This is a genomic window from Mangrovibrevibacter kandeliae, assembly GCF_024519155.1.
Taxonomy (GTDB): domain Bacteria; phylum Pseudomonadota; class Alphaproteobacteria; order Rhizobiales; family Rhizobiaceae; genus Mangrovibrevibacter; species Mangrovibrevibacter kandeliae.
In genome coordinates, this window is the sequence record NZ_JANIFJ010000002.1 from 1 (window position 1) to 224,491 (window position 224,491).

A 224,491-nucleotide genomic window follows, 5' to 3' on the forward strand; every position below is an offset into this window, starting at 1 on the left:
GATCGAGCGAAGCCGCCCGCAGCTCTGCGCTGCCGGCCGAGAGTGTCGTGCCGGTCAGGGCACCGCCCGCCGTCAGCGTCGCCTCGCCCGTCGCGGTCAGCCTGTCGAAGCCGAGCGCACCGCCGGCATCGGCCGTCAGCGAAGCCGCCTGCACCGTGCCGAAGCCGAGGTCGCCCCCGGCATCGGCCTCGAGCGTGCCCGCCGTCACCGTCCTGGTCGTCAGGTTCGAGCCGGCCGACAGCCGCGCGTCGGCGGCCGCCGTCAGGTCGTCCACCGACAGCGCCGTCTTCGCCGAGACCGTCGCGCCCGTCGCACTCGTCAGCGTCCCGCCGGTCACCCGGCCGCCGCTGGATGCCACCACGATGCCGCCCGCGCCGGTGGTCTCAAGCTTTCCAAACCCGAGGTCGCCGGCCGACGTCCAGTCCTGGTCGCCCGACGTCGTCACCGAGCCGAGCGTCAGGCCCGCGCCCGAGGTGGCCGTCACCGACCCCGCCGCCAGCGTGTCGAAACCAAGCGCACCGCCCGCCGACAGCCGCAGATCGCCGCTCGCCGCAAGATTGGCCACCCACAGCGCCGTCTTCGCCGAGACCGTCGCGCCCGTCGCACTCGTCAGCGTCCCGCCGCTCACCTGGCCGCCGCTGGACGCCACCGCGATGCCGCCCGTCCCCGTCGTCGCCAGCTGCGTGAAGCCGAGATCGCCGACCGCCTGCCAGTCCTGGTCGCCTGTCGTCGTCACCCTCCCCAGCGTCAGGCCAGCGCCCGACGCCGCCGTCACCGACGCCGCCGTCAGCGCGTCGAAGCCGAGAGCACCGCCCGAACGTAGCGTCAGCGTCGTCCCGGCGAGCGTGACGAAGCGCGCATCCCTCGCAGCGTCCACCTCCACCGGGCCGCCGCTGCTGGTCAGCGTACCGATGATCACCGCACCGCCGCCTTCGACGTCGATCTTCTGCGCCGCGGTCAGGGTCGCGAGCTGCAGCCCCTGCTCGGCGGTGAGCGTGACACCACCCTCGCGACTGACGATGCTGCCGCCCAGCACTGCGCCTCGCGCGGTCAACCGCACGGTCCCGCCGGCCTCGACGGCCAGACGCGAGGACGCCACCGCCAGTCCATCGATGGCGCCGCCGGCGCTGAGCAGAATGCCGTCGGCAAGGCGTGCCGTGAGGAGGCCGCCAGCGATCGAGCCACCCGCAAACAGCCGGATCTGCGCCGCGTCGATCGTGCCGAGCGCCATCGAGCCCGCCGTGGTGATCGACGTCGTGCCGGACGAGACGATGCTGGAGCCGGTCCCGCCGCCGAGGCTGCCGGCCGCGAGGGTCGCATCGCCGGCCGAGGCGGTCAGCGCAGCGCCGGCTTGCAGCTCGAGCGAGCCCCGGATGTCGATGCCGACGCTCTCGCCGGTCACGGGTCCTGCGACCACGAGGCGGACGGGCGTTCCCGCCGCGATCGCCACCGTCTTCGCCGTGACGCTGCCGATCACCAGCGACTGACCGCTGCCGACGCCGAGCCGGACCGCACCACCGGCCGTCGCCTGCAGCGTGCCCTCCAGCGCGGTTCCGACGGCGAGGCGCATCGATGCCGTGCCGATCGAGCCGCCGGCGGTCAGCCGCACCGCGCGGCCGAGCACCGCGACGGCGTCCGGATCGAGATTGTCGGAGAAGATCGAGCCGCTCGCCGTCAACGCCGCCGTGCCGCTGCGCGAGTAGACGGTCTGGACCAGAAGGTCCACCGGCTGAGCGGAATTGGCGATCGCCGCGACGTTGATCGAGCCGGAGGCGCGGGCGGTGAGGCTGACCGCCCCGCCCGGCGAGGACAGCCGTATCGCGGCCGCCTCGGTGCCGATCGCGCCGTTGGCGGCTTCGAGCACGTAGCTCGCCGCGCTCGCGGGCGCCGCACCGGCGCCCTGCGTGATCGAGTCGCGCGCCTTCAGCCGCAACTCGCCGGCGACGTCGATGCTGCCGAGATCAAGGCTGCCGCTCGAATTGACATAGGCAAACCCGCTGCCGCCGCCGGTGCCGGAGACGCCGAGATTCAGCGTGCCGCTGCCGGTGTTCACCGGCCGCACCGACTGGATGCGGATCGTCCCGTCGGCAAAGGACAGGAAGTCCGAGCGCTCGGCGGTCAGAAGCGCGATCTTCTGCGCGTCGCTGTAGCTCGAAGGCGCCGCGCCGACGTCGATCGTCACGATGCCGGTCTTCTCGCCGAGGCTGACGCCGGCCTCGAGCGACACGGTCCGGCCGCTGACGTTCGCCGCCTTCAGGACGACGTTGGTCCCGGTCACGGCCCTCAGTGCGCCGGCCGAAAGCGACAGCGCGAGTTCGCGCTCCGTCCAGGCGCCGCCGGCCGAGAGCTTCGCGACCTCGGCACTGCTCGCGACATAGGTGCCGCCGGAGAATTGCCCGCTGTAGGCGGAGAGTTCGGCATGGAGCGCGAAATAACGGCTGGTGAGGTCGGCCTCGCCGCTCGCCAGCTGCGCCGCGATCTGCGCATCGGACGCACCCGGATGAGCCGCGCGGTAGGAGACGGCAAAGGCGGCCTTGTAGGCGTCCGAATAGTGATAGGCGAAGTTGGCGTCGAAGACGGCGTTCGCCGCGCCGGCGATCGCGTCGAAGCTCTGCTTCTTCTGGGCAGCGCCCGCCTGGAAGCTGTCGATGTTGGCGGACAGGCGCGCGTCGTTCGCGGCCGTGCCGGAGACGAGGCCGAGCGCGTTCCAGAAGTCGAGAAGCTCGCCGTAGGTGCGGGTGTCGATCGTCTCGACCGGGTTGTTGTCGTAGATCGCGCCGGCGGTGACGAGCTTGACGTCGCCGCCCGCCGACACCGCGTGGTCGAGCAGGATCGTGCCGTCGGCATTGCCGCTCCAGCCCTGGGAGCGGATCCCGATGTCGCCGGCCGCGTCGACGGCGAGGCCCGCCTTGCTGCTGGCGGTGATGCCGGTGTTGGCATCCTTCGCGCCGGTGCCCAGCCGCACGTTGAGAAGCGCGCTGGTGCTGCCGACCGAGCCCGACTGCGACACCAGCTCGACGCGCGGACCCTGGATGTAGGACGAGCCGTTCGCCGCGGTGATGCTGCCGGAGGCGGTGATCGAGACCTTGGCCTCGTCGCCGCCAAGTCCGGCCGCGACCGTGCCGATCGCCAGCGCGCCCTTGGACTCGAGCGTCACGCCGCCCTGCGCACTCGCGCTCAGCGTGCCCGTCGCCTTGACCGTCACGGCGTTCACCGCCGAGCCGATCGATCCCGTGGTTGCCGTCAGCCCGACGTCGCGCGCCGCGATGCTGCCGGTGGAGGTTCCGACGATGTCGGTCCCCCGCACGGTGACGCTGCCGCTGGCGTTGCTCAATGCCCCGGTGAGCGACACCTGGCTCTTCGATGCCACGTCGATCGTGCCGGTGTCGCTGCCGATGAACTTGATGCCGATCGCATAGTCCGCCTTCTGCGAGACGGTGGTGATCGTCTTGTTCGTGATGACGTTGTCGGCGGTGTAGCCGTACTGCCAGAGAATGCAGGCCGTGTACCAGATGCAGTAGCTCCACTGGTCGTGGACGGTCTGGTAGTTCTTGTTGTTGTTGGCGTCGGTCTTGATCGTGCTCGACGTCGTGTACGACGCGGTACCGGTTCGGCCGGCATCGACGACGAGCCGCGTCGCGTCCGTCATCCGATAGCTGTTCAGGATCTCGGTCACCTGCCGCGTCAGCGTCACGTTCTGGCCGATCGACAGCACCGGGGCGTCGAAGAAGCGGGTGCCCTCGTAGGAGGTCGAGGTCTTGGTCGATGAGTCGAGGCCGCTGAGCGTCTCGTATCGCAGGCCCGTCTGCGGGTTGTAGGTCGAGCCGCGCGACGAGCCGTAGGACGTGCTGCCGGTGTTCCAGGCGGTGAAGCTGTTGCCCGAGAAGGTGCCGGCGACGAACGCGCCGTTCTTGTCGATGGCGCCGGTCGCGGCCGACTTGATCACCTGGTACTGGCCGTTGACGACGTCGCGGGTGTAGGTCGTCTTGACCGCCGCCACCGGATAGGCGGCATTGGCGTCGACGATGCGCTGCACGTCGGTGATGTCGATGACGCCGCGCACGCCGCGGCCCGTGCCGGACGCGTCCGTGCCGGTGCTGATATTGCCGAGATCGAGCGCCTTCGAGGAGTTGTTGGTGATCTGGACCTGGCCGTAGCCGTCCAGCACGCGCAGCTCGCCTGCATTGGCCGAGGTGTTGAACACCTGGCCGTAGATCTGGATGTAGCCGCCCTGAATGACCGTCGGCTGGACCTTCAGGGTCTGGGTGGCGACGTCGTAGTCGACGCCGATCGCCTGCCGGATGTCCCTGCCGCCCTGGCTTTCGATGGCGACCTGATAGGTGCCGGTCAGGTTGGTGAAGCTGGTGCCGAGCGCCGCGCTGACGACCTCGAAGCGGCCGGCCGTGCCGAGCGCCGCGTTGGCCGAGCGATACCGCACCGACGGGTTGATCTGGACGATGCTGCCGTCGGTGCGGCCGACCGCTGCCCCCGGCACGCCGTAGCCGATGTCGCCGCCGTTCACGACGACCCAGAAATTGTCGTCGATCTGCGCCCAGCGCGCGTCCATGCCGCTCTGCACGACGCCGTTGATGTTGAGATAGCGCGCGGCCAGCGTCACCGAGCCGTTGGCGATGATGCCGAGGCCGGCACCGACGCCGGAGGCCGGGTCGCCGGCGACGTGGTCGAAGCCGTAGACGTAGCTCTGCACGAAGTCGCCGCGCTGCGCGGTGATCGCCACCGAGCCCGCCTCGATGGTGCCGTTCGAATAGACGTTGCCCACCCTGGAGGTGATGCCGACCGAGCCGGCGACATTGCTGATCTTGGCGCCGGACGCGACGGTGAGATCGGGCGCGAAATAGTCCTGCGTCTTGAAGAAGTACGGGTTGGCCGCCGCCTTGCCCGCATCGAAGGTCACACCCGCCGGCAGGGGGATCGGGTTGCCGTAGCTGTCCTTCGGGTTGTTGAACTGCGGGTTGATGCTCGGGTCGTAGTAGGCGAGGCTGTCCGGATCGTATTCGGAGGAGATGACGATCGCGGGCTTGGCACTCTGCGTCGCCGCGACCTCGACCTTCTGGAAGGCCGCGCCCGTGCCGCTGCTGTTCAGCCGGTTGATGTCGGCATTGCTCTGCACCAGCACGCCGTTCAGCCGGATGTGACCGCCCATGTTCGGGTCGATCGTCAGATTGCCGACAGTCAGATTGTTGGCGGTCCGGTTGGTGATGGTGATCGAGGCGTCGCCCGGCGCATCCAGCGTGCCGGTGCCGGTGAGCCGGTCGGCCACGACCCGGATGCCGCCGGTGCGCGCCAGAACGTTGCCGACGGCGATCGCGTTGTTCTGGGGCGAGTTGAGATTGGTCTGCGGCAGCGTGTCCAGGATCGAGCCGATCTTCTGGAACGCGTCGGCCGCGGATTTCACCTTGTCGATGTCGGCACGCGCGCCCTGCAGGCTGATCGACAGCGACGCCGTGCTGATCTGGTTGAGGATGCCGTTCTGGATATTGCTCCAAGGGCCCTGGATCGGCAGGCTGGAGCTGGTGGTGCCATCGGGGTTGCGAGTCGGTGGGTTGAAGCTCGCGAGGAAATTCGTGAGGTCGCTGAGAGCGCCCTGGTTGCCCGCGGTCGGACCGAAGTTGCTGACGATCGTCTGGATCCGGCCGCGCAGAACGTCCAGCGGCTCCAACGCCGCCGTGAAGTAATCCGTGACCCCCTTGGCGTTGACCTTCTGCTTATCGAGCAGGCCCTGCAGCGTGGTGTAGGTGCCTTCGGCCTGGGCGAGCAGACCGGCGATGTCCGACGGGCTTGAGCCGGACTCAAGGGCCGCAGCGAGCTGCTTGATCTGCTGGTTCAGGAGTTGGCTCGGCGCGACGCTCTGCGCCTTGATGTCGAGCACCTTCTGGATCAGCGCCGTGATCGCGATCGAGTCCGTACGTGCGAAGAGGACCTGCGGGCTGTAGGTCAGGTCATCGTAGGAGAGGAGATAGGCGTCGCGGTCGAAGCCTTCGCCCGAGGGCACGACGGCCAAAACGGCGTCCTTCAGGTTCTCGAACAGCGTCGCGTATTCGTCCTGCAACCAGGACGCGTTGGTCGACGCAAAGCTCTGCGGCGTCCAGTCGTTGCCGTAACCGCTCGGCTTCGGCCAGGGATCGAGGACCGCGGCTTGGCCGGCCTCGTCCGCCAGCGCCTTGATCTGGTCGAGCAGCGCCGCGCGGTTCTGCAGCGCCAGCTCGTAGTCGCTGAGCGTGCCGACAGGGCCGCCGGTGCCGTCGGCGGAATAGCCGAGCGCGATCAGCTTCTGCTCGAGGAAGTCGATTTCCGCCTGGAAGGCCCCGCGCGCCACCGGGTCGGTGCCGTAGTCCGCCATCATGCGCCGCAACTCGACGATGCGGTCGAGGATGTTGCTGCCGATGCGCCCGCCCGCCTTCAGCGTCGCGCCGATGTCGCCGTCGAAGGCGATGCAGGCGGTGGTCGAGACATTGCAGTCGGCCGTGCTCTGCATGGCATAGGAGATCACCAGCGAGCGGGCCCGCTGCGTGCCGGTCAGTACCGTGCCGTCGACCCGCACCTCGCCATCGCCGGTGACGGAGGCGCTGCCGCCGCGATGGTCGAAGGTGACCTTGCCGCCGCCGAACAGCTCCGACACGCCGCTGGCAAGCTCGCCCAGCGCCTCGAGGTAGATGTCCTTGCCGACGCCGACGGCGCTCGTGGTGATCGTGCCGCGCGTCGCGCGCAGGTCGATGTCGCCCGCCGTCCCCAGCCAGGAGCCGGCGGCGAGGTTGACGAGAGCGGCGTTCGAAACGGTGAGCTGCGGGTTCGGCGTGACGGTGATCGGCAGGGCGACGTTGTTGAAGAGATCGACCCGCGCGTCGGCGTTGATGACGCCGGACTGGCCAGCAAGACCCGCGCCGGCATTCAGCGCGACGTTGCCGGTGGCGAGGTCGTCGCGGCTGTTGGCGGCAAGCCGCGCACCGCCGCCGAGAAGGACGGTGTTGGCGGCCCTGTAGGTGCCGTCGGCATTGCCCGAGGCGGCGCCCGCCAGGCCGTAGGTCACCGCCGCGGCCCGCAGCATGATGTCGGCCTGATCCCATGCGGCGATCGCGACGTTGCCGTTCGACACCATCAGCGTGCTGTTCGTGCCGAACTCGACAGCCGCCTTCACGCTGCTCGCGTCGAACTTCGTCGTCGCGTTGGCCACCGCGATGAGGCCGCCCGAATCGAGCCGGGTCTTCTCGTGCGCGATGATCTCGTTGTAGGCCTCGATCCGCGCGCCGTCGCGGTCGCTGCCGGCGGACGTCAGCAGCACGCTTGCGCCGTCGCCGAGGCGCGCCGCGGTGTCGTGCGTGACGGTGAGGCTGGCGACACCGGCCGGAGCGTCGATCGCGCCGCCGGAGCCGGAGGTGACGTCCGCGGTGACGAGGTCCGGGTTGGCCGTGCGCGTGCCGCCGTTGCGCAGCGAGAAGCTCGCCTCGCCGGCGAAGAGCTTCTGCGTCGTGTTCAGCGCGGCCATGTCGAGATCGTGCGCCGCGACCTTGGCGCCGGCACCGATCAGCGCCTGCACGGTGGAGTTGACGCTGTGGCTGGCCGACGCGCCGCTGCCGCCGACCACCGAGGCGTTGACGCTGGTGACCGTGCCGGCGACCGACTGCAGATGCTCGGCATGGAGCGAGAGCGCGCCGGTGAGCGCGATGTCGCTGCCACTGCCGAGCTTGGCGGTGGTGCGCGAGGTGCCGCTCGTCTGGACCGAGGAGGCGAGGCCGGAAATCAGGCCGCCCGATCCGGCGGCGGAGGTGACGGCATTGCCGTCGTCGCCCTTGGCGAGAACCGTCAGGTTCTTGCTGCCCACGGCTGCGCCGTCGCCGAGGATCGCCTCGTAGACCGTGTCGGAGTTGGCGGTCGCAACGTTGACGCCGACCGCCAGCAGCCCGCCGACCGATACGCCGACCGCGTCGGCCACCTGCCGGGTCGTGCCGCTCGCCTGGAGCCGGACCGTGTTGCCGCTGGCCGCGATCACCGCGCCATTGCCGACGGTGGCGTGCACCGCCGAGGTGGTCAGCGCCGTCGCGGCGGTGGCCTGGATGCCGACATAGAAGCCGCCCGAGCCGGTGATCGCCTGGGCGTAGTTGCTGCGCGCGCCGCTGAGGAGGGTCGATGCCAGGACGTCGACGGCGCCCGCCGAGGTGATGCGGGCATTGTCGCCGATGGAGGCCGTGACGTCCGTCTTGCTGCGGGCATCGGCGACGGAGGCGCCGACGCTGCCGCCGCCGCTGACGGCGACACCGACGGCGATGGCGCTGGTCTTCGGCGTCGCGCTGGCGTCGAGCTTGACCCCGTCGCTGCCGACGTCGGTCAGCACCGAGGCGTTGCCGATGCGCGCCGCGACGACCGACTGGTCGTAGGCATTGGCACCGGTCGCGGTGCCGGCGAAGGCGAACCAGCCGCCGGCGAGGCCGCCGGACACCGCCGACATCGCGCCGGAGCTGGCCGCCGTCAGCGCCACGGCGGTGAGCGAAGAAGGGGTTGCGCCGGATGCCGGCGTCTTGGCGCGGATCACTGTGCCCGTGGCGGTCTGCGCGGTGACGCTCGAGGTCTTGTTGGCGCTCGCCATCGCGGCGCCGATGGCGACGGTTCCGGCGACCGAGGCGCCGCCGGCGCTCACGGTGCTGTCGAGCGTGTCGCGGGCGGTCACCTGGACGCCGCCGTTCTTCAGGGTCAGGGTGCCGCCGACGGTCGCGGTGGTCTTGGTGTCGATCAGGCCGAACGCCAAAGCGCCGCCGAACGCGCCGCCGACCGAGCCCGCGCCGCCGACGGCCGTCATGAACACGGCCGCCTTGTCGGCCGAACGGGCCTCGGTCGTGGCCGTGACGGCGAGGCTGTCGACGGTGAGGCTGCCCGACGCCTCGGCCGTGACGGCCTGGGCGATGGTGGTGAAGCCGAGCGCGCCGCCGACCGCGACGCCCGCCGCCGCGCTGGCGCCGACCGCGTAGTTCTCGGTGCCGATCTTGCTGTCGGCGGTCACCGTGACGGCGCCGGCGTCGAGCGTCGCGCCGGCGATCCTGGCGACGATGCTGTCCTGGCGCTGGGTCGCGAAGGCCGTCGCGACCGCATCCTTCGGCTGGTAGGCGGCCGTATCGGCCATGCCGGGCATCTCGGCCACGCCGTCACCCAGCGGGCCCTTGTGATGCGCGTCGCCCTTCGCCTCGGTCGGCGACAGCGACCGGTTGGCCTCGCCATTGGCCGCGTTCAGCGTGTCCTGCACGCTGCCGGCGATCTCCGACGGCAGATCGGCGCCGAGGACGAGGACGTTCAGCGAGGCTGCGATGCTGGTCGACGAGCCGATGCCCGCCGTCGCGGCGGTGGCCGTGACGTGGCGATCGGCGGTGGCTGCGACCCTCGCCGCGCCGTTCACCTTGAGGCTGCCGTTGAGGACCTCGGCCGCCACCAGCGACTTGACGAGGACGATGTTGGCCGCGGCGCCGATGCCGGTCTCGGCCGCGTTGAAGGCGCCGGTCGCCACGTTCAGCTCGAGCGTGTTGTCCGCCGTGACGGTGAGGCTGCCGGTCGTCGAATTGGTCAGGTTGGCGACGCGCGCGGTGGTGTCGCTCATCACCACGCTGAAGTTCAGCATGCCAGTGAGGGCGAGCCCGGCGGCCGACCCGCCCATCGCGGCGTCCAGCTCGAAGTCGTGCGAATCCGCCGCGACCCTCGTCTCGCCGGCGACCGTGATGGCGGTTGAATGGGCGGCATCGCCGAGGAGCGCCTCGATGGTCGAGCGGTTGACCGTGAGGTTCAGCGCGCCAGCCGCCGCCGCGCCACCGATTGCAAGGTTGCCCGATGCCGTGGCCGTGCTGGTGGTGCCGTCGGCGGTGACCGACAGGGCGCTCGCCCGCGTGCTGCCGCCCAGAAGCTTCGCCGAGGTGACGAGGTCGTAGACCGTCAGCCCCAGCGAGCCGGCCGCACCGCCGACGCCACCGCCGACGCCGGCCATCACCGTCAGCACGTCGGCCCGCGACTTCGCCACCACGGCGACCGATGCGGTACCGTTGCCGATCTGCGAGTCGGTGATCGAGGCGAGCGTCTGCCGCTCGGCGACGGTGGTGACGAGACCGGCGGCGGCGCCGAGGCCGGTCGCGGCGGCGCCGTTGAGGTCGATGCTCTGGCTCAGCGTGTCGGAACTCGCCATCACCCGGACATTGGCCGTCGAGCCACCCGTCGTATTGACGTTCGCGCGCGTCACGGAGGCCTCGACGAGGCCGCCCAGCACGTTGACGATCGGGCTCGCGGCACCCGAGAACGAGACGATCGCCTCGAAATCGGCCGAGACCGCTCCGGTCATGGCGCTGGCGCCGATGCTCTGGCGCGAGACGGCCGAGACGTCGACGCCGGTGACGGAGGCCATGCGCTGGCTGAGGTCCGGCGTCAAAAGCACGAGCGAGCCGACGAGGCGGGTGATGTCGTAGCTCGGCGTGTTGACGAGGTCGCCGCTCGACACCTGGCTGGCGGCGCGATTGCCGCGGCCGACCACCGTGGTGACCGGCCCGCCCGCCGCGCTCTCGATGCGCGCCGTCGTCTCGCCCCGCACGACGTTGACGAGCGTCGAAAGGCCGATACCAGCGGTCTGGCCGACCGCGAGCGCCCCGGCTGTCGCCTTGATCGAGTCTTCGTTCAGCGCTCCGACGAGGACGTTGCCGTCGGCGCTGACCGTCGCGCCGCCCTTCACCGTCGCATGCACCTCGTTGAGGGCCAGCGACGAGGCAATCGAGCCCGCGACGCCCGCCTCGAAGCCGGCGCCGAGGCTCGCCGCCACCGTGACGAGGTCCGCCTTCGAATTCGCATTGACGACGACGTTGCCGCTGGCGTTCAGCCGGGCCTGATCGACCGTGCCGGACGTGGTGTTGGCGATGGTGTTGTTGACGATCGAGACGCCGGCGCCGGCCATCTCCGTCGCGATGCCGATCGAGCCTGCGCCGCCGCCGGTGAGCCCCTCGCTGGTGGCGTTGACGATGATGTTGCGGGCGGTGACGACGGTCGAGGCGCCCTCGATCGAGGCCGAAGTCGAGTTGTTGATGAGGTTGATGGCGAGGGAGCCGAGGGCGCCGATGGTGCCGCCGTTGCTCACCGCGATGCCGGCCGCCGAGCCGAACACCGCCGCGCCGTCCCGTGCGTCGATGTCGACGTCGCCGCCGGCGGTCAACGTGATGCCGGAGAGGATCGACTGATGCGTGTGGCGGATGCCGCCATAGAGCGCGCTGACGCCGGCCGCGTCCTTGCCGCCGGCGACGACGCCGGCAAAGCCGACCGTCAGCGATCCACCCGGCGCGCCGGCGAACTCGAACACCGCACCGGTGAAGTCGAAGCCGGCGTCCACCGCCGCGTAGTGAACGATCTTGGCGAGCTCGGCCTCGAGATCGCTGCGGCGATCGCTGCCGGACGCGACGCGCACGTCGCCCGAGACGCTGATCGTGTCGGTGCTGCGGCCGCGGATCTCGGCGAGCGTCGTCGGGCTGACGTCGGAGAAGACGATGGCGCCGGCAAGGCCGAGCGAGTTGGTGGAAATCGCGACAGTGCCCGCGCCGGACAGGATGCGGCTGACGGCGAACGCGTCGACGGCGAGATTGCGATAGCCGCTGAGCGAGCTGTTCTCGATTCGCGCCGAAGCGGCGTAGCTGTTCACCTGGTTGGCGACGACCGTCGCGGTCAGCGCCAGCCCGACGCCGGCGCCCTTGCCGCCGGCCGCGGCGACGCCGCCGATGCCGATGTCGGCGTTCTGGTAGGAGGTGACCGCGACGTCGGACTGCGATCCCGTGCCGGTGAGGCGCGAGGTCTGGATGGAGGCGCCTACGGCATCGAAGATGCCGCCGAAGGACACCGAGCCGGCGAGCGCGATACCGTTGTCGTTGGTGTTCGCGGCGACGCCGAGGCCGAGCACGATCTGCTGGCCCGAGCCGAGGGCCTCGACCTTCACCGACCCGGAATTGGTGATGGTGCTGTTGAGGATGTCGGCCGAGGTCGTGTTGACCGAGACCGCCACCGCGATGGCCGCGCCGATCGCGGCGCTCGCCTTGGCGGAATCCTGGCCCGCGAGCGTCAGCGAGCCGGCGCCGCTGGTGGTCGAGATCAGAAGGTCGTTGCTGGCGACCACCGCGACACCGACGCCGCCGGTCGCGGCGAGCCGCGTCACGGTGGCGCCGTCGAGATAGGCGCGCGTGTCGAACTGCGTGCTCGCGCCGGACAGCGATCCGGTCGCCGAGATCGAGAATTCGCGGCTCTGGCCTTCCGCCGGACCGGTGTTGCCGGACGAGATGCCGTCGCCCACCTTGGTGAACAGCGTTCCGATCTTGTCCTGGAAGAAGCCCTTCACCTTCCCCGAGCTCTCGGCGGAGGCGGTGAGCTTCTTGCCGTAGGTCGTCGACCGCTGCCCGACGCCGGTGTCGAGCTTGGAGGACAGCTTGTCGCCGATGCTCGGCTTGCCGTCCTTCGGCGCGGCGACGGCCGCCGCGACGGAGGCGGTGAACAGGCCACCCCCGGTGTGGGCGGTGACGGCGAGGTCGTTGGTCCGGATCGAACCGGTGATGGGCGCGACGCCAGACTTGTAGCTCGCGAGCCCGAGGCCGGAGACGTCGCCGACATAGGCGGCGGTGTCGGCTCCCATGTTGGCCCAGGCGGCCGACAGCCCGACCGAGCTGCCGGTGGAGATCATCAGCGAGCCGGTGACGTCGATCGCCAGCGCCTCCTGCTGCGCGTCGATCCGCACCCGGTCGGCCTCGATCACCGCCGTGTCGGCGATCGCGGCCTTGGTTTCGTTGTCGATGACGAGGATCGAGACGAGCCCGGTCAGCCCGAGCGCCGAGCCCTTGCCCGAGCTCGGCGCCACCGCGACGATCATGTCCCGCTTGTTGGCGGCGACCGACACGTCCGTGCCGGACTTCACCACGGCGTTGTTGGCGATCGCGGCGACGGTGCGAGACGACGCGATGTCGATGAGCACCGAGCCGCCGGCCGACGTGCCCTCGCCGCCCTTGCCCTTTTCGGACTCGCCGCTGTTGGCGAAGACGCCGAGCCAGCCCGGGCTGCCGGCGATGCTGGCGGATTCGCTGGTGCTGCTGGCGAGGACGTCGACGCCGGCCGCAAAGCTCTGCTGAAGCGCCGTGCCGCGATGCGCGGCATCGGCACCGCCGAGGGCGACCGTCCAGCCGTCGCGGTCGGCGCCGGTCGATGTGACCGTCGCGCCCGTGCCGATCGAGGCTTCGGCGTCGTGGGCGATGTAGAGGACGTCGAGCGAGCCCGCGATGCCGAGCTCCTTGGCGGCGCTGGTCGACGACGCGTAGCTCGTCAGCACCTTGTCGACGACGCCGCCATTGGCGTTGATGGCACCGCTGAGATTGCTCAGCGTCGCTTTCATGTCGCTGGTGAAGCCGCCGAAGCTCGTGAAGTCCGGAAGCAGCTCGTCAGGCGTGGGATACTCGATCGTCAGCGGAGTCGCGGAGACGGCATGGACGCCGACATTGGCGCCCTCGACGGTGGTCCCGGCTCCGATCGTGGCGTGCGAGGTGTGCTGATAGACGCCAATGGTGAGCGCCACGGCGACGCCGGCAGTGTTGGCGTCCTCCTCGCCGGAGCCGCTGCCGCTGTTCGTATCGCCGTCCGACTTCACCTTCTCCGAGCCGATGACGATGTCGGTCTTGTTGCGGATCGGCGAGTCGTAGACCGACGAAAACACGGCGACGTTGCCGCTCGAGCGAACCGTCGGCGCAGCTTCCGTCGACGTGCCGCCGATCGTCGCGTCGGCGACGTGATTCTGATGGGCGATCGACAGGCCGAAGCCGAGGCGGAAGACCTCGGTGGGCAAGAACTCGGAAATGTCTTCCGCGCCCACCGCACCGGCCAGCATGCCGGACGGGTTCAGCACCTTGAACCGGGCCGGCGTCGCCGCCCGCTTCGCCGTGTCCGTGATGCCGGGACCGTTCTTCGCGGTCGCGCTCGTCGCGTTCTTGAGAATGTCGGTGACGGCCGAAACGGTGACGGAGGATGGTTTGGTGGCGCCGGTCCCGACAGTGCTGCCGAGGCGCGCGATCGACCGCAGCGAGGCGTCGTTGTAGGCGATGGCGAGGCCGATGGCCCCGTCCTCGCCGCCGTTGGCGCTGGCCGAGACGCTGACCGAACCGGTGCTGGTCGCGGCGATCGACAGTGCCCCGCCGGTGGTGAGCACGGCGCCCTGGTGCACCTCGGCCCGAGCCTCGGAATCGACCACGCCGACCGCGATCGCCGCGGCGGCCGGCTTGTTCGTATCGGCCTTGACCGCGAAGGTCAGCGCATTGCTGGCGGCGAGCGTGATGCCGCTTCCAGCCGTGATCTTCGCGCCCGAGGCGACGTCGACCGCCGTGCGCACCTTCGCCTGGCCGACCGCCACCTCGAAGACGCTGGCGCTGACGTCGTCCCCCTTCACGACGGTGTCGCCATGCGCCTGCAGCGTCACGACCTCGGAAGCGGTGAGCGAGGCGGTGCCGAGGATCTGCACCATCGCCTGGGTGTCCGCACCGACGAAACCGCCGAACATGCTGCCGAAGATGTCGGTGGCGCTGCCGAGCGTCAGCTGGCCGAAGCCGAAGTCTTCGGCCGCGTCCTTCAGGTCGCCGGCGTGCGAGTCTGCGGTGCTGTAGGCGCCGACCGTCACGTTGCGGCCGGTGAGCGTGCCGCCGACATTGACGCTCGCCACGACCGTCGTGAGGTTGAACAGCGAGCTGCCGCTCGCGGCCGCCGCGACGACCACGTCGCCGCCGCGATACCCGCCGGACGAGTCGGCGCGCAGCGTCGCGCCTGCCGCGATGTCGATCGCATGCCCGAGCAGGCGGATCGACCCGGAGTCGCCGATGGCGGTGCCCGAGCCGTCCGTCATCCGGGTGTCGATCGTGGCCCCGGCGCCGATCGTGATGGTCCCGCCCGCCAGCGTCACGTCGTAGGCGTGCGCCGCGTCGTGCGCGGTGCGGATCACCGCTCCGGCAGCGACGGTGAGCGCGTTCTTGGCGAGCAGGAGGAGATCGCCGTGCACGCCCGACAGATCGTACGTGCCGGAGATGGTGAGGTCGTTCGGAGCGAGCGTCAGCGTTCCCGCCGCACCGCCGGTGCCGCCCGTCAGGTCGGCGGCGAGGCCGGCGATCTGGATGCCGTCGAGGCCGGACAGCAGCACGCTGCCGCCGTTGGCCGCGATACCGCCCTTGACGGACATGTCGGCGCCTGGAACGGCAAGCAGGTTGTGGCCGGCGACGACCGAGATCTGGCCGCCGGAGCCAGTGGCGCTGCCGATCGCATCGACATGCGACAACAGGCCGAGCGTGACGTCGTGGCCCGCGGTCACCGCGATCTGACCACCCGTGGCGCCGGCCCGCGTCACGGCCAGACGACCGGAGACCTCGGCGTCCTGCACCGCGTCGAGCGTGATGTCCGCCGCGCCCGAAGCCGATGTCGCGCTGGCGACGACGCTGCCCGACGACTTCAGCGTGACCGCATTGCCCTTCAGCGACACCGCCGCATCGGCGCCGGCGTCTGCCGTCGCCCTGGTCTCTCCGTCGAGCGTCAGTCCGACGCCTGCGGCGAGACTGACGAGCGCGGTGGTGCGCGGCGTCGGCACCGGCGCGCCGGTGCCGTCCGCCTTCGCCGACAGATGCGCCGTGCCCGCGACCGTCACGCGGGCGCCGGTGGCCGAGAGGGTCGCGCCGGCCGCGCCGCTGCCCGAGGCTGCGACCTCGCCGGCAACCGAGAGGTCGCCGTCGGCGGCAAGATCGACGGCCGCGGCCGGCCGTGCCGTCGGCAGCGGCACGTCGGTCACGCTCGCCGCGGCGGAGAGCTTGGCCGCGGTCCCCACCGTCACGCGCGAGCCCTTGACCGTCAGCCGCCCCGAGCCGGCCGCGGCGTCGGCCGCTCCGCTCGCCTTGGTGGAGATCGAGCCGTTCAGGCCGACGTCGCCATTCGCCACGAGCCGGATGCCGCCGCCGGAGACGACGAGCTCGCTGCCCCAGTCGAGGCCGCCGGTGTTGACCGTGCTGTCGAACGCCTCCCGGTGCTGGGTAAGCCGGCTCTCGTCGTCGAGCGCGATGGACTGCGCCCGCACCGCAATGCCGCCGAGGGCGTTGATCTTGCCCTTGATCGACACCGAGCCGCTCGGCGAGATCGGCACGTCGCCGGTGATCAGCCGGTCGGTGAGCGCCTCGTCGATGACACCGTTCGAGCCGATCGCCCGGTCGAGGAAGTCCGAGGTCGGCGTGTTGACCATCAGGCTGCCGGTGTTGACGACGCCGTCCTTGCCGACGACGAAGCCATAGGGGTCGGAGAAGACGAGCTTGCCGCCGACCTTGGCGTTCTTCACCGCATTGAGGGTGCCGTCGACGCGCACCGCCGAGCCGCGCACGACGTTGACCAGCGTGTCGGTCTGGTCCGGCAGGTGCAGGTTGACCGTGTTGCCGCCGCCGACCTGGAAGTGATCGAACGAGTTGAAGCCGACCTTGCCGCGCACCGTGGTGGTGCGCACGTCGGCCTTGTTGCCGTTGACGGAGGCGGTGGTCGCGGTGCGCCCGTCGGGGATGATGGTGTTGCCGGTCCCGCCGATGTTGACGGCCTGGGCGAGCGACGGCGCGGCGAAGGCGAAGGAGCCCGCGATCGCCGTGCAGGAGAGAAGGACGTCCCTCATCCGCGGTTGGTAAGCCATGCCCTTGCCCTCGGAAGCGCGCGCTACACCCTGCCCGGCGGAGACGCTTCAGCCTCCGACCGGTGGGACGTCGATGATCAGAACTGGCCCGGCTCGACCTTGAAGATGTCCGGGTCCTGCGGGTCGGCGAGGTAGGACAGCAGCAGGCCGACCGGCGCGAGCACGGTCTGCTCGGCGTCGGGCTGCGGCACCGCCGCCTCGTTGGTCGCCGCACTCGCCGCCGCCTTGTCGGCGACCGCCGGCTTGGTCGCGGAGGCGAGCATCAGGAGCAGCGCCATGCGGCCCTCCTCGTCGGTGCCGCGGAACATCACCACGCCCTCCGGCACCGCGGCGTTGACGAGAACGCTGCCGCTCGCAAACCCCTGCCCGAGGAAGTAGTTCTGCAGGATCTTGGCATCGGCGATCAGCTTCTCGGGGCCGATCCCCGCATCCGTCTCCGGCGCCCACAGCACCGAGACCTGGCTCAGCGCCTTCGACTGGTAACCGAGGACGTAGGAGACGAGAGCGGTGCCGCCGTCCTTGAGCACGTCGTTCACCTTCACCGACAGCACCTCGGTGCGCTCGGTCGGATTGGCGGTCTTGGTGATGGCCTTGTCATCGACGCCGAAGTCGGACCGGATCGCCGCACGGACCGCCTTCTCGTCCATGCCGAAACGGGCGGAACGGAAGCCCGTGACGCCGGGCTTGGCCTGGGTCGCTCCGGCGTCCGCGGCGACTTTGCCGGCGGCCGGCGCGGCACCGGCCGGCACGGCGGCGCCGAGGGTGGAGGCGAGAACGGCGAGGCCCGCGAGCGCTGCGCGTTGCCGCGACGCGTAAGCCTTCAAAGACGACATATGCCCAATCCCCCTCAAATGTTGGAGGATTTTTAACAGGTTCACTGATGAGCGCGTTAGGCGCACAGTCTCAATTTCAAGCCCCGGCCGCCGGGATTCGTCTCAAGCGGCGCAACGCAGGGCCCGCGGGGCCGGCAGGGGCTCAGGCGCCGTCGGACGCCAGGCCGGCTTCGAGCGCCTGACGCGTGGTCAGGACCCAGTCGCGGAGCCGGTGATCGCCGGAGCGCGGTTCGGGCGGCGCCAGGACCGGACGGCCCCGCGCCTCGCTCGGGGACAGGGCGAACTGCTGGCGGAACGCCGTGCGGAACGTGGCGCTGCTGGCAAAGCCGCAGTCGGCGGCGATCGTGTCGATCGACGCGCCGGCGCCGGCCGTCGCGAGCATCTCGCGGGCCCGATCGAGTCTGCGGCGCTGCACCAGCCGCAGCACGCCGCCCTCGTCGGTGAAGCGCCGGTAGAGGCTGGCGCGCGACGTTCCGAGAGCCCGCGCCAGGGCCTCGATGCCGAACGGGCGCGACAGGTTCGTGTCGACATAGGCGAGGAGCGCGACCCGCAGGGCATCGTCGCCTCCGTCCTCGACCTCGCCGCCGCCGCGCATCCCCTGCGCGACAATGATGCAGAGCGCCCGGAGCGCCGCGGCGACTTCGGCCGGGGTCATCTCGTCGCCCCGTCCCATCAGGTGCGTCAGGTAGGCCGTCGCCAGGTGGCAGAAGGGATGCTCGCGCGGCAGGACCTGGCCATGACACCACGTCGCCGCGATCGGAGCGGCGACCTCCCGGCGCATGATCAGGGTCAGGTTGGCGAAGTCGCCCGCCACCGTCTCGAGCCGGCGCGCCAGGTCGAAGACGACGACGTCACCCGTCCGTACGGTCACCGGCCGACCGGCCGCGCTGCCGGTGAAACCGCCCTCGTAGTAGAGCTGGATGACGATATGGTCCCAGCCGCCGGGCAAGGCCTCGATGTCGTCGCGCAGAAAGCGCTGCGCCTTGCTGGTCGCCCGGGCGACGAGGTCATCGCCGAGGAAGCGGATCGACACGCTGGCGTCGAAGCCGTCCATGGCGGCGGCGCTCGGCAGCGAAACCTCGAACAGCGGCCGCACCAGGAGGCTCCAGACGGCGAAGCGGTCCGCCGGCGGCAGCGGCGTCAGCGCGAATTCCAGCGCCTGCACCTCCTGCACGTTCGGCATTGCGGTGTCTTCGTTGTCGCTCATCGGGCGGCCTCGCTCAAAAGTCGGCCAATCTCCAGCCAGCTGCGACGACCGATCACCGCCGACCCGTCGCCTCCCATTCCTTCGGCGACGAGATGCCGCCGCGCCTCGGACGGCGAGAAGCCGAAATGCTGCCGGAAATGGCGGGAGAACTGCGACGGATCGGGAAAGCCACAGGCGTCGGCGATGCTCTGCACGGGCACGGCGGGCTCGGTGCGCAGGCGCCGCAGCGCCACCAGCAGCCGCTCGCGCGTAATGAAGGCCTGGATACCGCCGTCTGCCTCGAAGGCGCGAAACAGCGAGGCGCGGGACAGGCCGCAGCGGAGCGCGATCAACGTCGCGTTCAGTGCCGGGTCCAACAGATGCCGGTCGATGAAGCCTGCCGCGACCGCGCGGGCGCTCGCCCGGGCAAACCCCTTGGCGCGGGCGTTCGGCTCCTCCCCCGCCGCGCCGCCGACCATGGTGAGGAAGGCGTCCAGGGCGGCGCCGGACTCGGCATCGTCCAGTTGCGGCGCGTTCAGCACCGTCTCGCTGAGATGGCTGTAGGCGAGCGCCCGCAGCGCGTCGGATCCGTTGAGGAGCACGCCGTGGGGCGTCGCCGAGAGATACTTCTCGACCCGCGCACGTGGCACGAGAAGGTTGACGTCGGCGGCCTCGGTCGTGACCTGCACGATGGAGCGTGAGAGGTCGATGACGTGCACGTCGCCGGCCCTGCCGCTGACCGATCGACCATCGAAGTCGCCGGTGAAGGAGCCGCCGGCATAGCCCTGGAAGGCGACGTAGTCGGACAGCTCGCGGGGCGCATGCACGGGGTTGCGGCTGTAGCGCTGCGCCGAGGCCGCCTTGTCGACGGCAAGGTAATGCCCGGTGCACGACACCCGGATGCGGGCGGCGAAGCTGTCCCGCTCGCCGCTGTACCAGGGATCGTAAAGCGGCTCGACGGCGGCACGCCAGACATCGAGGCGCTGTGCAGGCGGATACGCACTGACGTCCACGTCTGCGACGATACGCGTCGAAGTCACCCGGACCTGCCTCCCCAAGCACGATCTTCGGCCCGCGATCCGCCCGCGACGAGGCGGCCGTAAGGGCACTCGGGCAGTTAAGACACATCGCCCGGTCAAAGGTCCAGAAGAAGATAATATGGCCGTTGAACTGGATTAATGCGAGCCCATACCACGGGTTTCAGTCGCCAGGGCGTCGCGATCCGTCGGTGCCCGGCGTCGACGCGGGGTCAGGCGGCCGATCCCTCCCGCCCCGGCACGTAGTTGAGGATCGGCGCCAGCCAGCGCTCGACCTCGGCCAGGGGCATCGCCTTGCGCTCGGCATAATCCACGACCTGATCGCGCTCGACCTTGGCAACGCCGAAATAGTGGCTGTCCGGATGAGAGAAGTAGAGACCCGACACCGAAGAGCCCGGCCACATCGCATAGCTTTCCGTCAGCTCGACGCCGGTCGCGGCCGTCGCGTCGAGCAGCTCGAACAGCGTCGCCTTCTCCGTGTGGTCGGGCTGTGCCGGATAGCCCGGCGCCGGGCGGATGCCCTGGTAGGACTCCTCGACCAGTTCCTGCGGGGTCGCCCGCTCCTCTGCCGCGTAGCCCCAGAACTCCCGCCGCACCTGCTCGTGCATCCGCTCGGCGAAGGCTTCGGCGAAGCGGTCGGCGAGCGCCTTGACGAGAATCGCCGAGTAGTCGTCGTTCGCCCGCTCGAAGCGCTCGGCGATCGCCACCTCCTCGATGCCGGCGGTGACGACGAAGCCGCCGAGATAGTCGGGCTTGCCGCTCGAGAGCGGCGCGACGAAGTCCGACAGCGCCACGTTCGGGCGCCCGTCGCGCTTCGACAGCTGCTGGCGCAGCGTGAAGAAGCTCGCCCGCTCGACCGTGCGACTTTCGTCGGTGTAGAGGCGCACGTCGTCGCCGACGGCGTTCGCCGGCCAGAAGCCGATCACCGCGCGCGGAGCGAACCACCGCTCCTCGATGATCTTCGACAGCATGCCTTGCGCGTCGTCGAAGAGCTGGCGCGCCGCCGGCCCCTGCTTCTCGTCTTCGAGGATCTTCGGGTAGCGCCCCTTCAGCTCCCAGGTCTGGAAGAAGGGCGTCCAGTCGATGTAGCGGGCGAGTTCGGCGAGGTCCCAGGTCCGGAACGTGCGCGTGCCGAGGAAGCTTGGCCGCGGCGGGGTGTAGCTGCTCCAGTCGATCGCATGGGCGTTGGCGCGCGCCCTGGCGAGCGGCAGGCGCTGCTTGTCCGCCTCGGCGCGGGCATGGGCGTCGGCGACCTTGCGGTACTCCGTACGCACGCCCTCGACATAGGCGGCGCGGCCCTCCGGCGAGAGGAGGTTCGATACCACGCCGACGGCACGGCTCGCATCCGTCACATAGACGGTCTGGCCCTTCGCGTAGCGCGGATCGATCTTCACCGCGGTGTGGACCCGGCTCGTCGTCGCGCCGCCGATCAGGAGCGGGATGTCGAAGCCCTCGCGCTCCATCTCCGAGGCCACGTGCACCATCTCGTCGAGCGACGGCGTGATCAGGCCGGACAGGCCGATGACGTCGACCTTCTCGGCCCTTGCGGTTTCCAGGATCCTGGCCGCCGGCACCATGACGCCGAGATCGATGATCTCGTAGTTGTTGCAGGCGAGGACCACGCCGACGATGTTCTTGCCGATGTCGTGGACGTCACCCTTGACGGTCGCCATCAGGATCTTGCCGGCGCTTTCGCGCCCGGTCCCGCCCTGCGCGGCCTTCTCCTCCTCCATGTAGGGCAGGAGCACGGCGACGGCCTGCTTCATGACGCGGGCCGACTTCACCACCTGCGGCAGGAACATCTTGCCGGCGCCGAAGAGGTCGCCGACGACGTTCATGCCGGCCATAAGCGGTCCTTCGATCACATGCAGCGGCCGGGCCGCGGCCTGCCGCGCCTCCTCGACGTCCGGCTCGATGAAGTCGGTGATGCCGTTGACGAGCGCGTGCTCGAGCCGCTTCTCGACCGGCCAGTCGCGCCAGGCGACGTCCTTCTCCTTCGCCTCCCGGCCGGCCTGGCCGCGATACCGCTCGGCGATCGCGAGCAGCCGTTCGGTCGCGGTGCCCTCGCCCTTCGGCATCCGGTTGAGGACGACGTCCTCGCAGGCCTCGCGCAGCTCGGGGTCGATCTGGTCGTAGACCGCGAGCTGGCCGGCATTGACGATGCCCATGTCCATGCCCGCCGCGATGGCGTGATAGAGGAACACCGCGTGCATCGCCTCGCGCACCGGCTCGTTGCCGCGGAAGGAGAAGGAGAGGTTCGAGACGCCGCCGGAGATGTGGACGTGCGGCAGCGTCGCGGTGATCCGCCGCGTCGCCTCGATGAAGTCGACGCCGTAGTTGTCGTGCTCCTCGATGCCCGTCGCCACCGCGAAGATGTTCGGGTCGAAGACGATGTCCTCGGGCGCGAAGCCGGCCGTCTCGGTCAAGAGCTTGTAGGCGCGCGTGCAGATTTCGACCTTGCGCGCCTCGCTGTCGGCCTGACCCGTTTCATCGAAGGCCATCACCACGACCGCCGCGCCGTAGTTCCGGCAGAGCCGCGCCTGCTCGAGGAAGGCGGCCTCGCCCTCCTTCATCGAGATCGAGTTGACGATGGCCTTGCCCTGCACGCATTTCAGGCCCGCCTCGATCACCTCCCACTTGGAGCTGTCGATCATGATCGGCACGCGGGCGATGTCCGGCTCGGCGGCGACCAGATGCAGGAACTCGGTCATCGCCTTCTTGGAGTCGATGAGGCCCTCGTCCATGTTGACGTCGATGACCTGCGCGCCGTTCGCCACCTGGTCGCGCGCGACGTCGAGCGCCGCAGCGTAGTCGCCGGCGGTGATCAGCTTCCTGAACTTAGCAGAGCCGGTGACGTTGGTGCGTTCGCCGACGTTCACGAAGGGGATTTCGTCGGTCAGCGTGAAGGGCTCGAGGCCGGCGAGGCGCAGCATCGGCTTGACCTCGGGCCGCTGGCGCGGCGCATGGTTCGACACCGCGTCGGCGATCGCCCGGATGTGCTCGGGGGTCGAGCCGCAGCAGCCGCCGACGATGTTGACGAGGCCTTCGCGCGCAAAGCCGTCGATCTGCGCGGCCATCGCCTCCGGCCCCTCGTCGTATTGGCCGAACTCGTTCGGCAGGCCGGCATTCGGATAGGCGCAGATCAGCGTGTCGGCGACGCTGGACAGCTCGGCGAGATGCGGGCGCATGGCGTTGGCGCCGAGAGCACAGTTCAATCCGATGGTGAACGGCTGGGTGTGGCGGATCGAGTGCCAGAACGCGGTCGGCGTCTGGCCGGAGAGGGTCCGGCCGGACAGATCGGTGATGGTGCCGGAGATCATGATCGGCAGCTCGACGCGCTTCTCGGCGAAGATCTCGCGGCAGGCGAAGATCGCGGCCTTGGCGTTGAGCGTGTCGAAGATCGTCTCGATCAGGATCAGGTCGGCACCGCCGTCGACGAGGCCGCGCAACTGCTCGCCATAGGCGAGGCGCAGATCGTCGAAGGAGATCGCCCGGAAGCCCGGATTGTTGACGTCGGGCGAGATCGAGGCGGTGCGATTGGTCGGCCCGAGCGCGCCGGCGACGAAGCGGCGCTTGCCGTCCTCTTGCTCGGCTCGGTTCAGCGCGCGGCGCACCAGCCGCGCGCCGTCGCGGTTCAGCTCGTAGACCTGGTCCTCCATGCCGTAGTCGGCCTGGGCGATCGCCGTCGAGGAGAAGGTGTTGGTCTCGACGATGTCGGCGCCGGCGATCGCATAGCGGTAGTGGATCTCCTCCACCGCCTTCGGCTGCGACAGGATCAGGAGGTCGTTGTTGCCGCTCTGGTGGCAGGCGCAGCCGGCGAAGCGGTCGCCGCGGAAATCGTCCTCGCCGAGATGCAGGCCCTGGATCTGCGTGCCCATTGCCCCGTCGAGGATCAGGATTCGCTCGCGTGCCGCCTTCAGCAGAGCCGTCCGCGCGTCCTCGCGCTCGCGGGTGCCAGCCGCACCGTCGAAGAGGGCGTCAACCGTCGAAGCCATGCGTCATCACCTTGCCGGACCGGGCGCCGAGATCACATAAAGATATCCTTATGTCAATAAGCGATGACGTGACTGGCCTTGCCTCCTGGTCTTCGACAGCCGCAGCCGGGGTCGAGTTCTTGGGGTCAGGAGGCCGCACCACGTGCAGAGAGCGGCAACCCGGCGGGTCCGCAGGCTCGAGACCGCGGCCCCCGCCTTGGGCCTGGTCAGGCGGCGCGGCTGAGATTTTGCCGGACCCGCTCGAGCGCCTGCTCCACCGCCTTGCGGGCATAGGGATCGATGCCGTCCATCGCGCGCTCGTAGGCCGTTCCGATGAGCGGCCCGACCGCGGCCGCCACTTCCGAAAGCCGTTCGGTGACGTGGACGAGCTTGGCGCGCCGGTCGCCCGGATCGGTGCGGCGCTCGACCAGCCCCATCGCCTCCAGCCGGTCGATGTAGCTCGACACGGTCATCGGCTCGACATCCATCTTCTCGGCCAGCACGCGCTGACGCACCCCGTCATGCCGCGAGATGACGATCAGGGTGCGAATCAGGCCGGGCGTCAGACCGAGGCCACACTCCATGACGCATCGGTCGATCTCCCCGCGCAGCAGACGCGCGGCGTCGGTCAGAAGGAACACGGCGAAACTCTGGTTGTCCTCTGCAAGCATCGATCTCTCGCCCTTCGATAGACGCCCTTCTACCGGGCGCTTTCTTTGAATTTCAACGAGCATACTTAGACGTATGGCACCTTGTCCGAAGTTGTTTCGATGCATTTCATACTATACAAGATGATCTCTATCAGGACGGGTTATGGTCCATCGCGATGCTGTGGCGGACAGGGTGATCGTCGCCGTCCGGGACGGCTGGCCTGCCGCGCAGCAGGGATCTGCAGAAAGGATCGAGGGCCGTTCCAAGGACCGGCGAAAGGCTCTAGACATCGAGGGCCCGCCGTGGACGGCGATGCACAGGGAGAGAGCCATGAAGCGGTCGGAGATCAACGCCATCCTGATGGAAGGCGACGCCTTCATCCGCTCCTTCGGCTACGTCATGCCGCCCTTCGCCTACCTGACCCCGGAGGAGATGCAGGCGCGCCGCGGCGAGATCGGCGGCATCGTCGACGCAAGGCTCGGCTGGGACATCACCGACTACGGCCTCGGCCGCTTCGCCGAGACCGGCCTCTTCCTCTTCACCGTGCGCAACGGCCGTGCGGAGGACCTCACGCGCGGGCGTGGCATGCTCTATGCCGAGAAGATCATGATCAGCCGCAAGGATCAGCTCTCGCCGATGCACCGCCACGTGGTGAAGGCCGAGGACATCATCAACCGCGGCGGCGGCACCCTGGTGCTCGAGCTGTTCATGTCGGACGCGGGCGGCAATCCCGACTCGAGCGCGGGGGTCGAGGTGCCGACCGACGGCGTGGTGCGGCGCCTGCCGGCGGGCGGGCGCCTCGCACTCGAACCCGGCGAGAGCGTGACGCTGCTGCCGGGCGTCTGGCACGCCTTCTGGGGCGAAGGTGCGGACGTCCTGATCGGCGAGGTCTCGACGGTCAACGACGACATGACCGACAACGTCTTCCGCGAGCCGATCGGCCGCTTCTCGACGGTCGAGGAGGACGAGCCGCCGCTTCACCTCCTCGTATCGGACTACGACCGCCTGCTCGGCTGAGCCGGGCAGCCGAGCGGTCGGGTCCGAGGGCGGTCAGGCCGCCAGTCGGGTCTCGACGATGCGGGCGAGCAGGCTTGCGCCGATCGGCAGGATCGCGTCGTCGAGCACGAAGCCCGGATTGTGCACCGGCACCGAGCCGCCGTGGCCGACCCAGACATAGGCACCGGGAACGGCGTGCAGCATGTCGGCGAAATCCTCGCTGCCCATCATCGGGTGCGGATCGGTGAGGACGCCGGCCTCGCCGACGATCTCCACCGCCACCGCGCGCATCGCCTCGGTCTCGGCCGGATGGTTCTCGAGCACGCGGAAGGTGTCGCGCATGTCGACCTCGATCTCGCAGCCATGCATGGTGGCGGTGGCGGCGCAGATCGCCGCCAGGCGGCCGCGCAGCATCGCGCCGACTGCGTCGTCGAAGAAGCGCAGCGTGCCGCCGAGATGGGCGCTGTCCGGCACGACGTTGTAGGCTGAGCCGGCGTGGAACATCGTGATCGACAGCACCGCCGGCTGCATCGGATCGACGTTGCGGCTGACGATGCTCTGCAGGCTCTGCACGAGCTGCGTGCCGATGACGACGGGGTCCCTGGCGTCCTGCGGCCGCGCCCCGTGGCTGCCGACGCCCTTGATGCGGATGTCGAAGAAGCTGGCGCCGGCCATCGCCTTGCCGGGGAACACGGCGATCTGGCCGAGCTCGTGAAGCGGGCTGTTGTGGAGCCCGTAGACCTCGTCGCAGGGGAAGCGCTCGAACAGGCCGTCGTCGAGCATGGCGCGGGCGCCGCCGAGCCCCTCCTCCGCCGGCTGGAAGATGAAGACCGCGGTGCCGGCGAAGTCGCGGGTCTCGGCGAGGTAGCGGGCGGCGCCGAGCAGCATCGTGGTGTGCCCGTCATGGCCGCAGCCGTGGAAGGCACCCGGCACCGTCGAGCGGTAAGGCAGGTTGGTGAGCTCGTCCATCGGCAGCGCGTCCATGTCGGCCCGCAGCCCGATCCGCCGGCCCTCCCCCCTGGCGCCGTGCAGGATGCCGACGACGCCGGTCTTGCCGAGGCCGCGATGCACCTCGATGCCGAAGGAGGCGAGCGCCTCGGCGACGATGCCGGAGGTGCGGACCTCCTCGAAGCCGATCTCGGGATGGGCGTGGAGATCGCGGCGGATGGCGGTCAGTTCGTCGGCAAAGCTCTCGATCTTCGGAAGGACGGTCATCGGCGGTTCCTGATGTGCACGGGACGGACCAGGCCGTCTTAACCGCAGGACGGCTTCAAAGGGAGGGTGTCGGTCGCGCCTGGCCCCGCAAATGCCGGTAAATCGACGCCTGCTTAAAATGCGACGCGTTTCCTTCAGCCGATCCGCACGGTGGCCAGTGAACAATCGCCGATACGAGTTCATGCGGGAGCGTGTGTCATGGCCAAGACGGAAAAGGCGGTTGCGCCCCTCGGCGAAGAGGCCGCACCGGCGCCGAAGAAGCGCAAGTTGATCCTTCTCGTCGCAGGGGGCGTGGTGGCGCTCTGCGTCGCCGGCGGCGGTGGCTACGCCTTCTCGGGCTTTCTCGGCGCCGGCGAGGCGCATGCCGAGGCCGACGGCCACGGCGCGCCGCCGATCCCGGTGCCGATGCCGGTCGCGACCGTCGCCGACGCCGCGGCGGAGGCCGGCGACTATCAGATCGTCTCGCTGTTCGACGATGAGGCGATCCTCGCCACCCGGGACACTTTGGTGCGCCTCAAGGTCGGCTCGCAGGCCCCCGGGCTCGGCACGGTGACCGCGATCCATCCGAACGCTGCGGGCGGCGGCACGCTCACCACGACGCAGGCGGTGCTGAAGGCCCTCTGAGCCGCGCAGCGTCGAACCCGGCAAGGTCCGGCGGCCATCGCGCGGCGGTGGCCGGGACGGCGCCTGGACACGAACGCGCCCCCGCTTAACGCAAGGGACGTTCCGTGCGATGGAGCGGCGGATCACCCGCTGTTCCTCGGAAAGCCGCCGATGTCTCCTGCCCTGAATGTCCGCCGTGCCCAGTCCCGCGACGTTGCCGCGATCGTCGCAATGCTCGCCGACGACCATCTCGGGGCCGGCCGCGAGGACACCGCGACACCGCTGAACCCGGCCTATACCGCCGCGTTCGAGGCGATCGACGCGGATGCCAATCAGTTCCTGGCCGTCGTCGAGGAGGCCGGCGCGGTGATCGGCACGCTGCATCTCACCTTCCTGCCGGGCCTGTCCCGCAAGGGCGCCTGGCGCGGCCAGATCGAGGCGGTCCGCATCGCCGGAGGCCGGCGCGGCGACGGCCTCGGCGGCCGAATGATCGAATGGGCGATCGAGGAGTGCCGTCGGCGCGGCTGCGTGCTCGTCCAGCTGACCACCGATCGTTCGCGCAAGGACGCCCACCGCTTCTACGAGCGGCTCGGCTTCGAGCAGACCCATCTCGGATACAAGCTGACGGTGTGAGACGGGACGGCGATGCGTATCGCGTATCGCTCGCCGTCCGGCCCTGCGCTGGCAACCCCGTTCAGATGTCGAGATTGGCGACCGACAGCGCGTTGTCCTGGATGAACTCGCGCCGCGGCTCGACCTCGTCGCCCATCAGCCGGGCGAAGAGCTGGTCGGCATCGATCGCGTCGGGCACCTTGACCTGCAGCAGCGAGCGCACCTCCGGATCGAGCGTCGTCTCCCAGAGCTGCTCCGGGTCCATCTCGCCGAGGCCCTTGTAGCGCTGCAGCGAGACGCCCCTGCGGCCGACGTCGAAGACAGCGTTGAGGAGGTCGACGGGCCCTGACAGCGGGTGCTCGTTCTCCTTGCGCTTGAGCACCGGCAGGCCGGCATAGACATCGCCGAGGCGGGCCGCATGGCGGTTGAGGCTCAGCGCGTCGCCCGACTGGATCAGCGCCGCGTCGAGCACCTGAACCTCCTGCACGCCGCGCACCGTCCGGGTGAAGCGGTAGCCGCCCATCTCGGTCGTCTCGCCGGTCCAGCCGCGCTCGGTCTCCTCGGCCACCATGTCGAGCCGCTCGGCGATCGCTTTCGCCATGTCCGGCGCGCGCGAGCCGTCCTCGGCGACGGCCGGCGACAGCGCGCCGGCGACCGCCGCCTGCTCCACCACCATGCGGCTGTAGCGCGAGTGAAGCCCGTTCAGCACCGCGCGCACCGCGAGCGCATCGTCGACGACGGCGCGCAGATCCTGGCCGGTGCGCACCTCGCCGTTCGCCAGCTGCAGCGAGGCGTCGTCGAGGCCGCCGTCGATCAGGTAGTTCTCGAGCGACCGCTCGTTCTTCAGGTACTGGCTCTGCTTGCCGCGCGTCACCTTATAGAGCGGCGGCTGGGCGATGTAGACGTAGCCGCGCTCGATCAGCTCCGGCATCTGCCGGAAGAAGAAGGTGAGGAGCAGCGTGCGGATGTGGGCGCCGTCGACGTCGGCGTCCGTCATGATGATGATCTTGTGGTAGCGCAGCTTGTCCGGGTTGAACTCGTCCTTGCCGATCGAGGTGCCGAGCGCGGTGATCAGGGTGCCGATCTGGTCGGAGCCGAGCATCCGGTCGAAGCGGGCCCGCTCGACGTTGAGGATCTTGCCCCGCAGCGGCAGCACGGCCTGGTTCTGGCGCGAGCGGGCGCCCTTGGCCGAGCCGCCGGCCGAATCGCCCTCGACGATGAAGATCTCGGACTTCGCCGGATCGCGCTCCTGGCAGTCGGCGAGCTTGCCGGGCAGCGAGGTGATGTCGAGCGCGCCCTTGCGCCGCGTCAGTTCGCGCGCCTTGCGGGCCGCCTCGCGCGCGGCCGCGGCCTCGACCACCTTGCCGATGACGATGCGCGCCTCCTGCGGGTGCTCCTCCAGCCAGGTGCCGAGCGCCTCGTTGACGAGGTTCTCGACCACCGGCCGGACCTCCGAAGAGACCAGCTTGTCCTTGGTCTGCGAGGAGAATTTCGGATCGGGCACCTTCACGGAGAGGACACAGGAGAGACCTTCGCGGCAGTCGTCGCCGGTCGGCTGCACCTTCTCCTTCTTCAGGAGGCCCGAGCTCTCGGCATAGCCGGTGACCTGGCGCGTGAGCGCGCCGCGGAAGCCTGCCAGATGCGTGCCGCCGTCCCGCTGCGGGATGTTGTTGGTGAAGCAGAGGACGGTCTCGTTGTAGGCGTCGTTCCACCACAGCGCCGCCTCGACGGTGATGCCGTCCTTCTCGCCCGACAGCACGATCGGCTCGGCGATCAGCGGCTTGCGAGCCCGGTCGAGATAGCGCACGAAGGCCTCGAGGCCGCCCTCGTAGAGGAGCTCGACCTTCTTCTCGTCGGCATGGCGCTTGTCGGTCAGGACGATCCGCACGCCCGAATTCAGGAAGGCGAGCTCGCGCAGGCGATGCTCCAGCGTTGCGAAGTCGAATTCGGTGCGGGTGAAGGTCTGGTCGGACGGCATGAAGGTGATCTCGGTGCCGGTTTCCGAGCCGGCCTCGCCGGTCACCGCGAGCGGCGCGTCGGGTACGCCGTGGGTGAAGGCCATCTCGTGGATCTGGCCCTTGCGGCGGATCTTCATCCGCAGCCACACCGACAGCGCGTTCACCACCGACACGCCGACGCCGTGCAGGCCGCCCGAGACCTTGTAGGAGTTCTGGTCGAACTTTCCGCCGGCGTGCAGCTGGGTCATGATGACCTCGGCCGCCGAGACGCCCTCGCTGGAATGGATGTCGGTCGGAATGCCGCGGCCGTTGTCGGTCACGGTGCAGGAGCCGTCCGGATTCAGCGTCACGGTGACGCGCGTCGCATGGCCGGCGAGCGCCTCGTCGATGGCGTTGTCCACCACCTCGTAGACCATGTGGTGCAGACCGGAGCCGTCGTCGGTGTCGCCGATATACATGCCGGGGCGCTTGCGGACGGCATCCAGACCCTTGAGGACCTTGATGGAGTCGGCGCCGTATTCGGCGCTGGCACCCGCGGGCGTCTCGTTCATGGCGGACATCGGTTTCCTTGAGAGCTTCGGCGAGGGGCTGCGGCGTGCCGCGTGAATCGCCTGGTCTGATGCGTCCAATATAAGGATTCTGCCCGTCGCATCCAAGCGTTAACGCCGGATGGCCTCGACACCCCACAGTCACGGCGCCGCTCGTACCACCGCAGCGCGATCGCCTACACGCGAGCGTGACGGAACAGGCTTGCGCATGGATGGCTTAACGTCGTGAAACCACCATAAAAACAGAGACTTGATCATGAACTTCTCGAAAGCTTCACTCCTCGCGCTGGCGCTGACCGGCGGCCTCGCGGCACCGGCCTTCGCGCAGCCCGTCACGCCCTACCCGAACCAGTCGCCGATCACCGGCGCCCGCATCGGGGCGAACGATGCGCCCCGCGGCTCGGTCGAGTTCTGCCGGACCTATGCCCGCCAGACCGCGGCCAACGCCTACGAGGATCGCATCTCGCGCGACGAGGACGGCTTCGGCGTGCGCGCCTTCAACGAGCAGCAGGCGAGCCGGGACGGCAACGACGCGTTCGAGCGCTGCCTGGCGCGTCACCGCTGATCCTCGCCGCTTCAAGCCCGGGCGTGGCGGCCGTCGCCGCGCTCGTCATGCGTGACCACCTCCCCCATATGCGTGGGAAACGAGGATTCGCGCATGGATACGACACCCGCTCCCTTCCGCGCCCCGGCGCCCGTGCCGCACACCAGACCGCTGAGCTTCGCGGGCTTCGTGCTGACGGCCTCGCGCAATCCGATCGAAATCTGGGGATCGCGGGCCTATAGCGAACCCTATGTGCGGGCGAACTGGCTGAACGTGCCGACGATCGTGGTCAACGATCCCGCCGCCATCCGGTACTGCCTCGTCGAGAATTCGAAGAACTACGTGATGCAGCCGCTGCGTCAGCGGATTCTGCGTCCGTTGCTGCGCGACGGCCTCCTGACAGCGGAGGGCGAGCTCTGGCGCCGCACCCGGAAGGCGATGGCGCCGGTGTTCACGCCGAAGAACATCTTCGGCTTCGCCGAGATCATGGAGCGGCGGTCGAGCGCGTTTGCGGAACAGCTGGAAGAGCTGCCGGGCGGGCTCACCGACGTCGCCTTCCAGATGACGCTCCTCACCTACGACATCCTCCAGGCGACCCTCTTCTCGGACGACATCACCGGCGAGCCGCAGGAGTTCGCGAAGTCGATGGAGACGTTCCTGGCCCGCATGGGCCGGGTCGATCCGCTCGACCTTCTCGACGCACCGGCCTTCATCCCGCGCGTCTGGCGCCTGCTCGGGAGGCGCTCCTCCGGCTATTTCCGCCGGCTGATCGCGGAAACGATGGCAAGGCGCAAGGCGCTCATGGAGAACGATCCCGAGGCTGCGCCGAACGACTTCCTGACGCTGCTCCTGAGGGCAGACGGCCTCAGCCCTTCCGAAATCGAGGACAACATCATCACCTTCATCGGCGCCGGTCACGAGACCACCGCCCGCGCCCTCGGCTGGACGCTGTATCTCCTGAGCCAGGCGCCGCAGGAGCGGATCAGGGTCGAGGAGGAACTCGACGCGCTGCTGCCGGAGCTGCCCGATCCGACCACCTGGCTCGACCGGCTGGTCCACACGCGTGCGGCGCTCGAGGAGGCGCTGCGGCTCTATCCGCCGGCGCCCTCGCTGAACCGGACCGCCCTCGCCGACGACCGCTTCGGCGATCTGGAGATCCCGGCCGGGGCGTCGGTGCTGGTGATGCCCTGGCTGGTGCAGCGGCACAGGCTTCTTTGGAGAGATCCGGAATGCTTCATGCCGTCGCGCTTCCTGCCGGAGAACCGCGACCGGATCGACCGCTACCAGTATCTGCCCTTCGGCGTCGGTCCGCGCGTGTGCATCGGCGCGAGCTTCGCGCTGCAGGAGGGCGTCATCGCCCTCGCCTGCCTGATGCGCAACCTGCGTTTCGACTATGTCGGCAGCCGCCCGCCCTTCCCGGTGCAGAAGATCACGGTGCAGCCGCGGGGCGGCCTGCCCATGCGCGTGACGCGGCGCCGCTGAGCCGCCGTATGCCGCCGTCCGGCCGCTCCACCGGATCAGGCGGCGGCAGAGCCCCACGGTGCCGGGCCGGTGAAGACGACGCCGTAGCGAGCGGCCATCGCGCCGAGTTGCGCAAGGTCGCGCGGGATCGCGAGACCCGCCTCGCCAGCCTCCAGGAAGAAGCCCTCGAAGCCACCCGGCGTGCAGACGGCGACCGTGCGTCCCGCTTCACGACCGACGACGCGGAAGCTGTGCGGCACACCGCGGGGCAGAAAGACCGACGCGCCGGCCCCGGCCTCGAAGGTTTGCCCGTCCAGCCAGAACTCGTATTCGCCTTCGATGACGTGGATCACCTCGTCCTCGTTGCGATGCACGTGCACCGGCGGGCCGTCGCCGCTCGGCACGCGCGCCTCGAACATGCCGATTGCACCACCGGTCTCGGCGTTCGGCAGGGTGATCGTGTAGTCGGTGCCGTTCCAGCGCACCTTGCGCGTCGTGGCGATCGGGCGTTCCATAAGGATCATCAGGTGCTCCATCCGTCCTGCCCTTTCCCGAGAGGAAGGCAGCGGGGACGCGTTACGCGGCGCGGCCGCGGTGCGGAAATCGAATGATCGTATCGAGGTTATCGGTCTCGTGAATTTCGCCGCCCTAGACCTCAACCTCCTGCGCGTCTTCGATGCGATGATGCTCGACCTGTCGACGGTTCGGGCCGGCGAACGGATCGGGCTCAGCCAGCCGGCGGTCAGCGCCGCGCTCGGCCGGCTTCGGCATGTCACTGGCGACGAACTGTTCGTGCGCGAGGGCAACCGCATGGTCGCGACGCCGCGGGCGCTGGAGCTGCAGACGCCGATCCGCGCGGCGCTGGGCCAGGTCGAGACCGCGCTGGCGCAGGTGACCGGCTTCGAGCCCGCGACCTCCGAACGACGGTTCACGATCCTCGGCTCGGACTACTTTTCAGCCATCCTTATGCCGCAGCTCGCAAGGCAGGTGGCGCCGCACGCGCCGCAGGTGCTCCTGCAGATGCTGGACTTTCCGAACGCGCAGATCGCCCCGCTGCTGGCGGCAGGCCGCATCGACCTCGCGCTCGGGCGCGACCTCGACATGCCGGACTGGGTCGCCAGCCGGACCGTCTTCCGCTCGCACCTCCTGTGCGTCGCCCGCAAAGGCCATCCGCAGCTTGCGGCGCAGGGCATCGGACCGGGAGAAACGATCCCGCCCGAGCTCTTCTGCGCCCTGCGTCAGGTGCTGATGTCGATGGATGGCGGCACGTCCGGTACCGCCGACGCCGCAAGGCCTGCGGCGCCGCGTCGCCATGACCATGCCGCACTTCCAGGCCGTCGCCCTGACGTCCGCCGCGAGCGATCTCGTCGGCAACCTGCCGCTCCACTTCGCGCTGCGCGTGGCAACGATCCTGCCGCTCGACCTCTATCTCCCGCCAATCAACGCGACCGCAGGTGTGGGCTTCTTCTGGCATCGCAGGATGGAGAAGGATCCGGCGAACCGCTGGCTGCGCGAGGAGGTGGAGGCGGCGCTGACGGCGATCGACGCGGCCGTCCCCCGCCACTACCGCGTGACGGGACCCTGAGCCGTCAATGCGCCGCCGGTTCGGCGGCGGGCCGCGTCTCGGCGCCGGCCAGCACCTGCGGATGGGCATTGGGAGCGGCGACGTCGCCCACATAGCGCGCCGGATCGGAATCGCCCGGCACCAGCCGCTGGATCGCCCGTGGCTCGCCGTCGGCGCCGAAGCGGTCAAGGAAGGCTTGCCGGATCCGCTGCGGCGTCTCGCGCTGGATCGTCGTGATCGAGCCCTCCATCACCACGCCGCGGAACACGATCACCTGATTGTCGCCGTTGAGCTGGTCGAGATAGGCGACGGGCGCGGTGAGCCCCGTCTCCGCCGCCGACGGCCAGATGCCGTGCAGCGCCCCGGCGACCTCGTCGAACGCGAGGGTGCGGGGCAGCGTCACCGACCAGGCGACGAGCCGCGCCCCGGCGCGCGAGTGGTTGCGCATCCAGACGTTCCAGAGCGTCGAGTTCGGCGCGAACACGAAGACGCCGTCGAAGGTCTCGATGTGGCAGACGAAGAGGCCGATCTCGCGGACATACCCGGAGACGGAGGACGTCTCGATATAGTCGCCGATGCGGAACGGCCGCAGCCACAGCAGCATGATCCCGGCCGCGATGTTGCTCAGCGTCCCCTGCAGCGCGAGACCGACGGCGAGGCCCGCGGCGCCGAGGACCGCCAGGAGCGAGGTCATCTGCACCCCGACCTGACCGAGCGCGATGATCAGCGCGAAGACGATGACGAGGTAGCGCACCGCCGCGATAAGCGGGGCGCGCACCGTCGCATCGACCTGCGTCGTCGCTCCGAGCCCGCGGCCGATCAGCCGCGCGATCCAGCCGGCGACGGCAAAGCCGGCCACCAGGATCAGGATGGCGACGACGAGGTTCGGCAGGAAGTCCGTGACCTGCTGCAGGAAGTGGGTCAGGACGGCGTTGGATGGGAGCGGACGGTCGAGCATGCCGTGCGACATATGGCGCGTAGCCGGCTTCGCAACTGCTCAGGCGTCGTTTTCCAGCTCCGGGACGCCGGCGGTCATTGCAGCGGACCAAGCTGCAGGTCGATCGGCGCGAGGCCGTCGATCTCCCCGCGCAGCGAGTCGCCGGGTGCCAGCTTGCCGACGCCGGCCGGCGTGCCGGTGTAGATCAGGTCGCCGGGAACGAGGTGGTAGTAGCGCGACAGGAAGCTGATCAGCTCCGGCACGCTCCAGATCATCTGCGAGAGGGTCGCGTCCTGCCGGGTCTCGCCATTCACCGCGAGGCTGATGCGCTGCTCCCCGATCGCGCCGAATTCAGCCGCCGTCGTGATCGCCCCAATGGGCGCGGAATCTTCGAACGCCTTGCCGAAATCCCAGGGCCGACCCTTCTCGCGCGAGGCGACCTGCAGGTCGCGCCGCGTCAGGTCGAGCCCGGTCGCATAGCCGTAGACGGTCTCGGTGGCGTCCAGCTTGGAGATGCGGAAGGCCGGCGCGCCGATCGCGACCACGAGCTCCATCTCGTAATGGAGGTTCTCGGTGCCGAGCGGAAACGGGATCGTCGCGCCGCTGTGGACGATCGCGCTGGCGGGCTTGGTGAAGTAGAACGGCGCCTCGCGATCGGGCGCAAAGCCCATCTCCTGCGCGTGCTCGGCGTAGTTGCGACCGACGCAGAAGATCCGGTGCACGGGATAGTGCGCCGCCTCGCCGGTGACCGGGACGCTCGCAGGCTCCGGCAGTTGGAACAGGTGGGCTTGCGGCATCGGCGTCCTCCTCGCGTACGAATGGCCTGGGGCGTGAGGGCTAGGCTCCGGCTGGGCGGCTGTCAAATCAACGGGCGCCGCCCGTGTGCCTGTGCGAGTGCAACGCGCTTCGGGTGAAACTGCCGCGGGAACCCGTGCTGCGCCGTGAAGTTGCACATCCAAGGCGCGCCACGCCAGGGGTTCCAGATCAAGGTATCCCGCTGCCGGCGCCGAGATCCCGAGGAGACCGACATGTCCGACCTGCGAAAGCCGCTTGCCGTCGTCACCGGTGCATCCACCGGAATTGGATACGAACTCGCCCGCTGCTGTGCCGAGAATGGCTTCGACCTCGTGGTCGCGGCAGACGAACCCCGCATCGAGGCCGCCGCGACCGAGTTCCGCAGCCTCGGCGCCAGCGTCGATGCGGTGGAGGCCGATCTCGCCACGCTCGACGGCGTCGAGACGCTCTACGCCGCACTCAACGGCCGGCCGATCGCCGCGCTTCTTGCGAATGCGGGCCGCGGCCTCGGCAAGAGCTTCCTCGATCAGGATCTCAACGAAGCGCTCGACGTCGTGAACACCAACGTCACCGGCACGCTGGCCCTGGTCCACAAGGTCGGCCGGGACATGCTCGCCCGCAACGAGGGCAGGATCCTGATTACCGGCTCCATCGCCGGCTTCATCCCGGGCACCTTCCAGGCGGTCTACAACGGCAGCAAGGCCTTCCTCGACTCGTTCTCCGACGCCTTGCGCAACGAGCTGAAGGACTCTGAGATCACCGTGACGTGCCTGATGCCCGGACCGACCGACACCGACTTCTTCGAACGTGCCGACCTCATGGATACCTCGGTCGGCCAAGCGAAGAAGGATGATCCCTCCAAGGTCGCCAAGGTCGGCTTCGACGCCATGATGAAGGGCGAAGGCGACGTCGTGGCCGGCTGGAAGAACAAGCTGGAGACGGCGGTCTCGAAGGTGCTGCCGCATGGCCTTCTCGCCGAGCAGCACCGCAAGATGGCAGAGCCGGGTTCCGGCCGGGGTTGAACCGGCCAGGCGGTCTCCGCATGGATCCGTCCGCCCCGCTTGCGGCGTGACGACACCGGAGCGGAGGATCGATCGATGTTCCCGTTCCCCACCCGGTTCGCACACTACCGCAGCGAGGTGCCGCCGGATCGCCGGCCGACCGATTGAGCCGGTTCGCAAGGAAGCCACTGCCGATGGCCGGCGCTGTCAGGGCAGGCGCCGGCGCGCTAGAGACGGATGCCGGCTCAGACCAGCACGGCGCGCGGCGCGAACTCGCTTTCGCCGAAGATCCGCCGGTAGCGGGCGACCGCGCCCGGCTCGCCGGTCGCCTTCGTCGGGTTGTCGGACAGCTTCACCGCGGGGCGGCCGTTGGCGTCCGACACCTTGCAGACCAGCGAGATCGCCTCGAGTTCGCTGTTGCGCTCGGGCGCCACGTCGCGGAAGTCGTTGGTGAGGTTGGTCCCCCAGCCGAAGCTCATGCGCACCCGCCCGTCGAAGTGACGGTAGACGCTCTCGATGGTGTCGACGTCCATTGCGTCCGAGAAGACGAGCAGCTTGTCGCGCGGGTCCTGCCCGTTCGCCCGCCACCAGCGCATGATCGCTTCGCCCGCCTCGATCGGCGGCGCGGAGTCCGGGCGAAAGCCCGTCCAGTCGGCCACCCAGCGCGGTGCCTTTTCGAGAAAGGCCGAGGTGCCGAAGGTGTCGGGCAGCACGACGAGGAGGTTGCCGCCGTAGTAGCTCTGCCACTCCTCGAGCACATGGTAGGGCGACTGGCGCAGCGCCCCATCGTCCTCGGCCAGCGCCGCCAACACCATCGGCAGCTCGTGGGCGTTGGTGCCGATGGCCTCGAGATCGGCGTCCATCGCCAGCTTCACGTTGCTGGTGCCGATGAAGTTGGTGCCGAGCCCCTCCTTCAGCGCTTCGACGCACCAGCGCTGCCAGAGGAAGGAGTGCCGGCGCCGGGTGCCGAAATCGGACAGGCGCAGGTCCGGCAGCTTCTGCAGGCGCTCGACCTTGTTCCACATCTTCGCCTTGGCGCGGGCATAGAGGACGTCGAGCTCGAAGCGCTTCAGGTCGCGCATGGCGGCACGCGAGCGCAGCTCGTTGAGGATGGCGAGCGCCGGCACCTCCCACATCATCGTGTCGGTCCAGGCCCCGTGGAAGTGCAGCTCGAACTGGCCATCGACCCGCCGCAGCTCGTAGTCGGGCAGCCGGAAGTCCTCCAGCCAGTCCAGGAACTGCGGGCGAAAGATCTGCTTGGTGCCGTAGAAGGTGTTGCCGGCAAGCCAGATCATCTCGCCCTTGGTGAAGCGCAGCGAGCGGGCGTAATCGAGCTGGTCGCGCAGTTCGCGCTCGTCGATCTCCTCGGCCAGACGCACCGAGCGAGTGCGGTTGATCAGCGAGAAGGTTGCCCGCACATCGGGGTGCAGGCCCCAGATCATCTGCAGCATCAACAGCTTGTAGAAGTCCGTGTCGAGCAGGCTGCGCACGATCGGATCGAGCTTGAAGGTGTGGTTCCACACCCTCGTCGGAATATCGATCGCGATCATGTCGAGCCTTTCACCCCGTGCCCGCGCCTCGCTACTCGGCTGCACGCAGGAGCGCAAGTTCGGGGTGCGGATCGGCCGGCGGAATCGCAGGCTCGGTCATGCCGGACAGGCACTCCTCGTAGTCGGTCATCGCCGTCCGCAGCGCATCGCTTGCGAAATCGATGAAGGCCCGCACCGCCGGCAGCATGCCGCGCCGGGAGGTGAAGACGAGATGCAGGATACCCTCGTCGGCGCTCCAGTCCGGCAGCACGCGGCGCAGCCGACCCGAACGCAGGGCAGGAGCGCTGAGGAGTTCGGGCAGCAGCGCGACGCCGAGACCGTCGCAAGCCTGCTGCAGGACCACGGATAGCGAATTGGAGGCCACCAGCGGCACGTGACGCACGGTCTCCTGCCGCCCGGTCGGACCGTTCAGCACCCAGGTCTCCTCGGCGTGGAAGTCGTCGCCGCCGAGGGTGGGCAGACGGACGAGGTCGTGCGGAAACTGCGGCTCGCCATGCTCGGCGATGAAGTCGGGGCTGGCGACGAGGCTCGTACGGATGACGCCGAGCTGCTTGGCAACGAGTTCGTTGTCGGTGTCGAGACGCGAGCGTACCCGGATCGCGACGTCGATGCGCTCCTCGATGATGTCGACGCGGCGCATCGCAACGGTCAGCTGTACCCGCACATGCGGATGGTCGCGCAGGAAGTTCGGCAGCGCCGCGGCGAGCGTGTTCATCGGCAGGCCAGGCGGGCAGCTCGCCCGCACCAGCCCGCGAGCCTCGCCGGTGAGGAACATCGCGGCCTCTTCGGCCGCCTCGATCTCGGCCAGCGCCACCTGACAATGGCGGTAGAAGATGTTGCCGATCTCGGTCACCGCGAAATGGTGGGTCGAGCGCTCGATCAGCCGCACCCCGAGCCGCGTCTCCAGATCCTTGATGCGGCGGCTGAGATTGGACTTGGCGATGTTCAGCGCACGGCTGGCCGCGCCGAAGCCGCCGTGCCGCACGACGGCCTCGAAATACAGAAAGTCGTCGAGATTGCGCATGTTCCTGACCCCAACCGCGTGTTCCATTCGTGGCACAGCGTGTTGCCATAAGTGTGACTGCCGCCGACCGGCTTCAACCACCATCTGCGCGATGGTGCACTGCGCGCGCGCGTTCTTCCAACGTGGCGATCAGGCGGTGCCGAAATCCGGGACAAGCTTCATGAAAATCGCCATCGACATCGCGCTGCTGGCGGGGCTGGCCGCAGCGGCCCTGCCCGCCGCAGCCGGCGCCACGCCTTTGAACCCCGCTTCGGATCGATACGCGCAGGCGTTCCGCGACGCCACCCACGCACTCATCGAGGATGTGAAGGACGAGGAGATCTCCGAAGACATCACCGTTCGCCCCTCGAAAGCGCCTGGCGCCGGTCACAGGGAGAAGGCGACGACGCCGGAGCGTGGAGGCTCCCGCCCGTCCCTCTCCGACGACGACATGCTGTAGCACCGTCTCGCACCGCACACGTCGCGCTGACCAGGCCGCCTCCGGGCGGCCTTTTTCATGTACGGCGCTCGTTCTCCAAATGGAACACCAAGTTCGGCATTCCAGCCTACAGCCGGGAGGGTGTGCCGCTTACGTCATGCCCATCGCACGACGCTGATCGGCCGCCCCCACAGTGCGAGGCGGCCCGCCGTGCCATAGGAAAGGATACTTCGATGAAGACGCTCGCAATTGTTTCCGCCGCTCTGATCGGTCTTACCGCCGCCGGTGCGGCTTCGGCCCAGACCGTCAACCCCTCGTCCAACTATGCCACCCGCATGGCGGACGACAACAGCCGGCTGGCGGTCGCCCGCGGCACCGACACCGCCCGCTTCGGCTCCACGCAGACCTTCGGCTATGCCGGCCACGGCTTCAGCGACCCGGTCGAGAGCGCCAGCGTCGTCCCGGGCTCCAGCTACGCGATCCGCACCAACGAGCAGGCCGAGCGCGATGCGATCTCCGCCTCCGCGCCGAAGGCCGGCATCGTCGACAACTACTCGCGCACCATCCCGGTCCCGGGCTCTGACGGCTTCTAAGCCTCACTCGTGATCGATGGGAAGAGCCCGAAATTCGAGCTCTTCCCCAATGAAAAATCGAAGAACAAGAAAGATACCGACAATGAACAAGCTCGCCATCATCTCCGCCGCCCTCATCAGCCTCGGCGCGGCCGGCGCCGCCAACGCGCAGCCGCTGCTCGGTGCATCCGAGCACGCCGTGCACCAGTCCGAGGACAGCACGCGCCTCGCCATCGCACGGACCCACGGCAGCGCTCACTTCGGCGCGGCGCAGACCTTCGGCTATCCCGGCGCCGCCGCCGATCCGGTCGAGAGCGCCAGCGTCGTCCCGGGCTCCAGCTACGCCATCCGCACCAATGAAGAGGCCGAGCGCGCGGCCATCGCCGGCTCGCCTCACCGTACGGACCTGGTGCGGGATTACACCCGCTCGATCCCGGTCCCGGGCTCCGACGGCTTCTGAGCCGACCAACATCGAACAGAAGCGCCGCGGCACCCTCCCGCAGCGCTTCAAGAAGGGGTCGCTCCGCAAGGAGCGGCCCTTTTTTCTGCACTCAGCTGCGCCCGTCAGCCGTGGTCGAGAAACAGCTCGTCCGGGCCGAGCGGCGCAAGCATCGCCTCGACGCGCTCGTGCGGCAGGTCCTCCAGCCGCTCCGGCGACCACCTCGGCATCCGGTCCTTGTCGATCAAGGCCGCGCGAACGCCCTCCATGAAGTCGCCGTCGCGCACGGCGCGCGAGGTGAAGCGGTATTCGGTCCGCAGGGCGGTCTCGATCGCGGGATCCGCGCGCAGCGCACGAACCGTCTCGAGCGCCGCGGCGACGGACAGGGGAGAAGCCCTGCGGATCGCCGTCAGCGCATCCGCGGCCCACTCCGAGCGGTCGTCCTCCAGCCGCGCGACGATGTCGAGCGCGGTCTCCCCGGCGAAGCAGTGGTCGATCTGCGCCTGACATGCAGCGAGCGCAGACCATCCTGGCGCCACCGCGAAATCCCTGATGACGCCCGGCTCTCCGGCCTCGACAAGGGCGGCGGCCAGCTCCGGCAGCCGTTCGGACGGCACCTGGAGGTCGGCGAAACCGGCATGGATGGCATCCGCCGCATCCATGCGTGCGCCGGTCATTGCCAGATACTCTCCTGCATGACCCGGCGCCTGTGCCAGGATCATCGTGGAGCCGACATCGGGAATGAGCCCGATCGCGCATTCGGGCATTGCGACCGTCGAGCGCTCGGTCACGATGCGGTGGCTGCCATGCGCCGAGATCCCGACCCCGCCCCCCATCACGATGCCGTCCATCAGGGCGACCCACGGCTTGGGAAAGCGCTTTACAAGCGCGTTGAGGCGATACTCGTCGGCAAAGAAGCGCGGCCCGGAGGATGGGTCTCCCGCCTGGGCATCGCGCCAGGTCTCGGCGACGTCGCCGCCCGCGCAGAAGGCGCGGCCGCCGTCGCCCTCGATCAGCACCATCGCGACCGACGGGTTGCCGGCCCAGCCCCGCAGGGCGAACCCGATCTTGACGAGCATCGGTCCGGTCAGCGCGTTCAGCGCCTTCGGGCGGGACAGCGTGAGGCGTCCCACGCTGCCCTCGACCCGGGCATGCACCTCGTCCATGACGTGTCCTCCCCGGGGCGGATTAGAGCACGACCGGGCGGCGGCGCAACCGGCCATCGTCGGGCCGAGGTGTCAGGCGTGCGGCAGAGCCGGCCCCGCCGCCGCACGCAATGCCGCGATGTTGGCCCGGTAGTGCTCGGGCGTGCCGCCGCTGAAGACGGCCGACCCGGCGACCAGCACGTCGGCACCAGCCGCGACGACTTCGGGCGCCGTCTCCGGCGTGATGCCGCCATCGACCTCAATGCGGATCGGACGGTCGCCGATCATCGCCTTGACCCGCCGCACCTTTTCGGCGACCGCAGCGATGTAGGCCTGTCCTCCGAAGCCGGGATTGACCGTCATCAGCAGCACGAGGTCGAGCCGGTCGAGAGCGTACTCGACGACATTCTCGGGCGTTGCCGGGTTGAGCGCGAGGCCGGCCTTCTTGCCCAGCGCGCGGATCGCCTGCAGCGAGCGATCGACATGACGGCTCGCTTCGGCGTGGACGGTGATGAGGTCGCAGCCGGCCTCGGCGAACGCCGCAAGATAGGGATCGGCCGGCTCGATCATCAGGTGGACGTCGAAGAGCTTGCGCGAGGCGCCGCGGATCGCCTTGATCACCGGCGGGCCGAAGGTGATGTTCGGCACGAAGTGGCCGTCCATCACGTCGAGATGGATCCAGTCGGCGCCCGCGGCGTCGACCGCCGCGACCTCTTCGCCGAGCCTCGAGAAGTCGGAGGAGAGGATCGAGGGGGCGATCAGGACGTCGTTCGGCATTCGCGTTCCGGGGTCTGCGGGGCGTCGAGCGAGTGCGGGCGCCGAAGCGCCCGCACCGTGAGTCAGCCGGCTTACTTGCCGCAGAGCTCCTTCGCGGCCTTGACGGCGGCGTCGGCGGTGATGCCGAAGTGCTCGTAGAGCTTCGGCGCCGGGCCGGAGGCGCCGAAGCCGTGCATACCGATGAAGCGGCCGGTCTCGCCGATCCAGCGGTCCCAGCCGAAGTCACCGGCGGCCTCGATGGCGACGCGCGGCGCCGTCCCAATCACCGACTTGCGATAGCCGGCATCCTGCTCCTCGAACAGGCGCCAGCAGGGCATCGAGACGACCGCCGCCTTGATCCCCTCGCCGGATAGCGTGTCAGCCGCGTTGAGTGCGATCTCGATCTCCGAGCCGGTGGCCAGGATCGTCACGTCGCGTTCGCCATCGGCCTCCTTCAGGACATAGGCGCCCTTGCGGGAAAGGTTCTGCGACACGTCGTGGGCACGCACGGTCGGCAGGTTCTGCCGCGACAGCGACAGCACCGAAGGACGCTTCTCGGTCAGCGCGATCTCCCAGGCCTCCGCCGTCTCGATCGCGTCCGCCGGGCGGAACACCAGGTAGTTCGGCGTTGCCCGCAGCATCGCGAGGTGCTCGATCGGCTGATGGGTCGGGCCGTCCTCGCCGAGGCCAATCGAGTCATGCGTCAAGACGTAGATCACGCGCTGGCTCATGATCGCCGACAGGCGCATGCCGCCGCGCATGTAGTCGGAGAAGACCAGGAACGTGCCGCCATAGGGGATGAAGCCGCCATGCAGCGCGAGGCCGTTCATCGCCGCGGCCATCGCGTGCTCGCGGATGCCGTAGTGGATGTAGCGGCCGCCGTAACTGTCCGCCTGCACCGACTGCATGCCCTTGGTGAGCGTGAACACCGAGTGCGTCAGGTCGGCCGAGCCGCCGACGGTCAGCTCGGTCAGATCGTTAACGAAGTTCAGCGTGGCTTCGGACGACTTGCGGGTCGCGAGCTTCGGCTTCTCCTCAGCGAGCTGCCTGCGGTAGCCCGCCATCTTCTCCGCAAAGTCCGCCGGCAGGTCGCAGCGCACCGAGGCGTCGAAGACGACCTTGTTGGCGGCCGCGGCGTGCCGCTTCTCCCACTCGGCGCGGATGCCGGCGCCCTTCTCGGCGATCTCGCGCCAGGCCTTCACCACCGGATCCGGCAGCACGAAGGGCTCGGACGTCCAGGCGAGTGCCTTGCGCGCGCCGGCGATCTCCTCGTCGCCGAGGGCGGCGCCGTGGCTCTTTTCCGAGCCGGCGAGCTTCGGCGCGCCGAAGCCGATGATCGTCTTGCAGGCGATCATCGTCGGCTTGTCGGACGTCTGCGCCTCCTCGAGCGCGGCACGCACCGCCTCCTGATCGTGGCCGTCGACATGCACCGCGTTCCAGCCGGCGGCCTTGAAGCGCGCGACCTGATCCATCGAGGTGGCGAGCGAGGTCTTTCCGTCGATCGAGATGCCGTTGTCGTCGAAGAGGACCACCAGCTTGTTCAGCTTCAGGTGGCCGGCCAGGTCGATCGCCTCGTGACTGATGCCCTCCATCAGGCAGCCGTCGCCGGCGATCACGTAGGTCCGGTGATCGACGAGGTCGTCGCCGAAGCGCGCATTGTGCATGCGCTCGGCGAGCGCCATGCCGACCGCCGTGGCGATGCCCTGGCCGAGCGGGCCGGTCGTCGTCTCGATGCCGAGCGCGTGGCCGTATTCCGGGTGGCCGGCGGTGCGGCTGCCGATCTGGCGGAAGTTCTTGATCTCGTCGATCGTCATGTCGGCATAGCCGAGCAGATGGTGGATCGCGTAGAGCAGCATCGAGCCGTGGCCGTTCGACAGGACGAAGCGGTCGCGGTCCGGCCAGTCGGGCTTCGACGGGTCGATGCGCATGAAGTCGCGGAACAGGACGGTCGCGACGTCCGCCATGCCCATCGGCATGCCGGGGTGGCCCGAATTGGCCTTCTGCACGGCGTCCATCGCCAGCGCGCGGATGGCGTTCGCCATGTCGCGATGTGAGCGGTTGGTCTCGGTGGTTTTGGGCTTCGGCTGGGTTGCTACACTCATCGCATCGAACCTTTCGTGTCTGGGTCCTCGGCGGCCGTGGCCGTCGCCGGCGTGTCGGCGCACCTCATAGCATCTCGGCGGCAAAGGTCGAGACAGGGCGACCGCCCGCCCGGGTCGGACGTGGTAAATCGGTTTGAATCTCTACATAGGCGTCTGGCGCGGCCGGCCACCTCACCCGTCCGCGAAACCGCCAGCGGGAACGCGTCAGTTCGGCGCGCGCCGCCCGTCAGGCGCTGGCGAGCGTCGTCGCACCCGGTGCGGACGAGGCGCTGCCCAGCGCCTGCGACACCGCCTCCACCTCGTCGCTCGAGCCGAACACCAGCGGCGTGCGCTGGTGCAGGTCGCCGGGCACGATGTCGAGGATGCGGCGCAGCCCGTCGGTCGCCTCACCGCCGGCGCCCTCGACGCAGAGCGCCACCGGATTGGCCTCGTAGATCAGCCGCAGCCGCCCCTGCGCATAGCCCTTGCGCGCATCGCCGGGGTAGAGATAGACGCCCCCGCGCAGCAGGATGCGATAGGCGTCGGCCACCATCGAGGCAACCCAGCGCATGTTGAAATTGCGCCCGCGCGGGCCATCCTGGCCGGCGAGAAGGTCGCCGTAATAGGCGCGGAACCGTTCGTCCCAGTGGCGGAAGTTGGAGGCGTTGACGGCGAACTCCTTCGCCTCCGCCGGCAGCGCCAGCCTCACCGGCAGCGCCAGCCACTCCTCCTCGCTCGGCGAGAAGCCGAACACCTGGGTGACGCCGCCGAAATTGGCGACGAGCAGAAGCTGCGGCCCATAGACGAAGAAGCCGCCGGCGAGCTGGTGGCGGCCCGCCTGCAGGAAGGCCGACTTTGGGTCGGCGCGATGGGCGTCCTCGACCGGCAGGACCGAGAAGATGGTGCCGACCGAGACGTTGGTGTCGATGTTGGACGATCCGTCCAGCGGATCGACCGCGAGCGCCAGATCGCCTCCGGCGTTGAGGACGGCGGCCTCGTCCTCCTCCTCGGAGCCGAAGAAGGCCACGCCGGCCGCCTTGGCGGCATCGCGGAAGACGTGGTCGGCGAGGACGTCCAGCGCCTTCTGCACGTCGCCACCGCCGTTGATCGCCTCGGTCGCCTCGCCGAGATCGTCGCCGGAGACCTCGGCAAGCCGGTCGGCGATCAGCACCGCAGCCTCCGCCAGCTCGCGGATCAGAGCCACGAGATCCGGGCGCGTGGCGGCATCGGCTTCAAGGGCGGCATCGAGGGTCGGGAACATCGGCTAACTCCGTCGGGGGCAGGCCGGCAATCTATCGTGCCGCCGGCCGATGGCGAGCCTTATTTGCCGGGCCGATGACGCGGGCATGACGCCGGGCGCCGACGACGGTCCTCTCGGTCTCGTGATCGCGGCGACGGAGCCGACGGCGCCTCGGGCCGTTCCGGCGCCGGACACACACCCCAGGAGTAGCGTCATGAGTGACTGGAGCCTTCCCGACCTCGCCAAGAAGATGAAGGACATCGATTTTGCCATGCTCGGCACGCGCACCGAGGGCGGCGCGCTGGCGAGCCGGCCGATGAGCAACAACCGGGAGGTCGAATACGACGGCGACTCCTTCTTCTTCACCTATGCGCGCTTCCGCACCGTCGGTGACATCGAAAGCGACCCCAACGTCTCGCTCGCGTTCCAGGGCTCCAAAGGCCTGCTTGGTGCGCCGCCCCTGTTCATCGCCGTCGAAGGCACCGGCGAGGTGATCCGGGACAAGGGCGAGTTCAAGGCCCACTGGCACGCCGAGCTCAATCGCTGGTTCGAGCAGGGCGTGGACACGCCCGGCATGGTGCTGATCAAGGTGCACGCCAAGCGCATCCACTACTGGAGCGGCAAGGACGAAGGCGAGATCAAGCTTTAAGGTCTCGCCCGCAGCCTTCCACCGACCGTCTTGGATCAGCGAAGCCGGGGGCAGGTTGCGTCCGGCGCCCTGCCGCGTCAGACTTCGTCCAGGAGCGGCGTCTGCCTTAGCGCCGCCAGATCCTTCGATCCGGTGCAGAAGCAGGCGATGCGCAGTTCCTCGGCGAACACGGCAAGTTCGGCGAGGACGGCCTGCGTGGACGCCTCGGCCGCCCGCAGCAGCCCGGCGGCCTGACCGACGAGATCGGCTCCGAGCCTGAGCGCCTTGGCCGCATCGAGGCCGTTGCGGATGCCACCGGAGCCGATGAGGAGAATATCCGGACACGCCGCCCGCACCTCCCCGATCGCCACTGCCGTCGGAATGCCCCAGTCGGAAAAGGTCAGCGCGATGGCGCGTCCTGCAGCATCGCGGGCGCGCTCCGCCTCGACCGCGGCCCAGGAGGTACCGCCCGCGCCAGCGACGTCGATCGCCGCGACGCCTGCTTCGACGAGGCGACGAGCGACCGCAGCGGAGATGCCCGCGCCGACCTCCTTGACGACCAGCGGTCGCCCGAGGTCCCTTGCCAGCCGCTCGATCTCCCCGAGCACGCCCCGCCAGTCCCGGTCGCCGCCTCGCTGCACCGCCTCCTGCAACGGGTTGAGGTGGAGGATCAGCGCGTCGGCATCGATCATTTCCACCGCGCGGCGCGCCTCGTCCACACCCCAGCCCGCGGCGAGCTGCGCCGCGCCGACATTGCCGAGGATGGGCACGTCCGGCGCACGACGCCGCAGGTCGCGGTCGAGGCCGCCCGTGCCGCGACCTTCGAGCGCCACGCGCTGTGACCCGACGGCGAGCGCCACGCCGCGCTCCTGCGCCGCCTCGGCCAGGCGGATGTTGATCCTCGCCGAGCGATCGGGGCCGCCGGTCATCGAGCTGATCAGGAACGGCAGGCGCAGCGGCCGGCCGAAGAGGCTGGTGGAGAGGTCGATCGCGTCGAGATCGAGCTCCGGCAGGGCGCAGTGGCGGAAGCGGATCCGGTCGAAGCCGGTGGCTGCGCGGGCATGGTCGAGCTTCGGCCGCTGGACGATGTCGAGATGCTCGCCTTTGCGTCCGGCGATGGTGTCGTCAACCTCCTGCGGCACGATATAGTCCTCTTGCGCGGCGGCGATGCCGATCCTGTGATCATGCGGGCACTTGGCCTCACGCCGCCACCGATCAACTATTTGACGTTTATGTGTTGCGGCTCATCTGTCCAGCGGCCGCCGCGGCCGCAAGAGCCCGTGACGGACGTTGGACCTGGAGTAAGCGACGCCCGATGCTGCCGGAACCCAGCCTCGACTTCGCCGCCTATCGTGCGGCCATCGACGCCAAGCTGGTGGCCCTGTCGCCGGCACCGCTGCCGGGTCAGACCGCGTTGCGTCTGGCCTTGCGCGACAGTGTCATCGCACCCGGAAAGCGGTTGCGGCCGTTGATCTGCGTCATCGCTGCGGAGGATCTCGGTGGCCCGAGCGAGCCGGCGCTCGCGGCCGGTTGTGCCGTCGAAATGGTGCATGCGGCATCGCTGGTGCTCGACGACCTTCCCTGCATGGACGACGCCGCGATGCGTCGGGGTCGCCCGGCCACGCATGTGGCGCATGGCGAGGACGTCGCCGTGCTCGCAGCGATCGGAGCCCTCGCCGGTGCCTTCCAGCTCCTCGCGACGCTGCCCGATACGACCGGAGAGCGCCGCGCCGAGGCGGTGGCCGTCCTCTCGGCGGCGGTCGGCGTGAAGGGCTTGGTCGGCGGCCAGTTCGCCGATCTGCGCGGCGGGCGCGAACGCCGGCAGATGAGCGAGATCCGCGTCGCCAACGGCCTGAAGACCGGCGCGCTGTTCCGCGCCTCCGCCGAACTCGGCGGCATTCTCGCCGGCGCCGACCCCGCCGCCCGCGACTGCCTCTGCAGCTTCGGCAGCGAAATCGGCCATGCCTTCCAGCTTTACGACGATCTCCTCGACGCCACGCAGAACCCGGTGCTGCTCGGCAAGGACGTCGGACAGGACGCCGGCAAGTCGACCATCCTCTCGCTGGTGGGCAGTGGGTCGGCCGAGCGGCTGATCGAGCGACATCTCGAGCGCGCCGACGCGCATCTGGCCGAGCTGTTCGGGTCGGCAAGCCGGCTCAGCGCGCTGGTGGCGCAGATCTTCGCGCAGGCCGACCGGACGGTGCGGCAGGCACGCGAGGCGCAGGTCGCCGGCGAAACCGGCCGCGGCGCCGGGCGGCCTTGAGGGATTGGCAGTGCACATGAGCTTCTGGACGAGTTGGCCGGTTCTGGCACTCATCGCGCTCGCTGTCTTCCTCCTGATGGAGGGCGTCGCCTGGGCCGCACACAAGTACATCATGCATGGCTGGGGCTGGGGTTGGCATCGGTCCCACCACGAGCCGCATGACGGCGCCTTCGAGCTGAACGACCTCTATGCCGTCGTCTTTGCAGGCTTTGCCATCGTCTTGTTCTATGTCGGCAGCCAGGGCTACCCGGTGGTGTCGGCCGTCGCGGTTGGGATCACCCTCTACGGGCTGTTCTATTTCATCGTGCATGACGGCCTGGTGCATCAGCGCTGGCCGTTCCGGCACATCCCCAAGCGCGGCTACGCCAAGCGGTTGGTCCAGGCGCACCGGCTGCACCATGCGGTGAGGGGCAAGGCGGACTGCGTGTCCTTCGGCTTCCTCTATGCGCCGCCGGTCGACGGGCTGCGCACCAAGCTGCGGTCGAGCGGCGCGCCGCTCGGCGATCACGGCGCGGTGGAGGACCGCGACCCGGTGCATTGATCGGCGGCCGTCTCCTGTCGGCGCGGCCGGGTCCAGAGCGTCGAGGAGCGCGGCGGGCGGCGCATCGTTCGCGAGCGCAGCGCGAGCCCGAGGCCGCCGACGACGAAGCCGAGCTTCTGCACCTTTGAGGTAGAGACGCGGCTGTCCCAGGCTTCCGGCCCTCGCCGCTTCACCTCGATTCCGATCGCGCGGTAGACGCAGAGCGCCGTCGCCACGGCCCAGGCCGACCGCAGCGGCAGGTCGGCAAGGCCGATCCGGGCGGAGGCGTAGTAGGGCTCGGCCCGGTCGACGAGCCGGGCGGTGAGCCGCGCCAGCGCCGGCCGATGCGGGAGCGCAGCGAGCTCGGATTCCGGGATGCCCGCCTCCGCCAGCCAGTCGAGCGGCAGATAGACGCGAGCGACTTCGGCGTCGTCCACGACGTCCCGGGCGATGTTGGTCAGCTGGAAGGCGAGGCCGAGATCGCACGCACGATCGAGGGTCGCCGGATCGCTCGCACCCATCACCCGCGCCATCATCACCCCGACGACGCCGGCGACATGCCAGCAATAACCGAGCGTGTCGTCGATCGTGGCAAAGCGCCGGCCCTCGACGTCCATGCGGAAGCCCGCGAGATGCTCCAAAGCGAGATCACGCGAGACGGCGTGCCGGCGCACCACCTCCGCCAGCGCCGCGAAGGCGGGCTCGCCCGTGGGGCTGCCGGCGAAGACCGCAGCAGTCTGCGCCTCCAGCACCTCGAGGCGCGCGAGCGCATCCGCACGATCCGCCTCGCCGGTGTCGGCGCACCGACCGCCGTCCGGACGATGCCCATGGTCCTGCCCGTCCACCACGTCGTCACAGTGCCGGCACCAGGCATAGAGCATCACCGCGCTCTCGCGCGTCGGCGGATCGAACAGCTTCGCCGCCGCCGCGAAGCTCTTCGAGCCCCGTTGGATGGTCTCCGCGGCCCGCCGGGCGAGATCGTCCGGCGCGTCCGGCCTCGGCCTGTCGACCGCGAGCGTCACGCCGGCTCGGTCTCGGACAGCCGCGCGTCCTCGATCATCAGCCGTGCCGTCGCCTTGGCCGAACCGACGACGCCGGGCACGCCGGCACCCGGATGCGTGCCGGCGCCGACGAAGTAGAGGTTGCCGATCTGGTCGTCGCGGTTGTGCGGCCGGAAGAAGGCGCTCTGCGTCAGAACCGGATCGAGCGAAAAGGCCGAGCCGAGATGGCTGTTCAGCTCGTCGCGGAAGTCGAAGGGCGTGAAGATGCGGCTCGTCACCAGGTCGCGCCTGAGGTTCGGCATGTAGCGCGCCTCGAGATAGTCGAAGATGCGATCGCGGTAGCGCGGCCCTTCCACCGTCCAGTCGATCGGCGCGTTGCCGAGATGGGGCACCGGCGCCAGCACGTAGTAGCTTCCCGCCCCCGCCGGGGCGAGCGACGGGTCGGTGGCACAGGGCGAGTGGAGATAGAGCGAGAAGTCGCCGGCCAGCGTACGGCCGCTGAAGATCTCCCGGATCAGGTCGCGGTAGCGCGGGCCGAAGCAGACGGTGTGATGCCGGAGACTCTCCTGATGCTTCGACAGGCCGAAATAGATCACGAAGAGCGACATGGAGAACTTGCGCGCCTTCAGGCGTCGCGCCTCGCCGGCGCCGCGCCGCGTGCCCGCGAGCAGCCGGTCATAGGTGTGGACGACATCGGCATTGGACGCGACCATGTCGGCAGCGAAGCGCCGGCCGTCCTGCGTCAGCACAGCGGTGGCGCGGGCGCCGGCCGTCTCGATCCTGGCGACTTCGGCGTCGAGCACGATCCGCCCGCCGAGATCTTCGAAGAGCCTCACCAGGCCCCGAACCAGCGCCCCGGTGCCGCCGCGCGGGAACCAGACGCCCCACTCGCGCTCCAGCGCGTGGATCAACGCGTAGATCGAGGAGGTGGCGAAGGGATTGCCGCCGACGAGCAGCGAGTGGAACGAGAAGGCCTGCCGCAGGTGCTCGTCCTCGATGTATTGCGAGACCTTGGCATAGACGCTGCGCCAGGCCTGCAGCTTGGCGAGCTGCGGTCCGGCCCGCACCATGTCGCGGAAGTGCAGGAAGGGCTCGGCGCCGAGCTTGATGTAGCCCTCCTTGAAGACCGCGCGCGAATAGTCGAGGAAGCGGCGGTAGCCCTCGACGTCGGCCGGGTTGCGCGCGGCGATCTGGCGGTCGAGCTCGGCCTGGTCGTTGGCGTAGTCGAAGTGCGAGCCGTCCTCCCAGCAGAGGCGGTAGAACGGGCTGACGGGCAGAAGCTCGACATAGTCGGCCATGCGCCGGCCGGCGACAGCGAAAAGCTCCTCGAGCGCGGAGGGATCGGTGATGACGGTCGGCCCGGCGTCGAAGACGAAGCCTTCGTCCTCGTAGACATAGGCGCGCCCCCCAGGCTTGTCGCGCTTCTCCAGAAGCGTCACGGCAAGGCCGGCGGCCTGCAGCCGCACGGCGAGCGCGAGCCCGCCAAAGCCCGAACCGATGACGACCGCGCTGCGTCCTGCGTTCACCCGCGCCCCCTTCTCCCAACAAGCACGCCGAGCGCGCGACCGACCGGCACCGGCGGCTTGCCGGCCATGATCCTCAGCCTGTCCGCCCCGCTTAGCGTGGCGGCATAGAAGCGGCCAATCACGGGATCGGGAAGCCGGTGGAAGTGCTCCAGCACCCGGTAGCGCTCGGAGGGCGCGCCGGCCCGGAACAAGAGCCGGTTGAGCAGGCGGAAATAGCCCCGCTCGCGCCAGGCCGTGCGGGCGTGCTCGCGGGTCAGGCGGAACAGCGCCGAGGCGGAGAGATCGGGCGCGGCCGCGATCCGGTCCGCGAGGCGCACGGCGTCGGGAAGCGAGTAACCGGTGGTCGGATGGAACAGGGCTGCGGCCAGCCCGCTGGCCGGCACCCCGTCGCGCTCGGCCCAGAGGGCATCGACGTCGCCGCCGAGCGCGATCGGCAACACGCCCTGCTCCTCCCGCACGAGGTCGGCGACGCGCCAGCCGCGGCCATCGAGATAGGCGCCGATGCGCGTCCGCAGGGCGTCCGCTTCGAGCCCGGCGCCATCGGCGTAGTAGGTGTCCTCGACGAGGAGGCGGGTCGGCGAGAAGGGCAAGAGGTAGATGAAGCGGTAGCCGTCGGCCTGCGGCACGGTGGCGTCCATGATCACTGGCCGGGCAAGGCCGTGCGGCGTGGCGAGCTCGAGCTCCTGGCCGAGAAACTTCTGGAAGCCGAGCGTCAGATGCGGGCTCGGTCGCGCGCCGCGCCCGTCGATGACGGCACCCGCGGCCATGGTCCGGCCATCGGCGAGGGTCACCCCGTCCGGGCGCAGGTCCACGACAGGCGTAACGGTCTCGATCGCATCGCCGAGGGCGCCCTGCAGGACCTCCCGAAAGCGATCGGCGGTGACGCTGGCATAGCCGGTCGCGACCCTCCGGCGTCGGTTCGGGAACACGACCTCGTAGTCCGGCCAGCGATGCACGACGAAGGGCGCGAGCCAGGCATGCTGATCGGGCGTCAGGTCGCCGGCGTGGAAGGACCAGGTGTGCGTGCCGCCGATCGCGGGTGCCGCTTCGAGCACCCGCACGCTCAGCTCCGGCCGCAGCTGCTTCAGGCGGTAGGCGATGACGCCGTTCGCGAGGCCACCGCCGACGAGAAGGAGATCCGGCATCACGAGGCGAGCCTCGCCGAGCCTTCGACGCGGGCGCGGCCAACCGTCGCCTGCTCGACGAGGTCGGCTGCCCGGTGCACGCCTCCGGCCACCGCGATCTCGGCACCGATCGCAGTCGCGCGCCTGCGATAGCCCTCGTCGCCGAGCAGCGCCGCGAGGTGCGCCTCGATCGCTCGCGCGGTCGCCCGCCACCGCGGCAGCGCCGTGCCGACGCCGTGATGGACGACGCGTGCCGCGACGCCCGGCTGGTCGAAGGCCAGCGGGATCACCAGGCTCGGCACCCCGAACTCCAGCGCGTCCATCACCGTATTCAGTCCGCCATGGGTGATGCAGAGGTCGGCACGGGCAAGGACCGCCCGCTGCGGCGCGAAGTCCGTCACCCAGGTCGCGCCGACCGCTTCCGCCTGCCGTGCATCGAGCCCGCCGCAATGGGCGACGAGGAGCTGCGCCCCGCGGCGGCGGCAGGCGGTCGCGATCGCCCGGAACAGGGCGAGGCGGTGACCCTGCAGCGTGCCGAGCGAGGCGAAGACGAAGGGGCGGGCGGGATCGAGCGGCAGATCGAGGCGCGTCTGCCGGCCCCCGCTCCGGATCGGCCCGACCGCATGCAGGGGGCCCGGATTCTGCCGCGGCAGATCGAAGCCCGGCACGGTCTGCGCGATGCGCAGCACCGGCGACAGGCAGTCGGCGAGACTGTCCATCGCCGGCAGTCCGAAGCGCTCTGCCCAGGCGGCGATCGTCCGGCGTTGCCGTGCGAGAAGAAGCCTCGCCACCCGCTCGCCGCCGCGGTTGCGCCGCAGGCCGCGCTCGCTCGGGTCGTAGGGCCAGTCGAGGAACGGTGGCGGGAGCGCCGGCTCGGGATCGATCGGAAGCGCCGCGGCCAGCGAAATCAGCGGCAGGCCGAGATGGCGGGCGAGAAGGCCGGCCGCCGGCTCCATCTGGTCGCCGATCACCGCTTCGGCGCCGATCCCACGCAGAACTTCGGCTCCGTCGCGGCAGAGGGCATCGGTCATCGCCGCCGTGTCGGCGACGGTGCGCAGGATGCCGAACGGGCCCGAGGGATTTTCCGCATGGCGCGCCACCGCCGCCACCGTGCGCGCTCCGGCTGCCGCGCCCACTCCACGCACCGTCGTCGCGGGCGACTGCACCAGCCGCTCGGCACCATCGTTCAGCACGAAGGTCAGGCGGTGACCGCGGCGCGCCAGCTCCTCGGCCAGCGCCTCGAAGAGGCGCACATGGCTGAAGAAGGGCGGGCAGATCAGGGCGAAGTGCGTCATCGGGCTCCGGCAGCGCGTGGCGAATCGGCGGAACCGATGCGCGATCGATGCTTTAGCTAGAGCACATGTGCCCTGCGTCTCCCGCCCTGCCCGTCGCGACCGTCCCGATCCCGAAGTCAGTCAGCCGGCCCGCCGGCGCGCAAGCCTGTCGTTCGCTCTGGTTCCTCGTGGACCGCAGACGGTGAGCCTGCGGCTTTCAGATCGGACCGCGTCGGCAGCCGGCGCGGACCCCGTCACGTGCGCCCGATCTCGTCGGAGCCCTTTGCCGGAGCGATTGGCGGCGCAGCTCGTCCTGGCGGCCGGGCTGCTGATCGTGATGATGCTGGGCCTGCGGGCGATCGGGCGCCCCTGGACCTGCCCCTGCGGAACGATCCGGCTGTGGCAGCCGGACCCGCTGCGAAGCTCGCAGCAACTGGCGGACTGGTATTCGCTGCTGCACGTCAGCTTCGGGCTGGGGGTGTGCGCGGTGCTCCACCGCTTCGCACCCCGCTGGCCCTTCGGCGCCGCGGTGCTGACGGCGCTTGCCTCGAGTGCGGTGTGGGAGATCGTCGAAAACCTGCCGCTGGTGATCCGGCTCTTCGTGCCGCCGGGCGGTGCGCCGCCCTACGGCGGCGACACCGTCCTCAACTCGCTCGGCGACACCGCCTTCGTGATCGTCGGAACGCTTCTCGGTGCACGGCTGAGAACGACCGGCGTGCTGCTCCTCGTCCTCCTGATCGACCTCACCGTGAGCCTGGCGATCGATGACGGCATCCTGCTGGGCGGGCTGCGGCTGATCGGCCTGCGGATCTGAGGGCCGGTTCGTCACGTCGGCAGCGCGCGAGAGCGTCGAGGCCCGGCACGCTCCACCGCAAGGCGATAAGGCGCGCGACCCCGATCACATGCGACGCTGCCGGCCAGCGCGCCCCGCCGTCGCCGACATCGGCACGGACGCCCTTCTCCCGGACGGTCTGGATCATCGGGCTGATCAGCCGCTGGCGACAGAGGTCATGCACCTGCGGCGGGCGGAGGTCTCCGGAGGCGTTCGGCCGAGGTCGCGCGCGAACGGCCGGATGGCGCGCCTCAGCCAGGCTCCGGCAACAAGCCCCTGAGAAGCGGGGCATGCCCGGCGAGGCTGGCGGACATGAACTCGGTGAACAGCCTGACCCGCTTGGTCTTGCGTGTCTCGCCCTGCGTGAGAAGCCAGAGCGTTCCGTACATGTGCAGTTCGGTGCCGGGCACCCGCGCGAGGCGCGGCTCGGCATCGCCGATGAAGCAAGGCAGCGTCGTCATGCCCAGCCCCTGCAGCACGGCCGCGATCTGCGCCTCGCCGTCCGACACCCTGAACGGGATCTCGGCCGCGCGAACCTCGCCCGCGTGAGCCCAGTCCGGGACTCCATGCATGCTGATGACGATCCAGCGGAGGGGATCGGCGGCACCCGCACGCAGCGCGGCCAGCCGCTCGCGCGACAGGTACACGCCGCCGAACACCTCCGGCCCCTTGCGGCCGTGCAGATGGACCGGCAGGGTCTTGCGGTCATAGACGACGCGGATCGCGACGTCGGCATCCCGATTGGTCAGGTTGGCGAGGTCCCCGGATGAGGCGACGTCCAGCTCGATCTCCGGATGGCGCTGCGCGAACGCGGCGAAGTCCGGCATCAGCAGGCGGGTTGCCAGCGTCGGTGCCAGCGTCACGCGCAAAAGCCCGCGCACGGTCTGGTCGCGCCCGAAGACGCGCGTCTCCAGCTGGTGCGACGACGCCTCCATAGCGCCGGCGAGATCCAGGACCTCCTCCCCCGCCGGAGTGAGGCGGTATCCGAAGGGCAGCCTCTCGAACATGAGGGCGCCGAGCGTCTCCTCCAGCTGGGCGACGCGCCGCAGCACGGTCGAGTGGTTCACCTCGAGGCGCTCGGCAGCAGCCCGCACCGAGCCTGCACGCGCGACGGCCAGAAAATAGCGAACGTCGTCCCAGTTCATCATCGTGGACTCCGGTACCGCCGAGGTGCGCGATTGGAAGTGACCTCGCCACATCCTTGACCGCCGATAGCACAGGCCGCCGGAGCGGCCCATTTTTGACCGCCTGCGCGCGGGTTCCCGCGTCTCACGCCCCCGCCAAGCGACAACGAGGCTCCGCGCGGACGGCCCCTGGATCTGGAAAGCACCGCGTCGCGGCCTTGCCGTCGAGGATGCTCGACCCGCGAGGCAGGCCAGCGCACCAGCGCCGTCCTGCAGGGGTGCTGCCAGACAGGCCGCAGCATGCTAGACGGCGCGCCTGCCGAGGACGGGTCCACGCTGCACGTCGCATCTGAGGGAAAGCAAATGGTCGACATCTCCGTCGAAACACCGCAACAAACCGAACGCCGTCTGCGGCGGGCCATCGCCGAGGCGACCCTGGACGTCATGGACGGTAGCTGGTGCTTCCGCGAGTTTGCGCCTGCCGACTTCCCGGGCGCGGCTTCGCCCGACGCTCTGGCTCTCATCCGGGACGAGGACGGCTGGAGCCAGCTCGTGCCGGCATCGGACGACGCGGGCGAGACATTCGGCCTGTTCGGCTTTCACTTCCCGAACGGGCAGGACAACAGCGGCTTCGTCGGGTGGCTGGCGACCCATCTGAAGACCCGCTTCGGCACCGGCGTGTTCGTGGTGTGCGGCTACAACGCGGCGCGGGGCGGCATCTACGACTACTGGGGATGCCCGTCGTCGCTGGCCGAAGCGGTGTTTGCCGAAATCCGTCTCCTGAACGGTCGCGCCGGCTAGAAGGGGCCGGCATGCGCTGCCGGGGACCCGCGTCGGCTTGGTGCGCGCGGGAGCCGTCCGGCGCCCGGGCCGGCACGGGCCAGCAGCGCGCGGACCGGTGGAGGCCGACGCCGTCGCGGCCCTCGATCGGCTCGTTCAGCGATCCGGACCGTCGCTGCGCTCCGGATCGCGGCCGAACGCCGTCACGACCGTGTCGATGAAGCTGCGCAGCCGAGGAAGCTGCGGCCGGCGCGGCATGAACATCAGGTACATCGGACGCGAGGGCGCCTGGTAGTCGGCCAGGATCGGCAGCAGCCGCCCCGCGGCGAGCGCCTCGCCAAGCACCGCCTCCGGCTGCAGCACGATCCCCTGCCCATCGAGCGCGGCGGCGACCAAGGCGCGTCCATCGTTGATCTGGAAGCGACTTTCAATCCGGATCGGATGGGCCATGCCGTTCTTGCTGAATACCCATTCGGCGTAGGGACGGCCGGAGAAGTTGAGATAGGCGAGGCACGTGTGGTCGCGGAGCTCTTCCGGCGTGGTCGGAGCGCCGTGTGCCGCGAGATAGGCGGGTGATGCGCAGGCGACCTGCCGATGGTCCATCAGGCGGCGAGCCGCGAGCGAGGAGTTGGGGATCGGCCCTAGGCGGATCACCGCGTCGTAGCCTTCATCCACGATGTCGACGTAGCGGTCGGTCAGCGTCAGCTCGACCTCCATCATCGGATGGTCGCGCAGGTAACGCGTGACCATGGGTGCCAGTCGGCACGCCCCGAAGCCGATCGGCGCGCTCACCCGCAGTCGTCCGCGAGGCGTCTCGCTCATGTCCTGCACCAGAGCGTCCGCCGCCGCCGCCTCCGACAGAATGGCCCGGCAGCGGGCGTAAAACAGATGCCCGATGTCGGTGAGGCTCTGCCGCCGGGTGGTTCGGCGCAGCAGCGTGGTGCCCAGCCGACCCTCCAGCGCCGCGACATGCTTGCCGACCATCTGCGCCGACATTCCGAGGGTCTTCGATGCCGCCGCAAACGACCCGGCGTCGACCGCCCGGACAAACACCTCCATGCTGTCCAGCCGGTCCATACTGCAAACTCCTGGTTTCTACTGACCCTCTTAAGTTGCCGATTATACCTGTTCCGTGCCCGAGTATATCGACCGTCTCGAGCCCCGGCCTTCACAGGGGCAGCAAAGGAGGCACTCCATGCCCGAGACGATCCGCGTCGGCATCATCGGCGCCAGTGCGAGCGGTGGCTGGGCCCGCGAATCCCACGTTCCGGCCGTGCAGCGGCTGGACGGCCTGGAACTCGCTGCCGTCGCGACCAGCAGTATCGAGACCGCGGAGGCGGCGGCCGCGGCCTTCGGTGCCCCGAAGGCCTATGGCAGCGGGGCGGAGCTCATCGGCGATCCGGACATCGATCTCGTGACCGTGGCGACGCGCGTCCCCGACCATCGTGCGCTGGTGCTCGCTGCGGCAGCCCAAGGCAAGCACGTCTACTGCGAATGGCCGCTCGGGCGCGGGCTCGCCGAGGCCGAGGTCATGGCCCTGGCGGCGCGGCAGGGCGGGGTTCACACGGCGATCGGCCTGCAGCTTCGCGCGTCGCCGGCCGTCAAGCGTGCGCAGGACCTGATCTCCAGCGGCGCCGTCGGACGCGTGCTCGGCCTGAACGTCGTCTCGGCGACGGAGGGCTTCGGCCCCCGCGTTCCCGAAGCCTTCCTCTATCTCGAGGAGCCCGAGGCCTTCGCGAACCTCGTGACGATCCAGGGCGCGCATACGCTCGACCTGGCGATTGCCCTCGGCGGCGCGCTGACAAGCGCCAGCGCTCTGACAACCGCACAGTTCCCGCAGATCCAGGCGGGCGAGACCGGCGAAAGACGCTCGCGCGCGACCTTCGATCATCTGCTGGTGCAGGGCCGCCTCGCCGGCCGGAGCACCCTGGGCCTTGAGGTCGCCGGCGGCCGAGCCGGCGGATTGCCGTTCCGGGTGGAGGTGTCCGGTGAGGCGGGCGTGCTGCGTCTGGAGGGCGGCGCGCCGCGCGGCGCCCAGTCGAGCGTCCTCACGCTGTCGCTGAACGGCGAGCCGCAGGCGGTCGACGGCCCCGCACCGGGCCCGCTGCCGCAGACCGCGGTGAACGTCGCGGGCGTCTATGCCGAACTGCGGGACGACATCCTGGGCGGCACATGGTCCTGCCCGGGCTTCGATCATGCGGTGAGCCTCACCCGCCTGGTCGAGGATCTGTTCGAGTCCTCCCGCTCGGGCACCCGGCGCGAGGCGTCCGGCTGGCCGACAGCCTGACGCCGCTCGGCTCGTCCATCTCGCCTTGCCCGTGCAGGGTCTCTTCCACAGACAGGAGTCCACCCATGCGAAAGCTCGTCAGCCTTGCCGCCGCTGCTCTGATCGCAATGGTCAGCACCGCCGCGCGCGCCGAACCGCCCGCAGCGGAGGTGCGCCTCTACACCCTCGATTGCGGCCGGATCGACTTCGACGACCTCAAGGTCTTCTCCGACACGGGCGAGCATGACGGCGAGAGCGGGGTCTTGCCGGTCTCCTGCTTCCTCATCCGTCACGGCGACGACTGGCTGCTGTGGGACGCCGGGCTCGGCGACGAAATCGCCGCAAGTCCTACGGGCCGCGTCGTGGTCGGCCTGCACTTCCGGGTTCCGCGGACGCTGGTGTCCCAGCTTGCCGAACTCGGCCTGAAACCGGACGACATCCACTATGTGGGACTGTCCCACCTGCACGCCGATCACAGCGGCAACGTCGCGCTCTTCCCGCATGCGACCTTCCTGATCGCGCCGGCCGAACTGCAATGGGCGAGCGGGACGCCGACGCCGGACGGCGTTCTGGCGGACCGCGTGGCGGCGGTCCGCCGCAGCCGCATCCAGCCGGTGCCGGGCGATCTTGACCTGTTCGGCGACGGGACGGTCCGGCTTCTGACCACGCCCGGCCATACGCCCGGCCACCACAGCCTGCTTGTCCGGCTCCAGAAGGCCGGGACGATCCTGATCTCGGGCGATGCCGCCCATTCGAGGCTCAACTACGAGAACGAGCTCGTGCCGCTCGGCAATGTCAGCCGGGCCGAGACCATCGCCTCGATCGAGCGGCTCAAGGGGCTCGCGGCCCACTTCCATGCACGCGTCATCATCGAGCACGCCGCGGACGTCTTCGACACCACCCCACGCCTGCCGGCGTATCTGGACTAGGGCGTCAGGCGGCAGCGGAGGCGTCGCGAGCGGCGATGCACCCGCGCGGCGGCTGTCGGACACGCCACCGGCGATGCGCTGCCCCGGGCCGACCGGTGACCGACGGCGAGACCGGGCCTCGTCGCGACCCGGCTCATCTCGAGCGCGACCCGGGGCGAGGCGCATCACGAGGACAGCCGCAGGACCGTCCGGGGCCCGCGGCATCGGTGCTAGCCAAGACCCTTGCTGCGGAGCCAGTCGCGGAGGGCCTGGACCAGTTCCTCCTTGCGTTCGAGCGGCAGCCAGTGCCCGGACGGCAGGGTCACCATGGTGAGGTCCGGGCAGGCCTCCCGCATCGGATCGCCCTGGCGATTGCCGGTGATGGTGCAGATCTGGTCGAACGTGCCGTTGACGAAGAGCACCGGCTGCAGGACCCGCCCGCCGTCGCGCGCCTCGAGGGCGAAGGCGATGTTGGCCTCGTCGTTCATGTACCACGCGCAGGACGGACGGAAGCCGGTCGCATCGAAGCTCTGGACCAGAACCTCGAAATCGGCCGGAGGCCAGAGGGCCGGATCGGGCTCGGTCGGCGGTGCGCGATGGGCGGCGCCGAAGCGGCCGCCCTTCTGCGTGACTATGGCGTTCGGCGAGGCCGTGCTGAGGCCTGCGGGATCACCGGGTTGGAAGATCGACGCCAGCGACGCGGCCTTGTCTGCATCGAGATCGGCGACGGCTTGATCGAAGTGCCGGGTGTAGTAGCGGTAGTAGTCCCACTGGCCGTCCGGATACCGGTCGGCGGGATAGATCGCCCGATCGACCAGGGGCACAAGCGTGCGAAGCGCGTGGCCGGCCGGCTGATAGGCGAGCGAGACGAGCGCCAGGGCGCGACTGCGTTCGGGCCGATGCGCGACGAGCTGCGCGGCGACGACCGCGCCCCAGTCGTGGCCGACCCAGATGGCGGGCCCACCGCCCAGATGGTCATGCAGGTCTGCCATGTCCGTCACGATCGCCTCCATCGTGTAGGCGTCGGTGGCGGCGGGCGCGGAGGAGCCGCCGAATCCGCGCAGATCGGGCGCGATGCAGCGCCATCCCTCGGCAGCGAAAGCCTCCATCTGGGCGCGCCACATCAGGCCGATACCCGGCCAGCCGTGCACGAAGATCATCAGCGCTCCGTCGGCCGGCCCGCACTCGTGGTAGCGCGTCGTCTGGCGGGGCGTGGTGAAGGTGCGGGACGTTGGCATGCAGGATGATCCATTCGCATTGGCACAGGGCGGGAGGGCGGCTGCGCAAGGTCCAGCGCCGCCGATGGACCATCGATCAGGCGACGTCAGGACAATGAACGCGCGGCCGTGCTGGCCGTCCTCGGATGCCGGATCGGACACTGCCGGCGGCGAAGACGTCGGCGCGGCGCCACGTGCACGAAGGCGGGACAGCGGCTCCGGCGCGCCCACGGCTAGACGAGGTGCTGCTGGAAGAAGGCGCTGAGCGTGTCGACCGCGTCTTCGACATAGGGGCTCTTGTCATACATGTCGTAATGGCCGGCGCCCTCGACGACATGGAAGCCGTGCCGGTTGTTGGCGCGTTCGAAGAGCGTCTGACCGTCGGCGTAGGAGAAGGTGGCGCCGAGGCGGCCCGCCACGATCACCTGCACCGGCTGCGTCAACAACTCGCCGACGAGATGGAAGGCGTCGAAGCCGAGCATCGGGCCGAGGCTGGTGAAGTAGCGTCGATTGGTGGAGTGTTCGCTGTACCCGCGCGGCGTGCGGTAGAACTCCACGGCATCGAGGACGTCGCGATCGGTGATGCCGGCCGCATGCGCCGCCTCGATCGTGTCCGGGATCCACGCCTCCCGCCTTGGCGCTCCGCCCCGTGCCTCGGCGGTGCGCTGGCGCCCCACCGCTTCGAGCATCTGGCGGAGAGCATCGGGTGTGCGGCCGCTCTGACGACGCGCCCGCCCGATGTTCACGGGCACCACCGTTCCGAGCGCCTTGACGCGATGCTCGGTGAGCGCCGCGCTGACGGCATAGCCGCCTCCGGCGCAGATGCCGAGCAGGCCGACCCGCTCCTCGGCCACGAAAGGCAAGGTCATCAGGAAATCCACGGCACAGCGGATATCCTCGACCCGCGTCGCCGGGTCCTCCAGATCGCGGGGCTCGCCGCCGCTCTGCCCCTGGTAGGACGGATCGAAGGCGAGGGTGACGAAGCCGCGTTCGGTGAGCCGCGTGGCGTAGTTCGCCGCGATCTGCTCCTTCACGCTGCTCCCCGGCGTGGCGATCACGAGCGCGGCATAGGCCTGATGTCCGTCGTAGCCATCGGGCACGCGGAGTGCGCCGGCGATGTCGATCGCCCCGTTCCTGAACGACACGTCCCGTACCCGATCTGTCACCACCCTGCTCCCACCGCTCGCCATCGCCGCACTGTCGACGCGGCCCCTGCCGACGCTGGCTCGACCGGCCGAGGCCGGCCAGTTCGGCATCGTGCCGCGCCGTGCCGGCAGTTCGTGCAACAGACAGGTCGTATGCCTCCCGCGCCGCAGGATCTACCCTTCGATCAGCGCCGGCAGGACGACGTTGCGCGGCATGTCGAGCCCCTGGTCGTGCAGGTAGGTCGCAAGATCGAGGGAGTTGTCCGCGACGTCCCAGTGGGTGACGAGGCCGTCCCGGAGCCGGAGCAGGAACGTCTCGACGGATGTTCCGCTTCGCCCCGTCGGCGCAATGCCCCAGAACGGGCCGCCGTCGTGCGTCCAGTGCAGGTTGACCGTCACCAGGCCGCGGTCGCCGGCGACGTAGTGATCGATCAGGTCGGTGCGGGGACGAAAGGCGGTGATGAAGGCCTGGTTGAACGCCTTCAGCTTGTCGCGCCCGACGACGCCGCGCCCTGCCGGGCTGTTGGCCTCAACGTCCGGGTGGATGACCGCGTCCCACCGGTCGAGTTCGTCGCGGGCGTAGCCCTTGTAGATTTCGAGAGTGATCTTCGAAGCATCAGGCGTCATGGGAGGTTGGTCCTTGTTTGCGGGGCGCGCCTTCGACGACGTCTGCCGGCTTCGGGTTGAGCGTTGCGCGGACCTCGTCTCCCGACATCCCGGTGTCGTAGACGGCGGTGCCGACGTCGAAGCGAAGGGCTTGATCGAGTCCGCCGACCGGAACGGGATCGAAGCCGGCGTCGAGCACGAGCCGGCTGGCGACGTCGAGCGCGTCCGCATCGTCCGAGGCCAGCGGGATCCCGATGCGGGGCCCGACGCGGTGAGCGCCCGTGGCGAGCGTTCCGTCCCAGACCGTGCTGAAGGCGCGCACCATCCGCACGCCGGGAAACCACTTGCGCAGGAAGGCACCCGTCCCCTCGCCGGACTGCAGGACGTCGGCAGCCATCCCGCCGTCCCGCCTGAGGTTCGGGTTGCCGGTCTCGAGCACGACCTTCCCCGCCAGCGCGTCGCGCTTCGCCTGGCCGAACTCCGGCAGGGCGCCGAACGGAATGGAGAGGAGAAGGACGTCGCCATGCGCGATCGCCGCGTCGGGCGTGCCGCGCCTGGCAGGACCGCCGAGCGACGCGACGAGATCGTCCAGCGTCTCGGGATGGCGCGAGGAGAACAGAACGTCGTGGCCGGCGCGCGACCACAGGGTTCCGATGAGGCCGCCGATATGGCCGGAGCCGATGATGCCGATCTTCATGCGAAGTCTCTTCTTGTTCTGGAGCGCGGCGGCCGCGTCGGCACAGCGGACCTGTGTCGGCTCGCCCGCACCGTCCGTCCGTCAGAGGGTGGTCACCGACCCGCCGTCGACGCGGAGGTTGGCGCCGGTGATGAACGAGGCGTTCTCGGAGGCGAGAAACACGACGGCTGCGGCGACGTCCTCCGGCGTGCACGGCCGACCGAGCCCGATGTTGGGGCGGAAGGCGCTGAGGAAGTGCGCCGCCAACCCGTCGGGCGGAACGGCCTCGGCGCCGTCCTGCTGGGACAGCACGTCACGAAGGATCGGCGTGTCGACATAGGCCGGAGACACGACGTTCACGAGGACGCCCCTGTCGGCATAGGCCTTGGCGAGCCCCTTCGACAGGACGTTCAGCGCGCCCTTGGCGGCACCGTACTCGATCGCGATCGGATCCGGCTGCATGCCGCTTTCGGACGAGATGTTGATGATCCGTCCCCAGCCCCGCTCGGCCATGCCGGGAGCCAGCGCCCGGGCGACCCGCACGGCGGACAGGACGTTGAGGTCGAAGGTCGCCTGCCAGTCGTCGTCGGGCACCTCCTCGAAGGGTCGGAACAGGCCGCCCGTCGAGGATCGCAGGCCGCCGGCGTTGTTGACGGCGATGTCGATCGGCCCCAGTGCCCGTTCGGCCGCGCGAATGGCGGCAGACAGGCTGTCGGCGTTCGTCACGTCGCCGACGGCGGCGAACGCGCCCTTGCCGAGACTGTCGACGACGCCCGCCAGCCTCCCCTCGTCGCGCGCGAGGAGCGCGACCTTGACCCCCTCGCGGTGAAGCGCGCGGGCAATCCCCTCGCCGATGCCTTGGCTCGCTCCCGTGACCAGCGCGACCCGGCCTGTGAGATGGGTGTCCATGATGCGTTCCTTGAGATGCTCGACGCCACGAGGGCGTGCGCTGTGTCAAGGCGGGAGATGGGCCCGCGCAACGCCGCCCGTCAGAGGGTCCAGACTCCTGGCTTTCGTTCCCGGAAGTCAGTAATGCGCTGGAGTGGGTGAGCCTCGCCAATCGAGGTTCGGAGGCTCTGCGAGTGGCGACAGACCGGCTGGGCAGCATCCTTGCCTTCGTCCGCGTGGCGGAACTCGGCAGCTTCGCACATGCCGCGCGGGCGCTCGGCATCTCGGCGTCCGCCGTCAGCAAGAGCGTCGCCCGTTTGGAGGATCACCTCGGTCTGCGCCTGTTCCAGCGCACCACGCGCGCACTCAGCCTCACCGAGGACGGACGCACCTTCTATGGCCGCTGTGCCAAGATCCTCGAGGAGCTGGACGAGGCCGAACGTTCGATGCGCGAACGCGCCTCGGAGCCGTCCGGCGTCCTCAGGGTCGAACTCCCGACGGCGCTCGGCCGAACCGTCATCGCCCCGGCGCTCGGGAGGCTGACCCGGCAGTACCCGCAGCTGAAGGTCGACGCGTCGTTCGACGACCACCTGACCGATCCGATCCAGGCCGGTCTCGACGCCCTGGTGCGCATCGGCGAGCCCCGGGACTTGCGACTGATGGTGAGGCGCGTGGGCACCGTCCGTTACGTCGTCTGCGGCTCGCCCGCCTATCTCGCGGCCCATGGAGCGCCGCAGACACCCGAGGATCTGAAAGACTTCGACTGCATCCGGCGGCTGCCGCGCGACGCGTCGTCCTACGCTCCATGGAAGTTCGCGCGACCCGGCACCGACGCGGCGTTCGAACGTCAGGTCGCCGGAACGCTGAGCTTCGACAGCAACGACGTGATCCTCGATGCCGGCCTTGCCGGCACCGGCCTCGTCCAGCTGCACGACTACATGGCACGGCCGCATCTGCGATCCGGGCAACTCGTTCAGGTACTCGACGCCTACGCCGCTTCGGGGCCGCCGATCTCCGTCCTCTTCCCGTCGAACCGTCACCTCGCCCCGAAGGTGCGTGTCTTCATCGACTTCGTCGCGGACATCCTCCGCCCGAACGACGACGGGCGCCACACCTGAAGCGCTCTCGGCTCAGAACGGGATGGCCAGACTGGCCTTCCCGCCGATCGCCGTGTTCCCCTTGCCCTCGAGATTCAAGGTGCCGGCGGCGAGGAGCGACCAGCCCTCTCCGCCGGCAAGGCCGAAGCCCGCCTCCACCGTTCCAAACAATCCTTCGCCGATCGCATCGTCGAGCGCCCCGCCGTTGCCGGAGGAGACGCCGATGCTGCCGCCGAAGGTCGGCGTCAGCGTCCAGCCATTGTCGAGCGGCAGGGCGTAGCTCGCCTTCGCCCCGGCGCTGAAGCGCAGGTCCTGTTCGCTGAAGCCGGCGACGGCGACCGACTCGCCGGCATCGTTGCCCACCGCGTAGTCGTCGACGCTCTCGTCGATGTAGCTGAGCTTCAGGTTCGGTCGCAGCGTCAGCGCGCCGAAGCCGAGGATGCCCTCCAGCTTCGTCGTCGCCATGTAGCGGGTCGTGTCGAAGTCGCCCTCGAAGGTCCCGAGATCCACCGTGTTCCAGCTCCTGCCGTAATACAGGCTGGCATCGAGGTAGAGGCTCGGGCTCAGCTCCAGCGAGGCGTAGGGGCCGAACAGGAAGCCGGTGCCGTGGACGTCACCGTCGTCGCTCGGGTCGCTGGTGTGATCGGTGTGGAGCGCGAGGCCGAGCAGCAGCCGGTCCGCCACGAGGTAGTCGGCGCCGAAGGAGACGAGCGTGAAGTCGCCCCAGCCGCCATCCCTGCCGCCGTCGTCGCTGTCGCCTTGCTTGTGCGCCAGGACGCTGGCGCTGGCCCACGCGTTGAAGCGCGGCATCGGCGCAGTCTCGCCGGTGTCGCCGAGCGCGTGGCGGCGCGCCGCCTCGATCTGCGCGGTGCTGGTGGCGAAGTCGACGGACAGGCCGTCGCCGCTCGGCGCGAGGCCGAGCGAGCCCATCTGCGTCGACGTCGCGGCCATGCGCCGCTCGATCAGGCCGGGGGTCTCTACTGTGTTGGCGAGGAGGCTCTGGCGGGCGCTGACGAAGTCGCGCACGAGACGATCTGCCTTGTCCGCCACCGCCCGGGCGTCGAGTTCGACCACATAGGTCACGATACCGACGTTCGAGGTTCCGAGCGCGCTTGTCAGGGTATAGCCCACCTTCGCGGTTCCGGAGAACTCGGCACTCGGGATGAAGGTCAGGTAGAAGCCCTTCGGCGCAACGGGCCCGAGCGCGGCGACCGCGCCTTCGGTGATGCGGGCGACGCCCGCCTGCGGCGGCTCGACGTAAGCGATCGCGGCGGAGGTGAAGGGACCACCGGTCGCCCCGGCATTCAGATAGACGTCGGCCGGGGGCTCCCCGGCAACGACGGTTTCGCTCTTGTCGGCGACGGCAATCTGCTGCGCGACGACCTTCAACGTGTAGGCAGCCGTCGCGGTGGCGCCGCTGCCGTCCGTGACGGCGATCGTGAAGCTGTAGTCGCCCTCGGTTCCCGCATTCAGCGGCCCGTTCAGCGTGCCCGTCGAAACGTTCAGCACCAGTCCTCTCGGCAGGGTTCCGGAGGCGACACCGTAGAGCTTCGGGCCCGTGCCACCGGCGGCGGCGATCGGCTGGCTGTAGGCTTCTCCCGCCATGGCCTGCGGCAGCGCGCCGGACGGAGGGCTGAAGACGAACGCCGTCGGCGCCGCGGCGATGACGAGGCTGTAGCTGCCCGACGCGGTGGCGCCCTGGGCGTCCCGCACTTCGATGACGACGCCGTAGCTTCCCGCTGTCGCCGGCGTGCCGGTGATGGCGCCGCTGGAGGCGTCGAGGCTGAGCCCCTGGGGAAGTCCGCTGGCACTGAAGCTGTAGGGCGGAACGCCGCCGCTGGCGGTGATCGTCTGGCTGTAGGCTCGGCCGACCGTGCCATCGCTCAGGCGACCGCCGGCCGGCGACAGGGCGAGCGGCTGCGCCGCGCTCATGATCGTGAGGCTGTAGCTGCTCACCCCCGTGGCGCCGTTGGCGTCCGTCGCGGTGACGGCGACACTGAAGCTGCCGGCCGTCGTCGGCGTCCCCGACAGGGCGCCGCCCGTGCCGAGCGTGAGGCCGGCCGGCAGGCCGGTCGCCGCGAAGCCGTAGGGCGCCGTGCCGCCGCTCGCGCCGATCGTCGCGCTGTAGGCCTGCCCGACCATGCCGCCCGGCAGCGTCGCGGGCGCCAGCGTGACCGGCGCGGCAATCGTGAGGCTGTAGCTGCTCACCCCCGTGGCGCCGTTGGCGTCCGTCGCGGTGACGGCGACACTGAAGCTGCCGGCCGTCGTCGGCGTCCCCGACAGGGCGCCGCCCGTGCCGAGCGTGAGGCCGGCCGGCAGGCCGGTCGCCGCGAAGCCGTAGGGCGCCGTGCCGCCGCTCGCGCTGATCGTCGCGCTGTAGGCCTGTGCGATCATGCCGCCCGGCAGCGTCGCGGGCGACAGCGTGATCGTCGGAGAGGCACGGGTCACGACGATGCCATAGGTTCGGGACGTGTTGCTGCCGTCGCCCGACGTCACGAGGACCTGGATGGGATTGGGGCCGAAGCTCAGCGCAACGGAACGAGGCGCGCCGGAGATCGCCGTCGCGCCGTTCACCTTGAGGCTCGCCTGGGCATCGCCGGCCGTTGGGGTCACAAGAACGGTGGCGACGCTCGGCGCAACGGACGCCGTGTAATTCGTGGTGCCCGGGTCGAAACCGGGGTTGAGCGTGCCGGAGCTGATCGTGAGGTTCGACAGCAGGTCGCCCCCGCCGGCGGCGAACACCGCAGACGACGCGGCAGCATCGTCCAGCCCAGGATAAGAACCGCGGCGGCAACCCGCACGACGCCGCTGGCGCGCATCCACGCGCCGGTCTTCGAACTCATGGTCTGGTCCCCGTACCCCGATACGCCATCGTCGCCGGCTCGCCGTCGACGCGCAGAAGCGGTGCACGACGCCGGCGTCCCCGCAGCCGCGCAAGGCCCCCGCCCCGCGTCGCTCCGGCTCATCGGGCTTCCTTGCGGGAAGGAGATGAGAGTTGCTTGCGCAGACGCTTGCATGCCGCACCGGGGAAAGCATCACGGCGGACCGGCTTTGAGAGCCAGGTCCAAGAGATTGCGATCAGGACGCAAAACCGCGGACGCTTTGCCGAGGCAGGCAGTTGCGGTAAGGCTTTGTTGCGTGCGACCCCGTAGCTTGTCGGCGTCGTGATCCCGGCTCGTCCGGGAGCACCGGCGACGGGGAAGATCGCACTCCCGCTCGCTCCGTTGGGTAGAGGTCTCGTCGTCCTCCAGGTCGTCAGTGGCGAGTGGCGTATGCCGGGGGCGCAGTTCGGTCGAGGTTGCGTTGCGGACCAGTCGCTTTTCCACCGATGACCTTCGCCCTGAAGAACGCTTCGACGTGTGGCGGGACGCGATGTCCACCTCGCACGACATCACCGCCGATCCCGCCGGCTTTTACGGCGAGGTGGTCACCGCCAAGCTGGGCCGGATGCTGCTGCACCGGATGAGCGCCTCGCCCCAGCAGGTCGAGCGTTCGGCAGGCAAGGCCCGGCGGGACAGCCTGGAGCATTTCGTGCTCCACCTGAGCTCGCGCGACATCACGGCCTTGGCAGGCGACCGCGAGATCAAGGTCCCCGGCGGCGCCATCAGCGTGAACGACCTGGCGCGGCCCAGCCTTCGCGCCTCGGCTCCGGAGGACGGCTCGCTGATCGTGAGCCTTTCCCGCGATCTCGTGGAAGAGGTGCTGCCGAACACCGACGGCTTGCACGGCCTCGTGCTGAACGGCGTGACCGGGCTGCTGCTGGCCGACTTCATCCGCAGCACGGCGGCGGCCCTGGAACACCTGCCGAGTGCTGCCGCCCCTGAGATTGCGCGCGCCACCGCGCATCTGTTCGCCGCCAGCGTCGCCCCCTCCCGCAGGACGCTCGGCGAAGCCGCCGAGCCGCTTCGGGGTGCGGCCCTGCTCCGCGCGAGGCGGTACATCGAACGCAACCTTGCCTTGCCTTCGCTCGATCCGGAAATGGTGGCGACGGCGATCGGCTTGTCGAAGGCGACGCTGTTCCGCCTGTTCCAGCCCCTCGGCGGCGTCGCGACCTACATCCAGCGCCGGCGCCTGGCTCGCGCCCACGAGGCATTGGCGGGCGCGGCGCGCGACAGGCCGCGCATCGCCGAGGTGGCCTATGCTGTCGGATTTTCCGATCCAGCACATTTCAGCCGGGCATTCCGCACGCTCTACGGGATGACGCCGCGCGATGTCCTCGGCACCCGGGGACGTGAAGCTGCCCGAGATCGGACGGCACTTGGTTCCGAGGGCTTCCCGGCCTGGGTGCGCGAACTGGGGTGACGTCCCCCGGAGCGCTTCACGATCACGCGAACCTGGTTCTGCCGGAGCACGTCCGTCGAGGGTCGAGGGCTACGATGATGGCCGCACCGGCGGCACCCGGGACGAAGGCCGCTTCCGCGTGTTCCTGAAGCGCCTCGTCCCACCGATGCGCCGGCCGGCGGGCCGGCTACGCCCGTTGCGGCTCCGGCACGGTCCGCCGCACCCATATGAGGTTCGCGAAAAACAGCACCGTCGTCAGGACGAAGACCCAGCGTATGCCGAAGGTCGCCGCGATCGAGCCGCCGCTGAACGGGCCGAGGAAGCTTCCGAAGAACGTTGCCGAGGCGGTCACGCCGTAGGCGAGGCCGCGCTGCGCCGGCGGTGCGACGTGGCCGACCAGCGCGTTCGCGGTCGGGAGGATCCCGCCGATGAACATGCCGATCGCAAAGCGCAGCGCGAGGAACTGCCAGTAGCTGCCGACGAAGGCCTGCGGCAGGCTCGCCAGAGCGGCGCCGCCGAGGCAGATCAGGAGGACGCGCCGATAGCCGAGCTGGTCGCTGCGCTTGCCGAGGAAGGGCGAGGCCACGAGATCGGCGACGCCGGTGATCGAGAAGGCGAAACCGGCGAGCGTCGCAACTCCCGTCCGCGTCGTTACCAGCTCCAGGATGAACGGCGTGATCACCGGCTGGACCGATCGGACCGCAAACTGCGCCAGCAGGAGCACCAGGAAGAGCGGCATCAGGCCCTGCGTCTTCATCAGCGTGCCGATGGCCTTGAAGATCGAGAGCTTCGGCTTGTCCTTCACCGCCCCGCCGACTTCCGCGACGCCGAAATACGCAATGGATACGGCAATGGCCGCGCCGAACGACGTGCAGAAGAAGGTCATCCGGTAGTTCCCGGTGAGGTCGGCGATGACGCCGCCCGCGACCGGGCCGGTCAGCGTGCCGACCAGCTGCCCCGTCGCAAGCCAGCCGAGCGCGTAGCCGAGCCGCCGCTCGGGGATCTGCGTCGCCACCAGCGCGATCGCCGCGGCCGAGAAGCCGCTGAAGGCGCCCATCATGCTGCGCAGGAGGACGAGGTGCCAGAGGTGCTGGCTGAAGCCCATCAGGAGCGTGAAGAGGCAGATCGCAAGGCTCGACCGCAGCACCATGATCTTGCGCCCGTAGCGATCCGCGACCGAGCCCCAGATCGGCGAGACGAACGCCGCGATCAGGAAGTTCATGGAGTTGAGGACGCCCGACCAGAAGGCGACGGCGGACGGCTCGGCCACCCCGAGCTGGGGCAGGAACAGCGGCAGGATCGGGCTGATCACCGACAGTGCGGCGCTCATGATGAACTGCACGGCCACCATCAGCCAGAGCGTCCGCGCCCAGGGTTCTTCAGCGGTATCGATCAGCATGGGGCAAGACCCGGATTGGCTGGCGGCCGCGCGACCGCGCGGCGCTGAGTGTCGTGGACACGGCGCCGAACGGGCGCCATGGCGTTGCGGGTTCGGGCGCTGCGGCGCGGCCGGCGCGCCTTATCCGTCCGTGACGTCGAGCGGGATGGTCAGGGCCTCGGCCAGTCGCGGCGGCCACATGCCCGCGTGCCTGCGGATCGCAGCGTTGGAGCGCGTGGCGATCACCTGCGGCACGTCGAGAAGCTTGCCGCCGTGGACGACCACGAAGATGCTGCGGGCGGGCACGGGCTGCGGCAGCTCGAAGGTCGCGATGCGGCTGGGATCCGGCTGGTAGTAGGCGACCGACAGCGGCGTCGACAGCGTCCAGCCGATGCCGCTCCCGACCATTTCCAGGATCGGCGCGACGGAACTGCATTCGATGCTGCGGGGCAGGTCGAGCCGCTGGTTCGCCAGGTAGCCCTCGATCAGCTGGTGCATGCGGCTGTTGAAGCCCGGTCCGATGAAGGGCAGATCGTCAACGAGCTCGGGCAGCCGTCGTCGATCCGGCGGGACGGCGGCCGGGCACAATCCGATCAGGCGCTCGGTGCAGATCTTGTACCGGTCGAGGCCCGGCACGTCGCCGAGCCCTTCGCTGGAGATCAGCACGTCGTACTCGCCCTTCAGGAACTCCTGGACGTAGGAGGTCGACCGGCCGGACTTGACCTCGAGGTGCCCGACCACCGGGTGCAGCTCGGAGACGATGGCGGGCATGGCGTAGCGCGCGACGCTCTCGGCGATGTAGATGCGCAACTTCGGCAAGAGCTGGGCGCGATACGCGTCCATCTCCCGCAGGATGTCCTCCTCGCAGCCGAGGATCTCGCTGGCCCGCTCCTGCAGGATGCTGCCGGCCGGCGTCAGGCGCAGGCCTTGGCTGCTGCGTTCGAACAGCACCACGCCGAGATCGCGCTCGAGCTTCTGCACGATCTGGGAAACCGCAGGGGCGGACAGGCCGAGCCGGCGCGCGGCCGTCGCCATCTTCGCCGTCTCGCACACGACCTGGAACTGCGCGAGGAGCCGGAGATCGAGATGCCGGGCCATGCCTCACGCCTCCGGCGGCCGGGCCGCGGCCGTCAGTCCGGACGGATGCGGCGCGCTCACGCCAGCTCCTCCATCACCGACGCGCGGACCTCGTGCTCGATGAGGGTCCAGATCCGGTCGACGAGCGCGATGAAGGCCGGCGTGCGCTTGATCGAGAGGGGTCGCGGCCGCGGCAGGTCGATGTCGATGATCTCCTGCAGGCGTCCCGGACGGCGCGCGAAGACGAAGACCCGGTCGGACAGGAACACCGCCTCGTCGATCTGGTGGGTGACGAAGAGCACGGTCTTGCGTCCCTCCTCCCAGATCCGCAGGAGCTCGGTCTGCATGATCTCGCGCGTCTGCGCATCGAGCGCCGAGAAGGGCTCGTCCATGAGCAGGATCTCCGGATCGATGGCGAGCGCGCGCGCCAGGTTCACGCGCTGGCGCATGCCGCCCGAGAGCTGGCGCGGATAGTGCCGCTCGAAGCCCTCGAGCCCGACGAGCTTCAGCAGCGCCTGCGTCGCCCTGCGCCGCTCCGGCGAGGCGAAGCCGCCGATCTCCGGGCCGATCATGGCGTTGTCCATGATCGTCAGCCAGGGCAGCAGGTTGTCCTGCTGGAACACGAAGCCGCGGTCGCTGCCCGGCCGGGTGACCGCCGCCCCGTCGAGACGGATCTCGCCGGTGGTCGCCTGCTCCAGGCCGCTGACGATGCGCAGGAAGGTGGTCTTGCCGCATCCGGAGGGTCCGACGATCGAGATGAACTCGCCGGCCTTCACCTCCGTGTCGATGCGCGACAGGGCCTCGGTGCTCGCGAAGCGCTTTGTCAGCCCGTCGACGACGAGCTTCGGCACGACCTCGACCATCGCCTCAATCCTTCCAGTGCAGGAGCCGGCCCTCGAGCCAGCCGAAGGCCGCGGTCAGGCCGACGCCGGCGACGGCGAGGATGATCACCCCGGCGAAGAGCTGCGGCATGTTGAAGGCGTCGGCCGCCTGGCTGATGATCTGCCCGACGCCGGCGCGCGAGCCGAAGAGTTCCGCCACCACGACGCCGATCAGGCCGCGCCCGATGCCGAGCTTCAGCCCGGCGAAGATGAAGGGCAGCGCCGACGGCAGGGCGACGCGCAGGAAGACCTGGCGCCGCGAGGCGCCGAAGCACCGCACCATCTCGACCAGCTCGTTCGGCGTCGTGCGCAGGCCCGCCTCGGTGTTGATGATCACCGGGAAGACGACAAGGGTCACCACCATCACGACCTTCGACGAGATGCCGATGCCGAGCCACAGGATGAAGAGCGGCGCGAGCGCGATGGTCGGCGTCGCGTAGAGGCCCGAGATCCAGGGCTGCAGCACCTGCTTTGCGACGGTGGAATTGGCGAGAAGGATGCCGATCAGGATTCCCGCGACCGAGGCCGCGAGATAGCCGAGGACGAACTCGCTGGCGCTCGCCGCGATGTGCCGCATCAGCTGGCCGCGCTCGAACAGCGCGACGATCGCCATCACGATCTGGCTCGGCGCCGCGAGGAAGAGCTTGTTGGCGATCAGGAAGCGGCTGGCGATCTCCCAGAGCGCGAAACCGCCGATCACCGAGCCGAGGCTCCAGCCGACCCGGGACAGCCGGGCGAACGGGCGGAGCAGGACGGGGCTGGCACGCAGCCCCGCTCCGTCACTGGACGTCGCCACGGACAGGTTGACCGTCAAGTCCCTACTCCTTCGCCAGCAGCGAGGCGTCGTAGAAGCGGCTCGGGTCGGTGCTGCCCTGGATGTCGCCAAGATCCTTCAGAACGCCGAGGAGCTTGGCGAGCCCGGCGCTGTCGATCGCACCCTGGGCGTCGTAGATCTCAAGTTTCTTGAAGAAATCATAGGTCTTCTCGGCGTCCTCGGGCTTGGCCGAGGTGTCGGCGACGAGGATCTTCACCGCCTCGTCCCGATTGGCCGGGTCGTCGAGCCAGGTGACGGCCTGGGAATAGCCGGCGAGGAAGTCCTCGATCGCCGGCTTGTGCTCCTTGGCCCAGTCGAGGTTGACGGCATAGCCGGTGAACGGAAAGTCGCGCACGTAATCGACCGTCGCGCCGAGATCCTTGAGGCCGAGGCTCGCCGCCTGAAAGTTGAAGGGTGCGCTGATCAGGGCCGCGTCGACGGCGCCGCTCTGCAGTGCGGCGAAGCGGGCCGAGGTCGCCCCGGCGTAGATGAGGTCGTAGTCGCCCGGCTTGAGGCCGTTCGCCGAGGTCATGCGCTCGAGATAGATGCGGGTCACGTCCTTGGCGCCCCCGACGATCACCGTCTTGCCCTTGAGGTCGGCATAGCCGCCGATCTCCGGCTTAGCATAGAGCTCGTAGGGCGCGGCCTTCGCCTCGACCCGGACGATGGCGATCGAGGCGCCGTTGTCGATCGCGCGGATCGGATCGACGAGGCCGCCCGATCCCATGTCGACCGAACCAGCGGCGAGCTGCTGCTGCACGGCAGCGCTCGACGGGGCGGTGACGAGGTCGATCTCGACGCCCTGCGCCGTGAAGAAGCCCTTGTCGATGCCGATGAGCAGCGGCCAGTTCAGCGCCGAGCCGGAGCCGACGGTGCCGAGCGTGATCGTCTCCGCGGCGGCGGCCGGGTGGCTCGCCAGCGGTGCGAGCGGCAGAAGGGCGGCAAGGGCGAGACTGAGGCGGGCGGTCGTGATCATGAGGCGCTCCTTCATGCGGCTTCGACTTCGGTAAAGGGGAAGGCTTCGGCATAGGCTGCGGCGATCTCGCTGCCGGTGGCGCGCCAGACGCCGTCGTGCTTGCAGACGTAGGCGAGCGCCTCCTCGAGCGCCCGGATGCGGTGCGGAACGCCGGTCAGGTAGGGATGCAGCGCGATCGCCATCACGCGACCGGACTCCGCGCCCTCCTCCCAGAGGACATCGAACTGCCGGCAGATCATCTCGGCGAACTCGGGCGCCGTCATGTGCCGCTTCTCGAAGGCCGGCTTGTCGTTCAGCTCCTGGCTGTAGGGCACGGAGAGAATGCTTCGGCCGCCGGGCAGCGTCATCCAGTAGGGCTGGTCGTCGTTGGTCCAGTCGCAGACGTAGCGCACCCCCTCGGCCGACAGGTGCTCCAGCGTGTTCCAGGTTTCCTGGAGGCCGGACCCGAGCCAGCCGACCGGCTGCTGGCCGGTCGCGTCCCGGATCGTCTGGACGGTCCGCGCGACGATCCCCCGCTCCTCCTCCGGGGCCACCGCGTTGAGGCGGCGCGTGTTGCTCTCGTTGTGACCCATCAGCTCCCAGCCCCGCTTGCCCGCCTCCTCGAGAATCTCGGGATGATGCCGGCAGAGGTCGCTGTTGAGCGCGACGGTGCCGCGGATACCGAAGCGGTCGAGCGCCTTCATCATCCGGAAGATGCCGACCCGGTTGCCGTAGTCGCGGGCCGACCAGGTCGGCACGTCCGGCGTCAGCCCGCCGCCGCCGGCCGCCGCCGGCACCTGCTCGTCGAGGGCGAAGAACTCGATGTTGGGGATCACCCACAGCGCGACGCGCGCGTTGCCGGGCAGCGTCCAGCGCGGGCGGTGGACGATGGGCGAATAGGCGAAGGGACCGTAGGACCGCGGCTGCATCACACGGCCTCCTTCAGCGCCAGCGAGTCCAGATGCGAGACGATGTCGTCGGTGTGCATGACGTCGGCGTATTTGTGGTGGAGGTCGAACAGGCTCAGCTTGTGCGAGAGCATGCTGCGATCGAAGCAGCACTCCTCCGCCATCACCATGTGGAAGCCGTAGGAGTAGCCGTCGGTGGTGCTCGCCCGCACGCAACCGGAGGTGCTCTCGCCGCAGACGATGACGGTCTGCACGCCGAGCAGCGTGAGGTGGGCGATCAGCGGCGTGCCGAAGAACGCGCTGGCCCGCTGCTTGGTGATCACCACGTCGCCCGGCATCGGCGCGAACTCCGGGCGGATCGCGAAGACGCTGGGATCGCTGCGCAGGCCCTGCCGCTTGGTCGCGCGGATCAGCGTCGGCTTGCTGTCGGGGCGCGTGTCCCCCGTCGTGTAGAGGATCGGCAGGCCCGCCGCGCGCGCCGCCGCGAACAGGCGCCGGGTCGGCTCGATGGCCCGATGGGCGTTCTCGCCGCACGAGCTCGGATAGGTCCTGGACACCTCGGCCACCGGCAGCGGCCCGCCCTGATAGGCCAGCTCGTAGAGATCGATCGCGAGGAGAGCGGCGCGCGGACCGACCCCGATCGGCCGCTTGTAGTGACGATAGAGCTCCAGCGTTTCGGCGGGAACGACATCCTGCCAGCAGTGGTCTTCGAATGCGTCGATCATGCGAGGATAGCTCCGGCTGTAGACCCGCGAGGGCTCGCCACCACGGCAGCAAGCCTCGTGCCAAGCCGCCGCTGCGTACGAAAAAGCCAAGGTGCGCAGCCGGTTATGTCATCCGCGGCGAAGGACGCCCGTCGCCGGCGTCGGGACGTGAGCGGTGGCGAGGCGACTGCCTAAGGGCCGTGCGCGCGGACCCTAAGCGAATGCTTATGGGCGGAGAGCATGTGAGGCGCCGCTCGTCCCGGACGGTCCGCGCCGCGTGCCCGATGGGGCCGGTGTGGCGCGGGTCGGCCCGCCTCCCTGGCGATCGTTCCCGTCGCTCTTGCGGATGCGCCGGGCGCCCGCGCTTCGTCGCCTGCGCGGAGGCGGCGAGCCTAATCCTTCGCCGCCTGCAGCGTCGGATCCAGGCGATCGCGCAGCCAGTCGCCGAGGAGGCTGACCGACAGCGTCGTGAGGAAGATCGCGATGCCGGCGGGGATCGCCATCCACCAGGCGGTCGCGATGTAGTTGCGCCCCTCGCCGAGCATCAGGCCGAGGCTCGTCTGCGGCGGCTGGACGCCGAGCCCGAGGAAGCTCAGCGAGGTTTCGAGCAGGATCAGTTCGGGAAAGTTCAGCGTCACCTGCACGATGAGCACGCTGAGGATGTTCGGCAGGACATGCCGGGCGTAGATCCTCAGCGGATGAACGCCGAGCGTGCGGATCGCGAAGGCATAGCCCTGCGCATTGGCCTGCAGCACGAGGCTGCGGGTCAGGCGCGCATAGACCTCCCAGCCGTAGAAGCCGACGACGACGAGGAACAGCTCGAAGCTGTTGCCGAAGAAGGCCAGGATGGCGAGCGCGATGATGAGGAAGGGCATCGACGCCTGGAAGTCGACCATCAGCATCACCGCCTCTTCGACCCAGCCGCGGAGGTGCGCGGCCAGGAACCCGAGGAGCGTGCCGATCGCCGAACCGATCAGCGTGCCGCAGAAGGCGATCAGCAGGCTGGCACGGGTGGCGTAGATCAGCCGCGAGAGGACGTCGCGCCCCAACCCGTCGGTGCCAAGCAGATGGGAGGGATCGCCGCCGAGGAACGCGGGCGGTTTCAGGCGCTGGAGAAGGCTCTGGTCGGCATAGCCGAAGGGCGCGATACGGTCGGCGCCGAGCGCAAGGACCAGCGCGAGGACGAGCCAGAGGCTGCACAGTGCGACGACCACCGGTGGCCGGCGCGCGAGGAAGCGGGGCATCCTGCCGCCGGCACGCGCCGTCGAAGCCGCCTGAACGCTCATGCCCGGGCCTCCCGCCGCCCGGCGCCGATCCGGGGATCGAGCCAGCCATAGGTGATGTCGACCAGGAAGTTGACGACGACCATCGTGAAGGCGATCAGCAGCACGACGGTCTGGACGACGGCAAGGTCGCGATAGGCGACGGAGCTGACGAGCAGCTGGCCGACACCGGGCCAGGCGAAGACCGTCTCGACCACCACCGCGCCACCGATCAGCGCACCGATCCGCAGGCCGACGACCGTGGCGATCGGAATGCCGGCGTTCGGCAGCGCGTGGCGGAGGATGGTCCGGCCGAAGGGGACGCCCTTCGCCTTCGCAGTCCGCATGTAGGGCTGGTGCAGCACCTCCAGCAGCGAGGAGCGGGTGAAGCGTGCGACGGTCGCGGCATAGCTGGTGCCGAGCGTCACTGTCGGCATGACGAGGTGTTGCCAGGTGCCGACGCCCGAGCTCGGGAGGATCCGCCAGGTCATCGCCAGCCAGAGGATCAGCAGGATGCCGAGGAAGAAGTTCGGCATGGAATGGCCGAGGATGGTGAAGGCCATCGTCGCGTGGTCCACCGTGCTGCCCCGGCGCAAGGCGGCGAGGATGCCGGCGCCGAGGCCGAGGCCCAGCGTCAGGGCGAGGGCCGAGAGACCGAGCTCCAGCGTCAGCGGGACGCGCTCCAGCACGACGTCGAGCGCCGGCCGGTCGTCGCGGAAGGAGAAGCCGAAGTCGCCGCGCGCCAGGCCGGCGACGTAGCGCAGGTACTGCTCGGGCAGCGGCCGGTCGAGCCCCCACATCTCGCGGTACTGCTCCCTCACGCTGGCCGGCGCGTCGTCCGGCAGCATCTGGGTCACCGGGTCGCCCGACATGCGCAGGACGACGAAGACGAAGGTGACGGCGAGCGCCAGCGTCAGGAGCGCGCGCAGCAGCTTGGTGAGGACGAAGCGCGGGCTCATGCCGGCATCGTCCCGGGTCCGGTGGACCAGCCATGATCGGTGATCGCGCGGCCCTCGACCAGCCACTGCTCCACGCCCTGGCGATGCTCGCCGAGCCGCGCCTCGAGGCTGCGCCGCTCGACCATCGGCGGCGCCTCGGCCACGCCGGCGAGCGTCTCGCGCAGGACCCGTCCGCTCATCCCGGTCGTGGGAAGCCCAAGCACCGACAGGACGGTCGGGGCGATGTCGGGAAGCCAGCACGGGATCTTGGAGCGCAGCCCGGCGCGGAATGCCGGACCGGCCGCCGCAAGGACCGTAGAGAGTTCGCCGCGGGTGACGCCGCCATGCATGCCGCCGCCCGGCGCGATGCCGCCGGCGAAGAGGCAGGTCTCGAGGCCGCCAGGGTCGGACGGAGGCGCGGCGCGTAGCGTGAAGGACACCGGCGCCGACCGGCTGTGTCCGCCGCCCATGACGGCGGCCGGCAGGGCACCCGGCACGCTGCCACCCGGCTCGCCGGGCAGGCTGACGAAGACGAGCCCGCACCAGGGCTCGCGCGTCAGACGCTCGACGGCAGCGGCGATGCGCTCGCGCGTCGGATCCGGCAGGTAGAGGCCGGAGAAGTACCCGGGCGAGAGCCAGGCCGCGTGCTCCGGCAGGGCCGCCCGCAGGTCGAGGCGCGCGGCGCCGGTGATCTGCCCGTGGTCGGACATCACCACGATGTTCTGCGGCCCCTCCCCGCCAGCCTGCCAGTCGAGGATGCGCCCGAAGGCGGCGTCCGCGCCGCGCTGCGCCGCGATGGTTTCGGGCGCGTCGAGGCCGAAGCCGTGCGAGGTGATGTCCGGATCGGACATCCAGAAGATGGCGAGGTCCGGCCGATGACCGGGATAGACGAGGTCGGTGAGGACACGCGTCGCATGGTCGAGGCGCGCGGTGTTCGGCGTTGCCGCGGGAGGCACGGGCCCGAACCGCGCCTCGGCCTCGCGCATCACCTCCGGCGTGCCCACGCCCGGATGCACCGAGAATACCGGCTGACCGGCCGGCCGAGCACCGTAGCTCATCATGGCGGTGGCGCCGGCCGTCGCCGTGCTGACGACGGCGAAGCGCTTGCCGGCCCGCGCAAGGCGCTGGCCGAGGCTGTCGCGGTCGATCAGGATGCCGGCTGCGTCGGCCTTGGCGAGGAGGTCGTGGTCGGCCGTGTTGAACAGCCCCTCCGGTACGACCTGACGGTTGATGAACTGGTTGGCGACGAGGCCGTGCTCGCCGGGCGAAGAGCCGGTGACGGTGCTGGTCGAGGCGACGCGCGTCTCGCTCGGAAACACGCTGCGGCTGTTGAGCATGTCGGCGCCCGCCGCCATGAAGCGGGCGAGATTCGGCATTCGGTCCGCCGTGACGCGGTCGCGCCGCAGCCCGTCGAAGCAGACGATCAGCGTCGAGCCGGGTTCGCGGGTCATGCGTCGCCCTCGGGATCGGTCGCTCGAAGTGCGGCCCGTGCCGCTTCCGGATCGTTGACGAGGAAGCCCGTGGCGCCGGCGGCGGCCATGCGGCGCAACCCATCGGCATCGAAGTCTCCGACCCGCCGCGGCGTGCCACGGTGCCCGGTGGTGATCCACACCGCCCGGCCGTCAACTGCGACGGCCCTGATGGCATCGCAAGAGGCGTCGCCTTCCCACAGCCGCAGGATGTCACCGCCGGCCTCGAAGAAAGCGTCCGCCGTCTCTCCCTCGATGAGCAGCCCGAGGATCGGAGCCGTGGTGCGGGTGCGCAGATGGCGCACCGAGGCGGTGCGATGCAGGCCGAAGATCACCGCCCCACGCGCGGCCGCCTCGACGGCGCCGACCAGCCGGTCCAGGACCTGCGGACGCTCGTCCTTGACGTCGAAGAGGATCGCCTGCGTCGGCGGGAGCGTCGCGAACAGCAGGTCCAGGGTTGGCGCGGCCGGCGCCCCGGAGGCGGTGATCGAGGCGAGTTCGTTCGCGTCGATCTCCGATATCGCGTCAGCCCGGTCCGCCAGTCGCGCCAGATCGGCGTCGTGGCAGCAGACGAGCGTGCCGTCGCGGGTCATGCGGATGTCCGCCTCGACGAGGTCGGCGCCCGCGTCGACCGCCCCTCGCCAGGCGTCCGGCGAGTTCTCGCGAGACCGCGCGGAGAAGCCGCGATGGGCGACGATGGCGGGAACGGCGTCATGGATCATCGACAGGGTCCTCAGGCCGCGGCGGGCCGGGCCGTCGCGCGCGCGCGCCGCGCCGCCGGAGAGGCGGCCGGCAGGGCGGCGATCAGCTGTTGCGTGTAGGGATGCTGCGGTCGGTCGAAGACCGCGTGCGCCGGGCCATCCTCGACGAGCCGGCCCCGCTGCATCACGGCGATGCGGTGGCTGACGTGCCGCACGACGCCGAGGTCGTGCGAGATGAACAGGAAGGCGAGCCCGAACTCGGCCTGCAGGTCCTGGAGAAGGTTCAGGATCTGCGCCTGAACGGAGACGTCAAGCGCGCTCACCGCCTCGTCGCAGACGATGAACTCCGGCCCGAGTGCGAGCGCCCGCGCGATCACCGCACGCTGCAACTGCCCCCCGGAGAGCTGGTGCGGATAGCGCGAGCCGAGGCCCCCGAGTCCGACCCGCTCGAGCATCGCCTCCGCGCGCCCAGCCCTGCCCGCGCCCGGATCGATCCGGTGCGCGGCCATCGCGCCGCAGATCTGCGTGACGATCGGCAAGCGCGGATCGACCGCCTGCGACGGGTTCTGGAAGATCACCTGCACCCGGCGGCGCTGACGCCGCCAGGCGGCGGAATCGATGGGCGCGTAGGGCGCATCGTCGAAGGCGACCGTGCCGGCGCTCGGCATTTCGATGCCGGCAGCCAGCCGGCCGAGCGTCGACTTGCCGCTGCCGCTCTCCCCGACGATGCCGAGCGTTTCACCGGCAGCGAGCGTCAGGTCCACCCCGTCGACCGCCTTGGTGACGGTGGCCCGGCTCAGCCAGCCGCCGCTCCGGTAGTGCCGGCCGACGCCGTCCATGCGCAGCAGCGGACCGGTCATGTCGCGCGGCCTGGAAAATGGCAGGCCACCCGCTGCGAGGCGCCGAAGGGCGCCAGCATCGGCAGCCGTTCGCACGGCAACGACGCTTTCGGACAGCGCGTGCGGAAGGCGCAGCCGCTCGGCCGCTCCGCCGGGCGCGGCACGCTTCCCGAAATTGCCGCCAGCCGTCCCCCAGCCGCCGCGAGCGCATGCAGCCGGCAATCCATCAGCCCCTGCGTGTAGGGATGGGCCGGCGCATCGAAGACACCGTCGACGGAGCCGGTCTCGACGATCCGCCCGGAATACATCACGGCGACGCTGTCGGCGATTTCCGCCACGACGCCGAGATCGTGCGTCACGAAGACCATCGCGGTCCCGATCTCCTCCTGCAGCGCCTTCATCAGCCGCAGGATCTGGGCCTGCGTCGTCACGTCGAGCGCCGTCGTCGCCTCGTCGGCGACGATCAGCCGGGGGCGGCATGCGAGTGCCATGGCGATCATCACGCGCTGGCACATGCCGCCGGACAGCTCGTGCGGATAGGCGTCCGCGCGCCGGGCGGGTTCGGCGATGCCCACTTTGTCGAAAAGCTCCACCGCCCGTCGGGACGCCGCCTTCTGCGAAAGCGCCTCGTGCACGCGGAGCGCTTCGGCGACCTGCTGGCCGACCCGCTGCACCGGGTTGAGGGAGGCGACCGGGTCCTGGAAGATCATCGCCATGTCGCGGCCGCGGACCTGCCGGAGCCGGCGCTCGCCGAGCCCCGAGAGCTCGACGCCGGAGAGCCGGACGCTGCCGGCCTTGCGCCGCACCGGTGCGGCGAGGAGCCCCATCGCGGCAAGGCAGGTGAGGCTCTTGCCGCAGCCGCTTTCGCCGACGAGGCAGAGCGTTTCGCCGGGCGCCACCCTCAGCGAGACGTCGAGGACGAGATCGACGCGGTCGGTCCCGACCGTGAGCCCCTCGATCTCCAGAACCGGCTGCGGCGCCGGGTTCCGTTGAGCGGCAAGAGCGGCGGTCGCACCACCGAGATGCGCCACGGCGCCGGTCGCGCCGGCGCCGCCGTTTTCCGTGACGGACAGACTCACTGCCCGTGCGCCTCGTCCTTCAGGTTATAGGGCCGCAGATCCATGTAGTAGAAGGTGTAGGGCTGCCACTTCAGGGACTTGCGCGCTCCGTAGGTCTCGAGCGGCTGGTACAGGATCGTGCCGGGCGCCTCGTCCTCCCAGATGTCCATCAGCTGGACGGCGAGCTTGTAGCGCGTGTCGTGATCGAGCGTCGTCTCGAGCTTGCCTCCGACCTCGTTGAACGTCGTCGGCGACCAGCTCTGCCAGGTCTTCTGCGCCGAGTTGAACGGGCCCCAGGTGTTCCAAAGGCCGCCCACCGGATCGGGATAGCGGGTCGAGTTCGACCAGTTGCGGACCATCAGCTGATCGTTCGGGATCGTGTCGACGTCCTCCACGACGTTCAGGGTGGCGTTGATCCCGACCGCCTTCCACATCTCCAGGATGGCCTGCGCAGCCGGCAGGGCGTTCAGATAATAGTTCGGCTCGGTCGAGTAGACGATCGTCTCGCCCTTGTAGCCGGCCTCGGCGAGCAGTTGCTTCGCCTTTTCCGGATCATAGGCGAAGTCCGGGCGGTCGGCCTGATACATGTCGCCGTATTCGGGATACTGGTGACCGTTCGGCACGACGGCCTTGCCGTCCCACAGCGCGTCGACGAGCAGCTTGCGGTCGATGGCGAGGTTCATCGCCTGGCGCACGCGCTTGTCTTCAAGCACGGGGTTGTGGGTGTTGTAGACAAGGACGTGCGAATTCGCGAGGACGACGCTGCGCGTCTCGACGTCGCCATAGCTGTCGATCTGGGCGATCTGGTCGGGCGCCACGTTGGTGACGATGTCGAACTCGCCGCTGACGAGCCCGGCGATGCGCGCGGCGGGCTCCTGCACCTTCTTGAAGGTGACGGTGCTGGCCGTCGGCGTCCCGCCCCAGTAGCCGTCGAACGCCTTCAGCCGGATGTACTGGTCAGCGCGATACTCGTCGAGCATGTAGGGACCGGTGCCGACCGGAAACTGCGCGTAGCCCTTGTCCTTGGCCTTCGCCAGCCAGTCGTCCTTGTCGACGATCCAGGACGCCCAGGAGGCGAGGCGCTGCTCGAGCAGCGGATCCGGCGCCTTGGTGACGAAGCGGACGGTGTGGTCGTCGACCTTCTCCACATGGTCGAGGACGCCGAAATAGGCGCGACCCTGCGGCAGCGGCGACTCCTTGCCGGTCAGCCGCTCCGGCGAAAAGGTGAAGACGACGTCGTCGGCGTTGAAGTCGGCGCCGTTCTGGAACTTCACGCCCTGGCGCAGGGACACCTCGAGCGTCTTGTCGTCGATCCGCTTCCAACTTGTCGCGAGCGAAGGGACGAGCTTGGAGCCGCTGCCGCCCTCACCCGACAGGAAGTCGCGCCGGATCAGCGTGTCGAACACCGAATAGGTGATGCGGGTGCCGACGTTGGACAGCTCCTTCGCCGGCTCGAGCGTCGGCGGATTGTCCGCGACGGCGATGACGAGGTCGGGTCTGTCGGCGGCAAAGGCCGGCATCGCGCTGACGCTGCCGAGGGCGATGAGCCCCGCGGAAAGGATGGCTTTCATCGTCCGGTTCAACATGTCGGCTCCGCAACTTCCTGAGACTGCGGAGGGCCTACCGTCCGAACAACACGATCCGGCGACAGTCCTGTGACGTCTCGGTGACCCGCGTGTATCGGCCTTTTTCACACCCGACGCCGCTGACGGTTCGACCCAGCGAGATCACCGAGCACGCGCGCCTGCGGCCCGGCCTGTACATCCGAGGGCCATGGGTCGTGCAAACGAAGTGCCCAGCTGCGAAGCTTGCTTGACTTGTGTGCACAAACACGAAACCCTCGCCGCAGAGAAGGAGTACCCGCGTTGAGTGCAGAAACCGCCTGTGAGGCCATGCTCGCCCGGCTCGTCGGCTTTCCGACCGTGTCGAGCGCCAGCAACCTGCCGCTCATCGACTTTGCCGCCGAACACCTTTCCGCGCACGGCATCGCGTCGCATCGCGTGCCCAATGCCGACGGCAGCAAGACCAACCTGTGGGCGACGATCGGGCCCGACGTTGCCGGCGGCGTCGTCCTGTCCGGCCACACCGACGTCGTGCCGACCGAGGGCCAGGTCTGGGACACCGATCCGTTCACGCTGACGAAGCGCGGTGACCGGCTCTACGGGCGCGGCACCACCGACATGAAGAGCTTCGTGGCGATCGCCCTCGCCCTCGCGCCTGAGATGGCGGCGGCCGGCCTGAAGCGGCCGATCCACCTTGCGCTGTCCTACGACGAGGAGGTCGGCTGCCTCGGCGCGCCGGCCATGATCGCCGACATGCGCAACGTCATCGCACCACCGCGGGCGGTGATCGTCGGCGAGCCGACCAAGATGCAGGTCGTCACCGGGCACAAGGGCGTCATGGGTCTCGAGGTCCACGTGCGCGGCAAGCCCGTCCATTCGAGCGTCGTGCACGAGGGCGTCTCGGCGGTGATGGTGGCGGCGCGGCTGATCGGCTGGCTCGGCGACCGGATGGAGCGCAACCGTCTGGCGGCGGCGACCGCCGGCGAGAGCCTCTACGACCCGCCCTACACGACGCTGCACTGCGGTCGCATCGAGGGCGGCACGGCGCACAACATCACGGCGAAGGACTGCCGCTTCACGGTCGACGTGCGCACCATGCCCGGCGAGCGGTCGGCCGACTATCTCGCCGAGTTCGCCGCCTTCGCGGCACGCCTCGAGGCGGACATGCACCGGGTCGACGGCGGCACCGGCATCGACATCGTCCGGCGCTCAGACACCCCGTCCTGCCGGCGCGAACCGGCCGGCGAGGCCGAGGCCCTGGCGCGGTCGCTGACCGGCGACAATGCCGAGCACGTCGTCGCCTACGGCACTGAGGCGGGGCAGTTCCAGGACGCCAGCTTCTCGACCGTCGTCTGCGGTCCGGGCGACATGGAGCAGGGCCACAAGCCGAACGAATTCATCACGCTGGAGCAGCTCGCCGCGGGCGCGGCCTTCCAGCGCCGTCTGATCGCCCAACTCGCAGCCTGAGGACCGCCGACGTGCCGACCGTCAACCGCTTTGCCGCCCTGCAGCCCGAGATCGCCGAGTGGCGTCGTGACATCCATGCCCATCCCGAGCTCCTCTTCGCCGTCGAGCGCACGGCCGGCATCGTCGCCGACAAGCTGCGCGAGTTCGGCGTCGACGAGGTGGTGACCGGCATCGGGCGCACCGGGGTCGTCGGCCTGATCAAGGGACAGGCGAGCGGCTCCGGCCGCGTGGTCGGTCTGCGCGCCGACATGGACGCGCTGCCGATCCATGAGGCGACCGGCCTGCCTTACGCCTCGCAAAATGCAGGCACGATGCATGCCTGCGGCCACGACGGCCACACCGCCATGCTTCTCGGCGCCGCCAAGTACCTCGCCGAGACCCGGAACTTCGACGGCGCCGTCGCGGTGATCTTCCAGCCGGCCGAAGAAGGCGGCGGCGGCGGCCGTGAAATGGTCGAGGAAGGCATGATGGAGCGCTTCGGCATCCAGGAGGTCTACGGCATGCACAACCGGCCGGGCCTGCCGGTCGGAGAGTTCCTGATCCGTCCCGGCCCGATCATGGCCTCGGCCGACCGTTTCACCATCGAGGTGTCGGGCGTCGGCGGCCACGCCGCCTACCCGCACATGACGGTCGACACCGGCCTCATCGCCGCGCAGATCATGATCGCGCTGCAGACCGTCGTTGCGCGCAACGTCGATCCGCTGGAGGCGGCGGTCGTCTCGGTGACCAAGCTGCATGTCGGCGAGGCCTTCAACGTCATCGAGCCGAAGGCGACGATGGCCGGCACGGTGCGCACGCTGAAGCCGGAGATCCGCGATCTCGTCGAAAAGCGCATGCACGAGGTCGTCGAGCTGACGGCCAAGGCGCAGGGCGGCAGCGCGACGCTCGACTACCAGCGGGACTATCCGGTGGTCGTCAACGACCCCGAGCGCACCGACTTCGCCATCGAAGTGGCGCGCCAGGTCGTCGGTGAGGCCCGTGTCGAGACCGACGCGCCGCCGGTGATGGGCGGCGAGGACTTCGCCTTCATGCTGAACGCGCGGCCGGGCGCCTTCATCTTCGTCGGCAACGGCGACGGCGCGCCGGTCCACCACCCCGAATACAACTTCAACGACGAGGCGATCCCCGTCGGCTGCTCCTACTGGGCCAAGCTCGTCGAGACGGCGATGCCGCTCGACCGCTGACCGAGACGTTCTTTCCACGACCTCAATGACTTACGACCTCAAGGACAGGAGTGTACGGATGAAGCGATGGATCCTGGCCGGAGCGACCGCTCTGGCTCTCGTCGGCGGACAGGCCGAGGCGAAGACGTTCAAGTGGGCCTATCAGGGCGACATCCAGTCGCTCGACCCGCAGGGCCTGCAGGAGACGTTCACGCTCGGCTTCCTCGGCAACGTCTACGAGGCGCTCACCCATTACGACACCAACCTGAAGCTCGAGCCGGCGCTCGCCACCTCCTGGGAGAACACCGATCCGACGCACTGGGTCTTCCACCTGCGCGAGGGCGTGACGTTCCACAACGGCGACCCGTTCACCGCCGACGACGTCATCTTCACCTGGAAGCGCTCGCTGACGCCCGGCTCGGACCTCAAGGGCGCCGGCGGCAAGATGTCGGAGATCGAGAAGATCGACGACCACACGATCAAGGTGACGACGCCGACGCCGAACCCGATCCTGCCGCGCGACCTGCCGTTCTTCTACATCATGTCCCACAAGTGGGCCGAGGAGAACAACGCCACGCAGGCCACCAGCCCGGCCGAGGCCAATTCCAGCTCGACCTACGCCTCGACCCATGAGAACGGCACCGGGCCCTTCATCGTCACCGGCCGCCAGCCCGACGTGAAGACGACGTTCAAGCGCTTCGACGGCTACTGGGACAAGGACCTCAAGACCAATGTCGACGAGGTGGTGTTCACCCCGATCTCCGAGGACGCGACCCGCACCGCCGCGCTGATCTCGGGCGACCTCGACCTCGTCTTCCCCGTGCCGGTGCAGGACTGGCAGCGGCTCGAGGATGCCAAGGGCGTCAAGCCGCTGCACGGCCCGGACGCGCGCACGATCTTCCTCGGCATGGACCAGTTCCGCGACGAGCTCCTCTACTCCGACGTCAAGGGCAAGAACCCGCTGAAGGACAAGGACGTGCGCGGGGCGATCGCCCACGCGATCGACCTGAAGGCGATCGACGAGAAGGTGATGCGCGGCGCCGCCAACCCGGCGGGTCTTCTCATCGGCCCGCAGATCAACGGCTTCTCGAAGGACCTTGCGGAGCCCTACGCCTACGATCCGAAGCAGTCGAAGGAGCTCCTCGACAAGGCCGGCTATCCCGACGGCTTCCAGCTCGGCATGGACTGCCCGAACAACCGCTACGTCAACGACGAGCTCGTCTGCCGTGCCGTCGCCTCCTACCTCGCCAAGATCGGGATCAAGGTCGACCTCAACGCCCAGCCGAAGGCGAAGTACTTCGCCAAGGTTGGGCCGCAGAACGGCAACGACACGTCCTTCTACCTGCTCGGCTGGACGCCGACGACCTTCGACGCCCAGAACACGCTGTTCAACATCGTCCACAGCTTCGACAAGGCGGCCAATGCCGGCCAGTTCAACTATGGCCACTACTCCAACACCGCCATCGACGACATGATCACCCAGATCGACAAGGAGACCGACGAGGCCAAGCGTCAGTCGCTCATCGACGAGGCGTTCAAGACGCTAAAGGACGACTACGGCATCCTGCCGATCCACCAGCAGCCCCTTTCCTGGGGCGTGAAGGACACGATCGACGCGCCGCAGCGTCCGGACGACGTGCTCGACTTCCGCTACGTGACGATGCCGTAACGCAGCCATCGGGCGCGCCGGCTTCGGGCCGGTGCCTCGACCTTCCACGCAAGGCCCGGCATCTGCCGGGCCTTTCCCTTCGGCCTGCAGCCTGACGACGGCCCGATGCTTCTTTTTGTTCTAAAGCGCCTGGCGCAGTCGGTGCTGGTGATGCTCGTCGTCGCCCTGATCGCCTTCGCGCTGTTCCGCTACGTCGGTGATCCCGTCGACAGCATGGTCGGCCAGGACACGACCCTCGAGCAGCGCGCCGACCTGCGCGAGCGCCTCGGCCTCAACGACTCCTTCCTCGTCCAGTACGCCCGCTTCATCGGCCGGGCCGCCACCGGCGACTTCGGCCAGTCCTACCGGCTGCGCCAGCCCGTCGACGAGCTCCTCGCCGAGCGCTTCCCGGCCACCTTCGAGCTCTCGCTCGTCTCGGCCGTGATGGCGCTCCTGATCGGCGTGCCGATGGGCGTCTACACCGCCCTCAACCGGCGCGGGCTTCTCAGCCGCGGCTTCATGACCCTGTCGCTGATCGGCATCTCGCTGCCGACCTTCCTGATCGGCATCCTCCTGATCCTCGTCTTCGGCGTGGTCCTGCGATGGCTGCCGACCTTCGGGCGCGGCGACGTCGTGCAGGTCGGATGGTGGACCAGCGGCCTGATGACCAGGAGCGGGCTGTCCTCGCTGATCATGCCGGCGATCACCCTCGCGATCTTCCAGATGACGCTCATCGTCCGGCTGATCCGGGCGGAGATGCTGGAGGTGCTGCGCGCCGACTACGTCAAGTTCGCCCGTGCGCGCGGACTCAAGCCGCGTACGATCAACTTCTCCATCGCGCTGAAGAACACGCTGGTGCCGGTGATGACCATCATCGGCCTGCAGATCGGCTCGATCATCGCCTTCGCGATCATCACCGAAAGCGTCTTCCAGTGGCCGGGCATGGGCCTCCTGTTCATCCAGGCGATCGAGAACGTCGACATCCCCGTCATGGCAGCCTACCTCATGCTCATCGCGTTCATCTTCGTCGTCATCAACCTCGTCGTCGACGTGCTCTACTTCGTCGTCGATCCCCGGCTGCGGGTGCAGGGCCGATGAGCGAAGTCGAAAGCGCCATCGACGCGGACCTGATCGGCTGGCGGGCCCGGCTCGCCGACAACGACCTGTTCCACGCCTTCATCCACTCGCCGACGGCGATCGTCTCGACGATCGTCACCCTCCTGATCTGCCTCGGCGCACTGTTCGCACCCTGGGTCGCACCGCACGATCCCTTCGACCTCGCCAGCGTCGACCTGATGGACTCGCTGCTGCCGCCGCCCTGGATGGACGGGGGCTCGTTCAGCTTCCTGCTCGGCACCGACGACCAGGGCCGCGACGTCTTCTCGGCGATCCTCTACGGCTCGCGCATCTCGATCCTCGTCGGCTTCCTGTCGGTGATCTTCGCCGCTGCCATCGGCGTCGTCGTCGGCCTCGTCGCGGGCTACGCCGGCGGCCTCGTCGACGCGATCCTGATGCGCATCGCCGACGTGCAGCTGTCGTTTCCCGCCATCCTCATCGCGCTCCTGATCGACGGCGTGCTGCGCGGCATCCTGCCTCGAGGCGACTACGACCAGATCGCCGTCTACGTGCTGGTGCTGTCGATCGGGCTCAGCTTCTGGGTCCAGTATGCCCGCACCGTGCGGTCCTCGGTGATGATCGAGCGCACCAAGGAATACGTGCAGGCGAGCCAGGTGATTGGCCTGCCGACGCGCACGATCCTGTTCCGCCACATCATGCCGAACGTCCTCGGCCCGGTGCTCGTCATCGCCACCATCCAGCTGGCGCTCGCGATCATCACCGAGGCGACCCTGTCCTTCCTCGGCGTCGGCGTGCCGCCGACCTCCCCCTCGCTCGGCACCCTGATCCGGGTCGGCAACGACTACCTGTTCTCGGGCGAGTGGTGGATCACGATCTTCCCCGGCCTGGCACTGGTGATCCTGGTGCTGGCGATCAACCTGCTCGGCGACTGGCTGCGCGACGCCCTGAACCCGAGGCTGCGCTGATGACCGTGCTTCTCGCCCTCGACGGCCTCCGGGTCGAATTCCCGTCCCGCCGCGGCGACGTCGTCGCGGCCAAGAACATCACGCTCGAGCTCAACGCCGGAGAAATCCTCGGCGTGGTCGGCGAATCGGGCGCCGGCAAGTCCACCATCGGCAACGCCGCGATGGGCCTGCTCGAGCGGCCCGGCCGCGTCGCCGGCGGCACCGTCACGCTGGAAGGCCGGCGCATCGACAACCTGCCGCCGGAGGCGATGCGGCAGCTGCGCGGCGCGCGCATCGCGATGATCTTCCAGGATCCGCTGACCTCGCTCGATCCCCTGCGCACCATCGCCGAGCAGCTGGTCACCACGATCCGCACGCACCTGCCGGTCGGCGAAGCGGAGGCGCGCCGGCGCGCGCTGCACCTGATGGAACAGGTCGGCATCCCCGATCCGGCGGTGCGCATCGACCACTATCCGCACCAGTTCTCAGGCGGCATGCGCCAGCGCGTGGTGATCGCGCTCGCGCTCTGTGCCGAGCCGCAGGTCATCATCGCCGACGAGCCGACGACGGCGCTCGACGTGTCGATCCAGGCCCAGATCCTCGATCTCCTGCGCCGGCTGGTGAAGGACTCCGGCGCCGGCATGATCATCATCACCCACGACATGGGGGTGATCGCCGAGGTCGCCGACCGTGTCGCGGTGATGTACCGCGGCGACGTGGTCGAGACCGGGCCGACCGCCAAGATCCTCGGCGACCCCGACCACGCCTATACCCGCAGCCTGATCTCGGCCGTGCCGCGGCCGGACGTGAAGCTCGAGCGCTTCCCGCTGGTCGAGCACATCGAGAGCGCCGGCCCGCGCAGGGATCTCGACCTGAAGACGCACTGGCTCGGCCAGCGGCGCGACTATCAGGAGGTCGACGGCCCGCTGCTCGCGGTCGAGGGCCTCCAGATGCTGTTCCGCACGGGTTCGTTGTTCGGCGGCGGCCGCCACGAGGTGCGCGCCGTCGACGGCGTGTCCTTCGACATCCGCAAGGGCGAGACCTTCGGCCTCGTCGGCGAATCCGGTTCGGGCAAGTCGACGATCGCCCGGCTGATCACCGGCATCTACCGGCCGACCGGCGGCGCGATCCGCTTCGCCGGCACCGACCTCACGACGCTGCGCAGCCGCACGGCGCTGAACCGCCACCGGCGGCAGATGCAGATGATCTTCCAGGATCCGTATTCGTCGGTGAACCCGCGCATGATCGTGCGCGACATCGTCGCCGAGCCGATCCGCTTCCACAAACTGGCGGGCTCGGAGGCCGAGACGCGCCGGATCGTCGCCGACCTCCTCGACCATGTCGGTCTCGGCGCGCGGGCCGCGTTGAAATACCCGCACGAGTTCTCCGGCGGCCAGCGCCAGCGCATCTCGATCGCCCGGGCGCTCGCGACCCGACCGCGCTTCCTGATCTGCGACGAGCCCACCTCGGCGCTCGACGTGTCGATCCAGGCGCAGGTGCTGAACCTCCTGAAGGACCTGCAGGACGAGCTCGGGCTGACGATGCTGTTCATCAGCCACGACCTGCCGGTGATCCGGCAGATGTGCGACCGAGTGGCGGTGATGCGGCGCGGCCAGATCATGGAGATCGCCGAGACCGAGGCTCTGTTCGAGCGCCCGCAGCACGAGTACACGCGCCACCTCCTCGACCTGATGCCGAAGATGGTGAAGGCCGGCGACGAGCGCAGGACCGCCGCCGGCTGACGGGCGCAGCGCTTACGAGCCGCCAGCCTGTTTCGCGCCTCATCGCCTCGGCTACGTGGCCTGGTCCTGGAGGAAGCGGTAGCCGACGCCGGGCTCGTTGAGGATGAAGCGCGGCTGCGCGGGGTCGTCGCGGAGTTTCGCGCGGATGCGGCCGATGAAGACGCGCAGATACTGCACGTCCTCGCCATGCGCCGGCCCCCAGACCTCGGACAGGATCTGGCGGTGCGTGACGATGCGGCCGGCATTGACGGCGAGGAAGCGCAGGAGGTCGAACTCCTTGCGCGTCAGCCGCACCGGCTCGCCGGCGAGCGCCACCTCATGGCTCGCGAGATTGAGGTGCAGGTCGCCGAACGCCAGATGCGCCGGCTCGGCGCTCCGACCGGCATCCAGGCGCGCGCGCAGGAGCACCCGCACCCGCGCCAGCAGCTCCGCGATGCCGAAGGGCTTGGCGACGTAGTCGTTGGCACCGGCGTCGAGCGCTGCGACCTTCTCGGACTCGGCCTGGCGGACCGACAGGATGAGGATCGGCACGCGCGACCACTCGCGGATGCGGCGCACCACCTCCTTGCCGTCGATGTCCGGCAGGCCGAGGTCGAGGATCACAAGGTCGGGCTGCTCCGTCGCGCTCTTCGCCACGCCGTCCTCGCCGCGCGCCGCCTCGACAACCTTGAAGCCGTGCGCCTCCAGCGCGATGCGCAGGAAGCGGCGGATCTGCGGCTCGTCGTCGACGATGAGAATGCGCCCCGCGCTCACGCTGCCTCTCCTGCGCCCGCCGCCTCCGGCCGGGTCTCCGTCAGCTCCGGCCCGGCCCGCGGCAGCTCGACCTCGATCCGGGTGCCGCTGCCGTCCGGCTTACCGGGTTCCGCCCGGATGCTGCCGCCATGCGCTTCCAGGATGCCGCGGCAGATGGCGAGCCCGAGCCCGGTGCCGGCCTTCTGGCCGTCGCCGGCGCGCACTCGGTAGAACATGTCGAAGACCTTGTCGCGGTCCTCGGCGGGGATGCCGGGCCCGGCGTCGGTGACCGACACCGCGATCCGCTCCCCCTGCGCCTGTCCGGACACCGTGATGCGGGTCCCTGGCTCGGCGTATTTGGCGGCATTGTCGAGGATGTTGGCAAAGACCTGCTCGAGCAGCACCGGGTCGCCGTCGACCGGCGGCAGATCCTGCGGCAGGTCGAGCGCGACCGTGTGCCCCTGCAGGGTGCGCGCCAGCCGGCGCAGCACCCGGCCCACCACCTCCCGCAGATCCACCGCCTCGTGCCTGAGCGTCAGCGCCCCATAGCCGAGGCGGGTCATGTCGAGGAGGTTCTGGACGTAGCGGTTGAGGCGCTCGCCTTCCTCGAAGACCGTCTCGGCCATCGCCCTGCGCCCCGCGCGGCCGAGGGCGTCGTCGTCTTCCATCAGGCTCGACGCGGCGCCGATGATCGAGACCAGAGGCGTGCGCAGGTCGTGGCTGACGGAGGAGAGGAGCGCCGTCCGCAGCCGCTCGGTCTCCGAGAGGATGCGGCTCGCCTCGATGTCGCTGGCGAGGCGTGTGCGCTCGATGGCGACCGCGATCTGGTCGACCAGCGCATCGAGCAGGCGACGATCCGACGGGGTGGGATAACTGCCCTGGCCGAAGCGCACGCCGAGCAGCCCGACGGACGCAGCGCCCGTGCCGAGCGGCAGGAACAGCCAGGACGAGCTCGGCAGCGTCACCGAGCTCCAGCCGGCCGGCTCGCGGTGCTCGTGCGCCCATTCGGCCGCGCCCCAGTCCTTCACGTCGAGCCGGTCCTCCGGCGGGTAGCCGCCGAGAATGGCGAGCCGCCCCCGCTCGTCCGGGCCGAGCACCAGCGCGTCGCATTTCAGCGTCGCCGCGACGTGGTGCACGGCGGCCCAGACAACGTCGTCCAGCGATGCGGCGCTCGCGATCTTGCGGCTGAATTCGTAGAGCCGCATCGTCCGCTCGGCGATGGCGCGCTGCGAGGCGGCCTGAGCGCGCAGCCGTGCGGCCTGATTGCCCGTGACGATGGAGACCACCAGGAACAGGAGCAGCGTCAGCACGTCGCTTTCGCGGTGGATGCTGAGCGTATGGTACGGCTCGGTGAAGAAGAAGTTGTAGGCCAGGAACGACAGGACGCTGGCAAAGATCGAGGGCATCAGCCCGTAGCGTGCGGCGGCGAACAGGACGGCCAGCAGGAAGACGAGGGCGAGGCTCGCCGCCGGCATCACCCGCAGCACGAGGTGGGCGGCGGCGCAGGCGAGCGCCACCGCGACCGCCGACCACAGATAGGAATGCGGCCGCCACTCCACCGAGCCGCGCGGCAGGCGCAGGCCGTCGTCCTCCGTCTTGGCGTCCGGCGAAACGATCGTGACCTCGAAGTCGGTGGCCTGTCTGAGGATCGAGTCGGCGACCGTCTCGCGCACGAAGGCCGGCAGCCAGAAGCGCTTGCGCGCCCGGCCGATGACGATGCGGCTGACATTGCGGGACCGCGCGAAGGCGACGATGTCCTCTGCGACGCGCGCACCGGTGGTCAGCGACACCGTCTCCGCGCCGAGGCTCTCGGCGAGCCGCAGCGTCCCGACCAGCGCATCCTTTTCCCGCTCCGGCAGGCTCTCGGTCGCGGGCGTCGCCACGGTCAGCACGATCCACGGCACACGCGCCCGCTCGGCCATGCGCTTGGCGGCGCGCACGACGCTGCGGGCGACCGGCGCCTCGTTGACGCAGACGAGGATGCGGTCCTGCGCCGGCCACGGCCCGGCGATCGCATGGCTGCGCATGTGCGCCGTCATCTGCGCGTCGACGCGATCGGCGGCGATGCGCATCGCCAGCTCGCGCAGCGCCGTCAGGTTGCCCTTGGAGAAGAAGTTCTGGATCGCGCGGGCGATCTGGTCCTGCACGTAGACCTTGCCCTGCCGCAGCCGGGCGATCAGCTCCTCCGGCGGCAGATCGACGAGTTCGATCTCGTCGGCGAGTTCGAGCACGGTGTCCGGCACCGTCTCGCGCACCCGCACGCCGGCGATCCGCGCGACGATGTCGTTGAGGCTCTCGAGATGCTGGACGTTGAGCGTCGACAGGACGTCGATCCCCGCGGCGAGAAGATCGGCGACGTCCTGCCAGCGCTTGGCGTGGCGGCTGCCCTCGACATTGGTGTGGGCGAGCTCGTCGACGAGGGCGAGCGCCGGGCGCCGGGCGAGCAGGCCTTCGAGATCCATCTCGGGCAGCGCCCGGCCGCGGTAGAACAGCCGGCGACGGGGCAACACCTCGAGGCCGGCGAGCAGCCGCTCGGTCTCGGTGCGGCCGTGCGTCTCGACGATGCCCACGACGACGTCGAGGCCCTCGGCCTGCCGCTGGCGGGCCGCCTCCAGCATGGCGAAGGTCTTGCCGACACCGGGCGCGGCGCCGAGGAAGATCTTCAACCGGCCGCGGCCCTCGCGGGCCGCTTCCGCCAGCAGCGCATCCGGTTCGGGGCGGGTCTCGGCGTCGGACATCGGATGGCGTTAGCGAGCCGCGGTGTTCGGCGCAATCGTCGTCGCGCCGGCGGCCTGCGGGGGCGTGCGGGCGGCAAGGTCGTCGAGCGCGAGATTGAGCGCGAGGACGTTCACCCGCGGCTCGCCGAGGACGCCGAACGTCCGGTCCTCGACCTGCCGGCGGACGAGATCGCGCAGCACGGCCGGATCGAGGCCGCGGCTCCGCGCGACGCGCTCGACCTGAAACAGGGCCGCGGCGGGCGAGATGTGCGGGTCGAGGCCGCTCGCGGAGGTCGTCACGAGGTCATCCGGCACCGGCACGCCCGGATTCTCGGCGGCCAGACGCGCCGCGTCGGCTGCAACGCGATCGTGCAGCGCCTTGCTGGTGGGCCCGAGATTGCTGCCGGCGCTGGCGCCGCCGTCGTAGTTCGCCGCGGACGGCCGCGGCTGGAAATAGCCGGGGTCGGCGAAGCCCTGCGCGACGAGGGACGAGCCGACGACCGCGCCGTCGCGCCGGAGCAGGCTGCCATTCGCCTGGTCCGGGAAGATCAGCTGGGCGGCGCCGGTCATGGCGAGCGGATAGGCGAGCCCGGTGAGGACGGTCATGGCGGCGATCATCACGAGGGCCGGGCGGATCTGGGAGAGCATCGCAGGAACTTTCTCAGGCGAGAGCTAGAACACTGACCAGGAGGTCGATCGCCTTGATCCCCACGAAGGGGACGACGAGGCCGCCGAGGCCGTAGACGAGGAGGTTGCGGCGCAGGAGCTCGGCGGCCGAGGCCGGCGCGTAGCGCACGCCGCGCAGCGCCAGCGGGATCAGCGCGATGATGACGAGAGCGTTGAAGATCACCGCCGACAGGATCGCGCTGCCGGGGCTGGCGAGCCCCATGACGTTGAGCGCGCCGAGGCCCGGATAGGCGGTGACGAACAGCGCCGGCAGGATGGCGAAGTACTTGGCGACGTCGTTGGCGATCGAGAAGGTGGTGAGTGCGCCGCGCGAGATCAGGAGCTGCTTGCCGACCATGACGATCTCGATCAGCTTCGTCGGGTCGCTGTCGAGGTCGATGAGGTTGCCCGCCTCCTTGGCCGCGGGCGTGCCGGTGTTCATGGCGACGCCGACATCGGCCTGCGCCAGCGCCGGCGCGTCGTTGGAGCCGTCGCCGCACATGGCGACGAGCTTGCCGGCCGCCTGCTCCTTGCGGATCAGCTCCAGCTTGTTCTCCGGCGTCGCCTCGGCGAGGAAGTCGTCGACGCCGGCCTCGGCGGCGATCGCCGCCGCGGTCAGCGGATTGTCGCCGGTGATCATCACCGTCCTGACGCCCATGCGGCGCAGCTCCGCGAAGCGCTCCCGGATGCCGGGCTTGACGATGTCCTTGAGGTGGATGACGCCGAGCGGACGCTTGTCGCGCGCCACCACCAGCGGCGTGCCGCCCGAGCGGGCGATGCGCTCGACGATCTCGTCCAGCGGCTTCGAACGGCTGCCGCCGCACCAGGCGATCACGGCGTCGGCCGCGCCCTTGCGAAGGCTGGTGCCGTCGGCGAGGTCGGCGCCGGACAGCCGGGTCTGGGCCGAAAAGGCGATCTCCTCGGCAACCTCGACGCCGGCGACCACCCCGTTCGGCAGCATCTTTGCGGCATAGTCGAGGACCGAGCGGCCCTCCGGCGTCTCGTCGGCCCGGGAGGCGAGCCAGGCGGCGGCGGCAAGGTCCGCCTCCGCGATCCCCGGCAAGGGATGAAAGGCGTCGGCGCGGCGGGCGCCGAAGGTGATCGTCCCCGTCTTGTCGAGGAGCAGCGTGTCGATGTCGCCGGCGGCCTCGACGGCACGGCCGGACTTCGCGACGACATTCGCCTTCACCAGGCGGTCCATGCCGGCGATGCCGATCGCCGAGAGGAGGCCGCCGATGGTCGTCGGGATCAGCGTCACCAGCAGCGCCACGAGGAAGACCACCGGCACGAAGGCGCCGGAATAGACGACGAAGGGCTCGAGCGTCGCAACCACCATCAGGAAGATCAGGGTCATGCCGATGAGGAGGATGTTGAGTGCCACCTCGTTCGGCGTCTTCTGCCGTTCGGCGCCTTCGACGAGCGCGATCATGCGGTCGAGGAAGCTCTCGCCGCGCCGGGCGGTGATCCGCACGACGATCGCATCGGAGACGACTCGGGTGCCGCCGGTGACGCTCGAGCGGTCGCCGCCGGATTCGCGGATCACCGGCGCCGACTCGCCGGTGATCGCCGACTCGTCCACCGAGGCGATGCCGTCCACGACCTCGCCGTCGGTCGGGATCAGGTCGCCGGCCTCGACGAGGATGCGGTCGCCGGTCTCGAGCGCCTCGGCCGAGACGTTCTCGTGCAGCGCGTTGTCGTCCGGGCGGAGCAGCCGCTTGACGAGCGTGTCGGTGCGCGTCGCCCGCAGCGTGTCGGCGCGCGCCTTGCCCCGCCCCTCCGCCATCGCCTCGGCGACGTTGGCGAAGTAGACGGTGAACCACAGCCAGGCGGCAATCTGGCCGACGAGCACCGGCGCGCCGCCGCCGGCGGCGACATCGCGCAGAAAGAGCACGCTCGACAGCGCCGCCACCACCTCGGTGACGAACATCACCGGGTTGCGGGCCATCACCCGCGGGTCGAGCTTGCGGAGCGCGGCGCCGAGCGCCGGGCGGACGATCCGGGGATCGAGAAGCGACAGGTCCTGGGTCTTCGACATGAAAGGAATCCTCGGCAACCGGGGCCGCGTCAGAAGCTCTGACCGGCGAGCATGGCGACATGCTCGGCGATCGGCCCGAGCGCGAGCACCGGGAAGAAGGTGAGGCCGCCGATGATCAGGATGACGGCGACGAGAAGCGTGACGAACAGCATCGTGTGGGTCGGGAAGGTGCCGGCCGAGGCGGGCACCGTCTTCTTGGCGGCGAGCGAGCCGGCGACGGCGAGCATCGGCACGATGAAGACGTAGCGGCCGAGCAGCATGGCGATGCCGAGCAGCGTGTTGTGGAACACGGTATTGGCCGAGAACCCCGCGAAGGCCGAGCCGTTGTTCCCGGTCGCCGAGGAGTAGGCGTACAGGATCTCCGACAGGCCGTGCGGGCCGGCCGCCGGCGCCGAGGCGGCGGCCGAGGGGATCGCCGCGGCGAGCGCCCCGAAGCCGAGCACGCCGAGCGGCATCACCAGGAAGGCGATGACCGCCAGTTTCACCTCGCGCGCCTCGATCTTCTTGCCGAGGTATTCCGGGGTGCGCCCGACCATCAGGCCGGCGAGGAAGACGGTCAGGAGCACGAAGGCGAGCATGCCGTAGAAACCGGAGCCGACGCCGCCGAAGACGACCTCGCCGGTCTGGATCTGCAGCATCGGCGCGAGCATCGCGAGCGGCTTGAAGCTGTCGTGCATGGCATTGACCGAGCCGTTCGAGGCGGCGGTCGTCGCCGTCGCCCAGAGCGCCGAGTTGCCGGTGCCGAAGCGGACCTCCTTGCCTTCGAGGCTGCCGGCGGACTGGTCGACCGGCAGGTCGGCGAGGAGCGGGTTGCCGCCGATCTCGGAGCCGTAGGTCAGGGCGAGCGCGCCGAGGAAGAGCACCAGCATCGCCGCGAAGATCGCGACGCCCTGGCGCATGTCCTTGACCATCCGGCCGAACAGGAAGGGGAAGGCCGCCGGGATCAGGAGGATCGCCAGCATTTCGACGAAGTTGGTGAGCGGCGTCGGGTTCTCGTATGGGACCGCCGAGTTGGCGTTGAAGAAGCCGCCGCCATTGGTGCCGAGCTGCTTGATGGCGATCTGCGCGGCGGCCGGCCCCTGCGCGATCACCTGCCGGACGCCTTCCAGCGTCGTCGCCTCGACATAGGCGTCGAGGTTCTGGGGCACGCCCTGCCAGACGAGGAACAGGCCGAAGACGATGGACAGCGGCAGCAGGAGATAGAGGATCGATCGGACGAGATCGGCCCAGAAGTTGCCGATCGCCCGCGTCTCGCGGCCGACGACGCCGCGGACCACCGCGACCGCAACCGCGATGCCGGTGGCGGCCGAGACGAAGTTCTGCACCGTCAGGCCGACCATCTGGCTGAGATACGACATCGTCGTCTCGCCGCCATAGGCCTGCCAGTTGGTGTTGGTGACGAAGCTCACCGCGGTGTTGAAGGCGAGATCGGGGGTGAGGCGGGGCAGGTCCTGCGGGTTGAGGGGCAGGACGTCCTGCAGGCGCAGCACCGCGTAGAGGACGAGCCAGCCGGCGAGGTTGAAGGCGAGCGCGGCCAGCGCATAGCGCGACCAATGCTGCCCGGCCGGTTCGGCCCCGAGGCCGCAGGCGCGCAACAGGCCGCGCTCGACCGGCCTGACGACCGGCGTCAGCCAGGTGCGCTCGCCGGAGAAGACCCGCGCCATGTAGAGGCCGAGCGGCCAGGCGAGCGCGGTCAGGGCGACGACGTACAGGACGAACTGGAGAAGATCGGTGGCCATCGCGCGCGCCCTCAGAAGCGTTCGGGACGCACGAGGGCGTAGGCGAGATAGCCGAGAAGGCCGGCGGCGGTGACGGCGCCGAGGACGAGATCGAGGCTCATGGCGGCGCTCAGATCCGCTCGCAGGCGGCGGTGGCGAGCGCCGCGACGGCAAAGAAGCCGAGGGTCAGCGCGAGATAGGCGAGGTCGAACAAGACGGCTCTCCGAGTTTCGGACGAGTCTCAGGTAGGACCAGCCCCCGTCACGGGGCCATTCGTCGAAGCGGCTTCAGGCATCGAGAGTGCATAAACGCGTTACGCTGCGTTTATGCAGAGCGGCCCCAGCGCCGGCGGCGAGCGCCTGCGGAGCGTCAGCCCCGGGCGGCGTTCATCTCCGCAAGGAGAGCCGGCAGGCGATCCCGCGCCGACTGCTGGCGCAGGTCATAGCCGTTGTGGCCATGCGCGTCGATCTCGACGGTCAGCGGGCCGAGGCCTTCGACCTGCATCTTCACCATGCGGTAGTGCGAGACGAGGTCGGTCCAGCCGACGTCGACGACCTTGCGGATGGCGTCCGAATGGAGCGCCGCGCCGCCGCCGAGGATCGAGAGATAGACGCAGCCGACCTCGCGCATCGCCTCGGCCGAGGCCGCGTCGAGGCCGCCCTTGCCGCAGACGAGCGTCAGGCCGAAGTGCCGGATGATCGCGGGCATCACCGGGTTGAAGCGGGTGCTGGTCGTCGGGTTCATGTAGAGGATCTCGAACCCGTCCGGCGTGTCCACGCTGTAGCTGCCGAGATGGAAGAGCGCTGCGCCGTCGAGCGGGAACGGCAGCTCGCGCTTCCCGTCCATCGCCTCCAGGATGCGCTTGTGGGTCGGCAACCCGGCGGTCATCACGATCTCGCCGTCGATGAAGACGAGATCGCCGAGCTCGAGCGCGCGGATCGCGTCGCGATCGACGGGCAGCGTCAGGTGGTGCGTCTTCGGCATGGCCGCTCCTATTCGACCCGCTCGACATGACCGTCATCGTAGAGGCGGGCGCGCGTGCGACGGCTGATCCAGCAGTTGAAGGACACCGCGACGGGCGTGAAGCCGTGGCCGGAGGCGTAGTCGACGTGGACGGCGAGCGCCGTCGTGTCGCCGCCGGTTCCCATCGGGCCGTAGCCGAGCTTGGCGATGGCCGTCATCAGCCGCTCCTCCATCGCGGCGAGCTCCGGCACCGGATTGATCGAGCCGAGCGGGCGGATGGTCGCCATCTTGGCGAGCTTGGCGCAGTGATCGAAGGTGCCGCCGATGCCGACGCCGATGGTCACGGGCGGGCACTGCTGGGCGGCCGTGCGGATGACGACGTCGAGCACGTACTCCTCGATCTCCTGCAGGGTCGGGAAGCTCATGATCTTCAGCTCGGCCCAGCGGCCGGAGCCGAGCGCCTTGGGCGCGCAGGTGACGTCGATGTAGTCGGCGCCGTCCAGCATGTCCCAGCTGACGATCGGCATGTCCTTGCCGGCGTGGCCGCGCTCGTTCGTCAAAGGGTTGGTGACGTGCTTCAGGAGCGGCGGCTGGATCGTCTCGACGAGATGCGCGAAGCCGTCGCTGATGGCGCGCTTCACGTCGCCGGAGAACTGTACGCGCGTACCGACCTTGACGAAGTAGACGGGCACGCCGGAATCCGAGCAAACGAAGCGGTCGCTCTCCTCGGCCCGCTGCGCGCTGTTGCGCATCATCGAAAGCACCTTGCGGGCCGTCTCGTTGCTCTCGATCTCGATCGCCGTTTCGAGCGCGCGCTTGGCGTCCTCCGGGATCTTCTTCAGCGACCACTCGTAGAGGTTCGCGGTGAGGTCCCTGACGGCCTCGTAGCTGATTGCCATGTCATCTTCCTCCTCCGGGCCTCCCGCCCGGCCGCGGCCGCTATCGCGCCGCGTTGAACACATCCCGCCCGGCGCGGAAATCACGGGCCGCGCCGGCCAGCGCCTCACCGATGGCGGCGCGGGTCTCGGCGGTGACGGAGGCGTAGTGCGGCGCAAGCACCACGTTCTCCAAGCCGAGAAACCGCGGGTCGAGCCCGGGCTCGGCGGCGAAGACGTCGAGGCCGGCACCCTTGATCGCGCCCGCCGCGAGCGCCTCGATCAGCGCCGCCTCGTTGACGACGCTGCCGCGCGAGACATTGACGAGGATGCCGTCCGGCCCGAGCCGTTCCAGCACCGCGCTGTCGACCAGGTGATGGGTGGCCGGTCCGCCCGGGCAGCTGAGCACCAGCGCATCAACCCGGCCGGCGAGATCGCCGACCTCGGCCACGAAGCGGTAGGGCACGCCGGTCTTCTCCCGCGGCCCGGTATAGAGGACCGACATGCCGATCCCGCTCGCCCGCGCCGCGATCGTCTGGCCGATCTTGCCGAGCCCGACGATGCCGATCGTCATCGACGACACGCGCGTCGCCGGCGGCAGGCGCTCCGGCCCCCACCGCCCGGCGCGCACGAAGCGGTCGGCCTCGGCGATGCGGCGCCCGACCGCATAGAGCAGTCCCATCGCAAAGTCGGCGGTGTCGGAGACCACCTCGTCCGGCGTGTTGCGTACGATGATGCCGCGGCGCGCCGCCGCCTCGAGATCGATGGCGTCGACGCCGGTGCCGTTGCAGAGCAGGAGCTTCAGATCCGGCAGCCGCTCGAACAGGGCCGCGTCGGCACCGGCCATGCTCGTCGTCACCGCGACGTCGAAGCCGGGGGCGTCGCTGCCTTTGGCATAGGCAACGAGTTGGTTGTCGGCGCCGAGGATGTCGCGCACCTCGGGCGGGATCGGCGCGAGCTGGAGGATGCGGGCGGTGCTCATGCCTGCGCCTCGGCCGCGAGTTCCCCGCCGGGCTGGCGTGCCGCCGCGACGCGCTCGCGCAGCGCCGGCGCGAGGCCCCCGAGGCTCCAGACCTGCAGCATGCCCTCACAATAGGGCCGGAAGCTCAGGCTCCGGCCGGAGGTCAGGCTGCGCACGGTGCCGCCGGCGAGGTCGAGTTCGAGCGCGTCGCCCGTTTCAGCCAGCGCGGTGATGCCGGGACACGGCACGACGGGCAGGCCGACATTCAGGATCTTGCGGATGAAGGCGGAATCGGTCGACTCGCAGATGCAGGCCTTGATGCCGGACTCACGCATCGCGACGCCTGCATGGGGGTGGCTGTGATGGCCGAAATTGCGGCCGGCGACGACGATGTCACCCTCGCGCACCTTCTGGGGGAAGTCCGGATCGAGCAGCACGAAGAGCATCGCCTTCAGCGCCGGCACGTCGTAGGAGCCGAGATCGGGCACCTGCGAGAACTGGATGATGCCGTCGTCGGCGCCGACATTGTCGCCGAACGCCCAGACCCGGCCGCGGATCGCCGTCACGCCGCCCTCCCCTCGATCGCGAGAAGGTCGCGCGGATCGGTGATGCAGCCCGCCACCGCGGAGGCGGCAACCAGCGCCGGCCCGGCGAGGTAGACGCTCGCGGTGCGGCTTCCGTTGCGGCCGTTGTAGTTCATCTGATGGGTGCTCACCGACACCTCCCCGTCGTTGAGGTAGCCCTCGTAGCCCCAGCAGGTGGTGCAACCCGGCGCGAGCACCGTCGCGCCGGCCTCGGCGAAGATCGAGAGCAGGCCCTCCCGCCCGGCTTCGGCGTAGATCTCCCGGCTCGCCGGCGTGACGTACATCGTGACGTGCGGCGCCACGCGGCGTCCGCGCAGGATCGACGCCGCTTCCCGCAGGTCGTCCATCCGGGCGCTGGCACAGGAAGCGATGGCCGCCTGGTCGATGCGGCGGCCGGACACCGCGCCGACGCCGACGGCGCCGAACAGCTCGGGCGGCACGGTCACCATCGGCTCGATGGCCGAGAGGTCGTAGACAGCCTCATGATCGAACGCCGCGTCGGGATCATCGGCGAAGAGTTCGAAGTCGCGACCGCCGGCCCGCGCCCGGGCGTAGGACAGCGCCGACGCATCCACCGGCATCAGCGCCGTGTCGGCGCCGGCGTGGTAGGTGCAGGCCAGCAGCGACTGGCGCTCGTCGAGCGACAAGGTCGCGACCCCCGGCCCGTCATATTGCACGCAGGCCTGGCTGAGGATGTCGGTCTGCGCGTAATCGCGGATGAGGATCTGCGCGAGATCGCGGATGCTGGCGCCGGGGCTGAGCGCGCCGGTGAGGGTGATGCGCACCGGGCGCGGCACCATCATCCAGTTCTCGTTGAGAACGCTGGTGACGACGACCTCGGTCGAGATGGCGAGGTTCATCGCCCCGACGACGCCGATGCTGGCGATGTTCGGCTCGTCGGTGAAGACGAGGAGCCCCGGCCGCGCGAACCCCTCCTCGACCAGCACCTGGTGGCGCAGGCCGGAGCCGGGACCGTAGTAGTTCGCGCCCGTCGCCTCGGCGAAGCGGCGCATCTCGCCGTGATTGCGGTGATAGACCGTGCCCATCCCCGCCGAGGTCGTGTGATCGACCACCATCACCAGCCGGTCGGGTCGGGCCAGCCGCTCGACGCCGGCCTCCTCCATGATCCGCTTGCGGGCCGGCCAGGAGATGTCCTGGCAGCAGGTGTAGTCCGGGCTGACATTGACGTACTGGCCGGGCTCGACGCGCTCGAGCCCGGCGGCGCGCGCCACGATCTTCTGTGTGATTGTCTGTCCCATCGCAAGCCTTCGCCTCACCTCCCGGTCGGCTGCGCCGCGTGCTTCTCGCGCCGGCGCCAAGCGGCTGCGGCGCTTCACCCGCCGCATGCCAGCCTCCCGCGATTATCCTCATCCCGTTCAGTCAATATGTCAAATGATTGACTTTTACGGTCATGGATCGGCACGGAAGGCCCGGGCGTGCGGCTCGGCGGGGTCGCGGCGATCGGCCGCGCCGCCGGTTCTGCTCAGCCTGCGATCCGGTCGAGAAGCGCTTCGACGTCGCCGCGGCGGAAGCCCTGCCCGAGAGCGGCCTGAACCTGATCCAGACCCGCGAGCACGGCCGCGCGCCCCTCGTGCGCCGCCCACCAGAGCGGACCGCCGCGCCAGCGCGGGAAGCCGTAGCCGTTGACGAAGGCGACATCGACGTCGCCCGGTCTTTGCGCGATGCCCTCTTCGAGCGCCAACGCCGCCTCGTTGACGAGCGCGGCGAGCGTCCGGTCGCGGCACGCCTCGTCCGACAGCGCCCGCCGGCTGCGGCCGGCCGCAGCCGCATCCTCGGCGATCAGGGCTTCCACCGCCGGATCCGGGCGGCGCTTGCCGCCCTCGTAGGCGTACCAGCCGGCACCGGTCTTCTGGCCGAGACGACCGGCCTCGCACAGGAGATCCGGCAGCCTCACGTAACGCTCGGCCGGGTCGCGCGTCGCGGCGAGGCGCTTGCGGCGCGCCCAGGCGATGTCGAGCCCGGAGAGATCGGACACGGCGAACGGCCCCATCGCCATGCCGAAGGCCTCGAGCGCCTGGTCGACCTGCCACGGCAAGGCGCCGTCCTCGACCAGAACCTCGGCCTGCCCGCGATAGGCGGCATAGAGGCGATTGCCGACGAAACCTTCGCCGACCCCGGCGACGATCGCCGTCTTGCCGAGCCGGCGCCCGAGCTTGAGGCCGGTCGCGAGCGTTGCGTCGGAGGTGCGCCGGCCGCGCACCACCTCGAGCAGCTTCATCACATGGGCCGGGCTGAAGAAATGCATTCCGATCACCTGCTCCGGGCGGCCGCTCGCCAGTGCCAGCGCGTCGAGGTCGAGATAGGAGGTGTTGGACGCAAGGATCGTCTGCGGCGGCGCAAGCCGGCCGAGCTCGGCGAGGAGCTGCGACTTGACGTCCATGTCTTCGAAGATCGCCTCCAGCACGAGGTCGCTCGCGGCCGCGGCCGCGAGATCGGTGGACGGGCTGAGGCGCGCGCGCAGGCGCTCCCCTGCCTCCGGCGTGACGCGGCCCTTGGCGACGTCGCCGGAGAGGAAGCCTTCGACCCGGCCCCGCCCCGCCTCGAGCGCGCCGGCATTCTGCTCAACCAGCGTGACGGACAGCCCGGCCTTCAGGAGGGCGTAGGCGATCCCCGCCCCCATCGTGCCGGCGCCGATCACAGCGATCCGCTCAACGTCGGTGGCGGGCGCCGACAGGCCCCCGACGCGCCCCGCCTCGCGCTCGGCGAAGAAGACGTGGCGCAGCGCCACGGCCTCCGGGCTCACGCGGATCGCCTGGAACACGCGGCGCTCCTCGGCGAGAGCCTCGTCGACCGGCATGTCCAGCGAAAGACAGGCAAGGCGCGCAGCCTCGACCGCGGCAGGGCGCCCGCGACCCGTCTTGACGGCCGCGCGCCTCGCCTCTTCGAGCACCGCCGGCTCGACCGCCGGGACGGTCAGGTCGCGGACCCGTCGCTTGCCGCCGAGGCGCCGGGCGTGATCGGAAGCGGCAGCGCGCAGGTCGCCCTCGGCGATCGCATCGACCAGCCCGAGCGTCAGCGCCTCCTCCGCCTTGATCCGGCGCGCACCGCAGATGAGGTCAAGCGAAGCCGGCAGTCCCGCCAGCCGGGGCAGCCGTTGCGTTCCGCCGGCGCCCGGCACGATGCCGAGGCCGACTTCGGGCAGGCCGACCACCGTGCCAGGCGCGGCGACGCGACCGTCGCAGGCGAGCGACAGCTCGAAGCCGCCGCCGAGCGCTGCGCCGTCGAGCGCGGCGACGACCGGAACGGTAAGCGCCTCGATGGCCGCGAGCACGGTCGGCAGCTGCGGCTCGCCGAGCGGCGCGCCGAACTCCTTGAGGTCGGAGCCTGCGACGAAGCTGCCATTGGCACCGGCGAGAACCACGGCACGGATCCCGGGGCGACTGGCGATCTCCGCGAAGGCGTCGAGGAGGCCGCGCCGGACGTCGTGACTGCCGGCGTTGACCGGGGGGTTGTCGATGACGACGGTTGCGAGATCCCCGTCCACCTGCAGGTCGACAGTCCCGTTGCCGAATGCGCCCACGTGCCTCTCCCTTTAATTCAATAGTCTGGCTTATGGCTCATGCAGGTCTGGCGCCAGCCGCTTCTGCGCGGGCACAGGACGCCGAGAGTTGAAAGCCGAAGTCGGTACCCGCAGAGCCGAGCATCGCTCAGCGCAGCTTCACCTCGATCTTGACGAGGTCGCCGCGGTAGAGGCCGTTGGCGACAAGCACCAGCGTCCCGGTCTCGTCGACCGCAAGCCGCCGCACCTTGGCGACCGGCTCGCCGAGCGGAATGTTGAGCCGGGTCGCGGTCTCGAGGTCGGCCATGCCGATCGTCATCACCTGCCGGGCGTCGACGATCTTCAGGTCCGGGATGTCGGCCACGAGGCGCATGGCGGTCTTGCTGGTGTAGCTCTCCTCGGCGATGTGGCCGGTCAGGCGCTCGTCGAGATAGACATCCGTCAGGAGGAACGCCGCGCCGTCGCGCGAGTGCCGGCGCCGCAGATGCCTGTAGGCCGGGGCGACGGCGCCGATCTGCTCCTCCACGAACGGCAGGTCGACATTCCGGCTGTCGGACAGGATCTCGATTTCCGCGTTCTCCCGCGCGATGAGGAGTCCCGACCAGTCGGTGTGGACCTGACACCACAGGTCCCGCTTCGGACGGCTGGTGACGAAGGTGCCCTTCGCCCGGTAGCGCTCGATCAGGCCCTCGCTCTCGAGAATGTCGAGCGACTGGCGGATCGTCATGTTGGAGACGCCGCACTGTCCGGCGAGCTCCTCGACGGTCGGCATGCGGCTGCCGACGACCCACTCGCCGCTTTCGATCCGCCGCCGGAACAGACCGGCCAGCTGGATGTAGCGAGCCACCGGACTCTTGCGGAGCGTCTGGGCGGTCGAGGCTTCGGCGGTGTCGCTCATCGGGCTGCCCCGTCGGTTGGAGATGATGCCCGCAGGCAGTACCTCAGCTGTTCAAGCAATACCATGAAAACTCAGCTTATTCGCATTTGCCTCCCGGCTCAGAGGCGGATATGCCATAAAGCTAACATATATGAGTTTGCGGAGGCGTCCAATGGCAGGTCCCCTGTCTCACCTCAAGGTCCTCGATCTCAGCCGGGTTTTCGCCGGCCCATGGGCGGCGCAGATGCTCGCCGATTTCGGGGCGGACGTCATCAAGGTCGAGCACGTCAAGGGCGGTGACGACGTCAGACGCATGGGCGTGCCGCATCTCGATCCGGAGGGCCGGCGCACCGGGGAGACGTCGTCTTTCCTGTCGATGAACCGCGGCAAGCGGTCGATCGCACTCGACCTCTCCAAGGCGGACGGACAGGCCGCGCTGATGCGCCTCGTCGATACGGCGGACGTCCTCATCGAGAACTTCAAGGTCGGCAATCTCGCCCGCTTCGGCCTCGACGCCGCATCCGTCGCCCGGCGCAACCCGCGCCTCGTCTACTGCTCGATCACCGGCTTCGGACAGACGGGCCCGATGGCGGCGCAGCCCGGCTACGATCCGATCTTCCAGGCGATGAGCGGGGTTCTGTCGATCACCGGTCAGCCCGAGGATCGGCCGGGCGCCGGCCCGGCGCTCGTCGGCTACTCGATTTCCGACATCACCGCAGGCCAATACGCGGTGTCGGCGATCCTCGCCGCGATCGCGCATCGCGACGCGGTGTCGGGGGTCGGCCAGGCGATTGACATCGCGCTCCTCGACACGCAGATTCACGCCGCCTCGCACATGGCGATGAACTGGCTCTCCTCCGGCCGGCTGCCGCGGCGCAACGGCACCGCCTCGCAGATCACCTGCCCCTGGCAGAGCTTCGACTGCGCCGACCGGCCGATCATGATCGCGGTCGGCAACGATCCGCAGTTCGCGCGGCTCGTGCAGCTTCTGGAGTTGCCGGAGCTCGCCGAGGATCCGCGCTTTGCGACCAATCTCGCCCGCGTCGAGCACGCCGACACTCTGGTGCCGCGCCTGGCCGAGCGGCTGCGCGGCGACACCGCCGATGCGTGGTTCGAGCGGCTCGAGGCGGCCGGCATCCCCTCGGGGCCGCTCAACACCTTCGCCGACGTCTTCGAGATGGAGCAGGTGAAGGCGCGCGACCTCCTGTTCGAGGCGGAGCACCCGACCGCCGGGCCGATCCGGATGATCCGCAACCCGGTCCGCTTCTCGGCGTCGGACACCGGCGCAGACCGGCCGCCGCCGCCCTTCGCCGCGCACACCGACGAGATCCTCGCCGAGGTCGGCTTCTCCGAAAGCGAGATCGCCAGCCTGAAGCAGGCGGGTGCCGCGCACTGATACGGCGATCGCCGCACCGCGCCGGCCCTCTCAGCCGGCGGCGTCGATCCAGCCCTTCCGGCGGGCTTCCGCCAGGGCGACGTCGGGATTGGGTCGCAGCATCTCGAAGACGCTGTCGGTGACCGAGTAATCCATGTAGCCGAGCCGTGCGAGCGGCCGGATCCGGGTCGTGTCGACCCGACCCTCGTTGATGGCGGCGTCGGCGATATGGATGCCGACCACCTCGCCGATCACCAGCGTGGTCGAGCATTCGAGGCCGCTCTTGGGCACCAGCGGGATCGCCTGGTAGAGCGTGCACTCGATCGAGATCGGGCTTTCGGCGACCCGCGGCGCGCCGATGTTGCGGCACGGCGCGGTGGTCAGCCCGGTCAGCCGGAACTCGTCGATGTCAGCCTCGACCGTCGCCGAGGAGAGGTTCATCGCCTCGCGCAGGTCCCAGGTCGCGACGTTGACGGCGAACTCGCCGGTCGCCTCGATGTTGTTCAGCGAGTGCTTGCGGGGGGTCGAGGAGAACATCACCATCGGCGGCCTCCCGGCGACGGCGTTGAAGAAGCTGTAGGGCGCTAGATTCGGCGTGCCGTCCGCGTCCCGGCTGGAAATCCAGCCGATCGGGCGGGGCGTCACCAGCGCCGTCCAGGGATTGTGCGGCAGGCCGTGTTCGTCGCTGCGGGGATCGTAGAACATTCAGGTCAGGTCCGTGCGACGGCGAGGGCCGCTTCCGGCGGGAAGCGCATGACGACCGGGCTGCCGAGATCGAAGGGCGTCGCCGGGGCCGCCTCGACGCGGAAGACCTGGGAGGAGCCGGTCGGCTGGATCTCGTAGTGCACCACGTTGCCGAGGAAGCTCGCCGCGGTGACCTTGCCGTTGAGGACGTTGTGCGCGCCGTCTCCGGCACCGGTGGACGCCGCGCCGTCCTGCAGCGTGATGTCCTCCGGCCGGATCGATACGGCGACGTCCGGGCCGACCCCGTTCAGCGCCCGGCAGCGGATTTCGCCGCCGCCTTCCAGCGACACCGGGCGGCAGGGTCCGGCGCCCTCGCCCGAGACGCGGCCGCGCAGGATGTTGGTGTGGCCGACGAAGCCCGCGACGAACTCGTTCACGGGGCTGAAGTAGATGTCGCGCGGCGCGCCGACCTGGACCATCCGGCCCTTGGCGATCACGGCGATCACGTCGGACATGGCCAGCGCCTCGGACTGGTCGTGGGTGACGTAGACCGCGGTGATGCCGAGCTCGCGCTGCAGCCGCTTCAGCTCGAGGCGCATCTCCTCGCGCAAGGCCGCGTCGAGATTGGACAGCGGCTCGTCGAGGAGTAGCAGCTTCGGCCGGTGGACCACGGCGCGGGCGAGCGCCACGCGCTGCTGCTGGCCCCCGGATAGCTGCGTCGCCGAGCGCCTGGCATAGCTTGCGAGCCCGACGATCTCGAGCGCCTCTCCGACCGCCGCCTTGATCTCGGCGCCGGAGTAGCGCCGCTCCTTAGACACGCGCAGCGGAAAGGCGACGTTGTCGAAGACCGTCATGTGCGGCCAGATTGCGTAGGACTGGAACACCATGCCGATGTTGCGGCGATGCAGCGGGATGTCGATGCCCGCCTCGCGGTCGTAGAGCGGCGTGCCGCCGACGATGATCCGGCCGGAGTCCGGCGTCTCCAGTCCGGCGATGCAGCGCAGCGTCGTGGTCTTGCCGCAGCCCGACGGGCCGAGCAGCGTGAAGAAGGTGCCGGAGGCGAGGTCGATGTTGGCCTCGCGGATGCCGCCGGCAAATTCGCCCGGTCGGGCCGGATAGACTTTCGTCAGGTTCTGGAGCGTCAGCATGGCGATCCCTCCCGGATCAATGCGCGGCCGTGCGGCCCGTCCGGCCGCCGGCGAAATAGAAGACCGAGGCGACGAGGGTCATCACGGCGGCCCAGATGAGGCCGAAGGCCGCGAGTTCGCCGCCCTGCCCGTTGACCCAGAGGTCGTACATGCCGACGGCGACGACCGGGCTGCTCGGCCCGGCGAGGAGCACGGCGACCGCCAGCTCCTTCGTGGCGATGAGGAAGATGAACAGCCAGCCCGACAGGAGCGCGGGCGAGAGCAGCGGCGCGATGATCCGGCGCAGACTCTGGATCGGCGTTGCGCCCGAGGCCCCGGCGGCCTCCTCCAGCTCGTTCGAGATCTGCAGCACGCCGGCATAGGTGTAGCGCAGCCCGTAGGGCAGGTAGCGCACCGTGTAGGCGATCGCGAGCGCCCAGATGGTCCCGTAGATCGGCAGCGGCACCGCCAGGAAGATCATCAGGAAGGCGACACCCATGACGATGCCGGGAAACACCAGCGGCATGGTCGCCAGCTGGTCGATGATCTGGCCGCCCGGCTTGCGCCGTGCGCTGAGCCAGCCGGTGAACAGCGCCAGGATCATGCCGGCCGTCGCGGCCACGAAGCCGACGATGAGCGTGTTCAGCGCCAGCGTGCGGTAGTACTGCGACGACAGGACGGTGACGAAGTTGGCCGGGCTGAACTGCGCGACGGCCTCGAACCGCATCGGCCGCATGAAGGGCAGCAGCGACAGCCACAGCAGCGCCAGGAGCGGCAGCACCAGGACGATCAGGAAGTTGAAGATGACCAGCGCATCGCCCACCGGGCGCCAGCGTCCGAGGTTGAACTGGCGCGGCCGATAGCCCTTGCCGGTGACGGTCGAGAAGCGACCGGCGTTGCGCGAGAGCTTGCCGTAGAAGTGCAGGAGCACCGCCACCGCCACGAGCAGCACGACGGAGTAGGCGCTGGCATAGCCGAGATCGGGCGGGATCGATTCCTTGATCGAGCGATACACGTCGGTCGTCAGGACATCGATGTTGCCCGGCATCCCGACGAGCGCCGGCACCTCGAAGGCCTCGATCGCGCGGATGAAGACGAAGAGCGCGAGCGCGGCGATGGCCGGCGTCGCCATCTTGATCGAGACCGACCAGACGGTCCGCAGCACGCCGGCCCCGCTCATCCGCGCGGCCTCCTCGAGATCGGCATTGGCCGAGCGGAAGGTGGAGGACAAGAGCAGGAACACGAGCGGCGACCAGAGGAAGCCCTCGATCAGGATCATGCCGACCAGCGAATACGGGTCGAACAGCACCTGCCGGCTGCCGGTCATCGTGCGCCAGGCATCGTTGAGCGGGCCGGACCTGCCGAGCAGGAACAGCCAGGCGCTGACATAGAGGATGTAGGGGGTGCCCATCGAGACGACGGTCGTCACGTAGGCGAGCGCCTTGAAGCGCGTGTTGGTGCGCTCGACCAGCCAGGCGAGCGTGCCGCCGAACAAGAGCGCCACGACGGTCGAGAAGACGGCGAAGACCAGCGAGTTCAGGAGGCTCCGGTAGAGCTCCGGATTGGTGAAGAAGCGCACGTAATGCGTCAGCGTCCATCCGCCGATCGTGGCGTCCGGATTGGTGATCGAGAGCGAGCGCAGGATCAGGATGACGGCGGGCGGCAGCGCGAGGGCGCCGAGGATCACCGCCAGGATGATCGCCAGGACCCTCGTCTGGTCCAGCCGGAGCCAGGAGGGGCGTGCGCCGGCGGTGCGATCCGCGGCGCCCGACCAGTCTTGTTCGATGGTCATCTTCTACCCATTCCTCCCGACGCAACGCCTCAAAGTGCCGTCTGCGGCGCGGGCCTCACGTGAACTTCTCGTCGAGGATCGCGATCCAGTCCTTCAGGTTGTCCGCGACGATCGTCGGCGACATGAACGTCGTGTCGAAGTGCTGCGGTCCCGTCGGCAACAGCGTCGGGATCGTTGCGTCCACGCCCGGCCGGGTCGGCAGGTAGCTGGTCGAGGCGAGCACCCTCTGGCCCTCTTCCGACAGCAGCCAGTCGATGAAGAGCTTGCCGGCGTTCGGGTTCGGCCCGCCCTTGATCAGGCCGAGCAGGCTGGCGCTCGAGACGAGCGGCTCCATCCGCAGCCACTCGATCGGCGCGCCCTGCGCCTTGCTGATCTCGACATGGTGGTTGAACACCATCAGCCCGATCGGAAAGTCGCCGACGATCACCCGGTCGAGCACCGTGCGCTGCGAGGAGGACATGTTGGTCACGCCCTGCGCGGCGAGCTTGTCGAGATAGGCCGTGCCCGCGTCCTTGCCCTTGGTCAGGAGCATGTTGCCGATGAAGCCCGGCGCGGCGACCGGCTCCGGCACGACCGACCAGACGAGCTGGCCCTTCCACTTCTCGTCGAGGAGGTCGTCATAAGTCTTGGGCGCCTCGTCGGCGGAGACGAGGTCGGTGTTGTAGGCGGCCGTCAGGTAGTAGAAGTTGAGCGCGTGCCAACTGCCGTCGGCCGACTTGAACTCGTCCGGATAGGCCGCTGCGCTCTCCGGCCGGTAGGGCTCGACGAAGCCTGCCGGCATGACCGAGGCGAAGGTCGCAGTCCCGTCGAAGACGTCGCCCATCACCCGGCCGGCCTGGCCTTCGTTGATGATCTTCAGGGCCGTGTCGCCCGACCCGGCCCGGGTGAACTCGACGGCGATCTTCGGGTACTTCTTCTGGAAGGCCTCGGCCAAAGGCCGCACCGACTGGTCCACGATCATCGTGGTGTACCAGACGACCTTGCCTTCCTTCTCGGCCGCCGCCACGAGATCGGGGCTCGCGGCATGTGCCCGAGACCAGGGGAAAAGGCCCGCAGCCGCGACCGAACCGAGAGCGAACGTTACCTCACGTCTGTTCATGCTTCCCTCCCATTTTATCGTTGTCCGGGCTACGCGCGGCCTCAGCGGAAGAGCTGGTCGACGACGTCGATCCAGTGCTTGAGGTTCGGCGTCACCACCTCCGGCGTCATCATCGTAACCTTGAAGGGCTGGGGCCCATCGGCCATCAGCTCCGGCACCTTGGCCTTCACGCTGGGGTTGGTCGGCAGGTACATGCCGTCCGCCAGCACCTTCTGCCCGTCCTCGGACTCGATGAAGTCGATCAGCAGCTTGGCCGCGTTCGGATGCGGCGCGTTGCGCACCAGGCCGACGGTGTTGGGGCTGCCGACCACCGGCTGCATCCGGATCCAGTCCACCGGTGCGCCCTTCGCGGCGCTGATCGGCGAATGGTGCGTGTAGGTCATCAGCGCGATCGGGAAGTCGCCGACGATGACCCGGTCGAGCACCGTGCGCTGGCTGGCATCCATGTTGGTGATGCCCTGGGCGGACAGCTTCTTGAGGTAGTCCATCCCCTTCTCGTCGCCCATCGTCATCAGGACGTTGCCGACGAAGCCGGGCGCACCGGACTCCTGGGGAACGATCGACCACACGATCTGTCCCTTCCACTGCGGGTCGAGCAGATCCTCGAAGGTCGTGGGCGCTTCGTCCGCGGAGACGAGGTCGGTGTTGTAGGCGGCCGACAGGTAGTAGACCGTCGGTGCCGCCCAGTAGCCGTCCGGATTCTTGAATTCGGCCGGGATGCCGGCGGCGGAGTCGGCGACGTAGGGCTCGACGAGATCGGCCGTGCGCAGCGACGTATACGCGCCGAGCCCGTCGAAGACGTCGCCCATCACGCGGCCGGCCTGCGCCTCGTTGATGATCTTCAGCGCCGTATCCGAGCTCGAGGCGCGCGAGAACTGGACGTCGATCTTCGGATACTTCGCCTTGAACGCCTCAGCCAGCGGCCGCACCGCCTGGTCGACGATCATCGAGGTATACCAGACGACAGTGCCTTCCTTCTGCGCGGCATCGACCAGCTCCTGCGAGGCGGCCTGCGCGGCGCTCGCGTGGAAGCCGGCCGCAAGGCCCGACGCCATCGCGGCTGCTGCCAGTTTCGACTGAAATGCGGATGCGCGCATGTGCAACTCCTCCCAGTTCCAATGGCCGCCCTCACCCGCGGCCAGCTCCATGAGCTAAAGACTAGTTATATAGCTTTTTCGCTCGCCGACAAATCCTTCCGCGCCGACGCGCCTTGTGCCGGTCTGGCGTGAGCAGGCAGCGCCGTGCCGTTCCCAATGGGATCAAAGACGTACCCGTCCGCCTCACGCCGGACGAAGGCCGCGTGCGGCGGCGCGAAGTGGCACGGCGCGACCAGCACGTCGCGGTCGGCGACCTCGGCGAGAAAAGCCTGCCGGGTCGCGGCCGCATGATCCGGCTCGACGTCGACCACCGAGTTCCACTCCGGGCGCAGCACGTGCACCGGATGATGCAGGATGTCGCCGCAGAAGACGGCCGCCCGGCCCTCGGATCGCAGCCACATCGCAAGTTGCCCCGGCGTGTGGCCGCGTGCCGACACCGCATCCAGGGTATCGGCGACCCGATCGCCCGCCTGCGTCCAGCGCACGAGGCCGGCCTCCACCACCGGAAGCACGGAGTCTCGGAAGGAGCCGCCGTCGACCGCCTCGCCCCGCCGGTCGATCTCGGCCCAGTGTTCGAAGTCGGCGCGCGGGACGTGATAGGTCGCGCCGGGAAAGGTCGGCACCCAATGGTCGCCGTCCCGCACCGTGTTCCAGCCAACATGGTCGGCATGGAGATGGGTCATGACGACGTCGGTCACCTGGTCTGGCGCCGCGCCGGCAGCCGCCAGCCAGTCGGGGACGACGGTGTTCATCATGTTTGCGCGCGGCGTGCGCCGGGTCTTGCCGTTGCCGATCCCGGTGTCGATCAGGATCGTGCGACCGGCGAGCGTCACGATCCAGAGGGTCACCGAGATGACCAGCCGGTCGATCGCCTCGTACCAGAACCGGCCCTCGAGCAGGTCCCGGTGCTCGCGCAGGACGGCGCGGTCGAGATCGGGGAACAGCCGGTCGGGCACGTGCACCGGGCCGTAATACTCCGACAGCGCCGTGACAGTCGCCGCGCCGATCCGCCAGCTCGCGATCATGCCGCCGCGGCCCCGCCGAGCGAAAGGATGCGGCGCGCCTCGGAGACCTCGGCATGGCGGAAGTTGAGGTCGCCGAGAATGCGCCTGATCTTCTCGACCTGTGCGGCATTCGACGCGAACAGGACGCCGTCGCGCTCGAACAGGTTGTCCTCCTGGCCGACCCGCAGATGCGTTCCCATCAGCGCGCCGGAGATCGCGGCGCGCATGTTTCCGGTGCCGGTGCCGTGGGTGAAAACGGCACAGTCCCGGCCGAACAGCCGGTCGACGGTCTGCCGCAGGTGGACGAGATGATCGATGTGCGAGGTGATGCCGCCGAGAATGCCGGTCAGGAACTGGATGATCAGCGGCCGACGGACAGTGCGCGTCGAGAGATGGTGGTCGAGGATGTGGAGGTGACCCACGTCGTAGCACTCGAACTCCATCGCGATGTCGGCGTCGATCAGGATGTCGATCATCCGGCCGATCTTGCCGAAGGTGTTGGAGGTCACGACCTCCCGCACGTCGGCCCCGGCGAGGAGGTCGCGCTCCCAGGCATGCGTGAACTCGCCGGCCTTCTGGTCGGTCGCCTTGGCGAAGCGCCCGTAGTTCATCGACCCGACGATGACGGTGGCAATCTCGGGACGCAGCTCCAGCACGGCCGAGACCCGTTCGTCGGCCGTCGCGCCGCGCGAGGCGGACATGTTGACGATCGCGTCGCTGCGCTCGCGGATGCCCGTCACGATCTCGCGCCAGGGGCCGATGTCGTTGGTCGGGCGCCCGTCCTTCGGGTCGCGGGCGTGCAGGTGCAGGATCGCCGCGCCCGCTTCGGCCGCGCCGACCGACTGGTCGACGATGTCCTGTGGCCGCCACGGCAGATGCGGCGACATCGACGGCGTCAGCCCCGAGCCGGTGACGGCACAGGTGATGATGGTCGGATGGGTCATGACGGGCGCCTCCCTTCGCCGATGTCTGACGCTCAGCCCTGCCGCGCCGGCACGGGGCTGAGCACGTTCGGCGGCATCTCCCCGCCGGGGTAGAGCTCCGGCGTCTCCGCCTCCGGCAACGGAATGCGGTGAGCGTTGAGCGTCATCGCCACCATCGAGTAGTAGCCGGTGACGGCGGTCAGTTCGACGACGCCGACGACGCCCCAGCGTGCCGTCACGGCCGCGTGGACCGCGTCCGACACCTGGCCGCAGGTCTGCAGCGCCTGCACGTAGTCGTACACCTCGGCTGCGGCGGGGTCGGAGAACTCCGGCGCCTGGCCTTCGCGGATCGCCTCGATCACCGGCTCCGGAAGACCGCCTTGCCGCGCGGCGCGCGCATGGATGGTCCACTCGAGCTCCGAGTTCCAGCGGCGGGCGGTGATCAGGATCGCGAGTTCGTTCAGCGCCGGCGGCAGCACCGTCTCGTAGCGCAGGATCTCGCCGAAGCGATGCCAGCGCTCGGCGAGCTCCGGATTGTGAAGCGCCGCGCGCAGCGGCCCGACGAGGGTTCCGCGACGGCCGTTGACGACGCTGTCGAAGACCCGGCGCTGCGCCGGATCGAGCGCCTCCGGTCCCGGCAGCGGGATACGGGGCGCGGGTGCGGTGTGCATGCTCATCCTATCGTCCTTCGCCCGCGTCGGCTTCGAGGCCGAGGGCCGCCAGCACCTCGGCGGTGTGCTCGCCGAGAAGCGGCGCGTGCCGGTCGAAGCCGAGGGGTGCGTTCTCGAATCGCAGCGGACTGACCACCTGCCGAAGCGTGCCCGACAGCGGATGCGGCAGGTCGCGCACCATCTCGCGGTGCCGGATCTGTGAGTCTTCGAAGACCCGGTCCACGGTGTTGATCGGACCGCAGGGAACACCGACCGCCGACATCGCCGCCACCCACTCGTCGACGCCCTTCGTCGCGAGAGCCGCCTCGATCTGCGGCATCAGAAGGTCGAGGTTCTCGACCCGCGCGCGGTTGGTCCGGTAGCGCTCGTCGGACGAGAGCTCGGGTCGGCCGATCACCTCGGCGAAGCGGACGAACTGCTCGTCGTTGCCGACGGCGAGGACGATGTGGCCGTCCTTCACCGGCAGGACGTCCTGCGGCTGGATGTTCGGGTGGCGGTTGCCGCGGCGCACCGGGACCTTGCCGGAGACGAGATAGTTCATCGCCTGGTTGGCGAGCATGGCGGCCGAGACGTCGAGCATGGCGAGGTCGATGACGTCGCCCTCCCCCGTCTCCGAGCGCCGCGCGAGCGCCGCGAGGACGCCGATGGTCGCGTACATGCCGGTCATGATGTCGACGATCGGCACGCCGACCTTCTGCGGACCGCCGCCGGCCTCGCCGTCCGGACCGCCGGTGACGCTCATCAGCCCGCCCATGCCCTGGATCATGAAGTCGTAGGCGGCGTCCTTGGCCCGCGGCCCGTCGGCGCCGAAGCCGGTGATCGAGCAGTAGACGAGCCGCGGATTGACCGCCCGCAGGTCCTTGGGGCCGAGGCCGTAGCGGGCGAGTGCGCCGACCTTGAAGTTCTCGAGGAGGACGTCGCTCTCGGCGGCCAGCGCCTTCACGACCGCCTGGCCCTGCGGGCTTGCGAGGTCGAGCTCGACCGAGCGCTTGCCGCGATTGACAGAGAGGTAGTAGCCGGACTCGGCGGTCTCACGGCCCTCGGCGTCGGCGAGGTAGGGGGGCCCCCAGCGCCGCGTGTCGTCGCCCGCGCCGGCCCGCTCCACCTTGATCACGTCGGCGCCGAGATCGGCGAGGATCTGCCCGGCCCACGGTCCCGCCATGATCCGGCTGAGATCGAGGACTCGGATATGCGACAGCGGTCCGGACATCAGGCGGCCTCGAAGACCAGCGGCATCTCGATGTCGCCCATCGCGAGCGCCCCGTCATCCCTGGCCTTGGTCGCCGCCGCGGACGGGCGCGCGTCGAGCGCATCGGCGAAGGCCGACAGCCGGGGATGGGCGGCCCGCCAGTTGCTGGAGGCGAAGCGGAAGTCGAGCTGGCCGGCCGCGCAGAGGATGGCGATGTGGCCGAGCCCGAACGGCCGGGCCTCGAGCGCCGGCACCTCACGTTCGAGGCGCGCGAGGCTCGCGCGCACCTTGTCGTCGAAGGCCTGCGAGATGACCTGCTTGCGCGCCTCCCCGCGCGCCATCTCGATGCGCCAGAGCAGCAGGATGTCGGTGAGGCCGTCGCCGAAGGCCTGCCACCGCAGGCACTCGATCCGCTCCATGCCGCCCGCCGGCACCAGCCGTTCGGGCCGCTCACCGGCCAGCATGTCGAGATACTCACAGATGACGCGGGAATCGAACAGCGCCGTCCCGTCGTCGAGGACCAGGGTCGGGATCTTGCCGAGCGGATTGTCCCTCAGGACCTCCGGGTTGGCGACCCCGGCCATCGCGACGGGCGAGCGGACACAATCGACCCGGTCCAGCAGGCCGGTCTCGTGCAGCACGATCATCACCTTGCGCACGAACGGCGACCGCGGAGACCAGTGGAGTTTCATGAAGCGTCCTCCCGGGACCTGATGCTGGGCCGAGGCTAGCCGGCGCATGAAAAAAAGGCAATCATATAGTTTTATGTCTTAATTGGCCGAAGCCGTTCCGCCTCATCGATCCAGGAAATGGCGCAGCGCGGCGTTGAAAGCCTCGGGCTGCTCGAAGTTCGGCACGTGGCCCGCCCCGTCGATGATCTCGACTGCGACGCCCGGAACATCGCCGAAGCTCGCCCGCATCGATTTCGGCATGGCGCCGTCCTCGGCGCCGGCGATGACGAGGAGCGGGCACGTGATCCGTGCGACGTCGGCGACGTGGTCGTAGCTCTGCAGCGCGGTCGCGCCGTGGACGAAGCCCTCGAGCGGCGTCGCGGCGACCATCGCGCGCAGCCGCTCGCCCTTCGGGCCGGCTGCCGCTTCGGGCTGCAGCCACCGCTGGGCCGTATCGGCGGCGTAGCCGTCCATGCCGTTCTCCCGCGCGTAGGCGATCCGCCCCGCCCAGGTCGCCGCGCCCGTCGGCGCCGTCTTCGCCTGGCCGTCCGACAGCACCAGCCGCTCGAACCGCGCCGGCCGGGCGCCGTAGGCCGCAAGGCCGGTCGGCACGCCCATCGACAGGCCGACGAAGCTGCAGCGATCGATCCCGACGTGATCCAGCACGGCATGAAGGTCCGCGCCGAGCCGCGGCAGGTCCGGCGCGCTGGCGCCCGGCGGGGTGCGGCCGTGACCGCGCTGGTCGTAGCGCAGGATGCGGAACCGGTCCTGCAGCGCCTCCACCTGGGCGTCCCAGATGGTCAGGTCGGTCACCAGCGAGTTGGAGAACACGATCCAGGGTGCATCGGCCCCCGCGCCGTCGATCCGGCAGAAGATCTCCGTGCCCGGAACGGCGACGGTCGTCTCGCGCGCCATCGTCAGCGCCCCTTGAAGACGGGCGCGCGCTTCTCGACGACGGCGCGCGTCGCCTCACGTGCGTCCTCCGTCGCCATCAGCCGGGTCGAATAGCCCTGCTCGATCTCGTAGCCGGGCTCGACGGGCATGTCCTCGATCTCGTTCAGCGACCGCTTGCCCATGCGCAGGCCGAGCGGCGCCTTTGCCGCGATGGTTCGGGCCATCGTCATGGCCGTTTCCGTCAGCGCCGCGGGCTCGACGACCTCCTGCACGAAGCCGAGCCGCCACGCCGTCTCGGCATCGATCGGCTGACCGGTGAAGAACATCCGGCGCAGCCAGCCCTGCGGCAGGTGCCGGCCCATGTGCGCTCCGCCGCCACAGCGGCCGACATTGATCTCCGGCATGGCGAAGGTCGCGCGCTTCGAGGCGATGCGGATGTCGCAGACGGAGGCAAAGACGGCGCCCGCTCCCAAGGCCGGGCCGTTGATCGCGCCGATCACCGGCACCGCGCAGAGCCGCACCTGCGCGAAGGACTTGCGCACGACCGCGGCGCGGTGCGGATCCTCTTCGACGGTCGCCGCCAGGAACTCCTTCAGATCGAGCCCGGCGCAGAAGGCGCGCTCGCCGGCCGAAGTGAACACCACGACGTTGACGTCGGACCGCCCGCCGACCTCCTCGAACAGGTTGCCGATCTCCTCGTAGAGCGCCAACGTCACCGCGTTGACCGGCGGGTTGTTCAGGGTCACGACCGCGATCCGGTCGGCGATCTCGAGTTCGATCGGCATGCGATCTCCATTTGAGCCTTAAGCTAGATTTATGTGTTATGCGCTGGCTGAGACCGCTTGGCAACACGAAGCGCCCGCTTGACCCGCCGCCTTCAGCCAATAAGATGGTTTATAGGCTTTTATGGGAGGCGGCCGTTGGACGGGTGGATCGAGAACGCACGGATGATCGTCGAGAGCGCGGCGGCCATCGTCCCGGAGGACGGCGGTCTCGATCGGGTTCGTGCGCTGCGTTTCGCGTCCCCCGGCTATTCGCCGGAGGTGTTCGCCGAGATCGGGACGATGGGGTGGCTGCAGCTCGCCGTGCCCGAACGCGACGGCGGCGCCGGGCTCGGCATGCGCGAATGCGCATCGCTGCTCGTCGCGCTGGGTCGCGGCTTGCTGCCGGAACCGGTGGTGTCGGCGTTGCTGGCGCAGCGTCTGACTGCCGGTCGCGCCGACACGGACATCCTCGACGGCCGTACGGTCATGGTCGCGGCATGGCAGGATCGCACCGACAGCCTCGACTTTGCCGGCCCGGCTGGCGGGGACATCCTAAAGCTGCATGTCGACGGCGCGGCCGGCGCAGGCGCCTTTGCGGTTCTTGCGGAACAGGGCGTGGCGATCGTGCGGGCCGGCGAACCCGGCGTCCGGGTCGAGACGGCCGCGTTGCAGGACGGAACCTTCGAGGGCACGCTGACCCTTTCGGCCGGGAACCCGGAATGGCTGCCGGTGGCGGATGCCGACCTCGCGCTCGACGAGGCGATCCTGTCGCATTCGGCCTATCTCCTGGGGCTGTCCGAGCGCGGCATCGAGATCACGCTCGACTATCTCCGGGTTCGCAAGCAGTTCGACCAGCCGATCGGCAGCTTCCAGGCGCTCCAGCACCGGGCCAGCGAGCTGAAGATCCAGCTCGAGCTCTGCCGCGCCGCCATTTTCAGAACTGCTGCGCGATTGGACGCCGGCCTCTCCGCCGACCGGCGCGCGGCGGCCGTCTCACGCGTCAAGACCCGGGCCGCCGGACTGGCGATGCTGATGGCGCGCGAGGCGGTGCAGATGCACGGGGCCATCGGCACCACCGAGGAGGCCGACATCGGGCTGGTCGTCGCCAAGGCCATCAGCCAGGCCAATCGCTATGGCTCGGCGCGCCTCCACCGGAACCGGCACTTCGACGCCAGCGAGAGGAGCGCGGCATGACGCAGCACCAGGCGGCCGGCGCGTTCCCGGCACAATCCCTGCCCGACTTCGAGGCGATGAGCGACGAGGACTTCCGGCAGACCGTGCGGCGCTTCGTCGAGGCAAAGTACCCGGACATCCCGCGCTTTTCGCAGCACCGGCTGCGCTGGGACGAGGTCAAGCCGTGGTACGGCGTGCTCTCCGCCGAGGGATGGATCTGCCCGACCTGGCCGCGAGCCTTCGGCGGCATGGGCCTCGGTCCGGGCAAGCACCTGATCCTCATCGAGGAGTTCGAGCGCTTCGGCTGCGCCCGCGTGCACGACATCGGCCCGGTGATGCTCGGCCCGCTCCTGATGAAATTCGGCACGCAGGCGCAGAAGGACTTCTATCTGCCGCGCATCCTGTCCGGCGAAGACATCTGGGCGCAGGGCTACAGCGAGCCCGACGCCGGCTCCGACCTTGCCAGCCTGCGCACCCGCGCGGTGCGTGACGGCGACGCCTGGGTCATCGACGGCCAGAAGACCTGGACGACGCTCGGGATGGACGCCAATCGGATCTTCATCCTCGCGCGCACCGACCCGTCGGTGAAGAAGCAGGCCGGCATCAGCTTCCTGCTCGTCCCGATGGATGCACCGGGCGTCACGGTGCGGCCGATCCGCAACCTCGAAGGTCACGCCGAATTCTGCGAGGTCTTCTTCGACGCCGTGCGCGTCCCGCTCGACAGCCTCGTCGGCGGCGAGAACGAGGGCTGGGCGATCGCCAAGGCGCTGCTCGGCCACGAGCGCGTCTTCATCGGCGCGCCCCGCCTGTCGGGCAATGCACTGGCGCGATTGCGCTATCTGGCGGAGGCGCGGGACGTCTTCGACGATCCGGCGCTGCAGGATCGCTACACGCGCCTGAAGCTGGACGTGGAGGATCTCTCCGACCTCTTCGAGGCCTATGTCGACAAGCTGCGCGGCGGCGAGACGATCGGTCCTGACGTCGCCATCCTGAAGATCTTCCAGAGCGAGCTCTACCAGCGCATCTCCGACGAGATGATGGAGCTGGCCGGCGCAACCGCCGGGATGCGCGAGCCGGAGGACGGCGATCCGCGCAAGCACGCGGCGGGCACCTGGCTCGCGGCCCGCCCGACGACGATCTTCGGCGGCTCGACCGAGGTCATGCGCAACATGATGGCGCGCTACGTGCTCGACCTGCCGACGCGGTAAGCGGACGGGTCGCCGGCGGCCGATCGGGTCGTCATCGGCACGTGGGTCGAGAGGATCGCCACCGCCACCGATCGGGCGCCTGCAGCCGCGCTCCGATCGGCCGCATTCGCTCGGCGGCTGAGCCTGCTTATATTCCGCTCGCGGCGGCCGCACCGGCACCGCAACGGGAGCCACCATGCCACTCGACTTCGCCACGCCCTTTACGCCGGTCGCCTCGCTCGTGGGCGGCATCCTCATCGGCCTGTCCGCGGTTTTCGTGATGGCGCTCTTCGGCCGGATCGCCGGGATCTCCGGCATCACCAGCGGCGCACTGCCGGGCGCGCGGAGCGACTGGAGCTGGCGGCTCGCCTTCGTCATCGGCCTGATCGCCGCGCCGCTCGCCGTGCTCGCGCTCACCAGCCGCTCGGTGCCGCAGGTGGTGCCGGCCAACCTTCCTGCGATGGCGGTCGCCGGCCTTCTCGTCGGCTTCGGCACCGTGCTCGGCTCGGGCTGCACCAGCGGCCACGGCGTCTGCGGCCTCGCCCGGCTGTCGCCCCGTTCCCTCGCCGCGGTCGGCATCTTCATGGCGACCGCCTTCGTCACCGTCTTCGTGTTGCGCCACCTCGCCTGAGGAGATTCTCGATGCGCCCTCTCCTCGGCTTCCTCTGCGGCCTCCTCTTCGGCGTCGGCCTCGTCGTCGGCGGCATGTCCGATCCGGCGAAGGTCCTCAACTTCCTCGACCTCTTCGGCCGGTGGGATCCGAGCCTTGCCGTCGTCATGGCAGGCGCATCGGTGACCGCCTTCATCGGCTACCGCCTCGTGCGACGCCGCGACCGGCCCCTGCTCCTGCCGGACTTCCAGATTCCGCGACGCGGCCCCATCGACACGCAGCTCCTGCTCGGCGCCGCGGTCTTCGGCATCGGCTGGGGCATCGGCGGCTTCTGCCCGGGGCCGGCCTGGACCGCGCTGCCGCTCGCCGCGCGCGGCACGCTGGTGTTCCTGCCGGCGATGCTCGTCGGCATGGCGTTGGCCGCGATGCTGAAGCGGCGCAGCGCGGCGAAGACGCCGATGACCGACGGCAGGACGTGATGCCAATCCATCGCAGGGCCGTTGTGTCCGGCGCTCTCGCGGGCGCCGCAATGCTCCTATCCCGCCGCAGCCTTGCTGCGAGCGATCCCATGTCGAAGCAAGCGGTGCTGCACGATCCGCAGGTGCCGGCGCTTGGCAACCCGAACGGCGACGTGACGATCGTCGAATATTTCGACTACCAGTGCCCCTTCTGCAAGAAGGCGTATCCCGACATCCTGAAGCTCGTGCGCGACGACGGGCGCATCCGACTCGTCATGAAGGACTGGCCGATCTTCGGGTCGGTGTCGCGCTACGCATCGCAGCTGGCGCTGGCGGCGGGGGACCATCATGCGCAGGCTCTGGACGCGCTGATGCGCACCCGCGGACGGCTGACGGTGGCCGAGGTCGACGAGACCCTCGGCCGAACCGGCTTCGACGTCGCCGCGCTGCGGCAGTCCTACGGCAGGCAACGCCGGCGCATCGACGGGATCCTTGTGCGCAACGCGGCTCAGGCCGAAGGCTTCGGCCTCGCGGGCACGCCGGCCTACCTGGTCGAGACGGTGCTGTTTCCCGGTCCGCCCGACCTCGCGGACGTCCGGCGGGCAATTGCCGCGGCCCGCACCGCCGGGCACTGACGCTCGGAGCGTCCCCAAGCCGGCAGCGACGGGTGGCGATGCCGCTTTGCAAAGCTTTTGCGACATCCCCATCTTCGTGGCACTCTGGCGCGGGGCGGACAACCCGCCGCGCGGAACCTGAAGCGCCGGTGGCAATTCACGCTCCCGTGGCGGGCATCAGAACGAGGGCAGCGATCTTGGAGAACAGCCAGCCGGAGCGGTCCGCCGCGGTGATCGACTTTGCCGGGCTGCGACCCGCCGCAGTGCCCTACGTCTCCTTCGACCGGCGCGAGCTGTCCGAGATCCTCAAGGTCTATGGCCGCATGGTCGCCGCCGGCGAATGGCGCGACTATGCGATCGACACGCTGCGCGAGCGTGCCGTGTTCTCGATCTTCCGCCGCTCGAGCGAGATGCCGCTCTTCCGGGTCGAGAAGAACCCGAAGCTCGCCCGCCGCCAGGGCATGTTCTCGGTCATCGGCGCCGGCGGCCAGGTGCTGAAGCGCGGCCATGAGCTGGCGAGCGTGCTGCGCGTGTTCAACAAGGGCCTCAGGCTCATCGACGAGCGCTGACACGAGGCTGCGGCGCGGGGCGCTGCGCATGTTCGTCGCACACGTGCCGGCGGGGTACATTGTAGCGGCACCTCTCGCCGACCGCCTCGGGCGGCGGCATCGCGCCGCGCTCGGCATCGGTCTCGTGGCGGCCGTGCTGCCGGATATCGACCTTCTCTACTTCTATGCCTTCGCCAACCGCCATGTGAGCCACCACGACTACTGGACGCACACGCCGCTGGCCTGGGTGGCAGCGGGGATCGTGATCGCGGTGGTCCTGATAATGGCCAACCGGCGACGATGGCTGCCGCTGCTCGGGATCGCCCTCCTGAACGTCGAGCTCCACTTCGTGCTCGACAGCTTGGCGGCCGACATCCGCTGGCTCTATCCGCTATCGCCCGTCCGCTACGAACTCGTCCACGTACCGCTCACGCACCGGCCCTGGTGGTTGAGTTTCCTGCTCCACTGGACCTTCGGCATCGAGCTCGCGATCGTTGCAGCCGCAGGTCTCTATTTCGCGAGCCGCCGGCGATCGCGAGCATAACCTCACCCAGGCTTCAGCCCGCCAGTCCGCGCTTGCGCATCAGCGCGTCGATCGTCGGCATCCGCCCGCGGAACAGCGTGTAGAGCGACCCGGCATCCTGCGAGTTGCCGGCGGCATAGACGTGGCGCATGAGCTTGTCCGCCGTTTCCGGATGGAACGCGTCGCCGGCCTCGCCGAACGCCTCGAAGGCGTCGGCGTCGAGCACCTCCGACCAGAGATAGGAGTAGTAGCCGGCCGCGTAGCCGTCCCCGGAGAAGATGTGCGCGAAATGCGGCGAGCGGTGCCGCATGACGATCGCCGCGGGCATCCCGAGTTCGGCCAGCACCTCGGCCTCGCGGGCGAGTGGATCGGCGGGCGCCTCGGCGGTTTCATGGAAGGCGAGATCGACGAGCGCCGAGGCGGCGTATTCCACCGTGTCGAAACCGGAATCGAAGGTGCGGGCCGCCAGCAGCTTGTCCATCAGCTCCTGCGGCAGCGGCTCGCCCGTGTCGGCGTGCACCGCGTGCTCGGCCAGCACCTCCGGCACGGTCAGCCAGTGCTCGAAGAGCTGCGAGGGCAGTTCCACCCAGTCGCGCGCCACCGACGTCCCGGCAAGCGACGGCCAGGTGACGTCCGACAGGAGGCCGTGCAGGGCGTGGCCGAACTCGTGAAACAGCGTATGAGCGTCGTCGAGCGACAGGAGTGCCGCCTGGCCGGCGGCCGGCTTGGCGAAGTTCATGACGTTGTAGATGACCGGCGTCTGCCCCTCGCCGAGCTTGTGCTGGCCGCGCAGCGCGCTCATCCAGGCCCCCGAGCGCTTGGACGAGCGGGCGAAGTAATCGCCGAGGAAGAGGCCGCGCTCGCGCCCGCTGCCGTCGGTGACGCGCCAGGCCCGCACGTCCGGGTGCCAGGCGACGAGGTCGGGAAGCGGCTCGAAGCGCAGCCCGAACAGCCGCCCCGCCACGGCGAAGGCCGCCTCGATCATCCGCTCCAGCTGGAAGAACGGCTTCACCACCGCCTCGTCGATCGCGTACTGGGCAGCCCGGCGCTTCTGGGCGAGATAGCGCCAGTCCCAAGGCGCGATCGTCGCATTGTCGCCGCTGGCGGCCGCAAGCGCCTGCAGGGCGACCGCGTCCTCGCCCGCGCGCGCCGTTGCCTTCGTCCACACCGCCTGCAGCAAGGTCCGGACGGCATCTGGTGTCTTCGCCATCTGGTCTTCGAGCTTGTAGGCCGCAAAGGACGCGTAGCCGAGCAGCCTCGCCTTCTCGGCGCGCAGCTGGAGGATCTCGGCCATGATCGCCCGGTTGTCGGTCTCGCCGCCGGTCTCGCCACGCGCGGTCCAGGCGCGGAAGGCGACCTCGCGCAGATCGCGCCTGTCGGCGAAGGTAAGAAACGGCACGATGATCGAGCGCGACAGCGTCAGCACATGGCCATCCAGGCCGCGCTCGCGCGCCGCTTCCGCCATCGCCGAGACCGCGAAGGTCGGCAGACCGGCGAGGCCGTCCTCCTCGACCACCATCTGCCAATCCCGTTCGTCGGCGAGCACGTTCTGCGCGAACTGCGTGCCGAGCGAGGAGAGCCGGGTGTCGATCTCGGCCAGACGATCCCGGTCCGCCCCCTTCAGACGGGCGCCGCCGCGGACGAAGCCGGTGTAGGTCCGCTCAAGGAGACGGGCGTCCTCGCCTGTCAATCTCGTAAAACGAGATCCTTCCGCTAGGTGACTTTCATAGAGTTCTGTGATTCGGGCGAAAAGTGATTCGTTCAGGGCGATCGAGGCCGCGTGACGTGCCAAAATCGGTGCAATGGCACGTTCGACGGCCTGAATTTGTTTTGATGTGTGGGCACCGGTCAGGGCAAAGAACGCCCGCGATACCCGGCTCAGTTGAACCCCGCAGGCCTCCATCGCGGCAAGCGTGTTCTCGAAGGTCGGAGGCGCATCCGACTCTGCTATTGCGTTGATTTCCTTCGTATGTTCTTCGATGGCATCAGCAAAGGCTAGGCTGAATAGATCGCTGTCCAGCGCGGCGAAATCGGGCAGCGAAAAAGGTCCGCTGCGGAAATATCCTTCCCAACGTCCATTTGAATTAGTCAGTCGATTATTCACGGTAGATGACCTATAGATTCGGGAATGATCCAGCGGCAGTGCCGGAGTTCTGTTGGATCAGCAGCCGGCAGCGACGTGAGGTACGCGGCCGTAACATGGGTCCCATCTCGGTTCGATCAGGCCGAAGGGGTAATCAGGGGACCACGACAACAAGAACGAACGAAAAGACGAGGAACACAATGACCCAGCTTCTTCCAGGCAACTCGCTCGGCTTTCTGTTGACCGACGTGGCGCGACTGTACCGGAACGAAACCGAGAAGGCGATCATGGACGCCGGCGTGCATCTGACGCCGGGCGAGATCCGCGCCCTTGCTCATGCCGCCCGCTACGGCGGCTCACGCCAGGCCGCCTTGGCCGAGCGCATGGGCGTCGAGCCGATGACGCTGTCCGCCTATCTCGATCGTCTCGAAGCCCGGGGCTTGATCCAGCGCAATGTCGATCCGACCGACCGCCGCGCCAAGGTCATCACCACGACCGAGCAGGCCGACCACGTCTTCGACGACGTCCGTCCGGTGGCGATCGAGGTGTTCGACCGCATGGCGTCCGGCATCGACGAGGAGGCGCTCAAGACCACCCTGAAGGTGCTGACGCAGATCCGCGGCAACCTCACCAACGATCCGGTGCTGAAGGGCGACGAGCGCGCCCGCACCGAGATCCGGATGGAAGCCGAGGATTTCGCCACCCCCGAACGCCTTCGCATGGGGGCCTGACCTCGCCGGCTGCCGGCCCGCACACCACCCCCGCGGCAGGCACCCGACGAGATCAAAGACTGCACGTCCCGCGACACTGCGACGACCCCGGACACCACCCCGTCCGGGGTCGTCGTCTTTCGAGGCTCGCCCTTGGCGCCCGCGCCGCCGTCGCAAGACTATTCGGCGGCCGAAGCGTGCGGCTCCGCGAGGCTCGCGAAGGCATCGGCGGCGATCGCGAAGGAGCGCATGCGCGCGGCATGGTCGTGGATCTGGCCGGTGACGATCACCTCGTCCGGGCGGTAGCGGTCGACGAGCCGGCCGATCTCCGCCCGGACGGTCGACGGCGAGCCGGTCGCGGAGACCGCGAGCACCTGGCCGACCTGCGCCAGCTCGGCCGGCGACAGCACCGTCTCGATGTCCTCGACCGGCCGGGGCAGCGGGCCCGGGCGACCGCGCCGCAGGTTGGCGAAGGCCTGCTGCATCGACGTGCGCAGCCGCAGGGCCTCGGCATCCGTGTCGGCGGCGAAGACGTTCATGGCCAGCATGAAATAGGGCTGAGCGAGGTGGTCGGAGGGACGGAAGGTCTGGCGGTAGACCTCGATCGCTTCCTCGAGAGCCGCCGGCGCGAAGTGCGAGGCGAAGGCGTAGGGCAGACCGAAATGAGCGGCAAGCTGCGCCCCGTACAGGCTGGAGCCGAGGATCCAGACCGGCACGTTGGTGCCGGCGCCGGGGACGGCGCGGATCGTCTGGTTCGGCTCGGGATCGCCGAGGTAGACGAGCAGCTCCATCACGTCCTGGGGGAAGTTGTCGCTGTTCTCGAGGCTTCGACGCAGCGCCCGCGCGGTGATCATGTCGGTGCCCGGCGCCCGGCCGAGACCGAGGTCGATGCGCCCGGGGAACAGCGTCGCCAGCGTGCCGAACTGCTCGGCGATCACCAGCGGCGCATGGTTCGGCAGCATGATGCCACCGGAGCCGACGCGGATCGTCCTGGTGCCCGCCGCGACATGGCCGATGACGATCGCCGTCGCGGCACTGGCAATGCCGGTCATGTTGTGGTGCTCGGCCAGCCAGTAGCGGTTGAAGCCGAGCGCTTCGGCCTGCTGGGCGAGCTCGAGCGTGTTGGCGAGCGCGGTTGCCGGCGTTCCACCCTCGGGCACCGGCGAGAGATCGAGCACGGAAAAGGGGAGCATCGCGGGCCTCGTGTCTGGGATCATACGACCTAGATGGGAGAGCGGAAGCCGATATGGAAGTCACCATCGGTAACCGAAGCCGAACGGCGGCTCGCGCGTTCCAGTGGATCGCAACCGCAGAGGGTCCGAGGAATGGAGCAGCAGGGCGAAACTCCGCAGTGGGTCGATCCGATGATGCGCGGCGGCTATGCGGCGCGCGGCGTGGTCAACTTCCTCGTCGGCGTCTTTGCCTTCGGCGCGGCCTGGTACGAGACCGGCGAGGCGGAAGGCACCACCGGCGCGCTCAAGTCGCTGCTCGGCGGCGGCCTCGGGATCGTGCTCCTGGTGCTGATCGCCGTGGGCCTTGCCGCCTATGCCGCCTGGCGCGTCACCGACGCGTGGCTGGACCTCGAGGATCATGGGCTCGATCCGGCCGGGCTTCTCGCGCGCAGCGGCATGGTGATCACCGGGCTCTTCAATCTCGGCCTCGCCGGCTATGCGCTGTCGCTGATCTGGACCGCCAACTTCTCGTTCGGCGGGTCCGGCGACTCGAGTGGCGGGTCCGGCGGCGCCTCCGGCGCCAAGGGCGTCACAGCCTGGGTGATGTCGCTGCCCTATGGCCGCTGGGCGATCGCCGCCGCCGGGCTGGTGATCCTCGGGGCCGGCCTCTACTTCTTCCGCAAGGCCTGGAGCGGCAGCTACAAGCAGCACCTAGAATGCACCCGGCTGAGCGAGCGGCTCGACCCGCTCGCCAAGATCGGCCTCGTCGCCGAGGGTATCGTGATCGCCATCATCGGCGGCTTCTTCGTCTGGGCCGGCTGGACCGCGGACCCGAACCAGGCCGGCGGCCTCGGCGAAGCGCTGCGCATCCTGCACCAGCAGGCCTATGGCCGCGTGCTGCTCGGCGCCGTCGCCATCGGGCTGATGCTCTACTGCCTCTACTGCCTGATCGAGGCGGTCTACCGCTTCATCCCGCGGCTGAAGGGCGCAGACACGCTGACCCTCGCCGACCGCTGGCAGGACAAGGCCGAGCGGCAATTGCGCGAACTGGTCGATTGAACCACGGGGGCCGTTCACCGGGCTGCTCGGCGGAGTGGAGCGGGAGCCGGAAGCGCCCGGCGCGCCTGTCACATCTTTGCAACGCTCGCTTCGGCGCGTGGTGTCGCGGCTGGATCGATCGCCGAAGACGCTCGTTATCACCGCCGACACGTGGCGCGCCGCCTCGCGCCAACCCAATCAAGGAGAAAGCCATGAAAAAGGCTCTTGCCACCCTCGCCCTCGCGCCGCTCGCCTTCGCCGCACCTCACGCAGTGCAGGCCGCCGATCTCGTCTATCAGGAGCCGGCGCCGGTCCAGACCATGACTGACGAAGCCGGCGGCGTTCGCCTCGGCTATCTCACCTGCGACGTCGGTGGCGGCGTCGGCTATGTGCTCGGCTCCTCCAAGACGCTCGACTGCGTGTTCCAGTCGACGGTCGGCTCGGGTGTCAGCGAGGCCTACACCGGCGAGATCCGCAAGTTCGGCGTCGATGTCGGCTTCACCACCCACGGCAAGCTGGTCTGGGCGGTGTTCGCGCCGACCGCTGGCTATCACCACGGCTCGCTCGGCGGCGTCTACCAGGGTGCGACGGCCGAGGCGACGCTCGGCGCCGGCGCCGGCGCCAACGTCCTCGTCGGCGGCACCAAGGGCTCGATCGAACTTCAGACCGTGAGCCTCACCGGGCAGATCGGCCTCAACGCCGCGGCGACCGGTACCTCGGTGACGCTGACCGCGGTGAACTGATCAGGACGCGAGGCTCCCCCAGGCGGGAGCCTCGCTTCGCTCTCGCGACCCGGCGCGCCGTCAGCGCTTGTCGCGCTTGGCGAGCGTGCGCAGCCGCAGGGCGTTCAGCCGGATGAAGCCGGCCGCGTCCTTCTGGTCATAGGCGCCGTGATCGTCCTCGAAGGTGACGAGCGCGTCGGAATAGAGTGACTTCGGGCTGTCGCGCCCGATCACCGTGACGTTGCCCTTGTAGAGCTTCAGCCGCACCGTGCCCTCGACGTGCTCCTGGCTGCGGTCGATCAGCGCCTGCAGCATCTCGCGCTCGGGCGAGAACCAGAAGCCGTTGTAGATCAGCTCGGCGTAGCGCGGCATCAGCTCGTCCTTGAGGTGCGCCGCGCCTCTGTCGAGCGTGATGGACTCGATCGCGCGATGGGCGACGAGCAGGATCGTGCCGCCGGGCGTCTCGTAGACGCCGCGCGACTTCATGCCGACGAAGCGGTTCTCGACGAGGTCCAGCCGGCCGATGCCGTTGTCGCGGCCGAGGTCGTTCAGCGCCGCGAGCAGCTCGTGCGGCTTCATCGCTTTGCCGTCGAGCGAAACAGGATCGCCCTTGGCAAAGCCGATCTCGATCGTGGTCGCGCGATCCGGCGCCTCTTCCGGGCTGACCGTGCGCTGGTAGACGTAAGCCGGCGGCTCCTCCGCCGGATTCTCCAGCACCTTGCCCTCGGACGAGGAGTGCAGGAGATTGGCGTCGACCGAGAACGGCGCTTCGCCGCGCTTGTCCTTGGTGACGAGGATCTGGTTCTTCTCGGCAAAGTCGATGAGGTCGGTGCGCGACTTGAAGTTCCACTCGCGCCAGGGCGCGATCACCTTGATGTCCGGGTTCAGCGCGTAGGCCGACAGCTCGAAGCGCACCTGATCGTTGCCCTTGCCGGTCGCACCGTGGGCGATCGCGTCGGCGCCGGTCTCGCGTGCGATGTCGACGAGATGCTTGGAGATCAGCGGGCGCGCGATCGACGTGCCGAGCAGGTAGGTGCCCTCGTAGACGGCGTTGGCGCGGAACATCGGGAAGACGAAGTCGCGGCAGAACTCCTCGCGCACATCGACGATGCGGATGTCCTTGACGCCGGCCCGTTCCGCCTTCACGCGCGCCGGTGCAAGCTCCTCACCCTGGCCGAGATCGGCGGTGAAGGTCACCACCTCGGCGCCGAGCTCGGTCTGCAGCCACTTCAGGATGATGGAGGTGTCGAGGCCGCCGGAATAGGCGAGGACGACCTTCTTGACGTCGCGCGGATTGGCCATGGAAGTTCCCGGATAGAGGCTGCGGATGGCGCTCTATAGCAAGCCGGGCGCAGAAGGGAACGGGGTCGTGCCGCGGGCGCGATCGGGCCCGGCCGCGCGGCGAAGCACGGCCGGGCCTTGGGCCGTCAGGCGATGAAGCCGATCAGGTCGCGGTTGAGACGTTCCGGCGCGGTGGCGAAGAGGCCGTGCGGCTCGCCCTCGTACTCGATCAGTTGCGCCTGCGCGATGCCCTTGGCCGCGGCACGGCCCGCCACGTCGATCGGCACCGTGTTGTCCGCGGTGCCATGGATGATCAGGGTCGGCATCGTGAAGGCGGCGAGATCCGGCCGGAAGTCGGTCTTGCCGAACGCATCGACGCACCGCATCGTTGCCAGCGGGCTCGCCATCACCGCCAGCATGAAGGACCAGTGCATCAGGTCGGCGCTCACCGGGCTCGACACGAGGCCGACGCCGTAGAATTTCTTGGCGAAGTCGCCGAGGAATGCGAACCGGTCCTTGCGGATCTCGGCCTTCATCTCTTCGAAGGTGCCGGCGTCGACGCCGTTCGGGTTGCTGTCGTCCTTCAGCATGTACGGGACGACGGCGCTGACCAGCGCCACCTTGGCGATGCGGGCGGCCCCATGCCGCGAGAGGTAGCGGGCGATCTCGCCGCCGCCCATCGAGAAGCCGACCAGCGTCGCGCCCTGGACGTCGCAGCCGTCGAGCACCGCGGCAAGATCGTCGGCGAAGGTGTCGTAGTCGTAGCCGGTCGCCGGATGGCTCGACTGGCCGAAGCCGCGGCGATCATAGGTGATGACGCGGAAGCCGGCTTCCAGCAGCGCCACGGTCTGGTATTCGAACATGTCGCCGGTCAGCGGCCAGCCATGGATGAGGACCACCGGCTTGCCGGCTCCCATGTCCTTGACGTGCAGCGACAGGCCGTCCTTGGTTTCGACGCTCGGCATGATGATGACTCCGGGGTTACTTGTTCGGCGGGTAATCCCGCGCGGCAGCGGCCGTTCCCGGCGAAGGGCTCACGAGGCCGGCATCGTCGACGTCGTGCCGACCATCGCCTCTCCAAGCCGGACGTGGCGCAGGCCACGCCCTTGCCCGGCCGCGCGCGTCCACCTTCTCCCGCTCGGCGGGAGAGGGATGGCGCTCGTGCAGTCGTGCTTGCCCACCTGTTCCGTAGAGGCATTCCCCGATGTATGGCATCGAAGCGATGCGGCGACGCTGCGTCTGCTCCCCGTCGAGTAAAGGCCGGCAGGCGGATGAAGCCACGTGTCGCAGCGCGAGCGGCGGGAACGGCGCGATGCACCGTCGAGCCTCGAAAATCGGGTCGCAGCCTGTCCCGCCCCGTGCGATAGCTGGCGTGACCCCTTCCGCTCGACGGCGCGCTCATGACCTTCCTGCCCGACCTTCCGACCTTCCTGGCCTTCAGCCTCGCGGCGCTGGTGCTGACCATCACGCCCGGCCCGGACATGACCCTCTTCCTCGGCCGCACGCTGAGCGAGGGCCGCGCCGCCGGCATGGCGGCGATGCTCGGTGCGAGCTGCGGCGTGGTGGTGCACACCAGTCTTGCGGCCTTTGGCCTGTCGGCGCTCATCGCGGCCTCGCCCGAGGCTTTCCTCGTCCTGAAGATCTGCGGCGGCGGCTACCTCATCTACCTCGCGTTTCAGGCGATCATGAACGGCTCGACGCTCAATCTCGACAGGCGCTCAACCCGGTCGCACTCGCTCCTGTCGAACTGGCTGACCGGGGTCGGCATCAACCTCCTGAATCCCAAGGTCATCCTGTTCTTCGTGACCTTCCTGCCGCAGTTCGTCTCGGCCGGCGATCCGCATGCGGTCGGCAAGCTGTTCTTCCTCGGCCTCTACTTCATGGCGGTCGCCATCCCGCTGTCGATCGCGATGATCCTGGCGGCCGACCGCTTCGCTGCAGCGCTGAAGCGCCGGCCGAAAATCATGCGCGGGCTGGATTGGCTGTTCGCCTCGGTGTTCTCCGCCTTCGCCGTGCGCATCTTCCTGACGCACGGGCGCTGAGGCCGCTGGCTCAGGCGTAGGCGTAGGGGCCGCCGCGCTTCAGCGCCTGGCGGTAGGCCTGCCGGTCATGGATGCGCAGCAGGAAGTCGCGCAGATGCGGCCGCTCGGCATAGCCGACCCGCTTGCCGGCGGTTTCCACCGGGAAGCTCATCATGATGTCGGCGACCGACAGCTCCGGACCGGCGAACCAGCCGGTGGCACCGAGCGACTGCTCCCAATGGTCGAGGTGCAAGGCGAGCTGCGGGCGCGCGTACATGCGGTCGACCCGGCCGAGCGCCGCTGCCAGGATCGGGCGGACATAGAAGGGCGCGCGCTCCGGGATCGTCTGCAGCATCAGCATCAGGAACAGCACCGGCATCGCCGAACCCTCGGCATAGTGCAGGAAGTGCCGGGCGTCCCAGTAGCTGTCGCTGCCGGGGGCCGGCATGAGCCGCCCGGCGCCGTGGCGCGTCAGGATGTACTCGACGATCGCGCCGGTCTCGGCAATCGTGCGGCCGTCCTCGGTCAGCACCGGCGACTTGCCGAGCGGGTGGATCCGCTTCAGCTCGTCCGGCGCCTGCATCGTCTTCGTCCGCTCGTAGCGTTTCACGTCGTAGGGCACGCCAAGCTCCTCCAGGAGCCAGAGCACGCGCTGGGAGCGGGAGTTGTTGAGGTGGTGGATGGTCAGCATCGGACCCTACTCCAAACGACGGGCCGTGGCGGGATTGGCGGGCGCGGTCAGAGGCCGGCCGCAGCACGCAGGGCGGCATTGATCCGCTCCTGCCAGCCTGGACCGTCCTCCTGGAAATGCTCGAGCACGTCGCGGTCGATGCGCAGCGAGACCATCTCCTTGACGCCCGGCACGACGGGCGTCTCCTTCATGCGCTCGGCCGGCTTGGCTGTCGCTGCCTTGAACGCCGCTTCGGCGGCGGCACGGGGGTCGGTGGGACGTCGGGCCATCGAGATACTCCTCTTCAGCGAAGGCGGACGCGGGTCAGATCGGCTGCCACGCGATCGCGAGCGCCTCGCGGAAGGCAAAGCGCTGCAGGTGCTCGGCGACGACGCCCTGCATCCGTTCGAGCGCGTCCGGATCGGCGACGGTCAGCTCGAGCTCGAGCCGGTCGTCCCTGGCGATGAGCACCAGCGTGCGCTCGGCGTCGAAATGGATGGTGCCGGCGGTCGGGTCGAACTCGGCCTGGAACTTGTGGCTCCAGTGCTTGCAGAGCTGCTGCAGGTAGCGGCTCGCGTGGTCGGTGACGACAGTGGCGGTGGCGGTGGGCATGGTGTGGATGTCCCGGGCAGATGTGACGCTCGATCTAGGGCGCCGGTGGCGCCTCGTCCGCAGGCGGTGGCAGCGCGGGGCGCAGGGGCCTGACACGCCGGTAGCGGCGGCGCCAGCGGCCGGCGGCGTGGCCGGCGACGATCCAGTAGACCAGCGCGAAGACGAGTCCGGCGACGATGATCGCGGTCTGGACGCTGAGCGCCGGCACATGCGCGCCGTAGGCGAGGCGCGAGACGCCGAACCCTGCGACGAGCCCGCCGACGAGGTGGAGGAGCAGGGAATTCAGCCCGGCGACTTCCGTCACGGTCATGAACACCGCCCACGGCACGAAGATCGCGGTGGCGACGAGTTGCGTCTGGCGCAGGAAGCCGACCGCGGCGTGGAACCAGAAGACGAGGTTCTCCGGCGGCACGCCGGCGAAGTGCACGAAGGGCCAGAGCAGCGTGAACGCCGCCATGACGCAGGCGGCCACGAAGCCGAGCGGGATGACGAAGATGAAGCGCAGGAGCGTCGTCATGCGGTGGCTGGCCTCGCGGCAGCGATCAGAGCGCCGCCGCGGCCTCCAGCGCCAGGCGCTCGGTCTTGCGCAGCCGCTCGGACTCCGACTTCAGCTGGCCGCAGGCGGCGAAGATGTCGCGCCCGCGCGGCGTGCGGATCGGCGAGGCGTAACCCGCCTGGTTCACGAGGTCGGCAAACCGTTCGATCTGGTCCCAGTCCGAGCACTCGTAGGCACTGCCCGGCCAGGGGTTGAACGGGATCAGGTTGATCTTGGCGGGTATGCCCTTGAGCAGGCGCACCAGCTCGCGCGCGTCGGCAAGCGAGTCGTTGACGCCCTTCAGCATGACGTATTCGAAGGTGATGCGCCGCGCGTTCGACAGGCCCGGGTAGCTGCGGCAGGCGTCGAGCAGCTCGGCGAGCGGGTACTTCTTGTTGATCGGCACCAGAACGTCGCGCAAATCGTCGCGCACCGCGTGCAGCGAGATCGCCAGCATCACGCCCATCTCGGCGCCGGTGCGCGGGATCATCGGCACGACGCCGGAGGTCGACAGGGTGATGCGCCGCTTCGACAGCGAGATGCCCTCGCCGTCCGCCGCCACGGCGAGCGCTTGCTTGACGTTGTCGAAGTTGTAGAGCGGCTCCCCCATGCCCATCATCACGACGTTCGACACCATCCGGCCATCGGAGGGCACGATCGCGCCGGCCGGCGTCGCGGCGTCCGGAAGGTCGCCCAGCCGCTCGCGCGCCATCAGGATCTGCCCGACGATCTCGTCGGAGGTCAGGTTGCGGACGAGCTTCTGGGTGCCGGTGTGGCAGAAGGTACAGGTCAGCGTGCAGCCGACCTGGCTGGAGACGCAGAGCGTGCCCCGCCCCTCCTCCGGAATGTAGACGGTCTCGACCTCGACCGGCCGGCCGGCACCGCGCGCGGGAAAGCGGAACAGCCACTTGCGCGTGCCGTCGACCGAAATCTTCTCCTCGACCATCTCCGGGCGGGCGATGGAGAAGTTCTCCTCCAGCGTCCGGCGCAGATCCTTCGACACGTTCGCCATGGCCCCGAAGTCGGACACGCCGCGCAGGTAGAGCCAATGCCAGAGCTGGCCGGCGCGCATGCGGACCTGCCGCTCGGGGATGCCGATCCCGCGCAGCGCCTCGGCAAGATGCTCGCGGTCGAGCCCGATCAGCGACGGCTTCTCGGTTCCGGCGAGGCCCGGGAGGGGCGGCATCGCGGGACGCGGGCGATCGGCGGGCATGGCGAGATCGATCGAAACGGCCATGGGCTTTCCAATAGCGGGCCGCGGCGGCGCGGCGCGTGACTTCAGATGTGTCGGCTCAGGCGCCCTATGTGCTCGCTCGCGACGAAATCCGCAAGTTGCGGCGCCGGGCGCGTCGCATGGCGCCGGCCGCCTCGAAAAACGCCGAAGGCGCCGGACGAGCCGGCGCCTTCATCCTGCGGCCATCGGCCGGGTCGACTACTTGCAGCTGTTGATCGAGTTCAGCGCCGCGGTCACGCCGGACAGCGAGTAGGTGTAGCGCGTGTCGGTGCCGCGCAGCGAGGTCGCGTCGACCTCCATGCGCCGGCCCGCCTTCAGTGCGGCGACGAGCTGCGGTTCCTCGGCGGCGTTCTCCATCCAGGCCGACTCGCCCTTGACGAACATCGAATACTTCTTGCCGTCGACGTCGACGATGACCTTGGAGCCGTCCTTCAACGGGTAGCCCATCACCACCTGCGGCTCGTAGGAGACGCCCTGGCCCGGCTTCTGCGAGACCAGGAAGAAGATGTCGCCGTGATCGACGTTGGCCGGCTCCATCGTCTTCGGCTGCGAGAGGATATAGCAGACCTTGCCGCCGTCGGCACTGTAGGAATACGTCCCCCAATCGTTGAATTGACTGATCCGGGTAGGGGTCTGGGCCGCGGAGGCCGCGCTCGACAGGATCAGGATCGTCGCTGTTGCCGTCAGGACTTTCTTCAGAGACATGGCTCCCCGCTCGTCTTTCGTGTCGCTGCGAACCGTCGCTCCCGCATGGGGCAACTGGCGGCAAGTTTAATCGAAGTTACCTTTAATTGCAGTTAACCGGCCACGCCCGGCTCAAGCCAGACACTGCAACTTATTGTAACTGCGAGTGATTTTGGCTCAGAACCGAACCACCCGAACGCCGCGCCCGCGACTCTTCGGCAAAAATTGGCGACAGTGTGACCGAATCGACACTTCTGCGCCGCCGGATTGCCGCACCCGCCCGTCAGGCGCCGCCGCGATCCTCGTTCTGCAGATCCCCGAGCGCCGCGCGCGCCCTGGCGTAGTGCTCCGGCCGGATGTTGTCGCGCACGGCGTTGAAGGCGGCCCAGAGCACCGCGATGTCGTCGGTGAATCCGAAGCCGAGGAGGAAATCCGGGATGATGTCCATCGGCAGCACGAAATAAGCGAGGGCCGCAAGAAGGATGCCGCGCGTCGCCAGCGGCGTCTCCGGATCGAGCGCGCAGTAGTAGGAGGCGACCACGTCCTCGATGAAGGGAATGTGGCGCAGGGCCCGTCGCACCGTGTCGAAGAACGAGGAGCGGACCCGCTCCTCGCGCCGCTTCTGCTCCTCCCGCGATCCCGGCCGCAGGGCCTTGGCGATGTCGAGCTTGGTCAGCTGAGGGGTCTTCGGCATAGGGGCTGCGGCGTCCGTTGATGGGGTGAATGCGAAATGGGTCGCAGCCAAGCAGGCAGCAAGTGGCGGCTTTTCGATCCGGTCGAACGCAGCCGCCGCTCCCCCGGCGCCGGCCTTCAGCGTGCCAGGCCGAACGCGGCCGGCTGCGGCAGCGGCGCCACCCGGGGCCCACGCCGCTCGACGCCCCGCGTACCCTGCAGCGGGTAGGCGGCTTCGAGCACGTAAGGCCCGCCACCGACCGAATCCTTCGACGAGTAGAGCACGAAGCGGCCGACCGTGAAGGCCGGGGTGCGGAAGCCGCCACGCAGCGCGAGATAGCGCGCGACGTCGTCGACCTTCGGCTGGCGCAGCCGCGCCAGCGTGACGTGCGGCGCGAACTTGCGCGGGTCGGCGGCGAGGCCGAGACGCTGGCAGATCCGCTCGATCTCGCCCTGCAGCGCCTCCAGCGGCGCCGACGGCGCGGCGCCGGCATAGACCGAGTGCGGCTTTTTGGAGCCGAAGGCGCCGACGCCGTCGAGCGCCAGATCGAACGGCGCGCGGTCGACCTTTTCGAGAGCGCTCGCGATGTCGTCGGCATGGCGCGGCTCGACGTCGCCGATGAAGCGCAGCGTCAGGTGGTAGTTCTCGACGTCGATCCACCGGGCGGAGGGCAGCCCGCCCTTCAGGAAGGACAGCGACAGGGCGACGTCGCGCGGGATCTCGATGGCTGTGAAGAGTCGCGGCATCACGGGTTCCTTCCGCTCCTGAGGGACCTTCCCGGAAGACTCTCATCGAGAGTCGGCGGTTTCAAGCGCCGCGCCCTCGGATCAAGGGGCTTTCGCTGTCGCGTCTGCGGCAATGCACAAGTTGTTCGCCGCCGCTGCCTGCCATCCGGATCCGCACGCCGCCTGAATCGCACGTATCGCTGGCTTGGCATCCTAACCCCGCGTCGGGCTGACTGCGGAGTCCCTGCCCGGTGCCGATGGGCGGATCCGGTCGAGCGCCTGCGTCACCGCCGGCAGCATCCGCTCGACGATGACGGCGACGCCCTGCTTGTTCGGATGCATGTGGTCGGCCTGGTTGAGCGCGGGATCGGCCGCGACCCCGTCGAGAAAGAACGGATATAGCGGCACGTCGTACTGGTCTGCCAGGCGCTCGTAGATCGCATCGAACGCGGCGGCGTAGTCCGACCCCATGTTCGGCGGCGCCAGCATCCCGGCAAGCAGCACCGCAGTGCCCCGCGCCTTCAGCCGTTCCAGGATCTCGCCGAGGTTCTTCTCGGCGATCTCGGGCGCAATGCCGCGCAGCGCGTCGTTGGCGCCGAGTTCGACGATGACGAGATCGGCGGTCTGCGGCACCGACCAGTCGAGCCGCGCGAGGCCGCCGGACGTGGTGTCGCCGGAGACGCCGGCATTGGTCACCGCGACGTCGTAGCCCTTCGCGCTGAGGGCGGCCTGAAGCTGCTCGGGGAACGACTCGCCGGGCCCGACGCCATAGCCCGCCGACAGGCTGTCACCGAAGGCGACCAGCTCGATCGGTCCGGTGCCAGGGCCCTGCGGCGCGGTCTGCGCGGCGGCGGGCAGGATGCCGCAGAGCATGAGAAGCGGCAGAAGAAGGCGCGCGATCGGTTGGAAGCGGTGCATGGTCAACCCATATTGCCGGAGGCCTCGCAGAGGCCGTTCCTCTCGATATAGGAAGAGCTTGGCGTGGCAGAACCGGCGATCAGACTGCGCGACGTCCACCTGACGCTCGGCGAGGGCCGCAGCCGGGTGCATGTGCTGAAGGGCGTCGACCTCACCGTCGCACGCGGTGAATCGGTCGGCATCGTCGGCCCGTCCGGCTCGGGCAAGTCGACGCTGCTGATGGTTCTCGCCGGGCTGGAGCGGGCCGACAGCGGCCGGGTCGAGATCGCCGGCCAGTCGCTCGACGGGCTGAGCGAGGATCGCCTCGCCGAGTTTCGCGGGCGAAATGTCGGCATCGTCTTCCAGTCCTTCCACCTGATCCCGAACATGACGGCGCTGGAGAACGTCGCCGTGCCGCTTGAGCTCGCCGGCCATCCCGACGCCTTCGCCCGGGCCGAGACCGAGCTGGCGCAGGTCGGGCTCAAGGACCGCGTGTCGCACTATCCAGGCGAATTGTCCGGCGGCGAGCAGCAGCGCGTCGCGCTGGCGCGTGCGCTCGCTCCGGAGCCGGCGATCCTGATCGCCGACGAGCCGACCGGCAATCTCGACCAGGCGACCGGGCGGCAGGTGGCCGACCTCCTGTTCGCCGAGCAGGCGCGCCGGCACATGACGCTGGTGCTGGTCACCCATGACGAACGGCTCGCCGCGCGCTGCGGCCGCGAGATCGCGGTGGAGAGCGGCGTCATCCACGACGATGGCGGCACGTCCGTCGAGAAGACGGTGGCGGCGCAGTGAGCGCCGTCGAGGCCGCCGACGCCGGCAGCGCCGCCTCCGGCGCGCCGGCAGGACGGCTCGGGCAGTTGCGGCTCGCTTGGCGGTTCGCCTTGCGCGAAATGCGCGGCGGCCTGTCCGGCTTCTACATCTTCCTGGCCTGCATCACGCTCGGTGTCGCGGCCATCGCGGCGGTGAATTCCGTCGCCGCGATGATGACCGACGGCATCGCGCATGAGGGCCGCGCGATCCTCGGCGGCGACCTGCGCATCTCCACCGGCCAGCGGGAACTGGCGGCGGACGAGCGGACGCGGATCGAGGCGCTGGGCGCGTTGTCCGAAACGGTTTCGCTGCGCTCGATGGCGCGCCTGCCGGACGGCAGCGACCAGTCCCTGAGCGAAGTGAAGGCGGTCGACGGCAGCTACCCGCTCTACGGCCGCATCGAGACCGATTCCGATCGACCGCTCGGCGACCTCCTCGCCGAGCGCAACGGCCGCTTCGGCGCGATCGCGGCGCCCGAACTGTTCGATCGGCTCGGCCTCGCACCGGGCGCGACGATCAAGCTCGGCAACACCGAGCTCGAGCTGCGCGCGCGCCTGACGCGCGAGCCGGACGTGCTCGCCGACGGCTTCAACTTCGCGCCGCGGCTGATGATCGCGAAGACCGCGCTCGATGCAGCCGGACTGATCCAGCCGGGCAGCCTCGTCGAGCACGCCTACAAGCTGCGCCTGCCACCAGGAGCGGCGGCGAAGCCGCCAATGGACGCGCTCAACAAGGCCTTCCCGCAGGCCGGCTGGAACATCCGCACCGCCGACCGGGCCGCGCCCTCGCTGCAGAACTCGATCGAGCGCTTCTCGCAGTTCCTGACCCTCGTCGGGCTGACGGCCCTGATCGTCGGCGGCGTCGGTGTCGCCAATGCGGTCAATGCCTATCTCGACCGCAAGCGGGCGGTGATCGCGACCTTCAAGAGCCTTGGGGCAGGCGGTCGTTTCGTCGTCTCGGTCTACCTGATCCAGATCCTGGTGCTGGCGCTTCTCGGCATCGCGATCGGCCTCGTGCTCGGCGCGCTCGCACCCTTCGCCACCGCGTCCCTGCTAGAAGCGGCGATTCCCGTCGCCGCCAACGCTTCGATCTATCCCGGCGCGCTCGCGGTCGCCGCTCTCTTCGGCCTGCTGACCGCGCTCGCCTTCGCGCTCCTGCCGCTCGGGCGAACGCGGGACGTGCCGGCGACGGCGCTGTTTCGCAGCACGTCCGACGTCGGGCGGTTCCGACTGCGCTGGGCCTATGGCCTCGGCGCCGGCGCACTGGCGCTGGTGATCGCGGCGCTGGCGCTGCTGATGGCAGGGGACCGCAAGGTCGCGGCGATCTTCCTCGTCGCCACCGCCATCGCCTTCCTGATCCTGCGGCTCGTCGCCTGGGCGATCCAAGCCCTGGCACGCCGGTCGCCGCGGGTGCACTCGACGCCGCTGCGGCTCGCCCTCGGCAACATCCACCGGCCGGGCGCCCTGACCCCATCGGTGGTCCTGTCGCTCGGCCTCGGCCTGACGCTTCTCGTCGCGGTCGCGCTGATCGACAACGGCCTGCGCACCGAGATCGGCACCAGCATGGCCGACCGGGCGCCGAACTTCTTCTTCGTCGACATCCAGTCGAGCGAGATCGACCCCTTCCGCCAGGCGATCGAAGAGCTCGCGCCGGGCTCGGCGCTGAAGGCGGTGCCGATGCTGCGCGGCCGGATCACCGGCCTGAAGGGCACCCCCGTCGAGAAGCTGACCGTGCCGCCGGAGGGCGCCTGGGTGCTGCGCGGCGACCGCGGCGTCACCTATGCGGCCGAGCTTCCGGAGAATGCGACGCTGTCGGAAGGCCAGTGGTGGCCGGCGGACTACAGCGGCGAGCCGCTCGTCTCCTTCGCCGCCGAGGAGGGGCACGCGCTCGGGCTGAAGCTCGGCGACACCGTGACGGTCAACGTCCTCGGGCGCGAGATCACCGCCAGGATCGCCAACTTTCGACAGGTGCAGTGGGAGTCGCTGTCGATCAACTTCGTCATGGTCTTCTCGCCGAACACCTTCGCCGGGGCGCCGCACGCCTGGCTCGCGACGCTGTCGATGCCGGGCGCCGGCGAGGCGGCGGAGAAGGCCGTGCTCAACGGCATCACCAACCGCTTCCCGGCGGTGACGAGCGTGCGGGTGAAGGACGCGCTCGACGCGGTGAACCAGCTGATCGCCCAGCTGGCGCTCGCGATCCGCGCCGCCGCCGGTGTGGCGCTCGTCACCTCCGTGCTGGTGCTGTCGGGCGCGCTCGCCGCGGGCAATCGCAACCGCGTCCACGACGCCGTCGTCCTGAAGACGCTCGGCGCGACGCGCTCGGTCCTGATCCGCGCCTTCACCACCGAATACATGCTGATCGGCGCGGCGACGGCCGTCTTCGCCATCGGCGCCGGAACGCTTGCGGCCTGGTACGTGATGGCGGGCATCATGAGCCTGCCCTTCCGCTTCGATGCCACGGTGGCGCTGACGACGCTGCTCCTGTCGCTGCTGCTGACCGTCGGCTTCGGCCTGGCCGGCACCTGGCGCGTCCTCGGCCAGAAGGCGGCGCCTGTGCTGCGCGAGCTGTGAGCCCCGGATAAGGTCAATGACGAAGAATTAACCGCGCCAGGCCTCCGAAAGGCGTATCGGTCAAGCTTCGGGGCTCTTGTGTCGGACGCCCGGCATCCGCATATTCTTGACTAGGCTTGCTGGGCGTCCCGCCAGCGGCGCCTCGAGGCTTTCCGATCCTTCGGCAGTGCTCGACACCGGACGGGATACGCAGAAAGGAATTCTATCAATGGCTGACTATCGGAACTACGGGGCGCGCAGCGTTCCTGCGGCCGGTACGAGAGCGGACGGCACGATCGATCAGGGCCTGCGGACCTACATGCTCCGCGTCTACAACCTGATGGCGCTCGGCCTCGCGATCACCGGCGTTGCGGCCTATGGCCTCTTCTCGGTCGCGACGACGAACGATCCGAGCCAGGCGGTCGCGCAGATCGGCAAGACCATGCTCACCTCGACGGGCGCCGCGATCTACGGCTCGCCGCTGCAGTGGGTGCTGATGCTGGCGCCGCTCGCGGTGGTGTTCTTCCTGTCCTTCCGCGTGCACAAGATGAGCGTCTCCGCGGCGCAGCTGACCTTCTGGGCCTATGCGGCTCTCGTCGGCCTGTCGCTGTCGTCGATCTTCATCATCTTCACGCCGGACTCGATCGTGCAGACCTTCTTCGTGACCGCCGCCTCCTTCGGCGCGCTGTCGCTCTGGGGCTACACGACCAAGCGCGATCTCTCGGGCATGGGCTCGTTCCTGTTCATGGGCCTGATCGGCGTGGTGCTCGCCTCGATCGTCAACATCTTCCTCGGCTCGGGTGCGCTCGCCTTCGCCATCTCGGTGATCGGCGTTCTGGTCTTCGCGGGCCTCACCGCCTACGACACCCAGCAGATCAAGGAGATGTACTTCGAGGGCGACGGCGCCGCCGTGATGGGCCGCAAGGCGATCATGGGCGCGCTCCGGCTCTACCTCGACTTCATCAACATGTTCATGTTCCTGCTGCAGCTCTTCGGCAACCGCAACTGACGCGGCACGGGATCATCGGATCGGACAAGGGCGGCCTTCGGGTCGCCCTTTTCTTTTGCGCCGCGCTTTGGCATCGATCGGACAGCCCGGATCTTCGGCATGGTCACCCGTCTTGCGAGTCTCATGAGCGCCATCGTCCTCCGCCCCGCCGCCCTCACCGACATCGACGCGATCACCGCGATCTACCGCGACGCCGTGCTGCACGGCACCGCGACCTACGAGCTGACGCCGCCGGACGCGCGGGAGATGCAGGCGCGCTTTCAGGCGATCACCAACCAGCGCTATCCCTACATCGTCGCCGAGGACGCGGGCGGCACGGTGCTCGGCTACGCCTATGCCAGCGCCTTCCGCACCCGGCCCGCCTATCGCTGGTTCTGCGAGGACTCGATCTATCTTTCGCCCGAGGCCAAGGGGAAGCGCGTCGGCACGCAGCTCCTCCAGCGGCTGGTCGAACTCACCACCGAACTCGGGTTCCGGCAGATGGTGGCGGTGATCGGCGGCGCCGACCACGCCCCCTCGATCAAGCTGCACGAGCGCGCCGGCTTCCGGCACATCGGCGTCCTCGAAGGCTCCGGCTTCAAGTTCGGCCGCTGGATCGACACGGTGCTGATGCAGCTGCCGCTCGGCGAGGGCAAGGACACGCTGCCGGACGAAGCGGCGTATCCGGGGACGCTGTACGGAGGGTAACAGACGCCACCCCGCATCTGATCGAGGACCACAGTCCGTGCGACCCACATCAGCCATCACTGTCCGGCCATACCGAAGGGCCGACCGCGCGGGGATGGCTCTTCTTCTGCAGGACATGCAGGTTCATTACGGTGCCGCATGCCCGCCGCTGGCAGAGATCGAGGCCGCCCTCGACGCACTGCCTGAAGGAGTCGTGCTTCTCGTCGCCGATCTCGATGGCACCGTTGCGGGGCTCGCAGCATACGGACCGGTCTATCCAGGCCCGGGGTTGAGCTCCGGCCTCTTCATGAAGGATCTCTTCGTTGCGGCAGCTCATCGCGGAGACGGCATCGGGCGCAGACTGCTGAAGGCCGTCGCTCAGGCGGCCAAGGCCGGTGGCCACGGGCGCGTCGACTGGACCGCCGATCGCGACGACGGGCGCCTCCTCGACTACTATCGTTCCCTTGGGGCAAGGCCATTGGAGGAGAAGACCTTCTTTCGACTGACGGGGGATGCGCTGGAAGAACTCGCCCGCGAGGAAATCCGCCGCTGACGGCGCGGGGACACCGGTCTCTGCAGCCCACCCATTCCGCCGACGCGCCGCTCCGCCATCCCTCCTCCCCTCCCCCGCCCTTTCGCACCTGCAGTAATTCCTGTATGGACGCGCGCAAGACCTGCGGCAGCGCCGTCCCTCCCGGACGCCCCGCACCGAGCCTTTCTCATTCTGGTGGATCTATGAAGCTTCGCAACATCGCGATCATCGCGCACGTCGATCATGGCAAGACGACCCTCGTCGACAAGCTGCTCGCCCAGTCGGGCTCGGTGCGCGAGAACCAGCGCGTCGACGAGCGGGCGATGGACTCCAACGACCTCGAGAAGGAGCGCGGCATCACCATCCTCGCCAAGGCCACCTCGGTGGTCTGGAAGGACACCCGCATCAACATCGTCGACACCCCCGGGCACGCCGACTTCGGCGGCGAGGTCGAGCGCATCCTCAACATGGTGGACGGCGCGGTGATCCTCGTCGACGCCTCCGAGGGGCCGATGCCGCAGACCAAGTTCGTACTGTCCAAGGCGCTGAAGGTCGGCCTGCGCCCGATCGTGGCGATCAACAAGATCGACCGGCCGGACGAGCGCCACCAGGAGGTGCTGAACGAGATCTTCGACCTCTTCGCCAATCTCGACGCCACCGAGGAGCAGCTCGACTTCCCGGTGCTCTACGGCTCCGGCCGCGGCGGCTGGATGGCCGAGGCGCCGGAGGGCCCCCAGGACCAGGGCCTCGCGCCGCTGTTCGACCTGATCCTCAAGCACGTGCCGGAGCCGGACACCGCCGGCAAGGACGAGCCGTTCAAGATGATCGGCACCATCCTGGAAGCCAACAACTTCCTCGGCCGCATCATCACCGGGCGCATCCAGTCCGGCTCGATCAAGCCGAACCAGTCGGTCAAGGTCCTCTCGGGCAGCGGTGAGCTGCTGGAGTCCGGGCGCATCTCCAAGATCCTCGCCTTCCGCGGCCTCGAGCGCCAGCCGATCGACTATGCGGAAGCCGGCGACATCGTCGCCATCGCGGGCCTGCAGAAGGGCACGGTCGCCGATACCTTCTGCGATCCGCAGGTCACCGAGCCGCTGCTCGCCCAGCCGATCGACCCGCCGACCGTGACGATGAGCTTCATCGTCAACAACTCGCCGCTCGCCGGCACCGAGGGCGACAAGGTGACGAGCCGCGTCATCCGCGACCGCCTCCTGAAGGAGGCCGAGGGCAACGTCGCGCTGAAGATCGAGGAGGCCGAGGACAAGGACTCCTTCTACGTCTCCGGCCGCGGCGAGCTGCAGCTCGCCGTGCTGATCGAGACCATGCGCCGCGAAGGCTTCGAGATCGGCGTGTCGCGCCCGCGCGTCGTCATGCAGAAGGACGAGAACGGCGACACGCTCGAGCCGATTGAGGAGGTCGTCATCGACGTCGACGAGGAGCACTCGGGCGTCGTCGTGCAGAAGATGAGCGAGCGCAAGGCCGAGATGGTCGAGCTGCGCCCGTCCGGCGGCGGCCGGCAGCGGCTGGTCTTCCACGCCCCGACCCGCGGCCTCATCGGCTACCAGTCGGAGCTTCTGACCGACACGCGCGGCACGGCGATCATGAACCGCCTGTTCCACTCCTACCAGCCCTACAAGGGGCCGCTGCCGGGTCGCGTCAACGGCGTCCTCCTCGCCAACGCGGCGGGCGAGTCGGTGGCCTACGCGATGTTCAACCTGGAAGACCGCGGCCCGATGGTCATCGATCCGGGCGAGAAGGTCTATGCCGGCATGATCATCGGCATCCACTCGCGCGACAACGACCTCGAGGTCAACGTCCTCAAGGGCAAGCAGCTGACCAACATCCGCGCCGCCGGCAAGGACGAGGCGGTCAAGCTGACCCCGCCGATCCGCATGACGCTCGACCGGGCGCTCTCCTGGATCCAGGACGACGAGCTGGTCGAGGTGACGCCGAAGTCGATCCGGCTGCGCAAGCTCTATCTCGACTCCAACGAGCGCAAGCGCTTCGAGAAGAGCCGCAACGTCGCCTGAGGCCGCGCCGCATACGGCACGCCTGTGAGCCAAGACATCAAGGGCAGGAGCGGTTTGCAGAGCCGCTCCTGCCCATTGTCATGTCCGGCCGAGCGCAGGCTTCGCGGACACGAGGGGATCACGGCTGCCGCCGGCCGGCGCTCGACGGGCCAAGGCTGTCTCCGAGGACGGCTGCCCGGTCACGGGAACAGCTCGGGCCGAGGCGGGCGCCCTCACGGGCGCCGCCCGTCGAAGGGAGGCGGCCGGGCCGCCGGCATCACGTCGGACCATAAAAAAAGGCGGCGGCGTCCGGAGACGCCGCCGCCTTGTGTCGTTCGAGAGGGGAAGGGTTCGAACGACTGGAGGAGCCTTGCTCAGAAGCTGTCCGAACCCGGAACCATCTGCGTCGGCTGATCCGAGGACCCGTTCAGGCGCGGGGCCGCATAGGTGCCGTCGGAGCTGAAGGAGGTCGAGCGCGGCTTGGACGGGCCGTTGTAGAAGGTGCCGCCGGAGCTCGGGACGATGGTCGAGCCGACGCTGGTGCGGGCGCCGTTGGCGGCCGGCACGTCACGGTCCTGATGCGTGGCCGGGCCGTTGTAGAACGTCCCGCCCGAGCCCGGAACCACCTGAGCCGAAGCGGCGGCGGTCATGGCGAGCACGGCGGCGCCGGCGAGAAGAAGCTTGGTCTGCATGATCATATCCCTCATCAATGCTGAGACGACAGAGCCGCGGTGTTGCGTCGCCGTCTCGATGGGCGTGATCTATGCTTGACACAGGGGGCGCCGGTAGACGCGCAAAGGGAACTTCGTGTTCTCCATAGAGAACGTAGGACGGCAAGTTTCGCTCAAGCTGCCGGCATCGTGCCTGCCAAATGTGCGGCAGCGGCCGCAGCGCAGCGTCATGCTGCGATCGAACCCGTTGGTTCGACAGCCTTATCGACGCTCTGCCGGTTTGCCGGGCACGGGTCCGCCGCGCTCGAACCGCCGTGCCAGCAGCCGCGCGATGCCCGGTCCGGCGAACAGGACGATGAGAAACCGCGCCATCTGCAGCGCCATCACGAAAGAGAGATCGACGTGGCTGGACGCCGCGATGATGGCGACCGAGTCGGCACCGCCCGGGCTGGTGGCGAGGTAGGCCGTCAGCGGATCGATGCCGGCGAACACCACGAGCAGCGCCGCGAAGCCGCCGCAGATGGCGATGAGCGCAAGGGTGGAGGCCGCGACGCTCGGAAGCGCTCGCCCGGCGTGGAGGAGGATCGGACGGGTGAAGCGCAGGCCGATGCTCCAGCCGACGAGAAGATAGCTGAGCGCCAGCAGCCAGGGCGGGAGGTCGATGGTCAGCCAGCCGAGATCGGCGAGCACCGCGGCGGCGAACATCGGCACGAGCAGCGGTCCGGCGGGGATGCGCAGGCGCCTCGCGATCGCCACGCCCGCCACTGCGACCGCCACCGTCGCCAGCAGGGCGCCGGGCTCGAGCGGGGGGAACCAGCCCGTCGACACGGCCTGCCCCGCGCCCTCGACCATCCAGATGCGGGCGATCACCGAGGCCGCGACGGCGACGAAGACGACCCGCAGATACTGCATGAAGGCGACCAGCCGGAAATCGGCGCCGAAGGCTTCGGCCATCAGGACGACGGCAGTGGCCGCTCCCGGCGAGACACCCCAGATCGCCGTCGTGCCGGGCAGGACGCGCAAGCTCGCCAGGAGCCAGCCGAGTGCCGTGCTGGCGGCGAGCACCGAGCAGACGGCGCCGATGAACAGCGGCCAGTCGGCGGCGATGCGCCCGAGGATGTCGGTGGTCAGGCTGCCGGCGATCATGCAGCCGATGATGCCCTGCGCCAGGTGGAAGGGAAGGAGCGGCACGCGCACTCTGGCCTCGCCCGCGGCGAGGACGATGCCGCCCGCCATCGGGCCGAGGAGCAGCGCGGCCGGCAGGTGCACGAGTTCGAGGAGCACGACGCCGACGGCGGACAGGGCGAGGAGCAGCGCCCACTGCGCCGGCTCGGGCAGGGCGGCGATCCGGGGGCGCGACGGACGGGCGGATCGAAGCATGTCGCGCTCCTCCGCGGCCGCGTCACATCAAGGTCTGTGCAGTGCACAGTGCCGCATAGAGGGACCGTGCACTGCGCTTTGTCAACGCCGGCCGAGCCCGGCAGGGGTCGCGTCGCGCCTTGTCCCTGTCCGGTCGCGCGCCATCTGCGGATGCGCCGAGGCATCAAAGCTGCCACCCCCTGAGAGGACTGACACGATGGGACTTCTGTCCGGCCTGCTCGGCCTTGCCAGCGACGTCGACGTCGATCAGGTGCGGCGCGATCTCGAGCCGATCCTGATCCCGCAGGAAGAGATCGACCTCGCCTTTGCCGTGATCCGCGATCTCTTCGTGTTCACCGACCGGCGTCTGATCCTCGTCGACAAGCAGGGCGTGACCGGGCGCAAGCGAAGCTACCAGTCGATCCCCTATCGCTCGATCACCACCTTCAGCATCGAGACGGCCGGGACCTTCGACCACGACGCGGAGCTGAAGATCTGGATCTCCGGCCAGCACGAGCCGCTGGGGCGCGAGCTGTCGCGCGGCGCCAACATCGCGGGCATCCAGAAGGCGCTGGCGGAAGGCGTCCTCGGGCGCCGATAGGCGAGGCACCCTCGGATTTTCTGTGACAAACGCCGGCGCCTGCCCACCGCCGGATTGTGGCGGCTGCACAAGGGCGGCTAGGTGGTGCGGTGGTGTATCCGATGGCGGCAGATTAATGACACGATCGACGGATCGCTTTCCGGCATTCATGGTTAATGCGACATGAAGACGATTGCCGCCGAAGTGCGCTTTGCAAAGCCATCCGATGCGGGAAGGTTGGCGGCCGTCCATGATGCAGCCTGGCGCGGCGCCTACACCGGAATCATCCCGCACCGCGCGCTCACCCGCATGATCATGCGCCGCAACACCGCCTGGTGGGCGGAGGCGATCGGCAATCGCGCCGCGATCCTGGCGCTCGAGTTCGATGGCGCCGCAGTCGGCTATGCCACGCTCGGCCGCAACCGCACCGACGCGCTGGCCGTCGAGGGCGAGATTTACGAGCTTTATCTCCAGCCGGAATATCAGGGCCTCGGCTTCGGCCGGCGCCTGTTCCAGTCGGCCCGCAACCTGTTGCGCGCGCGGGGCATGGAGGGCGTGGCCGTCTGGGCGCTCGCAGACAACGAGAGCGCGTGCCGTTTCTATGCCGGCTCCGGTGGCATCGACGTCGCGGAGGGCAACGAGCGTTTCGACGGCGTCACGCTGCGCAAGCTCGCCTACGTCTGGCAGTAACCGGCGCGTGGCCGCCGAAGTGCCGGCGGCTCCCATTTCCGTCATTTGACACGGCGGCACCGTGAGGTTCATCACCCTCTCCACCGAGACAACGACGCCTTTGACTAGAAAGGTGCCTACCTATCAGTAGGTAGCTTTAGAGGGCGCCAGTCATCTCGGTGTACGCGCCGCGGCGGCGACATCTCCGTCAGTCCGTGAGCTCGGGGAACCACGACGTCCGGCATAGCCTCCACCATCGGTGGAGGCGCTGTTGACGGTGACTTGGAAGCTGCGACGGCACCCGCTGCCGCGCGGTCTCGATGTCCGCAGCGTTCGGCGCACCTGCGGACTTGCTTGTGCGCCCTGCCTACCTATCAGTAGGCATACAGGAGACGTGTATGTTCCAGACCCTGAAGCCGACCGCCCTGGTGCTCGGCATGATCGCCACCGGCCTCCTGACAGGCCTTCCCTCCTTGGCCTTCGCCCAAGCCGCCAAGGGGGAGCCGGTTCGGGTGCGCGGCGCGATCGTTGCCCTGCAAGGCGACAGCCTGCAGGTGAAGACGCGCGAGGGCGACACGGTCGACCTCGCGCTTGCGGATGGCTGGACGGTGTCCGGCGTCGCCAGCGCGACCCTCGGCGACATCAAGCCCGGCGACTTCGTCGGGATCGCCTCGCTGCCCGAGGCGGACGGCGGGGACGGTGCGCTCGAAGTCCTGATCTTCCCGCCGGCCATGAAGGGCACCGGCGAGGGCAGCTACGGCTGGGACCTGAAGCCCAACAGCACCATGACGAACGCCACGGTCGCGGATGCGGTTAAGGACGTGAACGGGCGGACCGTGACCGTCTCCTTCCATGGCAAGGAAAAGAAGATCGCCGTTCCGGATGGCACGCCGGTCGTCACCATCGCTCCGGCGACCAAGGACGACCTGAAGCCCGGCGCACGGGTCTTCGTCACCGCCGCGAAGGCCGCGGACGGCAAGCTCAGCGCACAGCGCGTCGTGGTCGGCAACAACGGGGTCGTCCCGCCGATGTGACCCGGTCCCGGGCGGGGCGCCCTCGGCCGCCCCGCCGCATGCCGACTTCGCAGACGCATGACGAGAACAAGCCATGACCAGAGAACCGTTCGGCGGCACGCCGTCCCGCCGCATCACGCTGATGTATCGCCACGCCATCGTCACGCGCCTGACGCACTGGGTGAACGTCGCCTGCTTCTGCGTCCTGCTCCTGAGCGGCCTGCAGATCTTCAACGCCTATCCGAGACTGCACTGGGGCCAATACGGGGCGGATGCCGACCCCGCCGCGATCGAGATCGGCGCCGAGGGCAGCGCGGCAGAGCCGCGCGGCTTCCTGCGGATCGGAGGCCTGAGCATCCCGACCACGGGCGTGCTCGGCGTGTCGACAGCCGATGGCGAACTGGCCGCGCGCGCCTTTCCCGACTGGCTGACGCTGCCGTCCTACCAGGATCTTGCGACCGGCCGCCGCTGGCACATCTTCGCCGCCTGGCTCCTCGTCCTCAACGGCCTCGTCTACCTCGCCTATGGGCTTCTGAGCGGCCACCTGCGCCGCGATATCGCGCCCAGGCGGCGGGAGCTCGGTCCGCGTCACCTGTGGCGCGAGATCCTCGACCACGCGCGCCTGCGCTTCCCGTCCGGCGAGCACGCGCGCCGCTACAACGCGCTGCAGAAGTTGAGCTATCTCGCGGTCATTGCCGGCCTGCTGCCGCTGATGGTCCTGACGGGCCTGACGATGTCGCCCGGCGTGGACGCGGCGATCCCCACGCTGCTCGACGTCTTCGGGGGTCGGCAGTCGGCCCGCCTGATCCACTTCGTCGCCGCCTCGCTGCTCGTCCTGTTCGTGGCCGTCCATGTCGTCATGGTGATCCTGTCCGGTCCCCTGAACAACATGCGCTCGATGATTACCGGCCGTTACGCCATCCGCAGCGAGGAGCCCGAGGCATGAGCCCTCTTCTCACCCGCCGGCGCGTCCTTGCCGCCGGCGCGCTCGGCGCCACCGTGCTCGCACTGCCCGGCTGCGACGCTCTGAGCCAGGATCCCGATGTCGAAGCCGTGCTGCGGTCGGCCGAGGCGCTGACGATGGACGCGCAGCGCCTGCTGCTCCGCCGCCGCCCGCTGGCGCGCGAGTTCTCCTCCGCCGACATCTCGCCGACCTTTCGCGTCAACGGCACCCAGGCGCCCGACAGCGAGGACTACGCCGCTCTGTCCGCGACCGGTTTCACCGACTGGCGGCTGACGATCGACGGGCTGGTCGACCGGCCGGCAGACTATTCCCTCGCTGACCTCAAGACGCTTCCCGCGCGAACGCAGATCACCCGCCACGACTGCGTCGAAGGCTGGAGCGCGATCGGGCAGTGGACGGGCGTTCCGCTCGGCATTCTCCTGCAGCAGGCCGGATTGCAGCCGAAGGCCCGCTTCGTCGTCTTCCACTGCGCCGACGAACTGGAGCAGACTCTGGATGGGAGCGGGCGCTACTACGAGAGCATCGACCTCATCGACGCGTTCCACCCGCAGACGATCCTCGCCTACGCCATGAACGGCGCCGACCTTTCCGTCGGACACGGCGCTCCGCTGCGGCTGCGGGTGGAGCGGCAGCTGGGCTACAAGCACGCCAAATACGTCATGCGCATCGAGGTCGTGGAGCGCTTCGACGGGTTCTGGGGGGGCCGGGGCGGCTTCTGGGAAGACCGCGGCTACGAGTGGTATGCCGGGATCTGACGCGCGCTGGAAAATCCGCCGCCGGACCGCCGTGTGGCCGTTGATTGCACTGCAGCGCGCGAGCGGCTAGAGACGCCGCGACCGTTACCCTGCCAGAGGCCAGCATCCATGCGTATCGAAGCCATTGCGCGCGGCAAGAACCCGCCCAAGGACGTCAACGTCATCGTCGAGGTGCCCGTCGGCGGCCATCCGATCAAGTACGAGATGGACAAGGAGGCCGGCGTCCTCGTCGTCGACCGCTTCCTCTACACGCCGATGAGCTACCCGGGGAACTACGGCTTCGTGCCCCACACCCTGTCGGACGACGGCGACCCGATCGACGTCCTGATCTGCAACACCCGGCCGCTGTTTCCGGGCTGCGTCATCAACTGCCGGCCGATCGGCGTCCTCGTGATGGAGGACAACAAGGGCCAGGACGAGAAGGTGATCGCGGTTCCTTCGCCGGACGTCACCCGCCGCTACGAAAACGTGCACGAGCATTCCGACCTGCCGGAGATCACGCTCAAGCAGATCGAGCACTTCTTCGAGCACTACAAGGATCTCGAGCCCGGCAAGTGGGTGAAGATCGGCGAATGGGGCGGTTCGGCGGAGGCCGAGCGGCTGATCCTCGAAGCCGTCGCGCGCTACGAGCGGCAGGGCTGAACGCCGACATCCAGAGCCGGAGGTCGCCGCCTGGCAGCCTCATCGACGGCTTGCCGGATCAGTCCTGATCCGGCGTCATCCGCCGCCGGGTTCGACGTCCGGCAGCGCGAGACGCAGGCGCGAAAGCGCTGCGACGAGATCGTCCGCCTCGCCGGTCACCCGCACCGTCTTGATCCGCGCCGCGGCGCCGGCGTCGAGCGACAGGCTGGATTTCGGCCGCTTCAGAGCCTTGGCGAGAAGCGACAGCAGCGCCGCGTTCGCGGCGCCCTTTTCCGGCAGCGCCCGCACCCGGGCGAGAAGAGCCCCACGTCCGTCCGATCCGGCTGCAACGCCGTCGATGCGGTCGCTCGCCGCCTTCGGCGTCAGCCGGACGTGGATCCGGAGCGCCCCGTCACGCAGCTCCGCGAAGGCTGGAATCTCTTGGCCCGTCAGATCCCCGCCCGCATGGCCGGCAGCCACACGTAGAGCGTGATGACGCGCTGCAGGAGGAAGATACCCAGCAGCACGACGAGCGGCGAAAGGTCGAGGCCGCCGAGATTGGGCAGGAAGCGCCGGATCACCCGGAACAGCGGCTCGGTCATCCGGTATAGGAACGAGCCGACGGCGTCCACGAAGGGGTTGCCGGCATTCACGATGTTGAACGCGTAGAGCCAGGACAGGATCGCGGAGAGGATCACGATCCACCAGTAGATGTTGAGGATGAACAGCAGCAGCTCTGCGATCGCTTGCATCGGCGGGCGGGACCTCTCTTGGGACGCTGCCCATGTAACCAGCGCATGAGGCTTCCGCAAGGCGAGGCCCGCGAGGCAGCCGACCACAGGCATGGAGCGGGATCCGGGCCGCTTGACAGCCATTCGGCGTGCACGTACATCCGCGGAACCGGTGGACGGGGCTGTAGCTCAGTTGGGAGAGCGCGTCGTTCGCAATGACGAGGTCAGCGGTTCGATCCCGCTCAGCTCCACCAGTGGCCTTCCCTTTGATTTCGACGAGACGTCCTCGTCGCGTCCTGCCCCGCCGTCAACCCGCAGCGGCTGACGGCCGCCACAGGCGGTCCAGGGCATTAGCCGGCTGGCCCTTCTTCACGCAGACGGCGTTTTCGGGCTCGCAGAACCCCGGCGCGACGCCGCCTTGCACGAGCAGGTCGAGCGTCTCCCGGTCGGGCGCGACCGCAAGGCACACCGCCCAGAGCTTGCCGCGTCGCAGGCGCACCAGGTCGCCCGGCCGAAGATCCTCGATCCCCGCCTTGCCGAGCTTCCGCATCTCGTGGCCGCGCGCCTCGAAGAAGGCCTCCAGCCCCTCGGCGCCCTCGTCGCGCAGCCCTTTCGCCTCGATCCCCATGCGCCGCAGCGTCTGCGCGGCGAAATTGCCGGCGAGGGAGAGGTCGCGACCGCGCTCGTCCTGCGTCTCGCCCCAGAGCCCGATAAGCGCCGCGAGATCGGCTGACAGGTCCGCATAGGCCGTCGCCCCCTCCGCCGTCCACCGGCGCGGCTCGGCCGTCGGCCGCCAGCGGAAGGCGAAGCGCGTTGGATCGAGCTGCTTGGTGAAGTTCGGCTTCGGCAGCCCATTGCCGTCCGGCTCCGGCGCCGAGGGCAGTGCCGCCGCGGACAGGATACGCCCCTCGCTGTCGACGCTCGCCACGACGAGGCAACTGCCGTCCGGCGCGAACAGGAGATCACCGGCCGCCGCGCCGCCCGGGGTCAGAAGCAGTCGATCCGTCTGCGGCGTCACGCTCACGGCAACGAGCCCCTCGCCATGCCGCTCGGCAAGGCGCAGGAGGTCGATCAGCCGTCCGCCGTCGTCCGCTGGCTCTCCGGCCCCGCCGGCGGGCGAAAGGATCGAGGCGATCGCTTCGCGCGCCGGACCGGCGGCGCTGTCGAGCAGGGTCTGCCCCTCCCCTTGCCCGTCGAGATGGGCGGAGATTTCCAGACGGGCCGCGACGGCGTCGCGATAGAGATCGACGCTGCTGTCCGGCTTGCCGAAGCCCTCGTCCTCGGCCAGAAGCGCCTCGCGGTCGCGCGCGCTCGTTGCGGCAGGCGGGATGTCCTCCTCCGCCTCGGCCTTCATCCGGAAGGCGGAGATCTTCAGGACCGGCTTGGTGTCGCGCGGCTTGCCGCTGAAGAAGCCGAAATAGACCCGGAACTGCGACAGGTCGGGCGGCGGCAGCGGCGGCTTCTGCGCGCGCGTCCATTCGAAATAGGTCTTGCCGACCTCGAGGCCGCCAGAACCCTTCGGCCAGACGCCCGCGCCGATGATGAAGTCTCGCCGGGGCTTGAACGCGGGCGTGCTGGCGACGGGCTTGTCGAAGGCGATTGCCGTCAGCGACTCAGCCCAGTCCTCGTGAACGTCCGTCGCGCCATAGGAACTCGCAAAGCCGGCGGCCTGGAAGGCGGCCTCCTGTGCATTGGGATCGAACAGGATCGGAACGTTGGCGCGGTTCGTGTTGCGCAGCTTCACCGTCCAGCCGATCTGGCTCCAGCCGCTGACGGCGTTCGGGATCTTGGTGGTGTCGTGCCAGAGAAAGGAGAATGGGTTGGTGTTGTTGATCACCCAGCCGCCGACCCTGGCGAACTCGGAGGCGAAGTCCTCGCCCGAGAACAGGCTGAAATAGCGCAGATACACATAGGCCGGCGACAGCGTCAGCGCAGCGAGGCTCAACGGTGCGGCGGCGGCCGAACCGATGGCTGAGCCGACCGTCAGCCCAAGCAGCAGGACCTTGTCGATGTCCGAGATCGCGCGCCGCGTCAACGCCACGTGCGCGAGCTCGTGGAAGAACGTGTCGCAGAAGTCGTAGTCGGCGTCGTTGAGGTCGGGGGTGATCTGCAGCTTCGAGACCACCTTGTCCTCGGCGATCAGCACCGGGTTGTCGAACAGCGGCCAGTGCTGGCCGAGCGCGCCGCTCGGCAGCGCCTGGGCGCGGATGATCGCGACCTGCCCGATGGCGTCGAGGAAGGCCTTCGGCAACTGGTTGAGGACGTCGTAGGCAAGGAGCGCCGCGCGCCGTCCCTTCTCGTCGTTCCATCGCACCGACTGGATGACGCCGGGGATGGCGAAGTCGTCGACCAGTGCCGGCTTGTCGCCAAGGCCGAACGGCGCCTGCACGAGGACGTAGACCGTGGCTGTCGCGCTTGCCTTGCCGTCGCTGCTCCTCGCCGTGAGCGTCGAGACGCTGGCGCGATACTGTTCGTAGAGGTTGAAGACGCCGGGCGAGGCGAACCACCCGATCGCCGGGTCCGACACCGTCCAGGTGGCGCCGGCGTCGACTTGCCCGTCGACGAGGAGGGTGAAGTTCCAGCCGAGGCCGAGATAGATCGCCTTGACCGGCGGATCGATGCGCGCGCGCGATCCGGAACTGCCCGTTGCCATGATGGTACCGCCGGGCAACCGTCGAAGATGAGCCTGCCCGCCCTCCGGAGAGAAGTTGAACACTGCCCCTGCGGCACCTGTCAATTCGTGCCGCCAGCGGGCCCGGCGCGGGTTGCCGCTGGTCAAGTGTTGCGAAGACGGATAGGCATCCGCCGCAGACGAAAGGCCGGTGCGAGTCGTGAGTGCAGAAGACAGAGCTGGTGAGCCCGCCGATACAACGGGCCACGGCGAGGCGATCAGCGAGGACCGGTTCGCGGCCTTTCGAAACCGGCAATTCGTCCTCTACTGGCTGGCGCGCTTCTTCGTGACCTTCGCGACGCAGGTCGTCGCGGTGTCGGTCGGCTGGCAGGTCTACGCGTTGACCGGTGATCCCTTCGATCTCGGCCTTGTCGGTCTCTGCCAGTTCCTTCCCGCCCTGCTGCTGGTGCTCGTGACGGGAGCGGCGGCCGACCGCTATTCGCGGCGCCGTATCATGAGCGTGGCGATCCTCCTCGAAGCGATGGGCGCCGCAGCGCTTCTGGCCATGTCGTGGATCGGTTTCACGTCGGTGGTCCCGGTGTTCGTCGTGCTCGTCGGCTTCGGCATCGCCCGCGCCTTCTTCGGCCCGGCCTCGACCTCGCTCGTCGTCAACCTCGTCAGTTCGGAGGAGCTGGCCAACGCCATCGCCTGGAACGCCTCCTCCTGGCAGATCGCCACCATTGTCGGCCCCGTCGCCGGCGGCCTCCTCTACGGCGTCTCGCCGGAAGCCGCTTACAGCGTCGGCCTGGTGCTGTTCGCGACAGGCGCGCTGCTGGTCAGCCTGATCAAGGCGCCGGCACAGCGCACGAGCGCCGAGCCGCCGACGGTTCAGGCCATCGTCGCGGGCTTCGACTTCATCTGGCGCGAGAAGGTGGTGCTCGGCGCGATCTCGCTCGACCTCTTCGCCGTGCTGCTCGGCGGGGCCGTCGCGCTGATGCCGGTCTACGCGCAGGACATCCTGAAGGTCGGCCCGTGGGGCCTCGGGATGCTGCGTGCCGCGCCGGGCGTCGGGGCCCTGCTGATGGTCGCCTGGCTCGCCTCCCACCCGGTGAAGGACCATGCCGGGCGGATCATGTTTGCCTTCGTCTTCCTGTTCGGCGCCTTCACCGTGCTCTTCGGCGTCTCCACCTGGCCCTGGCTGTCGATCCTGGCACTGGCGCTGATGGGCGCGGCCGACATGATCAGCGTTTATGTGCGGGAGACGTTGATGCAGCTGTGGACGCCGGATCAGGTGCGCGGCCGCGTCAACGCCGTGAACCAGGTCTTCGTCGGCGCATCGAACGAGCTCGGCGAGTTTCGCGCGGGCATCATGGCCGCGCTCATCGGCGCCGTCTCGGCCGTCGTCGTCGGCGGGTTCGCGACGATGGGCGTCGCCCTGCTCTGGTCGCGGCTGTTTCCCGAGTTGCGCAAGGCGCGCCACCTGTCCGGCCGCGTCTGAGCGCGGCCCGCCTGCGCTCAGGCCGGGCGGCCGAAGATGCGGGCGAGGAACTCCTCGAGCCAGCGCCGCACCGGCGCGTCGTAGATCGCCCGCCCGTCGAAATGCGCCCGGCGCTGCTGCGCCCCGGGCAGCAGCGTGCGGGCATGCCCGCGCGTCGTCCAGCGATGCATCATGGCGAGCGTCAGCTCGGCGTGAAACTGCACGCCATACGCGCTCGGCCCGTAGGCAAACGCCTGGTGCGGAAAGCGGTCGCCGGCCGCGAGCAGCGTGGCGTCGCGCGGCAGGTCGAAGCCCTCGCGATGCCACTGGTACACCATCTCCGGCCAATGCGGCATCAGCTGCCGGCCCTGCGGCGTGGCCTGCAGCGGATAGTAGCCGACCTCGACGAGATCCTGGGGATGTGGCGAGACGGTCCCGCCCAGATGCTTCACCAGCATCTGCGCGCCGAGGCAGATGCCGAGGAACGGCCGTTTCTCGGCGAGCGGCACGTCGAGCCAGTCGATCTCGCGGCGGATGTAGTCGTCGGCGTCGTTGGCGCTCGGCGGACCGCCGAAGACGATGGCGCCACGATGCCCCTCCAGCGTCTCGGGCAGCGCCTCGCCGAGGATGGGCCGGCGGATGTCGACAGCCACCCCGTGCGCATCGAGGATCTGGCCGACACGGCCCGGCGTCGAGGATTCCTGGTGCAGGACGACGAGGATCGGGCGGGGATCATCGTCGCCCTCGAGGATGTAGCGGTGCGGATCGGCGGCTTGGACGGTCGTCGTGCGGATGGCGGTATCGTCGGCAAGATCCATCAGGTCGGCTCGGCTCCGCTGCTGCGCGCCGCGACGCGCTGCTTCATCAGCATCCGGTCGCGCGAGGAGACGCCGATCAGTTCGGCGATGCGCCAGACCAGATTGTCTTCGAGTTCGTGCACGCTGCCGTCGGCGTAGGTCATGTCCCAGAGAAGCTCAACGAAGCGGATTCGCCGGTCCTCGTCCAGATGGTTCTTCACGATCGAGGTGAAGTGAAAGAGGTCGACCGCTTCCGCATCGGCCTCGCGACCGGCCCGCGCGATCCTCTCCGCCTCGCGCGGATCGAGCCCGAACTCGTCGGCGAGAAGCACGCGCAGCAGCCGGCGTTCTTCCTCCGTCACCACCCCGTCCGCACTGCCCACGTGGAACAGGAGCGCGGCGGCCGCCACCCGCACGTCGTCCATACCATAGGCGGCGGCGTCGCTGTGAACCTCGCCGAGGCCGCGGAGAAACTCCTTGAAACCGTCAAGCATCACGAAGCCTCAGAACAGGCGGAAGCGGCTGCCGCTCGCCGCGTCGGCGGGCATTGCGCCACTGCCAGACTTGACGCCTGGATCGTCGGGAGCGGGACGCTCGTCGCTCTCCTCGGCCCGCGAAGGGTCGGAATGATCCGACGTCGAGCCGTGGCCGCTGGCCCCGTTGCCGACCGTCGCCGCGCCACCCGCGTCGGATACCGCCGTATCCGCCCGTGAGGTCTGACCGCGCGGCGCTCCGTCCTCGCCCGCCTGTCCCGGCTCCAGAGGCGCGGCAGCGACCAGCGCGGTGTCGTCGTCCGATGGCTCGGCCTCGATGAGGGCGCCCGGCGCAGCGAGGCGCGCCACCGGCACCTTCCACTGGAAGGCGTCGATCCGCCCCGAAACGGGCGACACCGGCGCCCACTCCTCGGCGACGTAGCCGTCGGCGGTCCAGGCCGGATCGCGCGGCGCACGGATCGCCTGACCCATCCACTCGCGGACCTTGCCCTCGTTGCCGGTGTCGGCATCCTCGATGTCGGCGAGCAGGAGATAGATGCTCTCACGCGGCTCGAGCCGGGCGGCGGCGAGCGCCTCCTCGCGGGCGAGCGCGAACTCCTGCGCGTCGAGGGCCGCATGCGCCACGGCGAGCGAGGACTCGACGTTGTTCGGCCGCAGGCTCTGCAGGGTCTTTGCCCGCGCGAGCCGATCGGATACCGAGTCGCCCGGCCGCGCATTGACATAGGCGGCAGCGATGTCGGGATGCGGCGTCTGCGTCCAGCTCTTTTCCAGCACCTTCGAGCCGCGCCGCAGCTCGCCCTGCCGGAACAACGCCCGTGCCGCTGCGACGGCCGCCGGAGGAAGGTCAGGCGCCAGCTTGTGCGCCTCCAGCCCCGCCGCCCGCGCCACCGCAGGATTGCCGTCGGTCGCGGCATTCGCCTTGGCGGTCAGGAGGACGGCGCGCAGGCGGCGTGATTCCGAACGGTCCACCAGCCGCGACTCGCGCTGTGCCTCCAGGATCGCGAGGGCTCCGTCGTAGTCGCCGGCGATGGCCTTCGACTCGAGGACGGCGCCGCCGGCCCAGGGCAGATGCGGCGCGAGGCGCGCCGCCTGCTCGGCGTAGTGACGCGCCGCCGCATCGTCGTTCAGCCGCTCGGCCTCGAGGTAGAGGCCGCGCAGCGCCAAGAGCCGTGTCTCCGGCTGCTGCTCCATGCCCTCGAAGGCGGCGCGGGCGCGCGCATGGTCGCCCTCGATCATCGCCGTCTGCGCATCGAGGAAGCGGATCAGCGGCTCGCGCCGGCCGTCGAGCAGCTTCTGGCTGCGCTTGGTCATCTGACGCGCCAGCACAGCATCGCCGGCACCGACGGCCAGAATGCCGTCCGACAGCGCCTTGTAGCCGCGGTCGCGGCGGCGACCGGAGAACCAGCCGCTGATCGCGTCAGGCGTCTTGAAGAAGAGCCGCACCAGCCAGACGAGCGCCACCACCGCGACGAGAACCGCAATCTCGACGATGACGAAGACCATGACGCTGGTCTGAACGCTCGCGCCCTGCCAGTCGAGCGCGATCTGGCCGGGATTGTCCGCGAGCCAGGCAAAGCCGAGCGCGAGAGCGAGAACGAGGAGGAAGAAGGCAAGGATCCGCAGCATCTCTAGTCCTCAACCCTGCCCGCCGGCGGCCGCGATTGCCCGGTCGAGCGCCTCGCCGATCACCGTCTCGGCCTGCGCCCGTGCCCGCACCTGCGCCGCGAAGTCCTCGCTCGCGTCCTTGGCCGGCTGTGGCAGCCCGTTCCACTCGTCGAGCCAGGCCTGGAGCTTGTTCGCGCCGATTGCCGCGTCCATCCGAGACAGCACCGCGTCGGCGCCATCGCCGGACGGCGAGCCGGACGACCGGACGGTGACGAGCGAGCGCAGGCCCGACATCACCTGGTCGCCGACGCTGGCGTTCGGGTCGGCCGGGCGGAGCGCGCCGGCGATCGCCTGCTGGGCCGTCTGCCAGCCACGTTGCAGGTCGGCGTTGGAGGGCACCCCCGACGCCGCGTACTGCCGCAGGGCTTCGACCGAGCCCGAATTGTGCGCGGCCTTGGCGAAGGTCTCGAGCTCCTGCATGAACGGCCCGCCCCGATCGATCGCGGCCTTCAGTGCGGAAGCCGAGAGCGCGAGGGACGCCTCGCCGCTGGCGCTTTCGAGCGCGGCCATCCGGCTCTTCAGCGCGTCCACGGCATCGCGGCTGGCGGAGGCGGCATCGCGTGCCTCGGCCGCTGCGTCGCGTGCGGCGTTGGCGGTGCGCTGCGCATCGCCCGCACTCTGGCGCGCCTCGGTGGCGGCCTGCCGCGCCTCGGTGGCGGCCTGCGTGGCGCCGTCGGCGGCCTGGCTTGCCTGCTGCGCCGTCTGCTGCGCGCTCTGTGCGGTCTGCGCCGCCCCCTGCGCGGTGGTCCGTGCGTCCGACCCGGCACTTTGGGCCTCGGCGATCGCGGACTGGATCTGCTGCGCCTGCTGCTGGGCCGCCTGAGCGGTCTGCAAGGCCTCGTTGACGGCCGAGGTGTCGACGGCCGGGCCGGGCTGCGCTCCGTTGCCGAGCTTCTGCTCGACGGCGCCCAGCCGGTCGGACAGCTGTGAGACCTCGGCACGGGTCGCGCCGTTGCCGAGGCCGCCGGCATTCTGTGCCGACTGCAGCTGGTCGAGCTGTCCGCGCAGCGTCTCCACGGTCGAAGAGAGCTGCTGGACCGAGCCGGCCGTCGCCACATCCTGCGGCGCCGCCTCCGGCGCCTGTCCGACGGACGGGAGCACACCCGCATATTGCAGCGCCGCGCCTGCGGCGAGCGCCACCACGGCGCCGATGATCGCCGCGGCGATCGCCGTACCGAAGTCGCTGCCGCGATGCTCGACGGCGGCTTCGGCGGGCGTCGTGTAGGCGCCGGTGGATGCGGGCGGATCGAGGTCGCCGAGTTCCGGATCCGACGCGTCGGGATGCGACGCGGCGAGTATCAGGTCGCGCTCGGGATCGGTCGCCGTCTCGTCCGCGGGATGGGCGGCATCGGGATCGAGGCCCTCGCCGGCGGCAAAGCCGCGTTCGGCGGTATCGGGATCGTCCAGCGGCGCGTCGGCTGGGGGCGCGGCCGCAGCCTCCGCCGCGTCGTCGGCGGTCGTGGCGTCGCCCGCCGAAGCGGCAGACGCGGCGGCGGCCTGCTGCGCAGGCTCGGCACCCGCAACGGAACGTTCCTCGAATGCCGGCGTCTCTTCGCGCGCTTCAGGCAGGACGGCCTTGCCGCCGTCGTTTTCGGCGAGCACGGCCCCGCTCGAGCCTGCCTCAACGTCCGCGTCCGTCGGCTCAGCTGCAGCGGTCGATGACCCTTCCAGACGCTCGGCGGTCAGGTCGATGGTCGTTCCCGGCTTGTTGCCCGGCCTCGAACGCCGCGGTCGGTTGGTCATCGAGCACACTCCATTCCTGTCTCCGCGCGATGCCCTGAGGGCCATGGCCGAGCGGCGCAGTCGCCCCGCACTTCCTATTGGTCGGCCATCCGCGTCAAGGGCGCAAGCGCAGGACCGAACCCATGCGGAACTAGGTTACAGATGGGAATCGAAAAGCGAAGCGAGGCTCGGTCGAGGCGAAATCGCCGCGTCTGCCCTGAGGTTCCCCGGCAGCGCCGCCGCCACACGTTCGGACAGGCACAGGAGCCGTGGCGCTGGCTCGAAGGCGTGAGGGGCGAGCGCGAGGAGTGCGGCATAGGACCAGCTCTGGCCGGCGGACAGAAGCAGGACAGCCGCCGGCGCCCCGCCCGCCAGTGCGCCGTCGACGTCTTCGCGCGAGGGATCCAGCCGCCGCGTCTCGTACACCTCCCAGGCCACCACCGCCTTGTGCCCGGTCTTCAGCGCCGTCTCCAGCCGGTCGGTGCGGACCCGGCCGGCGGCGTAGAGGAGCGGCCGCTCGGCCGTGGCCGAGACCTCTGTCGCCCGGCGGGCGAGTGCGGCCCCGTCGCCCTCGCCGACCAGCACGAAGGGAAATCCCGCCGCACGCAGCGCACCCGCCGTCCGCTCACCGACGGCGAGCACCGGCCGCGGGTCCTGCGGAAAGGCTGCGGCGAGCGCCTCGACGGCATTGGCGCTGGTGACGAGGAAGCCGCTGAAGTCGCCGGCCGGCGGGGGTTTGCCGGTCGGCTGGATCGCCTCGGTCGGCAGGATCAGCGGGTCGTGTCCGCGCGCCGTCAGGAGCCGGGCGGTCGCCTTGGCCGCGCCGACTTCCCGCAGGATCAGGACGCGCGCCACGGCCGGCTCAGCCGGTCCAGCCGGCGAAGAAGTCCGGGCCGGCTTGCGCGAGCAGACGTTCGCCGAGCCGCTCGCCGATCGCGTCGGCCTCGGCACTGGGTCCGGACTCCCGCCCCTCGTGCACCTCGGAGCCGTCGGGGCGCAGGATCATGCCGTGCAGGCTCAGCCGGTCGCCGTCGATCTCCGCGAGGCCGGCGATCGGCGTGCGGCAGGAGCCGTCGAGGCGGCGCAGGAACGCACGCTCGGCGGCCAGCGGCACCCGCGCCGCGGGCGTGTCGATCGCGGCAACCAGCGCGTCGATCCGGCTGTCGCCGATGCGGCTCTCGATGGCGAGCGCACCCTGCCCCGGGGCCGGAAGAAACGTCTCCGCACTCAGCACCTCGCTCGCCGTCTCGGCCATCGACAGCCGGTTCAGCCCGGCGAGCGCGAGCAGCGTGCCCTCCACCTCGCCCGCTTCGAGCTTGGCGAGACGGGTCTGCACGTTGCCGCGCAGGATGACGAGGTCGAGGTCCGGCCGCAGGCGCCGGACCAGCGCCTGGCGCCGCAGCGAGGCGGTGCCGACCCGCGCACCCTGCGGCAGGTCGGCGAGCCGGCCGACGCTCCGGCCGATGAAGACGTCGCGCACGTCCTCGCGCGGCAGGAACGCCGACAGATGCAGGCCCTCGGGCAGCACGGTCGCGAGATCCTTCACGCAGTGGACGGCGAGGTCGATCCGGCCGTCGAAGAGGGCCTCCTCGATCTCCTTGCTGAACAGCCCCTTGCCGCCGACCTCCGAGAGCGGACGATCCTGGATGCGATCCCCGGAGGTCGAGATCACCTCGATCGCGAAGTCGCTCTCGGGAAGGCCGTGCGCCGCCATCAGCCGCGCCCGCACCTCGGCCGCCTGCACGAGCGCGAGCTTGCTGCCGCGCGTGCCGATCCGGATGGGTTTCGTTTGCGTCATGAGGCTCGCCTTTGCTACCGGGAGGCACCCGGTGCCCGGCCCCGACCTAGAGCGGTTCGTCGGCGCCTGCAACGCATGGGATCGTCACGACTTGGAAGCGACCGTGGTTCTCGGCATCGAGACGAGCTGCGACGAGACCGCCGCGAGCGTTGTCGCGCGGTCGTCGGACGGCGCGCCGCGGATCTTGTCCAACGTCGTGCTCAGCCAGGTCGAGGAGCACCAGGCCTTCGGCGGCGTCGTACCGGAGATCGCCGCCCGCGCCCATGTGGAGGCGGTGGACGGCGTCGTCGCCGCGGCGCTTGCCGACGCGGGGCTCGGCTTCAATGCCCTGACCGGCGTCGCCGCGACACTCGGCCCCGGGCTGATCGGCGGCCTCATCGTCGGCGCCATGACCGGCAAGGCGATTGCCGCAGCCCGCGACCTTGCCTTCGTCGGAGTCAACCATCTGGAGGGTCATGCGCTGACGCCGCGCCTCACCGACGGCGTCGCCTACCCCTATCTCCTGCTCCTCGTCTCCGGCGGCCACACGCAGATTCTCCTGGTGCGCGGGCTCGGCGACTACGAGCGCTGGGGCTCGACCATCGACGACGCGCTCGGCGAGGCCTTCGACAAGACCGCCAAGCTTCTCGGCCTGCCGCATCCCGGCGGCCCGAGCGTCGAGCGGCTGGCCGCTGGTGGCGATCCATCCCGCTTCCCCTTGCCGCGCCCGATGAAGGGCGAGGCGCGGCTCGACTTCTCCTTTTCCGGGCTGAAGACGGCGCTCCGCCAGGCCGCGACCGCCGCCGCGCCGCTCAGGCAAGCGGACGTCGCCGATCTCTGCGCAGCCTTTCAGGCCGCCGCCGCCGACAGCATCGCGGATCGCATCGGGCGGGCCTTGCGGCGCTACCGTGATGAATGTCCCGAGCTTGCCGAACCCGTTCTGGCGGTGGCCGGCGGCGTCGCCGCCAATCGCGCCATCCGCGCCGCGCTCGACGTGGCCTGCGCGGGGCACGGCGTCCGGCTTGTGGCGCCGCCGCCGGCGCTCTGCACCGACAACGGCGCGATGATTGCCTATGCCGGGCTTGAGCGGCTGGAGGCCGGCCACCGCGACGGGATGGACGCGCCGGTCCGGGCCCGCTGGCCCCTGGACGAGACGTCGGCGCCGATCCTCGGCTTCGGCCGGCGCGGAGCCAAGGCATGAGCCGCATCGCCGTCATCGGCGGCGGCGCCTGGGGCACGGCGCTCGCCAGCGCCTATGCCCGGGCCGGACACGCCACGACCCTCTATGCCCGCGACGCCGCCACCGTGGCATCGATCAACGAGCGGCGGTGCAACACGCGCTATCTGCCGGGCATCGAGCTGCCGGCGGACCTCGCGGCCACCGCCGACCCCGACGCGGCGCTCGCCGGCGCCGCGACGGTGCTGATGGTGGTGCCGGCGCAGGCGCTGCGCGGCGCGCTGACCGATTTCACCCCACTCCTTCCGAGGGATGCCTCGATCGTGCTCTGCTCCAAGGGCATCGAGCGCTCGACCGGGCTCTTCGCCTCACAGGTGCTGGCCGACGTGCTGCCGCAGGCGCGCGCCGGCATCCTGTCCGGCCCGAGCTTTGCGACCGACGTGGCCGCCGGCCTGCCGACGGCGGTCACCGTCGCCGCGCCCGGACCGGCCGACGCGGCGGCGCTGGCCGAAACCCTCTCCACCGCCGCGCTCCGCTGCTATGCCACCGATGACATGCTCGGCGTCGAGGCGGGCGGGGCCCTGAAGAACGTTCTCGCCATCGCCGCCGGCATCGTGGCGGGCCGCGGCCTCGGCGCCTCCGCTTCGGCGGCTTTGGTCACCCGCGGCTTCGTCGAGCTGCGCCGCCTCGGTGAGGCGCTCGGCGCGCGGCCCGACACGCTGATGGGCCTCTCCGGTCTCGGCGACCTGATCCTCACCTGCTCGGGGGCGCAGTCGCGCAACTTCGCCTATGGCCTCGCGGTTGGGCGCGGCGACGACCTGTCTGGGCTGAAGCTCGCCGAGGGCGCCTTTTCGGCCGGCATCACGGCGAGGCTTGCGGACGAGCGGGGCGTCGAGGCGCCGATCATCGCCACCGTCGCGGCCATTCTCGCCGGCACCGTGTCGGTCGAGGCGGCGATCCAGACCCTTCTCGCCCGGCCGCTGAAACGCGAAGCCGACTGACACCGGACGCGCACCCCGTCGCGTCGATTCCGCGAACGCCAACCCAAGGAGACGCCAATGCTCTATGCCCTGATCTGCGAGGACAAGCCGGACGGCCTCGACCTGCGCAAATCGACCCGCGAGACCCATCTCGCCTATCTGAAGTCGCTGGGCCCCGCGCTCGCCTTCGCCGGACCGTTTCTCGACGCAGCGGAGAAGCCGACCGGTAGCCTCGTGGTCGTCGACGCCGAGAGTCCCGAAGCCGCGAAGGCGATCGGTGACGCCGACCCTTACGCCAAGGCCGGGCTCTTCACCTCGGTGACCGTCCGCCGCTGGAACTGGACGGTCAATCCGCCCGCCTGACCCCGTAGGAATCGGCTCGATCATGGCCTACTGGCTCTACAAGTCCGAACCCTCCAGCTGGTCCTGGGACGAGCAGGTCGCCGCCGGCGCGGCCGGTACCGAGTGGACCGGCGTGCGCAACTATCAGGCGCGCAACTTCATGCGGACGATGCAGGTCGGCGAGCGCGGCTTCTTCTACCATTCCAATGAGGGCAAGGCCGTCGTCGGCGTGGTCGAGGTGATCGCGGCCGCGCACCCGGACTCGAGCGCCGACGACCCGAGATGGGAGTGCGTCGACCTGAAGGCCGTGGCGCCGCTGCCGCGGGCGGTGACGCTCGACGAGATCAAGGCCGAGCCGCGGCTGAAGGACATGGTGCTCGTCAACAACTCGCGCCTTTCGGTGCAGCCGGTGGCGGAGGCCGAGTTTGCGGTGATCTGCACGCTGGCGGGCTGGGATCCGGCCTCGGCCTGACGGCCAAGGCGGCACCCGGAACCTCCGGCGGGCGAGAACATTCAAGGAACATCCATACGAAGGTTCCCGCATCATGACCGACACGCAGAAGACCCAGGAGACATCCAACACCGTCAAGGATCCGGACACCTGGACCACCGGCGACGAACCGATGACCGGCGCCCAGGCCTCCTATCTGGAGACGCTCTGCGAGGAGACGGGGCGGCCCTTCGACGCCAATCTTTCGAAGGCCGATGCCTCGAAGCTGATCGACGAGCTGCAGGGCAAGAGCGATCGGCTGAACTGATCGGTCCACCGGCGATAACGGCGCGCGTCAGTGATCCCGCATCACTGCGTTGCGGCGCAGGCCGGCCCGCTCTCGGATAGATGACGGTGGTCCTATCCTGCGCCGCCGCCGCGGGTGCCCGGTACCCCCTCACGATGCCGTTCTTGACGCCGCAGAAGATCCCCTGCGGCGTCACCTTGCGCGAGAACGGCTCGGCCCGCTATTCGGCCGTGTCACACAGGCGCGCTTGCTCGCCACGTTGATCCCGACCGCCGCCGCCCCACACACATTGCTGTCGCTCTGGCCGTCGCAGTCACAGACCGGCGTGAAGATCATCGTGCAGACTTTCGGCTGGGCGATGCAGATGCCCATCGGGTCGCTTCCGCACGCCTGCGGCTCGACGAGGTGCCAGTATGCGCCCTCGCCGCAGCCAAGCCCGGAGAGGCCGCCGCAGGGGCCGTCGCAGGGGCCCCGACGTGGCTGCGGCGGATCTCGCCCCGACCAGAAGCGGAAGCAGAAGCGTTGCGAGGTCCATCGCATGGTTTCTCTCCAGGCGACCGGAGCATCCCGCGGCATTCGAATCACAGGCGTATCGATTGGCTGGAGCCGAGGGGTCGGTGTCGCCGCCGCTCAAGCGGCGGGTGAAGGAGCCGGGCCAGACGCCGCCGCGTCCGTCGGCCCTGTCGGCGGCATCACCATGCCGCCGCAGGCGATGACGGCGAAGAGGAACAGCGCCGAAGGTGTGTCCGTCGCCTGCAGGACCGCTCCGAACAGCGGTGCGCCGATCGTCTGCCCGGCAGCGACGAGGAGGAACGGGATGGCAAGGCCGGCGTCCGGCCGGTCGGGAAGCCGGTCGATCCCCCAGACGAGCAGCGATCCGGTTGCGACGATGTAGGCGAGACCGAACAGCGCCATCGACAGATAGCCCACCGCCGGGAGCGATGTGCCACAGGCGAGCAGCGCGGAGCTGATCACAGTGAGAAGGAGCGCCAGACGGAGCGTCTGGGCGACCCCGAAGCGCGCCAGGAGCGATCCGGTCGAGACGCCGGCGATGCCGCCGACGCCGAGCACGACCCAGGCGCAGGCGATTTCCATCTGCGAGAAGTGCATGCGCTCGCGCAGGATGTCGGCCCCGAAGGTCCACGTGCCGGCGATCGCAACGCCATAGAGGCCGGCGGCGGCGACGAGGCGCGGCAGACCCGGGCGGGCGAGCAGGGCCGGCGACAGCCGCACGGCGCCTCCCCCGCCGCGGCCCGGCAGCACCCACCATATCCAGGCCGCCACGCCCGCCGCGATCAGCGCAAACAGACCGTAGATGTCGCGCCAGCTGCCGATCGCGGCAACCGCGACGAGCCCGGAGAAGACGATGCCGGCGGCGGTGCCGGCGTTGATGGCCCCGTTCGCGCGGTCGCGCCGGGCGGTCTCGACGCGGGCCGCCACGGCGGCGGCGAGCGGCGGCGACGTCAAACCGCTGCTGAGCCCGGCGAGTGCGATGCCGGCTCCGAGCACCGGGCCGGAGGCGGCGACGGAGGCGAGCGCCATGCCGCCCGCCGCGGCCAGTCCCGCCAGCAGGCCGACCAGCCGCGCCCCGAAGCGTCCCGACAGCAGCAGCGCCGCGACGATGCCGACGCAGTAGGCGGCGAAGCTGCTGCCGCCGATCCACCCGGCCACGACCGGGCTCAGATCGAGGTCGGCGCTGATCTGCGGGAGCAGAAGTCCGTAGGCGAAGCGGGCGAGGCCATAGGACAGCGCGGTGAGGACGAAGCCTGCCGCGACGGTCGCAGACGCACCTTTCATGATCCTGTCCCTTCGGCCGCGGCGACGAGCCGGCGTGCCAGCGCCTCGGCCGCCTCCACCACGGACGTGTCCGCAACGGCCGCCGCGGCCGTGGCGCCTTCGAACAACAGCCAGATCTCGGTCGCCAGCCGCGCGTCCTCGCGACCGAGCGCGACGGCGACCCGCTTCGCTACGATCGTCCGGAACACCCGCTTCTCGCGCCGGACGAGATCCACCACCGCCTCGCTGTCGGCGGCATATTCGGCGTGGGCGCGCAGGAGCATGCAGCCATGCGTGCCGCGCTCGCGCTGCCAGTCGACGAGGGTGCGGAACAGCCCGCCGACGGGATCGGCGGCATAGGTTTCACGCTCGAGCCAGGCGAGAAAGCTCCGCTGACGCTCCTCGAGGACCGCCAGCACCAGCCCGTCGCGCGAGCCGAAATGCTTGTAGAGCGTGCGGGTGGAGGCGCCCGACGGCGCGAGCAGCCGGTCGACGCCGACGCCGCGAAAGCCTTCCGTCTCGAAGACGCGGGCGGCGCCCGCGAGGATGGTGCTGCGTGTGTCCATGCGCCGCATGTAAAGCGCTCGTTTTACCCGTCAAGCGCCGATGTCGCTCCGGCGGTCGCGAGGCCGCGGCACGGGGCGATGCCGCAGGGGCCTCTTGACCCCGTCGGCCGAACCGCGCAGCGCTCACTCCGCATGACCCGCCCGCCTCTCGATCCCGAGCGCTTCGTCCTCGCCAATACCGCGCCGCTCGCGCCGCCGCACGTTCCGGAGCTGCGCCTGCATCTGGCCGACGAGGCGCACGAGCTCTGGCTGAAGACCGAGGCGGAGCTCGGCGAGATCGGTCTGCCGCCGCCCTTCTGGGCCTTCGCCTGGGCCGGCGGACAGGCCCTGGCGCGCTACGTCCTCGACCATCCGGAGACGGTGCGCGGCCGGCGCGTCGTCGACTTCGCCTCCGGCTCCGGCCTCGTCGCCATCGCCGCCGCCCGGGCGGGCGCCGCCGCGGTGACCGCCGTGGACGTCGACCGGTTCTCCGGCGCCGCGGCTCGGCTGAACGCGGCGCTCAACGCCGTGTCCATCGACGTCCTTGTCGCCGACCTCGTCGGACGGACGCTCGACGTCGAGGTCCTGCTGGCCGGCGACGTGTTCTTCGACAGGACGATGGCGGAAGCCGTTGCCCCCTGGTTCACCGACCTGACGCAGGCGGGGATCGAGGTGCTGGTCGGCGATCCGGGACGGGCCTACCTGCCGGCGGAGCAGATGACCTGCCTCGCCAGCTACGCGGTGCCGGTGACCCGTGCGCTGGAGGACGCCGAGGTGAAACGCAGCCGCGTCTGGCGCTGGCGCGACTGACGCGCCGCCCTATCCTCGCCGGGCGTTCTGCCCCACCACCTGAAGAATCGAGTTCCGATGACCGACCCGACCGCCGAAGCGCCCTGGCCGGGCGACACCGACACCGTCCGCCTCAGCGGCGTGCGCACCCTGTCGGACGACTGGTACACGCTGCGCAAGTACACCTTCGAGCTGAAGCGGCGGGACGGCGACTGGCAGTCCGCTTCGCGCGAGGCCTATGACCGCGGCGACGGCTGCACCGTGCTCCTCTTCGATCCGACGGCGCGCAGGGTGGCGCTGACCCGTCAGTTCCGCCTGCCCACCTACGTCAACGGCAACCCCGACGGCATGCTGATCGAGACCGCCGCCGGCCTGCTCGACGCGCTCGATCCCGAGACGGCGATCATCAAGGAGGTGCGCGAGGAGACCGGCTATGCGGTTGCGCGCGTCGAGCCGGTGCTGCGGCTGTTCATGAGCCCGGGCGCGGTGACCGAGAAGCTGCACTTCTTCCTCGCCGAAATCCGCGTCGGGGACCGCCTCCACGACGGCGGCGGCGAGGCCGACGAGGGCGAGGACATCGAGCTGGTCGAGCTCGACTTCGACGAGGCGCTGGCGATGATCGCGCGCGGCGAGATCTGCGACGCCAAGACCGTGATCCTGCTCTACCACATGCGGGTGACCGGCCGGCTCTGAGACCGGCGCACGCGGGCCGGCGGAAGGCAGCGTCTCCGCCTACCGCCGGACCTCCAGCGCCACGCCGGGGCGCAGATACGCCTGCAGGCGGATGAAGTCGCGCGGTGCGATCGCGATGCACCCCGCGGTCGGTTCGTAGCCCGACTTGGCGCAATGCAGGAAGATCGCGCTGCCGCGGCCCCGCAGCCGCTGCCGCACGTTCCAATCCAGCACGATCACAAGATCGTATAGATGATCGTGACGACGCATCGCTTCGGCGCTCGCGGCGAAGGGCAGACGGACCGGCCGGTTGTAGGCCGGATGCTGCGGCGCGTCGCACCAGCCGTCGTCCTGTCGGATGCCTCGACCGGGCAGCGCCGAGCGAACCTGCGCCAGCCTTCGGTCGCGCCTAAACATCTGCATCAGCTGCATTTTGGCGACGGGCGTCGCCCCGTCGCCCTCGCGCTTGAAGATGCTCGTCCCGCCTCGTCCGAGCGCGCAGGGCAGGCGCAGGATGCCGGCCTGGAGAACGCCGCGACGGCGGCACGAGGAGGCTGGGCGAACCAGCAGGACCGGGTGTGTTCTCTTTTTGTGCATGAGCGGGATCGGGTCTGGCCTGCCTCGCGTTCACGGATTATTACAAAAGGCAGGGTGGCCCGCCGTTCGGAGCGGGCGAGAGATACGGCAGAGCACGCATGAGCGCACGCACCATTCTCATAGTCGACGACGATGACGACCTGCGCCAGACGCTGGCCGAGCAGCTGTCGCTGCACGAGGAATTCAGCGTCCTGCAGGAGGCGAGCGCCGCCAAGGGTATCGCCGCGGCGCGTGCCGGGCTGATCGACCTCGTCGTGATGGATGTCGGCCTGCCGGACATGGACGGACGTGAGGCCGTGAAGGTGCTGCGCAAGTCCGGCTTCAAGGCGCCGATCATCATACTCACCGGCCAGGACACCGACGCCGACACGATCCTCGGCCTCGAGGCCGGCGCCAACGACTATGTCACCAAGCCCTTCCGCTTCGCGGTGCTGCTCGCCCGCATCCGCGCGCAGCTGCGCCAGCACGAGCAGAGCGAGGACGCGACCTTCCAGGTCGGCCCCTACGTCTTCAAGCCGAGCCAGAAGCTTCTGGTCGACGAGAAGGGCGGCAAGATCCGCCTGACCGAGAAGGAGACGGCGATCATCCGCTATCTCTACCGTGCCGACCGCAAGGTCATCACCCGCGACGTGCTCCTGGAAGAGGTCTGGGGCTACAATTCCGGCGTCACCACCCACACCCTCGAGACCCACGTCTATCGGCTGCGCCAGAAAATCGAGCCGGATCCGGCCAACGCCCGGCTGATCGTGACGGAGTCCGGTGGCTACAAGCTGATGCCCTGAGCTGCCCAAAAGTCGGGCATAGCCGGTCGACAGGCCGCGTTTGCCGTTCTTTTTGCAGACAAGTGTCACTATAGCTGTGATTCGACGTCTGCCGGCGAGGGGTCGGCGACGCGTCAGAGCAACGGAAGACGGATGGTCCGGGTGGTTCGGTCGGACGCCGGCGACGTTCGCACGGCGGAGGGCTGCTCACCGCAATGAGCCTCGAAAGCGACATCGCGGTGCTGCGCGAGGTCCCGCTGCTCGCGGACCTGACGCCCGACCAGCTGCGGCTCCTCGCCTTCGGCGCCGAGCATCGCCGCCTGCGCGAGGGCGAGACGCTGTTCCGTGCCGAGGCCCGCGCCGATGCAGGATTCGTGATTGCGAGCGGGCGGATCGCGCTGCTGCGGGGCAAACCCGGCGCACAGGATGTCGTCGGCCGCTATGGACCCGGCGCCCTGCTCGGCGAGCTGGCGCTGCTCACCGAGACCCGCCGCCCGGCCACCGCGGTCAGCGAGACCGACTGCGAGGTCATCCGCATCACCCGGCCGATCTTCCGGCGGATGCTGGAGGAATACCCCGAGATCGCCGCCGACATCCACGAGCGGCTCAGCGCCCGCCTCGTCCAGATGACGGCCGAGATCACCGCGCTGGAAGGGCGTTTCGGCGGCGGGGAGTAGGCTGCGCGCGCAGGGACTGCCGCGCCGTCAGACCTTTTCGAGCGCCCGGTGCGGCGCCGGCGGCAACGTCACCGCGATCGTGTCGCCCGGCCGCACGAAGCCGCCGCTTCGCACGACCGCCATGACGCCGGCCTTGCGGATCAGCCGCCCGTCGGCGTCATGGTCGAGCACGGCGCGCATCAGGCCTTGCTGGAAGCGGTCGATCTGGGCGCAGGGATTGCGCAGCCCGGTCAACTCGATCTCCGCCTCCGCCCCCAGCCGCAGGACGCTCCCCGTCGGCAGCGACAGGAGGTCGAGCCCCTCCGTCAGGACGTTCTCGCCGAGGTCGCCCGGCCGCACCCGGAAGCCACGGGCGGCGAGGTCGTCGAACAGCTCGCACTGGATCAGGTGCACCTGCCTGAGGTTCGGCTGCGTCGGATCGGCCGCGACACGCGAGCGGTGCTGGACGGTAACGCCGAAATGCGCATCCCCCTTCACGCCATGTCCGGCGACGAGTTCGATCGCCATCTGCAGGGGCTTGGAGAAGCGATGCGCCGCGTCGCTGGCGACGGCGCGGACGGTGGCGCTCACGCCGCCACCGGCAGGTCGAGCGTGACGAGCACCGGCACGTGGTCGGACGGCCGCTCCCAGGCCCGCGCGTCGCGCAGCACGCGCGCCTCGGTCAGATGCGGCACGAGATCCGCCGAGCCCCAGATGTGGTCGAGCCGCCGGCCACGGTCGGCAACGAGCGGCTCTCTGGCGCGGTAGCTCCACCAGGTGAAGAGCTTCTCGCTCACCGGCACGTGCGCGCGCACGAGGTCGCGCCAGGCGCCCTCCTCGAGCACCCGCGTCAGCCCCTCGCATTCAACCGGCGTGTGCGAGACGACCTTCACCATCTGCTTGTGCGACCAGACGTCGGTCTCGTAGGGCGCGATGTTGAGATCCCCGAGGAGCAGCGCCGAGACGCCCGGCTCGGCCACCGCGCTGACGAGCCGCATCTCCTCGATGAAGTCGAGCTTGTGGCCGAACTTCGGGTTGACCTCCCGGTTCGGCTCGTCGCCGCCGGCCGGGACGTAGAAGTTGTGGACCCTCAGGCGCGTGCCCCCAACGCTGAGGCGGGTCGAGAGATGCCGGGCGTCGCCGACGGCGCAGAAGTCCTGCCGGACCATGTCTTCGAAGGGCAGCTTCGAGATCGTCGCGACGCCGTGATAGCCCTTCTGCCCGTGCAGCGCGACGTGGCCGTAGCCGAGCGCGTGGAACGCCGCCTCCGGAAACAGCTCGTTCGGGCACTTGGTCTCCTGCAGGCACAGGACGTCGGGCGCATAGTCCTTGAGGAACTGCTCGACGATCGGCAGACGCAGGCGGACGGAGTTGATGTTCCAGGTGGCGATGGTGAAGGGCATGGGCGCAGGCAGTTCGTAGGGGTGACAGCGGCTTAAGCGCGGCGCGTCGAAGCCGCAAGCTGTCGACCCCTGCCGGCCGCGTCGTGCCCAGCTTTGTCCGGCCCGCGAGGGGCTCCCGGGCGCCCCTCAGCGGTTGCCGGTCTGTCCCTGGCTGATCTGCGTCCAGGGGATCTCGAACAGCCCGTCGTCGATCCGCACGCCGGTCTTGACGTTGTAGACCATCACCGTGGTGTCCTTGCCCTGGCCATCGCGGATCGTCCACTGGCGCAGGTCGAAGGTCTTCGGGTCGAACATCATGGTGATGCGCGAATTGCCGAAGATCGACTTGTCGCCCATGATGATGGTGGTGAGATCCGGCTCTTCCTTGACGCTCTCGATGTTGGCGGACGACAGGTCGATGCGCCGGTCGAGCAGCAGCTTCAGCGGCGTCTTCGACAGCGGATAGGTGTCCCAGGTGTTGAGCTTGCGGTTGTTCACCGCCACCGAATCGCCGTCCGAGATCACCCGCAGCGGCATCGACGAGTAGTCGAAGCGGATCTTGCCCGGTCGCTCCAGATAGAAGCGTCCTTCCGTCTGCCGCCCGTTCGGGTCGAACTGGACGAACTGGCCGACCATCGACTGCACGGAGGAGAAGTGGTCGGCGATCTCCTGCGCCGCCTGCGAGGCCTCGGCACGGGCTGGCGGGGCCTGCACGGCGCCGGCGAGCGGCAAGGCAGCGACGAGCGCCAGCCCGAGGCGGCGAGCGATGGAGAATGAGCGATGGGCCATGGTCGTTGTCCTCGGTCCGTCCCTTCAGAAGAATCGAAAGCCGGCCCAGAGATAGGGCCGGCTCCTGACCCGAACCATGCCGCGGCCCTGCGGCGCCAATGCGGCGAGCGTCATTCCTCCTCGGTCGGCACCAGGATTTCACGCTTGCCGGCGTGGTTGGCGGGGCCGACGATGCCCTCCTTCTCCATCCGCTCGATGATCGAGGCGGCGCGGTTGTAGCCGATCGACAGCCGCCGCTGGACGTAGGAGGTGGAGGCCTTGCCGTCGCGCAGGACGATCGCCACCGCCTGGTCGTAGAGGTCGGCCGATTCGTCGAGTCCGCCGGCCGCACCGCCGCCCGAGCCGCCGCCGCCGGAGCCGGCATCGCCGCCCATCTCGTCCTCGTCCTCCAGGATCGCGTCGAGATAGTCCGGCACGCCCTGGCTCTTCAGGTGCGCGACGATCTGCTCCACCTCGGTGTCGTCGACGAAGGGGCCGTGGACGCGCTGGATGCGCCCGCCGCCGGCCATGAACAGCATGTCGCCCTGGCCGAGCAGCTGCTCGGCGCCCTGCTCGCCGAGAATGGTGCGGGAATCGATCTTCGAGGTCACCTGGAAGGAGATACGGGTCGGGAAGTTCGCCTTGATCGTGCCGGTGATGACGTCGACCGAGGGGCGCTGCGTCGCCATGATGACGTGGATGCCGGCGGCGCGGGCCATCTGCGCGAGGCGCTGCACGGCGCCCTCGATGTCCTTGCCTGCGACCATCATCAGGTCGGCCATCTCGTCGATGATGACGACGATGTACGGCAGTGGCTCGAGGTCGAACTCCTCCGATTCGAAGATCGGTTCGCCGGTCTCGCGGTCAAAGCCGGTCTGCACCGTGCGGGAGATCGTCTCGCCCTTCTCCATCGCCTGCGCGACGCGGGTGTTGAAGCCGTCGATGTTGCGCACGCCGAGCTTCGACATCTTGCGGTAGCGGTCCTCCATCTCGCGGACCGTCCACTTCAGCGCCACCACCGCCTTCTTCGGGTCGGTGACGACCGGCGACAGGAGATGCGGGATGCCGTCATAGACCGACAGCTCCAGCATCTTCGGGTCGATCATGATCAGCCTGCACTGCTGCGGCGTCAGCTTGTAGAGCAGCGACAGGATCATCGTGTTGATCGCCACCGACTTGCCCGAGCCGGTGGTGCCGGCGACGAGGAGATGCGGCATCTTGGCGAGGTCGGCGATGACAGGCTCGCCGCCGATGGTCTTGCCGAGGGTGAGCGCCAGCTTGGCCTTGCTCTGCGCGAAGGTCTCGGACGCCACCATCTCGCGCAGGAACACGGTCTCGCGGCGCTGGTTCGGCAGCTCGATGCCGATGGCGTTCTTGCCGGGGATCACCGCGACGCGCGCCGCGATCGCGCTCATCGAACGGGCGATGTCGTCGGCAAGGCCGATGACGCGGCTCGACTTGATGCCGGGCGCCGGCTCCAGCTCGTAGAGCGTGACGACCGGACCCGGCCGGACCTCGATGATCTCGCCCTTGACGCCGAAGTCGTCGAGCACGCCCTCCAAAAGCTGGGCGTTCTCCTGCAGGGCCTCGGGCGACAGCGTCGTGTCGCGGCCCCGCGCCTTCGGCTGGGTGAGGAAGTCGAGATGCGGCAGCTCGAACGGCCCCATCTCCTCGTGCCGGGGCAGCGCGACGGCGCGGCCCGAGCCGGTGCGCGCCTTGTGCGTCGCCGGCGGCGTGCTGGCCTGCGGCACGACACGGGCGCCGCCCTGGGGTGTCGCGGCGGCCGACGGTGCGCGCGCCGCCGGCGCCGGTGCCGGCTCGCCCTTGCGCTTCTTGCCGCCCGGGAAGGCGATGATGTTGCCGCTCAGAAGACCGCGCCAGCCGCCTGCCTCCGGCGCGTCGGCCTCGGCGTTCGGCGCCATGCGCTCGCCCGCGGCCGCGATCAGCCCGTCGTCCTCCGCCGCGCCGGCGATCCCGGCCTCGGCCTGCCAGTCGTCGTCTTCCTCGTCCTCGTCCTGGTCCCACGGGAGATCGCCCGCTCCGGCCGGCGCCGCCGCACCGTCCTGCCAGTCCTCGTCGTCCTCGGGCACGTCGGCGGCCTCGTCGAGGTCGGGCTGGTAGGAGCGGGTCTTGGCCGGCCGCAGGACGGCGCGAGGCTGCGCCTCCGTCGGCGCCGCCTGCCGGAAGTCCCATTCGTCGTCGCCGCGGCCGGCGCCGATGGCCTCGCGAACCCGTGCGACGCGCTCCCCGACCCCGCCGAAGCGTCGGGCGAACGCCGCACGCGCCATGTAGAGGTTGTGAGCGAGCGCGCCCATCAGAAGCGCGAAGCGGCCCTCCTCCTCGTCCTCCTCCGGATCGGCGACGATCGCGGCGCCGCGACCACGACGGGGCGCCGCATCGAAATCGGCGGCTTCGCGGCGGTCGATCAGGCCGGCGCCATTGAGGAACAGCCAACCGGCCGGCAGCGCGATCATCACCGCCAAGGCCAGCGCGAGATTGCCGGAGGGATAGTCGCCGGTGGCGAGCGCCGGGAATTTCAGGACGAGATCCCCGGCGATGCCGCCGAGGCCGATCGGCAGCGGCCAGCCGGTCGGCGCCGGCAGGCAGCCGAGCGCCGCCGCGGCGAGCACGATGCCGGCGAAGCCGAGCCAGGCCCGGCGCCAGATGCGGTCCACCGGCTGACCGAACAGCAGCGACAGGCCCCAGATCGCCGGCAGCGCGGCGACGAGCGCCGCGGCGAGACCGAAGAGCTGCAGGCCGAGATCGGCGAAAATCGCACCGGCCGGTCCGGCCAGGTTGGCGACCGCATTGTGGTTCGACTGGCTGAGCGAGGGGTCGGCGACGTTCCACGTCGCAAAGGCGACGGCGAGGAGGCCGGCAAGGCCGAGCAGTGCGAGGGCGACCGCAATCTGCATCTGCCGCATGAAGAAGCCGGCTGCCGGCTTGGAGTCGATGGTCGATAACGCCATGGCTGATCGTTTTCCGTTCCGCAGCGCCGCACGGTGGCGGGCAGGATTTGGTTCGACAGTACGACGCCGCGGGTTAAAGGGCGTTTAACCCTTATATTTCGTCACCGACGTTTAGCGTGCCGGCGCAACGGGTTGCGCCGAAGGCGACCGGGCGGCGGATCGCCGCGGCCGCATGCGCCGTTGGTGATGAAGCATCGGAAGGAGAGCAAGGATGGAGATCCACCACGAAGCCCACGGCGGACGCGGCCGCTTTGCGAGCGGAGGCGGCGAGGAGACGGCCGAGATGACCTATCACATGCGCGGCGAAACCGTCGTGGTGTTCGACCATACCTTCGTGCCACCCGCGTTGCGCGGCCGCGGCCTGGCGGAGCAACTGGTGGCGGCGGGCGTGGAGTGGGCGAAGGCGGAGGGGCTGCGGATCGTGCCGCAGTGCTCCTATGTCGCGGCGCTGTTCCAGCGGCGGCCCGACTATCGCGCGCTGCAGGCCGAGGCCTGAAGCCACGGCTGAGCGATCGGCAGCAATGGAAAAGGCGGGGAGCGCCACGCACTCCCCGCCTCTCGAAACGACAGACTCCTTGAAGAAACCGCCGCGCGCGAACGTGGCGGCTCTTCGCCCTTACGAGTGGTAGGCCGCCTCGCCGTGATAGGTGAGGTCGAGACCCTCGCGCTCTTCTTCGATGGTCGGCCGCAGCCCGGTGACGGCCTTGGTGATCGCATAGAAGATGATCGAGCCGACACCGCACCAGACGATGGTGATGACCACGCCCTCGATCTGCACGAAGAGCTGGCCGGCCATCGTCTGACCCTCGGCATAACCGACGCCGCCGAAGGAGGGCGAAGCCAGGACGCCGGTGAGGATCGCACCGACCATGCCGCCGATGCCGTGGACGCCGAAGACGTCGAGGCTGTCGTCGTACTTCACCGCGTTCTTCACCACCGAGACGAAGAAGTAGCAGACCGGCGAGACGATGAGGCCGAGGATGACGGCGCCCATCGGCCCGACGAAGCCGCAGGCCGGGGTGATGGCGACGAGGCCGGCAACCATGCCGGAGGCCGCGCCGAGCATTGACGCCTTGCCGCGGCCGAGACCTTCCACAGCCGACCAGGACAGGATCGCCGCCGCGGTGGCGACGAAGGTGTTGATCATGGCAAGGCCTGCGGTGCCGTTGGCGGCGAGCGCCGAGCCGGCGTTGAAGCCGAACCAGCCGACCCACAGGATGGAGGCGCCGACCATGGTCAGCGTCATCGAGTGGGGCGCCATGATGTCCTTGCCGAGGCCGGTGCGCTTGCCGACGAAGAAGCAGCCGATCAGCGCGGCAATGCCGGCATTGATGTGGACGACCGTGCCGCCGGCGAAGTCCATCGCGCCCTGCTGGAACAGGAAGCCGTTGGCGTCCCACACCATGTGCGCGATCGGGAAGTAGACGAAGGTCACCCAGAGCGCGACGAAGAGGAGCACGCCGGTGAACTTCACCCGTTCGGCGAAGGAGCCGATGATCAGCGCCGGCGTGATCACGGCGAAGGTCATCTGGAAGACGCAGAACACGTATTCGGGGATGGTGCCCGACAGCGAGTCCTTCGTGACGCCCGAGAGGAACAGCTTGCCCGTGCCGCCCCACCAGGCCGACTCGCTGCCGCCGAAGGCGAAGGAGTAGCCCCAGAGCACCCAGATCACCATCACGAGGCCGGTGATCAGGGTGCACTGCATCAGCACCGACAGCATGTTCTTGGCGCGCACCAGGCCGCCATAGAACAGCGCCAGGCCCGGCAGCGTCATGAACAGGACGAGCAGGGAGGACGTCATCATCCAGGCGGTGTCGCCGCCATCAAGCGTCGGCGCCGGCGCGGCTGCCGTGGCGTCGGCCACCGGCGGAGTCGCGTCCTGGGCGAAGGCGGCGGTGACCGCCAGGCCGGCCAGCAGGCCGGCGGGATACAGCAGATTCCTCAAACGCATAGAAGTACGTCCCTCTCGATTAAAGCGCGTTGACGTCGGTTTCGCCGGTCCGGATCCGCACCGCCTGGTCGATCCCGAACACGAAGATCTTGCCGTCGCCGATCTGGCCGGTCTTCGCCGCTGCCGTGATCGCGTCGACCGCCTGGTCGACCATGTCGGTCGGCACCGCCACCTCGATCTTCAGCTTCGGCAGGAAGCTCACGGCATATTCGGTGCCGCGGTAGATCTCGGTGTGCCCCTTCTGCCGGCCATATCCCTTCACCTCGGTGACGGTGAGCCCCTGGATCCCGACTGCCGTCAGCGCCTCGCGGACCTCGTCCAGCTTGAACGGCTTGATGATGGCCATCACGATTTTCATGTTCACCTCGTTGTTTTCTGCGTCGACGTCCGCCGAGGCGCGTCGTCGCCGAGCCATCGCCCCCACGGATCGATCATCCGCGCGGTGACGTCACAGGTGAATCAAGTCGCGTGCCAAATGGCCTCGCCGCTGAAGCGAACGCCAAGAAACGCGGCCCGACGCTCATTTTGCAGGCGCGAAGGTGGCGGCAGCGAATGGCGGTCGCTTAGCTGTTGGGCAACTGCCGTGGGATTAGGCAGGCGTTCTGCCGTCCCTGCGGCGGCGACGGATCAGGCCCTCCTGCGCGACCGACGCCACCAGCCGGCCGTCGCGGGTGAACAGGCTGCCGCGCGAGAAGCCGCGGCCGCCGGAGGTCGCAGGACTGTCCTGGGCGTAGAGCAGCCAGTCGTCGAACGGGACGACCGGCCGGTGAAACCAGAGCGCATGATCGAGGCTCGCGACCTGCAGGCGCGGGTCGTAGACGGCGGTTCCATGCGCGAAGAGCGACACGTCGAGCAGCGTCAGGTCCGAGAGGTAGGCCAGAACCGCGCGCGAGGCAGCCGGGTTGAGCTCCGTCGGCTCGGTGAGCCGGATCCAGATCTGCTGCGCCGGCTCCAGTCTCTCCGCCGTCAGGTAATGATCGAGCGACACCGGGCGGAACTCGAAGGGACGCGGCCGCAGCCAGTAGCGCTGCACCGGCTCCGGCGCGGCTGCGAGCAGCCGCTGCGTCAGATCCGGACCGGATGGCAGGTTCTCCGGCGGCGGCACGTCGGGCATCCCGGCCTGGTGCGTCAGCCCCTCCTCGATCCTCTGGAAGGAGGCGAGCATGGAGAAGATCACCTCGCCGGCCTGCACCGCGTCCACCCGCCGCGTCGAGAAGGAGCCGCCGTTGCGCAGGCGCTCCACCCGGTAGGCGATCGGCCGGGCCGGGTCGCCGGGCCGCATGAAGTAGCCATGCAGCGAGTGAGCCGGCCGCTCCGGATCGACCGTGCGCTGTGCCGCCACCAGCGCCTGCGCCACCACCTGGCCGCCGAACACCCGCCGGCCACCCTGCGGGCTCGTCCCCTGAAACAGATCGTCGGAGAGGGTTTCGAGGTCGAGCCGCGCCAGAAGGCTTGCAATCGTGCCGTCCATCCTAGGTCCCCTTCCCTGTAACGCCGCGGCACGCCTGAGGCGCGACCCTGGCCTTCAGCTTGGCGCAGGGACGCCGATTGGCTAGGAGGAAGGCCGTACGCGGGTTGAGCTAGCGAAGTGGAAGCCGTCATGTCGAGTACTCCGACCGCCGCCGACCTCAGCGACGACGTCCTCGTTGCCGGTGCCGGCTATGTCGGCCTTGCCACCGCGGTCGCCATCGCGGACGCCGCGCCCGGGCTGCGGGTGCGCGTCGTCGACGCGGCGCCCGATGGCGTCTGGCGCAAGGACGAACGGGCGTCGGCGGTCGCCGCCGCCGCGGTGCGCATGCTTCGCCGGCTCGGCGCCTGGGACGACATCGCACCGGCCGCGCAGCCGATCACGGAGATGATCGTCACCGATTCGCGCACCGGCGACCCGGTTCGGCCGGTCTTCCTCACCTTCGACGGCGACGTGCGGCCGGGCGAGCCCTTCGCCCAGATGGTGCCGAACACCGCGCTGAACGGCGCATTGCGTGCACGGGCGGATGCGTTGGGGATCACCGTGCAGGCGGGCGCGGCGGTGACGGCGCTGGAGGAGCGGCCGGGCGGCATCGGCGTGCGTCTGGCGGACGGCACACGCCTCGACGCGAAGCTGCTCGTCGCCTGCGACGGACTGAAGTCGGGCATCCGCGAGATGGCCGGCATTCGCACCGTCGGCTGGCATTACGGCCAGTCAGGCATCGTCGCGACGGTCAAGCACGAGCGCCCGCACGGCGGCCGAGCCGAAGAGCACTTCCTGCCGGCCGGCCCCTTCGCCATCCTGCCGCTGACCGGCGACCGCTCGTCGCTGGTCTGGACCGAGGAGACGCGCGAGGCCGAACGCCTCGTCGCCGCCGACGAACTGATCTTTGAGGAAGAGCTGCAGCGCCGCTTCGGCCATCGGCTCGGCGCGCTGACGCTGGAGGGCGGCCGCCGTGCCTTCCCGCTCGGCCTGACGCTCGCCCGCGACTTCGTGCGCCCCCGCATCGCGCTCGCCGGCGACGCGGCGCACGGGATCCATCCGATCGCCGGCCAGGGGCTGAATCTCGGCTTCAAGGACGCCGCCGCACTCGCCGAGACGGTGGTGGAGGCCGCCCGGCTCGGCCGCGACATCGGCGCGCTCGACACGCTCGAGGGCTATCAGCGCTGGCGCCGCTTCGACACCTTGCAGATGGGCGTCACCACCGACGTCCTTAACCGGCTGTTCTCGAACGACTCGACGCTACTGCGCCAGGTCCGCAGCCTCGGCCTGTCGCTCGTCGACCGGGCGCCGGGACTGAAGCGCTTCTTCATCGACCAGGCCGCCGGCCTGAGCAGCGGGCCGACGCCGAGGCTGCTGACGGGCGAGGCGATCTAGGGCCTCCGGAATGAGGCTCTGCGGCTGGAGCCCGTGGAAGGAAAATTGTTTCCGCAACGTGCCGCAGAAGGCAAATCGATGTGCCGCGATGCGAGGCGCCTCCGATTATCTAGATGAGATCGCGTGCCCGGGTCACGCGGCGGCGTGAGGAGATCACCATGGCGACAGACGCAAAGGCCGGCGCGAAGGGCAAGGGCCCGAAGCTGCCGGTGATCCTCAGCGCCAACCGGCTGCTCGAGGGCGACGTCGTCTACCTCACCGCTGGCGGCTGGACGCTCGATCCGGCCTCGGCGCGGATCGCCAGCGACGCCGAAACGGCGGCGGTGATGGAGGCCGAGGGCGCCGCGGCCGCGGCCGCCAACCTCGTGGTCGATCCCTATCTCGTCCCGGTGGAAATCGACGCGACGGGTTTCCCCCGCGCCACCCATTTCCGTGAGGCAATGCGCCAGACCGGGCCGAGCATCCATCCCGACATCGGCAAGCAGGCCGAATACGCGCACTGAGCCTCTATTGCCGCCGGCTCCTTAAGTCGTGCCGCCCCGACCGCAACCCGCCGCCAACCGAGGATCCCGATGTACCGCTACGACGAATTCGACGAGCGCTTCGTGCGCGAGCGGGTCCAGCAGTTTCGCACCCAGGTCGAGCGGCGCCTCGACGGCTCGCTATCGGATGACGAGTTCAAGCCCCTGCGGCTGAAGAACGGGCTCTATCTCCAGCTCCATGCCTACATGCTGCGGATCGCCGTGCCCTACGGCACCCTCAACGGCAAGCAGCTGCGCCAGCTGGCGCTGATCGGCGAGCGCTACGACAAGGGCTACGGCCACTTCACGACGCGGCAGAACCTGCAGTTCAACTGGCCGCAGCTGAAGGACGTGCCGGACATCCTCGACCTCCTCGCCGACGTCGAGATGCACTGCATCCAGACCTCCGGCAACTGCATCCGCAACGTCACCGCCGACCAGTTCGCCGGCATCGCCAAGGACGAGGTGGAGGATCCGCGGCCGACCGCCGAACTCCTGCGGCAGTGGTCGAGCCTGCATCCGGAGTTCGCCTGGCTGCCGCGCAAGTTCAAGATCGCCGTCACCGGCGCCGAGCACGATCGCGCGGCGATCAAGGTGCACGACATCGGGCTCAAGGTGCGTCGTCATCCTGACACGGGCGCGACCGGCTACCAGGTGGTGGTCGGCGGGGGGCTCGGCCGCACGCCGATGATCGGCAAGGTCATCCGCGACTTCCTGCCGAAGGACGAGCTGCTCGCCTATCTGGAAGCGGTGATGCGCGTCTACAACGCGGAAGGCCGGCGCGACAACAAGTACAAGGCGCGGGTGAAGATCCTCGTCCACGAGATCGGCACGGAGGAGTTCGTGCGCCGCGTCGAGGCCGAGTACGCGCAGCTCGACGGTCCGACGGTGAACGCGCCGGAGTCGGAGGTGGCGCGCATCGCGCGCTATTTCGCGCCGCCGGCCTACGAAGCGCTGCCGGAGGACTCGGCGGTGCTCGACGCGGCACGGCGTGCCGATCCGGCACTCGATGCCTTCGTGGCGCAGAACGGCTTTGCCCACCGCCAGCCCGGCTACCTGGCGCTGACGATCTCGCTGAAGCCGGTCGGCGGCGTGCCGGGCGACATGACGAGCGAGCAGATGCGGGCCTTCGCCGACATCGCCGAGCGCTACTCCTTCGACGAGCTGCGGGTCACCCACGCGCAGAACCTCGTGCTGCCGCACGTCAGGAAGGACGACGTGCCCCGGGTCTTCGAGGCGCTGAAGGCGGCTGGTCTGGCGACCGCCAATTCCGGCCTCGTCACCGACATCATCGCCTGCCCGGGGATGGACTACTGCGCCCTGGCGACCGCCCGCTCGATCCCGATCGCGCAGGAGATCGCCAAGAGCTTCGCCGACGAGAGGCGGCAGGCCGAGATCGGCCCGTTGCAGATCAAGATCTCCGGCTGCATCAACGCCTGCGGCCACCACCATGTCGGCCATATCGGCATTCTCGGGCTCGAGAAGTCGGGCAAGGAGAACTACCAGATCACCCTCGGCGGCGACGCCACCGAGGCGGCGGCGCTCGGCGAGCGCCTCGGCCCGGGCATCGACGCCGAGGCCGTGCCCGGTGCGATCGAGACGATCGTCGGCACCTACCTCAAGGTCCGCACCGACGGGGAGGCCTTCATCGACACGGTGCGCCGCGCCGGACTCGACCCCTTCAAGGCGAGCTTCGACGCCTATGTCGCGGGAGAGCCGGCATGACCGTCGTCACGCCCACCGGCGAGGTGCCGAACGACTACGTCCGGATCGAGAGCGCAGACGATCTGACAACCGTGCAGGGCCCGCTCCTCGCGCCCCTGGCGCTCGCGGGTGCTGCGGTCGAGGCGCGCCGCAACGACCGGCTCGGCCTGTCGGTCGCCAACGACACCAAGGTCGACGCCATTGCGCCGTTCTTCGACGCGATCGACCTGATCGCGGTCGAGTTCCCTTCGTTCTCGGACGGGCGCGGGCTGTCGCTCGCCAAGCGCCTGCGGCGCGCCGGGTTTGCCGGCCGCCTGCGCGCGTCCGGTCCGCTGATCGCGGATCAGTTCGCGGAGGCGCTCGCCTGCGGCTTCGACGAGATCCAACTGCCGGAGACGATGGCCGCGCGCCAGCCCGTGGCGCAGTGGCTCGCCGCCAAGGACATCGTTACCGAGCACTATCAGAGCGGCTATGGCGCGGATCGGAGCATCCTGCAGAAGCGCCTCGCCGCCCGGAAAGGCTGATCCATGCTGGATGACCGTGCCGCGGGAGCCGCGGAGCTCGACACCGCATTCGCCGGTCTCGACCCGCTCGGGCGGCTGCGCCTCATCGCCGACCGGATGCCCGGCCGCGTGGTGTTCACCACCAGCCTCGGCATCGAGGACCAGATGCTGACGCACCTGATCTTCGCCAACGGCCTGCCGATCGACGTCGTCACGCTCGACACCGGCCGGCTGTTCCCGGAGACCTATACGCTCTGGCGCGAAACCGAGGAGCGCTATGGCCGGCGCATCAAGGCGCTCTACCCGCAGGCCGAGGCGCTGGAGGCCCTGGTCGCGGATCAGGGCATCGACGGCTTCTACATGTCGGTCGACTGCCGCAAGGCCTGCTGCGGGGTGCGCAAGGTCGAGCCGCTCGGCCGCGCCCTGAAGGGTGCGAGCGCCTGGATCACGGGGCTGAGGCGCGACCAGTCGGCCAGCCGCGGCACGCTCGACTACGTCTCCTTCGATGCGCAGCGCGGCCTCGTGAAGGCAAACCCGATCTTCGACTGGACGCGCGATGAAATCGCCGCGTTCACCACGGCCGAGCGCGTGCCCGTCAACGGCCTGCACGCACAGGGCTTTCTGTCCATCGGCTGCGCCCCCTGCACCCGCGCCGTCCATCCGGGGGAGCCGGAGCGCGCCGGCCGCTGGTGGTGGGAGGACGAAGCCAGGAAGGAGTGCGGCCTGCATGTCGACGAGAGCGGCCGCGTGACGCGCGCCCAGCCGTCGAGCCCGATCGCCGGCGCGCGCCCGGCGCATGGCGACGCCGCCTTCGAAAGTCTGCCGCAATGAAGCACATGAGCCACCTGCAGCGGCTTGAGGCCGAGTCGATCTTCATCATCCGCGAGGTCGCGGCGACCGCCGACAATCCGGTGATGCTCTATTCCATCGGCAAGGATTCGGCGGTCATGCTGCATCTTGCGATGAAGGCCTTCGCGCCGGGCAAGCCACCCTTCGCGCTGCTCCACGTCGACACGACGTGGAAGTTCCGGGAGATGATCGAGCACCGCGACCAGCGGGCGAAGGAGCTTGGCATCGAGCTGCTCGTCCACACCAATCAGGACGGACTGGCGCGCGGCATCAACCCGTTCGATTCCGGCTCGCGCGTCCACACCGACGTGATGAAGACCGAGGCGCTGAAGCAGGCGCTGGACAAGTACAAGTTCGACGCGGCCTTCGGCGGCGCCCGACGCGACGAGGAGAAGAGCCGCGCCAAGGAGCGCATCTTCTCGCTGCGCTCGGCCGAGCATCGCTGGGATGCCAAGAACCAGCGGCCGGAGCCGTGGCGTCTGTTCAACACCCGCAAGAAGCCGGGCGAGAGCTTCCGGGTCTTTCCGATCTCGAATTGGACCGAGACGGACGTGTGGGACTACATCGCGCTCGAGGCGATCCCGGTCGTGCCGCTCTACTTCGCCAAGCGCCGCCCGGTGGTGAACCGCGGCGGCACGCTGATCATGCGCGACGACGAGCGGATGAAGCTCCTGCCGGGCGAGGTGATCGAGGAGAAGATGGTGCGCTTCCGCACCCTCGGCTGCTACCCGCTCACCGGCGCGGTCGAATCCTCGGCCGCGACGCTGCCCGAGATCATCGGCGAGATGCGCGGCTCCCGCGCCTCCGAGCGGCAGGGCCGGGTCATCGACCAGGACGGCTCGGCTTCGATGGAAGAGAAGAAGCAGGAAGGCTATTTCTGATGCGGGACGCCATCGCCACCGCTCTCGACGAGGAATTCGCCGGACCGGCCCCGGACGATGCGCTGATCCAGCCGCTGGCCGCGGCGCCCAAGGCCTCGCTGCTGCGCTTCATCACCTGCGGCTCGGTCGACGACGGCAAGTCGACGCTGATCGGCCGGCTGCTCTACGACACCCGCGCCGTCTTCGACGACCAGCTCGAAGCGCTGGAGCGCGATTCGAGGAAGTTCGGCACCACCGGCGGCGACCTCGACTTCGCCCTGCTCGTCGACGGCCTCTCGGCCGAACGCGAGCAGGGAATCACCATCGACGTCGCGTACCGGTACTTCTCGACCGACCGACGCGCCTTCATCATCGCCGACACGCCCGGACACGAGCAGTACACCCGCAACATGGCGACCGGCGCGAGCCAAGCGGAGCTAGCGGTGATCCTGGTCGATGCGCGCAGGGGCATCCTGCCGCAGACCCGGCGGCACTCGTTCATCACCTCGATGCTCGGCATCAAGAGCGTGATCGTGGCGATCAACAAGATGGACCTCGTCGGCTTCGACCAGAGCGTCTTCGACCGGATCGTCGCCGATTACCGTGCGCTGCTGCCGCAGCTCGGGTTCACCGACGTCAGCTACATCCCGCTTTCCGCCAAGAACGGCGACAACGTCACCACGCGCTCGCCCGCTTCGCCCTGGTACACCGGGGAGACGCTGCTCGAACGCCTGGAGAGCGCCGCGCCGCAGACGCTGGCCGAGGTCGACGCACCGTTCCGCCTGCCCGTGCAGTGGGTGAACCGGCCGAACCTCGACTTCCGTGGCTACAGCGGCACGATCGCCGGCGGACGCATCGCCGCCGGCGAGCCGGTGCTCGTGCTGCCCGGCCGTCAGACGGCGCGGGTGAGGGATGTCCTCGGCCCGGACGGCGAGGTCTCGAAGGCCGAAGCCGGCGAGGCCGTCACGCTGACGCTCGACCGCGAGGTGGACGTCTCGCGCGGCGACGTGATCGTCGCGGCCAGCGATACGCTGCAGGCGGTACAGAGCGTCGAGGCGGACATCCTCTGGATGGTGGATCGCCCGCTTCTGCCCGGCGCGCGGCTGATCGCCCGGCTGGGCACCGCCCAGACGCCCGCCGGCCTGCGCGCCCTCGACCATGCGATCGACATCCACACCTTCGGGCCGCGCGCCGCCAACGCGCTCCTGATGAACGAGATCGGCCGCGTCACGGTCGGCTTCGACCGTCCCGTCGTCGCCGCGCCCTATGGCGAGAGCCGCGAACTCGGCGCCTTCATCCTGATCGACGGCTTCACCAACGAGACGGTGGCTCTTGGCCTGGTGCGCACGGCCGGCACGGCGCCGGCCGGCGTCGGCCCCACGCTGGACGGCTCTGCGGCCGTGTCGTCGCAGAGTGCCGTGGAACGGGCGCGCGCGATCTGGTTCGGCCGGGCCTATGGCCGGGCCGAGCGTCGTGCCGGCCTCCTGCGCTACCGCGGGCTCGCCGCCGTGGCGATCGGCGTCCTCGCCTGGATCTTCGGCCTCGCGCTGCCGCTCGCGGCGCTCCTCGGTATCGCGGATTTCGCCGTCCGGCCGTTCCTGCGCCTCCTCGTCGACCAGCAGGAGGCGACGGTGGCGACCCGGCCGGACCCGAGCGAGGTCGGCGACGGCGCGGGAATCTGAAGCGTGTCGGAGCACGGCGCGGTGCATCGATGAGCGCGCCGATCTCCGTTCGACCTGCGGCGACCTGGAACACAGGCCGCCGAGGCGACGCGACCCTCAGCGTCGACCGTTCCGGCTTTCGTCGAGACCGCGCCCTTCGGCGCTCTCGGTCATGGCAGCCGCGGCCTTCCGTGGACTGAAGCCTGCGTCGAGAAGCTGATCAAGGGTCAGGGGACACTCGTCGGGCAGCGCTGGAACCTGGACGCCATGCTCCGCCAGCGCATCGGCCGCGTTCCGCCTGGCGACCACCCAGATCTTGGTCAGATCCAGCCGCTGCCTCAGCCCGGGAGAGACTGCGAGGACCGCATCGCCCTGAAAGCCGGACGCCTCCTCCACCCAATGGGCGACGGACGGCGCGCTGCCGTCGAACGCGATCTTGATAAGGTGGGCGAGTGTCTGGCGAAGGAGGCTCGAGATTTCCCGGATCTCGGAGCGCCCCATGTCCTCGATCTCCTCGGCCAGATTGTCGATGTCGAGGCGCGTGAAGCTGCGCGGCAGCGCTCGCAGCTGGGCGGCCTGATCCTGCGTCCAGCGGTAGAAGTCGGTCTCGTGCTGCTGCGACGGGGTCATGGCGATCTCGTTCAATCCCTCACCCTCCTGAAGCAATTTATAGGACAGGCGAGAGCTCGCGCAAACGCTTCACCAAATGGCGCCGATCACCGTGGGCTCTGATCTCGGCTGCCGCCGGTTTCGGCATGGTGCCGATCCGCAGGCGGAGCCATCTGGCGTGGCGTTGATCTGAAGGCGTCGTTGGATCAGCCCAGGGTTCGCGCCTCCGAGGCCAGCATGATCGGGATGCCGTCGCGAATGGGGTACGCGAGCCCGGCCTGCTCGGAGATCAGCTCGTTCGCGTCCCGATCGTAGCGCAGCGGCGCCTTGGTCAGCGGACAGACCAGAAGCTCGAGCAGCTTCGGGTCGGGACGGCGGGGCTCTTCAGGCATGGACTTCGTGGCTCCTGAGCGGCGGCGCTGCCGGGATGCGTGACCGGTGCATCGCGCCGCACGGCAGGCTTCTCACGACAGCCCGCGCGCGCGCAACAAGGCAAGGCGCTACTGCAGCGTCGGACCGCCGTCCTCCATGCCCTCGCGCGCCAGCGCGATCTCGGTGATCGCCACCAGCGTTTCGGCACGGGTCTTCAGGTCGGACGCTTCGAGCAGCGCCTGCTTCTCCGCCGGCCCATAGGGCGACATCATGCAGAGCGCGTTGACCAGTGTTTCGTTGGAGGCCTTGGTGACGCTGTCCCAGTCGGCCTCCAGCTGGTTGGCGTCGAGATACTGACGAAAGGCGGACAGCAACCCGTCGCGGTCGACCTCCGCCGCCCCGTCGCTGAGGTCCAGATCCCGGATGAACGGCGCGATCCGGCAGGTGCGGTAGCCGGTCTTCACCGCCAGCTCCTCGGTCACCCGGAAGCGGCAGACGCCGGCGAGGTTGATGATGTAGCGACCGTCGCCGGTCTCCGCGACGGAGGTGATGCGCCCGAGGCAGCCGACCTGGCAGAGCTCGGGTTCGCCCGAACCGAGCTTCTCCCCATCGAGCCGCGGCTGGATCATGCCGATCAGCCGGGTTCCCGCGAGTGCGTCGTCGATCATGGCGAGATAGCGCGGCTCGAAGATGTTGAGCGGCATCTGGCCGCCCGGCAGGAGGAGCGCGCCGGTCAAGGGAAAGACAGCGACGGTCTCCGGCAGATCCCGCTCGCGTGCGTAGGTGATATTGCCCGCGTGTACCAACCACCATCTCCGTCAAGCTGCGGAGAACCTGGGGCGGCGGCGCCATTCCGCAAGGGACCGGCGCCGCGGCACGGCGCCCGTTCAGGAGAACAGGAGCGAAGACAGCCGTCGCCGGGCATCCTTGGTGGCCGGGTCCATCGGGCCCCAGACCTCGAACAGCTCGAGCAGCTTCCGGCGCGCGCCGTCCTCGTTCCAGCCCCGGTCGCGCCGGATGATCTCGAGGAGATGGCCGGCCGCCTGCTCCCGGTCTCCCTTCGCCTGTGCGATCAGCGCGAGGTCGTACCGCGCGGCATGATCGCCGGCGTCGCTCTCGATGCGCTGCTGCAGGACGACCGGATCGCCGAGCCCGGCGATCTCGGCGGCGAGCTTCAGCTTGGTGCGCAGGGCCGAGACGGCCGCATCCTCGGCTTTGTCGGCCGGCACCTGGCCGAGCATCGCCTCGGCGCGCTCGAGGTCGCCCGCGGCATAATAGCACTCGCCGAGTCCGGCGATGGCGCCGACATTGCCCTGGTCCTGCTGCAGGATCGCGGCATAGAGCTGCGCGGCATCGCCGGCGTCGCCCTCGGCGAGGAGCCGGCCCGCCTCCTCCAGCGCCTCGGCGATCGGATCGGGCCCGCCGCCGCCGAGCCGCTCGATGAAGCGCTTCACCTCCGATTCGGGCAGCGCGCCCATGAAGCCATCGACCGGCTGGCCGTTGACGAAGGCGAAGACCGCCGGGATCGACTGGACACCGAGCTGGCCGGCGATCGAGGGGTGCTCGTCGATGTTCATCTTGACGAGCTTCACCGCCCCGTTCGCCGCCTTCACCACCTTCTCGAGGATCGGCGTCAGCTGCTTGCAGGGGCCGCACCAGGGCGCCCAGAAGTCGACGAGCACCGGCTGGCGGCGCGATTCCTGGATGACGTCGGCCGAGAACTTCGCGGTCGTCGTGTCCTTGATGAGGTCGCCGGCCGCCGGTGCCGGGGCGACGGGCCCTGCACCGTAGCCGGAGGCGCCCGCCGGGCGTGCCGGAGCGGCCGAGCCGGTGGTCTGCGCGCCGTAGCCGAAGCCGGATGAATAGGGATTGTCGCTCATGCCTGCGGTTCCTGTTCGTCGTCGACCGACGCTTCGAGAGGCCGGATCAGCGGCGCGTGGTCCGTCGCCTCGAAGAAGCGCAGGAGATCGTCGCGCCGGATGCTGGTCGTCGCCTCGTTGGTCATGGGATGGCAGTTCAGGATATCGTGCGCAAGGAGGCCCTCATCAAGCACGACCGTCACCCGACCCTGGCTGTCGTTGAGAACGCCGAAGGCGGTGACCGAGCCGGGCGAGACGCCGAGGAGTTCGCCCATCAGTTCGGCGCTGGCGAAGGACAACCGCCCCTGCGCGCCGATCCGCGCATGCAGGCGCTTGAGGTCCACCTCGCGCGTTTCCTCGGCGACGACGAGGAAGATGCGGCCCTTCTTGTCCTTGACGAACAGATTCTTGGTGTGGCCGCCGGTGATGACGCCGCGCAGGTGACGGCTCTCGCCCACCGTGTGGAGCGGGGGATGCTCCGTCGTCTCGGTGCGGATGCCGAGTCCCTCGAGGAAGCGGAAAAGGTCGTCGCGCGTCTTCGTCATGAAGAGTGCGGTAGCGGTCGCAGACGGCGGGATCAAGCGTTGAGGACAGGGCGTGCTGCCGGCACGCAGCGAAAGCGACCGGCGCCTTGGGCGTCCGGCCGGCGAGCGTCACACGGCTGCGATTTTCCCTGTTGCATTGGCCTGCGCTTTCCGCCATATAGCGCCCGTCCGCGGCGCTGATGCGCTGCCGGGGAGCGGGCGGGTGTAGCTCAGGGGTAGAGCACAACCTTGCCAAGGTTGGGGTCGAGGGTTCGAATCCCTTCGCCCGCTCCAGTTTTCTCCTCTTCGTCAGACGTGCGCAGCCTGCGCGGGATCGAAGGCGGTTGGCTGGCTGCCGCGTCGTTTAGCCGATCTCGCCCCGCCGGCCCATGGCGATGATCCGGTCGGCGATCCGCAGCGTGTTGGCGACGATCGTCATCGACGGGTTCACCCCGCCCGCCGTCGGAAACAGCGAGCCGTCGCAGACGAACAGGTTGTCGATGTCCCAGGAGCGCCCGGAGGCGTCGACGACACTTTCGGCCGGATCGTCGCCCATGCGGCATCCACCCATCAGATGCGCGGTGCTCTTGGTGCGGTAGAGGCTCCTGGCGCCGGCCGCCCGCAGCATCTCGCTCTGGAAATTTTCCGCGTGTCGGGCGAGCCGCCGGTCGTTGTCGCAGTAGGAGAAGGTCACCTTCGGGATCGGCAGCCCGAGCGCGTCGGTCTCGTCCGACAGTTCGACCCGGTTGCTCTCCTGCGGCATGGTCTCGCCGACGACCTTGAGCCCGGCCATGTGGTTGTAGTGGCCCATCCACTTGCGCAGCTCGTGGCCGAACACGCCCTCGTTGGAGACGAGCGAGGTGGCGAAGTCGGTCGGCAGCGGGCCCTGACTCATGAAGGCGTAGCCGCCGTCGAAGTCCTTGCCCTCGTCCGTGTAGTTCCAGTGTTCGCAGACGGCGAGCGAGGGCGGGCCTTTGTACCAGCGGATCTCCTCCTCCATGATGCCCCAGACGGCGTCGTTGACATGCACCATCAGGTTCTTGCCGACGAGGCCGCTGGAGTTGGCGAGCCCCTCCGGATGCTGTGGGCAGGCCGAGTTGAGAAGCAGCCGCGGCGTTTCGATCGAGTAGCCGGCGACGACGACGTTCTTCGCCTTCTGGAAGCGCCATGCCCCCTGCCGATGATAGTGGACGCCGGTCGCGCGTCCGTCCGCGCCGGTCTCGATGCGGCCGACCATCGCAAGATCGCGGATCTCCGCGCCGGCTTTCAATGCGCGGGGCACGAAGGTGACGAGCATCGACTGCTTGGCGTTGGTGGCGCAGCCGATCTTGCAGAAGCCGCGATAGACGCAAGGATGCGCGGCACCGTGCGGCGCCGAGAGCGTGGCGGTCGGCGTCGGCGACCATTTCACGCCGAGTGCCTCGGCTCCCTTGGCCAGCACCAGGGCGGAGGCGGACAGCTCATGCTCGCGATAGGGATAGCTACCGCGGCGCGGTCCCCAGGGATAAGCGATCGGCCCGGCGATCCGCATCGCCGCCTCGGCCTTGGCGTAGTAGTCCCACATCTCGCGCCAGTCGACTGGCCAGTCGTGGCCGTAGCCGAGCAACGAGCGGGACTTGAACCACTCCGGCCGGAAGCGCAGCGCCACCATCTGGAAGTGGACGGTCGACCCGCCGACCGCCTTGCCGGAATTGTTGGAGCCGAGCTCGATCGGATCGTCGCCGCCGGAGATCCGCTCGTCCAGCCAGTAGAGCTTTTCCTGCTCGCGCTCATCGGAGGCGAAGTCCTCCAGCGGCCGATAGAAGGCTCCGGCGTCGAAGGCGACGACCGAGTGTCCGGCCTCGGCGAGACGCGCGGCGAGCACGCTGCCGCCGCAGCCTGTGCCGACGATGGCGAAGTCCACGGGCTCGCTCTCGGGATGCTCCCTCATCGGCACCCAGGCCCCGGGCCGGAAGACGTCCGGCGCCCGGCCACCCGTGGCGCGCACACGCTCCTGCGCGTCCGATACCGCCGAGCTCATGGCAGACCCCGCACCGGCTGCGGCGGGCGTTCCTCTGCCGCTTCCCACGGGTCACGGTCGTCGGGGCCGAGCCGGACATAGCCGCGCGGCGCGGCCGGACCACCGAAGCCCATTTCGCTCCAGGCCGCCGGATGGGCGTAGTAGATCTTCACGGCATCCTTCAAGAGGATCTCACGGAAGAACCGTTGCGCGTGGACGCCCTGCCAGTGCGCTTGGTCGACAGCACCGTTGTCGACCGCCTTCAGGAGCGCGGTCTGCTGCTCCGGCGAGAGATCGGCAAATCCAGAGCCATGGCGGGCATGCGCCTCCGCCTCCAGGGCATCCAGCCCCCGCCGCCAAGCCTCTCGCTGCGTCGGGGTGCCCACATAGCGCGTGCCGCTGCCCTGGTTGGCTTCCAGCTGGGCGTCGATCCACGCCTCCACCGGTATTCGTTCGGCTTCGCTCCGCTCGGGCTGCGGCAGGACGCAGTCCACCACCGCCCGCAGGCGCGTGTATCGCTCGGCGTCGAAGAAGCGGCGCCGGGGCACCTCGGTCAGCCGTTGCGTCAGCGCCCGGCGCGTCGCGTCGTTGAAGGACGGGGAGTCCCACTTCTGCAGGACGTCGTAGTGCGGATACGGCGTGACAAAGGGGCTCTCGTCCGGCGTCTCGTTGCCTGCTGTCATCCTGCGCGCGCTCCCGTCCTACGCTCGAGCAGCCGAAGGGCCGCAAACCCCATCAGGGCGATCCCCGCCAGGCTCGGCGGTGCGGCGATCGGCGGTCCCTGGAAGAGGTTCTGCGTCCAGTTGTAGAACCCGCCCATGTTGCGGCTGACGCCATAGCTGTGCAGTCCGGTGCCGAGAATGCCGAGGGCGGCGGTGGCGCCGAGCGCCCGGCGCGCGGTCGCCGTGCGGGCCGGTTCCGGATCGATGACGGCGCAGAGCATCGCCAGGCCGGTCAGCGGCACCGTCACGACCGGCGCATACATCAGCTTGTTGTGGAACGCGCCGCGGAAGTGCAGCAGGCCGATCTCCGTGGTCAGCCCGAACAGGCCAGCGGCCGTTGCGAGGCCGAGCCCCTGTCCCGCCCGGCGATGCCGCCGCCTGCCGTCGAGCAGCGTCGGGCTCGCAGCCGCCCGGTCAGCGGCGATGGCACCGAGGCCGGCAGCGCCGGCCAGCACCAGCGCACCCGGTGCCCCGAACGGTGCGCGGTAAAACAGGTTGTTGAAGGACAGACCGCCCGGCCGCGACAGGATGTTCCTGGCATGGAAGCCGAGGCCGAAAAGGCCGGTAACGATGCTGCCCCCGAAGAGCGCGCTCTTCATCATCCGCGCCCGGCTCGTCAGCGCCGTCGCGAGGCCGGCGGCAAGCGTCACCGCCGCCGCCGTCGGTGCCGCGAACATTGCCCTGCGCCTGAAGTTGCCGCGGTAATGCTCCATCGCGCTGTCGGCAAGAACGCTTGCCGCGAGAAGTGCCGAGCCGCACGCCGCGAGCCGGGTGGCCGTCGGCGGGCGCCGGCCACCGTGCGACAGGAGCGTTCCCGCCAGGCCCGCAGCGACGAGGGCGGAGCCCGTGACGGCAAGCAGGGTGCCGCTGCGCAGGGTGGGCTGATCGGGGGGCGGCGCCGGCCGCGCCTCGCGGGGTGCGGCGCCCGGTAACAGCCGCAAGGCGGTCGCGGATGCCGCGGACGACACGGGTGCTCTCCCTCCTGGTGTGGGTGGTCCCGCCGGTCGGCAGGTCCATTGGTTGAATGCATGAGCGAAACCGCAGTTCGCGGACGAGACATTACATCGCGGTCACGGGCGGGCCGGAGCGCGACCTCACGCCGCGCGGCGGTCAACGCTCGTCCCGGAACGGCGCGCTCTCCTCTCCGATTGTCATCATGAGCGGCCGGCTGGCCCGCGGAGAGCGTCGAGGGTGGAGGAGCGGATGAGCATCATCGACAGCGACGCGATGATCCGATCGGTCGGCGCCCGCGTCTTCACCGTTCCGACGGACGGGCCGGAGTCGGACGGCACGCTGGAATGGGAGTCGACGACGCTGGTGCTGGCCTTGGTCGAGGCGGGCGGGATGACGGGTATGGGCTACACCTACGCCGATCGCGCCGCCGCCAGCGTGATCGACGACAAGCTCGCGGCCATCCTCGAAGGGGGGAATGCCCTCGACATCAACGGCTTGTGGCTCGCGATGCTCGGTGCGGTGCGCAATCTCGGCCAGTCCGGCATCGCCGCCATGGCGATCGCTGCGCTCGACACCGCGCTATGGGATCTGAAGGGCAAGCTGCTCGGCCTGCCCGTCGCCGATCTCCTCGGCAAAGCCCGGCCATCGATCCCGGTCTACGGCTCCGGCGGCTTTACCTCCTATGACGATGCGCGCCTGTCGGAGCAGTTCGCCGGATGGGCCGCGGACGGCCTGTTCGCGGTCAAGATGAAGATCGGACGCGATCCGACGGACGACCCACGCCGCATGGCCGTCGCGCGGGCGGCCATCGGCGCCGAGCCCGGGCTGTTCATCGATGCCAACGGCGCGCTGAGCCGCAAGCAGGCGCTGGCGGTGGCCGACTCTGCAGTCCGCGACCACGGCGTCAGCTGGTTCGAGGAGCCGGTGTCGTCGAACGACCTGGAGGGCCTGCGCCTCGTGCGCGACCGGGCGCCGGCGGGTCTCGCGATCACCACCGGCGAATACGGCTTCGCCCTGTGGACCTTCCGCGACCTGCTGCTCGCCGGTGCGGTCGACGTCCTGCAGGCGGATGCGACGCGGTGCTGCGGCATCACCGGCTTCCTGAAGGCGGCCGCTTTGGCAGAGGCACACGAACTGCCGCTGTCTTCGCACTGCGCGCCGGCGCTGCATCTCCATCCGTGCCTCGCGGCGCCGAAGGCCGTGCACATGGAGTGGTTCCACGATCACGTCCGGATCGAGCGGATGCTGTTCGATGGCGCGCCGATGCCGCAGGCGGGCCGCGTGGCGACGAACGGCGAGCCGGGCCTCGGCCTCAGCCTGCGCGAAGCCGACGCTGCCCGGTTCGAGTGAGACAGCGCCTCGAGCGCACGGCGTCAGGCCCTCAGCCGCAGACCCGCACGTCGCGCGGCAGGTCGGAGAGGATTTCCGGCCCGTCCTCGCGCAGGAAGACGATGTCCTCCAGCCGGATGCCGAAGCGTCCGGGCAGATAGATGCCGGGCTCGATCGAGAACACCATGCCGGCCTCGAGCACGGTCTCCGACGTCGAGGTGATGTAGGGCGGCTCGTGGATCTCGAGGCCGAGGCCGTGGCCGGTCCGGTGGACGAAGTATGCGCCGTAGCCGGCGTCGGTGATCACCGTCCGGGCAGCGGCGTCGACGGTCTTTGCCCGCACGCCCGGCCGGGCCGCCGCGAGCGCCGCGCGCACCGCCGCCTCGACCACCGCATGCACCTCGGCATAGCCCTCCGGCGCCTCGCCGACGACCGCCATGCGGGTCATGTCGCTCGGGAAATCGCCGCGGCTGCCGCCGATGTCGATGACCACCGCGTCTCCCCGTTGCAGCACCCGGTCGCTCACCGAGTGGTGCGGGAAGGCGCCGTTCGGCCCGGAGCCGATGATGGTGAACATCGGACGCGCGCCGTCGGCAGCGAACTGCGCGCGCACGGTCGCGGCGATGTCGCGCTCGCTGATGCCGGGCCGGATCGCGGCATAGGCGGTCTGCATCGCGACGTCGTCGAGCCGCGCGTTCATCTTGAGCTCCCGGTACTCGGCCTCGCTCTTCTTCATGCGCAGGGCGCCGACGGTCTCGCCGGCAAAGCCGTGCCGTGCCTTGGGCAGAGCGCCGAGAAGCAGGAGGGCGAAGTCGGCCCGCATCGTCTCGTCGAGCGACACGACGCCGGCGTCCGAGGCGCCGACCGCGTCGAGCGCAGCGGCGAGCGCAGCCGTCGGCCCGGTGTCGTCGCTCCACGGATAGAAGGCGATGTCGGTGTCGACGCGGGCGCCTTCGGCGTTCAGCGACGGCATCAGGAAGGCCTCGCGCTGCGGGCCTATCAGCAGGAGGCAGGGCCGCTCGTCCGGATGCGGATGGAAGCCGGCGACCCAGTGCACGTGAGCGCCCGGGCCGAGGGCGACGAGGTCGATGCCGGTCTCCTGCATGCGGGTCCGAAGGGCGGCCAAGCGGTCGGCGACGTTGACTTTCATGCGGCGTTTCCCGGCTCGATTGGGACCAGCGAACGAAGCCTAAACCGCCACAGCGCCCTCTTGGCAAGGCTTCTTACGGTAAATCGCAGCCGAGGCGCCACATTGTATGCATCTCTGCGTAGAACCGCTCAGGATGGTGCACGCGGAGCGCGCCGGGCCGCCGATGGTGGCACCCCGAACTCGCGACGGAAGGCGCGCGACAGGGCGGCGGTCGAACCGAAGCCGGTGCGCAGGGCCGCTTCGCCGATCGGAAGGCGGGTGTCGACCAGCAGTCGCCGAGCCGCCTTCAGCCGCAGTTGCAGGAAGAACGCGCCCGGCGTGCGACCGACGGTGCGCAGGAACAGGCCCTCGAGCGTGCGGGTCGAGACGCCGACCCGGCGGGCGATCGTCGCGACCGGTACGGGGGCATCGATATGACGCTCCATCGCCCGGATGGCTGCGGTCACGCGGGGCTCGCGCCAGGCGATCTCGCCGAGCGCCACACTCGGCTGTGCCTCCGAACCCGTGCGCAGGCCGTCATACACGTAGAGGCTCGCGACATCGAGGGCGAGCGTGGCGCCCTGCCGGGCCCGGATCAGCGACAGCATGAAGTCGAGCGCCGGCGCGGCGCCGCCGGTGGTGAAGAATCGGCCGTCCGCCACCCACCGGTCGGCCTTCACGTCCACGGCGGGAAATCGCGTGCGGAATTCTTCCAGATCCTCCCAATGAGTCGTCGCAGCGCGTCCGTCCAGCACTCCGGTGAGGCCGAGCACCCAGGAACCGGCCTCGACGCCGAGCACGGCGCCGGCATTGCGCGCCGCCGTCCGCACGGCGTGCAAGAGCCGCGCGTCGGCATGCTCGAGAACGTGGAAGGCCGCGAGGACGACGAGGAGGTCGCACCGCCGGCTCGGGTCGAGCGCGCCGTCTACGGAGATGCGCAGCCGGTTCGACGTGACGACCTCGGCCCCGTCGATCGACACGACGGCCCAGCGATAGCACGGTGTCTTGGCGACACGGTTCGCCGCGCGCAGCGGATCGAGCGTCGCGGCAAGCGACATCAGCGAGGTCTCGGCGAGGACCAGCAAGGTCACCAACAGCGGTTCGGCCGCGGGCGAGAAGAGTGCCGTCACCGACCCGGACTCCTTTGCGCAATATGTCGATAGGACTTCGCAAAGTGTGAAACAGATCGACCGACCGGTCGTCAATCTCTGCGGCGAGTGATCCAGTCCACACAGACCGCGCACGGAGGTTCCGCCGATGCCCCTCACGCCCACCCGCGACGTCTTCATCACCTGCGCCGTCACCGGCGCGGGCGACACCACCTCCCGCTCCGACAAGGTGCCGGTGACGCCGGCGGAGATCGCCGCCGCCTCGATCGAGGCGGCGAAGGCCGGCGCCGCGATCGCCCACATCCACGTGCGCGATCCCGAGACGGGCAAGGGCGCGCGCGATCCCGCGCTCTACCGCGAGGTCGTCGAGCGCATCCGGGACTCCGGCGTCGACATGGTGCTGAACCTCACCGCCGGTATGGGCGGCGACCTCGTGCTCGGCTCGCCCGAGCGGCCGTTGCCGCCGGCGGCGGACGGCACCGACATGGCGGGCGCCGAGGAGCGGCTCGTCCACATCGCCGAGTTGAAGCCCGAGATCTGCACGCTCGACTGCGGCACGATGAACTTCGGCGAGGGCGACTACATCATGACCAACACGCCGGCCATGCTGAAGGCGATGGCCGCGCGCATCCAGGCGCTGGGCGTGCGCCCGGAGATCGAGATCTTCGACACCGGCCACCTGTTGCTCGCCAAATGGCTGAAGGACCAGGGGCTGATCGAGGACCCGGTGATGGTGCAGCTCTGCATGGGCATCCCCTGGGGCGCGCCGGACGACATCCCCACCCTGATGGCAATGGTGCAGAACCTGCCCGCCGACTGGACCTTCTCGGCCTTCTCGATCGGCCGCAACCAGTCGCCTTACGCGGCGCTGGCGCTCGCCGCGGGCGGCAATATCCGCGTCGGGCTGGAAGACAACATCTGGCTGAAGAAGGGCGTCCTCGCCTCGAACGGCGACCTCGTGGCGCAGGCGGTGAAGATCGCCGAGGGCATGGGCAGCCGCGTGCTGTCACCCGCCGAAGTGCGCCAGAAGCTGAAGCTCGAGCGGCGGTGGTGACGATGCGCGAACGGATCGAGAAGGCCGCCTGCATCGGCGGCGGGGTCATCGGCGGCGGCTGGGTCGCCCGCTTCCTCTTGTCGGGCATCGACGTCGCCGTCTTCGACCCGCACCCGGAGGCGGCGCGGATCGTCGGCGAGGTCGTCGCCAATGCCGAGGCCGCCTATGCCCGCCTGACGCAGGCGCCCCTGCCCCCGCGCGGCCGCCTCAGCTTCCATTCGAGCGTCGCCGAGGCGGTCGACGGGGCCGACTGGATCCAGGAATCGGTGCCCGAACGCCTCGACCTGAAGCGCCGGGTGCTCGGCGAGATCGATGCGGCGGCGCGGCCGGACGCGCTCATCGGCTCGTCCACCTCGGGCCTCCTGCCGAGCGACCTGCAGGCGGAGCTGGCGCATCCGGAGCGCCTCTTCGTCGCGCACCCGTTCAACCCGGTCTACCTGCTGCCGCTCGCCGAAATCGTCGGCGGCCGGCAGACGGCGCCGGAGACGATCGCCGACGCGATCCGCCTGCTCGAGACGATCGGCATGAAGGGCGTCGCGATCAACAAGGAGATCGACGCCTTCGTCGGCGACCGCCTGCTGGAGGCGCTGTGGCGCGAGGCGCTCTGGCTGATCGAGGACGACATCTGCGACGTCGAGACGCTCGACGACGTGATCCGCTACTCCTTCGGCCTGCGCTGGGCGCAGATGGGCCTGTTCCAGACCTACCGCATCGCCGGCGGCGAGGCGGGCATGCGGCACTTCCTCGCCCAGTTCGGCCCGGCCCTCGCCTGGCCCTGGACCAAGCTGATGGACGTGCCGGAGCTCGACGACGCGCTGGTCGACAAGATCGCCGGCCAGTCGGACGCACAGAACGAGGGGCTGTCGATCCGCCGGCTCGAACGGATCCGTGACGAGAACCTCGTCGGCATCCTGCAGGCGCTGAAGGGCGGCGACGAGGGCCGGGGCTGGGGCGCCGGCAAGCTCCTCTCCGCCTTCGAGGACAAGCTCTGGCGTGCAGCGCCGCGGCCCTCGCAGGCCGTGCCGACGGATGCGCCGCTCGTGACGCTGGAGGCGCGGGTGTCGCCGGCCTTCATCGACTACAACGGCCACATGACCGAGCACCGCTACCTGCAGCTCTTCGGCGACGCGACCGACGCGCTGCTGCGCCGGATCGGCTGCGACATGGCCTATGTCGAGGCGGGCCGCAGCTACTACACGGTGGAGACCCACATCCGCCATCTCGGCGAGGCGAAGCTCGGCGAGGCGCTGACCTGCCGCACGCAGGTGCTCGGCCACGACGGCAAGCGCCTGCAGCTGTTCCACAGCCTGGCGAAGGCTGGCGCGGACGCGCCGATCGCCACCGCCGAGCAGATGCTCCTGCATGTCGACACGGCGGCCGGCAAGGCGGTGGCCGCGCCCCAGCCAGTGCTCGACGCCGTCGCAGCGATCGCGGCGGCGCAGGCCGACCTGCCCCACCCGGACGGCGCCGGGCGGTCGATCGCCATGCCGGCGCGGTGAGCCGACGGATGACGGGTCCCTCCCCCAGCGAGCCGGAGATCCTCGCCTTCCAGGCCGAGTGCGACGGCTTCTATCCCCCGGACGCGGTGGACGCGTCGGTCGCCCAGCAGCGCGCCTGGTACGACGCGCTCTGCCGCCGCTTCGACACGCCCTATCCGCAGGGACTGACGGCCGAGGACGAGAGCATGGCGGGCGTGCCGGTCCGGCGGTATCGCCCCGCAGCTCCGTCGAACCCGCGCGTCGACCGACACGCTCCGTCGCAGGGACCAGGCGATCCTGCGGCCGCGCCGCCGACCGTCCTCTACTTCCACGGCGGCGGCTTCGTCGTCGGCTCACTCGACAGCCATGACGGCATCTGCGCCGACCTCGCGCAAGCCTCCGGCCTTGAACTCGTCGCGACCGACTACCGCCTCCTCCCGGAGCACCCGTGGCCGGCAGCGGCCGACGACGCCTTCACCGTCGCCCGCGCGCTGATCGTGAGCGGCCGGCGGCTGATCGTCGCCGGCGACAGCGCCGGTGGCACGCTGGCGGCCGGCCTGGCGCTGCGGGCGCGGGACGCGGGCCTTGTCGGCATCGTCGGGCAGGTGCTGGTCTATCCCGGCCTCGGCGGCGATCTCAGCTCGGGCTCCTTCGTGGAGATGGCCGATGCGCCGGGGCTGACCACGGCGGACGTGCGCTACTACCGCGAGCTCGTCGGCGCGGCGCACGACGACGCGATCGCCCACCCGCTGCACGCCACGAGCTTGGCCGGCCTACCGTCGGCTTACATCACGGCGGCGCATTTCGACCCGCTGCGCGACGACGCCCGCCACTATGCGGCGCGGCTCGCCGAGGCCGGCATCGACGTGACGTTCCGGGAGGAGCCGCAGATGGTGCATGCCTGGCTGCGCGCCCGGCGCACCAGCCCCGGCGCCGCTGCCGGCTTCGAGGCGATCTGCCGGGCGCTGCGCCGGCTGGCCGATCAGGCGGGGTGAGGCGGCTGGAGGCGCGGATCGAGCGCAAAGCGCTCCTGGCTGCGCACCGCGTACCCTTGGGGACCGGTGCCACCGCCGGTGAAGAGCAAATTCCAGGAGCCCGGCGCGGCGACGGACGGCACCACGACGAACCGGTGCTGCCGCAGCAAGTCTGCGCCGAAGACCTGCTGATTGCGGCTCGGAAGGCCCGGGCGGAGCCAGTTCGGGTTCGCGATCTGGTCGGGATGGAGGATGCGCACCTCCTCAGGATCGACCTCGATCTCCGTCATCACGTGCGGCACCGTATCGAGCATGCGAAAGCCGGCATGGACCGCGACTTCGAGGATCGACGCGGCCGGATCAAGAGCACAGTAGACAGCCCGGATGCCCGGCCCGCTCCAGCGACCGCCGACGCGATACGCCCCCTCCCCCGAGTTCCACGTCTCGCGATAGATCTCGCGGTCGAGCCGCCAGGCGACCAGCGCGCTGCCGCCGAGCGCTGCCGGCAGCGGCGCCATCCGCATCAGCCGTAGACGCCGTAGTCGACGCGCGTGAGGAGCGCTCGAACCGTATCGGCTCCGACCGGCGTATCGAGAAGGTCGATCGGCTTTGCCTGTTCGAGTGCGACGGCCGGGCGCTCGAGCCAGAGTTCGGCCTCCTCCTGCGATCCGAAGACGTCGGTCGCATGTGCCAGGATGGCGGCAAACTGCCAGGCTCGGCCGCTGACCTCCGGGCTGAGTGCCTTGTCCGGATCGGCTTTCAGACGCTGCGCCGTCCGCAGCGACATGCCGAACACCCGCGCGAGCTTTCCGCTGTCATGCGCCAGCGCCAGCTCTCCCAGGAGATGCTGCACCGACCGGCCCGGCAGACCTCGTTGCAGGAGGGCGTGCGCGTCCAAAGCCGTCCGGGGCGGGTTGTCGAAGAACCGGGCACCGCCGAGGAGTGCAATGACGCGGTCCGGGTCCTCGACGCGCTCGAATTCGCTTGCCTTGGCCATCACCGATCCTGACGCCGTTTGTCATATCCAATGTGACATCTGGCGCGTCTACGTTCAAGCTCAACGCCGGCCCCTCTCGACCTCACATGAAATCCCGAGGGATGGTCCTCTCCCACGTCCGGCGGCAGACTTCCGCCTCGCCCTCATAGGCGACCAGTTCGGCGGAGATCAGCCAGTCCTCGCGGGTGCAGGCGATGCGGCAGGCGGTTTCGGTGCGAACGGTCCAGTCGTCGCGGCCGTTCTCGGTGATCCAGCGGGCCTCGCCGGTCATGGACAACGGGTCGCGTGGATCGATGCTCCACGTCTCCGAACGCACCTGTCGCGCCGCAAGCCCCGTGTCCGGATGCACCGCAAGGCCGGTGTCCTCCTGGATCTCGTAGAGGGTGCGGCCGAGCGTCAGGTCGTGCGTCACCCGCCGCCGCGTCTCGGCCGACGCGCGCATCTCGTATTTGGGCAGCGGGTCCGGGTTCTCCGGCTCGGGCACCGTGACGGGCTCGGCCTCGCCGAGGAGCGGCATCGAGAGCACCAGCGAACCGAGCTCCAGCGAGAGCGTCGGCGTCTCCGGCTGCGGCAGGATCGTCGGCCAATAGGCGGTCGAGAGCGCCAGCCGCAGGCGATGCCCGGGCTTCAGGCGGTAGCCGCAGGCGTCGAGCCGCATCGCGATCTCGACGGGCTCGCCGACGGGCAGCGCCTCCGGCTCGGCATACGAAGAGCGGTGGGCGAGGTTGAGCACGCCATAGGCGATGCGCGTCGCCGTGCCGTCCGGGTGGACGTCCACCAGCCGCGCGACGAGATTGGCGGCAGGCTTGTCGCTCGACAGGCGCAGGCGCAGCTCCGGCTGGCCGAGAAAGTCCGCCGCGAGCGCCGTCGGCGCGCTGTCGAAGGTGAGCGACAGCCCGTCGTCCCGCCGCTGGTCGCCCGCCATCTCCGCGTCCGGCTTCAGCGTGAACCACTCGCCGGAGGTCACGCCGAGATCCTCCGGGCTCGAGAGGATCGCGGTGCGCCGCTCGAGCAGCGCGTCGGTGTCGGCGAGGCGGCCACCGGCCGCGATGCGATAGTCGCGCACCTCCGGGACTTTCCAAGCCGGCTTAGCAACCCATTCACCCGGGTCGTCCTGGCGGAGCCGCTGCGGCTGCGGCCCGTCGAGCAGATAGGCGCGCAGCTCCGGCCAGCGCTCGACGCCCGTGTCCTCGCCTTTCAGCCAGTGACCCCACCAGGCGATCGCCTCGTTGAGGAAGTCGGCGCGCGGGCGCGGCCAGGCGAAGTGCGGGTACTTGTGGACCCAGGGACCGACCAGCGCCGTCTTCGGCGCATTCGAGCCCTCGAGGAACCGGAAGGGCGTGTTGCGGTAGCCGTCGGCCCAGCCGGCGATGATGAAGGTCGGCACCCGGTAGGCCGACCAGTCCTCCGCGATCGAGCCATGCTGCCAGAAGGCGTCGCGGCGCTGATGCGCCAGCCATTCCTCCAGGAAGAAGGGCTCGCCTTCCAGCCGCTCGAGCCACATCTCGCGCCAGCGCTCGCCGACGAGGTCGGGATCGGGCGCGCGCGACTGGTAGGCGAGCATCGTCGCCGCCCAGGAGAGGTTGGCCGAGAGGTGGCAGCCGTTCTTGTAGTGGATGTCGTCGTTGTAGCGGTCGACCGTCGAGGCGATCGAGATCACCGCCTTCAGCGCCGGCGGGTTCAGCGCGGCGACCTGCAGCGAATTGAAGCCGCCCCAGGAGATGCCCATCATGCCGACCGCGCCGGTGCACCAGGGCTGCGCGGCGATCCAGGCGATCACCTCCACCGCATCGGACAGCTCTCGCGGGGTGTATTCCCCATCGATCACGCCGTCGGACTCGCCGGAGCCACGCATGTCCACCCGCACACCGGCGATGCCTGCCGCGGCGAAGGCCGGATAGGTTGCCTCGTCACGCACCGACGTGCCGTCGCGCTTGCGATAGGGGAGGAACTCCAGGACAGCCGGCACCGGATCGGCCTCCGCCTCGTCCGGCATCCAGATGCGCGCGGCGAGGCGCGTGCCGTCGGCGAGCGTGATCCACTCGTTCTCGATGACGGAGAAGGGGCGGTTCGGCATGGCGTGATCCTACTCGATACTCAACGATTGCGCCGACATGAGATGGCGCGCGAGACCGTCAAGGTCCGCGACCACGATCTCGGCCACACCCTCGAGCGCCCGAGCGGCCGCCGGCGTGCGCGCGATGCCGATGCCATGCGCCCCGGCGGCGCGCGCGGCGGCCATGTCGTGGGCGGAGTCGCCGACCATTGCGACCGCTTCGGGCGCAATGCCGACGGCTTCGGCGAAGGCGAGCACCATGCCCGGCTCGGGCTTCGGCCCATGTCCCGAATCGAAGCCGGCGACGAAGTCGAAGCGATCGAGCACGCCGAGCGCCGCCAGATGCGCCCGTGCGCCGGCTTCGCTGTCGTTCGTCGCCAGGCCGAGTTTCAGCCCGCGCCCGGCAAGGAGCGCCAGCCCATCGGCAACGTCGGCATAGCCGGTGAGCGAGGCGGCGCTCGCCTCCTGGTAAAGGCGATCGACGTGGGTGACGAAGGCGCGGTCGTACGCGGTCCCGAGGGCCTCCGCCCAGGCCGGCGCGAAGTCGTCGATGTCGCCGGCGATGATCGGCGAACCCGCATCGAAGGCGACGGCTTCGGCGTCGAAGCCGCAGGCGACGGCCAGCGTTTCCACCAGTCCCGGCCGGTCGCCCGCGAGCGCGGCGAGCACCGAAGCGGTCGCCGGCCCCCACGTCGCGTCGAAGTCGAGCAGCGTGCCGTCCTTGTCGAACAGGATACCCTGGATGGTCATGTCGCCTCGCTCCGCTGCGGTGTCTCCGGCGTGAGGATCACGGCACACGGGCCGGCGCAAGCACCCGCTGGCGGCGCGTGCGACAGGGAGCAGGCCTGTGGAGACCGAGACGGCGGACCTTGCAGCCCGCTCAGTTGCCCGCGGCCGCCATCTTCCGCTCGCTCAGAACCTCTTCGAGCCAGCCGAGCCGCATCTCCGGCACCGATTTCAGAAGCAGGTCGGTGTAGTCGTCGAAGGGCGGCGCGAGAACGTCCGACTTCGGCCCGAAGCGCACCACCCGGCCCTTGAACATCACCGCGACGGAGTCGGCGATCGCCCGCACCGTCGCGATGTCGTGGGTGATGAAGACGTAGGAGACGTGCGTCTCCTCCTGCAGCCGCAGGAGCAGCTTCAGGATGCCGTCGGCGACGAGCGGATCCAGCGCCGAGGTCGGCTCGTCGCACAGGATCAGCTCGGGCTCGGCGGCGATCGCCCGGGCGATCGCGACGCGCTGCTTCTGCCCGCCCGACAGCTCCGCCGGATAGCGGTCGATGAAGCCCTTGCCGAGCTCGATGTGGTCGAGGAGTTCCTGCACACGCTCGCGCTTCTTCGCGCCGCGCAGGCCGAAATAGAAGGTCAGCGGCCGGCCGATGATCTGGCCGATGGTGTGCCGCGGGTTCATCGCGGTGTCGGCCATCTGGTAGATCATCTGGATCTGCCGCAGCTGCTCGCGCGAGCGGCCGGACAGCGCCGCCGGCAGCGCCTCGCCCTTGAAGCGCACGGTACCCGAGGACGGCGGCAACAGCCCGGTGATGACGCGCGCAAGCGTCGACTTGCCGGAACCGGATTCGCCGACAACCGCGAGCGTCTGTCCCTTCGGCAGGTGGACGGAGACTTCTTCCAGCACCTGGATCCGACCATAGCCGGCATCCACCCTCTCGATCGACAGCAGCCGGTCGCTCTGGTCCTTCGCTTCCGGATGGGTGATCGAGCGCACCGAGACGAGGTCGCGCGTGTAGGTCTCGTCCGGACGGGTGATGATCTTCTCGGCGGTGCCGTACTCCACCGTCTTGCCGTGCCGCAGCACCATGATGTCGTCGGCGATCTGAGCGACGACCGCGAGGTCGTGCGTCACGTAGATCGCGGCGGTGTGGGTCGTCTCGATGGCGTGCTTGATCGCGGCGAGCACGTCGATCTGCGTCGTCACGTCGAGCGCCGTCGTCGGCTCGTCGAAGACGATGAGATCCGGCGAGGGCAGGAGCGCCATCACCGTCATCGCGCGCTGCAGCTGACCACCGGACACCTGGTGCGGGTAGCGGTCCCCGAACGTCTCGGGGTCCGGCAGGCTGAGCACGCCGAAGAGTTCGGTCGCGCGCTTGCGCGCCGCCGCCTCGTCGAGGATGCCGTGCCGGAGCGCCGCCTCGATGATCTGGTCGCCGAGCTTGTGCGCCGGATTGAAGGCCGCCGCAGCCGATTGCGCGACGTAGCAGACCTTCGCACCGCGCACCCGCCGCAGGCCGGAGCGCTTGAGGCCGGTGAGTTCGGTGCCGTCGAGTTCCACCGTGCCGCCGGTGATGCGCACCCCGCCGCGGCCATAGGCGAGCGCGGCGAGGCCGATGGTCGACTTGCCGGCGCCGGACTCGCCGATCAGCCCGAGCACGCGCCCCTTCTCAATGGTGAAGGACACGCCGTCGACGATGGTGATGTCCTTCGGCGGCTCGCCCGGCGGATAGCTGGTCGCCCCGATGGTGAGGTTCTTGACCGTGAGGAGCTCGGCCATTATCCGCGCCCTCCCTTCAGGCTGGTGGTGCGGTTGAGCAGCCAGTCGACGACGAGGTTGACGCAGATCGCCAGCGCCGCGATCGCCCCGCCCGGGATCAGCGCGGCGGGCACACCGAAGATGATGCCGTCCTTGTTGTCCTTGACCATGCCGCCCCAGTCGGCGGCCGGCGGCTGGATGCCGAGGCCGAGGAAGGAGAGCGTCGACAGGAAGAGGACCGCGAAGGCAAAGCGCAGGCCGAACTCGGCGAGCAGCGGCGACAGCGCGTTGGGCAGGATCTCACGGAAGATGATCCAGATCGTCCCCTCGCCGCGCACCCGCGCGGCCTCGACGAAATCCATCACCGCAATGTCGGTCGCGACCGCGCGGCCGAGCCGGAAGACGCGGGTCGAGTCCAGCACCGCCATCACCAGCACCAGGATCCACATCTTTTGCGGCAGGACCGCGAGCACCACCAGCGCGAAGATCAGCGTCGGGATCGACATCAGGAGGTCGTTCAGCCGCGACAGGCCCTGGTCGGTCCAGCCGCGCACGACCGCGGCGGTGAAGGACAGGATCATGCCGAGCGAGAACGACAGGACCGTCGCGGCGAGTGCGACTGACACGGTGGTGCGCGCGCCGTAGATGAGGCGCGAGAGAAGGTCGCGTCCGAGATTGTCGGTGCCGAGCAGGAAGTCGCCGCCGACCGGCTGCCAGATGTCGCCGACGATCTCGCGCTCGCCGTGCGGCGCGAGAAGCGGCGCGAACAGGACCGCGATGATGACGATCGCAATGCCGGCCATGCCGATCCAGGCGCTGAGGGGAATGTCGCGGGCTCTCATCGCGGATGCCTCAGGCGCGGGTTGGCGACGATGCCGAGGATGTCGGCGATCATGTTGAGGACGATGTAGACGGCGGCGAAGATCAGCCCGCACGCCTGGACGACCGGCATGTCGCGCACGGTGACGGCATCGACCATGTACTGGCCCATGCCGGGATAGACGAAGACGACCTCGACTACGACGACGCCGACGACGAGGTAGGCGAGGTTCAGCGCGACGACGTTGATGATCGGCGCCAGCGCGTTCGGCGCGGCGTGCCGGGCGATGATGCGGAAGGCGCCGAGCCCCTTCAGCTCTGCCGTCTCGATGTAAGGCGAGGACATGACGTTCAGGATTGCCGCGCGGGTCATGCGCATCATGTGCGCGAGCACCACGAGGACGAGCGTCGCAACCGGCAGCGCCACCGCCTGCAGCCGGGCGAGGAACGGCATCCCCGAGTAGACGGTCGAGGGGAAGGACACCCAGCCGAGCTGGATGCCGAAGAACAGGATCAGCAGGTAGCCGACGAAGAACTCGGGCAGCGAGATCGCGCCGAGCGACAGGACGTTGATCAACCGGTCCGGAAACCGGTTGCGGTAGAGCACCGCCACCATGCCGAGACCGACCGCGAGCGGCACCGAGATGATCGCGGCGAAGAAGGCGAGGAACAGCGTGTTGCCGAGCCGGCCGGCGATCTGGCTGGTCACCGACTGGCCGCTCGCCCAGGACTTGCCGAAGTCGCCCTCGAGAACGCCGCCGAGCCAGGAGAGGTAGCGGGTGACGGCCGGCTGGTCGAGGCCGAGCTGCGCACGGATGTTGGCGACCGCCTGGGGCGTTGCAGACTGACCGAGATAGGTCTGCGCGAAGTCGCCCGGCAACGCCTCGACGCCGAGGAAGATCAGCAGCGAGACGGCGAAGAGCAGGACGACGCTCAGCCCGATGCGCTGGAGCAGCAGCGCGGCCAGCGGATGCCGGCCGCGGAAGTCGTTGAGCGCGACGACCGGCGCGCTCAACGGGGACAAGGTCGCGGGAGGCGGCAGGTCCGCCGGCAGAACCGGCGACGCCGCGGCGGCGAGATCGGTGCCGGCCGCTCCCGCGGGGGCCCTGTCGTCCTGCGTCACCGCCATCAGCTCTCCAGCCAGACGCGGGTGGCGACGTAGCCGTTCGACATGTCGTTGCCGATGTCGTCGACATAGCCCTGCACCGCCTTGGTGGAGGCGTTCACGAAGTCGTTGAACATCGGCAGGATCAGGCCGCCTTCGTCGCGGACCATCATCGCCATGTCGCGGTACATCTCGCTGCGCTTGCTCTTGTCGAGCTCGGCGCGCGCCTCGAGCAGCAGCTTGTCGAAGTCCGGCCGCTTGAAGCGCGTGTCGTTCCAGTCCGCCTTCGAGTAGTAGGCGGTCGTGTACATCTGGTCCTGGGTCGGACGGCCGCCCCAGTAGGAGGTGCAGAAGGGCTGCACGTTCCACACGTTGGACCAGTAGCCATCGCCCGGCTCGCGCCGGATGTCGATGGTGATGCCGGCCGCGGCCGCCGTCTGCTGGTAGAGCTGGGCGGCGTCGACCGCGCCGGGGAAGGCGACGTCGGAGGTGCGCAGCAGCACCGAGCCTTCATGACCGGACTTCTTGAAGTGGAACTTCGCCTTGTCCGGATCGTAGGTGCGCTGCTCGATGCCCTCCGGGAAGAGCGCGTAGGTCTCGTTGATCGGGAAGTCGTTGCCGACCTTGCCGAAGCCGCGCAGCACCGTGTCGACCATCTTCTCGCGGTCCATGGCGTATTTCAGCGCCAGGCGCAGGTCGTTGTTGTCGAACGGCGCCGTGTCGCAGTGCATGATGAAGACGTAGTGGCCGCGACCCGAGGTCGAGAGGATCTGGACGTTCGGCCCGCGCTTCAGGAGATCCACGGTCTTCGGATCGACGCGGTTGATGTAGTGCACCTGGCCGGAGGACAGCGCGGCGACGCGGGCCGTCGCGTCGTTGATCACGACGATCTCGACGGAGTCGACATAGCCGCGGTCGTCGCGCCAGTCGTTCGGGTTCTTCTCGAAGGTGGCGCGCACGCCGGCTTCCCAGCCGGTCAGCTTGAACGGACCGGTGCCGACGCAGGCGGTCGGGTCGTCGAAGCCGCCGTTCGGCTGGATGATCAGGTGATAGTCCGACAGGAGCAGCGGCAGGTCGGCGTTGCCCTCCGACAGGCTGATCACCAGATTGCCGCCGTCTTCCTTGATCTCGCCGATCGACTTCATCACGCCGAGCGCACCCGATTCCGACTTCTCGTCGGAATGGCGCTTCAGCGTCTGCACGCAGTCGGCGACCGTCAGGTCCTTGCCGTCGTGGAACTGCACGCCCTTGCGGATCTTGAAGGTCCAGACCTTCGCGTCCGGCGACGCCTCCCAGGATTCGGCGAGCGAGGCCACCGCCTCGCCCGACTTCGGGTCGCTCTCGATCAGCGTGTCGCCCCAGTTGCGGCCGACCACGAACAGCACCTGCGAGAGATACTTCGCCGGATCGAGCACGTCGGTGCCGGAGCCGCCCTCGAGGCCGAGCTTCAGGTGGCCACCCTTCTTGGGCGTCTGGGCCCAGCCGGCGGAGACGAGAAGGCCGTTGGCCGCCGTCACGGTCAGGCCGAGCGCGGCGGCACGGCCCAGGAAGTCGCGGCGGCTCAGGCCGCCGGCAACGGCGCTCCTGGCGAGGTGGTCAAGCTGGTCTTTCATGCTGCTCCCCTGCAGAGGTCGGTCGGGTCGAAACGGGTCGAGGGCCTGCCCCGAGAGGGCCGGTGCCCATTCACGCGTCCGATAAGGGACTGCCCAATATGCGTGCGTCAATCATTTTCCCGCCTCGGACCATGACAAACCCGTCGTCGGACGGCGCGTTTTCATGTTTCGAGGCGTGACAATGCCGGAATTGGGCAGCCTGCGCGAATCGGCGCCGATTCATGCTCATGAAGCGATCATCCGCAACCCTCCGGCCTGTACGGCGCGCCGCTGCGCGGCTAGTTTCATCGTCGTGAAGGATCAAGAACCCTTGCCGGGCAAGGCTTTCGCGCCCGCTGGGATGGGTCGTGAAAAAGCGCCGATCAGGAGACGCCAGGGCCATGCGAGACGCAGCCGACGCCCCCGCAAGCGATGCGCCGAGTCTGGCAGCGGGCACGGTCGACGGCGCGCCCGCCGACCCCGTGGACGAGATCGGGCCGGCCATGCGCGATCGGCGGAAGGCTGTCGGCTTGACGCTGTCGGAGGTCGCCGAGCGTGCCGGCCTGTCGGTCGGACATCTGTCGCAGGTCGAGCGCGGCCTCTCGACGCCCACCATCCGTCAGTTGCAGGGCATCGCCCGGGCGCTCGGCGTCACCATCGGCTGGTTCTTCCGCGCCGACGTGCCGCCCGAGCCCTCCGAGGAGGACGACGTCGTGGTGCGAGCCGGCCGCCGCCGCCGCGTCGGCATGCCCTCCCTCGGCATCGTCGACGAGCTGCTGGTGCCGGATCTCGAACGCGCGCTGGAACTCCTGCACTGCACGCTCGAGCCCGGCGCCGGGAGCGGGTCGGAACCCTACACGCACGAGGGCGAGGAGGCCGGCGTCATCCTCGCCGGCGAGATGGAGCTGTGGGTGGACGAGCGGCTCTACCGGCTGAAGACGGGCGACAGCTTCGCCTTCGCCAGCACCCGCCCGCACCGCTATCGCAACGCCGGCACCGTGCCGCTGCGCCTCGTCTGGGCGATCACGCCGCCGAGCTACTGAACGACGAACGTGCGATCGTCCCGGGATCAGGGCGTCCAGAAGCTGCCGATCGCGGCTGGTTCGTCGATCCTGCCTGGTGGGTCCGTGAAACTACGGGCATCGGAGCGCTTTCGCCCCGGCAATGTCGGACGTGTCATCGCAAGGATGATCTCCTCTGCGGACGGGATGACGCCAACGCGCTCCAACCCGTGGAGCATGCCGATGGTGGACAGGAGATGCAGGTTCGGCGGCTTGTTGAAGATCCGCAGAGCGGCGTCCTCAAACAGGATCGCAACCGGATCGCCCGGCGCTACATAGGCCGCCAACCCATCATCCGACGACATGAAATCCAGAATGGCGAGCTCACCGGCGTTTTTCTTCGGCTTTTGCGCCCGCGCGCGCCTGGCTCGCTCGCCCGCACCGATGTCGGTCGCCGGAATAACGAAGGGTGGTCGGTTGCGATCGACGAAGGCCTTCACCTCTCGATCCTTCAGATAGCGCGGATCGCTCGTCACCTCGTCGTAGACGGCATCGACGATGACCACAGGCATGCTGAGCGCAAGAAGCAGGTCTAGGCGACCTGCCACCCAGAGGCTGTTCAGCGGCCCCGCGTCGGCCATGACGATCGTGCAGCGCCTCATGTCGCCTTCCACAGCGAGACGAACAACAAGGCCTGCGCCTCGATCTCCTCGACGGACGGGCGGGGCATCGGAAGGTCCGCTTCACCCAGCGCCACGAGCAGTTCGGCATGGTCGCGCAGGTCAAGCAGGCGGATCGCGTCGTTTCGCGACAGCCGCCCCTCGGAATAGGCGAGCAGCGGGTCCTCGGAGGGCGTAGATTTCCCGCCGCTCGTGAGCGCCTCCAGATGGGAACGGATGATGGCCGTCATTGTCGTGCCGTGCGACGCTGCATAGGCCCTCGCCCGGGCGATCAGTTCATCTGGAAGGTTCAGGGTTGCGTTGCTCGACATCGCGTCAATCTCCGTCCCCGATCAATATAGCGATCGGCCCGCCGGAAGACGACGCCTAGGCCGCGACCTGCACCGCCGGCGGCGGATCGGCGAGCGCATCCCGCACCATGTCCTGGAAGGCGAGCACCCCGTGCTCGTATTTCGGCGACAGCGGTCCCTGCCGGTAGACGCCGGCGGCAAGGTTGCGCTGGACGCCGAGGATGATGTCGATGTCCTCCGTCACGATCTGCGCCGACCATTCGGCCGAGCGGCGGTTCTCCTCCGCCTTTTCGGGGCTGACGTCGGTGAAGAAGTACCAGTTGACGTGGCGGATGCGGCCCGGCCCAAGCGGCTCGACGGTCGCGATCGACGAGCCCCAGTCGTAAAGGTTCAGCATCAGGAACGGGAAGCGGTAGAAGTAGAGCCCGCGCGTCAGGCCGCCCTCGCGCGCCGGGGCGTGCAGGTGGAACAGCTTGTGCTCCGGATAGACGTCGACCCGGTACTGGTGGATGTCCATCGAGGCGCAGAGGCCCGGATGCATCGTCTGGCAGTGGTAGCACTCCAGGTAGTTGTCGCCGTAGGTCTTCCAGTCGACGTCGACGTCGCGGTCCTTCGACATGAAGTAGTGCTGGCGGTCGAGCGGATAGTCGGCGGCCATGGCGTCGACCGGGCCGAGCCAGTCGGCGAAGCTCTCGCCGCCGGCCTCGATCTTCAGGAAGATCAGCCCGCGCCACTCGGCGGCCTGCACCGGGAAGAGGCCCCATGCGTCGGGGTCGAAGCGCACCTCGCCGCCGAAGTCGCGGGGATTGGCGAGCCGGCCCGCCCGGTCGAAGCCCCAGGAGTGGTAGGGACAGACGAGGAGCTTGCCGCAATGGCCGCTTTCCGCGTCGACCAGTTCGGCGCCCCGGTGCCGGCAGGCATTGTGGAAGGCACGCACCACGCCGTCGTCGCCGCGGATGGCGAAGACGCCATACCCCGCCATCGTGCCGCTGACATAGTCGCCGGGGTTCGGGATCCGCTCCGACCAGGAGAAGAGGTTCCAGTTGCGCTTGAAGATCCGCTCGCGCTCCAGCGCGAAGGTGCCGGCGCTGGCATAGGCCTCGGCGGGCAAGGTCAGGCGGTGGCCGGCGTCGGTGTGCGTAGGGCAGACGAAATGCGGACCATCCATGGCGATGACCTCACGTCTTGTAGGAGGGATCGATCCTGTCGAGCAGCCTCAGATGGGCGTTCCACTCCAGCATGAGATCGCCGTCGTCGAAGGCCATCTGGTCGTATTGTTCGGTCACCCGTGCCGCGATCGCCTCCGGCACCGCACGCAGCCGCGCGCCGGTCGAGAGCGCGGCGATCTGAATCTCGCAGGCGCGGTTGAGGTAGAACATGTTGGAGAACATCTCGGCCGCCGTCCGCCCGACGGTCAGGAGGCCGTGATTGCGCAGGATCAGCGCCGGCGCCCCGCCGAGGTCGGCGACGATCCGCTCCCGCTCGGCGTGATCGAGCGCGATGCCTTCGAAGTCGTGATAGGCGACGCGGCCCCAGAACTGCAGCGCGATCTGGTTCAGCGGCTGCAGTCCGTCTTCGAGGCAGGAGACGGCGACGCCGGCCCGCGTGTGGGTGTGCATCACATAGGCCGCGTCGTGCCGCGCCCGGTGGACCGCGCTGTGTATGGTGAAGCCGGCCGGGTTCACCCGCTCCGGCGAGCCGTCGAGCTTGTTGCCGTCGACGTCGATCTTCACCAGCGAGGAGGCAGTGATCTCCTCCCAGCGCCAGCCATAGGGGTTGATCAGGAACGCCCCGTCTTCGCCGGGCACCCGTGCCGTGATGTGGGTGTAGATGAGGTCGGTCATCTGGAAGTGGGCCGCCAGCCGATAGCAGGCGGCAAGGTCCACCCGCGCCGCGCGCTCGGCCTCAGACGGCGAAGTGGCCGTTCCGATGCGAGCAGGCGCCGACATTAGGGACTCCGTCGTTCATGACCGTGAAAGCGAGTGGATCAGAGGTGGATAACGAAAGCAAGATGGCATCGAACGGCGCGACTGGAGCGGCCGCCACACATCAGCCGCGTTCTTCTCCCCGGCGGGGAGAAGTCCCGGCAGGGGATGAGGGGGCATTCCGAGGCCAGGCCTCGGGTGTTGCGCTCGACGCCCCTCACCCGGCTGCTTCGCAGCCACCCTCTCCCCGGCGGGGAGAGGAACGGCGCCTCGACGACCAACGCTCACGCTTCAGCTTTCTGGAGAGATCATGTTCACCGCCGTGAAAATCAATCCAAGCGCAGCACGGGGCGCGTCAGGCAGGTCGGGCCGCCCTCGCAGGCGAGGCACAGGGCATCGGCGGCGAAGGTCGTCACGCGGCAGCCGACTGCCTCCATCGCCGCCTGCGTCTTCGGTGCGCCGGCGACGGCGATGACCTCGCGCGGCGCGGTCGGCAGAACGTTCAGGCTGAGGCCGAAGCTCGCCTCGAACTCGATGGGATCGCCGATGACGAGGGTGTAGCCGCGCTCGACCAGGAGGCTGCGGAAGGCGACGGGCAGCAGCGGCGGGTGCACCAGCGCGAGGTCCGGCGCGAGCGGGCTCACCACAGACATCAGGTGCAGGCAGGCCTCCTCGCCCTGCCAGAAGGGCAGGTCGAAGCCGAGCACCTCGATCCCGAGCGGGGCGAGCAGCGCGCGCAGCTGGAGGATGCCTGCCTTGTTGGTCCGCACGCCGCGCCCGACGGCGAGCGTCTGCGCGTCCACCCAGACGCAGTCGCCGCCCTCCACCGTGCCCGGCGCCTCGATCCGCCCAAGGATCGGCACGCCGGCCGCCCGGTAGGCGGCCTCGTGGAGCGCCGGCTCGCCGCGCCGCAGCGGCTTGCCCATCGACAGGAGCACCGCGCCCTCGCCCGTCACCAGCGAGGGGTCGTGGGTGAACATTGCGTCGGCGCGGCCATCGCCGTCGTCCTCGATCCACAGGATCTCTGTGCCGCTCGACGCCACCGCCTCGGCGAAGCCGGCATATTCGTTCACGGCCCGGCGGCCGTCGAAGCCGGCGCCATAGTGCCACAGCGCCCGGTCGGCGGTCGCAAGGCTCGGGCCGGGCCGGCGCATCAGCACGCGGGCCAGGCGCCCGGCCATGGACTGGGCGCCGAAGCGGCTTTCGTAAGAGGACATCGGGGCTCCTTCGCGGGGCTGATTGCAGGGTGCGCCATCAATGGCGGATTGCTTCATTCTGCGGCAAGTGCAAAAGTCGGGCACGCGGCGCCGGGCGTCGCATCGCGTGCGTGGATGTGGTGGGAGAGGACATGGCGACAGCCGCAGGGCTAGCGACCAGGAGCGCGGCGGACACGGCGCCGCTGGTGCCGGTGGAGGTGAAGAACCTGCACAAGCGGTTCGGCGATCTCCACGTCCTCAAGGGCATATCCCTCACCGCCAACAAGGGTGACGTCGTCGCGCTGATCGGCGGCAGCGGCTCCGGCAAGTCCACCTTCCTGCGCTGCATCAACATGCTCGAGCACCCGACGTCGGGGTCGATCGCCATCGACGGCGAAGAGATCCGGCTGCGCAAGGATTCGAGCGGCGACCTGGCACCGGTCGACCGCCGGCAGGTGCGCCGCATCCGCACCCGCCTCGCGATGGTGTTCCAGAGCTTCAATCTCTGGCAGCACCTGACGCTGATCCAGAACGTCACCGAAGTGCCGGTGCACGTGTTGAAGGTGCCGCGCGAGGAGGCGCGCGAACGTGCCGAGGCGCTGCTCCATCGTGTCGGCCTGTACGAGAAGCGCGACGCCTACCCTGCCTTCCTCTCCGGGGGCCAGCAGCAGCGCGCGGCGATCGCGCGGGCGCTCGCCATCCAGCCGGACGTCCTCCTGTTCGACGAGCCGACCTCGGCGCTCGACCCCGAGCTCGTCGGCGAGGTGCTGGCGGTGATCCGCGACCTCGCCGAGGACGGGCGCACGATGATCCTCGTCACCCACGAGATGAAGTTCGCCCGCGAGGTGGCGAGCCACGTCGTGTTCCTGCACTCCGGCCAGATCGAGGAGCAGGGTCCGCCGGAAGCGATCTTCGGCAGCCCGAACTCGGAGCGGCTGCAGCGCTTCATCCAGTCGATTCACTGACGGGCGCGACCCGTCGCCCCTCCCCCAAGCAAGGAGACCCCATGAAGACCCTCATCTCGACTCTCGGCCTGGCCGTCGGCATGACGATCGCCGCCCTCGGCGGCGCCAATGCCGATCCGCTGCGCGTCGCCGTCGCCGCCGAGCCCTATCCGCCCTTCGCCTCGCCGGACGCCTCCGGCAACTGGACGGGCTGGGAAGTCGATCTCGCCAAGGCGGTCTGCAAGGCCGAGAAGCTCGACTGCGTCATCACGCCGGTCGCCTGGGATGGCATCATCCCGGCGCTGACCTCCAACAAGATCGACGTCATCGCCGCCTCGATGTCGATCACGCCGGAGCGCGAGAAGACGATCGACTTCTCCGACAAGTACTACAACACCCCGACCGCAATCGTCGCCGCCAAGGGCTCCGGCTACAAGCCGACGCCGGAGGGCATGTCGGGCAAGATCATCGGCGTGCAGGTCTCGACGATCCATGAGGACTACGTCCGCAAGCATTTCCCCGATGCCGAGGTGCGCACCTACCAGACCCAGGACGAGGCGAACCAGGATCTCGTCGCCGGCCGCATCGATGCGACTCAGGCCGACAAGATCGCGCTCGATGCCTTCCTTGAGTCGGCCGACGGCAGCGCCTGCTGCGAGAGCATCGGCGAGGTCGCGCCGGACGTCGAGGTGCTCGGCCCCGGCGTCGGCTTCGGCCTGCGCAAGGGCGAGGACGACCTGAAGGCCAAGCTCAACGCGGGCATCAAGGCGATCCGCGAGGACGGCACCTACGAGGCGATCTCCAAGCCCTACTTCAACTTCGACATCTACGGCGGCTGATCCGGCCCCGCTCCGTCACCGGCCGGCGGATCCCCGCATCCGCCGGCCGCTCTCGTAAAGGCTCGCCCGAAGGAGACCCATGCCGAGCGGCCTCGACCTTCTCGCGCTGTCGCCCCCCGGCTGGGGCGGCGTGCTGCTCGCCGGCTTCTGGAACTCGATCCAGGTCGCGGTCGGCGGCTTCGGCTTCGGCCTCCTGATCGGCATGGCCGGCGCCTGCGGCAAGCTCTATGGCGGCCCGGTCACGAAGGACCTCTTGGCGGTCTACACGACGCTGGTGCGGGCCGTGCCCGAACTGGTGCTCATCGTGCTCCTCTACTTTGCCGGCGCGGACCTCCTGAACCTCGCCCTGTCGGTCGTCGGCCTGGGGCCGGTGAACGTCAGCGCGCTCGGCGCCGGCATCTTCGTCATCGCCGTGGTGCAGGGCGCCTATGCCACCGAGGTGCTGCGCGGCGCGATCCAGGCAATCCCGACCGGCCAGATCGAGGCGGCGCGCGCCTACGGCATGGAGCCGTTCCTGATGTTCCGGCGGATCATCCTGCCGGCGATGTTGCCGCACGCCCTGCCCGGGCTCAGCAATCTCTGGCTGATCACCACCAAGGACACCGCGCTCCTCGCCGTCGTTGGCTTTGCCGAGCTCACCCTCGTCACCCGCCAGGCGGCCGGCGCGACCAAGCACTACTTCATCTTCTTCTGCGCCGCGGGTGTCCTCTATCTGGCGCTGACGCTCACCTCCAACCTCTTGCTCCGCCGCTTCGAGCTCCGACTCCGGCGCGGCATGCCGGCCGGGTGACGCCGATGTCCGACGCTCTTCCCGAAGAGATCGCCGCGCCGCATCTGCCGAGCGCCTCGACGACGCGCAGCGAGTTCCTGAAACCGCACCGGATCGTGCTCGCGCTGATCGGTGTCGGCCTCATCGTCGCGGCGGCCATGACGCTGCGCTGGGACTGGCTGCCGAAGTATGGCGACCTGATCCTCGCCGGCCTCTGGATGACGGTGCTGCTGCTCGTCGTCACCAGCATCCTCGGCTTCCTCATTGCGGTGCCGGTCGGCCTCGCCCAGGTCACCGGGCCGCGCATCTTCGCCTGGCCGGCCGCCACCTTCTGCACCATCATCCGCGGCACGCCGCTGCTCCTGCAGATCTGGCTGCTCTACTACGGCCTCGGCTCGCTGTTCCCGTTCATCCCGGAGATCCGCCAGTCCTTTCTGTGGCCCTATCTGCGGCAGGCCTGGCCCTATGGCGTTCTGGCGCTGACCCTCTCCTATGCCGGCTACGAGGGCGAGGTGATGCGCGGTGCCTTCGCCGGCGTGCCGAAGGGCGAGATCGAGGCGGCGCGCGCCTTCGGCATGGGGCGTTTCACGCTCCTGCGCCGGATCTGGCTGCCGCGCGCCTTCCAGCGGGTGCTGCCGACCCTCGTCGGCGAGACGGTGCTGCAGCTGAAGTCGACGCCCCTCGTCGCCACCATCACGATCTCCGAGCTCTACGCCGTCTTCGCCCGCGTGCGGCAGGACACCTACATCGTCTACGAGCCGCTGCTCCTGCTGGCGCTGATGTATCTCGTGCTGACCGCGATCCTGGTCTACCTGTTCCGCCTTCTCGAAAACCGCCTGACGCCGAAGAGCCGCTGAGGCCTCGCCGCCACGCCAACCTTGCAAGCGATCCCTCTTGGACACCATCGACCTCGCCAACGACCTCCCCGACCTCACGGCCATGCGCCGCGAGTTGCACCGGCATCCCGAGCTCGGCCTGGAGGAGGTGTGGACCTCGGACTACGTCGCCCGGCATCTGGAGGCGATGGGCTATTCGGTCACCCGCGGTCTTGCGACGACCGGTCTCGTCGCGACGCTGACGAACGGGTCCTCCGGCAAGGCGGTCGGCATCCGCGCCGATTTCGACGCGCTGCCGATCGAGGAGGCGACCGGCCTGCCCTACGCCAGCGAGATCCCCGGCCGGATGCACGCCTGCGGCCATGACGGGCACACCACGATGCTGCTCGGTGCGGCGAAGCGGATCGCCGAGCGGCGCAACTTCGACGGCACCGTCCACCTGATCTTCCAGCCGGCCGAGGAGAATTTCGGCGGCGCCCGCATCATGGTCGAGGAAGGGCTGTTCGACCGCTTCCCCTGCGACGCCGTCTTCGCGCTCCACAACGATCCGGGCCTGCCCTTCGGCCGCTTCTTCCTGCGCGAGGGGCCGATCATGGCCGCCGTCGACGAGTGTCGGATCACCG

General features: G+C 69.4%; 202 protein-coding genes, 2 tRNA genes and 2 pseudogenes (1 of these 206 cut by a window edge). 80 read left to right on the plus strand and 126 right to left on the minus strand.

Annotation, left to right across the window (positions count from 1 at the left end; translation table 11 throughout):
* The 6 genes from NPA30_RS06390 to NPA30_RS06415 form a co-directional block, all read right to left on the minus strand.
* Nucleotides 1–16,696: leukotoxin LktA family filamentous adhesin (locus NPA30_RS06390; RefSeq protein ID WP_256801593.1), on the minus strand; the 16,696-nt coding region annotated here is incomplete at its 3' end.
* A gap of 77 nt (nucleotides 16,697–16,773) precedes the next feature.
* Nucleotides 16,774–17,529, minus strand: coding sequence for a hypothetical protein (locus tag NPA30_RS06395; RefSeq protein ID WP_256801595.1), 756 nt, complete (start codon nucleotides 17,527–17,529; stop codon nucleotides 16,774–16,776).
* A gap of 142 nt (nucleotides 17,530–17,671) precedes the next feature.
* Nucleotides 17,672–18,736 (minus strand): AraC family transcriptional regulator, encoded by a 1,065-nt coding sequence (locus NPA30_RS06400; protein ID WP_256801597.1) that lies wholly within the window; start codon nucleotides 18,734–18,736, stop codon nucleotides 17,672–17,674.
* Entirely contained in the window at nucleotides 18,733–19,755 is a 1,023-nt protein-coding gene (locus tag NPA30_RS06405) for a helix-turn-helix domain-containing protein (protein ID WP_256801599.1), read from the minus strand. The genes NPA30_RS06400 and NPA30_RS06405 overlap by 4 nt, the downstream gene beginning before the upstream one ends.
* Before the next feature lie 209 nt (nucleotides 19,756–19,964).
* Entirely contained in the window at nucleotides 19,965–23,747 is a 3,783-nt protein-coding gene (gene metH, locus NPA30_RS06410) for a methionine synthase (protein ID WP_256801603.1), read from the minus strand.
* 206 nt (nucleotides 23,748–23,953) lie between these two features.
* Nucleotides 23,954–24,397: a MarR family winged helix-turn-helix transcriptional regulator gene (locus NPA30_RS06415; protein WP_256801605.1), complete on the minus strand. Its 444-nt coding sequence runs from the start codon at nucleotides 24,395–24,397 to the stop codon at nucleotides 23,954–23,956.
* 310 nt (nucleotides 24,398–24,707) lie between these two features.
* Between NPA30_RS06415 and NPA30_RS06420 the strand changes: the two genes are divergently transcribed.
* Nucleotides 24,708–25,394 (plus strand): D-lyxose/D-mannose family sugar isomerase, encoded by a 687-nt coding sequence (locus NPA30_RS06420; protein ID WP_256801607.1) that lies wholly within the window; start codon nucleotides 24,708–24,710, stop codon nucleotides 25,392–25,394.
* Nucleotides 25,395–25,427: 33 nt separating this feature from the next.
* Here NPA30_RS06420 and NPA30_RS06425 read toward each other — a convergent pair whose 3' ends face one another.
* The gene (locus tag NPA30_RS06425; RefSeq protein ID WP_256801609.1) at nucleotides 25,428–26,588 is read right to left on the minus strand and encodes a M20 aminoacylase family protein; all 1,161 of its coding nucleotides are present in this window, start codon (nucleotides 26,586–26,588) and stop codon (nucleotides 25,428–25,430) included.
* Nucleotides 26,589–26,786: 198 nt separating this feature from the next.
* On the opposite strand from NPA30_RS06425, the gene NPA30_RS06430 reads away from it, so the two are divergent.
* Nucleotides 26,787–27,212: a flagellar basal body-associated FliL family protein gene (locus NPA30_RS06430; RefSeq protein ID WP_256801610.1), complete on the plus strand. Its 426-nt coding sequence runs from the start codon at nucleotides 26,787–26,789 to the stop codon at nucleotides 27,210–27,212.
* A gap of 150 nt (nucleotides 27,213–27,362) precedes the next feature.
* Nucleotides 27,363–27,824, plus strand: coding sequence for a GNAT family N-acetyltransferase (locus tag NPA30_RS06435; protein WP_256801612.1), 462 nt, complete (start codon nucleotides 27,363–27,365; stop codon nucleotides 27,822–27,824).
* Between the two features lie 61 nt (nucleotides 27,825–27,885).
* On the opposite strand, the gene gyrB is transcribed toward NPA30_RS06435, so the two are convergent.
* Nucleotides 27,886–30,321 carry a DNA topoisomerase (ATP-hydrolyzing) subunit B gene (gene gyrB, locus NPA30_RS06440; RefSeq protein WP_256801614.1) on the minus strand — a complete coding sequence of 812 codons (2,436 nt, stop codon included), beginning with the start codon at nucleotides 30,319–30,321 and terminating at the stop codon, nucleotides 27,886–27,888.
* A gap of 244 nt (nucleotides 30,322–30,565) precedes the next feature.
* On the opposite strand from gyrB, the gene NPA30_RS06445 reads away from it, so the two are divergent.
* Complete coding sequence (locus NPA30_RS06445) at nucleotides 30,566–30,874, plus strand: hypothetical protein (protein ID WP_256801616.1); 309 nt, start codon at nucleotides 30,566–30,568, stop codon at nucleotides 30,872–30,874.
* A gap of 93 nt (nucleotides 30,875–30,967) precedes the next feature.
* Nucleotides 30,968–32,335 (plus strand): cytochrome P450, encoded by a 1,368-nt coding sequence (locus NPA30_RS06450; protein WP_256801619.1) that lies wholly within the window; start codon nucleotides 30,968–30,970, stop codon nucleotides 32,333–32,335.
* A 35-nt stretch (nucleotides 32,336–32,370) separates the two neighbouring features.
* Here NPA30_RS06450 and NPA30_RS06455 read toward each other — a convergent pair whose 3' ends face one another.
* On the minus strand, nucleotides 32,371–32,838 hold the full coding sequence (locus NPA30_RS06455; RefSeq protein WP_256801621.1) for a cupin domain-containing protein: 468 nt from the start codon (nucleotides 32,836–32,838) through the stop codon (nucleotides 32,371–32,373).
* A 160-nt stretch (nucleotides 32,839–32,998) separates the two neighbouring features.
* Here NPA30_RS06455 and NPA30_RS06460 point away from each other — a divergent pair.
* Both NPA30_RS06460 and NPA30_RS06465 read left to right on the plus strand, forming a co-directional pair.
* A pseudogene (locus tag NPA30_RS06460) lies at nucleotides 32,999–33,538 on the plus strand (LysR family transcriptional regulator); the annotation flags it as partial.
* Between the two features lie 88 nt (nucleotides 33,539–33,626).
* Complete coding sequence (locus NPA30_RS06465) at nucleotides 33,627–33,899, plus strand: type 2 periplasmic-binding domain-containing protein (RefSeq protein ID WP_256802425.1); 273 nt, start codon at nucleotides 33,627–33,629, stop codon at nucleotides 33,897–33,899.
* A 4-nt stretch (nucleotides 33,900–33,903) separates the two neighbouring features.
* On the opposite strand, the gene NPA30_RS06470 is transcribed toward NPA30_RS06465, so the two are convergent.
* Entirely contained in the window at nucleotides 33,904–34,836 is a 933-nt protein-coding gene (locus NPA30_RS06470; RefSeq protein ID WP_256801622.1) for a mechanosensitive ion channel family protein, read from the minus strand.
* Between the two features lie 74 nt (nucleotides 34,837–34,910).
* On the minus strand, nucleotides 34,911–35,612 hold the full coding sequence (locus NPA30_RS06475; RefSeq protein ID WP_256801624.1) for a fumarylacetoacetate hydrolase family protein: 702 nt from the start codon (nucleotides 35,610–35,612) through the stop codon (nucleotides 34,911–34,913).
* A 231-nt stretch (nucleotides 35,613–35,843) separates the two neighbouring features.
* Here NPA30_RS06475 and NPA30_RS06480 point away from each other — a divergent pair, with 231 nt between their 5' ends.
* Complete coding sequence (locus NPA30_RS06480; RefSeq protein ID WP_256801626.1) at nucleotides 35,844–36,632, plus strand: SDR family NAD(P)-dependent oxidoreductase; 789 nt, start codon at nucleotides 35,844–35,846, stop codon at nucleotides 36,630–36,632.
* A 224-nt stretch (nucleotides 36,633–36,856) separates the two neighbouring features.
* Here NPA30_RS06480 and pncB read toward each other — a convergent pair whose 3' ends face one another.
* Together pncB and NPA30_RS06490 are read right to left on the minus strand one after the other, a co-directional pair.
* Nucleotides 36,857–38,161, minus strand: coding sequence for a nicotinate phosphoribosyltransferase (gene pncB / locus NPA30_RS06485; protein WP_256801627.1), 1,305 nt, complete (start codon nucleotides 38,159–38,161; stop codon nucleotides 36,857–36,859).
* 31 nt (nucleotides 38,162–38,192) lie between these two features.
* Nucleotides 38,193–39,185, minus strand: coding sequence for a LysR family transcriptional regulator (locus NPA30_RS06490; RefSeq protein ID WP_256801630.1), 993 nt, complete (start codon nucleotides 39,183–39,185; stop codon nucleotides 38,193–38,195).
* Nucleotides 39,186–39,345: 160 nt separating this feature from the next.
* Between NPA30_RS06490 and NPA30_RS06495 the strand changes: the two genes are divergently transcribed.
* The 3 genes from NPA30_RS06495 to NPA30_RS06505 all read left to right on the plus strand — a co-directional run bounded on the left by NPA30_RS06495 (nucleotide 39,346) and on the right by NPA30_RS06505 (nucleotide 40,635).
* Nucleotides 39,346–39,624, plus strand: a complete 279-nt coding sequence (locus NPA30_RS06495; RefSeq protein ID WP_256801631.1) for a hypothetical protein — start codon at nucleotides 39,346–39,348, stop codon at nucleotides 39,622–39,624.
* Nucleotides 39,625–39,836: 212 nt separating this feature from the next.
* Nucleotides 39,837–40,196: a hypothetical protein gene (locus NPA30_RS06500; protein WP_256801632.1), complete on the plus strand. Its 360-nt coding sequence runs from the start codon at nucleotides 39,837–39,839 to the stop codon at nucleotides 40,194–40,196.
* An 82-nt stretch (nucleotides 40,197–40,278) separates the two neighbouring features.
* Nucleotides 40,279–40,635, plus strand: coding sequence for a hypothetical protein (locus tag NPA30_RS06505; RefSeq protein WP_256801633.1), 357 nt, complete (start codon nucleotides 40,279–40,281; stop codon nucleotides 40,633–40,635).
* 104 nt (nucleotides 40,636–40,739) lie between these two features.
* On the opposite strand, the gene NPA30_RS06510 is transcribed toward NPA30_RS06505, so the two are convergent.
* The 4 genes from NPA30_RS06510 to NPA30_RS06525 form a co-directional block, all read right to left on the minus strand.
* Nucleotides 40,740–41,780, minus strand: coding sequence for an enoyl-CoA hydratase/isomerase family protein (locus NPA30_RS06510; protein WP_256801634.1), 1,041 nt, complete (start codon nucleotides 41,778–41,780; stop codon nucleotides 40,740–40,742).
* 72 nt (nucleotides 41,781–41,852) lie between these two features.
* On the minus strand, nucleotides 41,853–42,536 hold the full coding sequence (rpe, locus tag NPA30_RS06515; RefSeq protein WP_256801635.1) for a ribulose-phosphate 3-epimerase: 684 nt from the start codon (nucleotides 42,534–42,536) through the stop codon (nucleotides 41,853–41,855).
* Between the two features lie 71 nt (nucleotides 42,537–42,607).
* Nucleotides 42,608–44,617 (minus strand): transketolase, encoded by a 2,010-nt coding sequence (gene tkt, locus NPA30_RS06520; protein ID WP_256801636.1) that lies wholly within the window; start codon nucleotides 44,615–44,617, stop codon nucleotides 42,608–42,610.
* Nucleotides 44,618–44,843: 226 nt separating this feature from the next.
* Nucleotides 44,844–45,857, minus strand: coding sequence for a class 1 fructose-bisphosphatase (locus NPA30_RS06525; protein ID WP_256801637.1), 1,014 nt, complete (start codon nucleotides 45,855–45,857; stop codon nucleotides 44,844–44,846).
* A gap of 193 nt (nucleotides 45,858–46,050) precedes the next feature.
* Between NPA30_RS06525 and NPA30_RS06530 the strand changes: the two genes are divergently transcribed.
* The gene (locus NPA30_RS06530; RefSeq protein ID WP_256801639.1) at nucleotides 46,051–46,485 is read left to right on the plus strand and encodes a pyridoxamine 5'-phosphate oxidase family protein; all 435 of its coding nucleotides are present in this window, start codon (nucleotides 46,051–46,053) and stop codon (nucleotides 46,483–46,485) included.
* 77 nt (nucleotides 46,486–46,562) lie between these two features.
* Here the strand turns inward: NPA30_RS06530 and fni are convergent, their stop codons facing one another.
* Nucleotides 46,563–47,606 (minus strand): type 2 isopentenyl-diphosphate Delta-isomerase, encoded by a 1,044-nt coding sequence (gene fni, locus NPA30_RS06535; protein WP_256801645.1) that lies wholly within the window; start codon nucleotides 47,604–47,606, stop codon nucleotides 46,563–46,565.
* A 173-nt stretch (nucleotides 47,607–47,779) separates the two neighbouring features.
* On the opposite strand from fni, the gene NPA30_RS06540 reads away from it, so the two are divergent.
* The gene (locus tag NPA30_RS06540; RefSeq protein ID WP_256801646.1) at nucleotides 47,780–48,727 is read left to right on the plus strand and encodes a polyprenyl synthetase family protein; all 948 of its coding nucleotides are present in this window, start codon (nucleotides 47,780–47,782) and stop codon (nucleotides 48,725–48,727) included.
* Between the two features lie 16 nt (nucleotides 48,728–48,743).
* Nucleotides 48,744–49,268 carry a sterol desaturase family protein gene (locus NPA30_RS06545; RefSeq protein WP_256801650.1) on the plus strand — a complete coding sequence of 175 codons (525 nt, stop codon included), beginning with the start codon at nucleotides 48,744–48,746 and terminating at the stop codon, nucleotides 49,266–49,268.
* Here the strand turns inward: NPA30_RS06545 and NPA30_RS06550 are convergent.
* From NPA30_RS06550 to NPA30_RS06565, 4 genes are read right to left on the minus strand one after another with little or no spacing between them, the layout of a single operon-like run.
* Nucleotides 49,232–50,269, minus strand: coding sequence for a phytoene/squalene synthase family protein (locus NPA30_RS06550; protein ID WP_256801652.1), 1,038 nt, complete (start codon nucleotides 50,267–50,269; stop codon nucleotides 49,232–49,234). The genes NPA30_RS06545 and NPA30_RS06550 overlap by 37 nt on opposite strands.
* Nucleotides 50,266–51,774, minus strand: coding sequence for a phytoene desaturase (locus NPA30_RS06555; RefSeq protein WP_256801653.1), 1,509 nt, complete (start codon nucleotides 51,772–51,774; stop codon nucleotides 50,266–50,268). The genes NPA30_RS06550 and NPA30_RS06555 overlap by 4 nt, the downstream gene beginning before the upstream one ends.
* On the minus strand, nucleotides 51,771–52,919 hold the full coding sequence (gene crtY / locus NPA30_RS06560) for a lycopene beta-cyclase CrtY (RefSeq protein ID WP_256801655.1): 1,149 nt from the start codon (nucleotides 52,917–52,919) through the stop codon (nucleotides 51,771–51,773). Before crtY ends, NPA30_RS06555 begins: the two co-directional genes overlap by 4 nt.
* Nucleotides 52,919–54,193, minus strand: a complete 1,275-nt coding sequence (locus tag NPA30_RS06565; protein WP_256801656.1) for a glycosyltransferase — start codon at nucleotides 54,191–54,193, stop codon at nucleotides 52,919–52,921. The genes crtY and NPA30_RS06565 overlap by 1 nt, the downstream gene beginning before the upstream one ends.
* A 262-nt stretch (nucleotides 54,194–54,455) precedes the next feature.
* On the opposite strand from NPA30_RS06565, the gene NPA30_RS06570 reads away from it, so the two are divergent.
* The gene (locus NPA30_RS06570; RefSeq protein WP_256801657.1) at nucleotides 54,456–54,986 is read left to right on the plus strand and encodes a DUF2585 family protein; all 531 of its coding nucleotides are present in this window, start codon (nucleotides 54,456–54,458) and stop codon (nucleotides 54,984–54,986) included.
* Between the two features lie 269 nt (nucleotides 54,987–55,255).
* On the opposite strand, the gene NPA30_RS06575 is transcribed toward NPA30_RS06570, so the two are convergent.
* A complete protein-coding gene (locus NPA30_RS06575) occupies nucleotides 55,256–56,152 on the minus strand; it encodes a LysR family transcriptional regulator (protein WP_256802391.1) in 897 nt (298 codons plus the stop codon).
* 339 nt (nucleotides 56,153–56,491) lie between these two features.
* Here NPA30_RS06575 and NPA30_RS06580 point away from each other — a divergent pair, with 339 nt between their 5' ends.
* Nucleotides 56,492–56,929 (plus strand): DUF6196 family protein, encoded by a 438-nt coding sequence (locus NPA30_RS06580; protein ID WP_256801659.1) that lies wholly within the window; start codon nucleotides 56,492–56,494, stop codon nucleotides 56,927–56,929.
* A gap of 135 nt (nucleotides 56,930–57,064) precedes the next feature.
* Here the strand turns inward: NPA30_RS06580 and NPA30_RS06585 are convergent, their stop codons facing one another.
* The gene (locus tag NPA30_RS06585; protein ID WP_256801661.1) at nucleotides 57,065–57,985 is read right to left on the minus strand and encodes a LysR substrate-binding domain-containing protein; all 921 of its coding nucleotides are present in this window, start codon (nucleotides 57,983–57,985) and stop codon (nucleotides 57,065–57,067) included.
* A 118-nt stretch (nucleotides 57,986–58,103) separates the two neighbouring features.
* Here NPA30_RS06585 and NPA30_RS06590 point away from each other — a divergent pair, with 118 nt between their 5' ends.
* Entirely contained in the window at nucleotides 58,104–59,195 is a 1,092-nt protein-coding gene (locus NPA30_RS06590) for a Gfo/Idh/MocA family protein (RefSeq protein WP_256801663.1), read from the plus strand.
* Between the two features lie 65 nt (nucleotides 59,196–59,260).
* A complete protein-coding gene (locus tag NPA30_RS06595; RefSeq protein WP_256801664.1) occupies nucleotides 59,261–60,103 on the plus strand; it encodes an N-acyl homoserine lactonase family protein in 843 nt (280 codons plus the stop codon).
* Nucleotides 60,104–60,312: 209 nt separating this feature from the next.
* Here the strand turns inward: NPA30_RS06595 and NPA30_RS06600 are convergent, their stop codons facing one another.
* The 5 genes and pseudogenes from NPA30_RS06600 to NPA30_RS06620 all read right to left on the minus strand — a co-directional run bounded on the left by NPA30_RS06600 (nucleotide 60,313) and on the right by NPA30_RS06620 (nucleotide 64,635).
* Nucleotides 60,313–61,320 (minus strand): alpha/beta fold hydrolase, encoded by a 1,008-nt coding sequence (locus NPA30_RS06600; RefSeq protein WP_256801665.1) that lies wholly within the window; start codon nucleotides 61,318–61,320, stop codon nucleotides 60,313–60,315.
* Nucleotides 61,321–61,532: 212 nt separating this feature from the next.
* Nucleotides 61,533–62,465, minus strand: a complete 933-nt coding sequence (locus NPA30_RS06605; protein WP_256801667.1) for an alpha/beta hydrolase — start codon at nucleotides 62,463–62,465, stop codon at nucleotides 61,533–61,535.
* A 153-nt stretch (nucleotides 62,466–62,618) separates the two neighbouring features.
* Nucleotides 62,619–63,071 carry an ester cyclase gene (locus NPA30_RS06610; protein ID WP_256801668.1) on the minus strand — a complete coding sequence of 151 codons (453 nt, stop codon included), beginning with the start codon at nucleotides 63,069–63,071 and terminating at the stop codon, nucleotides 62,619–62,621.
* A pseudogene (locus NPA30_RS06615) lies at nucleotides 63,061–63,750 on the minus strand (NADPH-dependent F420 reductase); the annotation flags it as partial. The pseudogene NPA30_RS06615 and the gene NPA30_RS06610, both read right to left, overlap by 11 nt.
* Before the next feature lie 78 nt (nucleotides 63,751–63,828).
* Nucleotides 63,829–64,635: an SDR family NAD(P)-dependent oxidoreductase gene (locus tag NPA30_RS06620; protein WP_256801670.1), complete on the minus strand. Its 807-nt coding sequence runs from the start codon at nucleotides 64,633–64,635 to the stop codon at nucleotides 63,829–63,831.
* Nucleotides 64,636–64,808: 173 nt separating this feature from the next.
* Between NPA30_RS06620 and NPA30_RS06625 the strand changes: the two genes are divergently transcribed.
* Nucleotides 64,809–65,732, plus strand: coding sequence for a LysR family transcriptional regulator (locus tag NPA30_RS06625; protein WP_256801671.1), 924 nt, complete (start codon nucleotides 64,809–64,811; stop codon nucleotides 65,730–65,732).
* 12 nt (nucleotides 65,733–65,744) lie between these two features.
* Here the strand turns inward: NPA30_RS06625 and NPA30_RS06630 are convergent, their stop codons facing one another.
* Nucleotides 65,745–68,453 carry a putative Ig domain-containing protein gene (locus NPA30_RS06630; protein WP_256801673.1) on the minus strand — a complete coding sequence of 903 codons (2,709 nt, stop codon included), beginning with the start codon at nucleotides 68,451–68,453 and terminating at the stop codon, nucleotides 65,745–65,747.
* A 561-nt stretch (nucleotides 68,454–69,014) separates the two neighbouring features.
* On the opposite strand from NPA30_RS06630, the gene NPA30_RS06635 reads away from it, so the two are divergent.
* Nucleotides 69,015–70,013 (plus strand): helix-turn-helix domain-containing protein, encoded by a 999-nt coding sequence (locus NPA30_RS06635; RefSeq protein ID WP_256801674.1) that lies wholly within the window; start codon nucleotides 69,015–69,017, stop codon nucleotides 70,011–70,013.
* Between the two features lie 166 nt (nucleotides 70,014–70,179).
* Here NPA30_RS06635 and NPA30_RS06640 read toward each other — a convergent pair whose 3' ends face one another.
* The 14 genes from NPA30_RS06640 to NPA30_RS06705 form a co-directional block, all read right to left on the minus strand.
* Nucleotides 70,180–71,391: an MFS transporter gene (locus NPA30_RS06640; protein ID WP_256801675.1), complete on the minus strand. Its 1,212-nt coding sequence runs from the start codon at nucleotides 71,389–71,391 to the stop codon at nucleotides 70,180–70,182.
* Between the two features lie 120 nt (nucleotides 71,392–71,511).
* The gene (locus NPA30_RS06645; protein ID WP_256801676.1) at nucleotides 71,512–72,468 is read right to left on the minus strand and encodes a LysR family transcriptional regulator; all 957 of its coding nucleotides are present in this window, start codon (nucleotides 72,466–72,468) and stop codon (nucleotides 71,512–71,514) included.
* A 56-nt stretch (nucleotides 72,469–72,524) separates the two neighbouring features.
* A complete protein-coding gene (locus NPA30_RS06650) occupies nucleotides 72,525–73,310 on the minus strand; it encodes an ABC transporter ATP-binding protein (protein WP_256801677.1) in 786 nt (261 codons plus the stop codon).
* Between the two features lie 4 nt (nucleotides 73,311–73,314).
* On the minus strand, nucleotides 73,315–74,142 hold the full coding sequence (locus NPA30_RS06655) for an ABC transporter permease (RefSeq protein ID WP_256801678.1): 828 nt from the start codon (nucleotides 74,140–74,142) through the stop codon (nucleotides 73,315–73,317).
* A 4-nt stretch (nucleotides 74,143–74,146) separates the two neighbouring features.
* On the minus strand, nucleotides 74,147–75,118 hold the full coding sequence (locus NPA30_RS06660; RefSeq protein ID WP_256801679.1) for an ABC transporter substrate-binding protein: 972 nt from the start codon (nucleotides 75,116–75,118) through the stop codon (nucleotides 74,147–74,149).
* Nucleotides 75,119–75,129: 11 nt separating this feature from the next.
* Complete coding sequence (locus tag NPA30_RS06665; RefSeq protein ID WP_256801680.1) at nucleotides 75,130–76,026, minus strand: polysaccharide deacetylase family protein; 897 nt, start codon at nucleotides 76,024–76,026, stop codon at nucleotides 75,130–75,132.
* A complete protein-coding gene (locus NPA30_RS06670) occupies nucleotides 76,026–76,730 on the minus strand; it encodes an isochorismatase family protein (protein ID WP_256801681.1) in 705 nt (234 codons plus the stop codon). Before NPA30_RS06670 ends, NPA30_RS06665 begins: the two co-directional genes overlap by 1 nt.
* Nucleotides 76,731–77,101: 371 nt before the next feature.
* Nucleotides 77,102–77,953 carry an ABC transporter permease gene (locus NPA30_RS06675; RefSeq protein WP_256802392.1) on the minus strand — a complete coding sequence of 284 codons (852 nt, stop codon included), beginning with the start codon at nucleotides 77,951–77,953 and terminating at the stop codon, nucleotides 77,102–77,104.
* Nucleotides 77,954–77,991: 38 nt separating this feature from the next.
* Nucleotides 77,992–78,930 (minus strand): ABC transporter permease, encoded by a 939-nt coding sequence (locus NPA30_RS06680; RefSeq protein WP_256801682.1) that lies wholly within the window; start codon nucleotides 78,928–78,930, stop codon nucleotides 77,992–77,994.
* Nucleotides 78,927–80,360: an alkaline phosphatase family protein gene (locus NPA30_RS06685; protein WP_256801685.1), complete on the minus strand. Its 1,434-nt coding sequence runs from the start codon at nucleotides 80,358–80,360 to the stop codon at nucleotides 78,927–78,929. The genes NPA30_RS06680 and NPA30_RS06685 overlap by 4 nt, the downstream gene beginning before the upstream one ends.
* Nucleotides 80,357–81,100, minus strand: coding sequence for a glycerophosphodiester phosphodiesterase (locus NPA30_RS06690; protein ID WP_256801686.1), 744 nt, complete (start codon nucleotides 81,098–81,100; stop codon nucleotides 80,357–80,359). The genes NPA30_RS06685 and NPA30_RS06690 overlap by 4 nt, the downstream gene beginning before the upstream one ends.
* Before the next feature lie 11 nt (nucleotides 81,101–81,111).
* Nucleotides 81,112–81,939, minus strand: a complete 828-nt coding sequence (locus tag NPA30_RS06695) for an ATP-binding cassette domain-containing protein (protein WP_256801692.1) — start codon at nucleotides 81,937–81,939, stop codon at nucleotides 81,112–81,114.
* Nucleotides 81,936–82,997 carry an ABC transporter ATP-binding protein gene (locus tag NPA30_RS06700; RefSeq protein WP_256801694.1) on the minus strand — a complete coding sequence of 354 codons (1,062 nt, stop codon included), beginning with the start codon at nucleotides 82,995–82,997 and terminating at the stop codon, nucleotides 81,936–81,938. The genes NPA30_RS06695 and NPA30_RS06700 overlap by 4 nt, the downstream gene beginning before the upstream one ends.
* On the minus strand, nucleotides 82,994–84,547 hold the full coding sequence (locus NPA30_RS06705; protein WP_256801696.1) for an ABC transporter substrate-binding protein: 1,554 nt from the start codon (nucleotides 84,545–84,547) through the stop codon (nucleotides 82,994–82,996). Before NPA30_RS06705 ends, NPA30_RS06700 begins: the two co-directional genes overlap by 4 nt.
* Before the next feature lie 294 nt (nucleotides 84,548–84,841).
* Between NPA30_RS06705 and argE the strand changes: the two genes are divergently transcribed.
* The 6 genes from argE (at nucleotide 84,842) to NPA30_RS06735 (ending at nucleotide 92,579) form a co-directional block, all read left to right on the plus strand.
* A complete protein-coding gene (argE, locus tag NPA30_RS06710; RefSeq protein WP_256801703.1) occupies nucleotides 84,842–86,005 on the plus strand; it encodes an acetylornithine deacetylase in 1,164 nt (387 codons plus the stop codon).
* An 11-nt stretch (nucleotides 86,006–86,016) separates the two neighbouring features.
* Nucleotides 86,017–87,189: a M20 aminoacylase family protein gene (locus tag NPA30_RS06715; protein ID WP_256801705.1), complete on the plus strand. Its 1,173-nt coding sequence runs from the start codon at nucleotides 86,017–86,019 to the stop codon at nucleotides 87,187–87,189.
* A gap of 58 nt (nucleotides 87,190–87,247) precedes the next feature.
* Nucleotides 87,248–88,837 carry an ABC transporter substrate-binding protein gene (locus tag NPA30_RS06720; protein WP_256801707.1) on the plus strand — a complete coding sequence of 530 codons (1,590 nt, stop codon included), beginning with the start codon at nucleotides 87,248–87,250 and terminating at the stop codon, nucleotides 88,835–88,837.
* 105 nt (nucleotides 88,838–88,942) lie between these two features.
* Nucleotides 88,943–89,914: an ABC transporter permease gene (locus tag NPA30_RS06725; RefSeq protein ID WP_256801709.1), complete on the plus strand. Its 972-nt coding sequence runs from the start codon at nucleotides 88,943–88,945 to the stop codon at nucleotides 89,912–89,914.
* Complete coding sequence (locus NPA30_RS06730) at nucleotides 89,911–90,858, plus strand: ABC transporter permease (RefSeq protein WP_256801710.1); 948 nt, start codon at nucleotides 89,911–89,913, stop codon at nucleotides 90,856–90,858. The genes NPA30_RS06725 and NPA30_RS06730 overlap by 4 nt, the downstream gene beginning before the upstream one ends.
* The gene (locus NPA30_RS06735; RefSeq protein ID WP_256801711.1) at nucleotides 90,858–92,579 is read left to right on the plus strand and encodes a dipeptide ABC transporter ATP-binding protein; all 1,722 of its coding nucleotides are present in this window, start codon (nucleotides 90,858–90,860) and stop codon (nucleotides 92,577–92,579) included. The genes NPA30_RS06730 and NPA30_RS06735 overlap by 1 nt, the downstream gene beginning before the upstream one ends.
* Nucleotides 92,580–92,630: 51 nt before the next feature.
* Here NPA30_RS06735 and NPA30_RS06740 read toward each other — a convergent pair whose 3' ends face one another.
* The 13 genes from NPA30_RS06740 to NPA30_RS06800 all read right to left on the minus strand — a co-directional run bounded on the left by NPA30_RS06740 (nucleotide 92,631) and on the right by NPA30_RS06800 (nucleotide 108,248).
* On the minus strand, nucleotides 92,631–93,332 hold the full coding sequence (locus NPA30_RS06740) for a response regulator (protein WP_256801712.1): 702 nt from the start codon (nucleotides 93,330–93,332) through the stop codon (nucleotides 92,631–92,633).
* Nucleotides 93,329–96,049 carry a sensor histidine kinase gene (locus tag NPA30_RS06745; RefSeq protein WP_256801713.1) on the minus strand — a complete coding sequence of 907 codons (2,721 nt, stop codon included), beginning with the start codon at nucleotides 96,047–96,049 and terminating at the stop codon, nucleotides 93,329–93,331. Before NPA30_RS06745 ends, NPA30_RS06740 begins: the two co-directional genes overlap by 4 nt.
* 9 nt (nucleotides 96,050–96,058) lie before the next feature.
* Nucleotides 96,059–96,676, minus strand: coding sequence for a potassium-transporting ATPase subunit KdpC (gene kdpC / locus NPA30_RS06750; RefSeq protein ID WP_256801714.1), 618 nt, complete (start codon nucleotides 96,674–96,676; stop codon nucleotides 96,059–96,061).
* Between the two features lie 13 nt (nucleotides 96,677–96,689).
* Nucleotides 96,690–98,729 (minus strand): potassium-transporting ATPase subunit KdpB, encoded by a 2,040-nt coding sequence (kdpB, locus tag NPA30_RS06755; RefSeq protein WP_256801718.1) that lies wholly within the window; start codon nucleotides 98,727–98,729, stop codon nucleotides 96,690–96,692.
* Nucleotides 98,730–98,758: 29 nt separating this feature from the next.
* Nucleotides 98,759–100,468: a potassium-transporting ATPase subunit KdpA gene (gene kdpA, locus NPA30_RS06760; protein ID WP_256801721.1), complete on the minus strand. Its 1,710-nt coding sequence runs from the start codon at nucleotides 100,466–100,468 to the stop codon at nucleotides 98,759–98,761.
* A gap of 11 nt (nucleotides 100,469–100,479) precedes the next feature.
* On the minus strand, nucleotides 100,480–100,569 hold the full coding sequence (gene kdpF, locus NPA30_RS06765; RefSeq protein ID WP_256801722.1) for a K(+)-transporting ATPase subunit F: 90 nt from the start codon (nucleotides 100,567–100,569) through the stop codon (nucleotides 100,480–100,482).
* 247 nt (nucleotides 100,570–100,816) lie between these two features.
* A complete protein-coding gene (locus tag NPA30_RS06770; protein ID WP_256801723.1) occupies nucleotides 100,817–101,431 on the minus strand; it encodes a fumarate hydratase C-terminal domain-containing protein in 615 nt (204 codons plus the stop codon).
* An 8-nt stretch (nucleotides 101,432–101,439) separates the two neighbouring features.
* Nucleotides 101,440–102,309, minus strand: coding sequence for a fumarate hydratase (locus NPA30_RS06775; protein WP_256801724.1), 870 nt, complete (start codon nucleotides 102,307–102,309; stop codon nucleotides 101,440–101,442).
* A 40-nt stretch (nucleotides 102,310–102,349) separates the two neighbouring features.
* Nucleotides 102,350–103,267 (minus strand): NAD(P)-dependent oxidoreductase, encoded by a 918-nt coding sequence (locus NPA30_RS06780; protein WP_256801725.1) that lies wholly within the window; start codon nucleotides 103,265–103,267, stop codon nucleotides 102,350–102,352.
* The gene (locus NPA30_RS06785; protein ID WP_256801726.1) at nucleotides 103,264–103,812 is read right to left on the minus strand and encodes a 3-isopropylmalate dehydratase small subunit; all 549 of its coding nucleotides are present in this window, start codon (nucleotides 103,810–103,812) and stop codon (nucleotides 103,264–103,266) included. Before NPA30_RS06785 ends, NPA30_RS06780 begins: the two co-directional genes overlap by 4 nt.
* Complete coding sequence (locus NPA30_RS06790; RefSeq protein ID WP_256801727.1) at nucleotides 103,809–105,089, minus strand: 3-isopropylmalate dehydratase large subunit; 1,281 nt, start codon at nucleotides 105,087–105,089, stop codon at nucleotides 103,809–103,811. Before NPA30_RS06790 ends, NPA30_RS06785 begins: the two co-directional genes overlap by 4 nt.
* Before the next feature lie 224 nt (nucleotides 105,090–105,313).
* On the minus strand, nucleotides 105,314–107,371 hold the full coding sequence (locus tag NPA30_RS06795) for an FAD-dependent oxidoreductase (RefSeq protein ID WP_256801728.1): 2,058 nt from the start codon (nucleotides 107,369–107,371) through the stop codon (nucleotides 105,314–105,316).
* A gap of 127 nt (nucleotides 107,372–107,498) precedes the next feature.
* A complete protein-coding gene (locus NPA30_RS06800) occupies nucleotides 107,499–108,248 on the minus strand; it encodes a GntR family transcriptional regulator (RefSeq protein WP_256801729.1) in 750 nt (249 codons plus the stop codon).
* 151 nt (nucleotides 108,249–108,399) lie between these two features.
* Here NPA30_RS06800 and NPA30_RS06805 point away from each other — a divergent pair, with 151 nt between their 5' ends.
* Nucleotides 108,400–109,623 carry a CaiB/BaiF CoA transferase family protein gene (locus tag NPA30_RS06805; protein ID WP_256801730.1) on the plus strand — a complete coding sequence of 408 codons (1,224 nt, stop codon included), beginning with the start codon at nucleotides 108,400–108,402 and terminating at the stop codon, nucleotides 109,621–109,623.
* Nucleotides 109,624–109,653: 30 nt separating this feature from the next.
* On the opposite strand, the gene NPA30_RS06810 is transcribed toward NPA30_RS06805, so the two are convergent.
* The 12 genes from NPA30_RS06810 to NPA30_RS06865 form a co-directional block, all read right to left on the minus strand.
* Nucleotides 109,654–110,307 (minus strand): flavin reductase family protein, encoded by a 654-nt coding sequence (locus NPA30_RS06810; protein WP_256801731.1) that lies wholly within the window; start codon nucleotides 110,305–110,307, stop codon nucleotides 109,654–109,656.
* A gap of 5 nt (nucleotides 110,308–110,312) precedes the next feature.
* On the minus strand, nucleotides 110,313–111,434 hold the full coding sequence (locus NPA30_RS06815) for an ABC transporter ATP-binding protein (protein ID WP_256801732.1): 1,122 nt from the start codon (nucleotides 111,432–111,434) through the stop codon (nucleotides 110,313–110,315).
* A 16-nt stretch (nucleotides 111,435–111,450) separates the two neighbouring features.
* Entirely contained in the window at nucleotides 111,451–113,205 is a 1,755-nt protein-coding gene (locus NPA30_RS06820) for an ABC transporter permease (RefSeq protein ID WP_256801733.1), read from the minus strand.
* 55 nt (nucleotides 113,206–113,260) lie between these two features.
* Nucleotides 113,261–114,304, minus strand: coding sequence for an ABC transporter substrate-binding protein (locus NPA30_RS06825; protein ID WP_256801734.1), 1,044 nt, complete (start codon nucleotides 114,302–114,304; stop codon nucleotides 113,261–113,263).
* Between the two features lie 41 nt (nucleotides 114,305–114,345).
* Complete coding sequence (locus tag NPA30_RS06830) at nucleotides 114,346–115,401, minus strand: ABC transporter substrate-binding protein (RefSeq protein ID WP_256801735.1); 1,056 nt, start codon at nucleotides 115,399–115,401, stop codon at nucleotides 114,346–114,348.
* Between the two features lie 65 nt (nucleotides 115,402–115,466).
* Nucleotides 115,467–116,426 (minus strand): MBL fold metallo-hydrolase, encoded by a 960-nt coding sequence (locus NPA30_RS06835; protein WP_256801736.1) that lies wholly within the window; start codon nucleotides 116,424–116,426, stop codon nucleotides 115,467–115,469.
* Nucleotides 116,423–117,349: a BKACE family enzyme gene (locus tag NPA30_RS06840; protein ID WP_256801737.1), complete on the minus strand. Its 927-nt coding sequence runs from the start codon at nucleotides 117,347–117,349 to the stop codon at nucleotides 116,423–116,425. The genes NPA30_RS06835 and NPA30_RS06840 overlap by 4 nt, the downstream gene beginning before the upstream one ends.
* Nucleotides 117,350–117,381: 32 nt before the next feature.
* Nucleotides 117,382–118,005: a carboxymuconolactone decarboxylase family protein gene (locus tag NPA30_RS06845; RefSeq protein ID WP_256801738.1), complete on the minus strand. Its 624-nt coding sequence runs from the start codon at nucleotides 118,003–118,005 to the stop codon at nucleotides 117,382–117,384.
* Nucleotide 118,006: 1 nt separating this feature from the next.
* A complete protein-coding gene (locus tag NPA30_RS06850) occupies nucleotides 118,007–119,209 on the minus strand; it encodes a CaiB/BaiF CoA transferase family protein (protein WP_256801739.1) in 1,203 nt (400 codons plus the stop codon).
* Complete coding sequence (locus tag NPA30_RS06855) at nucleotides 119,209–119,880, minus strand: glutathione S-transferase family protein (protein ID WP_256801740.1); 672 nt, start codon at nucleotides 119,878–119,880, stop codon at nucleotides 119,209–119,211. Before NPA30_RS06855 ends, NPA30_RS06850 begins: the two co-directional genes overlap by 1 nt.
* Before the next feature lie 102 nt (nucleotides 119,881–119,982).
* Nucleotides 119,983–120,774 carry an alpha/beta fold hydrolase gene (locus tag NPA30_RS06860; RefSeq protein ID WP_256801741.1) on the minus strand — a complete coding sequence of 264 codons (792 nt, stop codon included), beginning with the start codon at nucleotides 120,772–120,774 and terminating at the stop codon, nucleotides 119,983–119,985.
* A gap of 2 nt (nucleotides 120,775–120,776) precedes the next feature.
* Nucleotides 120,777–121,538: an enoyl-CoA hydratase-related protein gene (locus NPA30_RS06865; RefSeq protein ID WP_256801742.1), complete on the minus strand. Its 762-nt coding sequence runs from the start codon at nucleotides 121,536–121,538 to the stop codon at nucleotides 120,777–120,779.
* 135 nt (nucleotides 121,539–121,673) lie between these two features.
* Between NPA30_RS06865 and NPA30_RS06870 the strand changes: the two genes are divergently transcribed.
* From NPA30_RS06870 to NPA30_RS06900, 7 genes are all read left to right on the plus strand, one after another.
* Entirely contained in the window at nucleotides 121,674–122,711 is a 1,038-nt protein-coding gene (locus NPA30_RS06870; protein ID WP_256801743.1) for an acyl-CoA dehydrogenase family protein, read from the plus strand.
* The gene (locus NPA30_RS06875) at nucleotides 122,708–123,898 is read left to right on the plus strand and encodes an acyl-CoA dehydrogenase family protein (RefSeq protein WP_256801744.1); all 1,191 of its coding nucleotides are present in this window, start codon (nucleotides 122,708–122,710) and stop codon (nucleotides 123,896–123,898) included. The genes NPA30_RS06870 and NPA30_RS06875 overlap by 4 nt, the downstream gene beginning before the upstream one ends.
* Nucleotides 123,899–124,073: 175 nt before the next feature.
* A complete protein-coding gene (locus NPA30_RS06880) occupies nucleotides 124,074–124,508 on the plus strand; it encodes a YeeE/YedE family protein (RefSeq protein ID WP_256801745.1) in 435 nt (144 codons plus the stop codon).
* Nucleotides 124,509–124,519: 11 nt separating this feature from the next.
* The gene (locus NPA30_RS06885; protein ID WP_256801746.1) at nucleotides 124,520–124,966 is read left to right on the plus strand and encodes a DUF6691 family protein; all 447 of its coding nucleotides are present in this window, start codon (nucleotides 124,520–124,522) and stop codon (nucleotides 124,964–124,966) included.
* 89 nt (nucleotides 124,967–125,055) lie between these two features.
* Entirely contained in the window at nucleotides 125,056–125,580 is a 525-nt protein-coding gene (locus NPA30_RS06890) for a DsbA family protein (RefSeq protein ID WP_372338761.1), read from the plus strand.
* Between the two features lie 176 nt (nucleotides 125,581–125,756).
* The gene (locus NPA30_RS06895) at nucleotides 125,757–126,128 is read left to right on the plus strand and encodes a DUF2794 domain-containing protein (RefSeq protein ID WP_372338762.1); all 372 of its coding nucleotides are present in this window, start codon (nucleotides 125,757–125,759) and stop codon (nucleotides 126,126–126,128) included.
* Nucleotides 126,129–126,156: 28 nt separating this feature from the next.
* Entirely contained in the window at nucleotides 126,157–126,651 is a 495-nt protein-coding gene (locus NPA30_RS06900) for a metal-dependent hydrolase (RefSeq protein WP_256801748.1), read from the plus strand.
* A 13-nt stretch (nucleotides 126,652–126,664) separates the two neighbouring features.
* On the opposite strand, the gene NPA30_RS06905 is transcribed toward NPA30_RS06900, so the two are convergent.
* Nucleotides 126,665–128,320: a M3 family metallopeptidase gene (locus tag NPA30_RS06905; RefSeq protein WP_306228801.1), complete on the minus strand. Its 1,656-nt coding sequence runs from the start codon at nucleotides 128,318–128,320 to the stop codon at nucleotides 126,665–126,667.
* A gap of 593 nt (nucleotides 128,321–128,913) precedes the next feature.
* Here NPA30_RS06905 and NPA30_RS06910 point away from each other — a divergent pair.
* Entirely contained in the window at nucleotides 128,914–129,444 is a 531-nt protein-coding gene (locus NPA30_RS06910; RefSeq protein WP_256801751.1) for a MarR family winged helix-turn-helix transcriptional regulator, read from the plus strand.
* Nucleotides 129,445–129,602: 158 nt separating this feature from the next.
* Here the strand turns inward: NPA30_RS06910 and NPA30_RS06915 are convergent, their stop codons facing one another.
* Nucleotides 129,603–130,616 (minus strand): LLM class flavin-dependent oxidoreductase, encoded by a 1,014-nt coding sequence (locus NPA30_RS06915; protein WP_256801752.1) that lies wholly within the window; start codon nucleotides 130,614–130,616, stop codon nucleotides 129,603–129,605.
* 132 nt (nucleotides 130,617–130,748) lie between these two features.
* Between NPA30_RS06915 and NPA30_RS06920 the strand changes: the two genes are divergently transcribed.
* The gene (locus NPA30_RS06920) at nucleotides 130,749–131,654 is read left to right on the plus strand and encodes a DUF1206 domain-containing protein (protein WP_256801753.1); all 906 of its coding nucleotides are present in this window, start codon (nucleotides 130,749–130,751) and stop codon (nucleotides 131,652–131,654) included.
* Between the two features lie 191 nt (nucleotides 131,655–131,845).
* Nucleotides 131,846–132,376 carry a DUF992 domain-containing protein gene (locus NPA30_RS06925; RefSeq protein WP_256801754.1) on the plus strand — a complete coding sequence of 177 codons (531 nt, stop codon included), beginning with the start codon at nucleotides 131,846–131,848 and terminating at the stop codon, nucleotides 132,374–132,376.
* A gap of 60 nt (nucleotides 132,377–132,436) precedes the next feature.
* Here the strand turns inward: NPA30_RS06925 and NPA30_RS06930 are convergent, their stop codons facing one another.
* Together NPA30_RS06930 and NPA30_RS06935 are read right to left on the minus strand one after the other, a co-directional pair.
* Nucleotides 132,437–133,657: an argininosuccinate synthase gene (locus tag NPA30_RS06930; RefSeq protein WP_256801755.1), complete on the minus strand. Its 1,221-nt coding sequence runs from the start codon at nucleotides 133,655–133,657 to the stop codon at nucleotides 132,437–132,439.
* A 125-nt stretch (nucleotides 133,658–133,782) separates the two neighbouring features.
* Complete coding sequence (locus NPA30_RS06935; RefSeq protein ID WP_256801756.1) at nucleotides 133,783–134,601, minus strand: alpha/beta fold hydrolase; 819 nt, start codon at nucleotides 134,599–134,601, stop codon at nucleotides 133,783–133,785.
* Nucleotides 134,602–135,036: 435 nt separating this feature from the next.
* On the opposite strand from NPA30_RS06935, the gene NPA30_RS06940 reads away from it, so the two are divergent.
* A complete protein-coding gene (locus NPA30_RS06940) occupies nucleotides 135,037–135,678 on the plus strand; it encodes a LysE family translocator (protein ID WP_256801757.1) in 642 nt (213 codons plus the stop codon).
* Between the two features lie 10 nt (nucleotides 135,679–135,688).
* On the opposite strand, the gene NPA30_RS06945 is transcribed toward NPA30_RS06940, so the two are convergent.
* The 9 genes from NPA30_RS06945 to NPA30_RS06985 all read right to left on the minus strand — a co-directional run bounded on the left by NPA30_RS06945 (nucleotide 135,689) and on the right by NPA30_RS06985 (nucleotide 141,708).
* Nucleotides 135,689–136,348, minus strand: a complete 660-nt coding sequence (locus NPA30_RS06945) for a glutathione S-transferase family protein (protein WP_256801758.1) — start codon at nucleotides 136,346–136,348, stop codon at nucleotides 135,689–135,691.
* Nucleotides 136,349–136,395: 47 nt separating this feature from the next.
* Nucleotides 136,396–136,617, minus strand: a complete 222-nt coding sequence (locus NPA30_RS06950) for a BrnA antitoxin family protein (protein ID WP_256801759.1) — start codon at nucleotides 136,615–136,617, stop codon at nucleotides 136,396–136,398.
* 34 nt (nucleotides 136,618–136,651) lie between these two features.
* Nucleotides 136,652–136,939 carry a DUF2218 domain-containing protein gene (locus NPA30_RS06955; RefSeq protein WP_256801760.1) on the minus strand — a complete coding sequence of 96 codons (288 nt, stop codon included), beginning with the start codon at nucleotides 136,937–136,939 and terminating at the stop codon, nucleotides 136,652–136,654.
* Between the two features lie 34 nt (nucleotides 136,940–136,973).
* On the minus strand, nucleotides 136,974–137,456 hold the full coding sequence (locus NPA30_RS06960; RefSeq protein WP_256801762.1) for a hypothetical protein: 483 nt from the start codon (nucleotides 137,454–137,456) through the stop codon (nucleotides 136,974–136,976).
* A gap of 25 nt (nucleotides 137,457–137,481) precedes the next feature.
* Nucleotides 137,482–138,711, minus strand: a complete 1,230-nt coding sequence (gene rlmN / locus NPA30_RS06965; RefSeq protein WP_256801766.1) for a 23S rRNA (adenine(2503)-C(2))-methyltransferase RlmN — start codon at nucleotides 138,709–138,711, stop codon at nucleotides 137,482–137,484.
* Between the two features lie 195 nt (nucleotides 138,712–138,906).
* Nucleotides 138,907–139,413 (minus strand): invasion associated locus B family protein, encoded by a 507-nt coding sequence (locus tag NPA30_RS06970; RefSeq protein ID WP_256801768.1) that lies wholly within the window; start codon nucleotides 139,411–139,413, stop codon nucleotides 138,907–138,909.
* Between the two features lie 262 nt (nucleotides 139,414–139,675).
* The gene (locus NPA30_RS06975) at nucleotides 139,676–140,086 is read right to left on the minus strand and encodes a YkvA family protein (protein WP_256801770.1); all 411 of its coding nucleotides are present in this window, start codon (nucleotides 140,084–140,086) and stop codon (nucleotides 139,676–139,678) included.
* Between the two features lie 116 nt (nucleotides 140,087–140,202).
* A complete protein-coding gene (gene thpR, locus NPA30_RS06980) occupies nucleotides 140,203–140,811 on the minus strand; it encodes an RNA 2',3'-cyclic phosphodiesterase (RefSeq protein WP_256801774.1) in 609 nt (202 codons plus the stop codon).
* 192 nt (nucleotides 140,812–141,003) lie between these two features.
* Complete coding sequence (locus NPA30_RS06985) at nucleotides 141,004–141,708, minus strand: arylesterase (protein ID WP_256801776.1); 705 nt, start codon at nucleotides 141,706–141,708, stop codon at nucleotides 141,004–141,006.
* Between the two features lie 63 nt (nucleotides 141,709–141,771).
* Between NPA30_RS06985 and NPA30_RS06990 the strand changes: the two genes are divergently transcribed.
* The 6 genes from NPA30_RS06990 (at nucleotide 141,772) to typA (ending at nucleotide 149,286) form a co-directional block, all read left to right on the plus strand.
* A complete protein-coding gene (locus NPA30_RS06990) occupies nucleotides 141,772–142,482 on the plus strand; it encodes an ABC transporter ATP-binding protein (protein WP_256801779.1) in 711 nt (236 codons plus the stop codon).
* A 98-nt stretch (nucleotides 142,483–142,580) separates the two neighbouring features.
* A complete protein-coding gene (locus NPA30_RS06995) occupies nucleotides 142,581–145,070 on the plus strand; it encodes an ABC transporter permease (protein ID WP_256802394.1) in 2,490 nt (829 codons plus the stop codon).
* Between the two features lie 208 nt (nucleotides 145,071–145,278).
* The gene (locus tag NPA30_RS07000; protein ID WP_256801781.1) at nucleotides 145,279–146,058 is read left to right on the plus strand and encodes a Bax inhibitor-1/YccA family protein; all 780 of its coding nucleotides are present in this window, start codon (nucleotides 145,279–145,281) and stop codon (nucleotides 146,056–146,058) included.
* A 123-nt stretch (nucleotides 146,059–146,181) separates the two neighbouring features.
* Nucleotides 146,182–146,745 (plus strand): GNAT family N-acetyltransferase, encoded by a 564-nt coding sequence (locus NPA30_RS07005; RefSeq protein WP_256801782.1) that lies wholly within the window; start codon nucleotides 146,182–146,184, stop codon nucleotides 146,743–146,745.
* Nucleotides 146,746–146,839: 94 nt separating this feature from the next.
* Complete coding sequence (locus tag NPA30_RS07010) at nucleotides 146,840–147,277, plus strand: GNAT family N-acetyltransferase (RefSeq protein ID WP_256801784.1); 438 nt, start codon at nucleotides 146,840–146,842, stop codon at nucleotides 147,275–147,277.
* A gap of 182 nt (nucleotides 147,278–147,459) precedes the next feature.
* Nucleotides 147,460–149,286: a translational GTPase TypA gene (gene typA / locus NPA30_RS07015; RefSeq protein WP_256801786.1), complete on the plus strand. Its 1,827-nt coding sequence runs from the start codon at nucleotides 147,460–147,462 to the stop codon at nucleotides 149,284–149,286.
* A gap of 353 nt (nucleotides 149,287–149,639) precedes the next feature.
* Here the strand turns inward: typA and NPA30_RS07020 are convergent, their stop codons facing one another.
* Together NPA30_RS07020 and NPA30_RS07025 are read right to left on the minus strand one after the other, a co-directional pair.
* Complete coding sequence (locus tag NPA30_RS07020) at nucleotides 149,640–149,957, minus strand: hypothetical protein (RefSeq protein ID WP_256801787.1); 318 nt, start codon at nucleotides 149,955–149,957, stop codon at nucleotides 149,640–149,642.
* 240 nt (nucleotides 149,958–150,197) lie between these two features.
* The gene (locus NPA30_RS07025; RefSeq protein WP_256801788.1) at nucleotides 150,198–151,316 is read right to left on the minus strand and encodes an AbrB family transcriptional regulator; all 1,119 of its coding nucleotides are present in this window, start codon (nucleotides 151,314–151,316) and stop codon (nucleotides 150,198–150,200) included.
* A gap of 196 nt (nucleotides 151,317–151,512) precedes the next feature.
* On the opposite strand from NPA30_RS07025, the gene NPA30_RS07030 reads away from it, so the two are divergent.
* The 6 genes from NPA30_RS07030 (at nucleotide 151,513) to ppa (ending at nucleotide 155,918) form a co-directional block, all read left to right on the plus strand.
* A complete protein-coding gene (locus tag NPA30_RS07030) occupies nucleotides 151,513–151,896 on the plus strand; it encodes a PH domain-containing protein (RefSeq protein WP_256801790.1) in 384 nt (127 codons plus the stop codon).
* A 162-nt stretch (nucleotides 151,897–152,058) separates the two neighbouring features.
* Nucleotides 152,059–152,565: a GNAT family N-acetyltransferase gene (locus NPA30_RS07035; protein WP_256801792.1), complete on the plus strand. Its 507-nt coding sequence runs from the start codon at nucleotides 152,059–152,061 to the stop codon at nucleotides 152,563–152,565.
* Nucleotides 152,566–152,942: 377 nt separating this feature from the next.
* Nucleotides 152,943–153,578: a hypothetical protein gene (locus tag NPA30_RS07040; RefSeq protein ID WP_256801793.1), complete on the plus strand. Its 636-nt coding sequence runs from the start codon at nucleotides 152,943–152,945 to the stop codon at nucleotides 153,576–153,578.
* A 73-nt stretch (nucleotides 153,579–153,651) separates the two neighbouring features.
* Nucleotides 153,652–154,503, plus strand: coding sequence for a cytochrome b/b6 domain-containing protein (locus NPA30_RS07045; RefSeq protein WP_256801795.1), 852 nt, complete (start codon nucleotides 153,652–153,654; stop codon nucleotides 154,501–154,503).
* The gene (locus NPA30_RS07050; RefSeq protein ID WP_256801796.1) at nucleotides 154,500–155,276 is read left to right on the plus strand and encodes a molybdopterin-dependent oxidoreductase; all 777 of its coding nucleotides are present in this window, start codon (nucleotides 154,500–154,502) and stop codon (nucleotides 155,274–155,276) included. The genes NPA30_RS07045 and NPA30_RS07050 overlap by 4 nt, the downstream gene beginning before the upstream one ends.
* A gap of 108 nt (nucleotides 155,277–155,384) precedes the next feature.
* A complete protein-coding gene (gene ppa / locus NPA30_RS07055) occupies nucleotides 155,385–155,918 on the plus strand; it encodes an inorganic diphosphatase (RefSeq protein ID WP_256801798.1) in 534 nt (177 codons plus the stop codon).
* A 75-nt stretch (nucleotides 155,919–155,993) separates the two neighbouring features.
* On the opposite strand, the gene NPA30_RS07060 is transcribed toward ppa, so the two are convergent.
* Both NPA30_RS07060 and NPA30_RS07065 read right to left on the minus strand, forming a co-directional pair.
* Nucleotides 155,994–156,377 (minus strand): DUF167 family protein, encoded by a 384-nt coding sequence (locus NPA30_RS07060; RefSeq protein WP_256801800.1) that lies wholly within the window; start codon nucleotides 156,375–156,377, stop codon nucleotides 155,994–155,996.
* Nucleotides 156,347–156,649, minus strand: coding sequence for a YggT family protein (locus NPA30_RS07065; protein WP_256801802.1), 303 nt, complete (start codon nucleotides 156,647–156,649; stop codon nucleotides 156,347–156,349). Before NPA30_RS07065 ends, NPA30_RS07060 begins: the two co-directional genes overlap by 31 nt.
* A 157-nt stretch (nucleotides 156,650–156,806) precedes the next feature.
* On the opposite strand from NPA30_RS07065, the gene NPA30_RS07070 reads away from it, so the two are divergent.
* Nucleotides 156,807–156,882 (plus strand) — tRNA-Ala (locus tag NPA30_RS07070).
* A gap of 53 nt (nucleotides 156,883–156,935) precedes the next feature.
* On the opposite strand, the gene NPA30_RS07075 is transcribed toward NPA30_RS07070, so the two are convergent.
* Complete coding sequence (locus NPA30_RS07075; protein WP_256801803.1) at nucleotides 156,936–159,281, minus strand: hypothetical protein; 2,346 nt, start codon at nucleotides 159,279–159,281, stop codon at nucleotides 156,936–156,938.
* Nucleotides 159,282–159,516: 235 nt separating this feature from the next.
* On the opposite strand from NPA30_RS07075, the gene NPA30_RS07080 reads away from it, so the two are divergent.
* Nucleotides 159,517–160,737 (plus strand): MFS transporter, encoded by a 1,221-nt coding sequence (locus tag NPA30_RS07080; protein WP_372338778.1) that lies wholly within the window; start codon nucleotides 159,517–159,519, stop codon nucleotides 160,735–160,737.
* A gap of 17 nt (nucleotides 160,738–160,754) precedes the next feature.
* On the opposite strand, the gene NPA30_RS07085 is transcribed toward NPA30_RS07080, so the two are convergent.
* From NPA30_RS07085 to hemC, 6 genes are all read right to left on the minus strand, one after another.
* Entirely contained in the window at nucleotides 160,755–161,534 is a 780-nt protein-coding gene (locus NPA30_RS07085; protein ID WP_256801805.1) for a glutamine amidotransferase, read from the minus strand.
* Nucleotides 161,534–162,007, minus strand: coding sequence for a tellurite resistance TerB family protein (locus NPA30_RS07090; protein WP_256801806.1), 474 nt, complete (start codon nucleotides 162,005–162,007; stop codon nucleotides 161,534–161,536). The genes NPA30_RS07085 and NPA30_RS07090 overlap by 1 nt, the downstream gene beginning before the upstream one ends.
* A gap of 9 nt (nucleotides 162,008–162,016) precedes the next feature.
* Entirely contained in the window at nucleotides 162,017–163,633 is a 1,617-nt protein-coding gene (locus NPA30_RS07095; RefSeq protein ID WP_256801807.1) for a heme biosynthesis protein HemY, read from the minus strand.
* A gap of 9 nt (nucleotides 163,634–163,642) precedes the next feature.
* The gene (locus tag NPA30_RS07100) at nucleotides 163,643–165,415 is read right to left on the minus strand and encodes a COG4223 family protein (protein WP_256801808.1); all 1,773 of its coding nucleotides are present in this window, start codon (nucleotides 165,413–165,415) and stop codon (nucleotides 163,643–163,645) included.
* 135 nt (nucleotides 165,416–165,550) lie between these two features.
* Complete coding sequence (locus tag NPA30_RS07105) at nucleotides 165,551–166,249, minus strand: uroporphyrinogen-III synthase (protein WP_256801810.1); 699 nt, start codon at nucleotides 166,247–166,249, stop codon at nucleotides 165,551–165,553.
* A 7-nt stretch (nucleotides 166,250–166,256) separates the two neighbouring features.
* The gene (hemC, locus tag NPA30_RS07110; RefSeq protein WP_256801816.1) at nucleotides 166,257–167,192 is read right to left on the minus strand and encodes a hydroxymethylbilane synthase; all 936 of its coding nucleotides are present in this window, start codon (nucleotides 167,190–167,192) and stop codon (nucleotides 166,257–166,259) included.
* A gap of 103 nt (nucleotides 167,193–167,295) precedes the next feature.
* Between hemC and tsaD the strand changes: the two genes are divergently transcribed.
* The 5 genes from tsaD to NPA30_RS07135 all read left to right on the plus strand — a co-directional run bounded on the left by tsaD (nucleotide 167,296) and on the right by NPA30_RS07135 (nucleotide 170,428).
* Nucleotides 167,296–168,372 carry a tRNA (adenosine(37)-N6)-threonylcarbamoyltransferase complex transferase subunit TsaD gene (tsaD, locus tag NPA30_RS07115; RefSeq protein ID WP_256802396.1) on the plus strand — a complete coding sequence of 359 codons (1,077 nt, stop codon included), beginning with the start codon at nucleotides 167,296–167,298 and terminating at the stop codon, nucleotides 168,370–168,372.
* Nucleotides 168,369–169,349 (plus strand): NAD(P)H-dependent glycerol-3-phosphate dehydrogenase, encoded by a 981-nt coding sequence (locus NPA30_RS07120; protein ID WP_256801817.1) that lies wholly within the window; start codon nucleotides 168,369–168,371, stop codon nucleotides 169,347–169,349. The genes tsaD and NPA30_RS07120 overlap by 4 nt, the downstream gene beginning before the upstream one ends.
* Nucleotides 169,350–169,406: 57 nt before the next feature.
* Nucleotides 169,407–169,691, plus strand: a complete 285-nt coding sequence (locus tag NPA30_RS07125) for a YciI family protein (RefSeq protein ID WP_256801818.1) — start codon at nucleotides 169,407–169,409, stop codon at nucleotides 169,689–169,691.
* Nucleotides 169,692–169,713: 22 nt separating this feature from the next.
* Nucleotides 169,714–170,142, plus strand: a complete 429-nt coding sequence (locus NPA30_RS07130) for an EVE domain-containing protein (protein ID WP_256801819.1) — start codon at nucleotides 169,714–169,716, stop codon at nucleotides 170,140–170,142.
* A gap of 73 nt (nucleotides 170,143–170,215) precedes the next feature.
* The gene (locus NPA30_RS07135; protein WP_256801820.1) at nucleotides 170,216–170,428 is read left to right on the plus strand and encodes a DUF3072 domain-containing protein; all 213 of its coding nucleotides are present in this window, start codon (nucleotides 170,216–170,218) and stop codon (nucleotides 170,426–170,428) included.
* Nucleotides 170,429–171,037: 609 nt separating this feature from the next.
* Here NPA30_RS07135 and NPA30_RS07140 read toward each other — a convergent pair.
* Nucleotides 171,038–172,204 carry an MFS transporter gene (locus NPA30_RS07140; RefSeq protein ID WP_256801821.1) on the minus strand — a complete coding sequence of 389 codons (1,167 nt, stop codon included), beginning with the start codon at nucleotides 172,202–172,204 and terminating at the stop codon, nucleotides 171,038–171,040.
* Nucleotides 172,201–172,758, minus strand: a complete 558-nt coding sequence (locus tag NPA30_RS07145) for a TetR/AcrR family transcriptional regulator (RefSeq protein ID WP_256801822.1) — start codon at nucleotides 172,756–172,758, stop codon at nucleotides 172,201–172,203. The genes NPA30_RS07140 and NPA30_RS07145 overlap by 4 nt, the downstream gene beginning before the upstream one ends.
* Before the next feature lie 123 nt (nucleotides 172,759–172,881).
* On the opposite strand from NPA30_RS07145, the gene NPA30_RS07150 reads away from it, so the two are divergent.
* Both NPA30_RS07150 and NPA30_RS07155 read left to right on the plus strand, forming a co-directional pair.
* A complete protein-coding gene (locus tag NPA30_RS07150; RefSeq protein ID WP_256801823.1) occupies nucleotides 172,882–173,538 on the plus strand; it encodes a class I SAM-dependent methyltransferase in 657 nt (218 codons plus the stop codon).
* Between the two features lie 57 nt (nucleotides 173,539–173,595).
* A complete protein-coding gene (locus NPA30_RS07155; protein ID WP_256801824.1) occupies nucleotides 173,596–174,210 on the plus strand; it encodes an NUDIX domain-containing protein in 615 nt (204 codons plus the stop codon).
* Nucleotides 174,211–174,249: 39 nt separating this feature from the next.
* Here the strand turns inward: NPA30_RS07155 and NPA30_RS07160 are convergent, their stop codons facing one another.
* Nucleotides 174,250–174,786 carry a L,D-transpeptidase family protein gene (locus NPA30_RS07160; RefSeq protein ID WP_256801825.1) on the minus strand — a complete coding sequence of 179 codons (537 nt, stop codon included), beginning with the start codon at nucleotides 174,784–174,786 and terminating at the stop codon, nucleotides 174,250–174,252.
* Between the two features lie 98 nt (nucleotides 174,787–174,884).
* Between NPA30_RS07160 and NPA30_RS07165 the strand changes: the two genes are divergently transcribed.
* Complete coding sequence (locus NPA30_RS07165; protein WP_256801826.1) at nucleotides 174,885–175,568, plus strand: response regulator transcription factor; 684 nt, start codon at nucleotides 174,885–174,887, stop codon at nucleotides 175,566–175,568.
* A 194-nt stretch (nucleotides 175,569–175,762) separates the two neighbouring features.
* The gene (locus tag NPA30_RS07170; RefSeq protein ID WP_256801827.1) at nucleotides 175,763–176,224 is read left to right on the plus strand and encodes a Crp/Fnr family transcriptional regulator; all 462 of its coding nucleotides are present in this window, start codon (nucleotides 175,763–175,765) and stop codon (nucleotides 176,222–176,224) included.
* A 27-nt stretch (nucleotides 176,225–176,251) separates the two neighbouring features.
* Here NPA30_RS07170 and NPA30_RS07175 read toward each other — a convergent pair whose 3' ends face one another.
* From NPA30_RS07175 to NPA30_RS07190, 4 genes are all read right to left on the minus strand, one after another.
* Nucleotides 176,252–176,794, minus strand: coding sequence for an MOSC domain-containing protein (locus NPA30_RS07175; protein ID WP_256801828.1), 543 nt, complete (start codon nucleotides 176,792–176,794; stop codon nucleotides 176,252–176,254).
* On the minus strand, nucleotides 176,791–177,606 hold the full coding sequence (locus NPA30_RS07180; RefSeq protein ID WP_256801829.1) for an exodeoxyribonuclease III: 816 nt from the start codon (nucleotides 177,604–177,606) through the stop codon (nucleotides 176,791–176,793). Before NPA30_RS07180 ends, NPA30_RS07175 begins: the two co-directional genes overlap by 4 nt.
* 126 nt (nucleotides 177,607–177,732) lie before the next feature.
* Complete coding sequence (locus NPA30_RS07185) at nucleotides 177,733–178,374, minus strand: outer-membrane lipoprotein carrier protein LolA (protein WP_256801830.1); 642 nt, start codon at nucleotides 178,372–178,374, stop codon at nucleotides 177,733–177,735.
* A 110-nt stretch (nucleotides 178,375–178,484) separates the two neighbouring features.
* Nucleotides 178,485–181,322: an FtsK/SpoIIIE family DNA translocase gene (locus NPA30_RS07190; RefSeq protein WP_256801831.1), complete on the minus strand. Its 2,838-nt coding sequence runs from the start codon at nucleotides 181,320–181,322 to the stop codon at nucleotides 178,485–178,487.
* Between the two features lie 211 nt (nucleotides 181,323–181,533).
* Between NPA30_RS07190 and NPA30_RS07195 the strand changes: the two genes are divergently transcribed.
* Nucleotides 181,534–181,818, plus strand: a complete 285-nt coding sequence (locus NPA30_RS07195) for a GNAT family N-acetyltransferase (protein WP_256801832.1) — start codon at nucleotides 181,534–181,536, stop codon at nucleotides 181,816–181,818.
* Between the two features lie 120 nt (nucleotides 181,819–181,938).
* Here NPA30_RS07195 and NPA30_RS07200 read toward each other — a convergent pair whose 3' ends face one another.
* The 3 genes from NPA30_RS07200 to NPA30_RS07210 all read right to left on the minus strand — a co-directional run bounded on the left by NPA30_RS07200 (nucleotide 181,939) and on the right by NPA30_RS07210 (nucleotide 184,747).
* Complete coding sequence (locus NPA30_RS07200) at nucleotides 181,939–183,276, minus strand: ammonium transporter (RefSeq protein WP_256801833.1); 1,338 nt, start codon at nucleotides 183,274–183,276, stop codon at nucleotides 181,939–181,941.
* Nucleotides 183,277–183,295: 19 nt separating this feature from the next.
* On the minus strand, nucleotides 183,296–183,634 hold the full coding sequence (locus NPA30_RS07205) for a P-II family nitrogen regulator (RefSeq protein WP_256801834.1): 339 nt from the start codon (nucleotides 183,632–183,634) through the stop codon (nucleotides 183,296–183,298).
* A gap of 231 nt (nucleotides 183,635–183,865) precedes the next feature.
* Nucleotides 183,866–184,747: an acyl-CoA thioesterase gene (locus tag NPA30_RS07210; RefSeq protein ID WP_256801835.1), complete on the minus strand. Its 882-nt coding sequence runs from the start codon at nucleotides 184,745–184,747 to the stop codon at nucleotides 183,866–183,868.
* A 129-nt stretch (nucleotides 184,748–184,876) separates the two neighbouring features.
* Between NPA30_RS07210 and NPA30_RS07215 the strand changes: the two genes are divergently transcribed.
* The 7 genes from NPA30_RS07215 (at nucleotide 184,877) to cysN (ending at nucleotide 192,240) form a co-directional block, all read left to right on the plus strand.
* Complete coding sequence (locus NPA30_RS07215) at nucleotides 184,877–186,121, plus strand: ubiquinone biosynthesis hydroxylase (RefSeq protein WP_256801836.1); 1,245 nt, start codon at nucleotides 184,877–184,879, stop codon at nucleotides 186,119–186,121.
* A 158-nt stretch (nucleotides 186,122–186,279) separates the two neighbouring features.
* Entirely contained in the window at nucleotides 186,280–186,624 is a 345-nt protein-coding gene (locus tag NPA30_RS07220) for a DUF2849 domain-containing protein (protein WP_256801837.1), read from the plus strand.
* A gap of 69 nt (nucleotides 186,625–186,693) precedes the next feature.
* Complete coding sequence (locus NPA30_RS07225) at nucleotides 186,694–188,367, plus strand: nitrite/sulfite reductase (protein ID WP_256801838.1); 1,674 nt, start codon at nucleotides 186,694–186,696, stop codon at nucleotides 188,365–188,367.
* The gene (locus NPA30_RS07230; RefSeq protein WP_256801839.1) at nucleotides 188,364–188,870 is read left to right on the plus strand and encodes a DUF934 domain-containing protein; all 507 of its coding nucleotides are present in this window, start codon (nucleotides 188,364–188,366) and stop codon (nucleotides 188,868–188,870) included. Before NPA30_RS07225 ends, NPA30_RS07230 begins: the two co-directional genes overlap by 4 nt.
* Nucleotides 188,871–188,873: 3 nt before the next feature.
* Nucleotides 188,874–189,680, plus strand: a complete 807-nt coding sequence (locus NPA30_RS07235; protein WP_256801840.1) for a phosphoadenylyl-sulfate reductase — start codon at nucleotides 188,874–188,876, stop codon at nucleotides 189,678–189,680.
* Nucleotides 189,677–190,579: a sulfate adenylyltransferase subunit CysD gene (gene cysD, locus NPA30_RS07240; RefSeq protein ID WP_256801841.1), complete on the plus strand. Its 903-nt coding sequence runs from the start codon at nucleotides 189,677–189,679 to the stop codon at nucleotides 190,577–190,579. The genes NPA30_RS07235 and cysD overlap by 4 nt, the downstream gene beginning before the upstream one ends.
* Complete coding sequence (cysN, locus tag NPA30_RS07245) at nucleotides 190,579–192,240, plus strand: sulfate adenylyltransferase subunit CysN (RefSeq protein ID WP_256801842.1); 1,662 nt, start codon at nucleotides 190,579–190,581, stop codon at nucleotides 192,238–192,240. Before cysD ends, cysN begins: the two co-directional genes overlap by 1 nt.
* Nucleotides 192,241–192,336: 96 nt before the next feature.
* On the opposite strand, the gene NPA30_RS07250 is transcribed toward cysN, so the two are convergent.
* The 5 genes from NPA30_RS07250 to NPA30_RS07270 form a co-directional block, all read right to left on the minus strand.
* Nucleotides 192,337–192,864, minus strand: a complete 528-nt coding sequence (locus tag NPA30_RS07250; protein WP_256801843.1) for a DUF29 domain-containing protein — start codon at nucleotides 192,862–192,864, stop codon at nucleotides 192,337–192,339.
* Nucleotides 192,865–193,034: 170 nt separating this feature from the next.
* Nucleotides 193,035–193,220, minus strand: a complete 186-nt coding sequence (locus NPA30_RS07255; RefSeq protein ID WP_256801844.1) for a Trm112 family protein — start codon at nucleotides 193,218–193,220, stop codon at nucleotides 193,035–193,037.
* 108 nt (nucleotides 193,221–193,328) lie between these two features.
* A complete protein-coding gene (locus NPA30_RS07260; protein WP_256801846.1) occupies nucleotides 193,329–194,006 on the minus strand; it encodes an LON peptidase substrate-binding domain-containing protein in 678 nt (225 codons plus the stop codon).
* An 81-nt stretch (nucleotides 194,007–194,087) separates the two neighbouring features.
* Entirely contained in the window at nucleotides 194,088–195,080 is a 993-nt protein-coding gene (gene trxA / locus NPA30_RS07265; protein ID WP_256801849.1) for a thioredoxin, read from the minus strand.
* Nucleotides 195,077–195,604 carry a prolyl-tRNA synthetase associated domain-containing protein gene (locus NPA30_RS07270; protein WP_256801850.1) on the minus strand — a complete coding sequence of 176 codons (528 nt, stop codon included), beginning with the start codon at nucleotides 195,602–195,604 and terminating at the stop codon, nucleotides 195,077–195,079. Before NPA30_RS07270 ends, trxA begins: the two co-directional genes overlap by 4 nt.
* A gap of 198 nt (nucleotides 195,605–195,802) precedes the next feature.
* Here NPA30_RS07270 and NPA30_RS07275 point away from each other — a divergent pair.
* Nucleotides 195,803–195,877: transfer RNA gene (locus NPA30_RS07275), tRNA-Gly, on the plus strand.
* Nucleotides 195,878–195,947: 70 nt separating this feature from the next.
* Here the strand turns inward: NPA30_RS07275 and NPA30_RS07280 are convergent.
* The 3 genes from NPA30_RS07280 to NPA30_RS07290 are packed head-to-tail and all read right to left on the minus strand — an operon-like array spanning nucleotide 195,948 to nucleotide 199,272.
* On the minus strand, nucleotides 195,948–197,603 hold the full coding sequence (locus NPA30_RS07280) for a GMC family oxidoreductase (RefSeq protein WP_256801851.1): 1,656 nt from the start codon (nucleotides 197,601–197,603) through the stop codon (nucleotides 195,948–195,950).
* Nucleotides 197,600–198,265 carry a gluconate 2-dehydrogenase subunit 3 family protein gene (locus NPA30_RS07285; RefSeq protein WP_256801852.1) on the minus strand — a complete coding sequence of 222 codons (666 nt, stop codon included), beginning with the start codon at nucleotides 198,263–198,265 and terminating at the stop codon, nucleotides 197,600–197,602. Before NPA30_RS07285 ends, NPA30_RS07280 begins: the two co-directional genes overlap by 4 nt.
* Nucleotides 198,262–199,272 carry a hypothetical protein gene (locus tag NPA30_RS07290; RefSeq protein WP_256801853.1) on the minus strand — a complete coding sequence of 337 codons (1,011 nt, stop codon included), beginning with the start codon at nucleotides 199,270–199,272 and terminating at the stop codon, nucleotides 198,262–198,264. Before NPA30_RS07290 ends, NPA30_RS07285 begins: the two co-directional genes overlap by 4 nt.
* A 235-nt stretch (nucleotides 199,273–199,507) precedes the next feature.
* Here NPA30_RS07290 and NPA30_RS07295 point away from each other — a divergent pair, with 235 nt between their 5' ends.
* Nucleotides 199,508–200,608: an enolase C-terminal domain-like protein gene (locus NPA30_RS07295; protein WP_256801854.1), complete on the plus strand. Its 1,101-nt coding sequence runs from the start codon at nucleotides 199,508–199,510 to the stop codon at nucleotides 200,606–200,608.
* Nucleotides 200,609–200,639: 31 nt separating this feature from the next.
* Here NPA30_RS07295 and NPA30_RS07300 read toward each other — a convergent pair whose 3' ends face one another.
* The gene (locus NPA30_RS07300; protein WP_256801855.1) at nucleotides 200,640–201,737 is read right to left on the minus strand and encodes a M24 family metallopeptidase; all 1,098 of its coding nucleotides are present in this window, start codon (nucleotides 201,735–201,737) and stop codon (nucleotides 200,640–200,642) included.
* Between the two features lie 128 nt (nucleotides 201,738–201,865).
* Complete coding sequence (locus tag NPA30_RS07305; protein WP_256801857.1) at nucleotides 201,866–202,846, minus strand: GlxA family transcriptional regulator; 981 nt, start codon at nucleotides 202,844–202,846, stop codon at nucleotides 201,866–201,868.
* 127 nt (nucleotides 202,847–202,973) lie between these two features.
* Here NPA30_RS07305 and NPA30_RS07310 point away from each other — a divergent pair, with 127 nt between their 5' ends.
* Genes NPA30_RS07310 through NPA30_RS07320 form a run of 3 tightly spaced genes read left to right on the plus strand, consistent with a single transcriptional unit; the run spans nucleotide 202,974 to nucleotide 206,352 of the window.
* Entirely contained in the window at nucleotides 202,974–203,879 is a 906-nt protein-coding gene (locus tag NPA30_RS07310; protein ID WP_256801859.1) for a BKACE family enzyme, read from the plus strand.
* Between the two features lie 2 nt (nucleotides 203,880–203,881).
* Nucleotides 203,882–205,378, plus strand: coding sequence for a carnitine 3-dehydrogenase (locus NPA30_RS07315; RefSeq protein WP_256801860.1), 1,497 nt, complete (start codon nucleotides 203,882–203,884; stop codon nucleotides 205,376–205,378).
* Complete coding sequence (locus NPA30_RS07320; protein WP_256801861.1) at nucleotides 205,375–206,352, plus strand: alpha/beta hydrolase; 978 nt, start codon at nucleotides 205,375–205,377, stop codon at nucleotides 206,350–206,352. The genes NPA30_RS07315 and NPA30_RS07320 overlap by 4 nt, the downstream gene beginning before the upstream one ends.
* On the opposite strand, the gene NPA30_RS07325 is transcribed toward NPA30_RS07320, so the two are convergent.
* The 8 genes from NPA30_RS07325 to NPA30_RS07360 form a co-directional block, all read right to left on the minus strand.
* Nucleotides 206,340–206,849, minus strand: coding sequence for an RES family NAD+ phosphorylase (locus NPA30_RS07325; protein ID WP_256801862.1), 510 nt, complete (start codon nucleotides 206,847–206,849; stop codon nucleotides 206,340–206,342). The two genes, NPA30_RS07320 and NPA30_RS07325, sit on opposite strands and share 13 nt — an antisense overlap.
* Nucleotides 206,850–206,854: 5 nt before the next feature.
* Entirely contained in the window at nucleotides 206,855–207,328 is a 474-nt protein-coding gene (parS, locus tag NPA30_RS07330) for a type II RES/Xre toxin-antitoxin system antitoxin (RefSeq protein WP_256801863.1), read from the minus strand.
* A gap of 82 nt (nucleotides 207,329–207,410) precedes the next feature.
* Nucleotides 207,411–209,405 carry a CocE/NonD family hydrolase gene (locus NPA30_RS07335; RefSeq protein ID WP_256801864.1) on the minus strand — a complete coding sequence of 665 codons (1,995 nt, stop codon included), beginning with the start codon at nucleotides 209,403–209,405 and terminating at the stop codon, nucleotides 207,411–207,413.
* Nucleotides 209,406–209,414: 9 nt separating this feature from the next.
* Nucleotides 209,415–210,134: an HAD family hydrolase gene (locus NPA30_RS07340; RefSeq protein ID WP_256801865.1), complete on the minus strand. Its 720-nt coding sequence runs from the start codon at nucleotides 210,132–210,134 to the stop codon at nucleotides 209,415–209,417.
* 130 nt (nucleotides 210,135–210,264) lie between these two features.
* Nucleotides 210,265–211,893 carry an ABC transporter ATP-binding protein gene (locus NPA30_RS07345; protein WP_256801866.1) on the minus strand — a complete coding sequence of 543 codons (1,629 nt, stop codon included), beginning with the start codon at nucleotides 211,891–211,893 and terminating at the stop codon, nucleotides 210,265–210,267.
* Nucleotides 211,893–212,714, minus strand: coding sequence for an ABC transporter permease (locus tag NPA30_RS07350; protein WP_256801867.1), 822 nt, complete (start codon nucleotides 212,712–212,714; stop codon nucleotides 211,893–211,895). The genes NPA30_RS07345 and NPA30_RS07350 overlap by 1 nt, the downstream gene beginning before the upstream one ends.
* Entirely contained in the window at nucleotides 212,711–213,820 is a 1,110-nt protein-coding gene (locus NPA30_RS07355) for an ABC transporter permease (RefSeq protein ID WP_256801868.1), read from the minus strand. The genes NPA30_RS07350 and NPA30_RS07355 overlap by 4 nt, the downstream gene beginning before the upstream one ends.
* A complete protein-coding gene (locus NPA30_RS07360) occupies nucleotides 213,820–215,409 on the minus strand; it encodes an ABC transporter substrate-binding protein (protein ID WP_256801869.1) in 1,590 nt (529 codons plus the stop codon). Before NPA30_RS07360 ends, NPA30_RS07355 begins: the two co-directional genes overlap by 1 nt.
* A gap of 380 nt (nucleotides 215,410–215,789) precedes the next feature.
* Between NPA30_RS07360 and NPA30_RS07365 the strand changes: the two genes are divergently transcribed.
* The gene (locus NPA30_RS07365) at nucleotides 215,790–216,431 is read left to right on the plus strand and encodes a helix-turn-helix domain-containing protein (RefSeq protein WP_256801870.1); all 642 of its coding nucleotides are present in this window, start codon (nucleotides 215,790–215,792) and stop codon (nucleotides 216,429–216,431) included.
* A 26-nt stretch (nucleotides 216,432–216,457) separates the two neighbouring features.
* Here the strand turns inward: NPA30_RS07365 and NPA30_RS07370 are convergent, their stop codons facing one another.
* From NPA30_RS07370 to NPA30_RS07390, 5 genes are all read right to left on the minus strand, one after another.
* Nucleotides 216,458–217,051 (minus strand): hypothetical protein, encoded by a 594-nt coding sequence (locus NPA30_RS07370; protein WP_256801871.1) that lies wholly within the window; start codon nucleotides 217,049–217,051, stop codon nucleotides 216,458–216,460.
* Nucleotides 217,048–217,380: a DUF6364 family protein gene (locus NPA30_RS07375; protein ID WP_256801872.1), complete on the minus strand. Its 333-nt coding sequence runs from the start codon at nucleotides 217,378–217,380 to the stop codon at nucleotides 217,048–217,050. Before NPA30_RS07375 ends, NPA30_RS07370 begins: the two co-directional genes overlap by 4 nt.
* Nucleotides 217,381–217,435: 55 nt before the next feature.
* A complete protein-coding gene (locus tag NPA30_RS07380) occupies nucleotides 217,436–218,527 on the minus strand; it encodes an aromatic ring-hydroxylating oxygenase subunit alpha (RefSeq protein WP_256801873.1) in 1,092 nt (363 codons plus the stop codon).
* Nucleotides 218,528–218,537: 10 nt separating this feature from the next.
* The gene (locus NPA30_RS07385; RefSeq protein WP_256801874.1) at nucleotides 218,538–219,308 is read right to left on the minus strand and encodes a class II aldolase/adducin family protein; all 771 of its coding nucleotides are present in this window, start codon (nucleotides 219,306–219,308) and stop codon (nucleotides 218,538–218,540) included.
* Nucleotides 219,309–219,613: 305 nt separating this feature from the next.
* Entirely contained in the window at nucleotides 219,614–220,465 is an 852-nt protein-coding gene (locus NPA30_RS07390; RefSeq protein ID WP_256802398.1) for a dimethylarginine dimethylaminohydrolase family protein, read from the minus strand.
* A gap of 167 nt (nucleotides 220,466–220,632) precedes the next feature.
* On the opposite strand from NPA30_RS07390, the gene NPA30_RS07395 reads away from it, so the two are divergent.
* The 5 genes from NPA30_RS07395 to NPA30_RS07415 form a co-directional block, all read left to right on the plus strand.
* On the plus strand, nucleotides 220,633–221,445 hold the full coding sequence (locus tag NPA30_RS07395) for an ATP-binding cassette domain-containing protein (RefSeq protein ID WP_256801875.1): 813 nt from the start codon (nucleotides 220,633–220,635) through the stop codon (nucleotides 221,443–221,445).
* 80 nt (nucleotides 221,446–221,525) lie between these two features.
* Nucleotides 221,526–222,263, plus strand: coding sequence for a transporter substrate-binding domain-containing protein (locus NPA30_RS07400; protein WP_256802399.1), 738 nt, complete (start codon nucleotides 221,526–221,528; stop codon nucleotides 222,261–222,263).
* A 79-nt stretch (nucleotides 222,264–222,342) separates the two neighbouring features.
* The gene (locus NPA30_RS07405; protein ID WP_256801877.1) at nucleotides 222,343–223,053 is read left to right on the plus strand and encodes an ABC transporter permease; all 711 of its coding nucleotides are present in this window, start codon (nucleotides 222,343–222,345) and stop codon (nucleotides 223,051–223,053) included.
* Between the two features lie 5 nt (nucleotides 223,054–223,058).
* A complete protein-coding gene (locus tag NPA30_RS07410; RefSeq protein WP_256801878.1) occupies nucleotides 223,059–223,889 on the plus strand; it encodes an ABC transporter permease in 831 nt (276 codons plus the stop codon).
* An 82-nt stretch (nucleotides 223,890–223,971) separates the two neighbouring features.
* Nucleotides 223,972–224,491, plus strand: partial view of a M20 aminoacylase family protein gene (locus tag NPA30_RS07415; RefSeq protein ID WP_256802400.1) — the beginning only. Its footprint extends 605 nt past the window's final position; the window shows 520 of its 1,125 coding nt (coding positions 1–520); the start codon lies at nucleotides 223,972–223,974; the stop codon falls past the right edge of the window.

Excerpts from the sequence above, each read along its gene's own strand:
- NPA30_RS07220 (WP_256801837.1), top strand. The coding sequence starts at position 186,280 with ATGGCGACAGACGCAAAGGCCGGCGCGAAGGGCAAGGGCCCGAAGCTG.
- NPA30_RS07270 (WP_256801850.1), bottom strand. The coding sequence starts at position 195,604 with ATGACGAAGACGCGCGACGACCTTTTCCGCTTCCTCGAGGGACTCGGC.
- NPA30_RS06640 (WP_256801675.1), bottom strand. The coding sequence starts at position 71,391 with ATGCTGATCGATACCGCTGAAGAACCCTGGGCGCGGACGCTCTGGCTG.
- NPA30_RS06530 (WP_256801639.1), top strand. The coding sequence starts at position 46,051 with ATGAGTGACTGGAGCCTTCCCGACCTCGCCAAGAAGATGAAGGACATC.
- NPA30_RS07005 (WP_256801782.1), top strand. The coding sequence starts at position 146,182 with ATGAGCGCCATCGTCCTCCGCCCCGCCGCCCTCACCGACATCGACGCG.
- NPA30_RS06665 (WP_256801680.1), bottom strand. The coding sequence starts at position 76,026 with ATGCAGCCGCGGTCCTACGGTCCCTTCGCCTATTCGCCCATCGTCCAC.
- NPA30_RS07085 (WP_256801805.1), bottom strand. The coding sequence starts at position 161,534 with ATGGATCTTGCCGACGATACCGCCATCCGCACGACGACCGTCCAAGCC.
- NPA30_RS07235 (WP_256801840.1), top strand. The coding sequence starts at position 188,874 with ATGCTGGATGACCGTGCCGCGGGAGCCGCGGAGCTCGACACCGCATTC.
- NPA30_RS07310 (WP_256801859.1), top strand. The coding sequence starts at position 202,974 with ATGCCCCTCACGCCCACCCGCGACGTCTTCATCACCTGCGCCGTCACC.
- NPA30_RS07155 (WP_256801824.1), top strand. The coding sequence starts at position 173,596 with ATGACCGACCCGACCGCCGAAGCGCCCTGGCCGGGCGACACCGACACC.
- NPA30_RS07000 (WP_256801781.1), top strand. The coding sequence starts at position 145,279 with ATGGCTGACTATCGGAACTACGGGGCGCGCAGCGTTCCTGCGGCCGGT.
- NPA30_RS06880 (WP_256801745.1), top strand. The coding sequence starts at position 124,074 with ATGCCACTCGACTTCGCCACGCCCTTTACGCCGGTCGCCTCGCTCGTG.
- typA (WP_256801786.1), top strand. The coding sequence starts at position 147,460 with ATGAAGCTTCGCAACATCGCGATCATCGCGCACGTCGATCATGGCAAG.
- NPA30_RS07355 (WP_256801868.1), bottom strand. The coding sequence starts at position 213,820 with ATGGCGGTGACGCAGGACGACAGGGCCCCCGCGGGAGCGGCCGGCACC.
- NPA30_RS06995 (WP_256802394.1), top strand. The coding sequence starts at position 142,581 with ATGCGCGGCGGCCTGTCCGGCTTCTACATCTTCCTGGCCTGCATCACG.
- NPA30_RS07315 (WP_256801860.1), top strand. The coding sequence starts at position 203,882 with ATGCGCGAACGGATCGAGAAGGCCGCCTGCATCGGCGGCGGGGTCATC.
- NPA30_RS07090 (WP_256801806.1), bottom strand. The coding sequence starts at position 162,007 with ATGCTTGACGGTTTCAAGGAGTTTCTCCGCGGCCTCGGCGAGGTTCAC.
- NPA30_RS06580 (WP_256801659.1), top strand. The coding sequence starts at position 56,492 with ATGGTCGACATCTCCGTCGAAACACCGCAACAAACCGAACGCCGTCTG.
- NPA30_RS07050 (WP_256801796.1), top strand. The coding sequence starts at position 154,500 with ATGAGCCCTCTTCTCACCCGCCGGCGCGTCCTTGCCGCCGGCGCGCTC.
- NPA30_RS06545 (WP_256801650.1), top strand. The coding sequence starts at position 48,744 with ATGAGCTTCTGGACGAGTTGGCCGGTTCTGGCACTCATCGCGCTCGCT.
- NPA30_RS07185 (WP_256801830.1), bottom strand. The coding sequence starts at position 178,374 with ATGGCCCATCGCTCATTCTCCATCGCTCGCCGCCTCGGGCTGGCGCTC.
- kdpF (WP_256801722.1), bottom strand. The coding sequence starts at position 100,569 with ATGAGCCTCGATCTCGTCCTCGGCGCCGTCACCGCCGCCGGCCTTCTC.
- pncB (WP_256801627.1), bottom strand. The coding sequence starts at position 38,161 with ATGATCGCGATCGATATTCCGACGAGGGTGTGGAACCACACCTTCAAG.
- NPA30_RS06810 (WP_256801731.1), bottom strand. The coding sequence starts at position 110,307 with ATGTTCTACGATCCCCGCAGCGACGAACACGGCCTGCCGCACAATCCC.
- NPA30_RS07130 (WP_256801819.1), top strand. The coding sequence starts at position 169,714 with ATGGCCTACTGGCTCTACAAGTCCGAACCCTCCAGCTGGTCCTGGGAC.
- NPA30_RS07140 (WP_256801821.1), bottom strand. The coding sequence starts at position 172,204 with ATGAAAGGTGCGTCTGCGACCGTCGCGGCAGGCTTCGTCCTCACCGCG.
- NPA30_RS07280 (WP_256801851.1), bottom strand. The coding sequence starts at position 197,603 with ATGAGCTCGGCGGTATCGGACGCGCAGGAGCGTGTGCGCGCCACGGGT.
- NPA30_RS06645 (WP_256801676.1), bottom strand. The coding sequence starts at position 72,468 with ATGGCCCGGCATCTCGATCTCCGGCTCCTCGCGCAGTTCCAGGTCGTG.
- NPA30_RS06430 (WP_256801610.1), top strand. The coding sequence starts at position 26,787 with ATGGCCAAGACGGAAAAGGCGGTTGCGCCCCTCGGCGAAGAGGCCGCA.
- NPA30_RS06475 (WP_256801624.1), bottom strand. The coding sequence starts at position 35,612 with ATGCCGCAAGCCCACCTGTTCCAACTGCCGGAGCCTGCGAGCGTCCCG.
- NPA30_RS07365 (WP_256801870.1), top strand. The coding sequence starts at position 215,790 with ATGCGAGACGCAGCCGACGCCCCCGCAAGCGATGCGCCGAGTCTGGCA.
- parS (WP_256801863.1), bottom strand. The coding sequence starts at position 207,328 with ATGGCCAAGGCAAGCGAATTCGAGCGCGTCGAGGACCCGGACCGCGTC.
- gyrB (WP_256801614.1), bottom strand. The coding sequence starts at position 30,321 with ATGTCCGCCATGAACGAGACGCCCGCGGGTGCCAGCGCCGAATACGGC.
- NPA30_RS06985 (WP_256801776.1), bottom strand. The coding sequence starts at position 141,708 with ATGCACCGCTTCCAACCGATCGCGCGCCTTCTTCTGCCGCTTCTCATG.
- NPA30_RS07350 (WP_256801867.1), bottom strand. The coding sequence starts at position 212,714 with ATGAGAGCCCGCGACATTCCCCTCAGCGCCTGGATCGGCATGGCCGGC.
- NPA30_RS06930 (WP_256801755.1), bottom strand. The coding sequence starts at position 133,657 with ATGGCCAATCCGCGCGACGTCAAGAAGGTCGTCCTCGCCTATTCCGGC.
- NPA30_RS07170 (WP_256801827.1), top strand. The coding sequence starts at position 175,763 with ATGAGCCTCGAAAGCGACATCGCGGTGCTGCGCGAGGTCCCGCTGCTC.
- NPA30_RS06840 (WP_256801737.1), bottom strand. The coding sequence starts at position 117,349 with ATGACCCATCCGACCATCATCACCTGTGCCGTCACCGGCTCGGGGCTG.
- NPA30_RS06395 (WP_256801595.1), bottom strand. The coding sequence starts at position 17,529 with ATGTCGTCTTTGAAGGCTTACGCGTCGCGGCAACGCGCAGCGCTCGCG.
- NPA30_RS06590 (WP_256801663.1), top strand. The coding sequence starts at position 58,104 with ATGCCCGAGACGATCCGCGTCGGCATCATCGGCGCCAGTGCGAGCGGT.
- NPA30_RS07045 (WP_256801795.1), top strand. The coding sequence starts at position 153,652 with ATGACCAGAGAACCGTTCGGCGGCACGCCGTCCCGCCGCATCACGCTG.
- NPA30_RS06730 (WP_256801710.1), top strand. The coding sequence starts at position 89,911 with ATGAGCGAAGTCGAAAGCGCCATCGACGCGGACCTGATCGGCTGGCGG.
- NPA30_RS06830 (WP_256801735.1), bottom strand. The coding sequence starts at position 115,401 with ATGCGCGCATCCGCATTTCAGTCGAAACTGGCAGCAGCCGCGATGGCG.
- NPA30_RS07405 (WP_256801877.1), top strand. The coding sequence starts at position 222,343 with ATGCCGAGCGGCCTCGACCTTCTCGCGCTGTCGCCCCCCGGCTGGGGC.
- NPA30_RS07150 (WP_256801823.1), top strand. The coding sequence starts at position 172,882 with ATGACCCGCCCGCCTCTCGATCCCGAGCGCTTCGTCCTCGCCAATACC.
- NPA30_RS07035 (WP_256801792.1), top strand. The coding sequence starts at position 152,059 with ATGAAGACGATTGCCGCCGAAGTGCGCTTTGCAAAGCCATCCGATGCG.
- NPA30_RS07065 (WP_256801802.1), bottom strand. The coding sequence starts at position 156,649 with ATGCAAGCGATCGCAGAGCTGCTGCTGTTCATCCTCAACATCTACTGG.
- crtY (WP_256801655.1), bottom strand. The coding sequence starts at position 52,919 with ATGCCGGATCTCCTTCTCGTCGGCGGTGGCCTCGCGAACGGCGTCATC.
- NPA30_RS06860 (WP_256801741.1), bottom strand. The coding sequence starts at position 120,774 with ATGGCGCGCGAGACGACCGTCGCCGTTCCGGGCACGGAGATCTTCTGC.
- NPA30_RS07370 (WP_256801871.1), bottom strand. The coding sequence starts at position 217,051 with ATGAGGCGCTGCACGATCGTCATGGCCGACGCGGGGCCGCTGAACAGC.
- NPA30_RS06585 (WP_256801661.1), bottom strand. The coding sequence starts at position 57,985 with ATGGACCGGCTGGACAGCATGGAGGTGTTTGTCCGGGCGGTCGACGCC.
- NPA30_RS07345 (WP_256801866.1), bottom strand. The coding sequence starts at position 211,893 with ATGGCCGAGCTCCTCACGGTCAAGAACCTCACCATCGGGGCGACCAGC.
- NPA30_RS06780 (WP_256801725.1), bottom strand. The coding sequence starts at position 103,267 with ATGAGCACCGCCCGCATCCTCCAGCTCGCGCCGATCCCGCCCGAGGTG.
- NPA30_RS06950 (WP_256801759.1), bottom strand. The coding sequence starts at position 136,617 with ATGGCCCGACGTCCCACCGACCCCCGTGCCGCCGCCGAAGCGGCGTTC.
- NPA30_RS07340 (WP_256801865.1), bottom strand. The coding sequence starts at position 210,134 with ATGACCATCCAGGGTATCCTGTTCGACAAGGACGGCACGCTGCTCGAC.
- NPA30_RS06805 (WP_256801730.1), top strand. The coding sequence starts at position 108,400 with ATGGCAGGTCCCCTGTCTCACCTCAAGGTCCTCGATCTCAGCCGGGTT.
- NPA30_RS06890 (WP_372338761.1), top strand. The coding sequence starts at position 125,056 with ATGTCGAAGCAAGCGGTGCTGCACGATCCGCAGGTGCCGGCGCTTGGC.
- metH (WP_256801603.1), bottom strand. The coding sequence starts at position 23,747 with ATGGCTTCGACGGTTGACGCCCTCTTCGACGGTGCGGCTGGCACCCGC.
- trxA (WP_256801849.1), bottom strand. The coding sequence starts at position 195,080 with ATGAGCGACAATCCCTATTCATCCGGCTTCGGCTACGGCGCGCAGACC.
- NPA30_RS07190 (WP_256801831.1), bottom strand. The coding sequence starts at position 181,322 with ATGGCGTTATCGACCATCGACTCCAAGCCGGCAGCCGGCTTCTTCATG.
- NPA30_RS06670 (WP_256801681.1), bottom strand. The coding sequence starts at position 76,730 with ATGATCGACGCATTCGAAGACCACTGCTGGCAGGATGTCGTTCCCGCC.
- NPA30_RS06675 (WP_256802392.1), bottom strand. The coding sequence starts at position 77,953 with ATGCCCCGCTTCCTCGCGCGCCGGCCACCGGTGGTCGTCGCACTGTGC.
- NPA30_RS06450 (WP_256801619.1), top strand. The coding sequence starts at position 30,968 with ATGGATACGACACCCGCTCCCTTCCGCGCCCCGGCGCCCGTGCCGCAC.
- NPA30_RS06900 (WP_256801748.1), top strand. The coding sequence starts at position 126,157 with ATGTTCGTCGCACACGTGCCGGCGGGGTACATTGTAGCGGCACCTCTC.
- NPA30_RS06420 (WP_256801607.1), top strand. The coding sequence starts at position 24,708 with ATGAAGCGGTCGGAGATCAACGCCATCCTGATGGAAGGCGACGCCTTC.
- NPA30_RS07395 (WP_256801875.1), top strand. The coding sequence starts at position 220,633 with ATGGCGACAGCCGCAGGGCTAGCGACCAGGAGCGCGGCGGACACGGCG.
- NPA30_RS07295 (WP_256801854.1), top strand. The coding sequence starts at position 199,508 with ATGAGCATCATCGACAGCGACGCGATGATCCGATCGGTCGGCGCCCGC.
- NPA30_RS06565 (WP_256801656.1), bottom strand. The coding sequence starts at position 54,193 with ATGACGCACTTCGCCCTGATCTGCCCGCCCTTCTTCAGCCATGTGCGC.
- NPA30_RS06620 (WP_256801670.1), bottom strand. The coding sequence starts at position 64,635 with ATGGACACCCATCTCACAGGCCGGGTCGCGCTGGTCACGGGAGCGAGC.
- NPA30_RS06820 (WP_256801733.1), bottom strand. The coding sequence starts at position 113,205 with ATGACCATCGAACAAGACTGGTCGGGCGCCGCGGATCGCACCGCCGGC.
- tkt (WP_256801636.1), bottom strand. The coding sequence starts at position 44,617 with ATGAGTGTAGCAACCCAGCCGAAGCCCAAAACCACCGAGACCAACCGC.
- NPA30_RS06960 (WP_256801762.1), bottom strand. The coding sequence starts at position 137,456 with ATGACGACGCTCCTGCGCTTCATCTTCGTCATCCCGCTCGGCTTCGTG.
- NPA30_RS06845 (WP_256801738.1), bottom strand. The coding sequence starts at position 118,005 with ATGAGCATGCACACCGCACCCGCGCCCCGTATCCCGCTGCCGGGACCG.
- NPA30_RS06800 (WP_256801729.1), bottom strand. The coding sequence starts at position 108,248 with ATGAGCGACACCGCCGAAGCCTCGACCGCCCAGACGCTCCGCAAGAGT.
- NPA30_RS06850 (WP_256801739.1), bottom strand. The coding sequence starts at position 119,209 with ATGTCCGGACCGCTGTCGCATATCCGAGTCCTCGATCTCAGCCGGATC.
- NPA30_RS06955 (WP_256801760.1), bottom strand. The coding sequence starts at position 136,939 with ATGCCCACCGCCACCGCCACTGTCGTCACCGACCACGCGAGCCGCTAC.
- NPA30_RS06695 (WP_256801692.1), bottom strand. The coding sequence starts at position 81,939 with ATGACCGGTCCGCTGCTGCGCATGGACGGCGTCGGCCGGCACTACCGG.
- NPA30_RS07300 (WP_256801855.1), bottom strand. The coding sequence starts at position 201,737 with ATGAAAGTCAACGTCGCCGACCGCTTGGCCGCCCTTCGGACCCGCATG.
- NPA30_RS07010 (WP_256801784.1), top strand. The coding sequence starts at position 146,840 with ATGGCTCTTCTTCTGCAGGACATGCAGGTTCATTACGGTGCCGCATGC.
- NPA30_RS07040 (WP_256801793.1), top strand. The coding sequence starts at position 152,943 with ATGTTCCAGACCCTGAAGCCGACCGCCCTGGTGCTCGGCATGATCGCC.
- NPA30_RS06940 (WP_256801757.1), top strand. The coding sequence starts at position 135,037 with ATGACCTTCCTGCCCGACCTTCCGACCTTCCTGGCCTTCAGCCTCGCG.
- NPA30_RS06925 (WP_256801754.1), top strand. The coding sequence starts at position 131,846 with ATGAAAAAGGCTCTTGCCACCCTCGCCCTCGCGCCGCTCGCCTTCGCC.
- NPA30_RS07215 (WP_256801836.1), top strand. The coding sequence starts at position 184,877 with ATGTCGAGTACTCCGACCGCCGCCGACCTCAGCGACGACGTCCTCGTT.
- NPA30_RS06970 (WP_256801768.1), bottom strand. The coding sequence starts at position 139,413 with ATGTCTCTGAAGAAAGTCCTGACGGCAACAGCGACGATCCTGATCCTG.
- NPA30_RS06770 (WP_256801723.1), bottom strand. The coding sequence starts at position 101,431 with ATGCCGAAGACGCACCACCTGACGCTGCCCGTCGATCGCGACGCGATC.
- NPA30_RS06720 (WP_256801707.1), top strand. The coding sequence starts at position 87,248 with ATGAAGCGATGGATCCTGGCCGGAGCGACCGCTCTGGCTCTCGTCGGC.
- NPA30_RS07180 (WP_256801829.1), bottom strand. The coding sequence starts at position 177,606 with ATGCCCTTCACCATCGCCACCTGGAACATCAACTCCGTCCGCCTGCGT.
- NPA30_RS06595 (WP_256801664.1), top strand. The coding sequence starts at position 59,261 with ATGCGAAAGCTCGTCAGCCTTGCCGCCGCTGCTCTGATCGCAATGGTC.
- cysD (WP_256801841.1), top strand. The coding sequence starts at position 189,677 with ATGAAGCACATGAGCCACCTGCAGCGGCTTGAGGCCGAGTCGATCTTC.
- NPA30_RS06510 (WP_256801634.1), bottom strand. The coding sequence starts at position 41,780 with ATGGACGAGGTGCATGCCCGGGTCGAGGGCAGCGTGGGACGCCTCACG.
- NPA30_RS07390 (WP_256802398.1), bottom strand. The coding sequence starts at position 220,465 with ATGGCCGGGCGCCTGGCCCGCGTGCTGATGCGCCGGCCCGGCCCGAGC.
- NPA30_RS06920 (WP_256801753.1), top strand. The coding sequence starts at position 130,749 with ATGGAGCAGCAGGGCGAAACTCCGCAGTGGGTCGATCCGATGATGCGC.
- NPA30_RS07400 (WP_256802399.1), top strand. The coding sequence starts at position 221,526 with ATGACGATCGCCGCCCTCGGCGGCGCCAATGCCGATCCGCTGCGCGTC.
- rpe (WP_256801635.1), bottom strand. The coding sequence starts at position 42,536 with ATGCCGAACGACGTCCTGATCGCCCCCTCGATCCTCTCCTCCGACTTC.
- NPA30_RS06500 (WP_256801632.1), top strand. The coding sequence starts at position 39,837 with ATGAAGACGCTCGCAATTGTTTCCGCCGCTCTGATCGGTCTTACCGCC.
- NPA30_RS06490 (WP_256801630.1), bottom strand. The coding sequence starts at position 39,185 with ATGCGCAATCTCGACGACTTTCTGTATTTCGAGGCCGTCGTGCGGCAC.
- kdpA (WP_256801721.1), bottom strand. The coding sequence starts at position 100,468 with ATGGCCACCGATCTTCTCCAGTTCGTCCTGTACGTCGTCGCCCTGACC.
- NPA30_RS06660 (WP_256801679.1), bottom strand. The coding sequence starts at position 75,118 with ATGATCACGACCGCCCGCCTCAGTCTCGCCCTTGCCGCCCTTCTGCCG.
- NPA30_RS07325 (WP_256801862.1), bottom strand. The coding sequence starts at position 206,849 with ATGGCGCCGCTGCCGGCAGCGCTCGGCGGCAGCGCGCTGGTCGCCTGG.
- rlmN (WP_256801766.1), bottom strand. The coding sequence starts at position 138,711 with ATGGCCGTTTCGATCGATCTCGCCATGCCCGCCGATCGCCCGCGTCCC.
- NPA30_RS07375 (WP_256801872.1), bottom strand. The coding sequence starts at position 217,380 with ATGTCGAGCAACGCAACCCTGAACCTTCCAGATGAACTGATCGCCCGG.
- NPA30_RS07125 (WP_256801818.1), top strand. The coding sequence starts at position 169,407 with ATGCTCTATGCCCTGATCTGCGAGGACAAGCCGGACGGCCTCGACCTG.
- NPA30_RS06875 (WP_256801744.1), top strand. The coding sequence starts at position 122,708 with ATGACGCAGCACCAGGCGGCCGGCGCGTTCCCGGCACAATCCCTGCCC.
- NPA30_RS06480 (WP_256801626.1), top strand. The coding sequence starts at position 35,844 with ATGTCCGACCTGCGAAAGCCGCTTGCCGTCGTCACCGGTGCATCCACC.
- NPA30_RS06865 (WP_256801742.1), bottom strand. The coding sequence starts at position 121,538 with ATGCCGATCGAACTCGAGATCGCCGACCGGATCGCGGTCGTGACCCTG.
- NPA30_RS07160 (WP_256801825.1), bottom strand. The coding sequence starts at position 174,786 with ATGCACAAAAAGAGAACACACCCGGTCCTGCTGGTTCGCCCAGCCTCC.
- NPA30_RS06495 (WP_256801631.1), top strand. The coding sequence starts at position 39,346 with ATGAAAATCGCCATCGACATCGCGCTGCTGGCGGGGCTGGCCGCAGCG.
- kdpB (WP_256801718.1), bottom strand. The coding sequence starts at position 98,729 with ATGTCGAAGACCCAGGACCTGTCGCTTCTCGATCCCCGGATCGTCCGC.
- NPA30_RS07225 (WP_256801838.1), top strand. The coding sequence starts at position 186,694 with ATGTACCGCTACGACGAATTCGACGAGCGCTTCGTGCGCGAGCGGGTC.
- NPA30_RS06735 (WP_256801711.1), top strand. The coding sequence starts at position 90,858 with ATGACCGTGCTTCTCGCCCTCGACGGCCTCCGGGTCGAATTCCCGTCC.
- ppa (WP_256801798.1), top strand. The coding sequence starts at position 155,385 with ATGCGTATCGAAGCCATTGCGCGCGGCAAGAACCCGCCCAAGGACGTC.
- NPA30_RS07205 (WP_256801834.1), bottom strand. The coding sequence starts at position 183,634 with ATGAAAATCGTGATGGCCATCATCAAGCCGTTCAAGCTGGACGAGGTC.
- NPA30_RS07145 (WP_256801822.1), bottom strand. The coding sequence starts at position 172,758 with ATGCGGCGCATGGACACACGCAGCACCATCCTCGCGGGCGCCGCCCGC.
- NPA30_RS07095 (WP_256801807.1), bottom strand. The coding sequence starts at position 163,633 with ATGCTGCGGATCCTTGCCTTCTTCCTCCTCGTTCTCGCTCTCGCGCTC.
- NPA30_RS07255 (WP_256801844.1), bottom strand. The coding sequence starts at position 193,220 with ATGCCTGAAGAGCCCCGCCGTCCCGACCCGAAGCTGCTCGAGCTTCTG.
- NPA30_RS06915 (WP_256801752.1), bottom strand. The coding sequence starts at position 130,616 with ATGCTCCCCTTTTCCGTGCTCGATCTCTCGCCGGTGCCCGAGGGTGGA.
- NPA30_RS06435 (WP_256801612.1), top strand. The coding sequence starts at position 27,363 with ATGTCTCCTGCCCTGAATGTCCGCCGTGCCCAGTCCCGCGACGTTGCC.
- NPA30_RS06525 (WP_256801637.1), bottom strand. The coding sequence starts at position 45,857 with ATGTTCCCGACCCTCGATGCCGCCCTTGAAGCCGATGCCGCCACGCGC.
- NPA30_RS06910 (WP_256801751.1), top strand. The coding sequence starts at position 128,914 with ATGACCCAGCTTCTTCCAGGCAACTCGCTCGGCTTTCTGTTGACCGAC.
- NPA30_RS06815 (WP_256801732.1), bottom strand. The coding sequence starts at position 111,434 with ATGCTGACGCTCCAGAACCTGACGAAAGTCTATCCGGCCCGACCGGGC.
- NPA30_RS07075 (WP_256801803.1), bottom strand. The coding sequence starts at position 159,281 with ATGGCAACGGGCAGTTCCGGATCGCGCGCGCGCATCGATCCGCCGGTC.
- hemC (WP_256801816.1), bottom strand. The coding sequence starts at position 167,192 with ATGACGCAAACGAAACCCATCCGGATCGGCACGCGCGGCAGCAAGCTC.
- NPA30_RS06690 (WP_256801686.1), bottom strand. The coding sequence starts at position 81,100 with ATGATCCATGACGCCGTTCCCGCCATCGTCGCCCATCGCGGCTTCTCC.
- NPA30_RS07230 (WP_256801839.1), top strand. The coding sequence starts at position 188,364 with ATGACCGTCGTCACGCCCACCGGCGAGGTGCCGAACGACTACGTCCGG.
- NPA30_RS07210 (WP_256801835.1), bottom strand. The coding sequence starts at position 184,747 with ATGGACGGCACGATTGCAAGCCTTCTGGCGCGGCTCGACCTCGAAACC.
- NPA30_RS06835 (WP_256801736.1), bottom strand. The coding sequence starts at position 116,426 with ATGATCGCGAGCTGGCGGATCGGCGCGGCGACTGTCACGGCGCTGTCG.
- NPA30_RS06825 (WP_256801734.1), bottom strand. The coding sequence starts at position 114,304 with ATGAACAGACGTGAGGTAACGTTCGCTCTCGGTTCGGTCGCGGCTGCG.
- NPA30_RS07195 (WP_256801832.1), top strand. The coding sequence starts at position 181,534 with ATGGAGATCCACCACGAAGCCCACGGCGGACGCGGCCGCTTTGCGAGC.
- NPA30_RS06945 (WP_256801758.1), bottom strand. The coding sequence starts at position 136,348 with ATGCTGACCATCCACCACCTCAACAACTCCCGCTCCCAGCGCGTGCTC.
- NPA30_RS06505 (WP_256801633.1), top strand. The coding sequence starts at position 40,279 with ATGAACAAGCTCGCCATCATCTCCGCCGCCCTCATCAGCCTCGGCGCG.
- NPA30_RS06600 (WP_256801665.1), bottom strand. The coding sequence starts at position 61,320 with ATGCCAACGTCCCGCACCTTCACCACGCCCCGCCAGACGACGCGCTAC.
- NPA30_RS06975 (WP_256801770.1), bottom strand. The coding sequence starts at position 140,086 with ATGCCGAAGACCCCTCAGCTGACCAAGCTCGACATCGCCAAGGCCCTG.
- NPA30_RS06705 (WP_256801696.1), bottom strand. The coding sequence starts at position 84,547 with ATGAAAGCCATCCTTTCCGCGGGGCTCATCGCCCTCGGCAGCGTCAGC.
- NPA30_RS06400 (WP_256801597.1), bottom strand. The coding sequence starts at position 18,736 with ATGAGCGACAACGAAGACACCGCAATGCCGAACGTGCAGGAGGTGCAG.
- NPA30_RS06935 (WP_256801756.1), bottom strand. The coding sequence starts at position 134,601 with ATGCCGAGCGTCGAAACCAAGGACGGCCTGTCGCTGCACGTCAAGGAC.
- NPA30_RS07335 (WP_256801864.1), bottom strand. The coding sequence starts at position 209,405 with ATGCCGAACCGCCCCTTCTCCGTCATCGAGAACGAGTGGATCACGCTC.
- NPA30_RS06445 (WP_256801616.1), top strand. The coding sequence starts at position 30,566 with ATGAACTTCTCGAAAGCTTCACTCCTCGCGCTGGCGCTGACCGGCGGC.
- cysN (WP_256801842.1), top strand. The coding sequence starts at position 190,579 with ATGCGGGACGCCATCGCCACCGCTCTCGACGAGGAATTCGCCGGACCG.
- NPA30_RS07200 (WP_256801833.1), bottom strand. The coding sequence starts at position 183,276 with ATGCGTTTGAGGAATCTGCTGTATCCCGCCGGCCTGCTGGCCGGCCTG.
- NPA30_RS06540 (WP_256801646.1), top strand. The coding sequence starts at position 47,780 with ATGCTGCCGGAACCCAGCCTCGACTTCGCCGCCTATCGTGCGGCCATC.
- NPA30_RS07410 (WP_256801878.1), top strand. The coding sequence starts at position 223,059 with ATGTCCGACGCTCTTCCCGAAGAGATCGCCGCGCCGCATCTGCCGAGC.
- NPA30_RS06610 (WP_256801668.1), bottom strand. The coding sequence starts at position 63,071 with ATGACGCCTGATGCTTCGAAGATCACTCTCGAAATCTACAAGGGCTAC.
- NPA30_RS06470 (WP_256801622.1), bottom strand. The coding sequence starts at position 34,836 with ATGCTCGACCGTCCGCTCCCATCCAACGCCGTCCTGACCCACTTCCTG.
- NPA30_RS07020 (WP_256801787.1), bottom strand. The coding sequence starts at position 149,957 with ATGCAGACCAAGCTTCTTCTCGCCGGCGCCGCCGTGCTCGCCATGACC.
- NPA30_RS06575 (WP_256802391.1), bottom strand. The coding sequence starts at position 56,152 with ATGATGAACTGGGACGACGTTCGCTATTTTCTGGCCGTCGCGCGTGCA.
- NPA30_RS07165 (WP_256801826.1), top strand. The coding sequence starts at position 174,885 with ATGAGCGCACGCACCATTCTCATAGTCGACGACGATGACGACCTGCGC.
- NPA30_RS06775 (WP_256801724.1), bottom strand. The coding sequence starts at position 102,309 with ATGGCAATCAGCTACGAGGCCGTCAGGGACCTCACCGCGAACCTCTAC.
- NPA30_RS06745 (WP_256801713.1), bottom strand. The coding sequence starts at position 96,049 with ATGTCCGACGCCGAGACCCGCCCCGAACCGGATGCGCTGCTGGCGGAA.
- NPA30_RS06455 (WP_256801621.1), bottom strand. The coding sequence starts at position 32,838 with ATGATCCTTATGGAACGCCCGATCGCCACGACGCGCAAGGTGCGCTGG.
- NPA30_RS07025 (WP_256801788.1), bottom strand. The coding sequence starts at position 151,316 with ATGCTTCGATCCGCCCGTCCGTCGCGCCCCCGGATCGCCGCCCTGCCC.
- NPA30_RS07135 (WP_256801820.1), top strand. The coding sequence starts at position 170,216 with ATGACCGACACGCAGAAGACCCAGGAGACATCCAACACCGTCAAGGAT.
- NPA30_RS06725 (WP_256801709.1), top strand. The coding sequence starts at position 88,943 with ATGCTTCTTTTTGTTCTAAAGCGCCTGGCGCAGTCGGTGCTGGTGATG.
- NPA30_RS06680 (WP_256801682.1), bottom strand. The coding sequence starts at position 78,930 with ATGAGCCCGCGCTTCGTCCTCACCAAGCTGCTGCGCGCGCTCCTGACG.
- NPA30_RS06465 (WP_256802425.1), top strand. The coding sequence starts at position 33,627 with ATGACCATGCCGCACTTCCAGGCCGTCGCCCTGACGTCCGCCGCGAGC.
- NPA30_RS07360 (WP_256801869.1), bottom strand. The coding sequence starts at position 215,409 with ATGAAAGACCAGCTTGACCACCTCGCCAGGAGCGCCGTTGCCGGCGGC.
- NPA30_RS06425 (WP_256801609.1), bottom strand. The coding sequence starts at position 26,588 with ATGACCGTCCTTCCGAAGATCGAGAGCTTTGCCGACGAACTGACCGCC.
- NPA30_RS06885 (WP_256801746.1), top strand. The coding sequence starts at position 124,520 with ATGCGCCCTCTCCTCGGCTTCCTCTGCGGCCTCCTCTTCGGCGTCGGC.
- NPA30_RS06415 (WP_256801605.1), bottom strand. The coding sequence starts at position 24,397 with ATGCTTGCAGAGGACAACCAGAGTTTCGCCGTGTTCCTTCTGACCGAC.
- NPA30_RS07030 (WP_256801790.1), top strand. The coding sequence starts at position 151,513 with ATGGGACTTCTGTCCGGCCTGCTCGGCCTTGCCAGCGACGTCGACGTC.
- kdpC (WP_256801714.1), bottom strand. The coding sequence starts at position 96,676 with ATGCTCTCCCAGATCCGCCCGGCCCTCGTGATGATCGCCGCCATGACC.
- NPA30_RS06685 (WP_256801685.1), bottom strand. The coding sequence starts at position 80,360 with ATGACCCGCGAACCCGGCTCGACGCTGATCGTCTGCTTCGACGGGCTG.
- NPA30_RS07120 (WP_256801817.1), top strand. The coding sequence starts at position 168,369 with ATGAGCCGCATCGCCGTCATCGGCGGCGGCGCCTGGGGCACGGCGCTC.
- thpR (WP_256801774.1), bottom strand. The coding sequence starts at position 140,811 with ATGCCGCGACTCTTCACAGCCATCGAGATCCCGCGCGACGTCGCCCTG.
- NPA30_RS06790 (WP_256801727.1), bottom strand. The coding sequence starts at position 105,089 with ATGGGACAGACAATCACACAGAAGATCGTGGCGCGCGCCGCCGGGCTC.
- NPA30_RS06855 (WP_256801740.1), bottom strand. The coding sequence starts at position 119,880 with ATGAAACTCCACTGGTCTCCGCGGTCGCCGTTCGTGCGCAAGGTGATG.
- NPA30_RS07380 (WP_256801873.1), bottom strand. The coding sequence starts at position 218,527 with ATGGATGGTCCGCATTTCGTCTGCCCTACGCACACCGACGCCGGCCAC.
- NPA30_RS07100 (WP_256801808.1), bottom strand. The coding sequence starts at position 165,415 with ATGACCAACCGACCGCGGCGTTCGAGGCCGGGCAACAAGCCGGGAACG.
- NPA30_RS07285 (WP_256801852.1), bottom strand. The coding sequence starts at position 198,265 with ATGACAGCAGGCAACGAGACGCCGGACGAGAGCCCCTTTGTCACGCCG.
- NPA30_RS06650 (WP_256801677.1), bottom strand. The coding sequence starts at position 73,310 with ATGGTCGAGGTCGTGCCGAAGCTCGTCGTCGACGGGCTGACAAAGCGC.
- NPA30_RS07385 (WP_256801874.1), bottom strand. The coding sequence starts at position 219,308 with ATGTCGGCGCCTGCTCGCATCGGAACGGCCACTTCGCCGTCTGAGGCC.